Genomic DNA, 224,086 nt, shown 5'->3' with positions numbered 1-224,086 from the left:
CAGCGGCCGGTGGCGGGAGATGGTCGAGCGGTCGGCCATCACGTTGAAGCTGATGACGTACGCACCCACCGGCGCGATGATCGCCGCGCCGACGGCCGCGCTGCCCGAACTGGTCGGCGGCACGCGCAACTGGGACTACCGCTACACCTGGGTCCGGGACACGTCCTTCTCCGTGCACGCGCTGCTCGGCCTCGGCTTCACCGAGGAGGTCAGCCGGTACATGGACTGGCTCGACGAGCGGATCCGCGAGGCCGGCGACCACCAGGCCCCCCTGAAGATCATGTACCGGGTCGACGGCTCGTCCGACCTGCACGAGGAGGTGCTCGACCACCTGGAGGGCTACCGCGGTTCCCGGCCCGTCCGGATCGGCAACGGCGCCGCCGACCAGCTTCAGCTCGACATCCACGGCGAGGCGCTCTACGCCATGCACGTCGCCGACGAACAGGGCATCCGCGTCTCCCACCAGGTGTGGAAGAGCACCGTCCGGCTCGTCGACTGGCTGTGCCACAACTGGGATCAGCGGGACGCCGGCATCTGGGAGAGCCGGCACCACCCCCGGGACTACACCTTCGGCCGGGTGATGTCGTGGGTGGCCCTGGACCGGGCCATCCGGCTCGCCGTCCGCACCGGCCGCCCCGGGGACGTCGGCTGCTGGACCACCCAGCGGAACCTGATCTACGACCAGGTCATGGCGCGCGGCTACCACCGGGGCCGCGGATCCTTCGTCCAGGCCTACGACGAGAACGTCCTGGACGCCGCGCTGCTCGCCATGCCGGCGGTCGGCTTCGTGACGCCGTCGGACCCGATGTGGCGCCGCACCCTGGACGCCATCGAGCGGGAGCTGGTCTCCGACAGCCTGGTCCACCGGTACGACCCGGTCCACTCCCCCGACGGGCTGCCCGGCCACGAGGGCACCTTCAACATGTGCACCTTCTGGTACGCCGAGGCGCTGGCCCGCTCCGGTCGCCTCGACGACGCCCGGCTCACCTTCGAGAAGATGTTCACCTTCAGCAACCACCTGGGCCTCTACGCCGAGGAGATCGCCGCGACCGGGGAGCAGATCGGCAACTACCCGCAGGCCTTCAGCCACCTCGCCCTGATCAACACCGCTCTGACGCTGAACGACATGCTCGAGGTCGAGGCGGAGGCCCGGCGGCGGCAGTGACACGTCCGGACCGGGGGCGGGGTTAGTCGACGGCAGGCCGGGTAGCCACTCGCGCTGCGTGTTGCAGCGTGTTGAACCGACCTTCCTTGCCGACGACCCCAGCCGAGAGGAACGACGGTGTCACCCGATTACCGGAAGAACCCGGAGGCCGTGTCCCGGTTGTCGCCCGAGCAGTACCGGGTGACCCAGGAGGGCGGAACCGAGCCGGCCTTCGACAACCCGTACTGGAACAGCAAGGAGGAGGGCATCTACGTCGATGTCGTCTCCGGCGAGCCCTTGTTCGCGTCCGCCGACAAATACGACAGCGGCACCGGCTGGCCCTCCTTCACCCGCCCCATCGAGCCGAAGAACGTGGTCGAGGTGCGGGACTCCACCTTCGGCATGGTCCGCACCGAGGTCCGGTCGGCGCACGGCGACAGCCACCTCGGGCACGTGTTCGACGACGGCCCGGTGGCGACCGGCGGGCTGCGCTACTGCATGAACTCCGCCGCGCTCCGGTTCATCCGGCGCGAGGACCTGGAACGGGAAGGGTACGGCGAGTACCGCGCACTGTTCGAGCACCCGGACGGGGGGTGAAGCGATGACCGACACGACTGAGAAGGCCGTCCTGGCCGGCGGTTGCTTCTGGGGGATGCAGGACCTCATCCGGAAACGCCCCGGCGTGGTGTCCACCCGGGTCGGCTACACCGGCGGGGACGTGCCCAACGCGACGTACTACAACCACGAGGGCCACGCCGAGGCGATCGAGATCGCCTACGACCCGAGCAAGCTCTCGTACCGGGACCTTCTCGAATTCTTCTTTCAGGTCCACGACCCGACCACGAAGAACCGCCAGGGCGGTGACGTCGGCACCAGCTACCGCTCCGCGATCTTCTACTGCAACGACCAGCAGCGGCAGGTCGCTGAGGACACGATCGCCGACGTCGACGCCTCCGGCCTGTGGCCGGGCAAGGTGGTCACCGAGGTCACCCCGGCGGGCCCGTTCTGGGAGGCCGAGCCGGAGCACCAGGACTACCTGGAGAAGCATCCCGGCGGCTACACCTGCCACTTCCCCCGGCCCGACTGGAAGCTGCCCCGGCGGGGCGAGAACCAGAGCTGACCGCACCGCTTCCGACGAGACGCATCCGAGGAAAAGGAGCCCGACGTGGCCGTCAAGACCCAGACGCTGGCCCGCGCCACCGACATCCGCCCGTTCACCGTGGAGATCCCGGAGGCGGACCTCCAGGAGATGCGGCGGCGCATCGCGGCCACCCGCTGGCCGGAGAAGGAGACCGTCCAGGACCAGTCGCAGGGCGTGCCGCTGGAGACCAGCCAGGCGCTCGCCCGCTACTGGGAGAAGGAGTACGACTGGCGCAAGGTCGAGGCGCGGTTGAACTCGCTGCCGAACTTCATCACGGAGATCGACGGCCTGGACATTCACTTCATCCACGTCCGCTCCAAGCACGAGGACGCCCTGCCGCTCATCGTCACGCACGGCTGGCCCGGCTCCATCATCGAACAGCTGAAGATCGTCGAGCCGCTGACCGATCCCACGGCCCACGGCGGGTCCGCGTCGGACGCCTTCCACCTGGTGATCCCGTCCATGCCGGGTTACGGCTTCTCGGGCAAGCCGACCGAGCCCGGCTGGGGCCCGGAGCACGTCGCGCGCGCCTGGACCGAGCTCATGAAGCGCCTCGGCTACGACCGGTTCGTCGCCCAGGGCGGCGACTGGGGCGCGCTGATCACCAACGTGATGGGTGTGCAGGCGCCGCCGGAACTGGCCGGCATCCACACCAACATGCCCAGCACCGTCCCGCCCGAGCTCGACGCGCTGGTCCAGTCCGACATCACCGGCATCAACAACGCGCTGGGCAAGCTGCCGGCCAACCTTTCCGAGGAGGAGCGGCGGGCCGTCGAGCAGCAGGACTTCTTCTGGAAGCACTCCGCCTACGCACTGATCATGGCCACCCGCCCCGAGACGCTGATCGGCCTCGCGGACTCGCCCGTCGCGCTGGCCTCCTTCATGTGCGACCACGACGCGGCCAGCCTGGAGCTGATCTGCCGGGCCTTCGCCGGACAACCCGGCGGCCTCACCCGCGACGACATCCTCGACAACATCACGCTCACCTGGCTGACCAACACGGGCGTCTCCGCCGCCCGGATCTACTGGGAGAACAAGCTCTCCTTCCTCGGCGCCAAGGACGTCTCCGTCCCGGCCGCCGTCAGCGTCTTCCCGGACGAGCTCTACGAGGCGCCGCGGAGCTGGGCCGAGCAGGCGTATCCCAACCTCATCCACTACAACAAGCTGGACCGGGGCGGGCACTTCGCGGCCTGGGAGCAGCCGCAACTCCTGTGCGACGAGCTTCGCACCGCCTTCCGGTCGCTGCGCTAGATGGCTGTCTCCGAGCGGCTGCACCTGCCCGCGCTCGACGGGGCGACCGGGTGGCTCAACACCGGGCCACTCGGTCCCGCCGAACTGCGCGGACGCCCCGTCGTGGTGAACTTCTGGACGCTGACCTGCATCAACTGGCTGCGCCAGGAGCCGTACGTCCGGGCGTGGTCGCAGGCCTACCGGGACGACGGGCTCGTCGTCATCGGCGTGCACACGCCGGAGTTCGCGTTCGAGCACGACATCGACGCGGTGCGCCGGGCGGTGGCGGCGCGGGGCATCGACTACCCGGTCGCCGTCGACAGCGACTACGCGGTCTGGAGCGCGTTCGACAACCACTACTGGCCGGCGCTCTACTTCGTCGACGCCGACGGCGTGATCCGCGACCGCCACTTCGGCGAGGGCCGCTACGAACAGTCGGAGCGCGTCATCCAGCGGCTGCTCGGCGTCGACCGCGATCCCGTCCCGGTGCGGGGGCGCGGTGTGGAGGCCGACGCCGACTGGGACCACCTGCGGACGCCCGAGACCTATCTCGGCTACGCCCGCTCCGAGCAGTTCGCGTCGCCGGACCACGCCACGTACGACGCCACCAACGCCTACCAGCTCCCCCCGAACCTGCCCGCCGACCACTGGGCGCTCGGCGGCGAGTGGACGATCGGCTCGGAGAACATCGTGCTCGACCGGGCCGGCGGCGCCCTCGCCTTCCGGTTCCAGGCACGCGACGCACATCTCGTGCTGTCGCCCGGCACGCGAGACCCGATCCCCTTCCGCCTGCTCCTCGACGGCGCGGCACCGGGCCCGGCACACGGCGACGACGTGGACGAGGACGGCAACGGCCTGCTGCGGGAGGGCCGGCTGTACCAGCTCGTCCGCCAGCGGGACACCGTGCGGGAACGGACCCTGGAGCTCACGTTCCTCGCGCCCGGGGCCGAGGCGTACGTCTTCACCTTCGGCTAGGGCACCGTGCGGGCCAGCCGATGAGGACGGCGAGCGGCACCAAGCTGCTGCGCACGCCCGAGGGACCGCACCGGGCGAACTTCCTGGAACTGTTCTTCGACCTGGTCTTCGTCGTCGCGCTCATCCAGCTCTCGCACGAGCTGATGCAGGACCTCACCTGGGCGGGTGCCTTCCGGACGCTGGTGCTGCTGCTGGCCGTCTGGTGGGTCTGGAGCATCACCACCTGGACCACCAACCTGTACGACCCGCGGCAGATGTCGATCCAGCTGGTGATCACCGGCACCATGCTCGGCAGCCTGGTGATGGTCGTGGCGCTGCCCGACGCGTTCGGGGCGCGGGGCCTGGCCTTCGCGGGCGCGTACGTCGCCATCCATGTCGGCCGGCAACTCTTCCTCGTCCTGGCCCTGCGCGGCCAGGAGTTGCAGCACCGGAGCATCCGGGTGCTGGCCTGGTTCGCCGGATCGGCGGTGCCCTGGATCGCCGGGGCGCTGGCGCCGGCGCCGGCCCGCGTCGCCCTGTGGACGCTGGCGGCGGTGCTGGACTTCACCGGCACCGTGCTGCGCTTCCCGACGCCGTGGCTGGGGCGCTCGCCCGATTCGGAGTACCCGATCGTGGCCGAGCACCTGGCCGAGCGGTACCAACAGCTCTTCATCATCGCGCTCGGCGAGCTGATCCTGGTCGGCGCGTTGACCCTGAGTGGCAGCGGCTTCGCCGCCGACCGGACGACGGCGTTCGTGGTGTCGTTCGTCGCCACGGTCCTGTTCTGGCGGATCTACCTGTACCGGGCCGGGGAACTGCTGCCCGCCGCCATCACGGCGGCCCGCCGGCCGGATCCCCTGGCCCGGTCGGCGGCGATCGCCCATCTGGTGATGCTCGCCGGCATCGTCGCCACCGCGGTGGGCGACGAACTCGTCATCGCCCATCCACTCGGGCACACGCCACGCGCCTGGGTCGCCGTCATCCTCGGCGGGCCCGCGCTGTTCCTGGCCGGTCGCGCCGCCTTCGAGTACGCCGTCTTCGCCCGGGTGTCCCCGGACCGCCCGATCGGAATCCTCGTGCTGCTCGCCCTGGCGCCCCCGGTGCTCCTGGCCCCGCCGCTGGTGGCTGCCGTGGCCGCCACCGCGGTCCTGCTCGGTGTCGCCGTCGCCGACACGGTCCGCGCGCACCGGGGCCCACCCGAGTCGCCGTCACCCCCGGGGCGACGCACCTCCGCATGATCATCGCGGCGCGCCCCGCCGATGAAGCCGGCGGCGGACGGGAGGCCCATGGGGCTGGCCCGCGTCGTAGGCTGCATCCGCACCTGACGGGCGGGAGGCTGAGGTGGCCGAGACGACGCTGGCCGGGGTGATGGCCGAGCTGGCCCAACTGGAGGACCCGAAGGCACGCGTGGTGAACGAGCGGCACGGTGACGATCACGGCGTGAACCTGAGCAGGCTGCGCGCGCTCGCGAAGCGGCTCAAGACGCAGCAGGAACTCGCGCGCCAGCTCTGGGCGACCGACGACAGCGCGGCGCGACTGCTGGCCATCCTGATCTGCCGCCCGAAGGCGTTCGCGCGCGACGAGTTGGACGCCATGTTGCGCGAGGCGCGCACCCCCAAGGTGCACGACTGGCTCGTGAACTACGTGGTGAAGAAGAACCCCCACGCGGAAGAGCTGCGGGTCGCCTGGTTCGCCGATCCGGATCCCGTGGTCGCGAGCGCCGGCTGGGCGCTGACCACGGAACGCGTGGCGAAGAGGCCCGAAGGCCTCGACCTGGCCGCGCTGCTCGACGTCATCGAGGCGGAGCTGAAGGACGCCCCGGCCCGGCTGCAGTGGGCGATGAACCACTGCCTGGCGCAGATCGGAATCGAGGACGCCGCGCTCCGCGCCCGCGCCATCGACATCGGCGAGCGCCTGGAGGTGCTCAAGGACTACCCGACTCCCCCGGGCTGCACGTCGCCGTACGCGCCCATCTGGATCGCCGAGATGGTGCGCCGACAGCACGACCGGTAGGCGTGGCCCGGGGATGCAGGCGGCGGCAGTGAAGGGTTGCTCATGGACGGCACGGAACAACGGCATCGGCCCATCGCCCTGGTGACCGGTGCGGGCCGCAGCGCCGGCATCGCCGCCTCGGTGGTGCTGACGCTGGCTCAGCGCGGCTGGGACGTCGGGTTCACCTACTGGACCCCGTACGACGAGCGGATGCCCTGGGGCGCCGACCCCGAGGCGGTGACGCGACTCGGCGACCAGGCCGGCGCGCACGGGGCGACCACCGCCGCGATCGAGGCGGACCTCAGTGATCCGGGGGCCACGGCTGCGGTCTTCGAGGCCGTGGAGCGGGAGCTGGGTCCGGTCACCGCGCTCGTCCTCGCCCACTGCGAGAGTGTCGACTCGGGCCTGCTCGACACCAGCATCGAGAGCTTCGACCGGCACTTCGCGGTCAACGCCCGGGCGAGCTGGCTCCTGATCCGCGAGTACGCCCGACGGTTCCGAGGGCCGCACGGCACCGGACGCGTCATCAGCCTGACCAGTGACGCCACCGTCGGGAACCTGCCCTACGGAGCCAGCAAGGGCGCTCTCGACCGGATCACCCTGGCCGCCGCCCAGGAACTGGCCCACCTCGGCGTGACCGCCAACGCCATCGATCCGGGACCCACCGACACCGGCTGGATGACGGCTGAGGTCAAGGATGCCGTCCTGCGCTCCACGCCGCTCGGTCGCCTCGGGCATCCGCAGGACTGCGCGAACCTCGTCGCGTTCCTGTGCTCACCCGAGGGTGGCTGGATCAACGGTCAACTCCTGCACAGCGACGGCGGCCTCGCCTGACCGGGACGGCGCGTCCAACGGCGTCACCGTCGGACGCGCAGCACGCCGGTCAGCATCGGGAGGGTGAACTCGCCGAGTGCGGTTTCGGGCCGGCTCCCGAGGAAGGCGCGGATCCGGCCGAGCGTGGCCTCCAGGTCCGGTTCCGGCATGACCAGCATTCCGGCGCGTGTCGCGAGGGTCGCGACGAGGGAATCGGCGGTGCGGCGCTGCCCGTGCGCGAACTCGGCCTGCTCGGGCGAGCCGAACCGGGAGACGAGGCCGCCGCCGGGGGAGCACAGGTCCGCCGTCGCGGCGCGCCACCTGCTCAGCGTGTCACGCGGGCCGATGGCCGCGCTCCCGCTGACCCGTTCCAGCCCGGCGATCCAGTCGACCCGGTCGTCCATGACGTTCCACAGGCCGGCCAGGATGCCCCCCGGCGCGAGGACCCTGGCGATCTCCGGACCGGCGACGGCCATGTCGAACCAGTGCAGGGCGTTGCCGGCCAGCACGGCGTCGACGGACGCGTCCGGCAGCCGGATCTGCTCGGCGCTGCCGGGCAGGGCGCGGACGGCCGGCAGCGCACGGCGCAGCTCGGTCAGCATCCCCGGGTCGGGTTCGACCGCCACGACGTCGGCACCGGACGCGACCAACGTGGCGGTCAGCTTGCCGGTTCCGGCGCCGAGGTCGAGCACCCGCGGGCCGGGCGCGGGCTCCAGCGCCCAGCGCACGGCGGCCTGCGCGTAGTCCGGGCGGTGCTCGGCGTAGGCGGCGGCCGCCGCGCCGAACGACGATCCGAGAAGTAGCCGATCCTCCACACGGTCACCCTAGCCAGTCCGACCCAGGCTCGGAGGTGCCCGGCCGGGCGCTGTCGAGGGCCGGAAAACAACAAAGGCAAGGAGGAGAACTCCTTGCCACTGTCAACGTATACCGCACCCCCGGGCTTGCGGCAAGACCCCGGTCGTGGCGCACAGTGGTCCGCCGGGCACACACCATGGGGGAAGCATGTTCGATGTGATCGTCGTCGGCGGCGGGCCGACCGGCATGATGCTGGCGAGTGAGCTGCGCCTGCGGGGCGTCACCGTTCTCGTGCTGGAGAAGGAGGCCGAGCCGCCGCCGTTCGTGCGGTCGCTCGGGCTGCACGTGCGCAGCATCGAGGTGCTGGATCAGCGAGGGCTGTTGGAACGGTTCCTCGAGAACGGCAGGCGGCACCCGATCCGGGGATTCTTCGCGGGCATCGACAAGCCCGCTCCCACCGGGCTGGACACCGCACACGGATACGTGCTCGGCATCCCGCAGACGCTCACCGACCGGCTGCTCGCCGAGCACGCGGCCGATGTCGGCGCCGAGATCCGGCGCGGCTGTGCGGTGGTCGGCCTGGAGCAGGACGACGACGGCGTCACCGTCCACTGCGGGCCGGGAGCCGCGCCGCCGTTGCGGGCGCGGTTCGCCGTCGGCTGCGACGGTGGGCGCAGCACCGTCCGGAAGCTGCTCGGGGTCGGGTTCCCCGGCGAGCCGTCGAGGATCGACACGCTGCTGGGCGAGATGGAGGTGACGGCGTCCCCGGACGACATCACCGAGGTGATGACCGAGGTCCGCAAGACCGAGAAGCGGTTCGGGATCGGGCCGTCGGACAAGCCGGGCGTGTTCCGGGCGGTCGTGCCGGCGGAGGGCGTGGTCGAGGACCGTTCGGTGCCGCCGACGTTCGAGGAGTTCACGCAACAGTTGCGCAGGTACGCCGGCACCGACTTCGGCGTGCACTCCCCCCGCTGGCTGTCGCGCTTCGGTGACGCGACCCGCCAGGCCGAGCGCTACCGGGTCGGACGGGTGTTCCTGGCCGGCGACGCCGCCCACGTCCACCCGCCAATGGGCGGGCAGGGGCTCAATCTCGGGATCCAGGACTCGTTCAACCTGGGTTGGAAGCTCGCGGCGGCCGTCAACGGCTGGGCGCCGGACGACCTGCTGGACAGCTACGAGGCCGAGCGGCATCCGGTCGCCGCCGACGTGCTGGACAACACCCGTGCACAGATGCAGCTGACGACCAACGAGCCCGGGCCGCAGGCGGTGCGGCGGTTGTTGGCGCAGCTCATGGACTTCGACGACGTCAACCGGTTCCTGATCGAGAAGATCACGGCCATCGGCGTCCGGTACGACTTCGGCGCGGGCCATGACCTGCTCGGGCGACGGCTGCGCGACGTCCACCTGAAGCGCGGGCGCCTGTTCGAGCTGATGCGCACCGGCAGCGGGCTGCTGCTCGACCGGACGGGACGGCTCACGGTGGACGGCTGGGCCGACCGTGTCGACCACATCGCGGAGATCGGCGACGAGTTGGACGTGCCGGCGCTCCTGCTGCGGCCGGACGGGCACGTCGCGTGGGTCGGGGACGATCAGCGGCCGCTGGAGGTCGCGCTGGCCAGGTGGTTCGGCGCAGCGGGAGTTCGGCCGGCCTGAGCGCTGGTGACGGTACCGGCGGTCAGTGAATCCGCAGGGAAGCGGCCGACCAGGCGCGGTTCCGGTATCGGGAGTTCCGCGATCATCTCCGGTGGGACATCGCCGCCGACACGTTGGTGCTCACCGGTAGCCGCGAGGCGTTCGAACGGGAAGCCGACCAGGTCCGCGGCCTGGCCGAGGAGTGTCCGGCTCACCGTGCCCGCGTGCCGGGCACGCACTGCTGCGCGGAGATCGGCATGGGCCGGCCCCGGCACCACCCCGGTCGACGCCGGCCGCACGCCCTACTGCACGCCGAATACTCGCGGTAGTACCGGAAGCCGGTCGGGACAGACGAAGGCCGGGCCGGACCGCTGCTCACCTGCCGGCGTCGGCGCGCAGTCGGGCTGCCAGGGCGTGTATCTCGCCCCTGAGTTCGTCCGGCCGGTCGATCGTGAACGGCCAGCCGAGCCCGGCGAGCATCTGCGCGGCGCCGTCGAGCCGTTCGACCCGGGCCGTGAGACGCACCCCGTCGGGCACCTCGGTGAGCGTGCCGGCCGACGGCGGGATCCGGCGCTGCGCCTGCGCCAGGCTGGTGTGCAGCACCACGGAGATGTCGTGCGCGTACGGCACGGCGGCCAGACCGGCCAGCACCTGCGTGGTGGGATCGAAGCCGGCCGGGATGTCGAACCCGCCCGGGACCGGCCGGGCCGTCCCGATCCGGTCGAGCCGGAACGTTCGCACGGCCCCGCGGTCGTGGTCGTGACCGGTGACGTACCACCGGCCAGCATGGAAGACCAGCCCGTACGGGTCGATCCGGCGCACGCCGGACCGTCCGTGCCAACTGGTGTAGGCGATGCTCACCGGTTGCTGATGGCGGGCCGCGTCCGCGAGCACCAGCAGCACCTCGATGTCGGGCGAGGCGGGCTGACGGACCTGGGCGGTGAAGTCCACGGTGGCCAGCAGCGAGTCGATCCGCCGGGCGAGGACGGCCGGCAGTACCCGCCGGATCTTCGCGGTCGCGCTCTCGGTGGCCGCGCCGCCGGCGGTGGCCAGGCCCGCCCGGTTGGCGGCGACCAGACCGAGCATGACGGCGACCGCCTCCTCATCGGTGAGCATGAGCGGCGGCAGTTTGTAGCCGGGTGCCAGCCGGTACCCGCCGTAGCGACCGCGCCGGGCCTCGACCGGGATGCCCAGGTCGGCGAGGTGCGTGGCGTAGCGGCGGACCGTGCGCTCGTCGACGCCGAGCCGGCCCGCCAGGTCGGCGACGGTGAAGCTGCCACCGGCCTGGAGGATCTCCAGCAGGGCCAGTACGCGCGCGGTGGGCCGGGTCAACAGTCTCGTTCCTGATCCGGGCGGAATCTGTCCGGTATTGATCGTAGCGTCTCCTGCATGACGACATTCGTACTGGTTCCCGGGTTCTGGCTGGGCGCGTGGGCCTGGCGCCCGGTCACCGCCGCGCTGCGTGGGCTCGGCCACGAGGTGTACCCGCTGAGCCTGACCGGCCTGGGCGAACGCGCCCACCTCGCCCGCCCGGACACCGACCTCGACGTCCACGTCACGGACGTTCGTGAACCTGCTCCGCTTCGAGGACCTGCGCGACGTGGTCCTCGTCGGGCACAGCTACGCCGGTGCGGTCGTGACCACCGCCGCCGCCGACCGCATGCCCGACCGCATCGCCCAGCTGGTCTTCGTCGACACCGGCCCGCTGCCCGACGGGGTGGCGAACGACGAGTTCAGCCCACCCCAGGAACGCGACCGCAACGCGGCGATGGTCGCCGAACACGGCGACGGCTGGCGGCTGCCTCCCCCACCGTGGGCCGAAGTGGCGGCGGGAGCGGCAGACGTCGACGAGTCCGTCGTCGCGCTGCTCGACGAGCGGTCGGTGGCCCAACCGTGGGCGACCGCCACCGCCCCGGTGCGGCTCACCGGGGCGTGGGAGAAGCTGCCCCGCCTCGGCGTGCTGTCAAGCTTCACCGCCGAACAGGTACGCCAGATGGCCACCACCGTGCCGCTGTGCCGGCACCTGGCCGGCGACTCGTGGCGGTACGAGGAACTGCCGACATGGCACTGGCCGATGCTCAGCCGGCCGGCCGAGCTGGCCCGGATCCTGCACCACGCCAGGCCCACGACATGACCTGCGGCGCCCGGGTGAGGTGACGGCGTTCGGACCAGGAACGCAGGGGCAGACCTCGGGACGGGGGGTGGTCGACCGGCCGGAGCATCCGGTCAGTCCGAGGCAGCGCCCGGGGAAGCCTGCCGCCGCACGAAGAGGTCCGCCTCCAGCAGCCGGCCGGAGAGCCGGCCCGCCTCGTGGATCTCGTCGGCGGTCATTCGTGGCACGATCGCGTGTGCGTCGTGGATGCCGTCGCCGCTGCCGGCGTTGAGCATGGCGAGGTACCACCGGAGTGCCTGCACGAGGTCGACCGCCCCGCCGAATCCGTCGCGGTACCAGCAGGCCGCCGCGAACATGCTGCCCTTGTCGCCGGCCTCGGCGCCGCGCACGTACCACTGCAACGCTTCCGCGTCGAGGTCACGCTCGCTGAGCCGGTCACCCAGCCGTGGGTACGCCTCGGTGACTCCGGCCTCAGCCGCTTGGCGCAGCCAGTCCACCGCCTCGTCCGACCCGCCGGACAGCACGCCGAGGTTGAACGCGGCGAGCGGATCCCCTGCCTCGGCTGCGGCCTGGTAGAGAGCGGTCGCCCGGAGGACGTCCGGTGTCGTGCCGATGCCGTGTTGGACCAGGTACCCGAGCGTGCGCTGGGCGACCGGATCCCCGTCGTCCGCCGATACGCTCAGCAGCTTCACGCCGCCGGCCGGATCCCCGAGATGGAAGGCGCGGATCACGCCGAGCATCGTGCGCGCCCGGCGGTCCACCGAAGCAGGCATGCGCAGCTTCGGCGCGAGCAGAGTCAGTTCGCGCTCGGCCATCTCATGGCCGGCCTTGGCGGCCTCCAGGTACCAGAACGCCGCCTCCGGCAGGTCCACCTTGTGGTACGCGAAGAGGGTGCCCAGATCGTGCAGCGCCTGCGCCTCCCCGGCGGCCGCGGCCATCCGCCAGTGTCGCTCGGCCTCGTCCTGGTCGACCGGCACGCCCTGACCGGTGCCGTACATCAGCCCGACCATCCGCAGCGCGGGCACACCACCCAGCTCGGCCGAGCGCTGATACCACCGAAACGCCGCCGCCTGGTCCTGCGCCACACCCCGGCCCGTGGCGTACAGCACCCCGAGGTTGTGAGCCGCCTCCGCATTGCCCAACTCGACCGCACGCTCGTACAACCCGCGGGCCCGCACCGGATCAGCCGGCTCGCCGTGACCGCTGCTGGCCAGCTGCCCCAGCAGCAGCAGCGCCCGGCCATCCGGCCCGGCCAGCTCCAACTGCTCACGGGCCTCTTCGAAGGCCCCGCGCTGCGCAGCGAGCACCCCACGGTCGTACGGCTGCAGTGTCACGCCGGGCAGTGTAGGGCGGTTGCGGACGTGTCACCCAGGTCCCGAGCCTGATCTCATGGAGTGTCTCCACCCGCTCGGCGTTCAGCTGCTGAATCCCGTGCACCCCAGTGCTCGACCAGCGCCGGTCTCGGCCGACGAGGCACGCCCATCCGCTGGTCGGACCGGACGCCGGGAATACCATGTCCTCTCGTGTCATCCGAGCAGGTCACCGTCGGCCCGGTCGAACTCGGCTACACCCTTGCCGAGGACGATCTGCTCGACGGCTTCGTCGCCCATCGGCGCCGCGTCCGGCGCCCCTGGCTGGTCCCGGTGCTGATCGGCGCCGCGCTCGTCGGGCTTCTCCTCGGACGCGTCCTTGCTGGCGGCTCCTGGGCGATGTCGGCGGTTGACGCCGCAGCCCTCGCCATGGTGGTGCTCGTCGGCATCGGGCTCGGCCTGCTGCTGTTCCGGCTCCTCGTCGCCGCCCGCTGGATGTATCGCTGGCAGGTACGCCTGCTCATGCGCGGGAATCCCTGGCTGTCCGAGCCTATCCGCGCCACGGTGGATGACACGGGGCTACGTCTCCGCAGCGCGAGCCGGAGCGAGACAGCCGCGTGGTCGCAATACCTGCGGTATGTCGAGACGGACCGGTCGTTCGTCCTGCGCGCGTCCGAGCGGCTTGGTGCGGTGGTACTCGTACTGCCCAAGCGTGGGTTGGTGGCGGGGGATCCCGCGCGGCTGCGGGCGTTGCTCGACACCCACTGCCACCAGAGTGATTGACGGCCGGCCCCCGGTGACCGTGCACGAACTCGGCATCCTGGCCGTGGCGTCGGGCTGCGCGTTCGCCCTGGCGATGCTGTCGGCCGTCGCGGGGTTCGGTGGCGGGGTGCTGCTGCTGCCGGTATTCACCGCCCTGTTCGGGCTGCGCGTGGCTGTGCCGATGCTGACCCTCACACAGCTGTCCAGCAACGCCTCCCGGATGTGGCTCAACCGGCACCACCTGCATCGGCCGCTCGTTGGCTGGTTCGCGCTCGGTGCCGTTCCTCTGGCGATCGCCGGTGGGCTGCTGCTGGCCCACGCCCCGCTCGGCCCGCTCAAGCGGTTGCTCGGGGTCTTCCTCATCGGCGTGGTCATCTGGCGTCGCCTCAACCCGCACCCGCGCAGACCCGGCGACCGGACCTTCGTCGCCGTCGGCGCCGCCTCTGGCCTCGGGTCGGCGCTGCTGGGCTCGGTCGGGCCGCTGACCGCCCCGTTCTTCCTCGCCTACGGCCTCACCCGCGCCGCCTACATCGGCACCGAAGCCGCCAGCGCCCTCACCATGCACCTGTCCAAGATCGCCGCCTACGGCGCCGGTGACCTGCTCACCCGCAAGGTGCTGCTCTACGGTGCCGCGCTCACCCCAGCCACTCTCGCCGGGGCATGGGTCGGAAAGAGGATCGTGGGCCGCATCAGCGACCGGCTGTTCGTCCTACTGGTGGAGATCGGCCTGCTCGCCTCGGGCGCGCTGTTCCTCGCCGGCGGGTAACCGGCCCTGGAAGCAACGACGCACACGCAGCCCGGACCGCCGATCCGACTGGCAGGTCGAGTCCGGCCTCATGTGCGCGCCTGACGGACATCTGCCGTCAGGCGCGCACATCCCCCGTTCAGCAGCAGCGCGCGCCGGCTCCGCTGGTTGCCGCCTGCTTCTCCGCCTCAGCGTCGGTCGGTTCGCCGCAGCGGCACTCGTCCTCGGTCGCCTTGGTGAGGGTGTCGGCGTCGGCCTTCACGGTGTAGACCTCCCAGGGCTCGTTGCCGGGGCCGCGCACCCAGACCTTGTCCTGGAGGGCGTAGCAGCACTCGGTGTTGTTCTCCTCCAGCGTGATGAGGCCGGAGTCGGTGAGGCGCCTGGTGGCGGCGTTGACCTCGTCGGTGGTGAACACCTCGACGCCGAGGTGGTCCATGACGGTGGGCTGGTCGGTCTCGCCCTCCAGGAGGACGAGCTTCAGGGGCGGGTTCTCGACGGCGAAGTTGGCGTAGCCGGGGCGGCGCTTGGCCGGCTCGACACCGAACAGCTTCGAGTAGAAGGCGACGGAGCCTTCGAGGTCTGACACGCGAAGGGCGAGCTGGACACGGGACATGGTCATTCCTCCGGACGGATTCAGCGGACGTGGTAGGTGAGAGCGGCGGTGCGGTTGCGCTCGTAGCGGGCGTCGGCGCGGCAAGCCGCGGTGCACACCTGACCGCAGGGCTCGCAGAACGTGACGCCCTGGTTGCGGGCGCTACGGCGGGGGCGGAACAGCTTGATCATCGCCTCGTCCTTGCCTAGATGATTTTCGAAGCAAGACCTACGTTGCACCCTGTTTTGACATCTGTCAAGCTAGAGGCATGTCGAAACAAGAGCTGCCGGTGGTGGACCTCAACGCGGTCGCCTGCTGCTCCCCCATCGCGGTCCGCCCGATGGATCCGGAGCAGGCGGCGGTCGTCGCGCCGCTGTTCAAGGCCCTGGGAGACCCGGTCCGGCTGCGGCTGATGTCGATGATCGCCTCGGTGCCGGAGATGTGCGTCTGCGACCTGACTCCGGCGTTCGACCTGTCCGGGCCGACCATCTCCCACCACCTCAAGGTGTTGCGCGAGGCTGGCCTGGTCGACTCGGAGCGGCGCGGCACGTGGGTCTGGTATCGCGTGAAGCCGGAAGCGTTCCGGCAGCTCGGCGCGCTGCTGGACATCTCCGCCGCCCCGGCCGCCACCACCGCGGCGTGAGTCTCCCCCTGCCCCGGCGGGCATCGGCGGAGTTCGCCGGCACCGCCCTCCTGGTCGCCGCCGTGGTCGGCTCCGGGATCGCCGCCGCCCGACTCTCCCCCACCGACGTCGGGCTTCAACTGCTGGAAAACGCGATCGCCACCGCCCTGGCCCTGGGCGCACTGATCCTGACCTTCGGCCCGGTGTCCGGCGCACACTTCAACCCGGTCGTCTCCGCCGTCGACTGGTGGCTCGGCCGCCGCGCCGGCACCGGCCTCACCGGATGGGACCTCGCCGCCTACACCACCGCCCAGACCGGCGGAGCCGTCACGGGCGCGGTCCTGGCTGACCTGATGTTCGACCTGCCGGCCGTGGCCTGGTCCCGCACCGAACGCACCGGGGGGAACCTGTGGCTGGCTGAGGTCGTCGCCACCGCCGGCCTGGTCGTCCTGATCTTCGCTCTCGCCCGCTCCGGCCGCACCGCCGCCGCCCCCGCCGCCGTGGGCGCCTACATCGGCGCCGCGTACTGGTTCACCTCGTCGACGTCGTTCGCCAACCCGGCCGTCACCATCGGCCGGGCCTTCACCGACACCTTCGCCGGCATCTCCCCCGCCTCGGTGCCGGGCTTCGTGGCCGCCCAGCTCGTCGGCGGCCTGGTCGCCGTCGCCGCGCTCGCCGCCTGGTACCCCCACGCCGGACGCGCCGCCGACGCCGTCCTCGTACCCCACCTCACCGAGGAGACCGACGCCCGATGAGCGACAAACCCAGCGTCCTGTTCGTCTGCGTCCACAACGCCGGCCGCTCCCAGATGGCCGCCGGCTGGCTGCGCCACCTCGCCGGCGACACCATCGACGTCCGCTCCGCGGGCAGCGAACCCGCCAACCAGATCAACCCCGTCGCCGTCGACGCCATGCGCGAGGTCGGCATCGACATCACCGGCCAGACGCCCATGCGGCTCAGCTGGGACGCCGCCGAAACCAGCGACGTCATCGTCACCATGGGCTGCGGCGACGCCTGCCCCGTCTTCCCGGGCAAGCGCTACGAGGACTGGAAGCTCACCGACCCCGCCGGTCAACCCATCGACGTCGTCCGGCAGGTTCGCGACGACATCCAGGCCCGAGTCGTCGCCCTACTCGCCGACCTGGAACGTCAGCGATGACCCCGGACGCGAAGCGCCGTTGACCTCGGAGGGGCGGGCCCCATACTCCGCGCCGCATCCCCGCCATGGCCGGCGGTGCCTCGCTCTTCGGCGCGGCGGTGTGACGGCGCAGAGCGCCGGCGGTCGGCTTGTCCTCCGTCGAGTGATGCCGCGACAGTCGGTGGGCGGCCCCGGCCGCGCTGCTCGCCCAGGGTCAGCCGGCCCAGCTTCCCGGCCGGCTCTCGACGCCGCCGTCCGGGGCCTCGCCCGACGGTGATCGCGTGGGCACGCAGGTCAGTCGTGGCGGTGACGCACGATGCGGTCGATGGAGCGGATCGTGTCCTCGCGGTCGTCCTCGGTGATCGAGTCCCACAGGTCCGCCAGCCAGTAGAGCGAGCCCGACAGCATCCAGGCCCACCCGCGTACCCAGGTCGCCTCGTCGAACCCGAGCGCCTCCCGGTAGGCGGCCCGCGCGCGGGCATCGAACAGGCTCCAGCCCGGCCGCACCTCGACCGCCGGATCGCCGCGGCCGAGACCGCCGAAGTCGATCACCCCGGTGAGCCTGCCCCGGTCGACCAGCAGGTTGCCAGCCAGGAGATCACCGTGCAGCCATACCGGCGGTCCGGGCCACTCGTCCGCCGCCATCGCCTCGTCCCACGCCGCGGTCACCGCCCGCCCGTCGATCCGGTCGCCCAGCGCCGCGATCGACCGGCGGGTCAGCTCGTCCCGCTGCAGCAGGGGTACGCCGCGCTGAATCCCCTCCTTGACCGGCCCACCCATCGGGTCGATCGCGATCATCGCGCGCACGAAGCCGGCGAGGTCGACGGCGAGGTCGACGAGGTCCTGCCCGGCTTCCGGATTGCGCCCGTCCAGCCACGGGACGACCGTCCAGGGCCACGGATAGTTCCCGCCCGGCCGGCCGACCGCGACCGGCACCGGTACCGGCACCGGGAGATGCGGCGCCAGCCGCGGCAGCCAGGTCGCGTCGGTCGCCACCTGGTCGACCGCCCACTGCGCCCGCGGCAGCCGTGCCGTCAGGGAATCACCCAGTCGGAACAGTGCGTTGTCGGTGCCGTTCAACGGCTGCGCAACGATCGGCAGGTCCGACCATTCGGGGAACTGCTCGTCGATCAGGGCGCGTACCTGCTCGGTGGCGACGACGATCTCTCCAGGGCGCATCGGCGCGAACGTAGAACCACTCGACCAGCCCGTCAATCGAAATCGGACCAGGCCGTGCCGTGCGCCGGATCGACCGCGCCGGGTGGTTCGCGCTGACTGCACGTCTTGACCTCAAGATCGGACAGCAGCCCCGTCACGAACTCCCCTGCCGCACGGCGCGGTTCCACCCGCCCGAACCGGCCCGCGCAGCACCCCGACACCTCGGCCAGCACCCGCTCCCACCGACCAACGGCTACCTGTGGCACGCGGCCACGGCAAGATCGGACGTTGTGTCCCCTGCGAGAGGCCGGGTAGGGGCCCGCGAGTCGGGCAACCCACCCGACAGGGCATAGTGTCCCGCGGTGTCATCGGCGGATGTCGCCTGCCCGTGGAAAGGGTGGCATGAATTGACGACGCGCTTACGTGCCCGATGGGCCCGGGCCGCCACATTTATCGCGCTGACCGGGGGGACGCTCGCGGTGTCCGCGGCACCCGTGGCGGGCGCCCCGGCACCCATCAGCATCCTGAGCGTGTCGGCGGAGAACGTGGAGCCCGGCGACAAGGTTCGCGTTCAGTTCCGCGTCACGAACAACGGGAGCGGGGCCGAAACGGCCATCGTGGTGGTCGGTGGCGGCCTGCAATGCACCACCGGCTGCCGGGCGGAGCCGAACCTCAAACCCGGCGAAAGCCAGGACTTCCAGGCCACCGTCGTGGCGCCCCAGGTGAACGCGGGCGAGATCCTCGGTCTCAACATCTCGGTCGCCGTACGGCTCGGCGGGCAGAACAGCTACGACTACAAGATGGTCTACATTCACGGCGCGGGCACGTCGCAACCCGGCGCGGGCGCGCCGCAGCCCGGTGCGGACAAGCCGTCGTCCGAGGTGGATGGGGTGTCCGGCCTGGTCCGCAACACCAGCGGCAAGGCGATCGGCGGGGTGGCCCTGACCGTCCGGGACAGCGCCGGGCACGAATTCCGTACGACGAGCGACCGGAGCGGCCGGTTCTCGATCAAGTCGGGTGCCGGCAAGACGATCGCAGCGGGCCCGATCACGGTCGTCGCGGCCCTAAAGGGCTATCGCACCACCCGCACGACCGTACCGGGCTCCGCCGGTGACACCGCGAGCGTGCGGCTGACCTTGGCCGCCGTGGCCGCCCCGGCCAGGACCCCGCCGTCGCCCACCGCAACGGCGGCAGCGGACGAGGCTCCCGAGCCGGAGACCAGCGTAGCCGCGGCGGCACCCCCCGACTTCGAAGCTGTCAGCGACGAGGGCAGCGGTTCGCTGCCGCTCATCCTGGGCGGCCTGCTGGTCGCCGCCGGCCTGGGCGCACTGGCTTTGCTGGTGAACCGCCGCCGGAACACGCCCGACAAGCCGGCGCCGCATGCGGCGACTCAGCTGACGGCGCCGGCCGGAGCCGGCATGAGCGACGCACCGACCGCGGTGCTGCACGCGAGGCCGCCGGCCGACGAGTTCCCCGGCACGTACGGCGGGCACCCGCAGGGCGGCACCCGGCAGCTCAGCCACGACCCATACGGCGGGCCAGCCCACTAGTACTGCTACGGCGGTTCACAGCTTCCGAAGCAGCTCCGCCGTAACCGCGTCTTGCAGCGCCGCCTGCAGAAGCCGATGGGCACAAGGGATTCAATCAGGCTGATCCCTGAACAGCGCCCATCTTCCTGCTGCCCAACGACAGCCCTGGCGGATGCATGGACATCTGCGTGTTCAGTCGGCGCAGCGGCGCCTTGGCCCTCGCCCTTGTTCTCGGACTGCCGGCCATCGGCGTCGGACTGGTAGCCAGCTTGATCATCTTCACCGTCCGGGTCCGCCGTGGCCAGCCACCCGTCCCGGTGGGTAGAGCCGCGGGCGGGATCGGTGTCGCGGTCTTCGTCGCGGTCTTGGCCTTCTGGTTCCTCGGAAACACCATCGCCAGCGCATAGCGAGGCGTAGCGCCCTGGTCCTGATACGGCTCGATCTGGCCCGACAGCTGAGGTGCGACGCGGCTCTGCAGGTGATGTGCGACGGGTGGTCTAGAAACTGATGGCCGGGATGATGTCAATCAACTCAGCATGCGGTGACAGCCCGTGCGCCCCGTCCCGGTGGGAGTCGCGCGGCTGCCGGCTGTCAGGCTGCACACCCGGCCTGCCACGATCACCGCGTGAGGCAACAGGACTGGGACAACCTAAGCCACGTCGAACAGTGCTTCTTCATCAACGCGATGGCGATGGACATCCTGCCAGGCGTCCGCGGCGATCTCGACGAAGCTGCCTCGACGAGCACACCCTCACCGTCTACGGCGCCGACACCCCGATCGCGGCCGTTCCCCGTCGCAGCACCACGGACCTGAACCGCACCAAGGCCAAGCACCAGATCACGGCGCGCTTCCATCCGTGAGGGCACCGAGGGGCATTGCTGTCCTCCAGCGAAACTGGTGATCGGGCTCGTCGCGGTATTCCAGAACGCCGGCCTTCACCAGAGCCTGCAGCATGTCCCATAGCGCCTGACCGAGCGGATTGTTCGACCAGAACACCCACTTGACCTGCATGAACGATCGCCCCGAGAACAGACCGAGCGATCGGCCCAGCTCGTACTGAGCGCAGTCCACGTCCGTCCACTCAGCGAGATCATCCCCAAGGGCCATGACACGGATCCTCACATGCGCCGGCCAACCCCTACGATCACCAGATCGCGACCAGTATTCGATCATGACCGGTGTCAAGCGTCCTGCGGCACCGTTTCGTCAACCATCATGAGAGACCAGGCACGCCGGCAGCCGGCCGTGTGATCCGCCAGCAGATGCGCGACACATCTCCGCGAGCTGACGCGCGACAAGGTCTAGAAGTCTGCCGACGCCACGCGACAGACGGTCAACGCACGCATCTGCCAAGAGTCGAGCCCGCGCACCGCCGGTTCGCCGTGCACAATCGCTACCGTGCGAATGGGGCTGGCGACAGGCCCTTCACACGCGAAAAGGGGCTGGCTGATGACCGACTGGCGCTCTCGGTGGGATGCGGTTGTCGCCAGCGATGTGAGCGCCCGTGACGGCCTTGGCTGGGAGTTCACTAGCCGGACCGGTGATCCGGCCTGGGCAGTCTTCCGCGAGGACAGTGGCCCGTTCCCGGTCTTCTCCGCAGCGCGCGGGCACATCATGCCTTCGGCGGGCGACCTAGCCGCCATGACACACGAGGCTGTGGCGGACCTCTTGGCTGCCGCTGGACTGGCTGACCAACACGGCTGGATCACTGAGAACATCTCGGCCGCACTTCTGCTGGCCTCCATGAGTGTCGAGTCGTGGGAGGGGGTGGAATGGGCCCTTGAGTCTGGTCCTGACGATGTCGCGATTGCGTGGGCTGAACCCGACGCCGCGCGAACGCCCTACGCCTGGCTACGCGCCATCGGCGCCGACGCATCGGCAGAGGTCAGCGTCTACCAGGACGACGCGCTCTTCGGCCTCTGTTTCATTCCGACCGTGGAACTCCGACTGCCGGAGTTCGACTCCGGCTCACTGCGGTCCCGCCGAGGGATTCCCCATTCATGCCGCGATCCGCCATCGACTGTCGCAGATCACTTGGCGGACGAGTGTCGCGCCTCACCCGACGGAGCACGGCCGGCAGCCGGCCGTGCCGTGTCACGGCACATGCCTGACACTCGCGTCCCACCACATGCTTGACACCACTGGCTGAGAGCGTGTGAAGCTGGTCCGGTTTGTCAGTGTGACCCGGAGGTGATGCGTGGATCCCGCCCGGCTGAAGACCTGGCGCGAGGATCTGCGGAAGGCAGTCGCCTCCGCGGTGCTCGACTTCGAAGACCTCTACGGGTACCCGCCGGACGAGAACGTCGTCAGCGAGCCGGACACGATCGCTGCTGCGCTGATCGCTGCTGTCCGTCCCGCCATCCCCGCCGACCTCGTAGACCTGTACGCGGCAGTCGGTGCCGTCGACCTACCGGACATCGGTAACGGGTTCTTCCTGCACACGGCCTCCCACGTGGCCCACACCCACGGGTCACGGGACCTTTGGCACGTACGTGGCCGCCACGACGCCGACGTTGTCGTATTCGCCAGCGATGGCGGCGGCACCCGGTACGCGCTAGCCACGCCTGCCGGATCACCCGTCTACCGACTCCCACCGGACCTCGTCCTCGACGGCATCTACACCTCAGAAGACCCGCGCTTCGACATGGCTGCCCCAGACCTGTCGACCTTCCTCGACCGCATGCTCCAAGCCGTGAAGGCGTTCACCGCATCGAGCAGACCGCCGAGCCTCTGATCGATCATCTAGCCCAAGGTCACGGTGGTGTCCCCTGCTGATGGAGCTGGGCGTTACGCCGCATGTCGTCCGGGCCATCGCCCGGCACGCCGACGTGATGATCACTCTCAAGATCTACTCGTACACGCCAACCTTGCTGTCACCGCCCTGGGGAGTGATCTTCTCGGGGCGGTTTTCGCTGGTGGGTGGTGGTGGGCGCGGCAGGTTTCGAACCTGCGACCCCTCGCTTGTAAGGCGAGTGCTCTCCCGCTGAGCTACGCGCCCGGAACGCCCGTACGGCGGGCCGGAGCGGCAAGCTTACCTGCCGGCCTCCGGCCCGGTCGAACGACGGGCCCGGGTGGGATCAGGCGGCGACGGCCTCGGCGAGGGCCTTGCGCCAGCCCTGCTGGTCGCGCGCCTCGCCGGGCATGTTCATCTCGGCGAACCGGACCACGCCGGCCTTGTCGATGACGAAGGTGCCCCGGTTCGCGATGCCCGCGACGTCGTTGAAGACGCCGTACGCCTGGGCGACCGCGCCGTGCGGCCAGAAGTCGGCCAGCAGCGGGAACTGGTAGCCCTCCCGGTCGGCCCAGATCTTGTGGGCGTAGACCGAGTCGACGCTGACCGTCAGCACCTGAACGTCGTCGTTGACGTACTCGTTGAGGTTGTCCCGCACCTCGCACAGCTCGCCCTGGCAGATGCCGGTGAAGGCGAGCGGGTAGAAGACCAGCAGGACGGTGCGCCGGCCGCGGAAATCGGCGAGCCGGACCTCCTGGTTGTTCTGGTCCTTGAGCACGAAGTCCGGCGCCTCGGCGCCAACCTCGATGGGCATGGGAGCTCCTTGGATCGGGTCTGGAGATGATCAGCCTGCCACACCCGGCGACACCGGCCGCCGGGTGCCGGGTTCGGCTACTTCTTGCTCTTCGACCCGCGTCGGAGCACGAGGCGGGCGCCGCTCCAGTCGCGGCCCGCGTTGACGGTGGAGGTCTGCTGGAGGCCGGCGGTCTGCGCGCTCTCCGCGACCTCGCTCGGCTCGACGTGGCCGTCCCGGCCGGCCTTGGGCGTCAGGAGCCAGACCACACCGTTGTCGGCCAGGGGTCCGAGGGCGTCGACGAGGAGCTCGAAGAGGTCGCCGTCGCCGTCGCGGTACCAGACGAGAACCGAGTCGACCACCTCGTCGGTGTCCTCGTCGACCAGATCTCCACAGCGGTCGGTCAGGGCGTCCCGGAGATCCTGGTCGACGTCGTCGTCGTACCCCATCTCCATGACGACCATCCCCGGCTCGATCCCGAACCGGTCCGCCAGGCTGCGTACCCCGTCGGCGGCCTGACCAGCGGTCGCGCTCACTGTCGCGTGCCTCCTCATCTCATGCCTGCTCGTGGCGTCGTCCGACGCCGTCGCGCCCAGTCCACACAGTTGTGGCTCCCCGCGCAAGTGGCGCACCGGGTGGAACGGAATTTACCGTGCCAGCAGCGTGCGGGCACCCTCGGTAATGGCTTCCTCGGAGACCAGGACCTGACGCGCCGCCGGACCTAATGGTACAAACGAGTCAAGTCCGGCCACCCGGCGCGCCGTGCCGACGTACCCGGCGTCCACCAGCGCGGCGATCACGCCCTCGCCCACCCCGCCCGAGCGGCGGGTCTCGTCCACGACCAGCACCCGGCCGGTGGCCGAGGCCTCCCGGATGATGTCCGCCACCGGCAGCGGGGCCAGCCAGCGCAGGTCCACCACCCGGCTGCCGATCCCCTCGTCGGCCAGCGTGGCCGCCGCCCGCAGCGACATCCGGACCCCGTTACCGAAGGTGATGATGGTGAGGTCCTCGGCCGAGCCGACCCCGTACACCCGGGCGCGGCCGATCGGCACGTGGCGGGCCGCCCAGGCGCCGGGCTCGGCGTACTCGGCCAGCCACTCGCCGTCACCCTCGGTGTAGAGGTCGCGGGTGTGGTAGAGCGCGATCGGCTCCAGGAAGACGCTGACGGCGCCGTCCACCGCGGCGGCGGCCAGGCAGGTACGCAGCATCGGCGCGGCGTCGTCCGGGCGAGCCGGCACCGCGATGACCAGCCCCGGCACGTCGCGGAGCACGGCCACCGAGTTGTCGTTGTGGAAGTGCCCGCCGAACCCCTCCTGGTACGCCAGGCCGGCCACCCGCACCACCATGGGGTTGCGGAACGCCCCGCGGGAGAAGAACCGCATGGTCGCCGCCTCGCCCCGGAGCTGGTCCTCGGCGTTGTGCAGGTACGCCAGGTACTGGATCTCCGGCACCGGCAGCATCCCGGCCACCCCCGCGCCCAGCGCCAACCCGAGGATCGAGGTCTCGTCGAGCAGGGTGTCGAACACCCGCGCCGCCCCGAACCGGTCCCGCAGCCCCTTGGTCACCCCGTACACACCACCCTTGGCGGCCACGTCCTCGCCGAAGACGGCCGCCCCGGGGTGGTCGAGCATCCCGTCGGCCAGGGCCGCGTTGATGCTCTGCGCCAGGGTGAGCGGGCCGGCCAGCTCCGGCAACCTGCCGCCGAACGCCTCGGCCCGGGCACCGGCGTCCGGGCCGGCCGCCCGGGTCGCCGCGTCGGCGACCGCCCGGGAGATGCGGACCGGGCGGCGCGGGGCCAGCTCGGACACCACGTCGACCGGGGAGGTCAGCTTCGGCTCGTCCAGCACCTCCTCGGCGAGCCGGCGGATCTGCCAGCCGCGCTCGTCGTACCGGGCCAGCAGCTCCTCGCCGGAGGCGTAGCCGGCCTCGACCAGCCGCCGGGCGGTGGCCAGCAGCGGGTCCCGCGCCAGGTCGGCGGCGATCTCGGCCGGGCTCCGGTACGCGGTCTCCGCGTCCGCCCCGGCGTGCCCCATGAGCCGCACGGTGGTCAGGTGCAGCACGGCCGGCCGCCGGTGCCGGCGCACCCAGGCCGCCGCCTCCGCCGCAACCCGGTACGCCTCGGCCACGTCGGTGCCGTCCGCCGAGAAGTAGCGGATCCCCGGCCGGGCCCGCAGGGTCGCGGCCACCCAGCCCTGCGGTGAGCGCACGCTGATGCCGAGCCCGTTGTCCTCGCAGACGAACAGGACCGGGATGCGCAGCCCGGCGTGGTCGTACCAGCCGGCGGTGTTGAACGCCGCCGTCGCGGTGGCGTGGTTGACCGAGGCGTCGCCGAACGAGCAGACCACGATGGCGTCCGGCGGCCAGGTCACGGCGTCGGATTCCCCGTCGGCCCGCCGGCCGCCCCGGCGCAGCCGTTCCAGGGCCAGGCCCAGGCCGACGGCCCGGGGCAGTTGCGAGGCGATGGTGGAGGTGGTCGGGATGACCGCGAGGTCGGCCCGGCCGAAGACCTTGTGCCGACCCCCGGCGATCGGCTCCTCTGCGGAGGCGACCATCCCGCGGAGCACGTCGCGGGCCGCCTCCGCGTAGGCGTCGTCGGGCTCGGGCAGGGTCAGTTCGGGTACGCCGGCCGTCGCGGCGCCGTCCGTGTCGACGGCCACCCCGGCTCCGGTCGGCAGGCTCGCGGCCGCGGCACCGGCACCGGCACCGGCCGCCGGGGATCCGCCCGGCACGCTCGCCTCCTCGGCACCGGCCGCCGCAGGCCCGCCCGGCGTCGCGGGTCCGTCCGACGTCGCAGGTCCATCCGGAGTGGCGGATTCGGTCGGGGGGCTGTCCAGCAGCGCCGAGGAAGGGACATCGCCCGTCCTCCCCCCGGATTCCGGCCGCCCGTCCGGCACGTCGGCGTCCGCGTCCGCAGCACCGTCGACGGGGGTACGCGGGTCCGGGATGCGGGCCGCCGGGTCGTCCTCCGCCGTGTCCAGCCCGGTGTCGGGCACGGCCGGGCCGGCCGGGAAGGCACCGGCAGCCTGGGCGGCACGCAGGCAGTAGAAGGCCCCGGAGCGGTAGTGGAGCAGGGCGGGGTCGGTCGGCCGCAGCGCGGCGGCCACGGCCGCGTTGCCCTCGTGGCCGGCGGAGCCGATCGTGTAGTACCCCTCGCCGAAGCCGCGCAGCCAGCGCCCGGCGAGGTCGAGCAGCCGGCTGGTGAGCTGGGCGTCGAACAGGGCCAGCGCCTGCGCCCCGGTCAGCGACCCGGCAGCGGGCAGCGGTTCACCCAGGTGACGCCGCTGGGCGGGGGCGCCGAGCGCGGTCAGGGCCGCCCGGAACCGGTCGTCGAGATCTTGCGGGGTGGTCACGTCGGACAGCATTACCGACCGGAGGGCACCTCGCCCAGTCGGACACGTTCCACCCGGGCCCGGTCAGGCCTCCCCGCACTGCTCCGGGCAGCCGCCGTCGGAGACCTTCCAGACCAGCTCACGCAGGGTGGTCAGCTCTGGGGTGGTGAGCCCGCCGAGGAGTCGGGAGTCGGACATCACGAGCCGGACCCGGTCCCGGACCCGCCGGCCCTCCGCGGTCACCACAAGCGTCTTCTGCCGCCGGTCGGCCGGGTCGACCCGCCGCTCCACCAGCCCTGCCTGCTCCAGCTTGTCGACCAGCCCGGTGACGTTGGAGCGGTCGCAGCCCAGCCGCGCGGCGAGGTCCCGGGCGGGCAGCGGCCGGTCCGGGTCCAGCTCGTCCAGGGCGCGGGCGGCGGCCGGGGTGAGCCCCAGCGCGGCGATCTCCACGTCCTGGTAGTGGCGCATGGCCGAGGCGATGTGCATGATCCGGCGCACGGCGTCCCCGGCCAGGCCGGAGCGGTCGGGGACGGTGGACTGCGCCATGTCCCACATCCTACGTGCGCAGCTCACACGCCCCGGGTCACGGCCGTGAGCGGACGGCCTCGGGGCCGGCCGGGACCGGATCCGTCGTTGCCGCCGGCCGGTCGGCCCGCCGGGCGGCGACGGCGCCGGCCAGCAGCAGCACGGCGGTCAGGAGCGCCGGGGGCAGGGCGAGCGCCGGGCCGTGCCGGCCGGTCGCGGCGAGGGCGAGGTGCAGGCCGCCGACGAGGGTCACGCCGAGCACGGCGGCGAGCAGCGTGCCGGTGGAGACGGCCGCGGAGAGCGCCGCGGCCGCGCCGGCCGGCACGACGCCGGTGAGCCGGGTGACCAGCGGGCTGAACGCGGCCGCGTGCGCCGCGCCGCCGGCCACCAGCAGCGCGCTTCCCGCCGGCCACGGCCAGCCCCCGGCGGAGAGCCCGGCCACCGCCACCACCACCGCAGCCAGCACCGGCGGGCCGGCGACCGGCAGCACCGCCCGGACCCGCTCCGGCAGCCGGACCACCGCCAGGCCGCACAGGGCGAAACCCGAGGCGTACGGGAGGAAGGCCAGTCCCGCCGCAAGGGCCGTGAAGCCCAGCCCGTCCTGGAGCCGCAGGGTGAGCACGAACAGGAAGCCCGCGTAACAGCCCATCACCACGCAGCAGGCGAGCAGCCCGGCCGGCACCCCCGGGTGGCGCAGCACCGTCACGTCCAGCAGCGGGGCCGCGTCGTGACGGGCGCGCCGCACCTCGTACCCGAGGAAGAGCCGCAGCCCGGCGGCGCCGGCGGCGACCGCGGCGGCCCGGACCCAGCCGGGCCAGCCCAGGTCACCGCCGAGCACGAGCGGCAGCACCAGGGTGAGCATCGCGGCGGCGAGGATGAGCGCGCCCGGCAGGTCCAGTGGCTCGCGCCGGGACGGGCCGGCCGGCAGGCCGGCGAACACCCGTCGCCCGACGACCTGGAGCGCCACGCCGACCGGCACGTTGACCAGGAACGCGGCCCGCCAGGTCAGGCCGCCCAGGTCGAGGGTCACCAGCAGCCCGCCGATGACCTGCCCGGCGGCCACGCCGAGGGCCAGCACCATCGAGTACGCCCCGATCGCCCGCGCCCGCGCGGCGGCCGGGACCGCCGCCTGGATCAGCGACAGCACCTGCGGCACCATGAGCGCGCCGGCGGCGCCCTGGGCGACCCGGGCCAGCACCAGCGCGGCCGGCCCCGGGGCGAGGCCGCAGGCCAGCGAGGCGAGGGTGAACCCGGCCAGGCCGAGCAGGAAGACCCTCGGGTAGCCGTGCCGGGCGCCGAGGCGGGCCCCGACCACCACCAGCACGGCGAAGGTGAGGGTGTAGCCGGCCAGCACGAGCTGCTGCACGGCCGGCGGTCCGGCCAGGTCGGCCCGGATCGCGGGCGCGGCCACCGCCGCGATCGAGGTGTCCATGGAGGCCATCGCCTGCCCGGTGAGCAGGACGGTGAGCAGGGCCGCGGTCCGGCGGGTCGACTCGGTCACGGCCGCCACCCTGCCCGCCCGGGCGGGCGGCGGTCTTGTCGATCCTTGCGGGACGGTCGTGTCGGCCCATCGGCCTACCCTGTCCGGCATGCGTACCGCCACACCGCTGCTGGCGCACCCCGACTTCCGGATCGGCCTGGTGCGGTGCCGGGACGACCACACCGGCTGGTCCGCGCCCGAGCCGGCCACCACGTACGGCCTCGTGCTGACCCGGCGGGGCGGCTTCCGCCGGGCCGGGCGCGGCGGCGCCGAGTTCGTCGAGCCGACCGTGGCCTACCTGACCGTGCCGGGTGAGGAGGAGCGCTTCGCGCACCCGGCGGGCGGGGACGACTGCACCTCGGTGCGCCTGTCCGCGCGGCTGTGGCGGGAGCTGTTCGCGGAGCGGCCGGTGCCGGCCGTGGTGCACGTCGACGCGCGGGTGGACCTGGCCCACCGGCTGCTGCTGCGGTCGGTGGCCGACCCGGACCACGCGGCCGCGGAGCGGCTGGTCCGGCTGCTGGGCGGGGCGACCGGGCCGGCGGTGGGCGGGAGCGGCCGGGACCGGCGGCTGGTCGAGCGGGCCCGCGCCGCCCTGCACGACGGCGCGCCCGAGGCCGCCGGGCTGCTGCCGCTGGCTCGGGCGCTCGGGGTCTCGCCCTACCGGCTGAGCCGGGAGTTCCAGGCCCGGGTCGGGGTGCCGCTGACCCGCTACCGCAACCGGCTGCGGGTCGGGCGCCTCCTCGACCGGCTGGAGGAGGGTGCGGAGAGCCTCGCCGGGCTCGCCGTCGAGCTGGGCTTCGCCGACCAGGCCCACCTGACCCGCACGGTCCGCGCCCAACTGGGTCACACCCCGGCGGGCTGCGCCGGCTGCTGGGCTGACGCCGGCGCGAAGTTGCCACCGGAGCCGGCTGTTCGGCAAGAAGTGCCGCGGGCGGTCGCCTGCCGGCCACCTGCCGGACATCGACGGTCGCGAGGCTGCCCGGAGTCGAGGAACCGGACTCCGGGGAGGAAAACGATGGCACTGTCCCGACGTACCGTCCTGCTCAGCGGCGCGGCGCTCGGCGCGGCCGGCGCGGTGACCGGACTGCCGGTGGCAGCCGGCGCGGCGGCGGCCGGCCCGCTGCGCCGCGACCCGTTCACCCTCGGGGTGGCCTCCGGCGACCCGGACCACGAGGGCTTCGTGCTCTGGACGCGGCTGGCTCCCGACCCGCTCGCCGAGGACGGCCTGGGCGGGATGCCGTCCCGCGCCGTGCCGGTGCACTGGGAGCTGGCCGTCGACGAGAACTTCCGGCACGTGGTCCGCCGCGGCGCCGCGACGGCCCGCCCCGAGTCGGCGCACAGCGTGCACGTCGAGCTGGACGGGCTGCTCCCCGGCCGGGAGTACTTCTACCGGTTCCGGGCCGAGCGGTGGATCTCCCCGGTCGGGCGCACCCGCACCGCGCCGCCGCCGTGGCAGTTGCCGGCCGCCCTGGCCATGGGCTTCGTCTCCTGCTCCCAGTACGAGCACGGCTACTTCACCGCGTACCGGCGGCTGGCCGAGACCGAGCCGGAGCTGATCCTGCACCTCGGCGACTACCAGTACGAGTACGCGCCGGACACCTACACCGTGCCGGGCGGCAACCCGCGTGACCACGAGGGGCCGGAGACCCGGACGCTGGCCAACTACCGGCAGCGGCACGCCCAGTACAAGACCGACACCGACCTCCAGGCGGCGCACGCGGTCGCGCCCTGGGTGGTGGTCTTCGACGATCACGAGGTGGAGAACAACTGGGCCGACGAGACGCCCGAGGCGCCGGACCCGGACTTCCTGGCCCGCCGGGCGGCGGCGTTCCAGGCGTACTACGAGAACATGCCGCTGCGCCGCACCTCGATCCCCCGTGGCATCGACATGCAGCTCTACCGGCGGGTGCGCTGGGGCCGGCTGGCCACCTTCCACATGCTCGACACCCGGCAGTACCGGGACGACCAGGGCTGCGGGGACGGCTACAAGGACTGTGCGGCGGCGTACGACCCGGCCCGGTCGATCACCGGGGCCGAGCAGGAGGCGTGGCTGCTGGACGGGTTCCGCCGCTCGGAGGCCCGCTGGGACATCCTCGGCCAGCAGGTCTTCTTCGCGCAGCGGGACAACGACTCCGGCCCGCTCACGGTGACCAGCATGGACGCCTGGGACGGGTACGTGGCCTCCCGGGACCGGATCACCCGGGGCTGGGTGGCCGCCGGGGTGCGCAACCCGGTGGTGCTCACCGGCGACGTGCACGCGCACTGGGCCAGCGACCTCAAGCTGGACTACGCCGACCCGACCTCCCGCACGGTCGGCAGCGAGCTGGTCTGCTCCTCGATCACTTCGACCGGCGACGGCGCCGACTCGGCCACGGGCTCGCACCCGTGGCTGAAGTTCAACCCGCACCTGCGCTTCCAGAACAACCTGCGCGGCTACGTCCGCACCACGATCACGCCGGCCCAGCTCTCCGCGAACTTCGACGTGCTGCCGTACGTGAGCCGGCCGGACGCGCCCGCCCACACCCGGGCCACCTTCGTCATCGAGGACCGGGTGCCGGGTTTGAACCTGACGTACGACCGGCCGCCGGCGGCCGCCCGGAGCCTGACCCCGGAGGCCGACCTGGGCCGGCAGACGGTGGAGTCGGAGACCGTCCGCCCCTGACCCGGTGCGGTACGCGGGGTGGCCACCCGGACGGGGCGGCCACCCCGCGCCGCGTCGGCCTCAGCCGGGCAGGAAGGAGAAGCGGACCTGCCGGTCGGGGTTGTCGCCGTTGGTGTCGACCAGGCAGATCGACTGCCAGGTGCCGAGCTGGAGCCGCCCGCCGAGCACCGGCAGGGTGGCGTACGGGGGAACGAAGGCGGGCAGCACGTGGTCCCGGCCGTGGCCGGGCGAGCCGTGCCGGTGCCGCCAGCGGTCGTCGGTGGGGAGCAGGTCGTCGATCGCCCGCAGCAGGTCGTCGTCCGAGCCGGCACCGGTCTCGATGATCGCCAGGCCGGCGGTGGCGTGCGGCACGAAGACGTGGAGCAGGCCGTCGCCCTGACCGGCGACGAACCGCTCGGCCTCGCTGGTGATGTCGCGGACGGTCGGCCGGGACCCGGTCCGGACGGTGATCACCTCACTGCGCATACGGCGCATTCTGCCGCAGCCGGGCGCGCGACCGCCGCCGGTGTCGGCGACCCGCCCCGGCACGGCCGCGTGATCGCACAAAGTTACCGGCGAGTACCTGTGTTCAGCGTCGCGTCTGGGGGAGGGAGACGTGACGACGAGCGCCACCAGGGGGCAGGATGGCGCTAGAGACCTATCCCACACAGAACCGAGGGAACGCCTGTGGCTACGGAACGCAAGCGCCCGGTGATCACCGCTGGTCTGCCGAGCCAGCTTCCGGACATCGACCCTGAAGAAACCAGCGAATGGGTCGAGTCGCTTGACGGTGTCATCGACGAGCGCGGAACCAAGCGCGCCCGCTACGTCATGCTGAGCCTGCTGGAGCGGGCCCGCGAGCGCCAGGTCGGGGTGCCGTCCCTGACCACCACCGACTACATCAACACCATCCCGCCGGAGCGCGAGCCGTGGTTCCCGGGTGACGAGCACGTCGAGCGGCGGCTCCGGGCCTACATCCGGTGGAACGCCGCCATGCTGGTGCACCGGGCGCAGCGGCCGGAGATCGGCGTGGGTGGGCACATCTCCACCTTCGCCAGCTCCGCGTCCCTCTACGAGGTGGGCTTCAACCACTTCTTCCGGGGCAAGGACCACCCGGGTGGCGGCGACCACATCTTCTACCAGGGCCACGCCTCCCCCGGCATGTACGCGCGGGCGTTCCTGGAGGGCCGGCTCAGCGCCGACCAGCTCGACGGCTTCCGGCAGGAGCTGTCGCACCCGGGTGGCGCGCTGCCGTCGTACCCGCACCCGCGGCTCATGCCGGACTTCTGGGAGTTCCCCACGGTGTCGATGGGCCTCGGCCCGATGAACGCCATCTACCAGGCGCGGTTCAACCGCTACCTGCACCACCGGGGCATCAAGGACACCTCGCAGCAGCACGTCTGGGCGTTCCTGGGCGACGGCGAGATGGACGAGGTGGAGTCGCTCGGCGCGATCGGCGTGGCCGCCCGCGAGGAGCTGGACAACCTCACCTTCGTGATCAACTGCAACCTGCAGCGGCTGGACGGCCCGGTCCGCGGCAACGGCAAGGTCATGCAGGAGCTGGAGGCGTTCTTCCGGGGCGCCGGCTGGAACGTCATCAAGGTGGTCTGGGGCCGCGAGTGGGACCCGCTGCTCGCGGCGGACACCGACGGCGCGCTGGTCAACCTCATGAACACCACGCCCGACGGTGACTACCAGACCTACAAGGCCGAGTCCGGCGCGTACGTCCGGGAGCACTTCTTCGGGCGCGACCCGCGCACCCGCAAGATGGTCGAGCACCTGAGCGACGACGAGATCTGGAACCTCAAGCGGGGTGGCCACGACTACCGGAAGCTCTACGCGGCCTACAAGGCGGCGATGGAGCACACCGGCCAGCCGACGGTGATCCTGGCCAAGACGATCAAGGGCTGGACGCTGGGCTCGCACTTCGAGGCCCGCAACGCCACCCACCAGATGAAGAAGCTGACGCTGGAGGACTTGAAGCTCTTCCGCGACCGGCTCTACCTGGACATCCCGGACAAGCAGCTGGAGGAGAACCCGTACCTCCCGCCGTACTTCCACCCGGGCGAGAAGTCCGACGAGATCGAGTACCTGCACGAGCGGCGCAAGCAGCTCGGCGGGTACCTGCCCTCCCGGCGGACCAGCCACAAGACGCTGCAGATCCCGGGCCCGGAGCGGTTCGCCGACGTCAAGCGGGGCTCGGGCAAGCAGAAGGTGGCCACCACCATGGCCTTCGTCCGCCTGCTCAAGGACGTGATGAAGGACAAGGAGTTCGGCAAGCGCTGGGTGCCGATCATCCCGGACGAGGCCCGCACCTTCGGCATGGACTCGCTCTTCCCGACGGCGAAGATCTACTCGCCGCACGGCCAGCGGTACACCTCGGTGGACCGGGAGCTGTTCCTGTCCTACAAGGAGGCCACCACCGGCCAGATCCTGCACGAGGGGATCAACGAGGCCGGCTCGGTCGCCTCGTTCACGGCGGCGGGCACGTCGTACGCCACCCACGGCGAGCCGATGATCCCGATGTACATCTTCTACTCGATGTTCGGGTTCCAGCGGACCGGCGACGGGCTCTGGGCGGCGGCCGACCAGATGGCGCGAGGCTTCCTGCTCGGCGCGACGGCGGGCCGGACCACGCTCAACGGTGAGGGCCTCCAGCACGAGGACGGCCACTCGCACCTGCTCGCCGCCACCAACCCGGCCGTGGTCGCCTACGACCCGGCGTTCGCCTTCGAGATGGCGCACATCCTGGAGAGCGGCCTGCACCGGATGTACGGCGAGGCGCAGGAGAACGTCTTCTACTACCTCACCGTCTACAACGAGCCGATCTTCCAGCCGGCCGAGCCGCAGGGCGTGGACGTCGAGGGCATCGTCAAGGGCATCTACCGCTACTCGCCGGCCCCGCAGCTCGACGGGGACGCGCCCAAGGCGAACGTCCTGGCCTCCGGCACCGGCATGCAGTGGGCGCTCAAGGCCCAGAAGCTGCTCGCCGAGGACTGGGGCGTGGCCGCCGACGTCTGGTCGGTGACGTCCTGGACCGAGCTGCGCCGCGACGCGGTGGAGTGCGAGGAGCACAACCTGCTCAACCCGGGCGGCGAGCAGCGGGTGCCGTACATCCAGCGGAAGCTGGCCGACGCCGACGGGCCGAAGGTCGCGGTGAGCGACTGGATGCGCGCGGTGCCGGACCTGATCGCCCGCTGGGTACCGGGCGACTACACCTCGCTCGGCACCGACGGCTTCGGCATGTCGGACACCCGGCACGCGCTGCGCCGCCACTTCCACGTGGACGCCGAGTCGGTGGCCGTCGCGACGCTGCGCCAGCTCGCCCTGCGCGGCGCGGTGCCGGCCCACGTGCCGGCCGAGGCCGCCAAGAAGTACGCGCTGGACGACGTCAACGCCGCTCCGGTCGGGGAGACCGGCGGCGACAGCTGACCTGTCCGGTACGACAGGGGCCCGGCGCGCGAAGCGCCGGGCCCCTTCGCCGTCTTCTGCCGGCACTCACGCCGACGTGCGGGGCGGCGTCAGGGCGGCGACGAAGGGCTCGACGGCGGCGCGCCAGCCGGCCGGGTTGTCGTAGTGCAGAACGTGCCCGGCGTCGGGCACGAGCGCGAAGCGGCCGTCGGGCAGCAGATCGGCCATCTCCCGCTGGCGGTCGACCGGCTGGTCGCTCTCCGCCCCGGCCGCCACGAGCGCCGGGCAACGGACCAGGCCGAGTTCCGGCCGGTGGTCACGGTCCGCCCAGTGCGCCAGGGAGGCGAGCAGGTGCGCGGGGCGGGCCAGCGGCCGCCAGCCGTCCGGGCCGCCGGCCATCACCTCCACGAAGGACTCCCCCTCGGTGCGCCGAGCGGCCCCGAAGTAGTCCCGCACGTCGGCCAGGGTGGGGAAGGGCACCGGCCAGTCGGCCAACCACCGACGCCAGCGGCCGACCAGGTCGGCCGGGGTCACCGGGTTCATGTCGGCGATCACCACGCCGCCGACCAGGTCCGGCCGGGCGCCGGCGAGCTGCCAGGCGGTGAGGCCGCCCATCGAGTGGCCGACCACCAGCGCCGGGCCGAGGTCGAGCGCCTCGATCACCGCGATCGCGTCGCCGACGTACGCCGCCCGGTCGTACGGGCCGTCGGGCTTGTCGCTGTGGCCGTGGCCGCGGGCGTCGTAGCCCACCACCCGGCCGTACCGGGTGAGCCAGCGGGCGGTGGCCGTCCAGTTCGCGGCCCGGCCGGTGAGCCCGTGCAGCAGCAGGATGCCGGGGCCGTCGCCCCCGAAGTCGACCACGTTGAGCCCGGTCCCGCCGTGTCCCATGACGCGCATGCGATTCTCCTGTACCTCGAAACGAGGTACACCGTATCGAGGCACAGGGACGGCGGGCAAGGCAGAATGCGGGGGTGCTGGAGTTGGCGATCCTGGGGTTCCTCGGCGAGGAACCGCTGCACGGGTACGAGCTGAAGAGCCGCATCACCCGCCTCGCCGGGTACGCCCGGCCGGTGAGCGACGGCAGCCTCTACCCGGCGATCAACCGGTTGGAGCGGGCCGGGCTGGTCAACCGGCAGCGGGAGCCCGGCGCGGCGGCGGCGCCGCGGCACACTCTCTCCCTGACGGCGGCGGGGCGGGAGCAGCTGCGGCGGCGGCTGCGGGATCCGACGGAGTTGGACGTCACCGACCAGGACCGGTTCTTCACCCTGCTCGCCTTCCTGGGCCAGCTCGCCGACCCGGCCGCGCAGGCGGCGGTGCTCGAACGCCGGCTGGCCTTCCTCGACCAGCCGGCGAGCTTCTTCGCCACCGGCGACCGGCCGCAACGGGCCGCCGAGCAGGCCGATCCCTTCCGGCGCGGGATGCTGGTGATGGCCAAGGAGATCAGCCGGGCCGAGCGGTCCTGGCTCCGGGCGACCATCTCGGAACTGCGGGCGGGCTGAGCGCGCCGTAGGCGACGATGGCCCGGCGTCCCTGGCGGGGACGCCGGACCATCACCATCGCGGGCGACGCCGGGACAGGCTCGGTCAGCCGACGGCGGCCAGGTCGGTCAGCCGGGCCAGCGAGTCCTCCAGATCGGCGCCCACCCTGCGCAGGCCGAGCCGGAGCAGGGCGGCCTTGACCGGCCCGGCGGGCCACCGCACGACGATAAGCCGCACGACGGTCCCGCCCTCCTCCTCGTCCGGGGTCAGCTGCACGTAGATCTCGGTGCGCGCCTCGGCCCGCGCGCCGGCCCCCCGGGCCCGTTCGCGCCACCCGATCAGGGTCGGCTCCTGGTAGGCGATCACCTCGGCCTCGTGCGCCGCGCCCCGCCCGGCCTGGACCAGCTGTCGCCGGCCGAACCCCTCCCCCGAGAGGACCTCGGCCGCGCGGACCCCCGCCAGCCAGGCCGGCAACTGCTCGGCCCGCTGGACGACGTCCCAGACCGTTTCCACCGGCGCCACCACGTGCGCACTGCGCTCCACGAGGATCATGTCTATCTTTCCCCCACTTAAAACACATCCGCGATATTCGGCACTCTATGTGTAAATCGGACTTAAGCGGACGGGTTCGGAAAAGACACGCCGAAAACCCTTGCCCCGCCTGCCTTTGCTGGCCTATGGCGCGGCGACCGCCCGAGCCCTAGAGTCGCGAGCACGCTTCGCGTTTCTGGGAGGGCGAATGACGAGCGCGCCGATGCCCGAGTTCCCCGCCGGCTTCCGGTGGGGGGTGTCCACGTCCGCGTACCAGATCGAGGGGGCGGTCACCGCCGGCGGTCGGGGGCCGTCCATCTGGGACACCTTCGCCCACTCCTCCGGCCGGATCGTCGACGGCAGCACCGGCGACGAGGCGTGCGACCACTACCACCGGTACGCCGAGGACGTCGGGCTGCTGGCCGGGCTGGGAGTGTCGGCGTACCGGTTCTCGATCGCCTGGCCCCGGGTCCAGCCCACCGGCGCGGGCCCGGCCAACACGGCCGGTCTGGACTTCTACGACCGGCTGGTGGACGCCCTGCTCGCCGCCGGCGTGGACCCGGTGGCCACCCTCTTCCACTGGGACCTGCCGCAGGCCCTAGAGGACGCCGGCGGCTGGCTGAACCGGGACACCGCCCACCGCTTCGCCGAGTACGCCGACCTGGTCGCCGCCCGCCTCGGCGACCGGGTGAAGCTCTGGATCACCCTGAACGAGCCGTTCGTCCACATGAGCCTCGGCCACGGCACGGGCGCGCACGCCCCCGGCCGGATGCTGCTCTTCGACGCCTTCCCGGTGGCCCACCACCAGCTCCTCGGGCACGGCCTCGCGGTCTCCGCGCTGCGCGCCCGCAGCACCAGCCCGGTGGCCATCGCCAACAACTACTCGCCCGTGCGGCTGGCCGGGTCGACCGACGCCGACCGGGCCGCCGGGGCGGCGTACGACGCGCTGCACAACCGGCTCTTCACCGACCCGCTGCTCGGCCTCGGCTATCCCGAGGAGCCGGGCCTCGACCCGGCCGTGGTCCGGGCCGGGGACCTCGACCTGATCGCCGCACCCATCGACGTGCTCGGGGTCAACTACTACAACCCGACCGGAATCCGCGCCCCGGCCGACGAGGACTCGCCGCTGCCGTTCGAGATGGTGCCGCTGGAGGGCTACCCCCGGACCGCCTTCGACTGGCCGGTGGTCCCGGACGGGCTGCGCGAGCTGCTCCTCCAGCTTTACCGGCGTTACGGCGACGCGCTGCCGCCGATCCAGGTCACCGAGAGCGGCTGCGCGTACGACGACGTCCCGGACGCCGACGGCCGGGTGGCCGACCCGGAGCGCATCGCCTACCTGGACGGGCACCTGCGCGCGGTGCACGAGGCGCTGACCGCCGGGGTTCCGGTGACCGGGTACTTCGTCTGGTCGCTGCTGGACAACTGGGAGTGGGCCGAGGGCTTCACCAAGCGGTTCGGTCTGGTGCACGTCGACTACCCCACCCAGCGGCGCACCCCGAAGTCGTCGTACGCCTGGTTCCGGGACCTGGTCCGACGATGACCACCGTCAACCCGACGCCGGCCTCGCTGCCGGCGGCGCTCGCCGAGCCGACCGTGCCGGTGCGGCGGAGCTGGATCGCGCTGATCTTCGCGGCCAACCTGGGCGTCTGGATGGCCTTCTTCACCCCGATCCAGGTGCTGCTGCCGCAGCAGGTGGAGCGGATCGCGCCGGGCGACAAGGAGACCATGCTGGCGGTGGTCACCGGCCTCGGCGCGCTCGCCGCCGTGCTGGCCAACCCGCTCGCCGGGGCGCTGTCCGACCGGACCTCGCTGCGCCTGGCGAACCGGCACTTCGGTCGCCGGCACGTCTGGACCGCCACGGGCGCGGTGGTGGGCGCGCTCTTCCTGGTGGTGCTGGCCCGGCAGGACAGCATCGCCGGGGTGGCGGTGGCCTGGGTCGCCGCCCAGGTCTGCTTCAACGCCATGCTGGCCAGCCTGACCGCCGCCATCCCGGACCGGGTGCCGGTGGCGCAGCGCGGCGGCGTCTCCGGCTGGGTGGGCATCCCGCAGGCGCTCGGCCTGGTGGTCGGCGCGGTGCTGGTCACCGCCGTGGTCACCGGCAACGCCGCCGGGTACGCCGCCATCGCGCTCGCGATGCTGCTGCTGTCGCTGCCGTTCGCGCTGCTCACCCAGGACGACCCGCTGCCCCGGGAGCACCGGTCGCCGCTGCGGCCGCGCGCGCTGCTCGCCTCGATGTGGATCAGCCCGCGCCGGCATCCCGACTTCGCCTGGGCCTGGTTCACCCGGTTCCTGGTGCAGACCGGCAACGCGCTGGGCACGCTCTACCTGCTCTACTTCCTGACCGACGGGGTGCGGGTGGCCGACCCCGAGGGCGCCCTGCTGGTGCTAATCCTGCTCTACACGCTGGGCATGATGCTCACCGCCGTGGTGTCCGGGCGGCTCTCCGACCGCTCGGGCCGGCGCAAGGTCTTCGTGATCGTCTCCGGGCTGATCATGGCGGTGGCGGCGACGCTCCTCGCGGTGGCCCCGACCTGGCCGATGGCGATCGTCGCCGCGCTGCTGCTCGGCGCCGGCTACGGGGTCTACCTGGCCGTGGACGCGGCGCTGATCACCCAGGTGCTGCCGGCCGCCACCGACCGGGCCAAGGACCTCGGCGTGATCAACATCGCCAACTCGGCGCCGCAGGTGCTCGGCCCGGCGCTCTCCGCCCCGATCGTGGTTCACCTGGGCGGCTACCCCACCCTGTACGCGGTCACCGCGGCGGTCACCCTGGTCGGCAGCGCCCTGGTCGTGAAGATCAAGGCGGTGCCCTGAACCGGCCCCCTGCCGGAAAGCGGTCGCGGCCCGCCGTAGGCTGGGGGGCGTGACGGTACGTGTGCGCTTCGCCCCCTCCCCGACCGGAATGTTCCACGTCGGCGGTGCCCGCTCGGCCCTGCAGAACTGGATCTACGCCAAGCAGCAGGGCGGGGTGTTCGTGCTCCGCATCGAGGACACCGACGCGGCCCGCAACAAGCCCGAGTGGACCGAGGGCATCCTCTCCGCGCTCGACTGGATCGGCATCGCCCGGGGCAGCTACGAGGGCCCGTACTTCCAGTCCACGTACGCGGGTGAGCACCGGGCCGCGGCGCAGCGGCTCTACGAGGGCGGCCGGGCGTACTACTGCGACTGCACCCGCGAGGACGTGCAGGCGCGCACCGGCTCGCAGTACCAGGGCTACGACGGTTACCACCGCGACAAGGGCCTCGGCCCCGGCGAGGGCCGGGCGCTGCGGTTCCGCACGCCGGACGAGGGCGAGACCGTGGTGGTCGACCTGATCCGCGGCGAGCCGACCTTCGAGAACAAGCTGATCGAGGACTTCGTCATCGCCCGCGGCGACGGCTCGCCCGTCTTCCTGCTGGCCAACGTGGTCGACGATATGACCATGGGGATCACCCACGTGATCCGGGCCGAGGAGCACCTGCCCAACACGCCGAAGCAGCAGCTGCTCTGGGACGCGCTCGGGGTCAAGCCGCCGGTCTGGGCGCACGTGCCGGTGGTGGTCAACGAGAAGCGGCAGAAGCTCTCCAAGCGGCGGGACAAGGTCGCCCTGGAGGCGTACCGGGACGAGGGCTACCTCGCCGAGGCGATGCGCAACTACCTCATGCTGCTCGGCTGGGCCCCCTCCGGTGACCGGGAGATCGTGCCCTGGTCGGTGATCGAGGAGGAGTTCCGGCTGGAGGAGGTGAACCCCTCCCCCGCGTTCTTCGACGAGAAGAAGCTGCGCGCGTTCAACGGCGACTACATCCGGGCGCTGCCGGTCGAGGAGTTCGTCGCGGCCTGCCAGCCGTGGCTGACCGGCACCGACACGATCGCCCCGCCGCCGTGGCAGCCGGAGGAGTTCGACCCCGCCGCGTTCGCCGCGGTCGCGCCGCTGGCGCAGACCCGGATCGCGGTGCTCAGCGAGATCGTGCCGAACGTCGACTTCCTCTTCCTGGCCGACCCGCTGATCGACGAGGGCGCCTGGGCCAAGGCCATGAAGGAGGGGGCGGCCGACCTGCTGGACGCGGCGATCGCCGCGTTCGAGACGCTCGAGTCCTGGGACGCCGGCTCGCTCAAGTCCACCTTGGAGGCGGTCGGCGCCGAGCGCGGCCTGAAGCTGGGCAAGGCGCAGGCGCCGGTCCGCGTCGCGGTCACCGGCCGCACCGTCGGCCTCCCGCTGTTCGAGTCGCTGGAGGTGCTCGGCCGCGACCGCACCCTGACCCGGCTGCGGGCCGCCCGGGTGCGCCTGTTCTGACCCCGGATCGCCGAGGGGCCCGCCGGTCGTCCGGCGGGCCCCTTCGCGTACCCGGGTCAGCCGCGGGCGGACCGGCGGCGCAACAGCAGGCCGGCGCCCAGCGCGACCAGCACCACGGCCGCGCCGGCCGCCCACAGCCACCCCGTACCCCCGTCGTCCTCCGCCTCGTCGGCGGCGGGCGTGGGGCTCACCGCGGACGTCGTGGGCGGGGTGCTCGGGGCGGCGCTGGTCGCGGCGGGAGTGGTCGACGGCGGGGCGGCGGCCGTGCCGGTGGTGAGGGTGAAGCGGATCTCCCCGCTGATCGGGTGGCCGTCGGCCGAGCCGACCCGGTAGGCCACGATGTAGAGGCCGGCCGCGCCCGGGGTGAACGGCACGCTCACCCGGTTGCCGGCGAACGTCGGCGCACCGCCCGCGGCCGGCACGTTGTCCGGCCCGGTGATGGTGATCTTCGTCGTGGCGGGCGCCGGAGAGGCGAGGAACCGGAACTCGACCCGCTTCGGCGCGGTGGCCAGCCGGGCCCCGTTCTTCGGGTCGCTGCCGGTCAGCGAGTTGTGCGCGGCCGCCGGTGCGGCGGGCAGCAGCACCGACACCGCGGCCACCACCCCGAGCACCACTGACCAGCCCCGCGCCACACGAACGACCCTGCCCCCCATGAACTCCTCCATCCGGGTACGATCCGGCCGCTGATCATCGGCCGCTGTGTTGGTCGGTCGCAGATCGCACATAGTTCCAAATACTCTTCCAGCGAGTGCAACCTAGCGCCGTTCTGCGGAGTCTTTGAGGTGGACGCCGGTCCGCGCCCGGCGACCACCCCTCGGCCGATCCAGCGCGACCTGCAGCGGAAGCCACCCATCGAACGGGGCGAGGAGGCGGCGATGGTCCGAAAGGTGAGGCGGCTGTTGGCGGCCGTGGCCGGGGTGGTGGTGGCGACGGCGTGCTCGCTGGCCCTCGTCGGCGCGGCTCCGGCGCAGGCGGCACCCAAGCCGAAGCTCGCACCGGCCGGTGTGGACATCACCGGCCACCGGCTCGACCAGCCGCTGCGACTGCGCGCGGACACCCGGCCCGCCGAGGTGAACATGGTCGTCGACCAGGTCAAGTGGCTGGGCGTCAGCGGCCAGCAGCGCGGCCCGGCGGCCAAGGACCTCGGCCCGAAGTACACGGTCGTGCTGTTCGTCGCGGGCACAGCCGCGAAGACCTACGACCTCTACCCGCTCGCCAAGGGCGGCCCCCGCGTCTACCGGCCGGCCAAGCAGCCCGACCTGAGCAAGACCCGGGCCGGCTGGTTCTTCGGCCGGCTCAACATGTCCGAGACGCTGCGCACCGTGGGGGTGCCGCTGGAGCGGCAGTTCGACACGCTCAGCGGCGGCATCGGCGGCGGCGAGCGGGTCATCCCGGAGGAGGCGCTCGACCCGGTGCAGGACATCGACAGCGCGCTCGGCGAACTCCAGCGGCTGCTGCTGCTCAACGTCGGGGTGATGGTGGTCATCACCGCCGGGCTGGCCGGCATCGCGCTGCTGGTGCGCCGCCGCACCCGCTGACCACCGGCCTCAGATCTCCAGCACGACCTTGCCCCGGACGTGTCCCGCCGCCACCAGGCGCTGCGCCTCGGCCGCCTCGGCCAGCGGGAACGTCCGGGCCACGTGCACGGCGAGCCGGCCGGCGTCGACCAGCCCGGCCAGCACGCTCAGGTCGGCCGTGGACGGCTTCACGAAGACGTAACTGCCGCCGAGCCGGGTGACGTGCTCCGGGTCGGCCGTGGAGATCAGCCGCGCGGGCCGGGTCAGCAGTTCGGCGGAGACGTCCAGCGTGTCGCCGCCGAACAGGTCCAGCGCCACGTCCACCCCGTCGGGCGCGACCGCGCGGACCCGGTCCAGCAGGCCGGCGCCGTAGCTGACCGGCTCGGCGCCCAGCGACCGGACGAAGTCGTGGTTGGCCTCGCTCGCCGTGCCGATCACCCGGTGGGCGCCGAGCGCCCGGGCCAGCTGCACCGCCAGGTGCCCCACCCCGCCGGACGCGCCGTGCACCAGCACCGTGTCGCCCGCGCCGGTGCGGGCCAGCTGCAACGCCTGGTACGCGGTGAGCCCGGCCAGCGGCAGCCCGCCCGCCTCGGCCCAGGACGCCTGCACCGGCTTGTCGGCCAGGCACCGCTCCGGTGCCGGAACCAGCTCCGCGTACGTGCCGTGCTGCACGTCGTCGCGCCGGACGTAACCGATCACCTCGTCACCGACGGCGAACCCGGCAACCGCCGGCCCGACCGCCTCGACCACCCCGGCGGCGTCCCAGCCCGGCACCAGCGGGAAGTGGGTCGGCATCAGGGCGGCCAGGTTCCCGTCGCGGATCTTCCCGTCGACCGGGTTCACCCCGGCGGCCCGCACCCGGACCAGGACCGTGTCCGGCCCGACCGGCGGGGTGGGCAACTCGCGCAGGGTGAGCCGGTCGACCGGGCCGTACGCGTCGATCGCGATCGCCTTCACCCCGCCCACGCTAGCCGCCGGTCGGCGGCCGCGAGGTCAGCACCAGCGGCGCGGGGGCCTCTCCCGGCGCACCGCGCGGCTGCGCGGCCGGACCGGGCCGTGCCGGTGGGCGCCCGCCCAGCCGGGCAGGTCGCTGCGGCAGCCCTGGGCCGGCTCGGCTTCGGGCCCGGCCGGCGGCACCGGCTCGGCGGCACGCTGGCGGGGCACCGGCGGCTCGTCGTCGACCCGGTCGGGCGCCCAGCCGGCGGCCGGCTCCGGATGGGTCAGACCCGTCCGGCGCGGGTGCTTGGCGGGCGCCGGCTGGTCGTGGTGGCCCGGCCGGCAGGGCTCGCCCTGGGCGCAGCCGTGCTCGGCCTCCCCGTGCGCCATCCCGGTCTCCTCACGTTCGCCTTCGCCCGTCGGGCGGTCGTCACCCCGACGTGCCCTGACACCGTACTGGCCGGGCCCGACGGGCTGTTCAGCGCTACCCGTGGAGATCACCGGCGGACCGGAACGGGTCAGGCTCGGCGGGCGGCGTCCAGGTCGGCGCGGGTGAGCAGGGCGCGCAGCGCGATGCCGTGCCCGGCGAGCGCCGCCGTGCCGCCCTCGCCCCGGTCGATCACGCAGAGCGCGTCCGTGACGGTCGCGCCCAACTCCCGGAGCTGGCCCGTGGAGAGCACCACCTGACCGCCCGAGGTCACCACGTCCTCGACCACCAGCACCCGCCGCCCGGCGACGTCCGCGCCCTCCGCCAGCCGGGCGGTCCCGTACGCCTTGGCGGTCTTGCGGACGAACGCGCAGGGCAGCCCGACGTGCCGGGCCAGCGCGGTGACCACCGGGATGCCGCCCAGCTCCAGGCCGGCCAGCACCTCGGTGCCGGCCGGGACCAGCCGGGCCAGGCCGGCGGCGACCCGGTCCAGCAGGACAGGGTCGGCCTCGAACCGGTACTTGTCGAAGTACTCGTCGGCGATCCGGCCGGAGCGGAGCACGAACCGGCCGGTGAGCCGGCAGGTGGCGTCGATGTCGCGGGCGAGTTCGGCGAGGGCGCGCGGGTCGTCGGTCACGGGAGATCATTGTCACCGCCGGCCGGCGGCGACCGGCCGGCGGGCGGGCCTCGGAGTGGAGCCGCTGGTCAGGGCGTGTCAGGCTGGTGCCGTGAGCGAACCGGGCGGGACCGAACTGTCGGCGACGCTGCGCCGCATCGAGCGGGCGGCGGGCGCGCTGTCAACCGCCAGCGTGGCGCGGATGGACGAGACGCTGCCCTGGTTCCGGGAGCTGCCGGCCGACCAGCGCTCCTGGGTCATGCTGGTCGCCCAGGCCGGCGTCCGGTCGCTGGTGCAGTGGCTGCACCAGGGCGGTGGCGCGACCGACAGCACGCAGGAGGTGTCGGACGAGGTCTTCGCCGCCGCGCCGCAGGCCCTCGCGCGCTCGATCACCCTCCAGCAGACCGTGGCGCTGATCAAGGTGACCATCGAGGTGGTCGAGGAGCAGGTGTCCCACCTCGCCGTGAAGGGCGAGGAGCAGCTGCTGCGGGAGGCGGTGCTGCGCTTCTCCCGGGAGATCGCCTTCGCCGCCGCCCGGGTCTACGCCCGCGCCGCCGAGACCCGCGGCTCGTGGGACGCCCGATTGCAGGCGTTGCTGGTGGACGCGCTGCTGCGCGGCGACTCCCCGGACGTGCTGGCCAGCCGGGCGGCGGCGCTGGGCTGGTCGGACGCGCCGCCGGTGGCGGTGGCGGTGGGCCGCTCCCCCGGCGGTGAGGTGGCGGCCGTGCTGCACACCGTCTACCGGCAGGCCCGCCGGATCGGGGTCGAGGTGATCGGCGGCGTGCACGGCGACCGGCTGGTCATCGTGCTGGGCGGTGCGGCCGACCCGGTGGCGGCCACGGAGAAGCTGCTCACCGCTTTCGGCGAGGGCCCCGTGGTGGTCGGACCGGCCGTGCCCAGCCTGGACGAGGCGACCGACTCGGCGCGCGCCGCACTGGCCGGCTTCCGGGCCGCGCCGGCCTGGCCGACCGCGCCCCGCCCGGTCTCCGCCGCCGACCTGCTTCCCGAGCGGGCGCTGGCCGGGGACGCCGAGGCCCGCCGCCGGCTGCGCCACGACGTGTACGCCCCGCTCGCCCGCGCCGGCGGCGAGCTGCTGGAGACGCTGGACGCCTTCTTCGCCGCCGGCGGCACGCTGGAGAGCGCGGCCCGGGCGCTCTTCGTGCACCCGAACACCGTGCGGTACCGGCTCAAGCGGGTCGCCGAGGTGGCCGGCTTCTCCCCGCTCACGCCGCGGGACGCGTTCACCCTCCAGGTGGCGCTGACGGTCGGCCGGCTCGACCCGGTGGTACCGGGCGCCGCACCGGTCCCGAGCCAGACAATGAGCCCAGGAGCCGGCAAAACGCCGCAGACGGGTGATGATCGGCGCCGATCTTTGTAGGTATCCTCCAAACCTTCTAGTGCGGTTTGGTGCCGTGCGTTACAGCGCGACCCGCGAGTATCCGTCAGAGTCGTAGACGTGCTCGCCGTACTCTCACCCGGACAGGGTTCGCAGAAGCCCGGTTTCCTGACCCCCTGGCTCGACCTGCCCGGCGCCGAGGCGCGCCTGAGCTCCTGGTCGGCGCTGGCCGGGGTCGATCTGCTCCACCTGGGCACCCGGGCGGACGCGGACGAGATCAAGGACACCGCCCGCACCCAGCCGCTGCTCGTCGCCGCCGCGCTGCTCGCCGCCGAGCAGCTGCCCATGGCGGACGTCGGGCTGGTCGCCGGCCACAGCGTCGGCGAGTTGGGCGCCGCCGCCCTGGCCGGGGTGCTGACCGCCGAGACGGCCGTGAGCCTGGCCGGCGTACGCGGCCGCGAGATGGCCGCCGCCTGCGCGCTGGAGCCGACCGGGATGGCCGCCGTGCTCGGCGGCGACCCGGACGAGGTGCTCGCCGCCCTAGCGGCGCACGGGCTGCACCCGGCCAACCGCAACGGCGCCGGCCAGATCGTCGCCGCCGGCGCGGTGGCCGGGCTGGAGAAGCTCGCCGCCGAACCGCCGGCCCGGGCCCGGGTCATCATGCTCAAGGTGGCCGGCGCCTTTCACACGCCGTACATGGCCCCGGCCGAGGCGGCGCTGGCCGAGGTGGCCGCCGGCATCACCCCCGCCGACCCGGCCCGCATCCTGCTCTCCAACCTGGACGGCGCGCCGGTCGAGCACGGCCAGGAGCTGGTGCAGCGGCTGGTCCGCCAGGTGACCGCCCCGGTCCGCTGGGACCTGTGCATGCGCACGCTGGCCGACCTCGGCGTCACCGGCGTCATCGAGCTGCCGCCGGCCGGCACCCTCGCGGGCCTCGTCAAGCGGGAGCTCAAGGGCGAGGGGGCGCCCGAGATCGTCACCCTCAACACCCCCGACGACCTGCCCGCCGCGCGGGACCTGATCGCCCGGCACCGCGCATGAGCCCGCACAACGAGCCGATCCTGCGGGTCCCGCAGTCGCTAACGGAAGGTATCCACTGATGGCCGGCAGCCGGATCGTCGCGATGGGGCACTACCAGCCCTCCCGCGTGGTCACCAACGACGACCTCGCCCAGATGGTCGACACCAACGACGAGTGGATCCGGGACCGGGTCGGCATCGTCACCCGCCGGATCGCCGGCGACGAGACGGTGGCCGACATGGCCGCCGCGGCCGCCGGCAAGGCGCTGGCCAACTCGGGCCTCACGGCCGCCGACATCGACCTCGTCGTGGTCGCCACCTGCACCTCGGTGGACCGCAGCCCGAACGTGGCCTGCCGGGTCGCGGCCAAGCTGGGCATCGGCGCCCCGGGCGCGTACGACATCAACACCGCCTGCTCCGGCTTCGCGTACGCGCTGGGCACCGTGGACCACGCCATCCGGGCCGGCGCGGCACGCAACGCGATCGTGATCGGCGCCGAGAAGCTGTCCGACTTCACCGACTGGACCGACCGGTCGACCTGCATCATCTTCGGCGACGGCGCGGGCGCGGCCGTGGTCACCGCGACCGCCGAGGGCGAGCCGGCCGGGGTGGGCCCCGTGGTGTGGGGTTCGGTGCCGGAGAAGAGCGACGCGGTCCGGATCGAGGGCTGGCGGCCGTACATCGCGCAGGAGGGGCAGGCGGTCTTCCGCTGGGCCACCACGGCGCTGGCCCCGCTCGCGCTCCAGGCCTGCGAGAAGGCCGGGGTGGCCCCGTCGGAGCTGGCCGCGTTCGTGCCGCACCAGGCCAACGCCCGGATCATCGATGGCATCGTCAAGCGGCTGGACATCCCGAACGCGATCATCGCGAAGGACATCGTCGAGTCCGGAAACACGTCCGCGGCGAGCGTGCCGCTGGCCCTGTCGAAGATGGTCGAACGGCGCGAGGTGCCCTCCGGCGCCCCGGTGCTGCTGTTCGGCTTCGGCGGTGGCCTGACCTACGCCGGTCAGGTCGTCCGCTGCCCATGAAGACCCCCTCGGGCGCGAGCGCCGAGGTGTGACGGCCGGCGTCGCCGGCCGTCGAGTGAACCCCCGATGAGAGGAACCAACCGCAATGACCCGTGACGAGATCACCGCCGGCCTCGCCGAGATCCTCGAAGAGGTTGCCGGGGTGAACCCGGACGACGTGGCCGAGGGGAAGTCCTTCACCGACGACCTCGATGTCGACTCGCTCTCCATGGTGGAGGTCGTGGTGGCGGCCGAGGAGAAGTTCGGCGTCAAGATCCCGGACAACGAGGTGCAGAACCTCAAGACCGTGGGCGACGCCGTCAGCTACATCGCGGCGCAGTCCTGATCATGAGTCGTCCCGACGTCGTCGTCACCGGGCTCGGCGCGACGACCCCGCTCGGCGGGGACGTCGCGTCGACCTGGGACGCCATGCTCGCCGGCCGCTCCGGGGTGAGTGCGCTCACCCAGGAGTGGGCCGCGCAACTGCCCGTCCGGATCGCCGCGCAGCTCGCCGTCGAACCGTCGACGGTGCTCGACCGGGTCAAGCTCCGCCGGCTGGACCGGTCCGAGGCGATCGCCATCGTGGCGGCGCAGCAGGCCTGGGCGGACGCCGGCCTGGCCGACTCCGGGCTGGACCCGGAGCGGCTGGCGGTCAGCATCGGCTCCGGCATCGGCGGCGCCACGACCCTGCTCGCCCAGGACGACATCCTGGAGGCCTCCGGCCCGCGGCGGGTCTCCCCGCACACGGTGCCGATGCTGATGCCGAACGGCCCGGCCGCCTGGGTCGGGCTGGAACTCGGCGCGAAGGCCGGCGTGCACTCGGTCGCCAGCGCCTGCGCGACCGGCGCGGAGGCGATCGCGCTGGGGCTGGACATCATCCGCTCCGGCCGGGCCGACGTGGTGGTGGCCGGCGGCACCGAGGCGGTCATCCACCCGCTGCCGATCGCCGGCTTCGCCTCGATGCGGGCCATGTCGACCCGCAACGACGAGCCGGAGAAGGCGTCCCGCCCGTGGGACAAGGGCCGCGACGGCTTCGTCCTCGGTGAGGGCGCGGGCGTGGTGGTCCTGGAGCGCGCCGACCACGCCGCCGCCCGCGGCGCCCGGGTCTACGCGCGCCTCGCCGGCGCCGGGATCACGTCGGACGCGTACGACATCGTGCAGCCGCACGCCGAGGGCGAGGGCGCCATCCGGGCCATCGCCAAGGCGGTCGCGGACGCGGACGTCGCGAAGACCGACATCCGGCACGTGAACGCGCACGCCACCTCCACCCCGGTCGGCGACATGCTGGAGATCGGCGCCCTGCACAAGGCGGTGGGCGACCACGTGCTGCTGTCGGCCACCAAGTCGATGACCGGGCATCTGCTCGGCGCGGCCGGTGCGCTGGAGTCGATCGCCACCATCCTGGCCATCCGGGACGGTGTCGTGCCGCCGACGATCAACCTGGACGACCCGGACGAGGGCCTCACCCTCGAGGTGGCCGCGCACAAGGCGCGCCACCTGGAGATCCCGGCGGCGCTGAACAACGCGTTCGGCTTCGGCGGGCACAACGTTGCCCTGGTCTTCACCCGGGCCTGAGCACGGCATGCCCGCTCGGGGTCCGCGTCCGCACCGGACGCGGGCCCCGAGCGCGTCTCAGCCCCGGTTGCGGGGATGCTGCCGCGCGGTCCGCTCGTTGCCCCGCCGGTAGTTGCCGGTCCACCGGGCCATCACCAGTTGCGGGTCGTCGCCGACCTCGGCGAGGAACTGAGCGGCGCGTCCGCCCCGCAATGTGGCGGCGACCCGACCATGGTGGGTGATCACCACCGACCCGTCGGCCCGTTCGACATAACGGAAACCCTGCGCGTGCTCTCCCATCGGCGCCACCCTGCCAGCGCCCGCGTCCGGCCGCACCCGGATTTGCCGGCGGCCCGGTTCCAGCCGGCCCGGGCGGTTACGGTGAGGACCGCCGAGCCGTCGAGGAGCACCACCGTGGACGCGACCGAGATCCGCAAGCTCGCCGCGCTGGAGGACACCCACTGGTGGTATCGGGAGCGGCGCGCCCTGCTGGGCCGGGCGCTGCGCCGGTTGGCGGCGGCGGGCACCCGGCCGGGGCGGGCGCTGGACATCGGCGCGGCCGGCGGCGGGAACACCCGGGTGCTGCGGGCGCACGGCTGGCGGCCGGTCGCGCTGGAATACAGCGCCGAGGGCGCCGGGGTGGCCCGGGGCCGGGGCCTGGACGTGATCCGGGCCGACGCTCGGCACCTGCCGGTCCCCTCGGCCGGCCTGGGTCTGGTGGTCGCCTTCGACATCCTGGAGCACGTCGACGAGGACCACCTGGCGGCCGCCGAGTTCCGGCGGGCGCTGCGCCCCGGCGGGACGGCCCTGATCACGGTGCCGGCCGACATGCGGCTCTGGTCGGCCCACGACGCGGCGGTCGGGCACGTCCGCCGCTACGACCGCGCCGGGCTGCGGGCCGTGGTGGAGAAGGCCGGGCTGGTGGTGGACGAGCTGTGGAGCTGGAACGTGCTGCTACGCCCGGTGGCGGCGTGGCGGCGCCGCCGGTGCGCCGGCTCGGACCTGGACGAGCCGCACCCGCTGGTGAACCTCGGCCTGCGTACGGTGGTCGCGGTCGAGCGGCACCTGCCCGTGCGGGCGCTGCCCGGGGTCTCGCTGATGCTGCGCGCGCACCGCCCGTCCTGAGCCCGGGACACCAGGACCGCCGAAGATCGACTAGCCTTCCTGGGCCGCCGCCGGGCACGGCGGCACCTGATTCAGGAGGACGGAAATGCGGCGACGTACCGCCACTGCCATGGTGGCCGTGCTGGCCCTTGCCGGGGTGGCCGGCTGCGGCGACGAAAAGCCGCGGCCGGCGGCGACGGCCTCGACGGCACCGAGCCCGACCGGCTCGCCCGTCGTCGCCGGACCGCCCTGGTACGACGAGGTGGCCCCCATCGAGGCGGCCGGTGAGATCGGCGGCAAGGCGAGCCCGTGCCCGATGGGAATCATCTTCTCGATCCCGGCGAAGTGGCGAGCGAAGGCGGTGACGGCCGGCCGGGACGCCGCGGTCGGCGACGCCGTGCCGATGTGCGAGATCGACGCCAAGCCGGCCGGGCACCTCGGCTTCCTGCGTGTCTGGGACGCGGATGCGGGCCTCAGCCAGCAGTACACGATGGACAAGTTCCTCGACGCGTACGGCGACGCCGCCCAGCGGCAGTACCGCCGGACGAAGGCCGGACCGCTCGATGCCTTCGAGGCGAGCTTCGTGGGGCCGGACGGCACCCGGGAGCGGGCCATCCTGGTCTCGACCATCTGGGGGCGCTACCTGCTGACTCTCGGCGGAGCGGACGACGAGGAGCACCTGGCCATGCTGCCGGCGTACCAGCTGGCCAAGCAGACCGCCAAGAACAACCGCGAGTGAGCCGGGGTCAACGGAGCCGGTAGACGGCCGTCCGCGCGTTCTCGAAGCGCAGGTCGGCGAGGGTCCGCAGGGCCGGCTCCTCGGGGCCGGCCTGCCGGTCCACCACCAGCCAGCGCACGCCGTACCGGTCGCGCAGGGCGGCCAGGCCGGCGGCCGTGGGGGCGGTGAAGGCCACGTCGTTGGCGCGCTGCCGGTCGGTGTCCCAGAACGGCGCGTACGGGCCGTCGGGCCGGCCGACCACCCGGGGCGCGAACGCCCACCCCTCGACCAGCACCGACCGCTCGGCGTAGCCGCTGAGCCAGAACGACCGGGCGTCGCACCACCCGTCCACCACCTCCCGGCAGTGGGCGTTGGTCGCGAGCACGTCATCCGGCGCGCTGTGCGCCCGCACCCAGCGGGCCGCCTCGACCCGGGAGGCGGGCATCGCCACCACCGGGTACGCCCCGCCGTTCGGGTAGTCCCGGGTCGCGGCGGCGTCCAGCACCAGCCCCGGCGTCCCGGCGGTCAGCACGGCGGTGAGCAGCACGAGCCCGCCCCGGCCGGCCAGCCCGGGCCAGCGCCCGACCAGCGCGGGCCAGCACAGGGCCACCAGCACCGCCGGCACGGTCAGCACGGCCGCCCAGCGCAGCAGCGGCAGCACCGGGGCGTACGCGGGGACGGCCGGCGAGCTGGTCGCGGAGTGGAGCTGCGCCGCGGTGAGCAGCGCGGCGAACCCGGCGGCGCCGGCGCCGAGCAGCCACCGGCCCCGGGCCGAGAGGGCGGCCCGGTCGGCCACCTCGACCCAGCCCCACCCGGAGAGCAGCACCCCGAAGGCGAACCCGGTCCGGGTGAAGTACTGGTTGCTGCTGCCGGGATGCCCGACGAGCAGGTAGATCGCCGGGCCGGCGAGCGCGCCGCCGAGCAGGAACACCTGCACCGGCTCCAGCCGCCACCGGCGCGGCCGGAGCAGGGCCAGGGCACCGGCCACCCGGAGCTGGAGGTTCAGCAGGAACGCCACCGCCACCAGCACCCACCACAGCGCGGTGACCCCGGCGGGCCGGCCGGAGGGCACGTACGGGCGCAGCCCCGAGAACGGGTCCAGGACCACCCCGTGGCTCTCGAAGGCGAACAGCACGGCGGTGGCGAACACCTGCGCGGCCAGGGCCAGGCCGGCGGCGACGAGCACCCGCCGGGGCACCCGGCGGCGGGCCACCAGCGTCACCGCGGCGGTGAGACCGAGCGCGGCCAGCACCACCGGCAGCGAACTGGCCTTGGCGCCGGTCGACGCGGCCAGGAAGAGGACCGCCAGCGCCCAGGCGCCGCGGCCCAGCGCGGGCACGGTCACCCCGCGGGCCCGACCGGTGAGCTCGCCGAGCGCGGCGACCAGCGGCAGCAGCAGGACCCAGCTGTACGTCATCGACGGGCTGCCCCAGACGATGAAGGTGGCCTGGCTGCCGAAGAGCTGCCGCCAGCCGTTCTCGAAGCCGAACTCGCCCACGGTGAACAGCAGCGCGGCGGCCACCACCCCGGCGTACGGCCGGCCGCTGATCCGCCAACCGACCACGGCCACCAGCACGGCGGCGAGCGCGCAGAGCGCGGGCACGGCGAGCCGGAACAGCACGGTGGGCAGGTCCACCCCGCTGACCAGGCTGGTGGCGGCCAGGTGGGCGAAGCCGAACCAGTGGTAGTGCAGCGGCTCCCCGGCGACCTGCGGCACCTCGGGCGGCACCTGGTGGGTGGCCGCCCCGGCGAGGGAGAGCTGGAAGGCCAGGTCGATGTACTGGGCCTGCCCCTCGTCGGTGGGCAGCACCGGGTTGACGGCGAGGAACGAGCCGTACAGGTAGAGGGTGAAGCCGGCCACCACCCCCGCCAGCGACCAGGCCCACCCCGCCGGCGCCACGGTCGGGTACCGGACCAGCCAGTGCCGGCGCAGCCGGGGCGCGGCGGCGAAGGGCACCACCACGGCGAGCGGCCACAGCCGTAGCCAGCCGGGCAGTCCGACCGCGGTGAACGCGGCCCACGCGACCAGCTCCAGCACCAGGCCGACGGCGGCGCCCATGGCCAGGTCCTCGACCAGGGTGTGCGGCCGGCGGCGCAGCGCGCGGAACACCAGCGTGCCGGGGAGCAGCACGGCCAGCACCGCGTACCCGGTCCACCGGGCGATCGCGCCGGCCGGGGTGCCGGCGGCGAGCAGCACGGCGACGACGGCGGCGTACCCGGCGACGGCCGGGGCCCAGCGCAGGGCGGCCGGACGGCGGCGCGGGTCGACGGCCGCCGGGGTGGCGCCGGTGGCGACGGCGGTCACCGCAGGCTGTCGGCCAGCTCGGCGGGGTCCGGGTGGGCCGGTCCGGCGGCGGCGCTGTCGCCCGCCACCAGGTACGCGGGCCGGCCCTGCACGGCCGTGTAGATCCGGGCCACGTACTCGCCGAGCAGGCCGAGGCAGAGCAGCTGCACGGCGCCGAGGAAGAGGATCGCCACGTAGAGCGAGGGCCAGCCGGTGACCGTGGCGCCGGCGAACCAGGCCAGCAGCGCCGCCACCACCAGCACCCCGCAGACCGCCACGCCCGCCAGGCCCAGCCAGGTGGCCACCCGCAGCGGCGCCGCGGAGAAGCTGGTGACGCTCTCCGCGGCCAGCCCGGCCATCCGGGACAGCGGGTACTTCGTGCGGCCGGCGGCGCGTTCCTGCCGCTCGTAGGTCACCTCGGCGCTCGGGAAGCCGAGCCAGGGCACCACCAGCCGGAGCACCGGGCTGCGCTCGGGCAGCTCCCGCAGCGCCTCCACGGCGGCCCGGCCGAGCAGCCGGAAGTCGCCGGCCTGGGCGGGGACCTGCTCGCCGACGAGCCGCCGGACCAGGCGGTAGTAGCCGCCCGCGCTCCACCGCTTGAACCGGGTGTCCCGGCTGCGGTCGGCCCGTACGGCGTAGACCACGTCCACGCCGTCGGCGCGAGCCCGGCGCAGCAGCTCGACGATCACCTCGGGCGGGTCCTGGAGGTCGGCGTCGATGCTGACCACGTACGCGCCCCGGGCGCGCAGCAGGCCGGCGTGCAGGGCGGCCTGGTGCCCGCTGTTGCGGCGCAGGCGGAGCACCCGCAGCTCGGGCCAGCCGACCCGCAGCGCGGCCAGCGCCGCCGGGGTGGCGTCGGTGCTGCCGTCGTCGACGGCCACCACCTCGTACGCCTCGCCGAGCCCGTCGAGCACACCGCGCAGCCGGACGGCGAGCAGCGGGAGGACGGCCTCCTCGTTGAACATCGGCACCACGACGGACAGGGCCGGCTGCGGCGCGGTCACGGCACTCGACCCCCCGGATTCCCTGGCGGCGGACCGGGCCGACGCTACCAGTCGGGCAGGTCAGGGCCGGGTCGGTCGCAGGGCAGCCACCCCGATCAGGTGCCGCAGGTGGTGGCGGGCAGGCCGGACACCTTCACCGGGGAGTGGCCGGTCGGGCGGGCCTTTCCGGCGAGCACCGCCGCCAGCGCGGTCATCGACGTCCGAGTGGACGAGTAGGTGGCCAGCAGCGTCGGTGACTTCGCCCCGGCCAGCACGTACGGGGTGTCCATGGCGACCGTCACGTCCGCGTCGGCGCGCAGGTCCGCGCTCCCGTCGCCGTACCCGACGAGGTGCACGACCGTGCCGCCGCTGGGCACCACCTTCACCCCGGCGGCGGTGAGCGCCGCGGTCAGCGCGGCCCGGGTGCCGTCGCGTCCCTTGGCGGACGTGACCGTGACCGGGCCGGCCACCGGGCTGCCGCACCGGCCGCGCAGCATGGTCACCGCGGCGGCGGCCAGGTCGGCGGCGGCCTTCCGGTGCTCGGGGCTGTCCAGCGTCGACAGAGCCGGCGCCGGCCGGTCGGCCAGCTTGAACTTCATGGTCAGCACCCGGGTGACCGCCTCCACGAGCCGGGTCCGGGGCAGCGAGCCGTCCTTGAGCGCGGCGCGCAGCCCGTCGTACGCCTGGCCCACGTTCGGGGTCATGAGGATGAGGTCGTTGCCGGCGTTCAGCGCGCGGACCGCGGCCTCCCCGGGGGACCACCGCTTGGCCGGCGCCATGTTCATCCCGTCGGTGATCACCACGCCCTGGAAGCCGAGCTGGCCGCGGAGCACGTCGGTGAGGACCTTGTGGGAGAAGGTGGCCGGGGTGCCCGGGTCGATCGCCTTGACGTCCAGGTGGGCGGACATCACCGCCATGGCGCCGGCGTCGATCCCGGCGTGGAACGGCGGGAACGCGGTCCGGTCCAGCACGGCGCGGGACTGCCCGACCACCGGGAGGTCGGTGTGCGAGTCGGCGGCGGTCAGCCCGTGCCCGGGGAAGTGCTTGACGGCGGCACCGACCCCCTCGGCCTGCAACCCGCGGACCGCGCCGGACACCTGCGCCGAGGCGGTCGTCGGGTCGGCGCCGAAGGAGCGGGAGCCGATCACCGTGCTGCGGGTGGCCAGCACGTCGGCGACCGGTGCGAAGTCCAGGTTGACGCCCATGGCGGCCAGCTCGGCGCCGGCGGCCCGCCAGGCGGCCTCGGTGAGCGCCGGGTTGCCGGCGGCGCCGGCGGCGAGCGGGCTGGGCAGCAGGGTCACCCCGTCGGTGATCCGGGTGACCACGCCGTACTCCTGGTCGGTGCCGATCAGGAAGGGGGCGGGCCCGGCGGGCAGCCGGCCGGCGGCCGCGCGCAGGCCGTCGGTCAGCGCGCGCACCTGCTTCGGGTTGTCGACGTTGGTGGTCGCCTGGTTGCCCGAGGTGGGGTCGTCGGCGCTGAAGCCGACCAGGATGAGCCCGCCGAGGCGGTACTTCGCGACCATCTCCGCGGGGGTGTCGACCCCGGCCAGGGCCCGGTTGCCGGCCGCCGAACCGGGCGAGACCTTCGTCGCCGAGCTGCCGTACGCGTAGGGCATCAGCACCTGGCCGACGAGATCCTCGTCGGAGAGCGTCGCCACCAGGGCGGCCGCCCGGGCGGCCGGGTCGGCGCCGGTCGGGGCGGGGGCGGCCGACGACGGGACCGGCGCCGGGCTCGACGGGGTCGGCCGGGCCCGTTCGGGCTCACCCGAGCACCCGGAGACGAGCAGCGCGGTCAGTGCGGCGAGCGCGACGCAGGCGCGGCGCGGGGAAATCGACACGCGCCCCACCGTATCGGGGCAACTTGACCTTCCGTCACCCCACCCGGGTGAGCAGTGTCACCGGCGCGCCGTCCCCGGCGTACCGGTAGGGCTCGAGTTCGGCGTCCCAGGCGGTGCCGAGGGCCTTGTCCAGGGCGTGTGCGAGCGCCTCCGGGGCCCGGGCGGCGGCCATGATGCCGCGCAGCCTGTCCTCGCCGAGCTGGATGTCACCGGCCGCGCCCACGGTGGCCCGGAACAGGCCGCGCCCCGGCACGTACATGAAGCGCTCGCCGTCGACCCCCGCGCTGGGCTCCTCGGTGACCTCGAAACGGATCATGGGCCACTGCCGGAGGGCAGCAGCCAGTTCGGCGCCCGTCCCCGGGCTGCCGGTCCACCCGCACTCGGCGCGCCGCGCCCCGGGATCGACGGGCTGGGCCGTCCAGTGCAGGTTGACCGGCGCGGCGAGGACGCGCGCGATCGCCCACTCGACGTGCGAGCACACGGCGAGCGGGGTCGAGTGGACGTATACGACGCCACGCGTTGGCACGGTGACCTCCCGGTGAGCCGAGGTGCGTCTTCCCCTACGACCTCGTCCACACGAGTGGCCTCTGGAACACATGATGACCCGTGTGACGGATGGTGCGCCAGCGAATCGGAAAATTCGCCGGTGCCGGTGACCGGGAAATACCCGGGCGGCTGACCCGGTTGTGCTCCGTGACGGCGCGACGACCAGCCAGGCGTCGGGGTCGTGTACAGTTCTCTGGGCGGTTCTGTGCCGCCGCACGTCTTCGCGGGCTGACGCTCACCCCGGGCGTCAAACCGCACATCAGCCCCCGGACGGTTTCCGTCCTCCCGTACGTCTGCAAGGAGTACCTCCGTGGCGAGCAACACCTCTAAGACCGCGCGCGCGTCAGTCCGGGCCGGCCAGGCTGGCCAGGGTGGCGCCCTCAGCGTGCTGGGCGAGTTCAAGTACCTGATCCCGCTCAACGGCGGCAAGCACGCCTATGTGCGCAACCTGACCAACGGCAAGACCGCGCACCTGCGCACCGACTCCGACGCCTTCGTCGAGGAGATCCGGGTGCTGGCCGCCGCCGGCCACGCCGCCAAGGTCCGCGCCGAGATCAACGCTCTCGCCGCCACCCACCCGGACCACGGCTGGGACAAGACCGAGAAGCGTCTCGTCGAGGCCGGCGTCTTCGAGGGCTGAGCGGCCCTCACCCGCGACACCACGAACCGCCCGCCGGGGTCACCCCGGCGGGCGGTTCTGTCTCTACCTCACTCCCCGGGCAGCAGCGCCACCTCGCCGGTGGCCAGGTCGTAGAGGGCGCCGACCACGGCCACCTCGCCGGCCGCCACCGGGCCGGCCAGCAGCTCGTCGGCGCGCAGGGCGGCCACCGTGCGCCGGACGTGCCGGCGGACGGCGAGCGGGTGGGCGTCCGGGTCGTCCACGCCGACCTCCCGGACCGCCGGCGTGATCCGGTCCACCACGTAGCCCAGCGCGCCGTCCGGCCGGTGCCCGCTGCGCAGCGCCTCGACCGCCGAGCCCACCGCGCCGCAGCGCTCGTGGCCGAGCACCATCACGAGCCGCACACCGAGCTGCCCCACCACGTACTCGATCGAGCCGCGGACCGCCCGGTCGAGCACGTGCGCGCCGGTGCGGATCACGCAGATCGAGCCGAACGTCTGGTCGAAGATCGCCTCCAGCGGCACCCGCGAGTCGATGCAGCCGAGCACCACGGCGTACGGCTGCTGGTCGCCTGACGCCACCGCCGCGGCGGCCGTGACGTCGTGGCCGTGCACCGGCTGCCCGCTGACGAAGCGCCGGTTGCCGGAGAGCAGCTCGGCCAGGGCGGCCCGGGGCGTCCGGGCGACGGGGGTGGGCGGCATGCCCTCCAGCCTGGTCACCGATCCGGCAACGCGAGGCGGGGTTGGAAATCTTCTCACCACCCCGGTTGCCGTGCTGTCATGAGGGGTACGCCGGTGTCACCACCGGGTCACTCCGGTGCGCGGTCACCGGTCGGCCCGGGGAGGTGGAGCATGCCGGAGCACCTGGAGGTGCGACTTCCCGACGGCGTACGCCTGCACGTGACGGCGACCGGGCCGGTCGACGCCGAGGTCACCGCCGTCCTGCTGCACGGCTGGACGCTGGACGGTCGCAGCTGGCACCGCCAGCTCGCCGGCCTGCGCGACCGGTGGGGCGACCGGGTCCGGGTGCTCACCTACGACGCCCGGGGGCACGGCCGGTCGAGCTGCATGGCGCTGCGCACCGCCACCCTGGCCCAGCTCGGCGACGACCTGGCGGCGGTGGTCGACCAGCTCGTCCCGTCCGGCCCGATCGTGCTCGTCGGGCATTCGATGGGCGGAATGACCGTCATGGAGTACGCCCACCGCCACCCCGACCGCTTCGCGGCCCGCGTGGCCGGCCTGGTCTTCGTCTCGACCACCGCCGAGGGGCACACCCACACCGCCTACGGGCTCTCCCCCCGCATCACCCGGCTGATCCGGCTCGCCGAGACCACCGGCGCCGGGGTGCTGGCCCGGTGCGGCGCCTGGCGCCCGCCGCACGCGCTGCTGCGCGCGCTGCGCCCCAGCATCCGCTGGATGCTCTTCGGCGACCGCTGCGACCCGGCCGACATCCGGCTGGTCACCTCGGCGGTGGCGCACGCCTCGCTGCGCTCGATCGGCGGGTTCCGCGCCTCGATCGGGGCCCAGCACCGCCTGCACACCCTCGCGGCGCTCGGCCGGCTGCCGGCCGCCGCGCTGGTCGGCGACCGGGACCGGCTCACCCCGCCGCCGTGCGCCGAGTCGATCGCCGCGGCGCTGCCGACCACCGAGCTGACCGTCTGCCCGGGCGCCGGTCACATGCTGATGATGGAACGCCCCGACGAGGTGACCGCGGCCGTCGCCGGGGTGCTGCACCAGGTGCTCTCGGGGACGGACGCGGGAACGGCCGGGCAGCGGGTGGGAACGCCCGGATAACGGGCAACCCGGACGGGCGGCGGTGGGCAGCGGCATGGCCCCGACACGGGCCGGGTCGGCGGCCCGTACCCTCATTCAGCCGCGCCGTCTGACCACAGGAGCCCCCGCGTTGAGCGACCAGACCACCCTGGAACGGGAGATCGCCGTCGAACAACGGCATCTCGACCGGGTGTACGCCCGGCTGGCCGAACTGCGTCGGTCGGCCGCCGACGCCGAGCGGGAGGGCTACCGGCTGGCGCGGGTCGGCAACTTCGGCGCGCTCGTCGAGCGGGACGCGATGGTCTTCCACGCCGCACAGCGCCGGCACGTGCTGGACGCCGAGCACGAGGGGCTGGTCTTCGGCCGGCTCGACCTGCGTACCGGGCAGGTGCTGCACGTGGGGCGGCTCGGCGTGCGCGGGGAGAACGCCGAGACGCTGGTGGTGGACTGGCGGGCGCCGGCCGCCGCCGCGTTCTACCAGGCCACCCCCGCCGAGCCGCAGGGTGTGGTGCGGCGGCGCACGATCCAGTCGTCGGCGGAGCAGGTCACCCGGATCGAGGACGACCTGCTGGACCCGGAGTCGGCGCCGCCGGAGATGGCCGTGGTCGGCGACGGCGCGCTGCTGGCGACCCTGTCCCGGGCCACCGGCCACGGCATGCGGGACATCGTCGCCACCATCCAGCGGGAGCAGGACGAGGCCATCCGCTCTCCCGCCAGCGGGGTCACGATCGTCTCCGGCGGCCCGGGCACCGGCAAGACGGCGGTGGCCCTGCACCGGGCCGCGTACCTGCTCTATTCCGACCGCGCCCGGTACGCCGGCGGCGGCATCCTGGTGGTCGGCCCGTCGAGCGTGTTCGTCCAGTACATCGCCTCGGTGCTCCCCTCCCTCGGCGAGGAGACGGCCACCCTGCACTCGCTGGGTTCCCTCTTCCCCGGAGTGTCGGCGAACCGGACGGACCCGCCCGAGGTGGCGGCCGTGAAGGGGTCGCTGCGGATGCGCCGGGTGCTGGAGCGGGCGGTCCGGGACGCGGTGCCCGACTCCCCGGGCGAGCTGCGCCTGCTCTACCGGGGTGAGCTGCTCCGGCTGGAGCGGGGCGAGCTGGACGCCATCCGGGACCGGACGCTGTCGCGCGGCGCGCGCCGCAACGAGGTGCGCCGGGCGGCCTTCGACGCGGTCCTGGCCGCGCTCTGGGCGCAGGCCCGCCGGCTGCGGATCGGCCGCCTGCCGGAGCAGCCCGCGTTCGAGGACGAGATCATCGAGCGGCCGGAGTTCCGGGAGTTCCTGAAGGCCTGGTGGCCGCGACTGCACCCGCGCCACGTGCTGGGCTGGCTGGCCCGCCCGGAGCGGCTGCGCCGGTACGCCGGGGGCGTCCTGTCCGGGGCCGAGATCCGGCTGCTGACCGAGGCCTACCGGAGCCTGGAGGGCGAAGGGCTGACGATCGCCGACGTGGCGCTGCTGGACGAGCTGGACGCGCTGCTCGGCCGGCCGGTGCAGCGGGCGAGGCCGAAGCGGGACCCGTTCCAGCTGGCCGGCGGCGTCCGCGAGCTGAGCACGGCCGCCGACCGGCAGCGCGCCGCCCGGGCCGCCGCGCGGGAGCGCCCGGAGGACTACCGCGACTACGCCCACGTGGTCGTCGACGAGTCGCAGGACGTCTCGCCGATGCAGTGGCGGATGGTCGGCCGGCGCGGCCGCCTGGCGTCCTGGACGGTGGTGGGCGACCCGGCGCAGACCGCCTGGACCGGCGACCCGCAGGAGCTGGCCCGGGCCCGGGACCAGGCGCTGGGCCGGCGCCGCCGCCACCGGTACGAGCTGACCACCAACTACCGCAACTCGGCGGAGATCTTCGCCGTGGCGGCCGCGGAGATCCACCGCGTACACCCGGATCTGGCGTTGCCCACCGCGGTCCGTTCCACCGGGGTGGCCCCCGTCGAGCGGGCGGTGCCCGCCGCCGACCTGCCCGCCGCCACCGCGGCGGCGGCGCGCACGCTGCTGGCGGAGGTCGAGGGCACGGTGGGCGTGATCACGCCGGTGCCGCGCCGGGACGAGGTGGCCGGGTGGCTCGGCGACCTGGGCGGCCGGCTCCAGGTGGTGACCAGCCTCCAGGCCAAGGGCATGGAGTACGACGGGGTGGTGCTGGTCGCCCCGAGCGAGATCCGGGCCGATCCGGGGTCGGGCGTCCGCACCCTGTACGTGGCGCTCTCCCGGGCCACCCAGCGGCTCACCACGCTCGACCCGGTCGGCTGACGACGGCGCCTCGTCCGGCGTTCACTTGCACACATAGCGATGTGAGCATAGATTGAGCCCGGCCGGGCCGGCGGACGAGAGGGTGTGGGCGTGGGCGCAGGTCATGACCACAGCGGCGCGGTCGCCAACGCGGCGCAGCGTCACCGTGGTCGGCTCTGGGGCGCGTTCGCGCTGCTCACCGCCCTGATGGTGGTCGAGGCGGTGGCCGCCTTCGCCACCGGCTCCCTGGCCCTACTCTCCGACGCCGGGCACATGTTCACCGACGTCCTCGGCATCGGCATGGCACTCGCCGCGATCACCGCCACCCGGCACGCCGACACCGACCCGCAGCGCACCTTCGGGCTCTACCGGCTGGAGGTGCTGGCCGCGCTGGCCAACGCGGTGCTGCTCGGCGCCGTGGCGGTCTACGTCCTGGTCGAGGCGGCACGCCGGTTCGGCGAGCCGCCGGAGGTGCTCGCCGGGCCGATGCTCGCCGTGGCGGTGCTCGGCCTGCTCGCCAACATCGGCGCGTTCGCGCTGCTGCGGGCCGGCGCCGAGGAGAGCATCAACCTGCGCGGGGCGTACCTGGAGGTGCTGGGCGACCTGCTCGGCTCGCTCGGCGTGATCGGCGCCGCCCTGGTCATCGCGGTCACCGACTGGTGGTGGGCCGATCCGCTGGTCGCCGTGGCGATCGGGCTGTTCATCCTGCCGCGCACCTGGCGGCTCGGCCGGGCCGCGGTCCGGATCCTGGTGCAGGCCGCCCCGGAGCACCTCCAGGTGACCGCCGTGCACGACCGGCTGGCCGCGGTGCCCGGCGTCGCCGAGGTGCACGACCTGCACGTCTGGACGCTCACCTCGGGCATGGAGGTGGCCTCGGCGCACCTGACCATGACGCCGGGCGCCGAGGTCGGCGAGGTGCTGACGGCCGCCCGGACCGCCCTGCACGAGGACTTCTCCATCGATCACGCCACGTTGCAGATCGAACCCGGAGCGTCTCCGGGCGCGTGCGGCGCAGTCGAGTGGTAATTAGGGCAATCTTAAATCCAAGTGGTTATTGTGCATCTATGCCGGTTTTGTCCGGGGCACCGGCTCCCACCAGCGGAGCCGCCCCGGCACAGCGCCGGTAGGCTCGACCGCGGCCCCCGCCGGGCGGCGCCCACCGGCGCCCGCGGTGGCCAGCGCCTAATCGCCCGCACGGGCGAGCCGGGGAACCACGTTCGTGGGGTGCATCCGCGTCAGCGGTAGGGATCTTCCGTCCCGAACCCGTCAGCTAACCCGGTCGGCGGTTGACGGAAGGACACCTGAATGCCCCCAGTGGCACCTGTACGACGGACGGTCGCCCGGTTGGCGGCCCTGCTCGTCGCGGCGCTCGCCCTCGGCGTCGTGACCGCGCCGGTCTCCCCCGCCTCGGCGGCTTCCCCGACCGGCCTGCTCGCCGCCGCGCCCGGCGACGACGAGGGCGGCACCCCCGCGCTGCGCGCCCAGCTCGACGCGGCCAGCAAGGGCTGGCTCGACGCACGCACCGCACTGAGCCGCTCGGTGACGCGGCAACAGCAGCTCACCGCCCAGCTCAAGACGATCAACGCCGAGCTGACCGTGCGCGACGCCAAGGTCGGCGAGATCGCCGGCGTGGCGTACCGGTCCGGGCGGCTGGGCACGGCCGCGGCGCTGCTCGGCAGCACCAGCCCGGAGGGCTTCATGGATCGCGCGGCGGCGCTGGAGCAGGTGGCCGCGCACGAGGACCGGGCGCTCCGCGACCTCCTCGACAGCCGGGACGAGGCGACCCGCACGCAGACCGCCCTCACCGGTGAGATCCAGGAGCAGCGCAAGCAGGTCGCGGTGATGGCCAAGCGCAAGCAGCAGGCCGAACGCGCCCTGGAGGTGGCGAACAACCGGGCGTCCAGCAGCGGCGGCGGCAGCGTGCAGGGCACCTCCACGGCGAACGCGAAGCCGGCCCCGCGCAACGCCGACGGCTCCTGGCCCCCCGAGTCGTGCAGCGTCAACGACCCGACCCCGGCCGACGGCTGCATCACCCCGCGTACGCTGCACGCGCTCCAGCAGGCCAAGGCGGCCGGCTTCACCCGCTACGTCTCCTGCCACCGGCCCAGCGGCTCGGGCGAGCACCCGAAGGGGCGGGCCTGCGACTTCGCCGCGCAGAAAAGCGGCTTCGGCGGCGTGGCCACCGGCGGCGACAGGACGTACGGCAACAACCTCGCGGCCTACTTCATCCGCAACGCCGACGCGCTCGCCGTGCTCTACGTGATCTGGTTCAAACAGATCTGGCTGCCCAGCAGCGGCTGGAAGTCGTACAGCGGGGGCAACGGCGATCCGTCCAGCGACCACACCAACCACGTGCACCTGTCGGTGTACTGATCGCCGCTCCGCCGGCACCCGGCCTACGCCCCACGACGTAGGCCGGGTGTCGCCGCGCGGCCCACGACGCGACGCCCGCCACGGCCGAGCATCGAGGGCATGACTCGACTCTCGCCCGCCGGACGCAAGGCCCTGCTCACCCTGCACCTGGTCACCTCGCTGGGGTGGCTCGGCGCCGACCTGGTGCTGCTGGCCCTCGGCGTGGCCGGGCTCCGCGGGGCCGACCCCGAGGTGGTCTACCCGGCCGCCGCGCTGCTGGTCACCTGGCTGTTCGCCCCGCTCAGCGTGCTCGTCTGGCTGGTCGGGCTCGCCAGCGCGCTGCTCACCCCGTGGGGCCTGCTGCGCTGGCGCTGGGTGCTGGTGAAGTTCGCCGTCACCACCGTGGTGCTCACGCTCGTGCTGCTCCTGCTCACCCCGCGGGTCCGGCACCTCGGTGAGCTGGCCGGGGCGGCCGACGACCACCTGCGCGTCGACCTGGTGGTCGCGCCCACCGTCTCCAGCACGCTGCTGCTCGTCGTGACGGTGCTGTCCACCTACAAGCCGTGGGGGCGACTGCGGCCGGCGCGTCCCGCGGTCCGGCGACCGGTGTCCGCCGGGCGCCGTGGCTGAGCCGGGTCGCCGCCGGCCGCCGGGTCAGGACGCCTGCCCCTCCAGGGTGGCGCCGAGCCGGCTGGCCAGGCCGAGGTGGGCCGCGCGGGCCTGCCGGAAGGCGTAGCCGAACAACGGCGCCGGGGCGGAGAGGGTGATCTCCACGTCGATGCGCACCACCCCGTCGGGCTCGTCGCGCAGCCGGGTGTGGTTACGCACCGTGGTGGCCGGCTGCTGCCGGGCCACGGTCACGACCTCGTCCTCGTTGGCGACCAGCACGTCCGCCTGGTAGGTGACCGGGAAGTGCAGCGGGCCGAGCGCCAGCCGGTCGGTGATCGCGTAGCTGGCCAGCGCCCCGGGGCGGGCCGGCAGTTGACGGACCCGGACGATCAGCGGATGCAGCTCACCCTGCCGGCTCAGGTCACCGAGCAGGGCCACCGCGTGGGCCCTCGTGCACCGGGCCTGCACGGTGTAGCTGAAGCTGTCGCTGCTGAGCAAGCGGCACCCCCTCGCCGTCGTGGGTCCGCACGATCGTCCCGTACCGGAGCCGGGCTGGCAACGGGTCGAAAGTCCCGGCTCGCGGCAGGTCGGCGAGCGGGAGTCGATCAGGCAGGGGTGTGTCGATCAGGCGCCGGGGAGCACCTGGGGGGTGCTGTCGGCGAACCAGGGCTCGGGCGCGCCGAAGAGGCCGAGCAGGCCGGTCACCCAGAGCTGCCGGTGCACGAAGCGGCTCGGCTCGGTGACCACCAGCTTGACGCCGCTGACCTCGCAGGTCTGGAAACCGGCGACCATGGCGCTGATGCCGACCGAGTCGATGAAGGTGACGAGCCGCATGTTGAGCTCGATCCGGGAGGGCCGGCCCTTGGCGAGCACCTCGACGATCGCTTCCCGCACCTCGTACGCGGTGTCGACGTCGATCTCTCCCCGCGGGGCGATCTGGACGACACCACCCGGCCGCACCGACTTCACGATCGACAGGCTCACGCGAGCACCTCCACTCGCCCGTACGGGCGCCTCATCAGTACGCGGGCCGCGACCGAGAGTATTCCTCCGACGGCCTCGGTCGCCACCCCTCGGGATGAGCAATTCGCGTACTGGGCACACCTGGGCATCCCAATCCGGACCTTCGGGCTCCTGTTTCCCCGCGGCGCGGGGTCCCAACCGGTCGATCGGCCGGGGTGGGCCCGGCCGATCCGCCGACCCAGGGTAGCGGGCGGGCGCACGTCCGGGTGGCACCCGCCCCCGGCGCGTTCGCGTGGTTCGTCGGGTCCCGCGCCGATCGGGCCCGATCCGGCCCGCCCCGGTGGGTTTGCGCCGGCTCCGGTGCGGGCACTGGCCCCGGTGAGCGAACCGTCACGCGCCGGATCACACCCGGAGTCCGATCTGGCCGCCGGACTTCGGCACCCCGAGGAGGTAACACCATGTTCGGATCCACCCTGCTGGACCGCCGCAGCAAGACCGAGCGGGTCGCCGACCAGGCGTGGCAGCACCTGCTCTCCGCCGCCGGCTCCGCCGGGGACAGCGTGCGGGACGCCGCCCGGTCCGCCCGCCGCAACTCCTCCGGCCTCGCCGACGACGCCACCGATCTGGTCGGCTCCGCCGCCGAGGAGGCCCGCCGCCGGGCGACCCTCGCCTTCGACGCGCTCGCCGGCCGCCGGCCGGCGCTGCCCTGGACGCTGCTGATCGCCGCCGCGCTGGCCGGCGCGGCGATCGGCTGGGCCGCCGGCACCGCCGCGCGGGCCGCCGGCAGCCGGGAGCGGGACGTCGACGAGATCGAGTTCGTCGACGTCGACCGCCCCAACTCCCCCGCCGGCCTGGACGGCTGAGCCCCGGACGCGACGGTGGCCGCCCCCGGTGACGGGGGCGGCCACGCGCTGTTCGCGGTCCGGTCAGCGGGCGGTGCAGGAGAGCGCCGGCGCACGGTTGCCGCCGGTGTACGTGCCGGTGAAGCCGGCCGTCGCGACTCCAGCCACGCCGAGGTTGCCGTTCCAGCCGGCGTCCCGCAGCGTCACCGCCGACCCGGTCTGCGTGTACGACCCGTTCCAGACCTGGGTGATCTTCTGGCCGTCCGGGAACGTCCAGGCCACGGTCCAGCCGGCGATCGGGGCGGCGCCGGAGTTGCGCACCGTGACCTCGCCCTGGAAGCCCCCGGGCCAGGAGTTCGTCACCGCGTAGGTCGCCGCGCAGCCGGCGCTGGTCGGCGACGGGCCGGGCGAGCTGGGCGACGGGCTCGGGGAGGTGGGCGTCGGACCCGGCGTGGTCGGGGACGGGCCCGGCGTGGTCGGAGAGGGACCGGGGGTGGTCGGCGTCGGGCCGGGCGTGGCGCCGAGCCGGTCCGCCACGAGGATGCCCCGGCCGTTGGTGCCCAGGTAGACCCGGCCGTAGACGCGCGGGTCGCCGGTGAGCGCCTCGCCCGCGTTGCCGTACCGGTGCTGGTCGTCGTTGATCCGCACCCAGGTCGCGCCGGCGTTGTCCGACCGGTAGACGCCGTGGCTGCCGTCGACGGTGCCGACCGTGAACAGCGCGGGATAGGTCTGCCCGGGGGCGGCCTTCCCGAAGCCCACGTTGACCGCCGAGGTGACCTCGGCCAGCTTCGTGAAGCTCGCGCCGGAGTCGGTCGAGTGCCACAGCCCGCCCTCGCCGGCCAGCCAGACGTCACCCTGGCGGCCGGGCACCGCCTTGACCTTGACCCCCGTGGTGGGCAGGCCACCGGCGGCGGTGGCCGTGAAGCTCGCGCCGCCGTTGGTGCTGACGTGGAACCGCCCGCCGCTGACGCCGTAGAACCTGTTCGGGTCGACCCGGTCGGACTCGACGACCGCGTTGGCCGGGATGCCGGTCGCGGCGGTCCACGAGGAGCCGAAGCCGACCGACCGGACCACCGGCTGACCGGTGTCGCCCGGCGCCCAGACGAACTGGCTGCCGTCGGCGGACGCGGCCACCGTGCCACCGCTGTTGATCCCCGACGGCTCGCTGCCCTGGAACCAGTTCGCCCCGCCGTCGGTGGAGAACGCGACGTGGCTGTCGGCGGGGCGGTCCGCGTCGGTGAAGTTGCCGGCCCGGACCAGCACCGCCGGCCTGGCCTCGGCGTAGTCGAGGCTCGTGGTGCTGGTGAAGACCGGCTGGGTGAACATCGCCGGCGGCACCGCGGCCAGGTCGGTGTGCCGGAAGCCGCCGATGTCACCGAGCGCGCTGACCAGCGGCGCGCCCGAGGGCGGGCTGACCAGGTCGAGCACCGCCGTCTCCTCCAGCCCCCTGACCATGGGCCGGATGGTGACCTGGCCGCCGGTGTCCCACTTCGTCAGGTCGGTGGTGCCGTAGACGGTGGCGCCGGTGCCGTACATCATCCGGTTGCTGTCGAACGGGTCGATCTCCAGCAACTCGTTCATCCAGCCCAGCTTCGGGCTCTCCTCCGGCGGGGACGGGTTGGTGCCGAAGGTCAGCCAGGGCACCGCGGAGATGTCCATCGTGTACTTCTTCGTGCGGTTCGGATAACCGGCGAAGTCCCAGATCCGGGTCCAGGTGGCGCCGCCGTCGGTGCTGCGCCAGAAGATGGCGTCCGGCCACCAGGAGACCTGGGTGGCGACCATCAGGGTGTTCGGGTGCTGCCGGTCGATGGTCAGCCCCGAGTAGCCGAAGTAGGCGTCGGCGCTGGACGACGGGACCGGGCTGATCTGCGTCCAGGCGCCGGTGGCCCGGTTGAACTTCCACACGTCGCCCTTGCCGCCGTCGTACGGGCCGCCGGTGTCGCTCGTGGCGATGTAGAGGTAGCCGCCGACCGGGTCTACCACGCCCTTGTGGGCCAGGTAGCCGGTGGGCTGGCCGGGGATCCGCTGCCAGGTGGCGCCGCCGTCGGTGCTCCGGTAGACCGGGTTCTGCTTGTCGGCCACGCCCACGTAGACGGTCTGGGTGGTGCTGCCGGCCGCACCCGTGCTCCTGTCGAAGCTGACCCAGGTCAGGCCCTGGTTCTGGCTCTGGTAGCCGCTGCTGTCGTTCGGGTCGGCGCGGTAGTTGCCGACGTTGGGGAAGCTGGTCACCTTCGCCCAGGTGACGCCGTAGTCGGTGCTGCGCCACAGGCCGTTGCCGCCCTCGGCGCCGTAGTAGACGATGCTGTTCCGGTTGGGGTCCACGGCGAGGCGCTCCCCCATGCCGCGGCCGGGCATGTTGCCGCCGTTCTTGAACGGCAGCGCGGTCGCCTGCCAGGTGGCGCCCTTGTCGGTGGAGCGCAGGATCGCCCCGTTGTTCGGGTCCCAGTCGTTGGTGTACATGCCGACCGCGGCGTACACCCGGTTGGTCTGCACCGGGTCGGTGGCGAGGCTGACCACGCCGTTCCAGCCCCACCGGTCGGCGCCGACCCAGTCCAGCAGCGGCGTCCAGGACTGGCTCGACTGCTCCCAGCGGTAGGCCCCGCCGATGTCGGTGCGCGCGTAGACGAGGTTCTTCTCGGTCGGGTTGAAGACGATGCCGGGGACGAAGCCGCCGCCGTCGATCCGGACGTTCCGCCAGCTGTACGGCTCGGCCGACGCGGCGGCGGCCGGGGTGACGGGTGCGGCGGCGAGCGGCACGACGACGGCCGCCACGGTGGCGGCCAGCGCGGCCGCGGCCACGCCGGCGAGACTTCTGCGCATGGGCGGTTCCTCTCGGTTGCCCGTGGTGGAAGGGGAGCGACGCGCGTGCCCTGACGACGTCGACGGTTCCTGGGGAGCTGCCCGGGCTCCCCGTCGGCGTGCTGGCTCCCACAGCCGAGGGACATTCACCCTAACCGCTGCGTCGTCGATTATGGAAGCGCTCCCAAGCGGGACACCCGAATCGGGTGAGGGCGGGTCACCCGGTGTGGACGCAGGATCGGGGTTGCGGGACTCCGTGCCGGCGGAGCCCGCCGCACCGCGAACCGATCCCCGGGAGGGAGCCAGCATGGCCACCGCCACGACCACCCGCACCGACCAGGAGATCCAGTCCGCCGTCCTCGACGAGCTCACCTGGGAGCCCCGCGTACGCCCCAACGAGATCGGGGTGACCGTCACCGAGGGGGTGGTGACGCTGGCCGGCTCGGTGGACAGCTACGCCAAGAAGTGGGCCGCCGAGCGGGCCGCGCACCGGGTGCCCCGGGTGCGGGCGGTGGCCAACGACATCGCCGTCCGGATCGCCACCTCGGCCGAGAAGAGCGACCCGGAGATCGCCGTCGCGGCGAGCCGCGCTCTGGAATGGGACGCCTTCGTGCCGATCGAGGCGCTCGACGTGACCGTCGCCGACGGCTGGGTCACCCTGCACGGCGAGGTCGAGTGGGAGTACCAGCGCCGGGCCGCCGAGCGCTCGGTCGCCCGGCTCACCGGCGTACGCGGGGTGAGCAACGGCATCACCGTCCGGCCGAGCGCCCGCCCCGACGGACGTGACCTGGCCGAGCGGATCGTGGACGCCCTCGCCCGCAACGGCGCCACGGAGGCCGAGGGGATCAGCGTGCAGGTGCACGGCGACACGGTGCTGGTGGAAGGGCTGGTCCACTCGGCCGGCGAGCGCGAGGAGATCGAGCGGGTGGTGTGGAACGCGCCCGGTATCCGGGAGGTGCGGAACGAGGTGACCGTGGGCCGCTGAGGCGGACCACCCCGGCCGGGTGATCCCGGCTCACCCCGCCGTGCGCGAGGCTGGGAACCATGACTGATCCGAACGCCACGCCGGATCGGCGGGTGATGGCCCGATGACCACGCCACTGCAGGTCACCACCGCCCGGCTGCGGCTACCGGTGACCGGGACGGACCACACCCGCGGGCCGGCCGACGCGCCGGTCACCCTCGTCGAGTACGGCGACTTCCAGTGCCGGTTCTGCGGGGCCGCCCACACCAACCTGGCCGAGGTGCTGCGCCAGCGCGCCGACACCGTCCGGCTGGTCTACCGGCACTTCCCCATCGCCAACGTCCACCCGTACGCGGAGAGCGCCGCCGAGACGGCCGAGGCGGCCGGCCGGCGGGGCCGGTTCTGGGAGATGCACGACTGGCTCTACGAGCACCAGGACCAGCTCGACCCGGTGCACCTGTCGCTCGGCGTGGAGCAGCTCGGGCTGCCGCCCGACGAGGTCGGCGCGGAGGTGGCGCGCCACGCCCACGCCGACCGGGTCCGGCAGGACTTCGTGGGCGGCATCCGCAGCGGGGTCGACGGGACCCCGACGCTCTTCGTCAACGAGGTGCGGTACGACGGCGGGTACGACCTGGCGGAGCTGCTGGCCGCCGTGGACGCGGCCGCGGACGCCTGAGCCCGGTCGCGGTCAGATCAGCCGCAGCTCGCGCGCCCGCCGGACGGCCTCCCGCCGGCGGGTCGCGTCGAGCTTGCGGTAGATGTTGCGCACGTGGGTCTTCACGGTGTTGACCGACAGCGACAGCTCGCTCGCGATCTCCACGTTGGACAGGATGCTCTGGAGGTAGCGCAGGATCGTCAGTTCCCGCTCGGTGAGTGGCTCGTCCAGGGTCCGCTCCGGGCCGGCCGGGCGCTCCGGCGCCTCGTCGGCCCGCCGCTCGTCGGCCCCGCGGACCAGGTCGCTCACCGTCGCCCAGTGCGCCGTGCCGGCGTCGAGGTGCGCGGCGAGCAGGTCGCGGACCGCCGGCTCGGCGCGGGTGAAGACCCGCCGGTAGCCCTCCGGCTCGGCCAGGTCGAGCACCTGCTCCAGGATCCGCCCGGCGCCGCGGTCGTCGCCTCCGGCGCCGGTCAGCTCCGCGTCGAGCAGCCCGGCGGTGAGCCGCACGGGCAGCGGCCAGGAGTCCGCGTCCGGGCCGGTCCAGTCGGGCAGCGCCCGGCCGGCCGCGCGGGCGTCGCCGGCCCCCAGCCGCAGCCGGGCCAGGGCCACGTCCAGGGCGGCCCGCCCACCGCCGCGGGCGCCGTCCGGCTCCCCGGCGACCGCCGGTCCGCCCGGCCGGGCCGCGCCGGCCGGGGCCGCGCCGGCCGGGTCGGGTGGGGTCGGCGTGTCCGGCTGGCCCGCTCCCGCGTCGGCGAGCAGGGCACGCGCGGTCTCCAGGTCCCCGACGGCGGCCCGCAGCTGGGCCTCGTCGGCCAGCAGCCAGGCCCCCAGCTCCGGGCCGGGCGCCGTCTCCCGGGCCGCGGCCAGCGCGCGCAGGGCCGCGGCCGGCTCACCGCCGGCGGCCAGCAGCCCGGCCCGGCAGAGCGCGGCCAGCGCCGCCCCGCCCGGCTCCGCGGTCGCCGGGCCGGCCAGGCTCAGGTTCGCCGCGGCCTCCGCCGGCTCGTCGCGGTCCCACGCCACCAGGGCCAGCGCGAGGTACGCGTAACCGCAGTCCAGCCGCGCGGACCAGCCCTCGCAGGGCGCCATGGCCAGCGCCTCCCGGGCGGTGCGTTCGGCGGACCGGAGCGCGCCGTGCGCCGCGTCCAGCAGCGCCGACCGGCTCGCGCAGACCAGCTCGGTACGCGGCCGGCCCGCCCGCCGCGCCGCCGCCAGCGCGGCGGAGAACTGTGCGGCGGCCTCGGACAGCTCCCCCTCGGCCAGCGCCACCAGCCCCAGCGCGGTGCCGGCGACCGCCCGCACGTCGGCGTCCTCGGTGGCGCCGGCCCGCGGGTCGTCCCCCGGCGCGGTCGGGGCGGCGGTGGCGAGCAACCGCCCGGCCGCCCGGCGTACCTCGTCGTGGTCCCCGTCGAGCCGGGCCAGGGTCAGCTCCACCGCGGTGGCCAGCCGCCGGAACCGGTCCCGGCGCGGGGCCGGCAGGTCGCGGGCGTGCTCGACGCCCGTCCGAAGCCGTCCCGCGGCCGCCACGTGGTCCCCGGCGTACGCCCGTTCGGCCGCGCCGGCCAGCGCCAGCTCGGGATCGCGGCGCACCGCCTCGACCGGCGGCTCGGGCGGGGCCGGTGCGGCGCGCCCGGTGCGCTCGTACGGCGCCAGCTCGGGCCAGCGGGCGATCAGCAGCTCGGTGGCGGTGTCCCACTCCCCGCCGGCCAGCGCGTGCCGCAGTGCCTCGGCCGGCCGGTCGTGGCCCGCGTACCAGCCGGTGGCGCGCCGGTGCAGCTCGCGCAGCTCGTCGGCGGGGAGCCGGTCCAGCTCGTCGCGGAGCAGGTCGGCCAGGAGCGGGTGGCACCGGTACCAGGGCGGGTTGCCCCCGTCCTGCTGGACGAAGCCGCCCTCCCGGGCCAGGTCGGCCAGCACCTGGCCGGCGTCGGGCCGCCCGGTCACGGCGTCGGCCAGGTCGGCGCAGACGGCGGCGGCCACCGCGCTGCGGCGCAGCACCTCCCGGGCCGCCGGGTCCAGCGGCGCGAGCACCTCGTCGCGCAGGTACCCGGCGACGTCCGCCTGGTCGCCGGCGAACGCGTCGACCGCGCGGGCCGGGTCGGCCTGGGCGCGCAGCGCGAGCGCGGCGAAGCGCAGGCCGGCGGGCCAGCCGCCGGTCCGGTCGGCCAGCCGGGGCACCGCCGCGGCCGGCAGCGGCACGCCGTGCGCGACCAGCAGGTCGGCCACCTCGTCGGGGGTGAACGCCAGCTCCCCCGGCCCCACCTCGGTCAGCTCGCCGGCCAGCCGCCACCGGTGCAGGGCCAGCGGCGGGTCGGTCCGCGCGGCCGCCACCAGGCGCAGCCGTCCCTCGGTGTGCCGTAGCAGGAACTCCAACCCGGTCAGCGCGGCCGGGTCGGTCACCCGGTGCAGGTCGTCCAGGACCAGCAGCACCGGGCGCTCCCGGGCCGCGAGCGCCGCGGCGAGCAGTTCGAGCTGGTCCGGCCGGGGCGGGCCGTCCGGCACCGGCGGCTGCGGCCCCTCGTCCGGGACTCCCTCGGCGGCCGCCCGCAGCGCCGCCGCCAGGTAGGCCCAGAGCCGCTCGCCGGTGTCGCCCTCCTCCACCGTCACCCAGGCCGGCGGCGGCTCGTCCCGCACGGCCCGGGCCCAGCCGGCGAGGAGTGTGGTCTTGCCCCAGCCGGCGGGGGCGAGGACCAGGGTGACGGGCCCGGCGGCGCCCTGGTCGAGCCGGTCCAGCAGCCGGGGCCGGACCAGCACCGGCTCGGGCAGCGCGGCCGGCGCCAGCCGGGACGCCAGCAGGGGCGCGCCCACCGCCCCGAGGCCGCCCGCCGACCCGCCTCCGCCGGGCACTCCGCCGACCCCCACCGCCCCGGCGCCCCCGCCCGGCGGGAGCGGCGGGTCGGCGGCGTCCGTCGCCCCGGCCCCGTCGGTCGGTGTCGCGGCGACCTCGACGCGGTCAGCCTCCTGCGGCATGCGGCCCCTCCCCCGGTCGGTGCGGGCAGCGGTTACCCGGACCGGGCCGGTTCACCCCTTCCGGGCGAGCCGGTGTCACCCGGTCCGGTCGCAGGGTGGAGGCACGCGGGCGGCCGGCCATGATGCCGGCCGCCCGGGACCCGCGAGGACGGGAGGGACCGGGTGGCACGGATGGGACGCCTGGCGGGCGGCGGGCTGGCCGTCGTGGTCGCGGGCGCCCTCGTACACCGGCGCCGGCGCCGAGCGCCCACGGCCGTGCCCGGCCCGCGGCCCGGGCGCTGGGAGGTGGTGACGGTGGCCGGCCGGCCCGAGGAGGTCCTGCCGACCGGGCGCCGGCCGGAACCGCTGCACCGGCTCGGCGGCGCGGTCGAGCTGTCCGCGCGCCCCGCCCCCGGCGGGCGCGGCACCGAACTGGCGGCCCGCCTGCCCGCCGGTGGGCCGGCGATGCTGCCGGGGCTCGCCGCCCACCTGGTCGGTGACGACCCCTGCCGGTTCCTGCGCCAGGCGCTGCGGGAGACGCAGCAGCTCGTGGAGACCGGGGAGGTGCTGCGGGCGGACCGCTCCCCGCCGGAACGGCCGGCCGCGGGCTGAGGCGGGGCGCCGCACCCCGTGATCCGGACGGCCGCGGATGGCACACTCGGCGGATGCGCGACGACCGCCCGTACGACCTCGTCCTCTTCGGCGCCACCGGCTTCACCGGCGGCCTCACCGCCGAGTACCTCGCCCGGCACGCCCCGGACGGGCTGCGCTGGGCGCTGGCCGGCCGCAACCCGGGCAAGCTGGCCGGGGTGCGCGACCGGCTGGCCGCCATCGAGCCGGGCCTGGCCGAGCTGCCGCTGCTCACCGCCGACGTCACCGACCCGGCGTCGCTTCGTGCCGTGGCGGAGACCGCCCGGGTGGTCGCCAGCACCGTCGGCCCGTACATCCACCACGGCGAACCGCTGGTCGCGGCCTGCGCCGCGGCCGGCACCGACTACCTCGACATCACCGGCGAGCCGGAGTTCGTCGACCTCATGTACGTGCGGCACCACGCCGAGGCGGTGCGCACCGGGGCACGGCTGGTGCACGCCTGCGGCTTCGACTCGATCCCGCACGACCTGGGCGCCTGGTTCACCGTCAAGCAGCTTCCGGCCGACGGGCCGGTCACCGTGGACGGTTACGTCCGGGCCGGCGGGCGGTTCTCCGCCGGCACGTACCACTCGGCGCTCACCGCGTTCTCCCGCACGGGCGAGATGAGCCGGGCGGCGAAGGCCCGCCGGGCGGTCGAGCCACGGCCGGAGGGCCGCCGGGTCCGGGCGGTGCCCGGCCGGGTCGGCCGGGTGCGGGAGTTCGGCCAGTGGGCGGTGCCGCTGCCCACCATCGACCCGCAGGTGGTCCGCCGGTCGGCGGCGGCCCGCCCGGAGTACGGCCCGGACTTCACCTACCGCCACTTCGCCGCGGTGAAGCGGCTGCCCACCGTGCTGGCCGCCGGCGTGGGCCTGGCCGGCGTGGTCGGGCTGGTGAAGCTGCCGCCGACCCGGCGCTGGCTGCTCGGCCGGCTCTCCTCCGGCCAGGGGCCGAGCGCCGCCCAGCGGGCGAAGTCGTGGTTCCGGGTCCGGTTCGTCGGCACCGGCGGCGGCCGGACCGTACGCACCGAGGTGGCCGGCGGCGACCCCGGCTACGACGAGACCGCCAAGATGCTCGCCGAGTCCGCGCTCTGCCTGGCCCTCGACGACCTGCCCCCGACCGCCGGGCAGGTGACCCCGGTGACCGCCATGGGCGACGCCCTGCTCGACCGGCTGGTCCGGGCCGGGATCACGTTCCGGGTGCTGGACGCTTGACCCTCGACCGGGTCGAGGGCCCAGGATCCGGCGTCGTGGAGAGCGAACTGCGCAGCATCGGCGAGCTGGCCCGGGCCAGCGGGCTGACGGTGAGCGCGCTGCGGTTCTACGACCGGTCCGGCGTGCTCGTTCCGGCGCTGGTCGACCCGGTGACCGGCTACCGCTGGTACACCGACGACCAGGTGGCACCGGCCCGCCTCGTCGCCGGCCTGCGCCGGGTCGGCATGCCGCTGGTCGGGATCGCCGAGGCGCTGCGGCACCGGCACCGGCCGGCCCTGGTGCACCGGCTGCTGGACGCGCACCTGCGCCGACTGGAGGACGGCCTCGCCGACGCCCGCCGTGAGCTCTCCCGGATCCGCACCCTGATCGATCCGGAGGAGAACCCCATGACCGCCACCCGACTCGTCCTGTCCCGCGCCGAGCTGGCCGCCGCCGTGGACGCCGTCCGGTTCGCCGTCGGCGCCGACCCGGAACTGCCGGTGCTCTCCGGCGTGCTGCTGGAGGTCGAGCCGGACGGCGTCCGGCTGGTCGCCACCGACCGGCACCGGCTCGCCGTGGCGTGGGCCGGCGGGAAGGTCGACGGCCCGCCCGTACGCGCGCTGGTGCCCGTGGACGCGGTCGACGCGCTGCGCGCCCTGCTCGACACCGGCGCGGGGAGCACCCCGGAGGCGCACCTCCTGGTGGCCCCGGACCGGGTCGAGGTCTCGGTGGCCGGCCGGCCGGTGACCGCCGCCGCGCTCCCGTACGACTTCCCGGACTACCGCCGGCTGCTGCACGGGCAGGTCGGCGACCCGCCCACCCACCGGATCCCGGTCGACGTGGCGGCGCTGCGCCGGGCGCTCACCGCCGAGGGCGTCCCGGTGCTGCTCCGGGAGTACGCGGGGGTCGACCACGAGGTGGTCGTGCTCGGCCTGGACGACCGGGACGGGCTGCGCGTGGTGGGGCCCGACACCCCGGACGGCCTGCGGGTGGCGGTGAACCGGGAGTACCTGCTCGACGCGCTGGACGCCGGCGGCCGGGGCCAGCTCGTGCTGGAGCTGGACGGGCCGATCGCCCCGCTGGCCGTGCGCCGCCCCGACGACGGCGACGCGTTCTCCATCCTCATGCCGGTCCGCCTCTGAGGCGCTGATCGCCGCCGCCGGGCGCGCGGCCCGGGCCGATCCGCTGCTCAGGGTGCCTGTGTCGAGTGTCGGGTACTCCCGCGCCGTGCGACAGTGGCCCTGAGGTCGGCCGTGCGCGGGTACCGACCGGGACGGACAGCGCGGGAGGAACCGTCAGTGGGCACGACCAGCAGGGCCGACGTGGCGCGGCAGCAGGAGATCAACGGGCGGGTCAGCACCCTGCTCCAGCACGCGGCGTCGGTGATGGTCGTCCGGAAGGCGGACTGCCTGGCGCCGTTCGACCTCACCGTCACGCAGTACACCGCGATGCTGATGCTGCGGTGCAATCCCGGGTCGTCGAGCGCGCAGCTCGCTCGCCTGTGCCGGGTCACGCCCCAGTCGATGAGCGTGGTGACCGCCGCCCTCGAGAAGCGCGGGCTGGCCCAGCGGACTCCCGCGGCGATCCATCCCCGGGTCCTGGCGTTGACCCTGACCCGTCGGGGCGCCGCCCTGCTGGCCCGGGCCGACCTCGCCGCCCGCGAGGTCGACGCCCGCTACGAGGAGGAGTTCACGGCGGACGAGCTGGCCGCCCTGCGGCACCTGCTGGAGCGGGCCCGGCGGGTGCTCGACGACCCCGAGAAGTCGGCCAGGCCGGCCTCCGGCGGGTGACTTCCGGCGGTCCGGGCCGCTGCGGCGGGAAATGTTAGGCGCGTCACTCGACCCGGTCCGGAAGTCGTGAAATCAGCAGATTCATAAGTTTGTCCGTTAGCCGGCGATGGCAGCGAAATGGCTCCACGCCGAGGCTCCCGTCCTGTCACATTCACGCAACATCGTTGACTGATTCGACGGCGCGGAACAGCGGCCGGCTCCCCCCATCGCACCGGCTGCCGCCGTTCGCCCCAGCCTGCCGACCTGCCGATCCTTCCCCTCCTTCCGGCCTCCGGCCGGGGTGGCGGCCAGGAGATGACGCCGGCTGGGAAATTTGACTCGTCAGTCGTCCCAGCGGCTGGAAACGCGCTCGCAATATCGCCAGGAGCGTTGCTCCACCGCATATGTGTGCTTCGTTCAATCATTCACCGCCGAGATGTCGACGACCTGACATTGCTTTTCCCCGTCCTTCCCGAGCAATTGATGTAGTGTGATTCGCGATCAGGATCCTGAGCGTGATCAGTTGACTGAGACGGGGGAGGACCTGTGTCGATGGACAAGGTCGCCATGGTGACGGACGACGAGGGCCGCTCGTGGCCCGTCAGGCGGGCGGGGCGCGCGGCTTTCGTGCTGGCCGACGACGACCGCGAGTGCCTGCGGACGGTGGCGCGGGGGATCGCCGCCCGGCATGCGAGCCGGCCCTCAGGTCTGCACCTGGACGACGACGACCTGATGGTCGACTGCAAGTTGCGGATGCTGCGCGAGGGACCGGAAACGCTGGTGCGCGCCCTCACCCAGTTCCGCTACCGCAGCAACCCGGACGGGATGCTGCTGCTGCGCAACGTGCCGATCGACGACGTGCTGCCGCCCACGCCCGAGCAGGGCAACTACGACGGTGACTGGCAACGGCTCGAGGTCGCGACGATGACCCAGCTGGCGGTCATGAACATCCTCGGCGACGTGATCTCGTACGCCGACGAGAAGGCGGGCCGGATCATCCAGGACGTCGCGCCCGTGCTCGGCGCCGAGAAGCGGCAGGAGAACACCGGCAGCTGCTTCCTGGAGCTGCACACCGAGGACGGTTTCCACCCGCAGCGGCCACGCTTCATCAGCCTGCTCGCCCTCCGGCCGGACCACGAGCGGGCGGCGCTCACGCTGGCCAGCGGCATCCGCCGCGCGCTCGCCGGGTTGGACGGCGGGACCCGGGAGGTGCTCACCCAGCCGATCTACCGGATCCGGCTGGCCAGCTCCTTCGTGGGCGATCGGGAGGACGTCTACGCCGGGCCGGTCCCGGTGCTCAGCGGGTCGCCATTCGATCCGGAGCTGTGCGTCGACTTCCACGCGATGACCACCGAGGACCCGGATGGCCGGCGAGCGCTGGCCAGCCTGCGCCGGGCGATGCTGACCAACCTGGTCGGCCACGTCCTCGAGGCCGGGGACCTGCTCATCGTCGACAACGACAAGGCGGTGCACGGTCGCACCGGCTTCGCCGCCCGGCACGACGGCCAGGACCGGTGGCTGCGCCGCTCCTTCGCCGTGCCCGACCTCCGCCGGTCGACCGCGGATCGGATGCCGCGCTCGCACGTGCACCGGCGGATCTTCAAGTCCGGGACCGATCTGTCGCGCGTCGACCGGCGCCCCGCCTACAGCAACGACTAGACAAGGAACACATCACAATGACGACGAGATCGGAACGTCAGGGCCTGCTGCTCGTGGTCGTCGGCGCCTGCTTCCTCATGGTGATGATGGACAACACCATCCTCAACGTGGCACTGCAGGCCATCCAACGGGACCTGCGGGCCGACAACTCCCAGCTCCAGTGGGCGGTCGACTCCTACATTCTGGTCTACGCCTCGCTGATGTTCACCGCCGGCGTGATCGCCGACCGGTGGGGGCGGCGGCGCACCCTCGCCGTCGGCCTCGCCGTGTTCGCCGTCGCCTCGGCGTTCTCGGCCTTCGCCGACAGCCCGGACGCCCTGGTCCTGTGGCGTGCCGTGATGGGCATCGGCGGCGCGGTGGTGCCGCCGGCCACCCTGGCCATCATCAAACACGCGGTGCCCGAGGAGGAGCACGGCAAGGCCATGGGGATCTGGGCGGCGCTCGGCGGGCTGTCCGTGGCGTTCGGCCCCATCCTCGGCGGCGCCCTGCTGGAGCGGTTCTGGTGGGGCTCGGTCTTCCTGATCAACGTGCCGGTGGCGGCCGCCTGTCTGGCGCTGCTGTTCGTCGTGGCCCGGGAATCCCGGTCCACCGCCCGGTTCCACCTCGATCTGCCGGGTCTGCTGCTGTCCACCGCCGCGATCGCGGCCATCGTCTACGGGGTGATCCGGGCCGGCGAGGACAACGACTGGTTCGCGCCGGCCTCCGCCGGGATGGTGGCGCTCGGTGTCGTGCTGACGGCCGTGCTGATCCTGGTGGAACGGCGCACCGCGCACCCGGTGCTCGACGTGAGCCTGTTCCGCAGCGCGCCGTTCGCGGGCGGCACCACGGCCGTGTCGCTCGCGTTCTTCGCCCTCACCGGCGGGACGTTCCTGCTGGTCTTCTACGTGCAGCTGGTGCTCGGCCACACTCCGCTGGAGCTGGGTCTGATCCTGCTGCCGGTCGCGGTGGGCAGCGTGCTGTCGGCCGTCACCAGCGCGGGGATGGTGCGGCGCTACGGCTTCCGGCTCACCGTGAGCGGGGGCCTGGTGCTGCTGGCCGTGTCGTTCGCCGGCCTGCTCCTCGCCACCGCCACCTCGCCGCTGTGGCGCCTGGAGGCCAGCCTCCTGGTGGCCGGCCTCGGCATGGGCTTCGTCATGGGCGCCACGACCACGCTGGCGATGTCCGCCGTGCCCACCCAGAAGGCGGGAGTCGGCGGCGCGGTGAACAACACCGTCCGGCAGGTCGGCGCCGCGCTCGGTGTCGCCGTGATGGGCTCGGTGCTGTCGATGGCCTACCGCGACCGCGCCGCCACGGTGCTCGACGCGCTGCCGCCCGGGCAACGCGAGCGGGCCGGGGATTCCCTCGGGGCGACGCTGTTCGCCCTCGGCGGCCGGCCCCCGGCGGGTGCGGCCGGCCCCGAGACGCTCGCGCTGGCGGACCGCGCACGGGACGCCTTCGTGGGCGCGATGCACGTGACCCTGGGGGTGGGCATCGGGGTGCTGCTCGTCGGCGCGCTGCTGGTGCTCGTCTGGGTTCCCTCGCGGCTCACGCCGCGGCCGGCGGCGCAGGACCTGCCGATGGACTCCGCGCTGACCGGGGAGACGCGATGACCGGGACACTGATCGACCAGGACGTCAGCTCGCCGCAGGCGGCGCGGGCACTGCCGCCCGACGAGTTCCAGCGCATCTTCGTCGACCGCAACCGAGGTGTCGTGGCCGCGGAGGACCAGGCCCGGATCTCCGCCGCCCGGATCCTCGTGGCCGGCTGCGGGTCGATCGGTGGCGCCGCCGTGGAACCGCTGGTACGACTCGGCTTCCGGTCCCTGGCGCTGGCCGACCCGGGCAGTTACGAGCTGACGAATCTCAACCGGCAGAACGCCACGGTCGACGACCTGGGCCGGAACAAGGCGGCCGTGGCGGCCGACCGGGCCCGGGCGATCAACCCGCACGTGGCGGTCGAGGTGGCCACGGACGGGGTCAGCGAGGAGACGGTGGACGCGCTGCTCGCCGGCGTCGACGTGGTCATCGACGGCGTGGACGTCACCACCCGTTCGGGGCTCGCGGCGAAGGGCCTGCTGCACGAGCGGGCCCGGGACCTTGGCCTGCCGTTGATGACCGGATGGGACATGTCGGGCACTCAACATGTCCGGGTCTACGACTACCGACGGGAGCAGCGGCTCTTCGGCGGTGCGGTGACCCGGCGGCAGCTCGACGAGATGCCGCTGTGGGAGCTGCTCGCCCGCCTGGTGCCCGCTCGTAAGGTGCCGCGGGATCTGGTCGGCCTCATCCGGCGCGGGCTGCATCGGGAGGAGTTCACCTTCCCGCAGCTGGTGCAGGCGGCCGACATGTTCGGCGTCCTGGCGGCGACGCTCACGGTCCGCCTGGTGACCGGGCGGCCGGTGCCCGCGTCGGCGACGGTCGACGTCCACCGTCTCGCCATGCCGTCCGGCGAGCGGCTGTGGGATCGGCTCCGCCAACCGGTCGAGGTGGCCGGCCTGCTGCTCGCCATGACCCGCGGAGCCCGTCGCCGCCGCTGAGCCGCCCGGGCGCCCGCGCATCGCCCCCTCCGGGGCAAGCGAATCGAAGTCTATCGATTTCTAGGGGAGGAATCGCCATGTCCGTCTACCCAGACTCGTCCACCGCCTACGCGGTCTTCGGCGAGCTGTTCACGATTCTCGCCGCCGACGAGGAGTTCACCGAGCGGCTGCGTGACGCCGACCTGACCCTCCGTCTGGTGCACACCAAGCCGGACTGCGTCATCCACGTCACGCCGGACCAGGTCCGGTTCGGCGACGACGCGCCGGAGGACGCCTCCGTGACCATCAAGATGAGCTGCGACACCGCCCACCGGCTGTGGTCGGGCACCCTGCTGATGCCCGCGGCCGTCGCCCTCGGCAAGGTGCGCATCAAGGGCAAGGTGGCCAAGGTCCTCGAACTGGTGCCGATCCTGCAGCCCGCCTTCGACCGCTACCCGCAGCTCGTCGCGGCGCAGGGCCTGGTGGACGGGGCCGCGAAGTGACGGCGACCACCGTACGGGCGGAGACCGCCGCGGAGGCGGACCTGAACTTCGACCAGATCCCCCGGTCGGTCCAGCGGTTCGTGGACGGGGTCCGCGAGTTCGCCCAGGAAGTTCTCGCGCCGCGCGCCGTGCGACTCGACCAGCAGGCCGCCGAGGAGTTCGACTGGGAGGTCATCCAGGCCGGGCACGACATCGGGCTGACCCGCGCGCTGCTTCCCCGCGAGTTGGGCGGGCTGGGGGTCGGGGTGCTGGGCCTGGCCATGGCCATGGAGGAGCTGGCCGCCGCCGATCCGGGCATCGCCCTGGCCTTCGGCGCCACCATGCTCGGTCAGACCCCCGTCCTGCTCACCGGCGATCCCGACCTGCAGCAGCGCTACCTGTCCGACTTCGCCGGGCCCCGGGCGATCCTGGCCTGCAACGCGGTCGCCGAGGAGGAGGCGGGCAGCGACCTGGTCATCCCGCAGCACTTCCCCGACGCCCGGATGCGCACGACGCTGCGCCGCGACGGGGACGGCTACCGGCTCAACGGTCACAAGCGGTTCATCACCAACGGCGCCGTCGCGACCTTCTCGGCCGTCTACGCCAACCTTGAGGGTCACCCCGGCGCCACCGGCCTGACCTGCGTCATCGTGCCGCTCGACGCGCCCGGGGTACGCCGCGGCGACGTGCTGGACAAGATGGGCTACCGCAACTGCCTCGGCAGCGAGCTCTGGTTCGACGACGTCCACGTGCCGGCCCGCGACGTGGTGGGCGGCGAGTGCCAGGGCGCCGCCATCAACGTGGCGCAGGGGAACATGGCCCGGTCCTCCGTCGCGGCGATCTCCACGGGCATCGCCCGGCATGCCCTCGACATGGCGGTGCACTGGGCCGGTGAGCGCGTGCAGGGCGGCAAGCTGCTGCGCGACCACCAGATGACCGCGCGCCGCCTGGCCGACATGGCCGTCAACGTGGACGCCGCGCGGCTGCTCTACCAGCGTGCCGCCGTCAAGGTCGACACCCAGCTGCCCGCTCCCGAGCGGGAGCCGGCCATGGCGAAGCTCTTCGCCGACCGGGTGGCCATCGAGACGGCCAGCACGGCCGTCGCGCTCATGGGCTCCCGCGGCTACATGCGGTCCTACGGCCTGGAGAAGGTCCTCCGCGACTCGTTCGGCACCCGGATCTTCGAGGGCACGCCCGAGGCGCTGGCGTTGGCGATCACCGACTGCCTCTACCGGGACGACGACGATGACGACTTCTAAACTCACCGCGGTCCCCGGCGACCAGCACCGGGACGGGCCACTGGACCTCACGTACGCGCGGGCGCTGGTCGCCCTGCACCGCTCCCTGCGCTATCCGGATCTTCCGACGACGGTCGGCGCGGCGGCGCTCAGCCGGGTCGAGCAGCTGGGCGACGGGCTCACCACTGTCGCGTTCAGCTCCGACGCCGTGGAGGAACGCCACCTGCAGGCGGTGTTCGGGTTCCGCCTGGCCGAGTTCATCGACCTGTCGATGATGAGTTCGCAAACGGCGCGGGAGACGGCGTTGCTGGCGGAGCCACCGGACTCGACGGTCGTCCACACGGTGTGCCTGGACGCCGACGGCCGGATCCTCGGCTACGTGGGTCTGCTCGGCTCGCGGGACGTGCTGCCGCGACGGCTGGACGACCCGGCGCGGAGCCGCTTCCCGGTCGAGGCCGCGCACGGGGTGGACCTGCTCGCCCCGTTCGCCGAGCGGGGGCTCACCACGCAGCAGGTCTTCGAGATCAAGCGGTTCGTGCGGGCCGGGGACGTGCCCGCCGGCCAGACGCGGGACCGGGTGCCCTGGCACCTCATCTTCGCGTTGGGCCGGTCGGTGCTGGCGATGGGGCGACCGCTGCTCGTGGGTGACAGCCGCGAGAACGGCGCCCTGCGTCACCTCCGGCTCATCGGGTTCGATCCGCTGGTCATCCCGGACACGAGGCCCACGCTGCCGCGCACGTCGCTGATGTGGTCGAGCTACCTGGTGCCGGTGCCGGCGGTGCCGTTCGCCAGCCTGGTGCCGGAGGACCTCGCGCGTTCTCTCGATGCCATCGAGGACGGGCTGGCCGGCGCCCACGACGAGTCCTGGCAACGACGGCTGATGGCGCGGCTGTCCGCGAATCGGCGCGGTCGCCGCCAGGCCGGGTCGGGGGAGGTCGTCTCGTGAGGGCGCTGCACGAGCTGTCCGCGACCGAGTGCGCCCGGCTGATCCGGTCCGGGTCGGTGACGTCGGTCGAGGTGACCGCGCACCACCTGGACCGGATCCGGCGGCTGGACCCCGAGCTGGGTGCCTTCGTGACGGTCACCGAGGACCTCGCGCTCCGCCAGGCGGAGGAGGCCGACGCGGTGCTCCGCGCGGTGGGTCCGGGCGACGTCGGCGCCCTGCACGGGGTGCCGATCGCGCTGAAGGACAACCTCGACGTCGAGGACGTGCTCACCGGGTGGGGCTCGGCGGAGCGGGACGACGAGGCGGTCGGCGACGACAACGTGGTGGCCCGGTTGCGGCGGGCGCACCTGCCCGTCCTGGGCAAGACGCACCTGCCCGAGTTCGCCCTGCCCTGCTACACGGAGAATCTCGTGGGCGGGGACACGGCGAACCCCTGGCGGTCCAGCTTCTCACCCGGGGGCTCCAGCGGCGGTTCGGCGGCGGCGGTCAGCGCGGGTCTGGCGCCGCTGGCCCTCGGCACCGACGCGGGCGGCTCGGTGCGCATCCCGGCCTCCTGCTGCGGGCTCGTGGGGGTGCGCCCCAGCAACGGCGCCGTGAGCAACGGGCCCTCGGACCCGGCGCCCACCGGCCTGTCCGTGCCGGGGGTGCTGGCCCGGGACGCGCTCGACGCGTCCGCCCTGCTGGACGTGGTCACCGGCGCCATGGCCGGGGACCTGACCGCCGCCCGCTCGTGGTCCGACCCGGGGCGACGTCTCCGGATCGGGTTGACCACCGACCCGATGATTCCGGACCTGGTGGTGGCCGAGGAGTGCGCGGCCGCCGCGGAGAAGCTCGCCGTGAGCCTGCAGGAGTCGGGGCACGAGCTGGTCCGGGTGGACCTGGGCCAGGACGTGGCGGTGGCCGCGGCCTTCCGGGACGTGTGGTCGGTGGTCGCCACCTCCTTCGAGGTCGACGACGAGGACAACCTCACCCCGTTCACCCGCTGGCTGCGGGAGCAGGGGCGGATGGTGACCGGCACGCGCCTGCACGAGTGCCTGACCCTGTTCCGCGGCGTGGCCCGGATGCTGGAGGACATGGTCTTCGGCACGGTGGACCTGCTGGTCACGCCGACGCTCGGCCGGCCACCGCAGGCCCGCGGGGCGTTCCGCCGGGCCCGCGACGAGGAGGAGAACTTCCAGGCCATGACGCGGTTCATGCCGTTCACGCCGATGTACAACATCGCCGGGATGCCGGCGGTCAGCGTGCCGGTCAGCGTGGTCGACGGGCTGCCCGTCGGCGCGATGGTCGGCGGCCCGTACGGCAGCGAGCGGCGGATCCTGCGCGAGGTGGCCGAGGTGCAGGCCCGGGCGGGCGCCACGACCGGGCTCGCACCGGGGTGGGCGTGACGGCGCCGGTGGCCGGCGGGGCCGTGCTGCTGCACGGGTTCGCCGGCTCCCCGTCGAGCATGCACCCCTTCGCCGGGGCTCTGGCGCCGCATGTGGGCCGGGTGGCCGTGCCGGTGCTCCGGGGCCACGACACCCGGTGGTCGGATCTGCGGGCGGTGAGCTGGCGGGACTGGTGCGACGACGCGCACACCGCCGTCGACGACGTGGCGGGGGCCGGCCCGGTGGCCGTCGTCGGTCTCTCCATGGGCGGGGCGTTGGCGCTCCGGCTGGCGGCCACGCATCCCGCCGTCAGTCACGTCGTCCTGGTCAATCCGTCGATCACGATGAAGAATCCCCTGCTGCCGTTGCTGCCGGTGCTCCGGCACGTGGTGCCCAGCATCGCCAACGAGCGGCCGCAGGTGCGGGACCCGTCGGCGCGGTACGCGGGTTACCGGCGCATCCCCCTCGCCGCGGTGCAGCAGATGACCCGGCTCTGGGCGGACGTGCGGCCGCGGCTTCCGGCGGTCACGCAGCCGGTCCGGGTGTTCCGTTCGCTGGCGGACGGGCCGGCCGGCCTGCGGTCGGTGGAGGTGATCCGGCGCGGGGTGCGCTCGGCGGATCTGGTGGAGGTGCCGCTCGCCCGGAGCGGGCACGTGGCGACCCTGGACTACGACGCCGAGCTGATCTTCGCGCACACCACGGCGTTCCTCACCGGCCGCCCGGCTCCGCCCGTCGGCACGTAGCGCGACCCGTCGGGACGGGCATCCGCCGCCCGGCCCGGGCGCGACGGGCCGCGACGGTAGCATCTGGGGGTCCTACCTGACTGCCTGGACGGAGGCGTACGGAGCAGCATGCTCGACATGGAGTTGATCCGGAAGGATCGCGAGGCGGTGGCGACCGCGCTGGCGAAGCGTCTGGATCCCGCCGAGGTCAACCGGGCGCTGGACGACATCCAGCGGCTCGACCAGGAACGCCGCGCCCTCATCACGGAGATCGACGCCGAGCGGCAGCGGCGCAAGGCCGAGGCGCGGGCGTACGCCGAGGCGAAGCGGTCCGGCCTCACGCCGGAGCCGGTCGCGCCGGAGGCCGAGCGCAAGCAGCTCGCCGAGCTGGAGTCCCAGCTGGACGAGGTGCAGTCCCGGCTGCGCACCACCATGAGCGAGCTGCCCAACCTGCCCGCCGACGACGTGATCGCCGGTGGCAAGGAGTCCAACCGGGTGGTCCGCACCTTCGGCGAGCCGCCGGCCGTCGAGAAGGTCCGGGACCACGTGGAGCTGAGCCGGGCGCTCGGTCTGGTCGACCACGAGCGCGGGGTGAAGCTCGGCGGCTCCGGTTTCTGGATGTACACGGGCCTCGGCGCCCGGCTGGAGTGGGCGCTGGTCAACTGGCTGATCGAGCAGAACATCCAGGCCGGCTACGAGTTCCTGCTCCCGCCGCACCTGCTGCTGGACAGCGCCGGCTTCGCGGCCGGACAGTTCCCGAAGTTCTACGACGACGTCTACCACCTGGACAAGCAGTCCGCCCCGCGCGGCCAGTTCCTGCTGCCCACCGCGGAGACGGCGATCCTCGGCGCGTTCCAGGACGAGATCCTGGAGACCGCGAAGCTGCCGCTGAAGGCGTTCGCCTACACGCCGTGCTACCGGCGCGAGGCGGCCGGTTCGCACTCCGACGAGCGCGGCACGGTGCGCGGCCACCAGTTCAACAAGGTGGAGATCTTCCAGTTCACCCTGCCGGAGCAGGCGAGCACCGCGCTGGAGGCCATGGTCGGCCACGTGGAGGGTCTGGTCGAGAAGCTGGGCCTGCACTTCCAGACCAGCCTGCTCGCGGCGGGCGACTCCAGCGCCGCCATGAAGAAGACCCTCGACGTCGAGGTCTGGATGCCGAGCACCGGCAAGTACAAGGAGGTGTCGTCGGTCTCCTGGGGCGGCGACTACCAGGCCCGCCGGGCGGCCATCCGCTACCGGGAGCCGGGCGGCAAGCAGACCCGCTTCGTGCACACCCTCAACGGGTCGGCGCTGGCCACCAGCCGGCTCTTCCCGGCCATCCTGGAGCAGTTCCAGCAGCCCGACGGCTCGGTCGTGGTGCCGGAGGTGCTCCGCGACAAGCTCGGCACGGACCTGCTCACCCCGGTCCGCTGACCGCCTGACGCGCGGCGGGGGCCGGCTCGTCCGGGCCCCGCCGGCGTCGCCACCGCAGGCCGGCCGCCAGCAGCAGCACCAGCACGGCCGCGAGAAGGGCCGGGCCGGCCGTGTCCACGGCGCGGACCAGGGCCTGCTGCACGCGGGCGGCGGCCAGCACGACCGGATCGCCGAAGGCGTCGTGGCGGCCCCGGGCGAGACGCACCTCGTACCAGCCGTACCAGGCGACGTAGCCGCCCGCGACCAGAAGTATCAGGCCGCTGAGGCGGGGCACCCACGCGCCCGCGCCACGCAGCCCGGCCACCAGCCGGCCGCGCAGCAGCGCCACGCCGAGCGCGGCCACGCCGACCACCAGGCCCATCCCGATCGCGTACGCGCCGAAGAGCGCCAGCCCGCGCAGCGGCGAGCCGGCCCGCAGGCTGGTCACCACGATCGCCAGGAACGGCGCGATGGAGCAGGTCAGCGAGGTCAGCGCGTACGCCGCCCCGAACAGGACCATGGCCGGCCAGGTGCGGGTGAGCCGGGGCGCCCGGGCGAACGGGCGGGGGGCGGGCAGCCGCCGGCCGGCGAGCAGCCAGCAGCCGGCGAGCGCCAGCAGCACGCCGAGGGTCACGGTCAGCCAGGGCAGCCGGGGGCGCAGCCAGTCGGCGAGGGGCGCGACGGCCAGGCCGAAGGCGCCGAAGACCAGCGCGTACCCGAGGGTCAGCCCGGCCGTGGCGGTGAGCGCGCGGCCGACCGCGCCGCGCCCGTCGGCGGGGCCGGCGACCAGCAGCGACAGGTACGCGGGCAGCATGGCGAAGCCGCACGGGTTGACCGCGGCGAGCATGCCCGCAGTCAGCGCGAGCAGCAGCCCGCCGGTCATCCCCGGGCCAGCGCGTCGACCTGCCGGGTGAGTGACTCGCCGTCCAGGAAGCCCTGGTGGACGACCCGGCCGTCGCGGTCCACGATCACGAAGGTGCTCTGCTCGACCACCTCGAACCGGCGCCACAGCGCACCGGACCGGTCGTCGAGCTGCGGGGTGCCGGCCAGCTCGAACTCGCTGACGAACTCCTTCATGGCCTTCTGCTCGCCCAGCCCGGCGACGCCGACGATCGGCACGGTGTCCCGGTACTTCGGGGCGATCTCGGCGACCGTCCACGCCTGGCTGGCGCAGGTGGCGCACCAGGGCGCCCAGAACCAGAGCACCACCGGCTTCCCGGCCAGGGCGGCGGCGGAGAACGCCGTACCGTCGAGGGTCTTCGCGGTGAACGACAGCGTCTCCGGCACCTGGGCCGGGACCACCGGGGCGGCCGGCGACGCGGACCCGGCCGGCGCGGGGGCCACCGCGCCGACCGGGATGGTCCGCTCCGGCCCGACCGCGCAGGACGCGGCGCCGGGCAGGGTGGCGGCCAGCACGGCGGCGGTGACCAGTCGGCGGGCGGTACGTGGGCGCATCCGCGTCTCCTCCGGTTGGGCTACTCGGCCTTGACCAGCCGGAGCGCGAGTTCGGGACAGACCTTGACGGCCTTGAGCGCGCCCTCCCGCAGCCAGGTCGGCACCGGGGTGGCGGGGAAGGCGGGGTAACCGTTGCCGTCGAGCCGGATGAAGTCCGGCACCACGTGGGCGCAGAGGCCGTGCCCGTCGCAGCGGGACCAGTCGAGGGTGAGCTTGCGGGGGTTGGCGTCGGGCGCGCCGGGCAGCCCCATGACGCCCTTGACCCGCTTGCCGCAGCCCTCGCCGGTGGCGTGCAGCCGCAGGTCCTCGGCGAACACCTCCATGGCGGAGAGCGCGAACCGGGCCGTGCCGTCGGGGTGGCTGCACGCGCCGCGCCCCTTCACGTCGCCGGCCGCCGCGCGGACCACCTCGATCGGGGCGCTGCCCGAGACGGCCAGGTCGACGGCGCGGGCCAGGTCGGGCAGGCCCATCTTGCACGGGCCGCACTGCCCGGCGGACTCGCCGGCCAGGTAGCGGACCACCTGGGCGGCCTCGCCGAGCGGGCAGGTGTCCCGGGCCAGCGGCACGATGATGCCGGCGCCCAGGGTGCCGCCGACCGCGGCGAGCCCCGTGCGGGAGACCTCCGCCCGGTCCGCCGCCTCCGGGGTGATCCACTTGCCGTGGTAGCCGCCCATGAGGATGCCCGGCCCGTCGGGCACCTCGCAGAGCTCCAGGATCTCCCGCAGCGGGGTGCCCGCCGCGCACTCCACCACCGCCGGCCGCTTCGCCGCCCCGGTGACGGTGAGCAGCACGGTGCCCGGCTCGTCGTCGGTGCCGAGCGCGGCGTACTCGTACGGGCCGATCCGGGCGGCGACCGCGAGCTGGGCGTACGTCTCGGCGTTGGAGAGCAGGGTGGGCAGGCCGTTCACCCCCGAGTCGCTGGACCGCTTCTTGGTGCCCGGCGGGATGTGCGGCAGCCCGTTGATCCCGTTGACCAGGGCGCCGCCCTCGCCGGAGATGAACCGGTGCGGCACGGTGACGATGGTGGTCGGCACCGGCATCCGGCGCTCCTGCAACGCCTCGGTGAGCGAGGGCCGGCCCACCTCGTCGTCGGCCACCCCGATCACGATCTCCTCGGCGTCCAGCGCGTACGCGGCCAGCGCGGCGCCGTCCAGGATGAGGTGCGGGGCGCGGGTGAGCAGCACCTTGTCCTTCCAGCTCGCCGGCTCTCCCTCGGTGGCGTTGACCACCACCACGGCGGCGAGGTCCTGCCGCTCGCAGGACTCCAGCACCGCGCGCAGCTTGCGGGCGAACGGGAAGCCGGCCCCGCCCTTGCCCTTGAGGTCGATGGCCTCGGCCAGCCGGAGCAGGGCGGCCGGCTCCACGGGCCCGATCGGGCCGTGCACCTCCTCGTGGGCGAGCAGGTCGAGCCGGCCGAACTCGGCGAAGCCGGCGGTGAGCCGGGGCTCGCCGACGCAGGCCACCGGCGGCACGGTCGTGCGCATCATCACTTGGCCTCACCCCGCAGCCCGGCCCAGTACGCGCCGTCCACCGCGTCCGCGTTGGCCCGCTTGCGCCGGCTCGACCGGCTCTCGCCGGACGCCTTCCGGGCCCGCCGGGAGGCGAGGTCGACCAGGGTCGGGGTGTCGTCGACGAAGGCGTCGTCGGGGGCGTAGCGGGCCGGCGGGCGCCAGTAGTCCGGCTCCTCCGGCAGGTCCTCCTCGACGCTGTGCCGGCCGCTGTCGCTGCGCGGCGCCGACGAGATCGGGCCGGCCGAGATCGGCTCGCCGGAGACCGGCTGGCCACCCCAGCGGCGCGGGCTGTCCCACGGCTCCTCCGGCTCGTCGGCGCGGCGGGGCGGAGCCGAGTAGCGGGCGGCGTCGGGTGGGGTGGAGTAGCGGCTGCCGGTGTCCGGCGGGGCCGAGTGGCGGCCCCCGCTCTCCGGCGGTGCCGAGTAGCGGGCGTCGGCGTCGACGCGGGACCGAGGGGCGCTCCGCTCCTCCTCGTCCCGGTAGCGGCGTCCGGTCCGCTCGTCGTCGCGGCGCCGGGCCACCGGCTCGCGCTCCTCCCGCCGCGCCACCGGCTCGCGTTCCTCGCGGCGGACGACCGGCTCGCGCTCCTCGCGGCGCCGGGCGGCCGGCGCGGGCTCCGCGTCCCGGCGGCGGGCCGGGGAGACGGGCGCCTCGGCGCGCCGCCGGCTGGCCCCCACGCGGACCGGCTCGCGCAGCGTCCCGGGTTCCGGCACCACGGGTACGGCGAACCGCTCGGGGTCGCGGCGCCGGGCGGTGCCGGCCGGCGCGGTCCAGGTGGCGGTGGCCTCGGCCCAGCCGCCCTCGCGGCCCCGGCTGGACCGGCTCTCCTCCTTGCCGGCGCCCCGGCGCCGGGTCAGCCCGGCGAGCAGGCCGGTACGCTCCTCCCCCTTGCCGGCCATGGCCTGGTTCAGCGCGGCGGCCTGGTGCTGCTCCCGGCTGCGCTTGCCGAGGTGGACGGAGAGGCGGACCAGCAGCGCCATCACCACGAGCAGCACGCAGCCCAGGTAGCTCAGCACCACCCAGGTCTTCGCCGCCCGGCCGGCGTTGAGCCCGTGCAGCAGCGCGAACGGCCAGGACACGTACGCCATGGAGTGCAGCGCGCGCCACATCCACCTGGGACCCACACCGGCGAACCGGACCCGGACGATACCGGTCCAGAGCACGCCGACCATCATGAGCGCGGCCACGGTGCCCAGCCCGACGTAGAGGCCCCGGCCGGCGACGAACGGGACCAGCGCGTCGGTGGGCCCGGCCCGGCCGATCGCGACCTTGGTGATCACGTGGCAGACCAGCCCGGCCACACCGAGGATGCCGGTGGCCCGGTGCGCCGACTGGAGCAGCACCCGGTGCCGGATGAGCAGCACCAGGCGGTCGGTGGCGAGCAGGCCCAGCATCACGGTGAGGCTGAGCGAGACCAGGGCGACCACCCCGGCGAAGAACTCGGTGAAGAAGAACCCGTACGAGTACATGACGCCGCCGGCGCCGGCCAGTTCGAGGCCGGCCCACGCGACGGCGAGCGCGGACGCGGTGAGCGCCACCATCGCGGATCTCGACATGGTCCGGGCACCACGGCTGGTGGTGGCGGTCCGGACGGTCGTCGCCTTCTCGTTCTGCTGTGCCCGGGCCATCTGCTCCTCGATCGTCTCGCGGCGGCGCCCCACCGGCCGACCCTGCTCCCCTCTCCAGTACGGACGGACGGCACGGGCGGATCACCTCCGGTGGCGAATTTCTCGGCCGGTCCGTCGAACCGTCCCGCCCCGGCGCGCGTGTAGCGCCTGACGCAACGACGTATGTCCATGCGTTGACATTTCTTGCAACACGCTTGTAACCTTGCCGAAAATTTCAAGCCCGCTTGCAACGGGCCGGCACCGAAATCTCCCCCGCGCCGCACACCCCCTCAGGAGTCCCGATGCATCGACGTCGATGCCGCGCGGCTGCCCTCACCCTGGGCCTGGCCGCCAGCCTGCTCGTCCCCACCACCGTGGCGGCTCCCCCGGCCGCCGCGGCCACCCCCGGCAGCAAGAAGGTCATCGTCCAGCTCTTCGAGTGGAACTGGACCTCGGTGGCCAGCGAGTGCACCAGCACCCTCGGCCCGAAGGGCTACGGCTACGTCCAGGTCTCCCCACCGCAGGAGCACGTCCGGGGCAACCAGTGGTGGGTGGCCTACCAGCCGGTCAGCTACCGCATCGAGTCCCGCAAGGGCACCCGCGCCCAGTTCCAGGCCATGGTGAACACCTGCCACAACGCCGGCGTGAAGGTCATCGTCGACGCCGTGGTCAACCACATGTCCGGTCAGGACAACGGCGGCACCGGCTGGGCCGGCAGCGGCTTCGGCCACTACGACTACCCCGGCACCTACTCCAGCCAGGATTTCCACTACTGCGGCCGCAACGGCACCAACGACATCGCCAACTACGGCGACCGGTACGAGGTGCAGAACTGCGAGCTGGTCAACCTCGCCGACCTGAAGACCGAGTCGGACTACGTGCGCACCCGGCTGGCCGCGTACCTCAACGACCTGCTCTCGCTCGGGGTCGACGGCTTCCGGCTGGACGCCAGCAAGCACATGCCGGCCGCGGACATCGCCGCGATCAGGGGGAAGCTGTCCCGCTCGGCGTACCTGGTGCAGGAGGTCATCTACGGCGCCGGCGAACCGATCCAGCCGACCGAGTACACCGGCAACGGCGACGTGCACGAGTTCCGGTACGGCAAGGACCTGGCCCGGATGTTCAACAGCGAGCGGCTGGCGTACCTGAGGAACTTCGGCGAGTCCTGGGGCTACCTGCCCGGCGGCTCCGCGGTGGTCTTCACCGACAACCACGACACCCAGCGCGACGGCGGCGTGCTGACCTACCGCGACCGCGGCGAGTACGCCCTCGCGAACGCCTTCATGCTCGCCTGGCGGTACGGCACCCCGGCGGTGATGTCGAGCTACACGTTCAGCAACAAGGACCAGGGCCCGCCCTCGGACGCCGGCAACAGGACGTCGAACACCACCTGTTACTCGGGCTGGGAGTGCGAGCACCGCTGGCGGGTGATCGCCAACATGGTCGGCTTCGCCAACGCCACCCAGGGCGCCGCCGTCGCCAACTGGTACGACAACGGCTGGCAGCACATCGCGTTCAGCCGGGCCGGCAGGGGCTACCTGACCATCAACGACGAGGACGCCGCGATCAGCGGCCGCTCCTACTACACGGGCCTGCCGGCGGGCCGCTACTGCGACGTCATCCACGGCGACGTCAGCAACGGCTCGTGCAGCGGCCCGGTTATCACCGTGGACGCCAACGGTTGGTTCGCCGCCACCGTCAACGCCCACGACGCGATCGCCATCCACGTCGGGGCGAAGCTGTCCTGACCTCGCCGTCCGGCACCCGCACGAACCGGAGCCCCCCGCGCCGCCGTTTCGCGGCCCGGGGGGCCTCCTGCCCGTTTACAGTATTGATCGTGCTGTTTGACCGATTGTTCTCGCGCTGGACGCTCGGCTGGCTGCTCGCCGCGATCGGCGTACCGGTCCTGCTGGCGGCCGCGCTCCTGGTCGGGCGGAGCCTCACCGGGGGCCCGGCCCCGGCGCCGGTCGCCGGCGCACCCACCGCGGCGGTACCGCCCGCCCCGGACGAGCCGAGCCCCTCCCCCGAGGAGTCGGTGCCGGCCGCCGCACCCGCACCGGACGACCTGCCGGTGGTCACCTACGACCCGGCGCCCGGCGGGTTCCCGGCCGACGCCGGTCCGGCCGACACCCGCCCGCTGGCCGAGGGTGTCACGCCGACCCGCGAGGTGGCTGCCTACGACGCGCCGGGCGGCCGGCCACTGGCCTTCCTCGCCCCCACCATCAGCGGCGTCGAGCTGACCATGCCGATCGTCGAGCGGCGGGTGGGCTGGACCGCCGTCCTGCTTCCCTCGGCCAACCGGCGGATCGCCTGGCTGCCGGCCGGCGGCTGGAGCATCGTGGCGCTGCGCGACCAGGTCGTGGTGGAACGCCGCCCGCACCGGCTCACCTGGTACCGGGACGGCCGCGCCGTGCGCTCCTGGGAGGTGAGCCTCGGCATGGCCGGCCAGCTCACCCCGCTCGGCCGCACCTTCGTGCTGGGCCGCACCCCGCCCCCGCAGGACGTCTACGGCGGGGTGGACATCTTCGCCCTCGGCGCGATCCCCGACGACCCGGACGCGGTGCCCACCGGGCTGCGCGGCGCGCACATCGGACTGCACAGCTGGTACACCGACGCGACGCTCGGGAAGAACGTCACCAACGGCTGCATCCGGCTCACCCGCAGCGGCCAGCGGCAACTCCTCGCGGAGCTGCGCCCCGGCACCCCGGTCGTGGTGGTGGATGAGCTCCCCGCCCCGCCGGCCACCGCCTGAGCCGGCTCAGTCGCCGAGCAGCCAGCCGTTCTCCTCGGCCACCCGGACCGCGTCGGCCCGGTTCCGGGCGCCGGTCTTGCCGATCGCCGCGGAGAGGTGGTTGCGCACCGTCCCCTCGGAGAGGTGCAGCGTCGCCGCCAGCTCCGCCACCGTGCCGCCGCCGCGGGCGGTGCGCAGCACCTCGGTCTCCCGGTCGGTGAGCGGGCTCGGCCCGGTGGCCAGGGTCTCCGCGGCGAGCGTCGGGTCGACCACCCGCAGCCCGGCGTGCACCCGGCGGACCGCGTCGGCGAGCTGCCGGGCCGGGGTGTCCTTGACCACGAAGCCGTTCGCGCCCGCCTCCATGGCCCGGCGCAGGTAGCCGGGCCGGCCGAAGGTGGTCACCACCAGCACCCGGCAGCCGGGCAGCGCGGCCCGCAGGGCCGCGGCCGCCGCCACCCCGTCCAGGCCGGGCATCTCCACGTCCAGCAGGGCCACGTCCGGCCGGGTACGCAGCGCCTCCGGCACCACCTCGTCGCCCCGGCCCACCTCGGCCACCACGGTCAGGTCCGGTTCCAGCGAGAGCAGCGCGGCGAGCGCGCCCCGGACCAGCGCCTGGTCGTCCGCGAGCAGCAGCCGGATCGGCTCGGTCATCCGCTCGTCCCCTGTCCGTCGTCGGGCAGCGTCACCCGGAGCAGGAAGCCGCGCCCGTCGCGCGGGCGGCCGACGGTGACCGTGGCGTCCAGCCGCCGGGCCCGCTCCCGGAGCCCGACCAGGCCGTGGCCGGCCGCGTCCGGCTCGCCGGCCGGCCCCCGGCCGTCGTCGCGGATCTCCACGGCCGTCGGGTCGATCCGGATCTGGCAGCGCCGTGCCCCGCTGTGCCGGACCACGTTGGTGACCCCCTCGCGGACCGTCCAGCCGAACAGCTCGTCCCGCTCCGCCGGCAGCTCCGGCGCCGTCTCCGGCAGGTCCGCCGCGACGCCCGCGGCGGCCAGCGCCGAGCGGGCGCCGGCCAGCTCCGTCGCGAGGTTCACCCCGCGGTACGCCCCGACGGTGCCCCGCACGTCGGCCAGGGCCTGCCGGGCCAGCCGCTCGATGTCGGCGACCTCGGTGGCCGCCCGGGCCGGGTCCAGCTCCAGCAGCCGCCCGGCCAGCTCCGCCTTGACCGCCACCACGGTCAGCGAGTGCCCGAGGATGTCGTGCAGGTCCCGCGCCGTGCGGGCCCGCTCCTCGGTCACCGCGAGTCGGCGGATCTCCTGCTGGGCGCCCTGGAGTTCGGCGTTGCGCTGCGCGAGCCGGCTCACCCCGAACATGGCGAACGAGGCGAGCACGACGGCGAAGACCACGGTCCCCTCGGCCTCCCAGCCGGGCACCAGCGCCGCCGTGACCGGCGGGGTCAGCGCGGCCAGCACGACCACCACCAGGGACTCCCATATCGGGAGCAGGAACACCGCCGCGGCGGCCACGAAGACCAGTGTGGTCAGCCAGTCCCCCTCGGTGCCCGGTATGCCCGCGAGGCCGAGCGCGAGCAGCGCCGCGAGGATCGTCCACGCCCGACCGCGCGGGATGTTCCGGTGCGCCTGCCGCCGGCCGCGCGCCCACTCGAACACCCAGACGTAGAGCACGCCGAAGGCGACCAGGGTGACCGCGCCCAGCACCCGGCGCCACATTTCGGGTTGATGCAGGGCGGTGAGCAGCGGGATGTTGAGGAAGAACAGCCAGACCGCGGCCAGGAGCCAGCCGGTGATCCGCCAACGGCGGCTCATCGGCTGGCTCGGCTGGCGCGGCAGGCCCACGGTGAACACGCTAGCCTCCGCCGCCGCGCGTCAGACGCGGGTGGTGTCGCGGCGGAACAGCCGGGCCGCGCCGAGGCCGAAGAAGGCGGTCCAGGCGACCACGTTGCCGACGGCCGCCCAGTCCACACCGGCCCCGGTCAGCGGCGACCGGGCCAGCTCGCCGACCCCGTACACCGGGGTGAACTTGGCGATCTGCTGCATGGCGTGGGGCAGGATCTCAAGTGGGACGAACAGCCCGCCGAACATGGCCAGGATGGCCAGCGCCGGGCCCATGAACTGCATGACGTTCTCGGCCGGGGCGAGGTAGCCGACGAAGAGGCCCAGGGCGGCGAAGACCAGCGAGCCGATCCAGGCGGTCAGGCCGGACTCGATCCAGACGTGTGCCGGCAACCGCACCCCGGAGGCGGCGCCCACGGCGAACTCGACAAGCACGCCGAACAGGCCGAGCACCATGGCGGTGGCCACCTTCAGGGCCACGTACGCGGCCGGGCGCAGCGGGGTGAGCCGCAGCTGCCGGCTCCAGCCGAGCGCCCGCTCGGTGGCGACCGCCGCGCCGGCGCTGGTGGTGGCGACCATGGCCGCGTAGACGGCCAGGCTGATCATGATCCAGGCCGTGACGGGCAGGCCGTTGTCGAGGTTCTGCCCCTTCTGCGGCAGGCCGAAGAGCAGGAAGAACACCGCCGGCATGACCAGGATGAACACCAGTGTGCGGCGGTTGCGCAGCACCCGGCGGATCTCGATGGCGAGCACGGGGGCGGAGAAGCCGCCCAGGGCGGGGGGTCGGCGGGTCCCGGCCCGGTCGGGCGTGGTGGTGGCGGACGAGGCGGTGACGGTCATCTCAGGCTCCGGGTTCGGCGCGGTCGGCGGTCAGGCGGCGGCGGTCAGGGCGAGGAAGGCGTCCTCGAGGTTGCGCGAGGTGATCTCCAGGTCGCGGGCGTCGGTCCGGGTGAGCAGGTGCCGGGCGACCACGTCGGAGTCCTCGGTGTGGACCAGCACGGCGTCGCCGCGCACCTCGACGGACTGCACGCCGGGCAGCGCCGCGAGCGCGGTTTGGTCGGCGCCCGGGAGGGTGGCCCGGACCACGCGGCCGGCGGCCAGGTTCTTGATCTCGGCGGTGGTGCCGTCGGCGACCACCCGGCCCTGGCGGACCAGCACGATCCGGTCCGCGTACGCGTCGGCCTCGTCCAGGTAGTGGGTGGCGAACAGGACGGTCCGGCCGGAGCGGGCGTCGGCCCGGATGGCCTGCCAGAAGTCCCGCCGCCCCTCGACGTCCATCCCGGTGGTCGGCTCGTCGAGCACCATGAGGTCGGGGTCGGGCAGCAGCGCCAGGGCGAAGCGCAGCCGCTGCTGCTGGCCGCCGGAGCACTTGCCCACCGCACGGTCGGCGATGTCGGCGATGCCGGCCCGCTCCAGCACCTCGGCCGCCGGCCGGGACTGGCCGTAGAAGTGCGCGGTCATCCGTACCGTCTCGGCGACGGTGAGGTCCTTGAGCAGGCCGCCGGTCTGCATGACGGCGGCGACCCGGCCGAGCCGGACGGCGTCGCCGGGCGTGCCGCCGAAGAGCCGGACGGTGCCGGTGTCCGGGCGGGCCAGCCCGAGCAGCATGTCCACGGTGGTGGTCTTGCCGGCGCCGTTGGGGCCGAGGAAAGCCACCACCTCGCCGGGTTCGATCCGGAGGCTGAGCCCGTCGACGGCGGTCACCGGGCCGAAGGTCTTGGTGAGTCCGGCCAGCTCGACGGCCGGTGGGGTGTCGGTCATGACAACGATGCTCCGGGGACCGGCGGGCCGGTCCCCGGAGCGCTCGTCACCTTCCGACCGTGACATTTGTCAGGAGGCCGGCGGTCAGTGGCCGCCACCGGCCCCCTCCCGGGCCCGGCGGGGCAGCAGGAACGCCCCGGCCACGGTGACCAGCAGCAGGCCCAGCTCGGCGAGGAGGGTGACCCGCACGGCGTGCGACACGGACTCGGTCAGCCCGTCGAAGAAGACCGTGCCGAGCAGCGCCACGCCGAGCGCGCCGCCGAGCTGCTGCACGGCGGTGAGCGTGCCGGACGCGGAACCGGTCTCCGCCTCCTCGACTCCGGAGAGCACGATGTCGAAGAAGGGCGCCATCACGAGGCCCATGCCGAAGCCGACCGCCAGCAGCGCGGGCGTCATCCGCCACGGGGTGACGTCGGCGCCGGCCACGGTGAGGGTCAGCAGCATCCCGGCGACGCCGGCCAGCACCACCCCGAGTCCGAGGTGGATGAGCCGCCGGCCGAGCCGCTGGGCCAGGCCGGCGCCCGCGAGCACGAAGGCGGCCACCATGCCGAGCGCCTGGGGCACGCCGGCCAGGCCCGCGCGCAGCGGGGACCAGCCGAGCCCGAGCTGGAGGTAGAGGCTGAACACCAGCGAGAAGCCGGCCAGCGCGGTGAAGAAGGCCAGTCCCGCGACCAGCCCGCCGGTGAAGGCGCGGCGGCGGAACAGGGCGGGCACCACGAGCGGGTCCCGGCCGGCCCGCTGCCGGCGCTGCTCGTAGCGGGCGAAGACCGCCAGCACGACCACCGAGCCGGCCAGCATGGCCCAGCTCCACGCCGGCCAGCCGAGCTCGCGGCCCTGCACGAGCGGGTGGACCAGCAGGAACACCGCGACCGACAGGAGCACGACGCCGGGCAGGTCGAGCCGGGTGGCGTGGCCGGGGCGGGAGGCCGGGAGGAACCGGGCCGCGCCGAGGGCGGCGAGCAGGCCGAGCGGCACGTTGATCAGGAAGATGGCGCGCCAGCCGGTGCCGCCGAGGTCGGCGTCGACCAGCCAGCCGGCCAGGATCGGCCCGCCGACGGCGGAGATCCCCATCACCGGGCCGAACGCGCCGAAGGCGGTGGCGAGCTGCTCCGGCGGGAACATCTCCTTGATGAGGCCGAGCCCCTGCGGGAGGAGCAGCGCGCCGAGCAGGCCCTGGGCCACCCGGGCGGCGATCAGCGTGCCGGGGCTGCCGGCGAGGGCGCAGGCCGCCGAGGCGGCGGTGAAACCGAGCACCCCGATCAGGAACATCCGGCGCCGCCCGTACAGGTCGCCGAGGCGGCCGCCGGTGACCAGGCCGACGGCCATGGCGAGGGTGTAGCCGGCGCCGATCCACTGGATGACGGTGGGCGAGCCGCCGAGGTCGGCCCGGATCGCCGGTCCGGCGAGGTTGGTGACGAGCACGTCGAGCAGGTCCATCACCTCGGCGGTGAGGATCACCGCGAGGGCGATCCAGCGCCAGCGGTGGCCGGCGGCCGGTGGCGCCGCGATCAGTTGGGTGGTCATGGGGTCCCCTGATTCCGAGCGAACACTGTTCGTGAACGAACACCGTTCTATCAACGAACTACGTTCGCGGCAAGTACTATGTTCGGGTCCCTGAACCGGAGGTCGTCCGTGAGCGAACAGCCCGCCCCGCCGTGGCGTACCCGGCCCCGCAGCCGGGCGCCCCGACAGCCGCTCAGCCAGCAGGCGGTGGTCGACGCCGCCCTCGCCGTGCTCAGCCGGGAAGGGCTGGGCGGGCTCAGCATGCGGCGGGTGGCCCAGGAGCTGAGCACCGGACCGGCCTCCCTCTACGCCCACGTCTCCGGGCGCGAGGAGCTGCTCGAACTGCTCGTCGACCGGGTCAGCGCGGACATCACCGTGCCCGAGCCCGACCCGGGCCGCTGGACGGAGCAGGTCCGCGAGGTGGCCCGGCAGGCGTACCGGGTCTACGCCGCGCACACCGACCTGGCGCTGGCCTCCCTGGCCACCATCCCCACCGGCCCGAACGCCCTGCGGGTCACCGACGGGCTGCTCGCCGTCCTCCGCAGCGGCGGCGTGCCGGCCCAGCAGGCGGCGTGGTTCCTCGACCGACTCTTCCTCTACATCGCCGGCGACGCCTACGAGGGCGCCCTGTACGCCGAGAAGGTCCGGGCCGCCGGTCAGGACCAGCCGACGTGGTGGGCCCGGATGCGCGAGCAGCTCAGCACGTACTACCGGAACCTGCCGGCGGCGCGGTACCCGCACCTGCGGGAGCATGTGGACGTGCTGCTCGCCGGCGACGGCGACACCCGCTTCGACTTCGGCCTCGACCTGCTGATCCAGGGCCTCGCCACCCACGTCCCGGGCGGGAGTGAGGGCGGCCCGGCCGGGTAAGCGGCGCCGACGTCACTCGTCGCGGCACCGGGAGGTCAGGGCATGAGCACACCGACGGCACGGGTCGACACCGTCGTGCTGATCCACGGGCTCTGGATGACCTCGCGCAGCTGGGAGCACTGGGTCGACCGCTACGCGGCGCGCGGCTTCCAGGTGCTCACCCCCGCGTGGCCCGGCATGGACCAGGACGTCGAGCGGCTGCGGGAGGACCCGACGCCGATCGCCGCGCAGCGGATCGCCGGCATCGTCGACCACTACACGGCGATCATCCGGAACCTGCCCCGGCCGCCGATCATCATGGGGCACTCGTTCGGCGGTCTCATCGCGCAGCTGCTGCTGAGCCGGGGCCTCGGCGCCGCCGTCGTCGGCCTGCACCCCGCGCCGGTGAAGGGCGTGCTGAAGCTGCCGCTCAGCACGCTGCGCTCCGGGTTCCCCATCCTGCGCAACCCGGCCAACCGGTACCGCGCCGTGGCGTTCAGCCCCGAGGACTTCCGGTACACCTTCGGAAACACGATCAGCCCGGAGGACTCCGACGCCGCGTGGGAGCGGTACGCGGTGCCCGCCGCGGGCCACGTCTTCTTCGAGGGGGCGTTCGCCAACCTGGACCCGACCTCGGCGACGGCGGCGGACACCAAACGGTCCGACCGGGCGCCGCTGCTGGTGACAGCCGGCGGCGAGGACCACGTGGTGCCGGCCTCGCTGGCGTCCTCCGTGGCCAACCTCTACCGGGGCTCGACGGCGATCACCAGCTACCGGGAGTTCCCGGGCCGGTCGCACTTCGTCGGCGGCGAGCCCGGCTGGGAGGAGGAGGCCGACTTCGCGCTGGAGTGGGCCGTGGAGGCGGCCAACGAGTATTCGCCGACCGTGGTCAGCACGGCCCCCAAGCGGCGCTGAACCGGGCCCCACGCCGCCCGGGTGTGGTTCCGGTGCGGACGGGTATGACGGGGTCATGAGGGCGAGCTTCCGGCTTGGCCGGATCGCGGGGGTACCCGTCGGGGTCAACTGGAGCGTCCTGGTCATCTTCGTGCTGATCGCGTGGGCGCTGTCCGCCAGCCAGTTCCCGCGCGCGTACCCGGGCCACTCGGTCGTGGCGTACGTGGCCGCCGGGCTTGCCGCCGCGGTGGTCTTCTTCCTCGGCCTGCTCGCCCACGAGGTGGCCCACGCGGTGGTCGCCAAGCGCAACGGCATCGAGGTCGAGGGGATCACGCTCTGGCTCTTCGGCGGCGTCTCCGAGCTGAAGGGCGAGGCCCGCGACCCGGGCGCCGAGCTGCGCATCGCCGGGGTGGGGCCATTGGTCAGCCTGATCATCGGGCTCTTCTTCGGCGCGATAGCGGTGCTGCTCGCCCTGGCCGGCTCGCACGGCCTGCTGCTCGGCGCGCTGTCCTGGCTGGCCGGCATCAACGTGCTGCTGGCCGTCTTCAACGTCCTGCCGGCCGCCCCGCTGGACGGCGGCCGGCTGCTGCGCGCGGCGGTGTGGAAGGCCACCGGCGACCGGACGAAGGCCTCCGTGGTGGCGTCCCGGGCCGGCTGGGTCCTCGGCGCCCTGCTGATCGGGCTGGGGCTCTGGCAGTTCCTCGCCGGCAGCGGGGTGGGCGGGCTCTGGCTCGCGCTCATCGGCTGGTTCCTGATCGGTGCCGCCGGCGCGGAGGAGCGCCAGGCCCGGATGGGCAGCGCGCTGCGCGGCATCCGGGTCGCCGACGTGATGACACCGCAGCCGCAGACCGCCTCCGGGGAGATGACCGTCGCCGACTTCGTCGACCACTACCTCTTCGCGTACCGGCACTCGGCGCTGCCGCTGGCCGACGAGGGGCGGCCGATCGGGCTGGTCACCCTGGACCGGGTCCGCGGCGTCCCGGCCGACCGGCGCGCCGCGACCACCCTGGCCGAGGTCTCCTGCCGGGCCGACGAGCTGGTGCTCGCCAGCCCGGACGAGCAGCTCAACGACCTGCTCCCCCGGCTCAGCCAGTGCGCCGACGGCCGCGCGCTCGTGGTCACCGACCACCGGCTGGTCGGGATCGTCTCGCCCAGCGACATCAGCCGGGCGGTGCAGCGCGGCAGCATGCGCGAGCAGACGGCGGCCGGCCGCTCCTAGCCGTCGCCCAGCAGGCCGCGCAGGTGCGCCCGGGTCCAGGCCGCGATGGTGAACGAGTCGGTGAGGACCCCGTCCCGGATGAGCGCGCCGACCTCGGCCGGCGGGCAGCGCCGCAGGGCCCGGATGCCCTCGCGCGCGTCGGGCTCCCCGACCGCCGCCACCTCCGCCAGGAAGAGCCGGACCTCGTCGGTGGAGGTGCCGGTGTCCGGGTGCAGCACGCCCAGGTCGACCAGGCGGACGACCTCCGCGCCGATTTCCTCGCGCAGCTCCCGGGTCGCCTGCTCCTCGGCCGGCACACCGGGCTCGCCGAACCCGCGCGGCGCCTCCAGGTGCCAGCGCCGGGTCGCGTGCCGGAAGTGCTCGATCAGCACCACCGCGCCGTCGAGCACCGGCAGGAGCACGACCCCGTACGTGCCGCCCATCGAGATCGCGCGGATGTAGGTGCCGAGCGCGCCCCCGGGGAACCGGACCGGGTCCCGCAGCAGGGTGAGCCACTCGTCCTGGTACGCGACCCCGCTGCGGCCCCACTCCTCGGGCAGGCCCCGCGCGCGCAGCGCCTCGACCTTGGCCCGTTCCGCGGCGGCCACCTCGGCGGGATCGTCCAGGATCTCCACCGCGGCGCCCGGCGGGTTGACGAACAGTTCCGGCAGCCGGTCGCGCAGCTCCCGGTAGCGGAGGTCGTCGGCAGCCGCACTCATTCGCCCTCCCGGGGCCGGTCGATGTTCGGTTCGGAGTCACGTTCGACGTCGCCGTCGACCAGCGGGAAGCCGCCCTCCCGCAACCGGGCGACGAGTTCCCGCCAGTTCTCGCGGGCCCGCTCCAACCGCACCCGCATGACGTCGATGCCGGTGGCCAGCTCGTTCTCGGCACGGCGCTGGTCGCGGCCCACGACGGCGAAGCGGAGCACCGCGTCGGTGCCCCGGGAGGCGACCTCGGTGGCCACGTCGCCGATGACCTCCAGCCGGGGGTCGCCGTCGTAGATGACCGAGGCGGAGGCGCCGAGGACCTCGATGGTGATCCGGACGACCGGCTGCCAGATCCGCATCCGGCTGCGTCGCCGCTCGCCCACGATGTCCGCGAGCCGGCCGGCGAGGGCGAGGTAGCGGTCGTACACCAGCTGGCCGCGGGCCACGAAGTCGGTCGGGTCGTCGAGCAGCGCCTCCAGCGCGACCAGGTAGCTGCGCCACTCGTCGGTGTCCCGCGCCTGCCGCACGTGGGCCAGTTCCAGCCCGGTCAGGTCGATCCGCAGCGGGAACTGGGCCAGGTCGAAGGCCTGCGGCCGGAGCGTCCGGAGCAGCTCCACGAGCTGCTCCAGGTCGGCCCGCGGTGCGCCCTCCTCGGTCGGGCGGGCCGCCCGCACCGGCGGCCGCTCCTGCAGGGCGGTGCGCCGCAGCGAGTCGGTGGGGATCAGCGCGAAACGCTCCACCGCGTCGGGCACGGTGGTGTTGTACCGCAGGTCGATGAGCTGCTTGAGCTCCGCCACGAGCGGCGCCGACCGGAAGCGGCCCTGCGCCGGGTCGCTGCCCGGCTCGACGAGGAACTGCCGGTAGAACCCCTCCCGGTCGGCCCGGTCGGTGTCCGCGGCCCACAGGGTCACCTCCCGCAGCCGCTCCCGCAGCGCCGGGATGCTCTCCTCGTCGAGACCGAGGTCGCGGCGCAGCGCGTCGAGGTTGAAGCCGCGCACCTGCAGCAGGAAGCGGTGGAACTCCTCGAACATCAGTCGCTGGGTGCACTCCTCGTTCTCGGCGTCGTCCCAGCTCAGCCGGAGGCACCGGATGTGGTCGAGGTCGTCGAGCAGGCTCCGCCAGGCGTCCCAGCCGACCCGGTCGACGGTGAACCGCGGCTCGTCCGCGGGCGAGCCCTCGCGGAGCAGGAAGGGCACCAGCACGCTCTCGTGCAGCAGGGCCCGGACCGCGTCGCGTTGCGGCCCGCGCGCCGCGAAGTCCTGGTAGACGACCGGGTTGTTGAAGAAGTACGCCCGGTTGACGATGACCTGCTCGGCGTTGAGGATCGAGCGGAGGTACTCGGCCCGCGCGTCCTGCCGGCGCCGGCGCTCCACCTCGGCGTAGGAGAGCCGCCGGCTCACCATGTGCTCCAACAGGTCGCGGGTGACCCACTGGTTGTCCAGGCACTGGGCGACGACGCTGATCCGGGACAACGCCCGGTTGTCGACGCGGATCAGCCCGCCCGGCCCGGAGGTCTCCTGCACCATCTTCTCCCTCACCGCTGTCCACCGTGGATGGTCGGCCCATAGGCTACGGGTGACCCGCGGGTAGGTCAGTATCGCGGGAAGTAACGGTCCAGCAACGCGGTGCGGAACTTGCCGGCCGGGTCGAACTCGCGCAGCAGGGCGCGGAAGTCGCCGTGGCGCGGATAGCAGGCGGCCGGGTCGCGAGTGAACAACTTGCCCCAGTGCGGGCGCGCGGCGAACGGAGCGAGCCGCTCCTCCACCTCGGCCAGCACCGGCGCCACCGCCGCCGGGTCGCCGATCCAGGTGAAGTGGACGGCCAGGCTGTCCCGCTCGTGGTTCGGGCTGAGCCACAACCCGTCGGCGGCCACCGTACGCAGCTCGCAGACCTGGAGCACCGCGGCGATCCGCTCCGCCGCCGGGTCGAGCGCGGCCAGCGCCGCGGCGGCGTCGGAGCGGGCCACGTGCCACTCGGACTGGAGCTCGTCGCCGCTGCTCGGGGTGAAGCCGAGCCGGAAGTGCGGCAGCCGCTCGTGCCACGTCCCGGGCGCGCCGAACTGGGCCGTGCAGACCTCCCCCGGCATCCCGGGCACCGGGTGCTGGGGCGTGTCGGCCGCGCGGGTGTCCAGCCAGTCCGCCGGGGGCGGCGGCTGGTCGGCCAACTGCTTGATCCACACCTGGTCGAACCGCGGCGACCGCCAGCCGGTGAAGACGCTCACGCTGTACGCCGCGTCGAGGGCGGCGTCCAGCGCCGCACGGGGCAGGCCGAGCCGGACGTACTGCCGCACCGCGAAGGTGGGCACCACGTCGAGGGTGAGCCGGGTGACCACGCCCAGCGCGCCGAGATGGACCACCAACCCGGCGAACCGGGGGTCGGCGCGGTCCACCGTGAGCAGGTCGCCGTCGGCGGTGACCAGTTCCAGCGCGGCCACGGCGGTGGCCAGGTTGCCGTTGGCCGGTCCGGAGCCGTGCGTGGCGGTGGCGACCGCCCCGGCCACCGAGATGTGCGGCAGCGACGCGAGGTTCGCCAGGGCGTACCCCTCGGCGTGCAGCGCGGTGGCCAGGTCGCCGTAGCGCAGGCCGGCCGCGACGGTGACGGTGCCCCGGTCGCGGTCGAGCGCGACGGCCGGCGGCAGCCCGGCCACCGACACCTGCTCGCCGGTGGTGTCGCCGAGCCGGTTGAACGAGTGCCCGGTGCCCACCGCCCGGACCCGGTCCGCGCCGGCCACCAGCCGGCGCAGCTCGTCCAGGGTGGTGGGCTCGTGGCGGGCCCGGGCCGACCAGGTGACGTTGCCCGCCCAGTTCGTGCCGGTCATGCCGCGGCCTTGCCAGCGTGCGGGGTGCGGGCGTCGGTGAACCGCTCGCCCACAAAGCGGACCAGCGCCGCCGTCACCTCGTCGGGGCTCTCCCGCACCTGCCGGAGGTCGAGCAGCTCGACGGCGGGACGGCCGTCGCGCGGGTGCCGGGCGGTGACCCGCGGGCCCGGCGGCAGCCCGGCCGCGGGCACGCCCACGAGGCGGCCGGCGTCGTCGAGGGCGAGCGCCGCGAACTGCTCCCAGCGGTACGTCCCGCGCAGGCCCGGCCGGCGCACCTCCAGCCCCTCCGGCCCGAGCACGCAGCGGAACGGCCGCAGCGCGCCGACCAGCACCGCCACGCCGACCGCCACGACGCCCAGGGCGACCAGCATCCGCAGCACCGGCCCGTCGCCGGCGACGGCGAGCACCATCACCCCACCCGCCACACAGACGAGGGCCAGCGGCAGGGCCCCTCGGTTCCGGTGCAGCTCCATGTCGTTCCTCCCCGGTTCCCGTCGCCGGTGTCCGCGTGCATCATCCGCCAAACGCGCAAGGCGTGGTTGCCCCGCCGCCGGGTAGGGAACCCTGTGGGCATGAGCAGCTACCGCGACCCGACCCTCCGGGGCGACGTGCACCCGTCGGAGGAGGAGATCGACCCGACCGGCGTGGGTCCCGACCCGGCCGGGGCGGCGTACGCCACGGCCCCGGTCCCGGCGCCGACCCCGACGCCGGAACCCGAGCCCGACCCGATCCCCCGGCCGGGGCCGCCGCCCCGGGCCGCCGGAGGACGGTCGATCGTCACCCGCCACCTGGACGGGTCGGTCGAGGTGGTGACCGACCTCGACGGCGACGGGGTGGCCGACGTGGTGCGGGTCGACCTGGACGGCGACGGCGTCCCCGACGTGACGTACCTGGACAGCGACCGGGACGGCCGGCTCGACACGGTACGCCGGGGCCCGGCCGGCTGAGCGGTAACGCTCACCCGCCGCGCCGGCCGGCCGCGACCCCGGGTCACACCTGCCGCATCACCTCGGCGGCGACCAGCTCCAGGTGGTCCAGGTCGGCCAGGTCGAGCACCTGGAGGTAGACCCGCTCGCTGCCGATCTCCGCGTACCGGCCGAGCTTGTCGACGACCTCGGCGGGCGTGCCGGCCGCGCCGTTCTCGCGCAGTTCCGCGGGCTCCCGCCCGATGGCCGCGGCGCGCCGGGCCACCTCGGCGTCGTCCCGCCCGCAGCAGAGCACCAGCGCGTTGGACCAGGTCATGCTCGACGCGTCCCGGCCGGTCTCGGCGCAGGCCTCGCGGACCCGCTGGAACTGCGCGGCCGAGTCCTCGACCGAGGCGAACGGCAGGTTGAACTCGTCGGCGTACCGGGCGGCGAGGCGGGGCGTCCGCTTCGGTCCCATGCCGCCGAGCAGGATCGGCGGGCGGGGCTGCTGGACCGGCTTGGGCAGCGCCGGGGAGTCGCTGACCGGGTAGTACTTGCCGGGGAAGTCGAAGGTCGAGCCGGCCGGCGTCGCCCAGAGCCCGGTGATGACCGCGAGCTGCTCCTCCAGCCGGTCGAACCGCTCGCCCAGCGGCGGGAACGGAATGCCGTACGCCGTGTGCTCCTCGGCGAACCAGCCGGTGCCGATGCCCAGCTCCACCCGGCCGCCGCTCATCTGGTCGACCTGGGCGACGGTGATGGCGAGCGGGCCGGGCAGCCGGAAGGTGGCCGCCGTCATGAGGGTGCCGAGCCGGATCCGCGTGGTGTCCCGGGCCAGGCCGGCGAGGGTGGTCCAGGCGTCGGTCGGACCCGGATCGCCGCTCATCGAGCCCATCTTGAGGTAGTGGTCGGAGCGGAAGAAGGCGCCGAAGCCGGTCTCCTCGGCGCGGCGCGCCACGGCGAGCAGCTGGTCGTAACTGGCGCCCTGCTGGGGTTCGGTGAAGATCCGCAGTTCCATGCCCCGAGCATAGAAAGCGGGCGGACCCGCCGTGTGCGCGGCCCGTATTCCTTGACAGGCATATGAGCACTGGGGCATATTGTGGACGTGTCCGGGGATGCCTTCGCCGTGCTGGCCGAGCCCACCCGACGCCGCATCCTCGACCGGCTGCGCCGGGCGGAGAGCAGCGTCGGCGATCTCGTGGCCGCGCTCGGCATGAGCCAACCGGCCGTCTCCAAGCACCTGAAGGTGCTCCGGGAGGCCGGCCTGGTGAGCTGCCGCACCGCCGCCCAGCAGCGGATCTACCGGCTCGACGTCCGCCCGCTCCGCGCCGTGGACGACTGGCTCGGGCCGTACCGGCGGATGTGGGCCGACCACCTCGACGCCCTGGAACGCCATCTCGACAGTGAGGAGTGACCATGGATCGCGACAGCTTCCGGCCCGGCCCGCTCGCCGACGTCTCCTGGTCGCCGGCCGGCGACCGGTGGGACCTGGTCCTCGTCCGCGACCTGCGGCACCCGCCGGCCAGGGTGTGGGCGGCGCTCACCGAGCCGGACCGGCTCGCCCGGTGGGCGCCCTTCCTCGCCGACCGCGACCTGGCCACGCCCGGGGCGGTCACGCTGACCACCGTCGACGGCGACCGGCGCTGGCCCGCCCCGGCCACCGTGCGGCACGCCGAGCCGCCCACCCTGCTGGAGTACACCTGGGGCGACGGTCTGCTCCGCTGGGAGCTGGCCGGCACGGAGGACGGCACCCGGCTGACGCTGCGGCACCGCTTCGACGACCGCGCGCTGGGCGCCAGCATGGCCGCCGGCTGGCACCTCTGCCTCGACGTGGCCGGCCACCTGCTCGACGGCGACCCGGTCGGCCCGATCCGGGGCGCCGAGGCCAAGGAGTTCGGCTGGGACGAGCTGCGGGCCGCGTACGACGAGCGCCTGACGGACTGACGGGTCAGCGGGTGGCCGCCGGCGCGTCCGGCAGGGTGATCGCGGTGGCCGCGCGCCGGATCGGCTCGGTGACGCGGCGGATCATCCGCTCCCGGCCGGGCAGGCGCGGCATGAGCCGCAGCATCAGCGTCTGGAACCGGATCTGCGCGGCCGAGGAGAGCACCATCCCCTTGAGGTTGCGCTCGGCCAGCAGCTGGTTCGCCGTCACGAACGGGCGCATCCGCCGCTCGTACCCGGCGAAGCCGGCCACCGGATCCCCGCCGGCCTCGGCCAGCGAGGCGGCCAGCACGTACGCCCCGACCAGCCCGAGGCTGGTGCCCTGCCCGGAGGCGGGCGACGGGCCGTAACCGGCGTCGCCGACGAGCCCGACCCGGCCGGTGGACCAGCGGTCCATCCGCACCTGGCTCATGGGCGCGACGTAGAGGTCCGGCGCGTCGGCGCTCGCCGCGAGCAGCTCGGGCACCCGCCAGCCGGCCCCCTCGAACGCCCGGGCCAGCACGGCCCGCTGGGCGGGCAGGTCCCGGTGGTCGGGTTCCTCGGCGGGCGACGGGAAGAGGAACAGCGCCCGGGCGTCCGGCGCCCCGGCGGTGCGGTAGACCCCGACGGTCCGGCCCGGCGCCGGGTGCATCAGCTCGACCCGCTCCTCGCCGAACTCGGCCGGGACGGTGCAGATCGCGATGTGGTGCCCGAGCGGGCGCAGGTGCGCGGCGGCGGGGCCGAACGCGAGCCGGCGTACGGTCGAGTGCAGCCCGTCGGCGCCGACCACCAGGTCGAAGCGGCGGCGGCCGCCCCCGGCGAAGGTCACGTCCACCCCGTCGGCGGCCGGATCCAGCGTGGCGATCGAGTCGCCGAAGAGGTATTCCACGTCGCCGGTCGCCTCGACGAGCAGCCGGGCCAGATCCCCGCGCATGACCTCGGCGTCGTCCCCCTCCCGGCCGCCGAAGAGCGCGGCGTCCATGGTGGCCAGCTGCGCGCCGGACGCGTCGAGGAAGCGGGCGGACCGCATCCCGGTGTCGCGGCGGCGCACCTGCTCCAGCAGGCCCATCCGGTCCAGCACGGTCAGCGCCACACCGCGGACGTCCACCTTGTAGCCCCCGTCGCGCAGCGCCGGGGCGCGCTCGACGACGGTCGGCCGGAAGCCGTGGCGGCGCAGCCACCAGGCGAGCGTGGGGCCGGCGACACCGGCGCCGGAGATCAGCACATCAGTCATGCCACTGACGGTACAAGTGTGTTAGACGTTTGTGCAAGACATTTGTTCAAGGAATCAGCTAGGCTGCTCGGCATGGGAAATCGGGAGGACCTGCTGGCCGGGGCCAAGCGCTGCCTCATGGAGAAGGGCTACGCGGCCACCACGGCCCGGGACGTGGCCAGCGCCGCCGGCACCAGCCTGGCCGCCATCGGCTACCACTTCCGCACGACGAAGGCGCTGCTCAACGAGGCGCTCGTGGAGGCCATGGCCGAGTGGGGCGAGGAGCTGGAACGCGCCCTCGCCGAGGACGCCGGGCCGGACGCCACGCCCGAGCAGCGCTTCGAGGCGGCGTGGGAGCGGATCATCGAGTCGTTCACCCGGCTACGGCCGCTGTGGGCCGTCCAGTTCGAGCTGATCGCGCAGCTCGACCGGGCGCCCGAGCTGCGGGAGGCGTTCACCGGCGTCACCCGCCAGGCCCGGCTCGGGCTGGCCGAGGTCTTCCACCGGCTCGACCCGGGCCTCGACGAGTCGACCGCGCTCGCCCTCGGCGCCTTCCACCAGGCGCTGATCGGCGGCGTCGCGGCCCAGTGGCTGGTCGACCCGGCGGCGGCTCCCTCGGCGCGGGAGCTGACCCGGGCGCTGCGGGTCCTTGCCGCCGACTTCCGCGGCGGTCAGGGCTGAGGCGACCCCGAGCAGCCGAACCGGCCCGCCGGACCCGCCGGCAGGCCCGCTGTCATCCCGCGCGCCGCCGGCGCAGCAACGCCGCGCCGCCGCCGACCACCGTCGCCCCGATGGCGGTGCCGATGGCGACCAGCGCCGCACCCACCGCCCAGAGCCCGGTGTCGTCCGTCGACGCGGCCCGCGCCGCCCAGGCCGCGGTGAAGGCCACCGTCATCACCGGCGCCACCAGCCACGGGCTCCAGAACCAGCCGCCCACGGCGGCGATCACGAGCAGGGTGAGCACGGCGGCGGCCACCTGCCACACGGCGTACGGGCCGCTGGTCGCGCCGGTCTCCGGATCGACCGTGTAGCCCGACTCCCAACCCAGCCAGGCCCACCAGGCACCGACGGTCGCGGCCGCCAGGAGCAGGCCGCCGAGCAGGGTACGCGTCGTCTTCGTCACGGCCCGATCCTGCCGGGTCGCCACGGTCGCGCGAATGAGCATGCGTACTCGGTCGGGGGCCTGGTCATTCGAGGGTCCAGCGCACGTGGGGCGGCCGGACCCGGGCGCAGATCGGCCCGCCCTGGGCGTCCGTCAGCCCGAGCCGGCCCACCAGCACACCGGCACCGTCGTGGCCGGCCCGGAGCAGCTCGGGCGGGACGTCACCGAACAGGAGCTTCGCCCGGCGGAACATCTCGAAGCGGTCGTCCGTGACCGCACCCCAGCTCAGGTAGAGGAAGCGCGCCCCCGGCCGGCCGTGCACCCACGGCCCGCCCACGTCGAGCAGGTCGTCCACCTCACGGCTGGTGACCTCGCACCGCCAGGCCGCCTCCTGCGCGTCGACCGGGACCCGGTCGACCACCTCGGCCCCGCGCTGCATCCCCACGTGCACGTTGCGGAGCCGGAGCAGGTCCGCCTCGGTGCCGGCGCGCCGACCCGGCAGGTCGCCGCCCTCGATCCGGATCAGCATCCTCCGACTCTAGGGCGGTCCACGACGGGTGCGGAACGGGTTCGACGGCGGCGTCGGGGCGGATCTCCTCGTCGGGCTCCCGCGCGGCCGGGCTGGCTGGAACGATCGCGAGATGATCTCCCTACCTCGATCCGACGACCTGGCGCCCCCGGGTCCCGCCCACCGGCCCGGCCGGGGCGGTCCGGTGAGTCCCGGCCCGCCTCTCCCCCGGGTTCTCGCCGACGAGGACCTGGCCGGCTTCACCGCCGGCCAGGTCCTGGCGGTCACGAAGATCCTGACGATGATCCTGACCCTGCCCCAGTCGGCCGCCCGCCGGGTCGACGCGCTCGTGGTAGCCGTCGGTCAGGGCGAGGAATGGCGTCTCACGCACGCGATCCGCAGCTGGGAGGCCAACCCGGCGGTGTCCCATCTTCTGGTGGCGAACGGTAACCCGGACGAACGGACCTACGTCGACATCACGCTCGACTACCTGCGGAGCCTCGGCCTTCGTCGCACCGACGGGGTCCACCTCCAGGCCGAGCCGGCCGCCCACACCGCGGTGCAGGCCGCGTGGATCGTCAGCCAGGTCCGGGCCCGCGGCATCACCAGCCTCGCCCTCGCCGTCTCCCCCTACCACCTGGCCCGCGTCTACCTCACGGTCCTCAAGGCCCTCACGAAGGCCGGAGTCCGCGTTCCCATGATTCCGCTGCCCGTGGCCGTCTCCCCCGACACGCCCGTCCCGGAAACCGGAGCGACCGCCTACGACCTCGTACCCGGCGAGATCAAACGCATCCTCACCTACATGGAGGACGGGTGGGTCGCCACGCCAGAGGAGGTGCGGCAGTACCTCCAGTGGCTCTGGAGCCACCGGGCTTCCTTGCTGGTCCGTACCTGCGAGTCGGACACGTCAGCCGACCGCTCGTGCCCATGAGTTGCTCCTGGACGACGACGGTCTGGAATGCTGCGGCCATGCCGTCCTTCTGGGTCTGGTGAAGCACGCGACCTTCGTGGAGAAGGTCTGGTTCGATCAGGCCGTGACGGGCCGGTCGCGCGCGGAGATCGGCATCCCGGTGAGGTCGGAAGAGTCGTTCGTCCTCGATGGCGGCGACACGATCACCACCATCCAGCACGCGCACCGCGAAGCCTGCGAAGCATCCCGCCGGGCGGCGTCATCCCTGGGTCTGGACGACATCCTCCGAGAGCAGATCGTCAACGAGTAGTGCGCGGGCGTCCGCCCATGCCGCTGGCCCGGGCCGACCGATCGCACCGGGTCGGGTGAGGAAGGCGGGGTCGCGAATGCGGTGATGACCGTCGGCCTGTCGATGTTCGGCGATTCGGCTCCTGCCGGGAACCTGCCGGATGACCAAGACTGAAGCGATGTCTCACGATATCCGGGCTGCGCCGCGTACCCAGGTGACCGTCGCCGCCGCGCTCATCGTCGCCGGCGTGCTCGTCCTCCTCGTTCCCGCCGGTGACGAGGGTCGGGTCCTCGTGCCGGTCAGCGAAGGTCACGGGCTGTCCGCCGTCGACGGGGTCGGCGCCGCGCTGCTGGCGGTGGGCGGCACCTGGCTGGAGGTGCTCGTGGTACGGCGCCTCCCGTACCTCGCCCTGCCCCCGCGGGGCATGTTCGGACTCGGCCTGCTCGCCGGCCTCGGCGTGGGCCTCCTGATCGCCTCGGTCTTCTCCGGATTCTTCTGGTGGTGGGCGATCGGTGCCGCCGCACTGGGCGTTGCCGCCCTCGTCCTCGTGCCCCTCACGGCACGCCGTTCGGAGTCGTGAGCACCCGGCCGGTAAATGACTGGACGGGAGGATGCCCGGACCAGTAGCTTGCAGCTGCCCGTGACACCGCCCGAGGAGGTGAGACCCATGAACGTATCGATGTGGGTGCTCCCCATTCCCGTCGCGGCAGGGCGATCGACGTAGGTGTCGCCGGGAGCGCCTCGCCACCACGGCACTCCCGAAAGGCCTCACCTGTGCACTCTCCGCATTTCACCGCCGCGCCGTCGCCGACCGGTACGGCCCAGCACGACTCCACCGACGGCGCGTCCCCCGGGTACGACGTGATCATTGCGGGGTGCGGGCCGACCGGTGCCATGCTGGCCGCCGAGCTGCGGCTGCACGACGTGCGGGTACTCGTCCTCGAGCAGGAAACCGAGCCCGCGTCGTACGTCCGCATCGTCGGCCTGCACATCCGCAGTATCGAGCTGATGGCGATGCGCGGGCTGCTGGAGCGCATTCTCGAACGCGGAAGGCGACGTCCGGCCGCCGGCTTCTTCGCCGCCATCGACAAGCCCGCGCCCACGGGCCTGGATTCCGCGTACGCCTACCTGCTGGGCATCCCGCAGCCGGTCATCGTCCGCCTGCTCGAGGAGCATGCGATCGGACTGGGTGCGCAGGTCCGGCACGGTTGCGCGGTGGCCGGTTTCGCGCAGGCCGGCGACGGTGTGACCGTCGAGCTGGCCGGCGGGGAACAGCTGCGTACGCGCTATCTCGTCGGCTGTGACGGCGCGCGAAGTACGGTGCGCAAACTGCTCGGCGTCGGCTTCCCCGGCGAGCCCTCGCGGACCGAGACGCTGATGGGCGAGATGGCAGTGGGTGTGCCGCCGGAGGAGATCGCCGCCAAGGTGACCGAGATCCGCGCGACCGACAAGCGATTCAGCTTCGGGCCCGCGGGCGTCGGGGTCTACCGCGTCGTGGTCCCCACCGCGGGAGTCAGCGGCCGTGCGGAACCGCCCACGCTTGAGGACTTCCAACAGCAGCTGCGCGCCATCGCCGGGACCGATTTCGGCGTGCACTCCCCGCGCTGGTTGTCCCGCTTCGGGGATGCCACCCGGCTGGCCGAACGGTATCGGGTGGGGCGGGTGCTGCTGGCCGGCGACGCGGCGCACATCCATCCGCCCGTCGGCGGGCAGGGCCTCAACCTGGGCGTTCAGGACGCGTTCAACCTCGGCTGGAAGCTGGCCGCACAGGTCCGTGGCTGGGCGCCGGACACCCTGCTGGACACCTACCAGGCCGAACGCCACCCGGTCGCCGAGGACGTGCTGGACAACACCCGCGCCCAGATGGAACTGCTGTCCGCCGGATCGGGGCCGCAGGCCGTGCGCAGGCTGCTCACCGAGCTGATGGACTTCGACGAGGTGAACCGCCACCTGCTGGAGAAGATCACGGCGACCGGCATCCGCTACGACTTCGGCCCGGGCCCCGACCTGCTCGGCCGGCGCCTGCCCGACATCGACGTGAAGCAGGGCCACCTCTACGGCCTGCTGCACGGCGGCCGCGGCCTGCTGCTGGACCGCACCGAGCGCCTGACCGTCGGCGGCTGGTCGGACCGCGTCGACCACCTCGCGGACCCCACCGCGGCACTGGATGTTCCGTGCGTCCTGCTACGCCCCGACGGCCACATCGCCTGGATCGGCGACGACCAGCGGGACCTGGACGACCACCTCACCCGCTGGTTCGGCAGGCCGGCCACCTGATTCCGTCGACCCTCGCCGTCACCTGCTGCGTACCCGATCCGATGGACGAAAACCTTCGCCGCTACGGCCTGCAGCCGTCCTCCGCCGACCTGCCGCACATCCGCGAGACACTTCGAGCCGAAGCCGACCTTGAACAGCAGGACCAGGACACAGAGCTCATGAAGCTGTGCTGCCTGCAGCTGTTCAACGCCGGCCAACTGAGCGACGTGCTCGTCATCTGGCAAGCCAAGGAATCGAGCTGGGACGCCCACTGCTCCATCGACGTCCAACTGCTCTGCGGAGCAGGACTGGACGCCACCAAGGCGCACCTGGCGGCCGACGGCTCCGAGGAGGCGGCAGAAGCGCTCCGCTACCTGCTGGAGTGCGAAGCCGCCGGCGACTTCGACGCCTTTTCCGTAGCCGAGGAAGCCCGGTGGAGAGCCGGCTACTACCTGGACTGACCAAAGGCCCAGTCCGAACGTCAGGCATGGGGTGGGACCAGACACGCCTCGAGCTCGGGAAGTCGGCCGAACAGTTCGGGGAGGCCGCGCACTCCGTTGCGCACGGACTCGTGCGACGGGGCGAGGTCAGGGCCGGTGCTGGCCTCGACACCAGCGAGGCAGCGGAGGATGTTCCACCTGGTGAACCCCAGCCAGCCGCCGATCATGAACACGAACCAGCTTGGACCCGACGGCGGCAGCGCTCCGCCTCCGGCGACGTAGCCGTCGAGGACCGAGCGGAAGATGGCCGGCTCGATGTCGTCGAAGCCGGGTCCCTTCGCGAGGCTCAGCGCCGTCGAGCCGAGCTCGCCCGCCAGGTCGAGCATCCCCGAGAGTTCCCAGTCGAGCACCATCGGCCGACCTTCGCGAGCGAGCAGGTTCCACGGATGGATGTCCCGGTGGGTCAGCACGACGGGGCCTGGCCGCTCGCAGGTGTCGACGAAGTGGGCAATCGCGAGGAACGTCTCGACCCGGGAGGTGAGTTCGCCGGCCCACGGCTGTCCGGTCGCCGCCGCCCGCTCAGCGAGTTCGGGCCAGTCCCGTGGCGTCGGGTCCTCGATCGAGACGTGGGTCCAGGCGACGTCGAGTGCGTGGATGCGCGCGAGAATCTCACCGATCTCGAACGCGTACGCCGGCGACACGGGTGCTTCGGGCATCTTCTCGCCCTCGACCCACCGGTGCACGAGCGTCTGGTGGTCGGCCGAGATGGGCTCCGGCATCGGGATGCCGGCAGCGAAGGCCGCCCGCTCGAACCTGAACACATCCTCGGCGCGGTAGGTCCAGCGGCGATCGAGGAGGTTCAACTCCTTCACCGCGAATGACCCCTGGTCGGTGTCGAGCCGGTACAGGCGGTTGGCGAACCCGCCGTGGACACGGATCATCGGACCGATCGGCGCGCCGAGATGTCCAAGGTCCATCCCACGCAGGCTAGGGCTGGCAGTTCGTCGAGGCACCCGCTTTACCCGGCATGCGTGCTGGGAGCAGGGTCGTGAACAGCCTGGGGATGAGAAGAAGATCGCAAACGCGGAAGGGACGGCCGTGATCGTCGACCACCTTGCCAGGGCCCTCGTGACAGCAATGGTCACGTTTGTGGAGTCCGTCGACTCGGGCCGGGATGCGGAGCGCACCGCCCTTCATACGCTGGAGGAGATCGCATACCTGCTCGGCCGGATGAACTCGGACGAACGCCAGGAGTTCCGTGACCTGTTGGAGCGCGTTGCGGCAGCGGAGCCCGAACGCGCCGACTTCATCCGCAGTCTGCCGGGTGCGCTGGGTGTGGATGGCGAGCCGTAGAGCCCACCTTCTCGTCGGGCAGCCGTGGCTGTCGAAGGATGGCCTGCCCTCATCGGGGAGAACTGCCGGTCACCCCGTCGGCAAGGCTGAACGTGGCACCGCACGCGGGACAGCTCATCCGACCGAACAAGTGGGTGAGTGCGGTCGCCACCGCCTCATGGCCCACCCGCAACGCCTCGGCGTGCAGACGCGTGGCCAACTCCGAGGAAAGCCCGGGCTCGATCGAGGAATCGCCTGCCCGCAGGTCGACGAACAGGTCCTCGGCGCACGCCGGGCACTGCACATCGACCTCCCCGTCGTTGATGCGATCGAGCTCCTTGCCCCAGACCTCGTCACCGTCGAAACCGAGCACGGCCTGCTGCAGGTACACGAACATCGTGTCGCTGGTCCCGCCGGAGGCCAGGCACTCAAGGGTCAGCGCACGCAATGCCGCGATCTCATCGGCGTACGCGCCGCGACTCTTGTCGTCTGCGTCGACGGCGATGAACCCGGCGAGTACGACGCCGCGCTCTCGGTCTTGAGGACGAAAGTTGGCGCAGGTCCGGGCCAACCAGGGCAGCAGAACGGCGCTCGCGGGATCGCAGGTGCCCTGGTGACAGGACTCCTGCCAGACAAGATCCCACGCCGGGGAGGTGGCATCGTCTGCGGCGGCGGCCAAGGCCTCCTGAAGGCTTGTCACCTGCGCAGCCTCCCACAACGACCGATCTGCTGATCTCGGTGTGTGAGTACACCTACCGCCGCCCGGATGTCACTGACTGCAGCCAGGACGACTGAGCAACCACGGCCGACTGTCGTGCATCGGCTGGGACGAATCTGTCAATCATGCGGTGGGACGCCGGACCGCTCGCTCAGCGATCGGCCTGCCACTCATCCGCGCTCTGGTACAGAGGTACGAGATTGATCGCCATTGGGTCCGTCCAACCTTCGGCCCGCCAGATGTCGAGGCATCCCGACGCTTGGCTTCGAAGCGGCGGTCGAGACGCTCAGCGCGCCCACTGAACAGCCGGTACGGCTTGGGGCGTGACGCAGCCCGACCCTCCGTACTACTTCCAGCTCTTCCTGTCGGCCGATACGACCACAGTCCTGGCGTGCATTGGAGTGGATCAACAACATCAGGGGTGAAGGAGCGGATCTCCTCGTCGGGCAGTCGCCGGCCCGTCCAGCCCTTGTGGTGCCCGATGAGGTGATCCGCCCGGCCGATCCCGGAGGAGGGCCGGGGTTCGGGACGGAGCACCGAGGTCTTCAAAGTCTTGCAGTCCGCCAGCGTCGCCGGCCGGGCCGGCGCGGCCCGGCCGGCGCGACCCGCTTGCGGGCCGCCTTGATCTAGTAAAGAAGAATTCGGCAACCTACGCTGGGGACCTTGGATCCGACAACAGAATCCGCGCCACATGTCCGCCAACTGATGTACGTCAGGCCCGGCGACCTGGCGACCGCCGATTGGCCGCCGGCGAGCGTCCCGTCAGGCCGAGGACCCACAACCGCGCAAGGAGACATGGTTGCCCATGCCCCCTCCAACGGACACTCGGATGGGCCTCGCCGCAGCATCGGGCTCCTTGCCCTGTGAAGGCCGATGATCGACCCGCGGCAAGCCCATGACGCCGCTCGCGCGATCGCGGCAGCGGCCCTGGGCCGCGACCCAGGGCCCATGGCCACCATTGCGAGCAGTTCCCATCAGGTCTACATCGGCCCCGAGATCGTGGTGAAGATTATCGGTGCCGCCAGACACTCACGACTGAACCGGGAGATCGCACTCGCGCCCCACCTGCCTACCGGCCTCACGGCACCCCTGCTCGACAGCGGGCTCTACCGGCTGGAGACGGGTGAGGTTCGCTACGCCTGCTACACCCGAATGCCGGGGACGGCTCCCGGCATGGGCATGCCCGGGGTGGACCGCCTGACCGCGCGGCTCTTGGCCGAGCAGGCAGTCCAGCGGCTCGACACACTGCACCGCTGGACGCCGCCGGGCCACGCAGAGCAGACGCTGTCAGAGACCCTCGACCACGGCGGGTTCGTCAGCCGGGCTGCGCTTGTCGCCGAGATCGAGAACCTTGCCGCCTTGAACCGGAACGGCGTTGTCCCAAGCCATGTGATGGACGGTCTGACCGCGATCGCGGAGTGCGCGCCGCTGCACGCACGGACCACCGTCCCGGTCCACGCCGACGGCCACTGGGGCAACTGGCTCGCGCATGATCGAAGCGTGACGGCGCTGCTGGACTTCGAATGGGCTCGCTTCGGTGACCCGATCGACGACTGGTTCTTCCTGGCCCGGTTCAGCGGTCCGCATCTGGAGACCGTCCTCGACGTCATCGCCCGTGCCACGGCGACCTCTCCGGAAACCCTCCGCGCAGAGTGCGAAGTCCGCGAAGCCGCGTATCTCGCCTCCGATCTTCGCGCCGCCCTCGAACGCCCCGCGGCCTCGACACAGATGACTGCCGACAACCTCCGTGACCTCGATGAACTCATCGTCGGACGCCTCTGGTGGCGACACGCGCCGTGACGCCACCAGAGGCGGCTGGCGCGGTGGCCGAGGGCGCCAACGTGAAGGCGGGTGCGGCGGATGCTCGGGCACGCCTCGGCGACCATGACGCTGGACGTGTACGCGGACCTCTTCGAGGACGACCTGGACCAGGTGGCGGCCGCGTCGACCGGGCGGTCGGTCGTGCTGCTGCGGACTCAGTGCGGACCGAGGGCGCCGGCCCGGACCTTGACGCGGTGCGTCCGGGCCGTCGGCAGCACGGCTGAGCTGGGCGTTCGTGTGGTGGGGCGGGCGGGACTCGAACCCGCGACCGAGGGATTATGAGCACTTGGGCTGTTAACGCTGTGCTGACCTGCGAAAACGCAGATCAACAGCGACCGTCGGGGCGACAATCCCTTGCTGTTGGCCGAACCCCCCGAATGGCGACAGTGACGGCCACCACAGAGCAGGTCGGGTCGACGCGGAGACGGTAGTGCTGCGGCGGGTCGGGTGCCCGGCCGGGCCACTACGCCTCGGCCACAAGCTGGCGGATCCGCTCAGCGATTGCCGATAGCGCCGCATCGGCTAGGCGAACGGCTTCGTAATGCACAGCCTCGCCTTCAGCCAGGCTGACCGGCCCCCGGCCATGGATCTTAGCCTCGACCCCAAGGAGTGAGGCTCTGTTCATGGCACGCTGCGCTTTCAGTGCGAGTGTTCGCACCTCGCCGTCAAGGATCAGCTTGATGGTCTTGGCAGCCTGACTGGTGACAGTGATATCGGCCTCGGTGCCCTCTGGCAGGCGGGTTCCCCCATACCCGTAATCGGTCGTCTCCGCCGCACGGGAATCAACGAAGTGTGTCTTGGTCGCCTCCCTGGCTAGCAGCCAGAGGGCATCGTAGGCGGCGATCAGGTTGTCCAATTCGAAACTCGCGCGTCGCGCAGCAACCGCCTCACGTCGCTCTTCCGCGCGGACGGTCCGCTCATGGCCAAGCCGTCGCTGCTCTTTGGCACCGTCCGCGATCACGGTGACCAGGACGCCACCGATCGCCGCAGCCGCCGTCAACGCAGCCGTCCAGACGACGTCAGTCATGCCTGTAAACCTATCGACGTTCTAGCCTGGTGCGGCGGGCACCCCCGTACCGGCGCGCATTGATAGCCGGTCGAACGTGTCGGCGACGTCGTCGGCCAGATACAGCGCGGGCCGCCGGTCGTCACACTTGCGCCAGTGCTCGGTCGATGCGAGACGGTAGATCGTGCCGACGGGGCGTCGGTACAAGGTGCGGATCTCCTCCGCGGTCATCCATCGCACTGCAGCGCCCCTCGATGAACATCGATCAGCCTCACGGTAATCATCGCCTTGTCGGGCCATGCAAGCATGTGCCCATGAAGGACGCCGTGGCCTGGTATGGCGCCGTCGTGGCGACCGCGTCGATCATCGTCGCGATCTTGAGTTGGCGCAGTGCCGGGCCACGAGTGAAGGCAGGAGCGGTCGTCTTCGACAACCGGCGCGGACGCACGCTGCACGTCATGGCGGACAACGTCGGAAGAGCGGATATCACGATCCGGTCAGTGAAGGTGTACATCTGGCGGCCGTCCCTCACGGAGGTCGAGCTGGTGCTAGAAGGCGACGAGCTACCTCACCGGTTGCTCGCTGGCTCCTCGGCGGAGTGGCGCTCCTCCGCAGAACCGCTGGACGCCCAACTCGGACACCAGTTCGGCCAGGCGGACAAGGTGATGGTGCTCGTCTTCTCGGCGCACGGCATTGTGCAGACACAGGTTCAGGTGCCTGAACTCGAACCGCCTGCTGCCATCCACTGGATGGAACGGCTAGTCGGGCGCATGGAAGAGTTTGGTATGCGCATGGAAACCCGGATGGAAGAGGGCGCGAAGCGCATCGAACGTCGGCTCTTCGGCACTGACCGGCGCTGAAAACTGGGTGCCCGGACCGACGCCCGACGCGCCTACGACTACGCCGGTCCGGGACGCCCGGCTCGCCCGGCCGTGCCGTTCTTCGCCAGGCGAGCACAGCTTACATCGATGATCGTCAGGCGTTCAGGAGCCGGAACGCGTTGTCCACCAGGACGTCGGAGCCGGTTCGGTACCAGAGGAACGCGCCGCGCTGGCCGGTCGGCCGCCGGTTCGCCCCCACCAGGTTCGGGATGACCTCAAGGGTTGCGCCGATCCGATCGACGATCACGAACTGAGTCCAGTCGCCGTACGCCAGGATGAAGTTGTTCGCGGCGGCGGTCAGCGTGCCGTCCATGTCGCTGCACTCGTTGATCGGGCGTCCGAGAAGCTGACCGTTCGCCAACTCCGGGAACTTCAGCGCGCCGTTCGTCGTCTCCATCTGCCGCAGGCTGTTGATGATCGCCAGGTTGGCGCACCACTGCGCGCGGCCCTGGAATCGCGGCGGGAGCTGGTTCTGAAGGTTGAACACGTCCCCGGCGACCAGGGTGTCCGCGCCAGCCGTGGCGACCACCGACGGCGTGCCGGTCAGCGCCACGGTGAACCCGGTCGGCTGATTCACCCCGCTACCGGTGACGTACGCGGCGGCTTGATGCACGTCGGCCGCGTCGACCAGCACACGGGTCAGCTCGCCGAGAAAGTCCACGGCATCCATGCCCAGCTCGTAACTGTACGGAGTGAAAACGTCACCGAAATAGGCCGGGATCGGCTCATCGTTGATCGTCGGCGACCCGTCGGCGGCCTCACGGGCGGTGTTGTCCGCGCCCAACCACTCGGCGGTGGCGCCCGCAGAATTGAGACCGGTCCATGAGTTGGTCACGGTCTGGACGACCCGCGAGATCCGCCGCAGCGGATTGATCGACCCCGCGTTCGAGATGTTCAGTGCCGGGTCGAGCGTCATCGGCACCATGTAGCCACCGGCACCGACGGTGCCGACCGACATGGCCCGCATCTCGCTCTGGAGTTCGGCGACCCGCTGGTACGCCTCGCGCTCCCGCTCCGTCCACATGAGGTGACCGCGCGTCGGGTCCCCGAGCAGCTTGGCAAACGCGCTCCGGTAGTGGTCGTCACCGGCAACGGTCACCCACCGGGCGGCGAGAGACTGCTCGCGCTGACTTCCGAACCGCTCGACCAGGGCCGTGGCCCGCTCGGCGGCGTGGTCGGCGAGGTACCCGGCCCGGCCGGACCGCTCAATCTGTCGCAGCGCCTGGTCCCGCTCACCGGCACGCGGCGACCGCTCCGGGTAGTCGTCACCCGGCACGCCGCGTACGGCCCGGATGCCCGGACCGCCATCGACGACCATCTGCCGCCACTCGGCGTCCAGCTCGTTCGCCTCGGCGATCGCCCGGTCGACCCCGCGCTGGATCCGGTCCAACCGCTCACGCTCACCCGGAGTGAGATCCCGCTCGATGTCAGCGATCGTCTCCATCTCGGCGACGAGGCGAGCGCCCCGCTCCTTTGCGGCCTTGTGCTCGGCCATAACGTCCTGAATGGTGCGCGCCATTGGTCTACTCCTCTACGCGAGCGCACGGATAGAAAGCTGCCGTTGCTCCGTGGGAGGCGACTGCGCGCGGCCCAAGGTCGGATGCCACGTCGGTACCTGCAAGGCACGACCAGGAGGCGTATCACGCGGCCCGGCGGCCCGCCCCGGACGTGGCCCGGTGGCGATGCCTTGATCATAAGGCACCGCAGGGATGAACATCGATGGGAACGCGCCGGGAGCAGAAAGCGGTGATCAAACAGGGAACCACAACCGGCGACGCTGTCGTTCTCCTTCCTGAAAGCCCGCATCGGCGGACCGGCGGTGTCCCGGCATGCACAAGAAGTTCACTCGCGCGAGGACGTGCGTGACCCTTGTCAGCCGAAAGTGCAATGCGCCGCTCCACTGTGCACAACCACGACTTCTAGAAGGAAGAGGAGTTCGACAAGCCGCCCTTCCTGTCTCACTCAGCGATGGCCGCGCAGGTGGCTGCGCTGGTCGGGCGGGACGGGTTCGATGCTGCGACGCAATAGAGTCGCTCTGAGCGAGGTCGCACACGTGTCACGCCCGGCGCGAAGTGTCGGGTGAGTCGGGTCGGCCATGTACGGTGCTGCTTCGAGGCGTAACCGGCCTGCACCACTGTGGTCAAGACGGCCGACACCCTAGGGACTGCCATCCCTAGGGGCCGCCTTTGAACGGTCACGCCCGCATGAATGTCCAAGCCAAGGAACAACTACAGGAGGAACGAGACCAGGTGACCACGGTAACGAGAGGGACCGGGCAGCACCAGACCGGGGGTACCACCAGCACGGACAACGCCCTGATCGGGGGGCTCCTGCTGGTCACCGTCATGTCCATCGGGGCGCTGCTGTGCATCGTGCTCAACAGCGGCAACCAGATGGACAACGTCGCCACGGTGGCGATCACCACGATCGGCGGCATCGCGTTGGCCGCCATCAGTGCCATCGCCGTGGTGCTGCGGAAGCGACTGGGTAGGTCCCGGCGGTCCTAGCCTGAGGCTGGATGACGGGTTCACCAACAAGTTCAACAAGTTCATCGGTAGGGGCTTCAGCAACCTCGCCGACATGCTTCAGACGCCCGGTCGCCCCGTCGCTCGACACGTACCTGAACCATTCGAGCGGCGGGGCGGCGATCGGCGCGCACCGACGACGATGGGGAGGACCCCTGTTGGGAACGACTGTGGCCGTAGTCAGCGCCATAGCAGCTGTCCTGGCGGCGCTTTTCGCTGGCTCGCAGGCAATCGCCGCGCGTCAGCAGGCCCGACACTCCGAGGCCCAGCTGGAGCTAGCCGAGCGGGTACGGAAGGACCAGGCGCAGCCGTACGTGTACGCGGATATCCGCCCGGACGAGCATGACCCGCAGAAGATCATGTTCGTGGTGCAGAACCTTGGCGCGACGGTCGCCCGGCACGTCCGCGTCAGTTTCGACCCGCCGCTGACGTCCGTGGCAAGGCCCGCCTTCGGCGAGGAAGTGGAGGTGCTGCATCGGCCGATCTCGGCGCTGCCGCCCGGCCGCAAGCTCCAGTGGTTCTTTGACCTCGGCTTCCGAATCTTTCAGGAACCGGAGACGCCGAAGCGTTACACGGCAACGATCACGGCGGACGGCCCGTTCGGGGCAGTCGACGAGTTGACCTATGTCATCGACCTCAACGAACTGCGCCAGGCGGACGCAGCCCCGCCGGTGCCAAAGCGAATCGCGGACGAGCTACAGAAGGCGCGGGGGGCACTGGAGAAGGTCGCCAGCTACCAATCGCAGATCGCGGCAAACTCTCAACATGAGCGGGCGCAGGCAGTACCCGCGCAATCCCGAGCGCGCCCACGTCCCTGGCCTGCTGCCCGCCCCCGGCACCGCTCAGCGGGCCGGTGAGCGGGGCTGGTCGTCACCTCCGGGCTCCTCGTCGTCTTTGCTCTCAGGCGGATCTGCCAGTCTCCAGATGAGCTGGCGCACGCCAGCCGCTCGGCCGTCCCAATCCCGACCCGACCATGCCACGCCCCATGTCACGCGGTCGTGACAGAGTTCATACAGCCGTTCACGGATGTAGGACATGCTCCACATGTCATAGGAGGGGTAGGGGTACTCGTCGTCGCCGTCGTCGATTCGCCTGCGCCCGGTCTTGACCCTCACCATCACGTTCCAGGTCGACATCGGGCCGTGCTCGGCAAGTAGTTCGAGGATTTCTCGCTCGACTGCCTCTTGAATCTCTCGTGCCGCTCGCCGTCTCACGAGTTGTTGATCTTAGTCGCCGCCGCCCACGTGTTCCTCCTCCAATCAGGTCGCCATCGCCGGGATGTACGGCTGCTCTGCGCGTGCCCCTGAGCAGGGGTGCGCCAGAGGGGGTGGGGGTGCCGGAGGGGGATCCGGCCACCCGACAGCGAGGGTCCGGTGATCACGCGGAACGCGTGATCACCCCTCCCCCCTACCCTTGCTTCGCGCGTGCGCGAGCACGATGTAGACCGATGTGATCATGACGGATCACATGATCTTCGCTCTCTCGCAACGATCTTGATGTCGATTGCATGATCATGAGTCGTTCGTGCAGACACGGGTGGGTGCCTAGCCTGACCAGCCGGGGCACCCGGTGCCGGGTAGGTGGGTGTCGCATCCAGCCAGGAACACGCACAGCGGGCGACGACCTGGCCGTGGAGTTGACCGTCGTGATGCCGATGATCCCGGTCACGGAGAGAGGTACCCCCGACGACCCTTGGGCACCCCCCCGGATCGCTCGGCCCCTGCAAGATCACCCCTGCCGTCTGTTGCGGAGGGGTGCCGGGGTCGCGCTCGGCCCCTGCAAGATCACCCCTGCCGTCTGCTGCGGAAGGGTGCCGGGGTCGCGCAGCCCCCTGTTCAAGATCGCCCCGGCGTGAACAACTCCACACCAGGGCGATCGTGAACTCGGCCATGTCAGTCGTCGTCGGCCAGGTCGCGGGCGTCGTCAGGGACTGCCGGGACGTACGCGAATCCGACCGGCTCCATGTAGGCGTCGTCATCGAACAAGGTCCGGTCGATGATCGCGAGGGTCCGGCCGCCCCATGTGAGGGTCAGCCCGTCGGCGTCGGGGTGCATGCGGACACCGTGTTCTCCGGTTCGTTGGCAGTGCTCGATCCGTTCGGCGCGGTCCTTCTCAGGAAGGCCATCGACGGCGGTCTCCAGGATGTGCTGCAGGCGAGCGTAGAACAGCAGGTCCGAGGCTGTTGTCATCGCAGTTTTCTCCTTGGATGTTCGTGACTTCCACACTCCCGTGGGAGTCCCATGGGAGTCGGTGACAGGACTCCCGCCCACTTCCACCACCCTTTGGGGTGGGAGTGGGCGGGAGTCACCCGGCAGTCGGGGCGTGGCAGAGTCGGTAGCGGGTCGAGTTGCCGGTACCTTCGCGGACGATTACGCCCGACTTGATCAGATCGAGCTTGCTGCGGTGGAACGTTGTTTCGGTGACCACGTTGGACTTCACCAGCGTGCTGACGGACACCAGCTCGGTCTCGTGGACGGCCCACCAGTCGCGTACCCACTTGCGGGCAGCAACGTCGGACTGACGGCGACGGGCACCGTCATCGGGCATCAGCACCACAGACTCACCGGTCGGCACCGCACGTAGAGTGATCGTCTCCCACTCGGTGCCGTCCTTGTTCTTGGTGCACTCCAGCGAGACGCGGTCATCGTTTTTGGTGACTTTGACGATGGTCGACATGGCACCGTCGAGAACGGTGGCGCCGCGGCCCGTGTCCCCGTTGCGTCCGATGTGGTGCACGACCAGGACGCACGCCCCCGAGGCGATCCGTAGCCGCTCGGCCTGGTGAACGAATCGGCCCATCTCGGTATTGGAGTTTTCCTCTACGCCGACGCTGATCCGCGCCTGCGTGTCGAGCACGATCAACGCGCTCTTCATCATGGTGACCAGCTCGACGAACGCGTCCCACTGCGCGCCGTTCGTCGACTGCACCGCCAGCGGCAGGAACACGACGTTGGACATCTCGCGGGCCATCGACGCCTCCCACGCGCGCACCCGTTTCTTGATGCCCCTGATGCCCTCGGCAACCAGGTACAGGACGGGTCCCTGCCGGACCGGGTACGTCTGCCAGGGTTCACCGGTGCCGACACACCCGGCGATGTCGAGCGCCGTGAAGCTCTTCATGCAGCCGGGCTTGCCAACCATCCAGACGAGCGAGTCCAGGAACAGGATGTCGTCGCCGATGAGGGGGTCCGGGTCGGGAATGTCGTCCAGCCCGGCGCTGTCGACCAGCGCGGCGCGGAGGTCCCTGAGGTGCCCGGCCGGGTTGGTCACATCGATGTCGGGCGTCGCGTTGTCGCCCTCGATGAACCCGGCAGGGTCGCAGAACGCGCAACCGTTCGTGTGGCACGGGACCGATGGTGTGCAGGTCATCGGGGCATCCCCGCCTGCGCGGCACGCTCGCGCTCTTCGTAGCCGAGATCGAGCCCGGTCACGTGGTACCAGTCCACGTCGACGGGCACGTCGTAGATCGGCCGGATGATGCCGAGCGCCAGGTCCAGCTCCCGGCTGATTCGGCGACGACCGAACTGCTGGTACAGCCGGTGCCGACGTCGCGGGTCGCCACCTCGCCGGTGGGCCGGTACGGTGTTCACCAGGTCGTTGGTGCAGTTGGTGGCCGTCTTCTTCGGTTGGGGACCGTGGGGGCGGCCCTCAGCCTTTTCAGGCTCGCGCATCGCCACCGTCCTCCCCGGAAGGTGCGACGGCGGCCAGCGCAGCATCGACCTCAGCATCGAGTTCGGCGGCGGCGCGGCGCGCTCGGCGGGCCTGAGCGGACTTCAGCGCGAGCCGGGTGAAGAACGCCTTCCGGGCGGATTCGGCGAGCCGGGCGCGTTCGGCGGGCGGCAGTACGCCGTCGGGGTCGACCTGGCGTTCGAAGCGGTCGGCGGCGGCTTTGCGGGCGGCTGCGGTGGCCGCTGCGCGGTCGGTGGTGTGTGCCCAACGTTCGTGGGCGGCGATACGCGCTACCAGGGCGCGCTCGGTCGGGTCGTATGCGGGCAAGGTTCGGCCACCCCTCGTCGGGACTGCCGGATGCCCAAGTTCCGGAGCGGCGACCGTGATACGCCGAGCGATCAGCTACAGCATAGCGTGACCATCGTCTATCTGGATACCACCCGACGACGATCGGACGCGAGAATCCGACGAAGGTATGACATGGGCAGCGCCTGTGTGCACCGTCCGCACTGGACGCGGATCTGAATAGCGTCAGGCTCGCGCAGGTTGGCGGCCGTGGCGTAGGCATCGACATCGGCCAGGACGACAGCGCCGTGGCCGTCGCGGCCGTCGATGAGATGGCCGTAGCCGAGCAGCACCGGCCCGGCGGCGGCGGCGAATAGCTCGGCGAGGCGGCGGCCGTGCTCACCGCAGACGATCTCCAGTTGACGCAGGCGAGATCGGCGGGTGCCCCGTTGCATCGCGTGGAGCATCGGCTGTAGCTCATCGACTTCGGCGGGATCGCGTAGTACACGCGGCCGGTATGGCGACCCCGGCACCGGCTGAATACGGGTCACGTCAGGCGCGGCACGAGGGCCATCTGGCCGTGGACTCTCGCCGTTCACAACCGATCCCCTCGCGCGGCTCGGCGGTGTGCCTCCCGTGCTCGTTCGTCGGCGGCGGAGGCGGCGTACCGCCCGACCATCTGCCGGGAGCGCCACCCCGCCAGTCGCATCAGGTCGGTCTCCTGCCCGCCGGAGGAGAGCCAGTCGTGAGCGAAGCTGTGCCGGAAGCGATGTGGGTGCACGTCGGGCACCCCGGCCTCGATGCCGCGTCGCTCCAACATCTGCGCTAGCCCGCTCGGCGTCATCGGGCCCTGCCGTCCCAGCCAGAGCGTATCGGTGGTGGCAGCCTTCAGATGCTTGGCGCGGGCGCGCAGGTAACGGCGTAGCGCGTCGGCCGTCTTCGCGCCGAACGGGGCGGCGCGACCCCGGCGGCCCTTGCCCATCACGTGCAGCACGTCCTGATCCCAGTCGACATCGTTGACGCTCAGTCCGGCGATCTCGCTGAGGCGGACCCCGGTTTCGATCAGCACGCGCAGGATCGCGGTGTCCCGGCGGTGTTCGAAGTCGGTGCCCTTCGTGGCGGCCAGCAGCCGGGTCAACTCGTCGTCGGTGAGCACCGGCACCGGCTGCTCTGGCACGGCCGGGGGGCTCATGCGCTCCATCGGCGAGCGGGGGATCTCTCCGTCGTCGGCGAGCCATTTCCAGAACTGCTGTAGCGATCGGTAGTGCTTCGCGGCGGTGGCCGGGGACAGCCGGTCGAGCATCGCGGCGATGAACGCCTCCAGGTGCTCGCGGGTGACCGCGCCGACCGTGGTGGGCATCCCCTGCTCGGCGAGCCAGTCGGCGAGGTTGTTGCCACACCGGAGGTAGCTATCGATGGTGGCCTTGCTGCGGTTCTTGGCCCTGAGGTGCCGCCGCCAGTCCGGCAGCAGGGTTCGGATGTCGTCGATGGCGAGGGTGGTGGCGCTCTCCATGAGGGCAGACAGTACCTCGCTTGACGAACGCTGTGCAGTCCTGCGATTCCCCGTTGATCTACGTTTTGCCTGGTGGTGGGGCGGGCGGGACTCGAACCCGCGACCGAGGGATTATGAGTCCCCTGCTCTAACCCGCTGAGCTACCGCCCCGCTACCGCGCCGGATCGTAACCCGCTCAACGGATCACCGGCCATCACCCGTCGGGCCGGTTGATGATCTGGCCGGCACGATGGGCAACGCGAGGATAACAGCGCGCAGCGTCCCCTTCGGTGACACCGGCGGAGGCCGGAGCGGGCACACCGCCAGGGATCGGTCAGGGTGCGGGTGGTCCCGCTGCGTCCGTGCCGCGCAGCTCGGCGAGCACCGCCCCGGCGGCCCGCCAGCCGCTCGCCAGGGCCCCCTGGATGGACGGGGTGTCCCGGTGGTCGCCGGCGACGAAGAGCCCGTCGTCGAGCGCGACCGGCTTGCGCAGCCGGCCCTGCGGTGGCGGCGCGGCGGGCAGCGCGTGCGGCACCGACACGGTCGCCAGGTGGGTCCAGTCGGCGGTGGAGCGCCCGTAGAGGCGGTCCAGCTCGCCGCGGACCAGCGGCTCGGGCGGGGCCTGCGGGCCGACCACCGAGGTGGCCACCAGGTGCTTCCCGGCCGGCGCGTAGGTGGGTGCCGCGTTGCTGACCACCACCGTGTTGGCGACCAGTTCGCGCCGCTCCCCGTCGAGCAGCAGGATCGGCTCGGCCAGCGGCGGGGTGTCGGTGCTGTGGTAGTAGGTCGTGTAGCTGTGCATGCGTACCCCTTGGAGGCGGGGCAGCAGGGTGGCCGCCGCCGGCGGGCCCGCAGCGACCAGGACGGCGCGGCAGGCGATGTCGCCGGCGGGGGTGCGGACCCGGCCGGGCGCGACCTCGGTGACCGGGGTGTGCAGATCGATCAGCTCGGCGGGCAGCGGGCCGGCGACGGCGTGGGGCAGCGCGGCCATGCCGCGGGCGGGCAGCCCGATCCGGCCTCGGGCGAACGCGCGCAGGAGGACGGCCAGCACGTGGCTGGAGGTGGCCAGCTCGCGGTCGAGCAGCACGCCGGAGAGGAACGGCCGGAGCAGTTCCTCGATGAACGCGGCGGAGAGCCCGGCCCGTCGCAGCGCGGCCTCGCTGGTGGTCTCGGGCGCGTTGAGCAGCCGGCCCACCGGCAGGGTGGCGCAGCCGGTGGCGAGCGCCGCGAAGCGCAGCCGGTCGACAAGCGACCCGACGCCCGCGGTCACCGTGCCGGGCGCGCCCGCGGGGTCGCGCAGCGGGTTGACCAGGCGGTCCAGCCGGTCGCCGCGGCGCACCAGCACGCCGGAGGTGAACCAGCCCAGGTCGAGGGCGCCGAGGTCGACCAGGCCACCGAGGCGCGGGTACGCCGTGTTGAGCACCTGGAAGCCCCGGTCCAGCAGGTAGCCGTCGACCTCGTCGGTGGCGACGCGGCCGCCGAGGCGGTCGGCGGCCTCCAGCAGCCGCCAGGGCACGCCGGCGCGGTGCAGGCGGCGGGCGGCGGCGAGGCCGGCGAGGCCACCGCCGACGATGACGACGTCCGTCTCAGTGGGCACGGTCCGCCTCCCTCCCGGCCCGGTCGCCGTTGCGGTTCGTCCGGGACAGCCGGCCCGGCCACCAGATCTTCGGCCCGATGTCGTACGCGAGCGCGGGCACCAGCAGCGAGCGGACCACGATGGTGTCGAGCAGCACCCCGGCGGCGACCGCCACGCCCAGCTCGACGAGCACCACGAGCGGCAGCACGGCGAGCGCGGAGAAGGTGGCGGCGAGCACGATGCCGGCGGAGGTGATCACGCCGCCGGTGACGGCCAGGCCGGTGAGCACGCCGGCCCGGGTGCCGCGCCGGACCGATTCCTCGCGGACCCGGCTCATCAGGAAGATGTTGTAGTCGATGCCGAGCGCGACCAGGAAGACGAACGCGAACAGCGGGAACGACTGGTCCACGCCGGGGAAGTCGAGGAGGTACCGGAAGATCAGCGCGCAGAGGCCGAGGGTCGCGAGGAACGACAGCACGACGGTGGCGATCAGCAGCACCGGGGCGAGCAGGGCCCGCAGCAGCAGCGCCAGAATGACCGCGATGACCAGCAGCACCACCGGGATGATGACGTTGCGGTCCCGGGTGGACGCGTCGGCGGTGTCCACGTTGATGGCCGTGAAGCCGCCGACGACGGCGTCGGCGCCGGGCACCCGGTGCACCGCCACGCGCAGCTCGCGGACGGCGCGTTCGGCGCCGTTGCTGTCCGGCGGGTCGGCGAGGGTGGCCTCCAGCTGCACCCGCCCGTCGACGACCGTGGGCGTCCCGGTCGGCCCCTGACGGCTGAACGGCCGGACGGAGGACACCCCCGGTACGCCCTGCGCCACCCGGGCGACCTGCTCGGCGGCGGCCTGGTCGGTGAAGATGGTGGCCGGGCTGCCGGTGCCGGCCGGGTAGTGGCGGGCGATCACCTCCTGACCGGCCACCGAGTCGGTGCGCTGGGTGAACAGGTCGGACTGGCCGAGGGTGGTGGCGCCGAGCTGGGTCACCCCGAGGGCGAGCGCGGCGAGGACCACCGCGGTGACGATCCAGACGGTACGGGCGCGGCGCGCCACGAAGCCCGCGATCCGCCCCCAGATGCCGTGTTCGGTCCGCGGGTCGGCGTGGTCGAGGCGGGGTCGCCGGGGCCAGAACGCCCACCGCCCGCCGAGCATCAGCAGGGCGGGGAGGAAGGTCAGCATCACCAGCAGGGTGGCGGCGATGCCGACGGCGCTCACCGGGCCGAGCGCCCGGTTGGAGTTGAGGCTGGACAGCAGCAGGCAGAGGAGGCTGACGATGACCGTGGCGCCGGAGGCGATGATCGCCGGGGCGGCGCCCTTCCAGGCGGCCCTCATGGCCTCCCAGGGCCGCTCGTGCCGGTGCAGCTCCTCCCGGTAGCGGGCGATGAGCAGTAGCGCGTAGTCGGTGCCGGCGCCGAAGACGAGGACCGTGAGGATGCCCTGGGCCTGCCCGTTGAGTTTCACGACGTCGTTCTTCGCCAGGAGGTAGACGACGAGCGAGGCCAGCGAGTACGACATCCCGGCGGCGAGCAGCGGGAAGACCCAGAGCACCGGGCTGCGGTAGACGATCAGCAGGATGACCAGCACCACGACGAGGGTGACGAGCAGCAGCGGCCCGTCGATGGCGGTGAACACCTCGATCAGGTCGGCCAGCAGGCCGGCCGGGCCGGCCACGTCGACGGTGAGCCCGTCCCGGTCGGCGCCGGCGATGTCCCTGAGCTGGTCGACCACCGCGCCGATCTGTTCGCCCTCGGCCGCGTCGATCGGGACGATCACCTGCACGGCCTGCCGGTCCTGGCTGACGATCGGCGGCGGCAGCGGGCCGACGACACCCGGCAGTTGGGCGAAGCGGCCTGCCTCGTTCCGGATCCGTTCCTGGTCGGCGGGGGTGATGCCGGAGGCGCGCTCGTAGACGACGAGGGCCGGGGTCGTCTCGCGCTCCACGAAGCCGGCGGCGAGGTCCTGTGCCCGGGTGGCCTCGGCGTCGGCGGGCAGGAAGGCGGCGTTGTCGTTGGTGGCGACGTCGCCGAGCTTTCCCGAGTAGGGGCCGGCGAGGCCGCCGACGACCAGCCAGCCCAGCACCACGACGAGCGCGACCAGCGTCGCGGTCCAGCGGCTCCGCCCTCCGGCCATCCCATCCACCCTTGAATCGACGCAGCAATCGACGCAGCGCGAGTCTAAGTCGACATCGACCATCCTGCCGGGCGAAGCAGCACCGGCGGGCGGAAACCACCCGACCCGGCACTCGGGGCGGCACAACGGAAACGCCCGTCGGCTGGGCCGACGGGCGTTGTGTGAGTGGAAGCTCCCCCGTTTGGACTCGAACCAAAAACCTGCCGGTTAACAGCCGGCTGCTCTGCCAATTGAGCTACGGGGGACCGTAGGTCACCCGGCTGCGGATCTCTCCGCGCCGTGCGACGGGGACAAGAGTACAGGACATCGGGGGGTGGTGCGCCAGGGGGTTACCGGACTTCCCCCACCCGGCGACACGCCCCGGATCGCCCTCAGAATACCGGACAAATCGCCATCTCGGCACAGGGAGGCATGAGCGGAGAGCAGGATGGGTAGTTAGCCGCCGACAGAGAATGCAGGCGCGAGAAGGTCGCTTCCGCCGGGACCCCCCGTCGGGATCGGCGGCGCGTCAGGTACGGAAGGAGCCGCCATGCGCGGAAAGATCATGTTTCTTGGCGGGCTGGCTGCGGGATTCGTCCTGGGCGCCCGTGCCGGCCGGGAGAAGTACGAGGAGTTGGTGGTCCGGGGTCGCAAGGTGCTCGACCACCCGACCGTCCAGGAGGCGGCGGGGGTCGCGCAGGCCCAGGCGACCCGGCTCTACTCGGAGGGCAAGGACAAGCTCGGGCAGACCAAGCTCGGCGAGAAGCTGGGCACCGGCAACGGCAACGGTGCCGGCAGCAAGGCGGGGCTGACCGACGCCGACAAGCCGTTCGCCGGCACGCCGGCCGCGGTCGGCGCCAAGTCCGGCTCGACCGGCACGGGTTCGACCAGCTCGACCAGCTCGTCGACCACCAGGTCGTCCGGCACGAGCACCAACCTCTGACCCACCGGGAGCGGGGCGCGGGCCCCCCGCGGCGCCCCCCCCCGCTCCCGTCTGTCCGAACGAGACCCCGCTCCCACTTTCGCTCATCCTGAGCAAAAGTAGCGGGGATTGATGGAAAACTTTTGGCGTCAAACTCTTCTCTTTGGTCGCGGGCGCAAATATCGTCTCGCGTAGAACCTGGCCAGGCTCTCGTCCCTTCCAGCGACCTCCTCAGCCTCCTCCCGAGGCTGAGGCGGACCCGCGTCCAGAAGAGAGGCAGTCAGGACATGAACGACACATCGCACGGCATGAGCCGTCGCCGGGTGCTCGGCACCATCGCCGGGGCGGCGGGCGCCGTCGCCGCCGCCGGACTCACCCCGTCGGCCGCCCTCGCCGGCAACGGAGTGCTCGTCCCGACCGGCAAGCGGGGCATCATCCTCTACAGTGTCCGCGACCGGATCGGCGCCGCCCCGGACGCCACCGGCGTGCCGTACGGGTTCGAGCGGGTGCTCGCCCGGCTCGCCGAGATCGGCTACAAGGAGGTCGAGTTCGCCGGGTACACCCAGCACACCTCGATCCTCGGCCGCCAGATCACCCCGGCGGAGATCCGCAAGATCCTGGACGACAACGGGCTGCGCGCCAACGGCTCGCACGCCTCCGTCCCGGGCACGGTCACCCCGGACACCATCGCCGCGTTCGAGCAGACCCTCGACACCGCCGAGATCCTCGGCATGACGCACATCGGCACCGGCAGCGACCCGACCGGCAGCAACTACCAGGCCGACTGGGACGCCGCCGTGGACCGGTGGAACACCTTCGGCGAGATGGCCGCGGCCCGTGGCCTGAAGCTCTACACGCACAACCACGACGCCGCGTACGACTTCCTGCGCGACAGCGGCCCGCTGGACGCGCAGGGCCGGCCGACCCGGTCCTCGGGTGTGCGCAAGCTGGAGTACTTCATCGCGCGGACCAACCCGGAGTGGGTCTGGTTCGAGATGGACATCTACTGGGCGCACGTGGCCCAGCACCGGTTCCGCAGCTACACCGACCCGGACGGGGTGACCCAGACGGCCGTCTTCGACCCGCTGGCCGTGGTCGCCGCGCAGACCAAGCGGTTCCCGCTGTTCCACGCCAAGGACGGCACGTACAACCCGGCCAGCGCGGCCGGGTACGAGATGGTGCCGCTCGGCCAGGGCGACATCGACTACGGCACCTTCTTCGCGAACATGGGCGCGAAGGGTTACCACAACCCGATGTGGGAGCAGGACAACGCACCGGGCGGCGCCGCCGACCCGGGCCGGTCGCTGCGCTACGCGGAGATCAGCTACCAGCACATGTCGGGTCTGCGGGGCTGACGGACTCGACACCGGATCGCCGGGGGGCCGCACCGGGGAACCGGGGCGGCCCCTCGCGTCACACGGTCGTGACGACGGTGTGGCACATTCGGGGCGAGGTGATCGTGATGACGATGGTCGGACCGGAGACCGCCGACCAGGCGCGGCTGCTGCGCCTGCTGCGTGACGACGGCCCGCGCTCGCGGGTCGAACTGGCCGACGCCCTGGGCCTGCCCCGGGCCCGGTTCACCGCCGAGGCGGACCGGCTGGCCGCGCAGGGCCTGGTGGAGACCGCCGGGCCGGCCGCGTCCCGGGGCGGCCGGCGCTCCTCGCTGCTGCGGGTCGGCGGGCAGGTGCGCTTCGGCGCGGTACGGATCGGCGACGGGCGGCTGGCGGTGGCGCTCACCAACGGCGAGCTGACCCCGCTCGCCCGGCACGACGAGCCGGTCGACGTGCGGCACGGCCCGGAGGTCGTGATCGGCCGGGCCGTCGAGCTGCTCGGCAAGCTGCGGGCCGAGGCCGGGCTGGCCCGGCTGACCGGCGTCGGCGTGGCGCTCCCCGCCCCGGTCGCGGTCCGCGAGGGCGCCCCGGTCGCCCCGCCCGCCCTGCCCGGCTGGCACCAGTTCCCGGTACGCGACACGATCGCCGCCGAGCTGGGCTGCCCGGTGCAGGTCGACAACGACGCCAACGTGATGGCCCTGGGCGAGCGGCACGCCGGCACCGGCCGGCCGTTCGACGACTTCCTCTACGTGAAGCTGGGCGACGCGGTGGGCTGCGGGCTGGTGCTCGGCGGGGCGCTGTACCGGGGCGCCGCCAGCGGCGCCGGGGACATCGGGCACCTCCAGCTCACCGAGGACGGGCCGCTCTGCGGGTGCGGCAACACCGGCTGCGTCGAGGCGTACTGCGGGGATGCCGCTCTGGTGCGGGAGGGGGTGACGGCCGCGCGGGCCGGACGCTCGACGGCGCTCGCCGACCGGCTGGCCGCCGCCGGCGCGCTCACGGTGGCCGACGTGGCCGCGGCGGCGACCGCCGGGGACCCGGCCGCGCAGACGCTGGTCCGCGACGCCGCCCGCCGGCTCGGGCAGGTGCTGGTCGGCCTGGTCAGCTTCGTCAACCCGGCCATCGTGATCATCGGCGGCGCGGCCCCGGGCATCGGGCCGGTCCTGCTCGCCGAGATCCGGGGCGTGGTCTACCGGCGTTCCACCCCGCTGGCCACCGGCAGCATGCCGATCGTCCTGTCCGACCTCGACGACCGGGCCGCCCTGGTCGGCGCGGCCCGGCTGGTCAGCGACCACATCTTCGCCGCCCGGTGAGGAGGGGCCCCGTGTCGGACCGGGGCCCCTCCTCGCCCGGGGTCAGTCGCGGCTGCTGCTGAAGGCCGCGTCGAAGGCCGCGGACGGGGCGTCGAAGGCGAGCCGGCGGACGAACTGGAGCGCCTCGGGCGCGCCGACCAGGCGGTCCATGCCGGCGTCCTCCCACTCGATCGAGATCGGGCCGGTGTAGCCGATCGCGTTCAACGCGCGGAAGCAGTCCTCCCACGGCACGTCACCGTGGCCGGTGGAGACGAAGTCCCAGCCCCGCCGCAGGTCCGCCCAGGGCAGGTGGGACGAGAGCCGGCCGCGCCGGCCGTCCCCGGTGCGCACCTTCGCGTCCTTGCAGTCGACGTGGTAGATCCGGTCGGCGAAGTCGAAGATGAAGTTGACCGGGTCCAGCTCCTGCCAGACGAAGTGCGACGGGTCCCAGTTCAGCCCGAACGCGGGCCGGTGGCCGATCGCGTCCAGGGCCCGCTTGGTGGTCCAGTAGTCGTAGGCGATCTCGCTGGGGTGCACCTCGTGGGCGAAGCGCACGCCCACCTCGTCGAACACGTCCAGGATCGGGTTCCACCGGTCGGCGAAGTCCTGGTAGCCGCGCTCGATCATGGCGGGCGGGACCGGCGGGAACATGGCCAGGGTGTGCCAGATCGACGAGCCGGTGAAGCCGACCACGGTCTTCACCCCGAGCTTCGCCGCCGCCCGGGCGGTGTCCTTCATCTCCTCGGCGGCGCGGCGGCGTACGCCCTCCGGCTCGCCGTCGCCCCAGATCCGGGCGGGGAGGATGTCCTGGTGCCGCTCGTCGATCGGGTGGTCGCAGACCGCCTGCCCGACGAGGTGGTTGGAGATGGCGAAGACCTGGAGGTTGTGCTTGGCGAGGGTGGCCCGCTTGCGGTCCACGTACGACTCGTCGGCGAGCGCCTTGTCGACCTCGAAGTGGTCGCCCCAGCAGGCGAGCTCCAGACCGTCGTACCCCCACTCGGCGGCGAGCCGGCAGACCTCGTCGAACGGAAGATCGGCCCACTGGCCGGTGAAGAGCGTGATGGGTCGCGCCATTGTCCTTCTCCCCTGTCGTGATGGGGGGATTCCGTAGCGGACCGGGGCGAGGGCGACCGGGATGCGGGCGACCTCGACGGGCACCGGTGGACGCGGTCGCGCCTGGGCCCGACGGGTTGCGCCTCCCACCGGGTCACCGGCCACCTCGCGGTCGCCGCCCTCACTCTAGGTCGGCCGGGGCCGGCGCGGAAGGCCCGGAATCGTCAGGCCGGCTCGGCCTCGTCCTCGGGGGCGGGCAGCTCGGCACGGACCAGCCAGCCACCCTCGGGGCCAGGGCCGGCGTGGACGGCACCGCCGACCGACTGGGCCCGCGCCCGCAGGCCGGCCGCCGGGATGGCCGGCCCGTCGCCGCGTACCTCGATGCGGAGGCCGGCCGGGTCGTAGCGCAGCCGCACCGCGACGGCCGACCCCGGCGCGTGCCGGCGGGCGTCGGTCAGCGCCTCCTGGATGATCCGGTACGCGGCCGCGTCGACCGCGGCGGGCAGCGGGCGGGGCTGGCCACCCACCCGCCAGCGCACCAGCTGGCCGGCGGCGAATTCGTCGATGAGCGCGTCCAGCCGGGTGAGGCTGGGCGCGGGCCCGGTGGACGGCGGCGGCTCGGCGCGGCCCCGCACCCGGAACAGGGCGGCCCGCAGCACGTCACCGACGTTCGGGCCCGCCCGCGCGACCCGACGCCACCGCTCCAGGCGTCCCACACGGTCAAGGTACGGCAGCACCCCGGCGGCGGGCCGGGCGGATCCCGCAGGTCGCCCGGTCCGCCGCCGGTCCGCCGGTCAGGGCAGGGTCCACTTCTGGTTCGCCGCGCCGGTGCAGGTCCAGAGGTGTACGGGGGTGCTGTCGGCGGAGTTGTTGCCGGAGACGTCCAGGCACTTGCCGGACTGCGGGTTGCGCAGCGTGCCGTCGGCCTGGCCCGACCAGTTCTGCGCGCCGGTGCCGTTGCACGTCCACAGCTGGATCTTCGTGCCGTCCGCCGACCCGCCGCCGGACACGTCCAGGCACTTGCCGAGCGCCTTGACCGTCGAGTTCGGGGTCACCGTCCAGGTCTGCGCGCTGCTGCCGTTGCAGGTGTAGAGCTGGATCTGGGTGCCGTCGGCGGTCGCGCCGCCCCGCACGTCCAGGCACTTGCCGGCCAGGCCCCGGACCGGACCTGTGCCACCGCCCCCGCCGCCCCGGACCAGGGTGAAGTCGTCGACGTCGTACAGGCCGGTGCCGGTGCCGGCGAAGGTCAGCCAGACGGTCTGGCTGCCGGCCGGCACGCCGGTCAGCGCGGTGCTGACGTCGGCGAACGTGGTCCAGCCGCCGGTGTTGGGCACCGCCACCTGGCCGAGCACGGTGCCCGTCGGGGAGCCGGTGCGGAGCTGGAGGGTGCCGCCCGGCCCGCCGGAGACCACCCGGGCCCGCAGCGCGGTGACCCCGGTCAGGTCCAGCCCCTGGTACGCGGCCCAGTCGCCCGGGTCGACGTACCCCAGGGTCTGCCCGCCGTTGGCGCCGGCCTTGGTGAACGGGGTGACCCCGCTGGCCGAGCTGAACGCCTCGGCCTGCACGGTGGTGTTGCCGGTCGGCGGGTTGCCGCCCAGTTCCTTGATCCGGATGTTGCGGAACGAGACGTCGTCACCGGTGCCGTGGTTCTGGATGCCGATGTGGCCGGCGAGCGAGCGGGCCGGGTCGGTGTTGGTGAAGTCGTTGATCTTCACGCCGTTGAGGAAGACCTGGAGCCGCTCCCCCTCGACCAGCAGCTCGTAGGTGTTCCACTCCCCCGCCGGGTTGAGCGCCGCGTCCCGCGCGGGCAGGTCGGCGGACTTGAAGGTGTAGACCGCCCCGGTGGTCCGGTCGGGGCTGTCGGTCGGGTCGATCTGGATCTCGTAGCCGTTGTCCACCGCCGACCAGGGGTCGCTCGACGGCGGGAAGCCGATGAAGACGCCGGAGTTGTCGTCGCCGGCCAGCCGCCAGTCCAGCTTCAGCGAGTAGCTGGTGAACTGCCGGGCGCTGTACCAGTACAGGCCCATCCCGCCGACCGAGCTGAGGGTGGCGTCGGCGTTGGTGAAGCTGCCCGGCCCGGCCTGGGACCAGCCGGTGGTGGCGCCGCTGTAGAGGGCCGCGTAGCCGGCCTCCGGACGGCAGTCGGCCTTGCTGCGGCCGGCCGCGTACCGGATGCCGCCCAGCAGGTGGGCGCGGAACGCGGGCTCGGCGTAGGACGCCTGGGTGTGGCCGCCGCCGGTGTAGAAGGACCGGCCGCCTGCGTACGTCTTGCACCAGGCGTGCGGGTGGTCGGCGCCCATCCCGCCGCCCGAGTACGACGACTCGTCGAGGGTGGCCAGCACGTGCGCGGTGGACCGGGCGTTGGTGCGGTAGTTGTACCACTCGTCGGTGCGGTTCCAGGTCTGCGGCAGGTGGGCGGTGGCGGCGTGCGCGCGGTCCTCCACCCGCACGGTGGCCGGCTGGATCGCCGGGTGGGAGGCGAACCAGGCGCCGACCAGGTTGCCGTAGAACGGCCAGTCGTACTCGGTGTCGGCGGCGGCGTGCACGCCCACGTAGCCCCCGCCCGCGCCGACGTACGCCTCGAAGGCGGCCTGCTGGGTGGGGTCGAGCACGTCGCCGGTGGTGTTGAGGAAGATCACCGCCTCGTACCGGGCGAGGTTGGCGGTGGTGAACTGGGCGGCGTCCTCGGTGGCGGTGACGGTGAAGTTGTTGGCCGCGCCGAGGTCGCGGACGGCCTGGATGCCGGCCGGGATGGCGTCGTGCCGGAAGCCGGCGGTCTTGGAGAAGACCAGCACGTCGTAGGGCGCGTCGGCGGCGGCCGCCGGGGTGGCCGGGGTGGTGCAGGCGAGGGTGGCGAGGACGGCGGTGGCCGCGCCGAGGACGGTGCGGAGGAGTCTCATGTCGCTCTCCAGGGCCGGACGGGGTGCGGGGCCGGCGGACCGGCCCCGCACCGTCGGATCAGGGCAGGATCCACTTCTGGTTCGCCGCGCCGGTGCAGGTCCAGAGGTGTACGGGGGTGCTGTCGGCGGAGTTGTTGCCGCAGACGTCCAGGCACTTGCCGGACTGCGGGTTGCGCAGCGTGCCGTCGGCCTGCGCCGACCAGTTCTGCGCGCCGGTGCCGTTGCACGTCCACAGCTGGATCTTCGTGCCGTCGGCGGTCGCGCCGCCCGAGACGTCCAGGCACTTGCCGAGCGCCTTGACCGTCGAGTTCGGGGTCACCGTCCAGCTCTGCGCCGTGGTGCCGTTGCAGGTGTAGAGCTGGATCTGGGTGCCGTCGGCGGTCGCGGCGTTGCGCACGTCCAGGCACTTGCCGGCCAGCCCGCGGACCGGCCCGGTGCGCGCCCCGGACGTGGTGAGCGTGAACGAGTCGAGGTCGTAGAGCGCGCCGGCGCCGCCCGCGAAGGTGAGGTAGAGCGTGGTGGTCCCGGCGGGCGGGTTGGCGACCGTGCCGGTCACCGTGGTGAACGTGTCCCACGCCCCGGTCACCGGAACGGTGGCCGAGCCGAGGACGGTGCCGGTCGCCGAGCCGGCCCGCACCTGGAGGGCGCCGCCCACCCCGGCGGAGGAGACCCGGGCGCTGAACCCGGTGACGTTGCCGAGATGGTAGGGCTCGAACGCGATCCAGTCCCCGTTGTGGATGTCGCCGACGGTCTTGCCGCCCTCGGCGGTCGCCTTGTCGAAGGTGTTGATGCCGGCGGAGGTCTTGAAGTGCTCGGCCTGCCGGTGCCGGGGCTGGAGGGTGTGCTGGGTGTGCGTGGTCAGCCCGCCGGCGTCGGTGTACTCGGCGTCGAAGATCGCGAAGATGTTCGCCGCGTCGTCGTGCTCGCCGTCGACGGGGATGCTGATCGAACCGGTGCAGCCGGTGGCCGAGGTGATCTGGTGGCCGTGCTGGTCGTGGCCGAGCACGTAGGTCATCTTGACCTTCGTGCAGTCGATCGTGCCGTCCTCCGGGTCGGTGACGGTGATCCGGAACGGCACGGTGTCACCGAAGGAGAAGAGCTGCCCGTTGCCGGGGCTGTTCACGGTGACCGTCGGCGCGGTGTTGCCGACGGTGATCACCACGCTGGCCGTGCCGGTGGCGCCCTGCGGGTCCCGGACGGTCAGCGTGGCGGTGTAGCGGCCGTTGGCCGTGTAGGTGTGCGACGGGTTCGCCGCCGTCGAGGTGCCGCCGTCGCCGAACGCCCACGCGTACGTGAGCGCCCCGCCCTCCGGGTCGGACGAGCCGGCCGAGGAGAAGGCGACGGCCAGCGGGGCCGCGCCGGAGGTCTTGTCGGCGGCGGCCCGGGCCACCGGGGCGCGGTTGCCGCCGCCGAGGTAGTCGAAGCGGTACAGCGCCGAGTTGGCGTCGCCGTTGAAGTAGCCGGTGCCGTAGTCGAGCACGTAGTAGGCGCCGTCCGGCCCGAACGCGGAGTCCATCACCTGTTTGCCGGTCCACGGGAAGGCGTCGATGGTGCCCGGTGAGCCGTCGGCGTTGAGGTGGATCGGCTTGATCCAGCCGCGGCCGAACTCGGTGGCGAAGAACTGCCCGTCGAAGGACTGCGGGAACTTCGTGGTGGAGGGGTTGGCGGCGTCGTATCGGTAGACCGGGCCGGCCATCGGCGACTCGGAGCCGCCGCCGAACTCGGGCGGGCTGCCGGCGTCGCCCGCGTACCGGATCCAGGCCGGCTTCGCGGCCGGCAGGGTGCTCTGGCCGGTGTTGCGGAACGAGTTGTTGGTCGGGCCGCCCGCGCAGTCGAACTTCGCGCCCGCGGTGCCGGTGGCGAAGTCCCACTCGGCGTACGTCTCGGCCGCCGAGTTGGTGCCGGTGCAGTACGGCCAGCCGTAGTTGCCCGGACCGGTGACCCGGTCGAACTCGACCTGCCCGGACGGGCCGCGGGCCGAACTGGTGCCGGCGTCGGGGCCGTAGTCGCCGACGTAGACGATCCCGGTGGCCTTGTCGACGCTCATCCGGAACGGGTTGCGGAAGCCCATGGCGTAGATCTCCGGCCGGGTCTTCGCGGTGCCGGCCGGAAAGAGGTTTCCGGAGGGGATCGAGTACGACCCGTCGGCGTTCACCTTGATCCGCAGGATCTTGCCGCGCAGGTCGTTGGTGTTGCCGGCGCTGCGCTGCGCGTCGTACGCGGGGTTGCGCTCGGTCCGCTCGTCCAGGGGCGCGTAGCCGCCGGAGTCGAACGGGTTGGTGTCGTCGCCGGTGGAGAGGTAGAGGTTGCCGGCGGCGTCGAAGTCGATGTCGCCGCCGACGTGGCAGCACATGCCCCGGTCGGCGGGCACGTCGAGCACGTCGACCCGGCTCGTCTGGTTGAGCGTGAAGTCGGCGTTGAGGTTGAACCGGGAGAGCCGGTTGACGCCGCGCCAGGCGGAGAAGTCGCTACCGGTGGCGGGGGCGTCGCCGGCCGGGGTGGACAGCGGGGGCGCGTAGTAGAGGTAGATCTGCCGGTTGCTCGCGAAGCCGGGATCGACCCCGACGCCCTGGAGCCCCTCCTCGTCGTGGTTGTAGACGGGCAGGGTGCCGATCACGGTGGTGACGCCGGCGGCGTCGGTGCGCCGGAGCGTGCCGTTGCGGGCGGTGTGCAGGACCGAGCGGTCGGGCAGCACCGCGAGGGACATGGGTTCGCCGGTCTCGGCGACGCCGCGGGCGAGTTCCACCTGCTGGAAGTCGCTCGCCGTGATGGGGTGCGCGGACGCCGGGACGGGGGTCGCGGCCAGGCCGACCGCGCCGGCGGCGGCCGCGAGCAGCAGCGCCGATCCGGCGGGGAGCCATCGTCGGGTGGGGGTGTGGTGGGGGCTGGACATGCCTCTGCTGTCCCTTCCTGACGCGCGCAGCCTGGATCGGGCGCGCGTCGCGCCGGATGCCGTGCGGGGATGCTGCGCCGGGCCCGCCGGGTGCGACCCGGCAGGCCGCGACCGCCGGTGGTTGCGGCCGGCCGGTCACCTCGACGAGGGTGCCGGGTGCGGGCGGTTCACCTCGACGAAACAGCTCTGTGCTTGCGGACGACATTAAGACCTTTCGATCTGCCTGTCCATAGCTTCCGCTGGTTCCGGAACGACTTTCGTCAATGAGCGACAAAAGTTGGGTCAGCGGCGCCGATCCACGGCCCGGGCCGCCAGCTCGGCAAGCGCCGCCCGGGCCCGCTCCGCCAGCGGCAACCCGTCCAGCGCGGCCAGCGCCGCGTCGGCCCGCGACCGGATCATCCGCTCCACCGCCGCCCGCGCCCCGGACGCCTCCACGATCGCCCGCACCTCGGCCGCCCCCGCCGGGTCCAGGGCCGGATCGCCCAGCAGCGCCCGCAACCGCGCCGCCCCCGCCGGCCCCGCGGCCGCCCGGGCCAGCGCCATGAGCACCGTCGGCTTGCCCTCCCGCAGGTCGTCCAGGTTGGACTTCCCCGTCACCGCCGGTTCACCGAAGACACCGAGCAGGTCGTCGCGCAGCTGGAAGGCGTCCCCCAACGGGTCGCCGAACCCGGCCAGCGCGGCCACCACGTCCGGATCCGCACCGGCCAGGGCGGCCCCGAGCTGCACCGGCCGGGTGACCGTGTAGCGGGCCGTCTTGAGCCGCACCACCGCCAGGGCGCTCTCCACCGAGCCGTCGCCGGCCGCGGCCACCACGTCGAGGTACTCCCCCGCGATCACCTCGGCCCGCATCCGGGCGAACACGGCGTGGCCCCGGCGCAGCCGCTCGGTGTCCAGCCCGCAGCCGTGGAACATCTGGCCGGACCAGGCGGCGCAGAGGTCGCCGCAGAGCAGGGCCGCCTGCCGGCCGTACGCCTCCGGGTCGCCGTGCCAGCCGGACCGGGCATGCCACTCGGCGAAGACCCGGTGCACGGTGGGCCGGCCCCGCCGGCGGTCGCTGCGGTCCAGGATGTCGTCGTGGATCAGCGCGAAGGCGTGGAACAGCTCCAGCGCCGCGGCGGCCACCACGATCGGGGTGCCGTCGGTGCCGCCGAAGCCCCGCCAGCCCCAGTAGCAGAACAGGGGCCGCAGCCGCTTGCCGCCGGCCAGGACGAACCGGCGGAGCACGGCGTGGACGGCCGCCGTGCCGTCGTCGTCCGGCCGGCCCGGCCGGCGCGGCCGGCGCTCGTGCAGGAACGCGGCGAGCGCGGCGTCGAAACGGCCCCGCATTAGGGCCGCGTCGGTCGGTGCGACGGTCACGGTCACAGCGCCTCCCGGGGCGCCCGATCCAGGCCGATCCCGAGCCGGTCGGTATCCATGGCTGACAATACCGCGCGTGCCTGTCCCGCGGACTCCACCGGACAGCCGCTTCAGCCTCCGGGCCCGCCCAGGTCGGCGAGGTCCAGCCGGCCGGACTGGCCGTAGAACTCGACCGGGTTGCGCCACAGCACCCGGTCCACGTCGTCCTCGGTGAACCCGGCGAGCAGCATGGCCTCCCCGGTGGCCCGGGTGAGCAGCGGGTCCGAGCGCCCCCAGTCGGCGGCCGAGTTGACCAGCATCCGCTCGGTCCCGTACGCCCGCAGCAGCTCGACCATCCGCGGCGGCGACATTTTCGTCTCCGGATAGATCGAGAAGCCGAGCCAGCAGCCGGTGTCCCGCACCAGCTCCACGGTGACCTCGTTGAGATGGTCGACCAGCACCCGCCCGGGGGCGATGCCGGACTCGGCGACCACGGCCAGCGTGCGCGCGACACCGCGCGCCTTGTCCCGGTGCGGGGTGTGCACGAGGGCGGGCAGGTCGTGCGCCACGGCCAGGGCGAGCTGACCGGCGAAGGCGGCGTCCTCGGCCAGCGTCATCGAGTCGTAGCCGATCTCGCCGACCGCCACCACGCCGTCCTTGTCCAGGTAGCGCGGGAGCAGGTCGAGCACCGGGCGGCAGCGCGGGTCGTTGGCCTCCTTCGGGTTCAGCGCCACGGTGGCGTGGTGCCGGACCCCGAACCGGTCCGCCCGGAACGGCTCCCACCCGATCAGCGAGTCGAAGTAGTCCACGAACGTGTCCACGCTGGTACGCGGCTGCCCCAGCCAGGACGCCGGCTCCACGACGGCCCGCACCCCGGCCGCGGCCATCCGTTCGTAGTCGTCGGTGGTCCGGGACGTCATGTGGATGTGCGGGTCGAAGATGCGCATCACGCCTCCGGCGCGGTGGTCGACGGCGAGCGGGCGCCGAGCCGGTCGAGCAGGTCGGCCGCGTCGGCGGGCATGCTCCGGCCGGCCGCGCGCCGCTCCGCGGCGAGCCCGGCCAGCATCACGGCCAGCTCGCCGTCGGCGCGGCCGGCGAGGTCGTCGACGACGGCCAGCGGCACGCCGGTGAAGACGCACTTGAGCACCGCCTGGCGCCACGCCGGCTGCTCCAGGTGCCGGGCGTACGGGCCCAACGCGGCGGCCACCAGCCGGGTGTCGTCGGTGCGGATCGCGTCGTGCAGCAGCGGCACGCACTCCGCCCCGATCGGCAGCAGGGGCAGCGCCCGCAGCACGGCTCGCTTCTCGGCGGCGTCGCCGTGCCGGTAGAGCGCCTCGGCCGCCGCGGCGTGACCGGCGGGGAGCGCGGTGAGCAGCAGCGCGCGGGCCGCCTCGTCGACGGTCCAGCCGGGCCCGCCGGGCAGCGGCCCCCGGCCGCATGTGCGGGCCGCGGTGGCGAACAGCCGCGGGATCGCCGCGGGATCGGTCGCGACGCGGCGCAGGGCCGCGTCCAGCCACCGCGGATCGGGTACGCCCCGCAGCGCGGTGCGCAGTCGGTCGGGTGTCATGCCGTCTCCCCTCCGAGCCGCGTGGCCGGGTGTCCGCCTCCCCGTCCTCGGGCCGGTCGGCCGGCGCGGCCGGGGAATCCCGGTCCGGCCGCACCGGACGGCCGTGCTGGTTCGTGCCGGCCGCGCGTTCGGGCGCGGCGGCACGCTCTCCGGGTCCGACCTCGTCCCCGCCGCGGGGCGCAACCGCGGCGGGCCCTCGCCGGTCGGCACCGGAAAGCCCTTCGGGTCGGCGCGCGGAGCGCCGCCGTGGATCGGTCAGGCGGCCACGTCGGCCAGCGCGGGCTCCACCTCCGTCCACGCGGCCCGCTCGGCGGAGCGGGTCACCGCATCGAGCACGAGCTGGACCTGCAACGCGTCGGCGAACGACGGCGTCGGGTCCACTCCGGTGGCGACCGCCTCGACGAAGTCGCGCATCTGGTGCGTGAAGGAGTGCTCGTAGCCGATGATGTGGCCGGGCGGCCACCACGCCGACAGGTACGGGTGCTCCGGCTCGGTCACCAGGATCCGGCTGAAGCCCTGCTCGGCGGCCGGACGGGTGGCGTCGAGGAACTCCAGCTCGTTGAGGCGTTCCAGGTCGAACACCACGCTGCCCAGCGAGCCGTTGATCTCGACACGCAGGGCGTTCTTGCGGCCGGTGGCGAACCGGGTCGCCTCGTAGGTGGCGAGCGCGCCGCCGTCGAGCCGGGCCACGAAGACGGCGGCGTCGTCCACGGTGACCGGTCCGGTCGCCTGGCCGTTGCCGTCGGCCTGCGCGGCCAGGCCGGTCGACCCGGACGGCAGCGGCCGCTCCTTGACGAACGTCTCGGTGATCGCGCTGACCCCGGTGATGAGCTGCCCGGTCACGTACTGGGTCAGGTCGATGATGTGCGCGCCGATGTCGCCGAGCGCGCCGGAGCCCGCCCTGTCCTTCTGCAACCGCCAGACCAGCGGGAACTGCGGGTCCACGATCCAGTCCTGGAGGTAGACCGCCCGGACGTGCCGGATCTCGCCGAGCCGCCCGTCGGCGACGAGCTGCCGCATCAGGGCGACCGCGGGCACGCGGCGGTAGTTGAAGCCGCACATGGCGCGTACCCCGGCGGCTTGGGCCCGGGCGGCGGCGGCCGCCATCTCCCGGGCCTCCTCGACGGTGTTGGCCAGCGGCTTCTCGCACAGCACGTGCTTGCCCGCGGCCAGCGCGGCGAGGGCGATCTCGCAGTGGCTGTCCCCCGGTGTGCAGATGTCGACCACGTCGATCTCGTCGGACTCGACGAGCCGCCGCCAGTCCGTGGTGTGCCCGTCCCAGCCGAGCCGGCCGGCGGCCTCGGCCACCTTCGGCTCGTCCCGGCCGCAGACCAGCGCCATCCGCACCCGCGCCGGTAGGTCGTACACGCGGTTCACGGTGCGCCACGCCTGGGAGTGCGCGGCGCCCATGAACGCGTAGCCGACCATGCCGACGCGCAGGAGGTTGTCGTGAGTGGACAAGGTGGGTCTCCCCCCGTGTGTCAGAACCCGAGCTTCAGGTAGCTGCTCGCGTTCTCCTTGGTGATCGTCTCGGAGGCGAGCACGATCTCCTTCGGTACCTGGAGTTCGACCAGGTCGGACATGCCCTTGCCCTGGCCGATCAGGCGGGCCAGGGTGATGGCCGAGGAGGCCATCGACGGGCTGTAGGTGACGGTGGCCTTCAGCACCGTGTTGTCGGCCGCGATGTCCTCCATGGCCTTCTTCGAGCCGGCGCCGCCGACCATGAAGAACTCCTTGCGGTTGGCCTGGTTGACCGCGGCGAGGACGCCGATGCCCTGGTCGTCGTCGTGGTTCCAGAGCGCGTCGATCTTGGGGAGCGCCTGGAAGAGGCCGGTGGCGGCCTGCTGGCCCGAGTCGGCGGTGAACTCGGCCGGGCGGCGGTTGGCCACCTTGAGGCCGAGCGAGGCCAGCGTGTCGGCGAAGCCCTTGGAGCGTTCCTGGGTCAGCTCCAGCGAGTCGATGCCGGGGATCTCGCCGATGACCGGGTTGCTGACGCCCTTGGCCTTGAGCTGATCGGCGATGTAGGTGGCCGCGGCCACCCCCATGCCGTAGTTGTCGCCCTTGATCTGGAGCCGGTAGGCCCGCGCGTCCGGGAAGGCCCGGTCGAGGTTGACCACCGGGATGCCGGCCTTCATGGCCTCCAGGCCGAACGCGTTCAGCTCCTTGCCGTCGTGGGGCAGCAGCACGATCACGTCGGGCTTCTGGGAGATCAGGGTGGACAGCGCCGCGCGCTGGGCCGCCGCGTCCGCGCCGGCCTCCACGCTCTTGAGCTCCACGTCCGAGTACGCCCCGGCCTGGGCCTTGGCGTTGTTGGTGATGGCGGCGATCCAGCCGTGGTCGGCGGCCGGGGCGGAGAAGCCGATGGTCACCTTCTTGCCCGGCTCGCTGTTGGCGCCGGCGGCCGCGGCCTTGGTCTGCGCCTCGGTCGGGGTCTTCTCGTTGCTGGTGCAGCCGGCGAGCAGCACACCGGCGGAGAGCGCGGCGCCGCCGAAGAGCAGCCGGCGGCGCGACAGGTCACTTGTCATGACGGCCTCCTGAAATGAGGTGGTGGGGTGTTTTCGGGTGCGGCGGGCCGGACCACCGTCGGGTGACGGCGGCCTGGCGGACGCGATGGGATCAGGTGGTGGTGGCGCGGTTGCGGGCGAGGAACTGGGAGAGGCTGCGGAACTGCACCTGCTGGACCAGGACGGCCGCGACGATGATGCCGCCCTTGACCATGTTCTGGGCCTCGGTGGAGAGGCCGTTGATGGCGAAGAGGTTGGTGATCGTGGAGAAGATGATCACGCCGAGCAGGGAGCCGATGATGGTGCCCCGCCCGCCGCTGAGCAGCGTGCCGCCGATGATCGCGGCGGCGATCGCGTCCAGCTCGTAGAGGTTGGCCATCGCCGCCTGGGCGGAGGTGGCCTGCGCGGTCAGCATGACGGCGGCGATGCCGCAGCAGAGGCCGGAGAGCGCGTAGAGCAGCACGGTGTGCCGGCGGACGTTGATGCCGGCGAGCCGGGCCGCCTCGGGGTTGCCGCCGACGGCCACCGTGCGGCGGCCGAAGGTGGTCCGGTTGAGCAGCACCCAGCCGGCCGCGACCACCGCGGCGAGGATGTAGACCAGCAGCGGGATGCCGAGCAGCTTCACGGTGGCGATGCCGTTGATGAAGCTGTCGTTGGAGACCTGGGTCTGCTTGTCGGAGATCTCGGCGGCCAGGCCGCGCGCGGCGACCATCATGGCCAGCGTGGCGATGAACGGCACCAGGCGCCCGTACGAGATGAGCAGGCCGTTGACCACCCCGACGGCCACGCCGACGGTGAGCGCGCTGAAGATCATGCCGCCGGCGCCGTAGCTCTGGGTGGCGACCGTGGTGCACCAGACCCCCGCGAGCGCGACGATCGCGCCGACCGAGAGGTCGATGCCGCCGCCGATGATCACGAAGGTCATGCCCACCGTGACCACGCCGACCACCGAGGCGAGCTTGAGGATGGTGAGCGTGTTGCCCCACACCCAGCTCGCGTCGCCGTAGAGGTCGGGGCGGGTCAGGATGCCGATGACCACCAGCACCACCAGGGTCGCCAGCAGGCCGAGGTTGCGCTTGGCGCCCTCCCCGCCGTCGCCGCGCCACCAGGAGAGCCGGGCCGACGCGTCGGCCTTCGCGGTCTCGGTCGGGTCGACCGGCGGCGACTGGGCCGGCAGTTCGGCCGCCCGCTCCGGCGCCGCCGTGGGTGTCGTGTCGCTCATGCTGGCGCGCCTTCCATGAGGGACCCCGCCATGACGAGGTCGAGCACGGTGTTCTCGTCGAGTTCGCCGGCCGGGGCCTCGCGGACCACCCGGCCCTCCCGCATCACCAGCACCCGGTCGGCCAGGCCGAGCACCTCGGGCACCTCGCTGGAGACCAGCAGCACCCCGACGCCCCGCGCGGCGAGTTCCCGGATCACCTGGTAGAGCTCGGCCCGGGCGCCCACGTCCACGCCCCGGGTCGGCTCGTCGAGCAGCAGCAGCCGGGTGTCCCCGAGCAGCCACCGGCCGACCACCACCTTCTGCTGGTTGCCGCCGGACAGCGTGCGCACCGGCCGGCGCACGTCCCGGGGGCGCAGCTCCAGCGAGGTGGCGATCCGGTCCGCGGCGGCCCGTTCCCGCCCGGCGTCGGTGAAGCCGAGGCGCGCGTACCGGCCGAAGGTGGCCAGCGTGACGTTGCGGTAGATCGGTTCGCCGAGCAGCAGCGCCTGGCTCTTGCGCTCCTCGGGGGCCATGCCCATGCCGGCCTTCACCGCCGCGCCGACGCTGCCCGGGCGCAGCGTCCGGCCGCCCATCCGGACCGTGCCGGCCTCCGCGCGGCGGGCCCCGTAGATCGTCTCCAGCAGCTCCGAGCGGCCCGAGCCGACCAGCCCGGCGATGCCGACGATCTCCCCGGCCCGCACGTCGAGCGAGACGTCGGCGAACTCGCCCTGCCGGGTCAGCCCCTCCACCCGCAGCAGCTCCGCGCCGGCGGTGTCGTCGGCGGGGCGGTCCGGGAAGACGTACTCGATGGTCCGGCCGGTCATCCGGGCGACCAGGTCGCGGGTCGGCGTCTCGCGGGCCGGCAGGTTCGCCGCGGTGGTCCGGCCGTCCTTGAGTACGGTGACCCGGTCGCCGATCTCGCGGATCTCCTCCAGCCGGTGGGAGATGTAGATGACCGCGATGCCCTGCGCGGTGAGTTCCCGGATGATGCGGAACAGGTTGCCCACCTCGTCGTGGGCGAGCACCGCGCTCGGTTCGTCCATGATGATCAGTCGGGCCTCGTGGGAGAGCGCCCGGGCCATGCTGACGATCTGCTTGCCGGCGGCCGGCAGGTGGCGGACCAGCCGGCCGGGCGGGATCTCCGGGTGGCCGAGCCGGGCCAGGATCTGCCGGGTCCGCCGGGCCATGTGCCCGCGCCGGACGAAGCCGAGCCGGCGGGGCTCGTGGCCGAGGAAGGCGTTCTCCGCCACCGACAGGTCCTCGACCAGGTCGAGTTCCTGGTAGATGGTGGCGATCCCGGCCCGCATGGCGGCCTGCGGGTTGGCGAAGGCCGCCGGCTCGCCGCGCCACACCACCTCGCCGGAGTCCGGCCGGTGCACACCGGCGAGCACCTTGATGAGGGTCGACTTGCCGGCGCCGTTCTGCCCGAGCAGGCAGTGCACCTCGCCGGCCCGCACCTCCAGCTGGACGCCGTCCAGCGCGCGTACGCCGGGGAAGGTCTTGACCACGTCGGTGAGGCGCAGCACCACCTCGCCCGCGACGGTGTCGGCGGGCGCCTCGACCAGCGGTTCGTTCGTCACCTGGGCCTCCTCGTTCATGCGGCTTCGCCGAAGGCGAGGTCGCTGGCGAGCACCGCGGCGCCGGCGACGCCGGCGCGGGGACCCAGCTCGGAGAGGACGACCGGCAGGTTGCCGGTGGCCAGTGGCAGCGAGCGGCGGTAGACCACGCTGCGGATCTCGGCGAGCAGGATGTGGCCGAGCTGGGCGAGCCCGCCACCGATCACGATCATCGACGGGTTGGTGAAGCTGACCAGGCCGGCCAGCACGCTGCCGACCCGCCGGCCCCCGTCACGGATGAGCTGGATGCAGGTGACGTCCCCCTCGACGGCCCCCTGCGCGACGTCCAGCGCGGTCACCGCGCCGCGGGCGGCGAGCCGCTCGACGAGCGCGGGTGACACCTCGGTGCGGGCCGCGGTGGTGGCCGCCCGGGCCAGCGCGGCCCCGCTGAACACCGCCTCCAGGCAGCCGAGGTTGCCGCAGGAGCACATCGGACCGTTCGGGTCGACCTGGATGTGGCCGATGTCGCCGGCGCACCCGTCGGTGCCCCGGTAGACCTCGCCGTTGAGGTAGATGCCGCAGCCGACGCCGGTGCCGATCTTGATGAACAGGAAGTCGTCCACCGAGTGGGCGACGCCGCCGTGCCGCTCGCCGATGGCCATGATGTTGACGTCGTTGTCGACCACCGCCGGGCAGCCGTGCTCGCGGGTGAGCAGCTCACGCACGGGGAAGCGGTCCCAGCCCGGCATGATCGGCGGCGAGACGGGCACCCCGTCCCGGAAGCTCACCGGACCCGGCACACCGATGCCGATGGCGTCGAGCCGCTCGTATGCGCCGTCCACTCTCGCCTTGTGCAGCAGCTCGTTGACCCGCTGGAGGGTCACCTTGGGGCCGGAGCGGATGTCGGCGGGCTCGGCGTAGGCGGCCACCGGCTCCAGCCGGCCGTTCACCACCTCGACGTCGATCGAGCTGGCGCCCAGGTCGACCGCGGCGAAGCGCAGGTGCGGGCTCAGCTCGACCAGCGTGGACCGGCGGCCGCCCCGGGACGCGGCCAGCCCGGCCTCGGCCACGTAGCCGAGGTTGACCAGCCGCTCCAGCTCGGCGAGCAGGCGCGGGCGGGGCATCTGGAGCCGGTCACCCAGCTCGGCGCGGGAGACGGCGCCATCGTCCCGGAGCGTTCGCAGGAGCTGCACGTGCAGGGGGTCGACCGTCCGCACCGGGACTCACCTCCGCATCGGAGTCGTTCACATCGGCGCAACGGCGATGTGTCGTGTCCGACACAGTAGGAGCGTTCCAGGTCACGTGTCCATAGCTTCGGCACATCCGGTCGAAAGTTTTGTCCATCTGAGCAAAAGCAGGGAGTGGATCATGAAAAGCGGCCGCCCCCGCCGCGTCGAGCGCGGTGGGGGCGGCCGGTGTCGCCCGCTGCTCAGCGCCGGGTGGCGGCGTTGCGCTTCTTCCTGAGCTTGCGGTCGTCGCGCAGCTCGACGTACGGCTCCTCGTCGGCCGGGTGCCCGGCCTCGATGGCGCGGCTGCGCTCCAGCTCGGCGTCGAACTCCGCGCCGAGCAGGATGGCGATGTTGCTCAGCCAGAGCCACACCAGGAAGATGATGACGCCGGCCACGGCGCCGTAGGTCTTGTTGTACGAGCCGAAGTTGCTGACGTAGAGGGCGAACAGCCCGGAGACCACCAGCCAGATCACCACGGCCAGGATCCCGCCGGGGCTGACCCAGCGGAAGCCGCCGTGCCGGGCGTTGGGCGAGGCCCAGTAGAGGATCGCGAACATCAGGCTGACCAGCACGAGCAGCACCGGCCACTTCAGGATGTTCCACACCGTGACGGCCGTCGAGCCCAACCCGATGGCGTCGCCCACCTGCTCGGCGAGACCGCCCGTGAAGACCACGATCACCGCGCTGGCCAGCAGCATCACGCCGATCACCGCGGTCACACCGAGCCGGATCGGCAGCGTCTTCCAGATCGGCCGGCCCTCCGGCACGTCGTAGATGCTGTTCGAGGCGCGCATGAAGGCGGCGATGTATCCGGACGCCGACCAGAACGCGGCCAGCAGACCGATGATCGCCGCGATGCTGGCCAGCCCGCCGGAGGCGCCGGCCTGTTCGATCGCCGTCTCCACGATCTGCCGGATGTTCTCCTCCGGCACGGCCTGGTTGACGGTGTCCTTGACCCCCTCGGTGGCCTCCTCGCCGAGCAGGCCGAGCAGGGAGATCAGCACCAGCAGACCCGGGAAGATCGACAGCACCCCGTAGTAGGTGAGTGCAGCGGCCCAGTCGGTCAGGCTGTCGTCCTGGAACTCGCGCACGGTGCGCTTGAGCGTCGCCACCCACCCCGTGGCGGGCAGGTCGGTGGGGCTGTCCGGCCCCTCGTCCGGGCCGACCGGCCCGGTGCGGTCGCGCCCGTGCCGGGCGGAAGACTCGTCGGCGGCCATGGCCCCTCCCTCGTCGTCGGTGCGTCACCACGACATGCCCCGGCGGGAGGGCCGGTTAACCCCTCACTTGTACAGCAACCTGCTCATCCGTCGGGAGGCCAACGCCAGCATCGCGACGGTCAGCGCCACCAGGTAGGCCACGTCGAGCAGCCAGGACCAGCCGGACCCGCCCACGCAGATGCCCCGGATCAGGTGCACCGACCGGTAGAGCGGGGTCAGCTCCACGACCCAGCGCAGCACCGAGGGATAGGCCTCCGCCGGGACGAACGTGCCGGAGAAGAGGAACAGGGTGAACTGGGCCGAGCCCATGAGGTCGAAATCCTGCCAGCTGCGCATCAGCGTGGAGACGGTCATGCCGAGCGCGCCGAAGGCGAAGCCGACCAGCACCGCGGCCGGGAACGCGGCCAGCGCCCGGCCGGCCGTGGTCAGGTCCATCCCCACCATGAGGACCAGGAAGGCGGCCGAGTAGAGGCTGCCCCGGACCATGGCCCAGCCCAGCTCGCCGAGGGCGATTTCGAACGGCTGCACCGGGGTCGCGATGACCCCGTCGTACAGCTTCATGTATTTCATCTTGCCGAAGAAGTTGAAGGTGGTCTCCGACAGCGCCCCGCTCATCGCCGACGAGGCCAGCATGGCCGGGGCCACGAACGCCGCGTAGGAGACGACCTGGCCGCCGGTCAGGGTCAGGTCGCCGACCAGCGCGCCCACTCCGACGCCGATCGAGAAGAGGTAGAGCACCGGCTCCAGGAAGCCGGAGAGCAGCACCAGCCAGTACGCGCTGCGCAGGGCCGTGAAGTTGCGCTCGGCGACCGAGGCCGAGCGGCGGGCCCCCGCCGGGTTGACCAGCCGGGGCAGGACGAGAGCGACCACGACACCCTTCCTAGACGACGAGCTGACGCTGGAACACGCGCCGGGCCAGCCACCAGCCCGCGCCGGCCCAGACCGCGAGGTAGAGCAGGTGGCCGGTCACCGACCACTGCGGAGCGACGCCGAGCGTGGCGGCTCGGCACAGGTCCACCCCGTGCCAGAGCGGGGTCGCGTAGGCGAACTGGCGCAGCCCGACCGGCAGCGACTCGACCGGGAAGAACACCCCGGCGAAGAGGGCCATCGGGATGATCGCGAAGCGGAACAGCAGCGCCAGGTAGCTGTCGCCCGGAACCACGGCGGCGTACGCGAACGTCGGCGCCGCCACCGCCAGGCCCAGCAGCACGCTCACCAGCGGGACCGTCACCGCCCAGGGCGAGCGCAGCGCCCCGAACAGCGCCGTCACCAGCAGGAACGCCACCGCGCTGGTGAGCACCCGGAACAGCACGAAGGCGAGGTGCCCGGCCAGGATGTCGCCGGTGCGCAGCGGCGCCGCGACCTGCGCGTGGTAGGTGCGGATCCAGCGGAAGTTGCTGAGCACCGGCCAGGTCGACTCGCCGACCGCGACCTGGAAGGCGGTGGAGGCGATCAGGCCGGGCACCAGCCAGTCGAGGTAGGGCACCCCGCCCACGCCCTGGTCGACATAGGCGCCGACCCCGACGCCGAAGCCGAGCACGGTGAGCACCGGCAGCAGGAAGGACGAGAAGACGCCGGCCCGCCAGGTGCGCCGGTAGCCGACCAGGTGGTGGGAGAGCACCGCCAGGGCCGGCACCCGGGGCAGTGCCCGGCCGGACCGTTCCGCCACGGTCACGTGGACCACCCCCGTCCTCCGCCCACGTCGCCCTTCCTACCGCTCGGGTACGACAGGGCCGCCGGTCACCCTACGACGGGCGGCCGACGGTGTCGCCACGGTTTCCGCCGGGGCGGCCGCGGCCGCGAACGGGATCGGGCCGCTACGGCCGGCCGGCGACCCGCGCGACGAAGGCGCGCCACGCGCCCGGGCCGAACGTCAGCACGGGACCGGCCGGGTCCTTGGAATCGCGTACGGCGACCACGCCGGGAAGGTTCCCGGCCACCTCCACGCAGTTGCCTCCCTGGCCACTGCTGCGGGTGCTCTTGCGCCACCGGGCGCCGGTCAGGTCCATGTTTCCGCCACTTCCGCCATCAGGTCGAGGGACTGCTGGTGGGATAGTGCCTCACCCCGGATCGACTCCCACACCTCGACCATCTGCTGCACGAAGTCGGTTCGGTCGACGACCTGGCCGTGGCGTTGCCCCTCCAGGTAGATGACGTCCTCCCCGGCGGGCAAGGTGGCGATCACGAAGGGCCCGGCGAGCCCAGGGTACGCGCCAGCCGACAGGGGCACGATGTGGATTCGGACCCGCGGCAGCGCGACACCCAGCTTCACCAGGTGCTGCAGCTGCTCACGCATCACCTCCGGCCCGCCGATCCGGCGGCGCAGCACATGCTCGTCCACGACCACGCTGAGCAGTGGTGGCCGCTCGCGGGTGAGCACTGCCTGCCGGTCCAACCGGGTCGCCACCTGTCGCTCGATCTCGTCCGCCCCGAACAGGCCGCCGCCGGCGTGGATGGCATGCGCGTAGCCCTCGGTCTGCAGCAGGCCGGGCACACACAGCGGTTCGAAGGTGCGCAGGGCACGAGCCTCCTGTTCGATGCCGGCCCAGTCGCGGAACCACGGCACCACCGTCTCCCGGCTGATCCGCCGCTGGATCCGCTCGAACCGCCCGTCCGTGCCGAACACCGTGTCGCACCGGCGGGCGAAGTCGAGGCCCGGCCGGCGCTCGCAGGTCTCCACCTTGGCCACCAGCGCGCCGGAATAGCTCAGGGCCTCGGCCAGCGCGCTCTGCGACATGCCGCTGCCGGCCCGGGCGAGCCGCAACTCCTCGGCGAAGTGGTCCAGCATGGACGAACGGTCCACGGACAGCCTCCGTACATCCTCGTACCGCTGCGGGCCGGCCGCCGTACGCCCTGGTCGTCGGCGCGCGGAATCTCCCACCGTAGTCGCCCGGTCACCAGACTGTCACGCAGCGGAACCGCTCACGGGCACCGGACGGCGGGCGGAACCAGGCCGGGGGTGCCCGCGCACGACGGGGTGCGCGGGCGCCCCCCTCCCACGACGGAGGCCCATCGCATGCGACTCAGGTTCCGGCGCCCGAAGCCGCGCGGCGGCGTGCGGGGTGTGCGCTGATGCCCCGCTACCGCCCCCACGTCGCGGCGCGGCCGTCCTGGCGCTGCCGGGCCTGCGGCGCCCCGTGGCCGTGCTCGCCGGCCCGGCTGGCGCTGCTCGGGGAATATCGCGAGGACCGGATCGCCCTGCTCGTCCACCTCGGCACGCTCCTGTGCGAGGCCACGGCGGACCTCACCGATCCGCACGGGCGGGACACGCCGCAGCGGCTGGCCGACCGCTTCGTCAACTGGGCGCGGTCGCGGTGACGGCCCTGCGAGTGATCATCGGCGGGTTTGTCCGCGCCGAACAGTGTCCGGTGGGTCGAATGTGGCCGGGTCAGCCGGCCGGGGTGGGGCGGACGGGCAGCAGGTTGCGCTCCGCGAAGACCTTCTTGGCGACGAGGGTGGCGTTGACCGCGCGCGGCACCCCGCAGTAGACCACCGCCTGCAGCAGCGCCTCGACTATCTCGGAGGGCGTCAGGCCGGCGTTGAGCGCGCCGTTGACGTGCACCTCGAGCTGGGACCCGGCGTCACCGAGGGCGGTGAGGACCCCGAGGCACATCAGCTCCCGGTCGCGGCGCGCCAACTCGGGTCGGACGTAGAGGTCGCCGTAGGACCAGGCCACGGACCGGTAGCTGAGCTCGGGTGAGACGTCGGCGAGGGCCTCCAGAAGTTTCTGCCCGGCGCCGCCGTCGGCCTGGCGCAGCGCCTCGAGGCCTCGCTCGTACTGTTCGTCTCCGGTCATGGTCACGCCCTGCCTCTGCCCAGTCGTCCGGTCGGCTGGACCCGCGGTTACCCGCGGCCCTGCCGGACAAACGACCCGCCTTCCGCGCTGGTGCGCCTCCGGCGACGATCCGGTTCCGGCCGGCGGTCAGGCGACCCGGCGGGCGCGGAACAGGGCGAGCACCGCGTAGGCCAGCAGCAGGGCGCCCGTGCCGGTGCCGACGACCAGGCCGGCCGCGACCGCCGAGACGAGGTCGACGACCAGGCCCGCGAGCGCGACCAGCGTGACGGCCACCCCGAGCGGCACGAGCAGCCGGTCCCGCAGCACGGGGGCCAGTGGCACGAAGTGGACGCCGACCACGGCGCCGATCAGCACCGGGACGTAGCCGCCGAGCCCGGCGGCGGCCAGGAGCAGGCCACCGACCAGGGCGACGGCGAACTCGGCGACGACGATGAGTCCGTAGCGGCGGTCGGCGGACCGGTCGCGCTCGCCGGCCGGCCGGCGCCCGGCCCGCACCACGAGCACGGCGCCGGTGGCCGCGGCCAGCAGCGCGGCGACGCAGCCCACCACCAGCACCGACCGCAGGGGCGGATCGGCCTTCGGGACGCTGAACCAGACCGCGGCGAACACGCCGAGGTAGAGCGCCGTGAGCCCGGCCTGACGCCGCGGCAGACCCACCATGTCGGACACCCCCGTCAACCACCCGGCCGTCCGAGGTGGTGGACCGGGACCCGCCACCTTAGTCGATCAAGGTGCGGCCGGTGAGGTGGAGGAAGACGTCCTCCAGGCTGCTGCGCCGGACCAGGACGCTGGCCGGGACGAGGCCGCGCGCGGTCACCTCGGCCAGCGCCGCGTCGCCGTCGGGCACGTAGAGCAGGATGCGGTCGGGCAGCACCTCGACCCGCTCCCCCAGCCCGCCGAGCTTGCCGGCGAACGCCTCCTGCGACTCGGCGGCGAAGCGCAGCTCGACCACCTCGCGGGTGGAGTGCCGCGCGATCAGCGCCCGGGGCGAGCCCTCGGCGACGATGCGGCCGCCGTCCATCACCACCAGCCGGTCGCAGAGCTGCTCGGCCTCGTCCATGTAGTGGGTGGTGAGGACCAGCGTGACGCCCTGCTGCTTGAGCCGGAACAGCCGCTCCCACACCAGGTGCCGGGCCTGCGGGTCGAGACCGGTGGTGGGCTCGTCGAGCAGCACGATCTCGGGGTTGTTGACCAGCGCGCGGGCGATGGTCAGCCGCCGCTTCATGCCGCCCGAGAGCGGCTCCACCTTGCTCTCGGCCCGCTCGGTGAGCTGGACGAAGTCGAGCAGCTCGGCGGCCCGCTCGCGGGCCGTGCGGCGCGGGATGCCGAAGTAGCGCGCGTAGGTCGTCAGGTTCTCCCGGACGGTGAGCTCGGGGTCGAGGCTGTCGAGCTGCGGGCAGACCCCCAGCCGGGCCCGGATCGCCGGGCCGTCGCGGACCGGGTCCATGCCGAGGATGCGCAGCTCCCCGCCGGAGGGCGGCGAGATGCAGCCGATCATGCGCATGGTGGAGGACTTGCCGGCGCCGTTGGGCCCGAGGAAGCCGAACGCCTCGCCGGGGCGCACCTCGACGTCGATGCCGTCGACGGCGGTGAAGTCACCGAACCGCTTCACCAGCCCCCGCGCCTGGATGAGTGGTTGCGCGCTGGTCACCGGCCGACCCTAACCGCCGGGTCCGACAGGCTCGACCGGTTAACGCGGGGACGCGGGGCGGACCGACACGGGGGGTGACGCCCGCTACGGAAGGTGATCATCCGGCCGGCGACCACAGATCCGGATCAAACTCACCATAGTGGACGGATCGCTGGCCCTTCCCGCGGAATGCCGGAAAATTGTTGCGGCTTTCCCGCGACAATTGTGAAGGCCGCTCAGAATCGGCATGCGGTGAGTGAGCAAGCCTTCATTCCGATCACTCAAAGCAATCACGGCGGGCAATGTTCCCATGGTGTAGGCGATTCGCGTATCGTGCCCCATCGTGTCGCCCGTTCGCTCCTCCGACGCGAATCTTCCGCCGCCCCGGCCCCCTGCGGCGCAATCCACGGCGTCCGACGTGGACACCGCTCCGGTGCCGCTCCGACCCGATGACGGCGCGGTCGCCGATCCGGTGTGGGCCGACGACGGGCCGGCGGAAACGCACCACGACACCCGGGAACTGGCGGCCCGTTTCGAGGACGAGAAACCGGGGCGGGTGCTGACCGGACCGGTCGCGCTGCTGTTCACCGGCGGCACCCTCGCCGTCGCCCTGCTCGCGCTGTGGCAGGTGTTCTTCCCGCTTCCGCAGGGCAGCAAGTACTACCTCATCATTTTCCTCGCCGGCGTGCTGCCGATGGTGTTCCTGGCGTACCCCTCCGGGGTGCGGCTGCGCCGCCGGCCGGCCGGCGACGAGCCGGCCGAGCGGCGCGGCCCCCGCCCGGCCGACTGGCTGCTCGCCGCCGTCGCGCTGCTGGCCTGCCTCTACCCCGTGCTGCCGGTGACCCTCGGCGCGGGCGGTGGCGGCTACGACGCGTTCCTCGACCGGCAGGGCCTGCTCGTGCCGCTGGACGTGGTGCTGGGCACCGTGCTGCTGCTCCTGCTGCTGGAGGCGTGCCGGCGCACCACGGGCTGGATCCTCCCGGCCGTCTGCCTGCTGTTCCTCGCCTACGGCTACTACGGCGGGCTGCTGCCGCAGTCCTGGCCGGTGGCCCACGCCGGGCTCGACTTCGCCCAGCTCGTCGACGCGTTCTACAACTCCGACAGCGGCTTCTACGGCACCCCGCTCGACGTGGCCGCCTCGTACATCGTGCTGTTCACCATCTACGGCGCGGTGCTGGACCTCTCCGGGGCCGGCCGGTTCTTCGTCGAGCTCTCCGCCGCCGCGTTCCGCCGCTCCCGCACCGCCGCCGGGCGCACAGCCGTCGCCTCCGGCTTCCTGCTCGGCACGGTCTCCGGCTCGGGCGCCGCCACCACGGTCAGCATCGGGGCGGTGACCTGGCCGATCCTGCGCCGCGCCGGCTACCCGCCCGAGCGGGCCGGCGGCATGCTGGCCGCCGCGGGCGTCGGCGCGATCCTCTCCCCGCCCACGCTGGGCGCCGCGGCGTTCATCATCGCCGAGTACCTGGGGGTGTCGTACCTCCAGGTGCTCGGCTGGGCCACCGTGCCGACGATCCTCTACTACCTGGGCATCCTGCTCTCCGTCGAGATCGACGCCCGGCGCTCCGGGGTCCGGCCGGTGGTCATCGACACCGGCTCGGCCGGGCGGCTGCTGCTCCGCTTCGGCTACCACTTCCTCTCGCTGCTCGTGATCATCGTGGTGCTCGCGATGGGCGCCTCGGCGACCCGGGCCGTGGTGATCGCCACCGTGCTGGCCGCCGCGCTCTCCTTCCTGGACCGCCGGCACCGGCTCACCCCCGCCCGCCTCGTCCAGGCGCTCAGCGGCGGTGTACGCGGGGTGCTCGCGGTGAGCGCGGTCTGCGCCGCGGCCGGCATCATCACCGCCACCACCACCAAGACCGGCCTCGGCCCGCAGGCCGCCGCGCTGCTGGTCAGCGGGGCGCAGACGGTCAGCTCCGAGCCCGCCGTGGTGCTCGCCCTCACGGCGCTGCTCGCCGCCGTCGCGCTCAGCCTGCTCGGGCTGGCCGTGCCGGTCACCGCCTCCTTCGTGATCGGCTGGGTGATCATCGGCCCGGCGTTGCTGCACCTCGGCGTCGCCGCCCCCGCCGCGGCCATGTTCGTCTTCTACTTCGCGGTGCTGTCCGAGGTCTCCCCACCCACCGCGCTCGCCGCGGTCGCCGCCGCCGCGGTCACCGGCGGCCGGCTGGTGCCGACCATGTGGCAGACCCTGCGGTACGCGCTGCCCGCGTACCTCATCCCGATCGCCTTCGTGATCACGCCGACCGGCCTCGGCCTGCTCGGCATCGGCGGTGTCGGGCGGATCGCGGTGGCCGCGGTGGTCTCGGCGCTCGGCGTCACCGTGCTGGCCGTGGCGGCGGGCGGCTGGCTGCCCGGCGTCGGCCCGGCCGGCACGCCGGAGCGGCTCCTGGGCGCGGTCGCCGGGCTGGTGCTGCTCTGGCTGGAACCCCTGCCCGTCGCGGTCGGTGCGGTGCTCGCCGCGCTGGCCGTCGCGGGCGTGCTCGTCCGACGTGGCTCCGCCGGTCGCGCCGGCGGCCCGTCGGTCCCTGAATTGGTGGACCACCGGGAGGAGAAAGAGTGAGACGGATCGACGTGCGGATCGCCGCGGGCGTCGGGGCGCTGGCCCTGGTCGCGGCCGGCGCCGCCGGATGCGGGGGCCGTCAGGACGGCGCGGCGAAGGACGACGCCGCCCGTGAGATCACCTGCAAGGTCACCAAGGACACCCGGGTCGGCATCGCCACCGGCAACGCCACGGGCGTCTACTACGTGGTCGGCAACGCGCTGGCCGGCCAGCTCTCGGCGGCCACCGGCGGCAAGCTCACCGGCACCGCCGCCGAGACCGGCGCCTCGGTGCAGAACGTGGAACAGCTCGTGGCCGGCCAGTACGACGTGGCGTTCTCCCTCTTCGACACCGCGGTCAACGCGGTGCAGGGCAAGGACAGCTTCAGCTCCCCGCAGCCGGTCAAGGCATTGGCCCGGATCTACGACAACTACACGCAGGTGGTCGTCCGGGCCGACTCCGGGATCACCTCGGTGGCCGGGATGAAGGGCAAGAAGATCTCCACCGGGTCGCCCAAGTCCGGCACCGAGGTCATCGCCAACCGGCTGCTCACCGCCGCCGGGCTGGACCCGGCCAAGGACGTCCAGGCGCAGCGGCTCGACCTGACCAAGACCGTCGACGGGATGAAGGACGGCAGCATCGACGGCTTCTTCTGGTCCGGCGGCGTGCCCACGGGCGGGGTCACCGACCTGTTCACCACGGCCGGCGACAAGGTGAAGTTCCTCGACATCAGCCCGCTGCTGCCGAAGATGGCCGAGCTGAACCCGGCGTACCAGGCCGGCACCATCGGCAAGGACATCTACCGGACGGGCGCCGACGTGCCCACCATCGTGGTGCCCAACGTGCTGCTGGTCCGCGACAACCTCGACGCCGACGTGGCCTGCGTGATCACGAAGACGGTCTTCGAGAAGAAGGACGCCCTGGCCCAGGCCAACCCGGCCGCCAAGGGCATCGACCTGGCCAAGGCCCGCAAGACCGACCCGGTGGGGCTGCACCGCGGGGCGGATTGGGCGCTCAAGGACCTCGGCGCGAGCTGACCCCGACGAGCCGGGCCCGGACGCCTCCGTCCGGGCCCGGCCACCCGACCAACGACCCGGGAGACCCCCGTGCCGCTGCCCCACCCCGCCCGCGTACGCCGGCACCACCGGCCCGTGGACCGCACCGGGCACCTCCGCTCCGTCCGGGTCCAACTGCTCGCGCCGATCCTGGTGGCCACGGTCGGCCTGGTGGTGCTGGGCGCCGCCCAGACCGGCGCCGCGCTGGACTCCTCCGCCGACGCCGACCGGGCCCGCGTACTCGCCGGCACCGCCACCGCCACCGTGCGGCTGGTGCACGAGCTGGAACGCGAACTGGGCGAGACGGCGGCGCTGCGCCAGCGCGGCGGCGCCGCCGGCCGGCCGCTGGTCGACGCGCAGCGGCACCGGGTGGACGCGGCGGTCACCCGCTACCGCGCCGCGAGCGGCGACGCCCACCGGGCCGCACCGGACCTCGCCCCGGTGCTCAACGACGCGGACGGGCGGCTCGGCCAGCTCGCGCCGACGCGGGACCTGGCGCTGGGCGGGGACCGGGCCGACCCGGCGTACGCCTCGCTCGTCGAGTCCCTGCTCGCCGTCGCCGACGCGCTGCCCGCCCAGCTCCGCGACGCCGCACTGGCCAACGAGGCACGCGAGGTGGCCGCGGTGGCCGCCCAGGAGCACCTCTCGGCGCTGGAACGCGACCTGCTGCGCGGGGTGTTCGTGCGGGGCGCGCTGGTCCGGGGCGAGCTGGCCGGGCTCGGCCGGCTGCGGGGCGCCCGGGAGCAGCGCCAGGCCGAGTTCCTCCGGATCGCCGCCGGCCCCGCCAACTCCGCCTGGTACCGGCTGGTCGGCGGCGCCGACGTGGAGACGGCCCGGCGGATGCGCGACGGTGTGCTGGACAGCGACGGCAGGCCGGAGTCGCTGAAGACCGACGGCGACGCCTGGTACGTGGCGCAGAGTGGCACCATCCGCCGCTACAACCTGCTCGGCCGGGAGCTGTCCGACGGGCTGGACCGGGACGCCGCCGCGCTGGCCCGGACCGCCCGGCAGCGGGCCCTGCTCACCGCCGGGGCGACCAGCACCGTGGCGCTCGGCTCGCTGCTCACCGCCGTGCTGCTGGCGGTCCGGACCAGCCGGCGGCTGCGCCGGCTGCGGGTCGCGGCGCTCACCATGGCCAACCGCGAGCTGCCGGACCGGATCACCGCGATCGCGGCGGGCGAGGGCGCACCGGGCGCGGGCACGGCGACCCGGCTGACCGACGGGATCCGCCGGGGCCGGGACGAGGTGGCCCAGGTGGCCGAGGCGTTCGACACGGTGAACAAGGCCGCCCTGCGGCTCGCCGGTGAGCAGGCCGAGCTGCGGCTGGACGTGACCCGGATGGCCGAGGCGCTGGCCCGCCGGATCCGCACGCTGATCACCCGCCAGCTGCGCCTGCTCGACGAGTTCGAACGCGAGGAGACCGACCCGGACGCGCTGGCCCGGCTGTTCGCCCTGGACCACCTGGCCGCCCGGCTGCGCCGCAACGGGGAGAACCTGCTGGTCCTGGCCGGTGGCGAACCAGGCCGGGGGCACGAGGGCGCGCTGCTCCTGGACGACGTGGTCCGGGCGGCCGCCTCCGAGATCGAGGACTACCCGCGGGTGGAGATCGAGGTGCCGACCGCCGCCGTGCACGGCGCGGCGGCCGGCAACCTGGTGCACCTGCTGGCCGAACTGCTGGAGAACGCCACCGTCTACTCGCCACCGGACGCCCGGGTGCTCGTCGACGGGCGGCGCACCGTGGACGGGCTCACGCTGCGGGTGCACGACCAGGGCATCGGCATCAGCGAGACCCGGCTGTCCACCATCAACGAGCGGCTCGCCGCGCCGGCCACGCTGTCCAGCGCCGCGGCCGGCAGCATGGGCCTGCACGTGGTGGCCCACCTGGCCGCCCGGCACGGGATCCGGGTGCAGCTGTACCGCCCGGCCAGCGGCACGGTCGCCCAGGTGGACGTGCCCGAGTCGGTGCTCACCCGGGTCGAGTCGGTGACCCGGCTGCCGGCCGCCGAGCGCGGCCAACCGACCGGCCGCCCGGCGCCCTGGTTCCGGCCCCGCGCCGCCGGCCCGGCCGCGCTACGGCCGGCCACCGGCGCCCGCGACCTGGTCGCCACCGCCCCCGTGCCGGCCGTCGCCGGGCCGGTCGCCGCCGGACCGCCGCTGCCCGCCGGCCCGGTCCGGGGCGTCGCCGCCGTACGCCCACCGGGCGCCGCCCTGCTGGCGCCGAGCGCCGCCCGGATCCGGCCGGCGAGTTCCCCGGCGACCGCGGGAACCACCGGCGCCGGCCTGCCGCGCCGGGCCCGGGGCGGGCAGCTCCCCGCGGCGCTGCCCGCCACCGCCCCGCCGCCCCGGCCCGCGGACGACCTGCTCGACCCCGAGGTGGTACGCGCCCGCCTGTCCGCCCTCGCCGAGGGGGTGGCCAGCGCGATGCGCCGTGCCCCGAACACCACACCCACCGGGAGAAATCCATGACCCCACCCGTGACCGCCGGGCTCGACTGGCTGCTGGCGAACTTCGCCGAGCAGGTGCCGGACGTGTCCCACGCCCTCGCGGTGTCCGAGGACGGCCTGCGGCTGGCCGCGTCCCCCGACCTCGCACCCGACCAGGTGGACCAGCTCGCCGCGGTGATCAGCGGGTTGGCCAGCCTGACCGTGGGCGCGGCCCGGCTGATGTCCGCCGGCCGGGTACGCCAGCAGATCGTCGACATGGACGGCGGGGTGCTGCTCGTGATGGCGGTCGGCGAGCGCGCGCTGCTCGGGGTGCTCGCCGCGCCCGGCTGCGACCTGGGCCAGATCGGCTACGAGACGGCGACGCTGGTCCAGCGGGTGGCGGAGGCGCTGGAACCGGCGGCCCGCCGGTGACCGGCCGCCCGCTGCGGCTGGTCGCCGCCCTCCTGCTGGCCGCCCTGGTGGCGGGCTGCGGCGGGACGGACGCCGAGCCGAGGGCCTGGCACGACGGCCGGATCTTCCTGGCCACCGGCAACACCACCGGCGTCTACTACCAGCTCGGCGGCGGCTACGCCGACCTGATCAGCCGGCACCTGCCCGGGTACGAGGCGCGGGCCGAGCCGACCGGCGCCTCGGTGGAGAACATCACCCGGCTGGCCGGCGGCGACATGGAGATCGCGTTCAGCCTGGCCGACACGGCCGCCGACGCGGTCAGCGGCCGGGGCGGCTTCGAGGGCCAGCCGCAGCCGGTACGCGCGCTGGCCCGGGTCTACAGCAACTACACCCACCTGATCGTCCGCGCCGACGGGAAGATCGACAGCTTCGCCGACCTGCGCGGCAAGCGGATCTCCACCGGCTCGCCGAAGTCCGGCACCGACATCATCGCCGGCCGGCTGCTCACCGCCGGCGGGATCGACCCGGCCCGCGACATCCAGCGGCTCAACCTGTCGCTGCCGGAGACGGTGCAGCGGATGCGGGCCGGCAGCCTGGACGCGATGTTCTTCTCCGGCGGCCTGCCCACACCGGGCGTCAAGGACCTGCTCTCCAGCGCGGCCGGGGCGTTCCGGCTGCTCCCCCTCACCGAGCTGATCGAACCGCTGTCGGCCCGCTTCGGCTCGGTCTACACGACGGCCATCCTGCCCAAGGACGTCTACGGCACCCCGGCGGCCATCCCGACCATCACGGTGGCGAACGTGATCCTGGTGGCGGCGGACATGCCGGACCAGCTCGCGTACGACCTGACCCGGGTGCTCTTCACCTGGCAGGGCGAGCTGATCAGGGTTCACCCGGAGGCGGCGAACTTCACCCGGGACAGCGCCGCCGCCACCGAGCCGATCCCGCTGCACCCGGGCGCGGCCCGCTGGTATCGCAGCGGCTGACGGCGGCACCTCCGCGCGGAGTTGCGTCCTCCCGGCATGCTGATCCCGTGATCATGGCGCGCCACTCGTCGGCCCTGGCGACTCTCGGCTGCGTGTTGCTGGTGATGGCCGGCGGCGCGCTGCTGTGGCTGCCGTTCCACACCCAGTACGCGCTCGACGACTGGGGGGCCGAACTGCGGGAGACCGGAGTGCCGGCGCGTGCGCTCGTCTACGACCAGGTCACGAAGCGCGGCGGCAACCGGACCAGCTCGTCGACCACCATGTATCTCCGGTACGACCTGGCCGGCCGGACGTACGAGCAGGAGGTCGGCTGCGTCGAGGTGTGCCGGTCGATCGGCGAGGAGGTGCCGATCTGGGTGAACCCGGCCGACCCGGATGACTTCGTCACCGACTTCGACCAGCTCAGCGGACACCGGGGCCGCATCCAAGGCGGGCTGGGCGTCGCCGGGTTCGCGATCCTGGTCGTGGCGGTTCCGCTGCTGCTGTCCCGCATCCCGCTCCAGCGCTGGTTCCCTCCCGGCAGGCCGCGGCGCCGGCCTCGTCCTGGTGCGCCCGGCCACGGAGGTGCCGGGTTCAGGATCCGCACCAAGCACAAGCGGGGCGACCGACGCTGAGCACCGGCCGCGCTCAAGCACAGCTCAGAGGTTCGCGGGGGCGGTGGCGGCCCGGGCGGCGGCGACCAGCCGGTCCGTCTCGGCGGTCACCGCCTCGTCGTCGGTGGGCGTGCCCGGGTCGTAGCGCACCGTCCAGGTCAGCCCGTCCACGCCGGGCACGCGGCGGGCGGCGACGCGGCCGGCGCCGCCGGGCACCGGATGGTGGGCCGTGTACGCGACCGAGCGGGTGACCCGGGCCCGCACCTGGTGGGGCAGCTCGCCCGGGTCGAGCAGCAGGTAGGTCTCGGCCGGGCAGTCGGCCACCACGAGGTAGCCATCCCGCTCGGTTACCCGGTCGGCGGGGGTGACGGTGAGTTCCCGGCCGGACCAGACCGCCTTGAGGATGTCGTGCCAGCCGATCCGCTCCCCGCGGCCGGGCAGCCACAGCCCGAGGTTGCTGGCCACCACGACGCCGTCGCCCTCGCCGTTGCCCACGGCGGCCCAGGCGAGCACCCGCTCGTCGCCGCGCAGCGGCGGGCGATCGGCGGGCGGCAGCTTGGGCTTGCGGTTGAAGAGTCCCATCACAGCCCTCCGGCGGCCTGCTCGCGCAGCGCCCGCGCGTGCTGTTCCAGCGAGAGCAGCTCCCCGAAGAGGGCGAAGTACTCGTCCTTGTTGCTCACCGGGTTGATCCGCTGGATCTTCGACTTCAGGTCCTTGATCCGCCCGGTCACCGAGCCGAACTGGAGGCGGGCCATGGTGATCGAGACGTACCGGGGGTCGGGCTCGCCGTCGATGCGCAGCGGCTCCACGGCCAACTCCCCGACGAGCGCCTGGCCGGCCAGGTCGTCGCAGGCGTCGCGGACCTGCTCGATCCAGACCGCGCCGCCGGTGGCCGTCGCCGCCCCGCCGGCCGCGGCGATGGCGGCGCGGAGAGCGGCGTGCACCGGGTGCCGGTATGCGGCCGCCTCGACCGCGTCGAACATCGGCCCGGCCAGCACCGGCTCCTGGAGGGCCAGCTTCAGCGCCTCCCGCTCGACCATCGACTGCGGACTGTCCACGCTGGGCGCGGCCGGGGCGGGGCGGGCGGGTGCCGCCACCGTGCCGGCGGGCTGACCGTTGGCGGCCGCCAGCACGGCACGCTGCACCGGCTCGATCTCCATGCCGAGATCGCCGGCGAGCTTGCGCACGTACTCGGGGCGCTTCTCCCGGTCCTTGATCTTGGCGACCAGCGGGGCGGCCCGCCGCATCGCCTCCACCCGGCCGTCGACGGTGTCCAGGTCGTACCGGTTGATCATGTGGCGGAGCGCGAAGTCGACAAGCGGCTCGCGGCGGGCGACCAGGTCGCGGACTGCCAGGTCGCCCTTGGCCAGGCGCAGCTCGCACGGGTCCATGTTGTCGGGGCTGACCGCGATGAAGGTACGCCCGACGAAGCGCTGGTCGTCCTCGAAGGCGCGCAGGGCGGCCTTCTGGCCGGCGGCGTCCCCGTCGAAGGTGAAGATGATCTCGCCGGCCACCGCGTCGGTGTCCATGAGCAGCCGGCGCAGCACCCCGATGTGGTCGGCGCCGAACGCGGTGCCGCAGGTCGCCACGGCGGTGGGCACGCCGGCCAGGTGGCAGGCCATCACGTCGGTGTAGCCCTCGACCACCACCACCTTGCCCTGCTTGGCGATCTCCCGCTTGGCCAGGTCGATGCCGTAGAGGACGTGCGACTTCTTGTAGATCGGCGTCTCGGGGGTGTTCAGGTATTTCGGGCCGTCGTCGTCGTCGAAGAGCTTGCGGGCGCCGAAGCCGATCACGTCGCCGGTGAGGTCGCGGATCGGCCAGAGCAGCCGGCGCCGGAACCGGTCGATCAGGCTGCCCGAGCGGGACGGGCGGGACAGCCCCGCCGTGACCAGCTCGTCGTGGGTGAAGCCCTGCTGGCGCAGGTGCTTGGTGAGCAGGTCCCACGCGTCGGGGGCGAAGCCGCAGCCGTAGCGCTCGGCGGCGGCCCGGTCGAAGCCCCGCTGGGCGAGGAACTCCCGCGCCGCCCGCGCGCCGGCCGTGGTGAGCTGGCCGCGGTAGAACTCGACGGCGGCCGCGTGCGCGGCCACCAGACGCTGCCGCTGCCCCTGCTGGGGGCGGGCGCGCGGGGCCGAGCGGTCGTCCTCGACGTAGCGCAGCTGGATGCCGGCGCGGTCGGCGAGCCGCTCGACGGACTCGACGAAGCTCAGGTGCTCGGCGTCCATCAGGAACTTGATCGCGTCCCCGCCGGCGCCGCAGCCGAAGCAGTACCAGACGTTGCGGGCCGGCGAGACGTTGAACGACGGGCTCTTCTCGTCGTGGAACGGGCAGAGCCCCTTGAGGTTGCCGCCGCCGGCCGGCTTGAGCGTCACCGTGTCGGAGATGACCTCGGCGATGGAGGTGCGCTCGCGGACCAGCGCGATGTCCTCGTCCCGGATCCGCCCCGCCATCTCCGCCACCTCCTCGGCGTACATCCTGCCCTGCCGGACCGACGATCCGCGCCCGGGGGCACGCCGGGTGAGCCGGATCGCGACCAACCCAGCCGTTTCCGCCCCCGCTGCCGCGCCGGTGCGGCGATCATGAGCAGATGCGGGGGCGACAGGGCCGCGGAGCATGGTGGGACCGGTTGACCAGCAGGCTGGGCGTACGTCGGCCGGTGACGGTCGCCGACGAGGCCGGCCACCGGCACGCGACCTGGTTCGAGCTCTTCTTCGACGTGATCTTCGTCTTCGCCCTGGCGGAGGTGGTGAACCGGCTAGGCGAGGACCCGAGCCCTCGGCCGCGCAGCCTGCTCGCCGCCTTCGGGCTCTTCCTCGTGGTGCAGTGGGCCTGGGTGGGGCACGTCTACTACGCCACCCGGTACGAGGCGGACGACCTGCCACACCGGTTCCTGATGCTGCTCTCGCTGCTCGGCGCCGGGGCGATCACCCTCGGTGTGGACGAGGTGCCCGGCGGCCCGATGCTGCCGATCGGCTACCTGATCGTCCGCGGCATGCTGCTCCTGCTCTACCTCCGGGGCCGCCCGCCCCCCGGGGTGGCCCGGGCGGGCACCCTCGTCTACCTGATCGGATTCGGGCTCGGCTGGCTGATCTGGCTGGCCTCACTGGCCGTCCCCGCGCACCTGCGGCCGGTGTTCTGGATCACCGGGACGGTGGTCGAGCTCGCCACGCCGTGGGTCGGCTACCGCTGGCTGAGCCGGTGGCCGGTGGACGTCCGGCACCTGCCGGAGCGCGTCGGCCAGTTCGTCATCATCGTGCTCGGCAGCACCATGGCCAATCTGCTCGCCACGGTGCCGGACCACCCGGACCGGACGATGGTCCTCACCGCGGCGCTGGCCTCCGTCGTGCCGGCGGCGATCTGGTGGATCTACGCCACCTACATCGGTGGCGGCATCCCGATCCACCGGCTACGCGGCGGTCAGCCCTACACCTACCTGCACTACCTGCTCAGCGGCGGCCTGCTGCTGCTCGGGTGGGCGCTCGGGCAGACGGTCCGGGCGGTCCACGGCGACATCGTCCTGACCAAGGAGGTACGCCTGCTGCTGGCCGGTTCGGCCACCCTCTGGCTCGTCTGCGGGCTAGGCCTGTACTGGCTGGCGATCCGGGTCTCGCGCCCCGCCGCGCTGGGCGCCGGGTACGGCATCGCCTCGGTCTGGGCGATCGCCCTGGCCGTCTCCTCGCCGTTCCTGGTGCTGGTGTTGCTGAGCGCGGCGATCGCCGTGTACGCCGTGCTGTTCACCGCCGTGCTGGGCAGGGAACGGCCGGACCAGGGGATGGCGCTCACCACTCCCGACTGAGCGGGCGGCATCCGGCGCGCCGCTCGGCTCGCCGCAGCGCGCCGAGCGGGCGCCGGCGGTCACGCGGAGCGGCCGGCCCCGGCGGCGGCGTCGCCGATCCGCGGGAACGGTTCGATGGAGAAGACCACCTCGACCGGCACCTCGAAGTAGGCGGCGATCCGCAGCGCCAGGTGCAGGCTGGGCCGGAACTCGCCCCGCTCCAGGTAGCCGACCGTCTGGTAGTGCACGCCCAGCGCGTCGGCGAGCTGCCGCCGGGAGATTCCCCGTTCGGCACGCAGCACGGCGATCCGGTTGTGCACGACCTCGCTCATGGGCGCCCTCTCATCCGACCCGCTGCATGGCCCGCTCGCGACGGGCCGCCACCCGGGAGCCGGACTCGCGCCGGGCCATCCGCCGCAGCACCACGGGGGCCAGCACCAGCCCGAGCACCGCCCACGCCCCGAGCACCCCGAGGGTCTCCAGGTGGCGCCAGGAACCGCCGAGCTCGACCGCGGCCATGCTGTCGGGCAGCAGCGCCGAGCGCATGCCCAACCCTAGCCAGTAGACCGGGAAGACCTGGGCGACGCCCTGGAGCCAGCCGGGCAGGCCGTTGATCGGGTAGAAGATGCCGGAGAGCGCGATGAGACCGAAGATCGGCAGCACCACGAGGCCCATGTTGCGGGGATTCTCGATCAGCGAGCCGATCACCGCGCCCAGTGGCAGCGTCGCGATCAGCCCGAACGGCACCACCCAGGCCAGGGTGGCCCAGGCGCCCGGGTCGCCGAGCCGGATCCCGTCGAGGAAGAACAGCCCCGGCGTGAGCTGGAGCACCAGACCGATCAGCGACACCGACGAGATCAGCACGATCTTGCCGATGAGGTAGCCGAGCATGCCGTTCGGCGTCGCCTTGGCGCGCAGCAGCGTGCCGTCCTCCCGGTCGACGATGAGCTGCTGGGACAGGCCGAGCAGCCCGCCGAAGATCAGGCCCATGCCGACCGTGCTGGGCAGCGCCCGCGCGCCCAGGGAGAAGTCGGTGCCCGGCACCGTGGCGCCGCGCATGAAGAACATGGCGACCAGCAGGATGACCGTCGGGAAGAAGTAGTTCCAGAGGTCCTGCCCGTTGGTGAAGGTGTTGCGCAGCTCGATCACGCCGCGCCGGACACCGGCCCGGACGGCCGTGGCGGTCGGGTTCATCGCTCGCTCCCCTGCTGCCAGACGCGGGCGGCCCGGCCGGCCCGCTGCCCGGTCTCCTCCTCGTGGACCAGCGTGATGTAGGCGTCCTCCAGGCTGGCCCGGCGGACCTCCAGCTCCTGCACCCGGTCACCGTGCTCGCGCAGCAGGTCGCGCAGGAAGCCGGTGGCGTCGGCCGTGGCGTGCACGTAGCGCTCGCCGTCGCGGGTCCAGCGGATCTCCGCGTCACCGGCGACCCGGCGGGACAGCTCGTCCGGCGAACCGTCGGCGATGATCCGGCCGCCGGCCAGGATGAGGATGCGGTCGGCCAGCTTCTCCGCCTCGTCCAGGTCGTGCGTGGTGAGCAGGATGGTCGTCTCGTCCAGGTCGGCCAGGCGGTGCACCAGCTCGTGGAACTCCCGCCGGGCCGCCGGGTCGAAGCCGACCGTCGGCTCGTCCAGGAACAGCAGCTCGGGGCGGCCCACGATGCCGACCGCCACGTCGAGGCGGCGGCGCTGGCCGCCGGAGAGCTGGTGCACCCGCTTGCCGGCGTGCGGGGTCAGGCCGACCGTGTCCAGCAGCTCGTCGGTCGGCCAGGGGCGGGCGATCCGGTCGGTGGCGTACGGCGCGTAGAAGTCACCGAGGTGGGCCAGCAGGTCCCGGACCCGCCACTTGCCGTGGTCGCGCCAGGACTGGAGCACCACACCCAGCCGGGCGCGCCAGCGCTCGTCACCCCGGCCCGGGTCGACGCCGAGCACGCGGACCGACCCGGCCGAGCGCAGCCGGAAGCCCTCCAGGATCTCGATGGTGGTGGTCTTGCCGGCCCCGTTGGGCCCGAGCAGGGCGAGCACCTCACCCCGCCGGGCGGTGAGGTCGACCCCGTGCAGCACGTCGACGGTGCCGTACCGCATGCGCAGGTCGCGGACGTCGAGGACCAGGTCCGCGACGGGCGCGTGGGGAGCCGTGGCAGCCCCCGACAGTTCGACCGCAGTCATACCGCGAAATGTAGCACTCCTACTACAACCCGGGGTACACCCGCTTCCGGGTGTAAGGCGGCCGCCGATGGGGACAACCCGGCCATGTCGGGTACGCGCAGGGCCAGCATTCCGTACCAGCCGGCCCTGGACGGGGTCCGGGCGCTCGCGGTCGCGGCCGTCCTCGCGTTCCACGGCGGGGTCGCCGCCCTCCCGGGCGGCTTCCTCGGCGTGGACGCCTTCTTCGTGCTGTCCGGGTTCCTGATCACGTCGCTGCTGCTGGCCGAGCATCGCGACACCGGCCGCGTCGACCTGGTCGCGTTCTGGGGCCGGCGGGTGCGCCGGCTGCTGCCCGCGTTGCTGCTCGTGCTCCTCGTCGTGCTGCTGGTCTCCCGGAAGCTGCTGCCGGGCACCGAACTCGGCGCGCTGCGCTGGGACGAGCTGGCCGCGCTCGGGTACGTCGCCAACTGGCGGATGGCGAACCGGGAGGGGGACTACTTCGCCGCCACCGGCACCGCGTCCCCGCTGCAGCACACCTGGTCGCTCGGCATCGAGGAGCAGTTCTACCTGCTCTGGCCGCTGCTGCTGATCGCGCTGCTGGCCTGGGCGGCCAGGCGGGGTGCGACCGTGCCCGGCCGCCGGCCCGCCGCCGTGCTCCCGGTCGTCCTGCTGGGCGCGGCCGGCTCGGCGCTCGCCGCCGCGGCGCTGTTCACTCCCGGCGCCCCGGACCGCGTCTACTACGGCACCGACACCCGGGCGGTCGCCCTCCTGGTCGGCGCCGCGCTCGCCGCGCTGCTGGCGCAGCGGCGCGAGGCGGTGACCGGCCGGCCGGCACGCCACCCGGTCCTCGGCGGGCTGGCACTGGCCGGGGCCGCCCTCACCGGCTGGTGCTGGGCCACCGCCGACGGCGGCGACGCCTGGCTCTACCGGGGCGGCCTGACCGCGGCCGCCCTCGCGGTGTCGGCGGTCGTCGCCCACGCGGTGGTGAGCCCCGCCTCCCCCACCGCGCGGCTGCTCGCCCTGCCGCCGCTGGTCTGGCTCGGCCGGATCTCCTACGGCGTCTACCTCTGGCACTGGCCCCTGTTCCAGTGGCTCACCGCCGAGCGCACCGGGCTGGCCGGGCTCGCCCTGCTCGCCGCCCGGTGCGCGGTGACACTGGCCGCCGCCGGCGGGTCGTACCTGCTGGTGGAGCGCCCGATCCGGCGGGCCCGGCGGCTGCCCCGGCCGGCGCCCGCGCTGGCCGGTACGGCGGTGGCCGGCGTGGCCGCCGTCGCGGTGCTCGGCACCGTGCCACCCGCTCCGCCGCCGAAACCGGCGATCGCCCTCGACGCCGCGCCCCCGACCGCCGGCTCCCCCACCACGGTGCCCCCGGCACGCCGCCCGGGACGGCGGCCCGGACCGCCCCGGATCGCCTTCCTCGGCGACTCCGTCTCCTGGTCGCTCGGCACCTACCTGCCCGAGCAGGAGAAGTTCGCGGTCAGCGTGCGGGCCGTGCAGGGCTGCGGCATCGCCCGGCTCCCCGAGGTGCGCTACATCGGCGAGCCGCACCCGAACTACCCCGGCTGCGAGCACTGGGACGACCGCTGGCAGCGGGGCGTACGCGCCGACGACCCGGACGTGGCGGTCATCCTGCTCGACCGCTGGGAGCTGATGGACCGCAGGCTCGACGGGCGCTGGCAGCACGTCGGCGAACCGGCGTTCGACCGGTACCTCAGCGGCGAGCTGGACCGGGCCGTGGGCATCGCGGCCAGCCGGGGCGCGCACGTGACCCTGCTGACCGCGCCGTACACCCGGCGGGCGGAACGGCCGGACGGCGGCCTCTGGCCGGAGGACGACCCGGCCCGGGTGGACGCCTGGAACCGGCTGCTGCGCGCGGCGGCGGACCGGCACCACGCCAGCGTGCTCGACCTCAACCGGCGGGCCTGCCCGGACGGCCGGTTCACCTGGGACGCCGGCGGGGTCCGGGTGCGCAGCGACGGGCTGCACTTCACGCCGGAGGGCGTGCAGCGGTGGATCGCCCCGTGGCTGCTCCCCGAGCTCTACCGGCTGGCGGTGCGGGGGGCGTGACCGGTCAGGCGGCGACCACCGCCGACTCCTCGGCCTCGACCTGGGCGTTCCAGATGGCCTTGGTGGAGCGCCAGCCCTCGTCGTCCATGCCGCGCCGCCAGTAGCCCGAGATCGACAGGTCGCTCCGGGGCACGCCCCGCTCGACCCGCAGCAACCGGCGCAGCTCCTTCACCGTGGTGGCCTCGCCGTGCACGAAGGCGTGCACCCGGCCGGGCGGGAAGTCCAGCGCCCGGAGCGCCTCGACCAGCGGCTCGCCCACCGGCCGGTCGGCGCGGTGCAGCCAGCGCAGCTCGACCGCGCCCGCGCTGGCCAGGCGCAGCTCGTCGGCGGGGCCATCCACCTCGACGTAGACCTTGGCGGGCGCGCCGTCGGGCAGCCGCTCCAGGGCGGCGGCGATCGCCGGCAGGGCGCTCTCGTCCCCGGCCAGCAGGTGCCAGTCGGCCGCCGGGTCCGGCGCGTACGCGCCGCCGGGGCCGGTGAACAGCACCGAGTCGCCGGGGCGCAGCCCGGCCGCCCACGGCCCGGCCAGCCCCTCGTCGCCGTGGTACACCACGTCCACGGTCAGCTCGCCGGCCGCCGCGTCCCAGGCCCGCACCGTGTACGCCCGCAGCCGCGGCCACTGCTCGGCCGGGAACTCGCGCTTGATGGTGGCCAGGTCGGTCGGGTGCGGGTAGCGCACCCCGGCCGGCGGGAAGACGAACTTCACGTAGTGGTCGGTGTAGGCGCCCACCGGCAGGCCGGCCAGCTCCGCACCGCCGAGCACGAGGCGGATCAGGTGCGGGGTGGGCCGCTCGGTCCGGACGACCGTGGCGGCGGTGAGCTTCTTCGGGCGCTGCTCCGTCATGCTGCTTAGGCTAACCTAAGTCGCCGATCCCTCCCACCGGGCTGTCCGGCTGCCGACCCCGGCAGGGGCGGTCAGCGCCCCGCCACCAGGCGGCCGTGCCAGGCCAGGGCGGCCGGATCGGTGAGCGAGGCCACCTGGTCGACCACCACGCGCAGCCGGGCCGCGTCGTTCGGGGCGGCCCGCCAGAGCGGCGCGAAGACCGGGTCGAGCGCGTCCGGGGCCCGGTCGAGCAGGGCGGCGACCAGGTCGGCCAGGATCTCCCGCTGCTGCGCGTACCGGGGGCCGATCCCGGGGCGGCGCATCACGTAGCGCAGGGCGATGCCCTTGAGCAGCGCGCACTGGGCCCGGATGCGGCGGGGCACCACGAGGTCGGCGGCGTACCGGCGGTGCGGGCCGGGGCCGTGGCGCTCCTGCGTGGCGGCCACCACGGTCGACACGAAACGGCCGGTGAGCACGCTGGTGGTGGTCTTCAGGGCCGCGAGGGCCCGGTGGCTGCCGTCGTACGCGGCGAGCGGCGCGAGCACCGGCTCGGCGAGCAGCTCGGCCAGCACCTCGCCCAGGTCCTCGGGGGCCTCCCCGGAGTACTCGGCCGCCACGTCGGCGCAGAGCGCCCGCCGCTCGTCGGCGTCCACCAGCAGCGGGCGCAGGGTGACGTAGCCGCCGTGGATGCCGTCCTCGACGTCGTGCACCGAGTACGCCACGTCGTCGGCCCAGTCCATCACCTGCGCCTCCAGGCAGCGCCGGTCGCCCGGCGGGGCACCCTCGCGCAGCCAGGCGAAGACGGGGCGGTCGTCGGCGTACACCCCGAACTTGCGCCGGCCGGGCCGGCGCTCCCAGGGGTACTTGGCGACCGCGTCGAGCGAGGCGCGGGTCAGGTTCAGCCCGGCGGAGCCGCCGTCGGAGGCCAGCACCTTGGCCTCCAGCCGGGTGAGCACCCGCAGGGTCTGGGCGTTGCCCTCGAAGCCGCCGCAGTCGGCCGCGAGCGTGTTCAAGGCGTCCTCGCCGTTGTGCCCGAAGGGCGGGTGACCGAGGTCGTGCGCCAGCCCGGCGGTGTCCACCACGTCCGGGTCACAGCCCAGCCGGGCGCCCATCTCCCGGGCGATCTGCGCCACCTCGAGCGAGTGGGTCAGCCGGGTACGCAGGAAGTCGTCGGTGCCCGCGGTGTGCACCTGGGTCTTCGCGGCGAGCCGGCGGAACGCCGCCGAGTGCAGCACCCGGGCCCGGTCCCGCTCGTACGGCGACCGCCCGTACCCGGTGTCCTTGGGCGCCTCGGTGACCAGGCGCGCCGCGTCGTCAGGCCCGGGACCCGCGGTCAACCGTCATCCCCGCTGCCGCAACACGCAGAACTCGTTGCCCTCGGGATCGGCGAGCACGGTCCACTCCACCTCGCCCTGCCCGATGTCGACGTGCCGGGCGCCCATGTCGACCAGGCGCTCCACCTCGGCCTCCAGGTCGGCCGGGCGCAGGTCGATGTGCAGCCGGTTCTTGCCCTCCTTGGGACCGCTGACCGGGACGAAGACGATGCCGGGCAGCGTGTCGGCGGTCCGGCGGATCTCCACCTCGTCCGGCTTGTCGCTGATCACCTGGTAGCCGAGCGCCTCCGCCCACCAGTGGGCGAGCCGGGACGGATCCTGGGCGTCGACCGTCAGGTTCTCCCAGACGCTGGTCATGCGGTCACCTTCCTGATCGACACGTGCGCGGGAGCCCAGGTTACGCCCGGCGGGCCGGAAAGGCGCGCCCGGACGCGAGCGGGGCCACCGACCTCAGCGCCGGTGGCCCCGGAGGCGTCACACGGTCAGCGGGAGTCCGAACCGGTGGTGCTGATGGCCGCGCGGCCGGCCTCCAACCGGGCGACCGGCACCCGGAACGGCGAGCAGGAGACGTAGTCGAGGCCGACCTCGTGGAAGAAATGCACCGAGTCGGGGTCGCCGCCGTGCTCGCCGCAGACGCCGAGCTTCAGCCCCGGACGGGCCGCCCGGCCCTCCTCGGCGGCGATCCGGACCAGCCGGCCGACGCCCTCCCGGTCGATCGACTCGAACGGCGAGATGCCGAAGATGCCCAGCTCCAGGTAGCGCCAGAAGAACGCGCCCTCGACGTCGTCGCGGGAGAAGCCCCAGGCCATCTGGGTCAGGTCGTTGGTGCCGAAGGAGAAGAACTGCGCCGCCTCGGCGATCTGCCCGGCGGTCAGCGCCGCCCGGGGCACCTCGATCATGGTGCCGATCAGCACCTCGACGGCCTTCTCCCGGGTAACCTCCTCGATGATCCGCTCGGCCTCCGCGCGTACCGTCTCCAGCTCCTGCACCGCGCCGACCAGCGGGACCATGATCTCCGGCCGGGGGTCGCCGCCGCGCTGGGCGCAGGCGACCGCCGCCTCGACGATGGCGCGGACCTGCATCGCGAAGAGACCGGGGATGACCAGGCCGAGCCGGACGCCGCGCAGGCCCAGCATGGGGTTCTCCTCGTGCATCCGCCGGACGGCGGCGAGCAGCGCCTCCTCCTTGGCCACGTCCTCGCCGCGCTCCTGGGCGACCGCGACGTTGACCGCGAGCTGCTCCAGCGGGGGCAGGAACTCGTGCAGCGGCGGGTCGATGAGCCGCACGGTGACCGGCAGGCCGTCCATCTCGCGGAAGATCTCGATGAAATCCTCCCGCTGCAACGGCAGCAGCGCGGCCAGCGCGGACTCCCGTTCGTCGTCGGTGCGGGCCAGGATCAGCCGCTCGACCAGCTCCCGGCGGTCGCCGAGGAACATGTGCTCGGTGCGGCACAGGCCGATGCCCTCGGCGCCGAACCGCCGCGCCCGGGCCGCGTCCGCCCCGGTGTCGGCGTTCGTCCGGACCAGCAGCCGCCGCGTGGCGTCGGCGTGCGTCATGATCCGGTGTACGGCGCGGACCAGCGGGTTGTCGATGTGCTCCGGGTCGAGGCTGCCCTCGAAGTACTGCACCACCTCGGACGGCATGACCGGGACCTCGCCGAGGTAGACCTTGCCGGTGGTGCCGTCGATCGAGACGATGTCACCCTCGTTCACGGTCTGCCCGGCCACGATGAACTTCTTCGCCGGCACGTTGACGTCCAGCTCGTCGGCGCCGGAGACGCAGGTCTTGCCCATGCCCCGCGCCACCACCGCGGCGTGGCTGGTCTTGCCGCCCCGCGAGGTGAGGATGCCCTTGGCGGCGATCATGCCGTTCAGGTCATCGGGGTTGGTCTCCCGGCGGACCAGGATCACCGACTCCCCCTCGGCGGCCAGCTCGACGGCACGCGCGGAGGTGAAGACCACCTTGCCGGAAGCGGCGCCCGGCGAGGCCCCGATGCCCTTGGCCACCGGCTCGAACTCGTGGTCGAGCCGGAACCGGGGGAACATGAGCTGGGCGAGCTGGGCGCCGTTGACGCGGTGCAGCGCCTCGTCCAGGTCGATGAGGCCCTCGTCGACGAGCTGCCCGGCGATGACGAACGCGGCGGCGGCGGTGCGCTTGCCGACCCGGGTCTGCAGCATCCAGAGCTTGCCGCGCTCGATGGTGAACTCGATGTCGCAGAGGTCCTTGTAGTGCTCCTCGAGCCGCGCCATGTAGTCGAGCAGCTCGTCGTAGGACTTCTTGTCGATCCGCTCCAGCTCCTGCAACGGCACGGTGTTGCGGATGCCGGCCACCACGTCCTCGCCCTGGGCGTTGGCCAGGTAGTCGCCGTAGATGCCCTGCGCGCCGCTGCCCGGGTCACGGGTGAAGGCCACGCCCGTGCCGGAGTCGGCGCCGAGGTTGCCGAAGACCATGGCCACCACGTTGACCGCGGTGCCCAGGTCGGCCGGGATGCGCTCCTGCCGGCGGTAGACCACCGCGCGCTCGGCGTTCCACGACTCGAAGACTGCGCGGATGGCCAGGTCGAGCTGCTCGCGCGGCTCCTGCGGGAACTCCCGCCCGGTGTGCTTCGCGAAGATCTTCTTGTACGCGTCGACCAGCCCGCGCAGGTCGTCGGCGTCCAGGTCGAGGTCGTTCGTGGTGCCCTTGGCGCGCTTCGCGTCGTCGAGCGCGTGCTCGAACTCCTCGCCCGGCACCTCGCAGACGGTCTTGCCGAACATCTGGATGAGGCGGCGGTAGGAGTCCCAGGCGAAGCGGTCGTTCCCTCCGGCCTGCGCGCTCAGCCCGACGACGCTGCGGTCATTGAGGCCGACGTTGAGGACCGTCTCCATCATGCCGGGCATCGAGAACTTGGCGCCCGAGCGGACCGACACCAGCAGCGGGTCCTGCGGGTCGCCGAGCTTGCGGCCCATCTCCCGCTCCAGCGACTCCAGGTGCGCCTCGATCTGGGCGGCCAGCCCGTCCGGCTCCCGGCCGGTCGTCAGGTACGCCTTGCAGGCCTCGGTGGTGATGGTGAAGCCGGGCGGGACCGGCAGGCCGAGATTGGTCATCTCGGCCAGGTTGGCCCCCTTGCCGCCGAGCAGGTCCTTGAGGTCCTTGTTGCCCTCGGCGAAGTCGTAGACGTACTTGTGCTCGACCGTCTCTTGCGCTGCCACCAGAGCCTCCCACGCGCGCCATTGACACTTAACGAAGGTTCAGTTCGGACATACCCCGGGAGCGACCACCGGTAATCCCGGCGTCGTCAGCGATCGGTGCGCGAAGGTTAAGCGAACTTCGGGCGGCCTGGGACCGTTCGGTGACTATTGGCACAACGGTCACCACTATCCGCGTCCGTACCGGTTTTTGGGAACGCTTCCACGCGCACTATCACGCAATTCCGATTCCCCTCGTACTCTTGACGGCACTGGTTTTGCTGAACCTGACCTTTGCCATATCCCGGCCAAATACACCCCGGAGTCGTCGCCGTGCCGACCATCCCCACCACCCCCGCCGAGAGCGGTGCCGAGCCGCTCGACCGCCTCCCCGCCCAGCAGCCGGCCGCCGCCGAGCTGGCCCGCACCGCCGCCCGGCGAGCCGGCGACCTGCTCGCCCCGCCCGCGCCGGTCCGCCTCGGCGACGTGGTGCCCGCCCCGGAACAGGTGCTCCCCGACCCGGCGGCGGACTTCACGCTGTCCGCCGGGGCGGCGATCCGGGTCAGCCCGGCCGGCCGGGACGTCGCCGAGCAACTCGCCGAATGGCTGCGCCCCGCCACCGGCTTCGCGCTGCCGATCGCCGACGGCTCGCTCCCGGCCGAGGGCCCGCTCGTGCTGACCCTGTCGGAGGCGCCCCTCACCGAGCCGGCTGACGCGGTCGCCGCGGCCGACCCGGTCGACGCCGCCGGCCCGGTCGACGCTGCTGGTTCGCTCGACGGGTTCGGTGACGAGGGCTACCGCCTGCGCGTGACCCCCGCCGGCGTGCGGATCACCGCGGCCACCGCGGCCGGGCTGTTCCACGGCGCGCAGACGCTGCGGCAGCTCCTGCCGGCCTCCATCGACAGCACCAGCCCCGTCACCGAGCGCTGGACGGTGCCCGGCGGCAGCATCGTCGACCGGCCGCGCTTCCCCTACCGCGGGGCGATGCTCGACGTGGCCCGCCACTTCTTCCCCGTCGAGGACGTGCTGCGGGTCGTCGACCACCTGGCCCGGTACAAGCTCAACCACCTGCACCTGCACCTCACCGACGACCAGGGCTGGCGGATCGCCGTCGACTCCTGGCCCCGGCTCGCCGAGGTCGGCGGCGCCACCGAGGTGGGCGGCGGCCCCGGCGGCTACTACACGCAGGCCGACTACCGGCGCATCGTCGCGTACGCGGCCCGCCGCCACGTCACCGTCGTGCCGGAGATCGACCTGCCGGGGCACACCAACGCGGCCCTCATCGCCTACCCGGAGCTGACACCCGGCAAGATCGCGCCCCCGCCGTACACCGGCACCGAGGTCGGCTTCAGCTACGTCGACCCCGCCGACGAGCGGACGTACGCCTTCGTCGCCGACGTGGTCGGCGAGGTGGCCGCCCTGACCCCCGGCCCGTGGCTGCACCTGGGCGGCGACGAGGCGTTCAAAGTGCCGGCCGACACCTACCGCGCCTTCATCAAGCGGGCGCAGACCCTGGTCGCGGCGACCGGGAAGACCGTGGTCGGCTGGCACCAGCTCGCCCCGGCCGGGCACGTCGACGGGCGGGTGCTCCAGTGGTGGGGCACCAACGGCGACGACCCCGAGACCGCCGAGGCGGTACGCCGGGGCGCCCGCCTCATCCTCTCCCCCGGCAACCGCGTCTACCTGGACATGAAGTACGCCGCCGACACCCCGATCGGGCACGACTGGGCGGGCCTCATCGACGTGCGCCGCGCGTACGACTGGGATCCGGGGACGCACCTCACCGGCGTACCGGCCGCGGCGGTGCTGGGCGTCGAGGCGCCGCTCTGGACGGAGTCGGTCACCACCCTGGCCGAGGTCGAGTTCATGCTCTTCCCGCGCCTGCCCGCCGTCGCCGAACTCGGCTGGTCGCCCCGCTCGACGCACGACTGGGCCGGGTTCCGCGAGCGGCTCGCCGCCCACGGCCCGCGCTGGGCCGCCGCCGGCATCACCTTCCACCCGTCCCCCGACGTCCCGTGGCCCACGCCGGCCGCCATCCCCACCCAACCGACCCGCGACACCACCGCCGACACCCACTGAACCCGCCCTCCCGCGGCCGACAGGGGGCGCGCCCGAACCTTCCGCTCAACGCCGAGCGGCGCCGGGCGCCAGCGCCGCCGGGTGGTGGGGCGCGTCGGTGATCATGAGGTTGACTGGTTGATTCGTCCGTTTCGGGCCGGCCAACTTCATGATCACCGGCGGAGGCGTCGGGTCTGGGTGCGGTTGTTGCGCCTCTGGCGACAACAAACGCACCCGGAGGGTGCGTCAACGATCGACGCCTGACCAACCAGGCCGGTCAGTCACTGCCCGGCGGACAGCGTCCAGTGGCGCCCGCGTGGGTGGTCGGTGGCGGCCTGGGGTGGATGTCTGATTCGTGATGGAGCGCTCGAGGCCCCGGATGTCCGGTTTCGACCGGCGCCGTCGGGTGGTCGGCGCCACCGTCACGGCGGAATCATGGCGGGGGTGGGGTCGTTGTACATGGCAGACCGCGCAGCACCCCGCCCCCGGGCGACGGCGACCGCCGGTCGGAATGACCGCCCCCACCGGTCGTTACATTCCCCCGGACCGCGCAGGTCCGAGCCGGTCGCGCCGGAGGGAATGACCTCGCGGCCCCGGTCGTTACATCCCCCGGACCGCGCATCACCGGTCCGAGCCGGTCAGCCAGGGAATCACCCCCGGACCCCGGTCGTTACATCCCCCGGGACATCGGGTCAGGGTCGAGGGAATCGCTTCCCCACCGCCGATGGTTACACCCCCGGACCGCCCGAGCAGGTCACCACCTTGATCGCCGGGCACCCCAAAGACTTTCCCAGCGGCACCCGCACCCCCTGCGTGTGCTGCTCACCCCCGACAGAGAGGCACTCATCATGCGTACCGATCTGCTGCGTAAGACCGTTCTGACCGCTGCCGGCTTCGCCGCCACCGCCGGTGGGATCGCGGGCCCCGCGGTCGCCGCGCAGGCCACGCCGGCCGAGAAGGCCGCCACCCAGGTCAGCACCGACCGTAAGGGTCACGGCGAGCGGGAGCTCGACGTCCGCTACGAGGCCCAGCCGAACTTCTACTACTGCGGCCCCGCCGCCGCCCGTAACGCCATCTCGGTGCTCGGCAAGAACATCGACGTCGACGCCATGGCCAAGGAGATGGGCACCACCGAGAACGGCACCAACAGCATCAACGACATCACCCCCGTGCTGAACAAGGAGACCGGCAAGCACTACCGGTCGGTGGAGATCCGCGACGGTAAGGCCGACGACAAGCAGACCGACACGCTGCGGGCTGACGTCGTCCGGACCGTGGATGACGGCCGCGCCGTGGTCGCCAACATCGCCGGCACCGCCACCGACACCGACGGCAACACCCACTCGTTCGAGGGTGGCCACTACATCAGCGTCGTGGGCTACCGCGACAACGGGAAGATCGTGACCATCGCGGACTCGGCCGACCCGAACATGGCCTCCTACCGGATGAGCGTGGACAACCTGGCCGACTGGATCGCCACCCGCGGCTACTCGGCCTCCTGACAAAGCAGCAACACGCGAAAGGGCCCGACCCCACCGAGGGGTCGGGCCCTTTCGCGTGTCAGCCGCCGGAGTCGTCCAGCTCGGCGCCGTCCGGCGGGGTGTCGTCGTCCCGGCTGGCCAGCCAGCCGTCGGGGAGGGCGACCTTGCCCGGGGAGTTGGTCCGGCCGCGCGGCTGGCCCAGGGTCTCGACCGGGAACGGTACGGCCGGGTCGAGCTTGCCGAGCAGGTCGTCGAGCTGGGCCAGGCTCTCGATCATCGCGAGCGAGCGCCGCAGCTCGCTGCCGACCGGGAAGCCCTTGAGGTACCAGGCGACGTGCTTGCGGAAGTCGGTGCAGCCGTCGCGCTCGCCCCGGGCCGGGTTGCGGGCGCCGGCCACGAACTGGTCGACGAGCAGCTCGGCATGCCGGCGCATCGTGGCCGCGACCTCGCCGAGGTTCGGCAGCCGCCGCTCGGTGCGGCCGTTGAAGGCGGCCTCCAGGTCGGCGAAGAGCCACGGCCGGCCCAGGCAGCCGCGCCCGATCACCACGCCGTCGACGCCGGTGTGGGCGACCATCCGCAGGGCGTCGTCGGCCTCCCAGATGTCGCCGTTGCCCAGCACCGGCACGTCGAGCGCCTGCTTGAGGGTGGCGATGGCGTCCCAGTCGGCGGTGCCCGAGTAGCGCTGCGCGGCCGTACGCCCGTGCAGGGCGACCGCGGCGACGCCGGCGTCCTGGGCGGCGAGGCCGGCCTCGACGTACGTCAGGTGGTCGTCGTCGATGCCCTTGCGCATCTTGACGGTGACCGGCACCCCGGCGGGCGACGCGGCGGCCACCGCGCCCTTGACCAGCCGGGCGAAGAGCCGGCGCCGCCACGGCAGGGCCGACCCGCCGCCGCGCCGGGTGACCTTGGGGACGGGGCAGCCGAAGTTCAGGTCGATGTGGTCGGCGAGGTTCCGCTCGACCACGATCCGCACGGCGGCGGCGGTGATCTCCGGGTCGGTGCCGTAGAGCTGGAGGCTGCGCGGGTGCTCGTCCGCGCCGAAGGCGATCATGCGGAGCGTCTTCGGGTTACGCTCGACGAGCGCCCGCGTGGTGATCATTTCGCAGACGTAGATGCCGCCGCCCTGCTCCCGGCAGAGCCGGCGGAAGCCGACGTTGGTGATCCCGGCCATCGGCGCGAGCACCACGGGCGGCCACACCTCGTGCGGGCCGAGGGTGAGCGGGCGCAGCGCGGGCAGGGTCGGGGCGGTCACCGGACAAGTGTACGGGGCCCCGACCGACCGGTCGGGGCCCCGTGACCAGCGTCAGCAGCCGGGCAGGCGCTCGATCAGGTAGCGCTCGACCTGGTCGAGGGAGATGCGCTCCTGGCTCATGGTGTCCCGGTTCCGCACGGTCACCGCGTTGTCGTCGAGGGTGTCGAAGTCGACGGTGACGCAGAACGGGGTGCCGATCTCGTCCTGCCGGCGGTAGCGGCGGCCGATGGCCTGCGAGTCGTCGAACTCGACCACCCACCGCTTGCGGAGGTCGGCGGCGAGCTGCTTGGCCTTCGGCGAGAGCGCCTCGTTGCGGGACAGCGGCAGCACAGCCACCTTGACCGGGGCGAGGCGCGGGTCGAAGCGCATGACGGTGCGCTTGTCCACGCCGCCCTTGGTGTTCGGGGCCTCGTCCTCGTCGTACGCCTCGAGCAGGAACGCCAGCACCGCGCGGGTGAGGCCGGCGGCCGGCTCGATCACGTACGGCACCCAGCGCTCCTGCTTCGTCTGGTCGAAGTACGACAGGTCGACGCCGGAGTGCTTGCTGTGCGTCGACAGGTCGAAGTCGGTGCGGTTGGCGATGCCCTCCAGCTCGGCGAACTCGGTGCCGCCGAACTGGAACCGGTACTCGATGTCGACGGTGCGCTTCGAGTAGTGGGAGAGCTTCTCCTTGGGGTGCTCGTAGAAGCGCAGGTTGTCCGCGGATAGGCCCAGGTCGAGGTACCAGTTCCAGCGCTCGGAGAGCCAGTACTCGTGCCACTCCTCGTCGGTGCCCGGCTCGACGAAGAACTCCATCTCCATCTGCTCGAACTCGCGGGTCCGGAAGATGAAGTTGCCCGGGGTGATCTCGTTGCGGAACGACTTGCCGGTCTGCGCGATGCCGAACGGCGGCTTCTTGCGGGCGACCGTCTCCACGTTCTTGTAGTTCACGAAGATGCCCTGGGCGGTCTCCGGGCGCAGGTAGTGCAGGCCCTCGTCGCTCTCCACCGGGCCCAGGTAGGTCTTCATGAGGCCGTTGAACATCTTCGGCTCGGTGAAGGTGCCCTTGTTGCCGCAGTTCGGGCAGTTCAGCTCGGTCAGGGAGGTCAGCGGCTTGCCGTGCTTGGCCTCGTACGCCTCTTCGAGGTGGTCGGCGCGGAACCGCTTGTGGCAGGACTGGCACTCGGTGAGCGGGTCGACGAACTCGGCGATGTGGCCGCTGGCCTCCCAGACCTTGCGGGCCAGGATGACCGCGGAGTCCAGGCCGACGACGTCGTCGCGCTGCTGGACCATGGTCTTCCACCACTGCCGGCGGACGTTCTCCTTGAGCTCGACGCCGAGCGGACCGTAGTCCCAGGCCGACCGGGTGCCCCCGTAGATCTCGCTGGAGGGGAAGACGAAGCCTCGGCGCTTGGCGAGGCTGACGACGGCGTCGATACGGTCGGCTGGCATGTTTCCTCCTACGCCGGCTGGCGGTCGGCGGGGGCGATGTGAGTGGAACCGGACGGTTCGGGACAACGGTACGACCACCGCGGTCCCGAGCCCAGCAGAATACCGGGGGCCGCTCAGCTCACCCCGCACACCTCCATGCCGCCGGTCTGCTGGTCGGGTGCCAGCGTGACGGTCTGCGCCTCCCGCCGGCCGCCGGCCAGGGTCACGTCCACCGGCACGGTCAGCGTGGTGGTGTCGACCTCGCCCACCCGGTAGCCGGAGACCTGCGGCTCGGTGGCCACCCGCTGCTCGAACTCCGCCCGGGACTCGCGCCGCCGGGCGTCGTCGCAGAGCTGGTCGTACGCCTTGGACCAGTCCTTGACGACGAGCGCCTGGTAGTAGTCGTCGGTGACGGCCCGGCCCTGCTCCTCGACGGCCTGCACGTTGCTCACGGCGAGCCCGACCACGGCCGCGCCGCCCCCGCCGCAGCAGAGCAGCACGGCCAGCGCGCCGACGCCGAGGCCGAGCCAGAGCCGGGCCCGGCCGCCCTCGGTGGGCGGCGCGGCGAACGGCGGGGCGACACCGGGACCGGGCGGCGGCGCGGGGACGCCCGGCTCGCCCGGTGACACCGGCGGCGGTCCGGGCGGCGGCGCGGGAGAGCCGGGGTCGGCCGGGGGTCCCGGCACCGGCGGCGCGCCGGAGGGCACGGGCGGGGGTGGTGGGCCGGCCGGTCCGGGAGCGGTCATACGCGCCAGGGTAGTGCCCCCGACCTCAGCGGTAAGGACCTGCGGCCCGATCACTGGCCGCCACGACGATCTCGCCGTCCGGGGCGGCACTGGCGAGCGTCTCGTACGCCGAGGGCTCGTCCACCGACCGGGCGAGCAGCGGCACCGCGGTGACCTTGACGTCGAACCCGCCGAGCGCCCGGCGGTAGGCCCCGACCGACTCCCACTCGGTGAGCAGGCACCAGTGGGCCGGGTCGTCCAGCGCCCGGAGCAGGTCGCCGCGCAGGTAGCCCGGGCGGGCGGCGAGCGCGGTGAGCGCCGCGTGCGCCTGCCGGGTGAACTCGTCCGCCTCGTCGGCGTCCACCACGAACCGGTTGGTGACCAGCACCAGGTTCCTCCTCGTAGAGTCTGTGGCATGCAGCGTACGCAGACTCCCGTGCTGTCCCGGTTGGCCCGGCTCAACCCGACGACGGTGTTCCTGGCCGCGCTGGTCCTGGTGCTGGTGGGGCTCTTCGCGCCCGGGGCGGCGGGCGGGCTGCTGCTGCTGGCGCTGGCCGCGGGGCTGGTGTGGCTGATGACCGTCACCTGGCCGGTGCAGGCGCCGGCCACCCGGGTGCTGCGGCTGCTGATGCTGACCCTGTTGATCGCGATCGCGCTGGCGAAGCTGCTCTGAGCGTTGACCTGCGCAGACATGCAATCATGCGTTTTTGACAATCAATTTCGTTATCGCGGACAGTAGTGACATGACCGTCCGCTCAGCCCGCGCGCTCGCCGCCGCCACCGCCGCCCTGCTCACCCTCGGCGGCCTCGCCGCCTGCTCCGGCGACGGCGGCGGGAGCGACCCGGACCGGGTCGACGTGGTGGCCGCCTTCTACCCCCTCCAGTTCCTCGCCGAGAAGATCGGCGGTGACGCGGTCGCCGTCACCAGCCTGGCCAAGCCCGGCGCCGAGCCGCACGACCTGGAACTCAACCCCCGGCAGGTCGGCCAGGTGGCCGACGCCGAGCTGATCGTCTACCTCGCCGGCTTCCAGCCGGCCGTGGACGAGGCGGTCGAGCAGAACGGCGGCAAGCGGGCGTTCGACGTGGCGGGCGTGCAGCCGCTGCTCGACGCCGCCGCGGGCGGGCACCAGCACGACGGTGAGGCCGGCCACGAGGAGAGCGGCGGCAAGGACCCGCACCTCTGGCTGGACCCGACCCGGCTGGCCACCGTCGGCGACCGGCTCGCCGAGCGGCTCGGCCGGGTCGACCCGGACCGGGCCGCCGACTTCACCGCCCGGGCCACGGCGCTGCGCGCCGAGCTGACCGGGCTCGACGCCGACTACGCCCGGGGCCTGGCCACCTGCCAGCGCCGGGAGATCGTGACCAGCCACACCGCCTTCGGCTACCTGGCCGAGCACTACCGGCTCGACCAGGTCGGCATCACCGGCCTCAGCCCGGACGCCGAACCCTCCCCGCAGCGCCTCGCCGAGGTGGCGGAGGAGGCCCGGGAGCACGGTGCCACCACCATCTTCTTCGAGACGCTGGTCAGCCCGAAGGTCGCCGAGACCGTCGCCCGGGAGGTCGGGGCGAGGACCGCCGTGCTCGACCCGATCGAGGGCCGGCCCGCCGACGGCGACTACCTCTCGGCGATGCGCGCCAACCTCCAGACCCTGCGGACCGCCTTGGACTGCTCATGACCGAACCCGTGATCCAGGTCGCACACGCCGCCGTCGGCTACGACGGCCGGGCGGTGCTGCGCGACGTCTCCCTGACCGTCACCGCCGGCGAGGTGGTCGCCGTGCTCGGCGCCAACGGCTCCGGCAAGTCGACCCTGATCCGCGCCGTGCTCGGCCTGGTGCCGCTGGGCGCCGGGTCGGTCACCCTCTTCGGCACGCCCCAGCGCCGCTTCCGGCAGTGGCACCGCATCGGGTACGTCCCGCAGCGGCTCGGCGCGGGCAGCGGCGTACCCGCCACGGTCGGCGAGGTGGTGGCGTCCGGGCGGCTGGCCCGCCGGGGTGTGCTGCGGCCGTCGCGGCGGGCCGACCGGGAGGCGGTCGCCGCGGCGCTGCGCGCGGTCGGGCTCGCCGACCGGGCCGGCGACCCGGTCGCCACGCTCTCCGGCGGCCAGCAGCAGCGCACCCTGATCGCCCGGGCCCTGGCCGGCCGGCCGGAGCTGCTGGTGCTCGACGAGCCGACCGCCGGGGTGGACGCGGCCAGCCAGGAGGCGTTCGCCACCGCGCTGCGGGACTTCCGCGACGGCGGCGGCACCGTGCTGCTGGTCGCCCACGAGCTCGGGCCGCTGCGCCCGCTCATCGGCCGGGCCGTCGTCGTCCACCAGGGCACGATCTGCCACGACGGCCCGGTGCCGGAGCCGGCCGGGCACCACGCCGATCCGGGCCACGACCACGTGCACCCGCACTGCGACGAAGAGCCCGCCGGGCTGTGGAGCATGTGATGGACCTCTTCCAGTACGACTTCATGCTGCGCGCCCTGGTCGGCGCGCTGGTCATCGGGCTGGCCGCCCCGGCGCTCGGCATCTACCTGGTGCAGCGCCGGCTGGCGCTGATCGGCGACGGCATCGGCCACGTGGCGCTCACCGGCGTCGGCGCCGGGCTGCTGCTCAACCGCTCCCCCGTGCTGGTCGCGGTCATCGCGGCCACGCTCGGCGCGATCGTGATCGAGCTGGTCCGCTCGCGCGGGCGCACCTCCGGGGACCTGGCCCTGGCGCTGCTGTTCTACGGGGGCATCGCCGGTGGCGTGATGCTGGTCGGGCTCTCGGACGCCGGCAGCGGCAAGCTCAACGCGTACCTCTTCGGGTCGCTGACCACGACGTCGCCGGCGGACCTGGTGACCATCCTGGTGCTCGGCGTGGCGATCCTGGTGACCATGCTGGCGCTGCGACCGGCTCTCTTCGCGGTCTGCCACGACGAGGAGTACGCGCGCGTCTCCGGCCTGCCCGTGCGGGCCTTGAACCTGCTCCTCGCGGTCGGCACCGCGGTGACCGTGACGATCGCCATGCGGGCGGTCGGGGTGCTGCTGATCAGCGCGCTCATGGTGGTGCCGGTGGCCACCGCGCAGCAGGTGACCCGGGGCTTCCGGGCCACCATGACGGCGGCCATGGCGCTGGGGCTGTTCGCGGCCGGTGCCGGCGTCTGGGTGGCCGCCACCGCGGACACCGCGCCCGGCGCGTCGGTGGTGCTGCTGGCGATCGGCTCGTTCCTGGTGGTGGCGCTGCTCGCGGCCGGCTGGCGGGCGCTGCGCCGGCGGACCCGCCCGGTTGCCGTGCCGGTGGTGGAGCCGCCGGAGCACGAGGTGGTGCTGCGGTGAGGCCGTCCGGGCCGGCGCTGCTGGCATTGGTTACCGTTACGGGATGACGGTCACGAACGGGTACGACGCCTTCGAGGGCGCGGGCGACCTGCTGCGCGCGCTGTCGGCGCCGATCCGGCTGGCGATCGTCAGCGAACTGGCCGAGGGCGAGCGCTGCGTGCACGAGCTGGTGGAGAAGCTCGGCGCCCCGCAGCCACTGGTCTCCCAGCACCTGCGGGTGCTGCGCGGCGCCGGCGTGGTGCGCGGCTCGCGGCGCGGCCGGGAGATCGCGTACGCGCTGGTGGACGAGCACGTCGCGCACATCGTGGCGGACGCGGTCAGCCACGCCGGGGAGGGGCCGTCGTGACCGAGGGGGCACTGCGCAACACCCGCCAGCGGAGCGCGGTGAGCGCGCTCCTGGCCGAGGTCGACGGCTTCCACAGCGCCCAGGACCTGCACGCCATGCTGCGCCAGCGCGGCGAGCGGGTCGGCCTGACCACCGTCTACCGGACCCTGCAGGGGCTGGCCGACGCCGGTGAGATCGACGTGATGCGCCCGCCCGGCGGCGAGCACCTCTACCGGCGGTGCAGCGAGGGCCACCACCACCACCTGGTCTGCCGGGCCTGCGGCCGGACCGTGGAGGTGGCCGGCCCCGCGGTGGAGAGCTGGGCCGAGCGGGTCGCCGCCGAGCACGGGTACGCGCAGGTCAGCCACACCCTGGAGATCTTCGGCACCTGCCCGGCCTGCGCCGGCTGAGAAAACCGACCCGTGCCCGGACGGCCGGGCCGTGGCACGCTGTCCGGCGTGAAGATCTACGCCGACCGTTTTCCGACCGCCCTCCGTCAGCTCCTCACCGATCTGCTCGTGGTCGTCTGGGTGTACGCGGCGATCCGCTTCGCGCTCTGGCTGCACGACCTCGTCGAGAAGCTCGCCGTACCCGGACAGAAGCTGGAGGGGGCCGGTGGCGGACTCGCCGACAACCTGGCCGACGCCGGCGGCAAGGTCGGCCGCGTGCCGCTGGTCGGCGACGAGCTGACCGGCCCCTTCACGAAGGCCGCCGAGGCCGCCCGCGCCGTCGCCGAGGCCGGCCGGGACCAGCAGGAACTGGTCGGCCAGCTGGCCCTGGCGCTGACCATCGCGGTGCTGGTCTTCCCGCTCGGTCTGGTGCTGTTCGGCTGGCTGCCGCTGCGGGTGCGCTGGATGCGGCGGGCCGGCGCGGCGAAGGCGCTGGCCGCCGCCCCGGCCGGGCGGGACCTGCTCGCGCTGCGCGCGCTCGCCGGGCAGCCCCTCGCGAAGTTGAACCGGATCGGGCCGGACGTGGCCGAGGCGTGGCGCCGCGGCGACGACGGGACCGTCGACGCGCTCGCCGCGCTGGAGCTGCGCGGACTCGGGCTGCGCACCGGCCGGTAAGGTGTGCCGGTGCTGTACTTCCTGATCGTCGTCGCGGTCCTGCTGCTGATCTACGCGGGCGTCCTGGTGAGCTTCGTCCGCAAGGGCCGCCGGATCCCGCCGGCCGCGTACCTCGTGCTGGCCGGCCTGAACGGCCTCATCCTGGCCGGGGTGATCGCCTGGGCGGTCGCCCGCTGACGGCGGGCCCCCGCCGCGTCCGACGGGGGCCTCCGACCGTCACGACGCGGGCGGGATGCGGCGGCGCACGTCCTGCGCCGTCGACGGGCCGGGCTCCCAGCGGGCCACCCAGGGCTGATCGGCGGGCGGGGTGACCACGCCCTCCTCGATCGAGGCGTAGCGGCCCGCGATGATCCGCTTCGCGGCGGCCACGTCCACCGAGTCGGTGTTCGACCACAGCCCGGTGACCAGCTCGTCGACGCGCAGCCGGGCCTGCCGGCAGAACAGGTCGGCCAGCTCGACGTTCTCCGGGTGCTCGGCGCGCTCGGCGACCGCCCGGACGCAGACCGCCGACATCGCGAACAGCTCCGCGCCGATGTCCACCACCCGGCCGAGGAACGCCTGCTTGCGCTCCATCTTCCCCTGCCAGCGGGACATCGCGTAGAAGGTGGACCGGGCCAGCTTGCGGGAGCTCCGCTCGACGTGCCGCAGGTGCCCGGCGAGCGGGCCGAACTCGTGGAAGGCCCCGGGCGCCTGGCCCTTGCCGACGGCCAGGGTGGGCAGCCACTTCGCGTAGAAGGCCCCGGCCCGCGCGCCGGCCCGCGCCTTGCGGCCCAGCCCGGCGTCCGGATCGATGATGTCGCCGGCCACCGAGAGGTGCGCGTCGACCGCCTCGCGGGCGATCAGCAGGTGCATGATCTCGGTGGAGCCTTCGAAGATCCGGTTGATCCGCAGGTCGCGCAGGAGCTGCTCGACGGCGGCCGGACGCTCGCCCCGCGCGGCCAGGGAGTCGGCCGTCTCGTAGCCGCGCCCGCCCCGGATCTGGATCAGCTCGTCGGCGATCTTCCACGCCATCTCGCTGGCGTAGAGCTTCACCAGCGCGGCCTCGATGCGGATGTCGTTGCGGTCGTCGTCGGCGAGCAGGCAGCAGAGGTCCAGCATGGACTCCATGCCGTACGTGGTCGCGGCGATGAAGGCCAGCTTCTTGGCGACCGCCTCGTGCTCGCCGACCGGCCGGCCCCACTGGACCCGGTCGGCGGCCCACTCCCGGGCGACGTTCAACGCCCACTTGCCGGCGCCCACGCACATGGCCGGCAGTGAGAGCCGGCCGGTGTTCAACGTGGTCAGCGCGATCTTCAGGCCCTTGCCCTCGCCGCCGATCACGTTCTCCTTCGGCACGAAGACGTCGTGGAACCGGGTGAGGCTGTTCTCCAGGCCGCGGAGCCCGATGAACTCGTTGCGCCGTTCGACGGTGATGCCCTCGCTGTCGCCCTCCACCACGAAGGCGGTGATGCCGCCGCGCCGTCCCTCCGCCGCCGGCACCCGGGCCATCACCACCAGCAGGGTGGCGACCGTGCCGTTGGTGGCCCACAGCTTCACCCCGTTGAGGCGGTAGCCGGTGCCGTCCTCGGTCGGCTCGGCCGTGGTGGCCAGGCGGGCGGGGTCGGAGCCGACGTCGGGCTCGGTGAGCAGGAAGGCGGAGACCTCGCCGGCGGCCAGCCGGGGCAGGAAGCGCTCCTTCTGCTCGGGCGTGCCGAACATCTTCAGCGGCTGCGGCACGCCGATCGACTGGTGTGCGGACAGCAGCGCGCCGATCGACGGGTTCACCGAGCCGGCCCGCATCAGGGCCCGGCAGTAGTGCAGGTTGCTCAGCCCGAGGCCGCCGTGCTTCCGGTCGATCTTCATGCCGAACGCGCCGAGCCGGGCCAGCCCCTGGAACACCTCGTCGGGGATGCGCGCGTCCCGTTCGATGGCCGCACCGTCCACCTCGGAGTCCAGGTACGCCCCGAACGCGGCCAGGAACTCCTCGGCCCGCGCCGCCTCCGCCGGATCGGTGCGGGGCCAGGGGTTGATCAGGTCGAGCTGGAAGCGGCCGAGGAACAGCTCCTTGCCGAAGCTGGGCCGGTCCCAGGCCGACTCGCGGGCCGCCTCGGCGACCTGCCGGGCCTCCTTCTCGGAGACCTGGCCGGCTTCGGTCGGCAGCGGCCCGGCCCCGCCCGTCGCCACGCCGGCCGGCTGCGGAGGATCGTCGATGGGCGCCACCCGCCCGGTCGGGCCGCCGTGTCCGGCGGGGTCGGGTCGGCTGTTCTGTGTCGTGGTCACGGCTGCCTCCTGGAGACCTCGGTCCGGCTGCGTCGACGTGCGACGAGAACGACGCTACCCCCGGGTGTTACCCAGGGGTAGCGTCGCGCGCACGTCCGATTTGGCGGGTCCGGGGCGGTCAGTCGCCGGCCAGCGATTGCGGATCGTCGTCCTCGTCGTCGATGTCGTCGTCACCCCAGTTGCGCCGGGCGAACGGCAGGATCACCCAGAAGGTCAGGAACCAGAGCCCGGTGATCGTGCTGAGCACGAACGCGATCGGGCGGTCCAGCACGAAGTCGGTGATCAGCAGGACCGCGCTGACCATCGAGATCAGCATGAAGCCGAGGCCGCCGCTGGCCATGCGGTGCGCGAAGCGGACCAGCTCCGGCTTGCGGCCCTGGCGGAACAGCGCCCGGTGGAAGGCGACCGGCGAAATGATCATCGCGGTGGCCGCGGCGGCGGCCAGCAGCGCGACGGTGTAGACGTCCCGCTGGAACTCGGTGGTCCGGGTGAAACCGTTGCTGAAGGGCAGGGTCAGCAGGAAGGCGAACAGGATCTGCACCCCGGTCTGCGCCACCCGCAGCTCCTGGAGCAGGTCGGCGAAGTTGCGCTGCCAGCGCTGCTTCTCGGTTTCCTTGGACACCCGCTACCTCCAGGGAAGACGGTACTGCCGGTGGGGGCCTCCCACCGGCAGCACAGCCTGTGCCCCGTCCGGCCGAGCGTGAAACCGGTTCAGGACCCGCGGCGGATGCGGCCCGCGTACCGGGCCTCCAGCTCGGCGTTGTGCTCGTCGCCGCCGGTGATGTTGGCGGACAGGTAGACCGGGGGCCGCTCCCCCGCCGCGAGCAGCCGGGCGACCACCTCGGTGACGATCTGCTGGGCCAGCAGCGCGGCGGTGATCGACGAGACCGCGCCGACCGCGCCACCACCGGGCAGCGGGAGGGTGGCGTCGCCGTACGGGGCGCCGTTGTCCAGCACCACGTCGGCGAAGTCGGCGAGCTTGCGCCCGGACGGGTGGCGGGACGTCATCCGGGCCGAGTGCCGCACCGAGGTGATCGCCACCAGCCCGTGCCCGCGCTCCTTCACGATGGCGGCGAACTCGACCATCGCCCCGTTCACCCCGGAGTTCGAGGCGAGCACGAACACGTCCTGCGGCCGGACCGGAGCCAGCTCGTAGAGGCGGTGCGCCACGGCCGGCTCGCGTTCCAGCTTCGGGCCGAGCACGTCGGCCGGCTCGCCGCCGTGCAGCACCAGGTCACGCAGGGCGATCCGGTTGGTGGGTACCAGCCCGCCGGCCCGGCCGGCGACCTCCATGGCGAGGGCCTCCGAGTGGCCGGTGCCGAACGCGTGCACCACCCCGTCGGCGCGCAGCGACGCGGCGATCAGATCCGCCGCCCGGGCCACGTTCTCCCGCTGGTCGGCGGCGACCCGGCCCATCGTCTCGGTCACGATCGCCAGGTACGCCTCGGCGCTCACCGTCATGCTTCCTCCGTCCCTCGCGGTCCGGCCAGCCACTCCACCGCGAAGTCGACCGCCGCCCGCTGCCTCATCAACCGGCCCGTCCCGTCGCCGACCGGCCCGAGCCGCACCGCGCCGGTGGTCTCCAGGTCGGCGCCGAGCCGGGCGAAACACTCCTCGTCCAGGCGCACGTCGTTCCACCACACCCACTCCCGGCCGCCGTCGGCGGTCAGCACGGCCGCGCCGCAGCGCTGCCGGGGCGGCGCCGGCTGCCGGTACTCCGCCAGATGCAGGGACGTGTTGCTGCCGTGGTCCACCCCGAGCAGCAGCACGTCGGCGTCGAGGTCGTAGAGGCGGGCCAGCGGAGAGGCCTCACCCAGCATGTCGGCCCGCCCGTGGTCGGCGACGATCCGTGCGGCGGCCGGCCCGAGCGCGGCGAACGAGACGTACGGGTGGTCGCTGCGTAGCGCCCCCGGCGAGGTGCGGACCAGCTCGGCCAGCGCGCCCATGAAGCGGCTCGGGGTCACCGCCGGGTCGAAGCCGGGCATCGCGTCGCGGATCACCGGCCACCAGTCCGCCGGCACCGGCGGGTTGCTCCACTCCGCCGGGTCGCTGTTGTCCGGCGTGTGGGTGGGCACCACCACCGTGCCGGCCGGGCCGAGCACGTCACGCAGGGCCAGCAGCACCGCCTCGGGGCCGCCGCAGAGGAAACCCAGCGGGCGCAGGGAGGCGTGCACGAGCACGGTCCCGCCGGGGCGTACGCCGAGGTCGCGGAGCTGGGCGGCGAGCGACGCCCGGGTGTGCGGCCGGGCCGGCGCGGGGCTCGGGGTCATCGGCCGGCGCGGGCGAGCACCGCCGCGGCCAGCGGGGCCGGCGCCTCGTCCGGGATCCAGTGGGTGACGCCGGGCAGCACCTCGAAGCGGTAGTCGCCGGTGACGTGGGCGGCGCACGCCTCGGCGGCGGTGCGGCCGATCGCCACGTCCCCGTCGCTCCACACGAACGTCGTGGGCACACCCACCGGCCCGACGGCCTTCATGTCCGCCCCGGTCATGGCCCGGTACCAGTTCAACGCCGCGGTCAGCGCGCCGGGCTCGCGCATCGGGTCGGCGTAGCGGGCCACCCGGTCGGCGTCGCCCACCCCGCCGAGCATCCGGCGCAGGGCCGCCGCGCGGAACGCCAGCAGCACCTTCTCCGCCTTGCCCGGCATGCGGAACAGGGCGATGTAGGACGACCGGGCCTTCTGCCGCGGGTCGGTGGCGAGCGCGTGCCCCATGGCCGCCGGGTGCGGCACCGAGACGGCGGTCAGCGTGCGGACCCGATCCGGGTGCGCGGCCGCGAGCCCCCACGCCACGATCGCGCCCCAGTCGTGGCCGACCAGGTGCGCGGTGGTCACCCCGAGCGCGTCGAGCACGGCGGCCGCGTCGGCCACCAGCTCCGGGATCCGGTACGCCCCGACGTCCGTCGGCCGGGCGCCGGGCGAGTAGCCGCGCTGGTCGAGCGCGTACGTGCGCAGCCCGGCGGCGTGCAGCGCGGGGGTCACCTCGTCCCACTCGCCGGAGTGCTGAGGAAAGCCGTGCAGCAGCAGCACGGGGTCACCGCCCTCGGGGCCGCCGGTGCGTACCTCGAACGTCAGCCCTCGCGCCTCGACCCGCATGATCGCCACCCTAACGGGCGATCGCCCTGCTGGGCCCGGGGGCGGGGTCGGTGCTAGCGTCTGCGACGAGACAACTTCACATCCGACAGGGGAGCGCACAGCGCTGAGAGTGCGGGCCGGTGCCCGCAGACCCTCGAACCTGATCTGGGTAATGCCAGCGCAGGGAGTTCGGTCGACCTCCAGCCGCGCCGCCGTCCGGTGACCATCGGGCGCGGCGTGCGTCTTCTCCTGGTTCCTCACCTGAACTGGGAGTCCGCCATGAACCACACCGACAGCAACCGCTGGCGCACCGTCGACATCGTCGTCGCCTCGGTGATCGCCGTCGCCTTCGGCGTCATCTTCTGGGCCTGGGGCCTGCTCTGGAGCGCCACGGACGCGGCCTTCGCCTTCTTCCCGCCCGCGCAGACGCTGATCTACGGCGTCTGGCTGGTGCCGGCCGTGCTCGGCGGCCTGGTCATCCGCAAGCCCGGCGCCTCGCTCTACTGCGAGCTGCTGGCGGCGATCGTCTCCGCGCTGCTGGGCAGCCAGTGGGGCGGCATCGTCATCGTGCAGGGCCTGATGCAGGGCGTGGGCGCCGAGCTGGCCTTCGCGGCGTTCCGCTACCGCGCGTACCGGCTGCCGGTCGCCCTGCTGGCCGGCGCGCTGACCGGCCTGACCGCGGCGATCTTCGACTTCGTCTACTGGAACAAGGCCTACGACCTGGTCGACTACCGCCTGCCGTACGCCCTGCTGACCATCGTCAGCGCCACGGTCATCGCCGGCGCCGGCGCCTGGCTCCTGACCCGCGCCCTGGCCAACACGGGCGCCCTGGACCGCTTCCCCGCCGGCCGCGACCGCGCCCTGGTCTGACGACGTTGATCATGAAGTTGACGGCGATGTCGATCTCTGAAACCGCCGTCAACTTCATGATCGGCCGGGCCGGGTGAGCCCGGAGAGGGGGTGAGGGAGCAGTGGGCGCTGTGCAGTTGCGCGGGTTCGGGTGGCGGCACGCCGGGCGGAAGGGCTGGGCGGTGCGCGGGGTGGACCTGCGCGTCGAGGCCGGGGAACGGGTGTTGCTGCTGGGCGCGTCGGGCGCGGGCAAGAGCACGCTGCTGGCGGCGCTGGCCGGGCTCCTGCCCGAGGACTCCGGCGAGCAGGAGGGCACCGTCGAGATCGACGGGCTCGACCCGCGCAAGGCCCGGGAGCGGGTCGGCATCGTCTTCCAGGACCCGGAGACCCAGCTGGTGATGGCCCGCTGCGGCGACGACGTCGCGTTCGGGCTGGAGAACCGGGGCGTGCCCGCCGACGAGATCTGGCCCCGCGTGGACGAGGCGCTGCGCCGGGTCGGCTTCCCGTACGACCGGGACCGGCCCACCGCGGCGCTGAGCGGGGGCGAACAGCAGCGGCTGGCGCTGGCCGGGACGCTCGCCCTGCGGCCGGGTCTCCTGCTGCTCGACGAGCCGACCGCCAACCTCGACCCGGCCGGCGCCGACCTGATCCGGCGGGCCGTCGCGGACGCCCTCGACCCCGACACCACGCTGATCCTCGTCGAGCACCGGGTCGCCGAGGCGCTGCCGCTGGTCGACCGGGTGGTCGTGCTCGAGCCCGGCGGCGGGGTACGCGCCGACGGGCCACCCGACGCGGTCTTCGCCGCGCACGGCGACGCGCTCGCCGCCGCCGGGGTCTGGGTGCCGGGCCGCACCGTGCCGCCCCGGCACGCCACCACCCCACCCGGGGACGTGCTGCTCACCGCCGACCGGCTCGGCCTGCCACCCCGGCTGGCCCCCACCGACCTTCGGGTACGCGCCGGCGAGGCGCTGGCCGTGCTCGGCCCGAACGGCGCCGGCAAGTCGACCCTGGCCCTGCTCCTCGGCGGCCTGCTCCGCCCCGGCACCGGTACGGTCGCCGCCACCCCCGCCCTCGCCGGCAGGGACGCGCGCACTCCCCCGCACCGCTGGCGGGCACCCGCCCTGGCCGGCCGGATCGGCTCGGTCTTCCAGGACCCGGAACACCAGTTCGTGACCGCCACCGTCCGCGACGAGCTGGCGCTGGGCCCGCGCCGCACCGGGCGGACCGGGGCGGCCGTGACGGCCACCGTGGACGCGCTGCTGGAGCGGCTGCGGCTGGACCGGCTGGCCGGCGCCAACCCGTACACCCTCTCGGGTGGGGAGGCGCGGCGGCTGAGCGTGGCGACGGCCCTGGCCACCGCGCCCCGCCTGCTGATCTGCGACGAACCCACCTTCGGCCAGGATCGGCGGACCTGGCGCGAACTGGTCGACCTGCTCGCCGACCTGCGCGACGCCGGCCACGGCGTCGTCGCCGTCACCCACGACGCGGACTTCGTCGGCGCGCTGGCCGACCGGACCGTCACCCTGGAGCGCCGATGACGCCCGCCGGCCTCCGACCGCCGCGCTCCGGAGGGCCGATGATGCCCGCCAACCGCGACCGCACCGGTGCCCGGGAGCGCCGGTGATCAGCGTGGAGCCGGTCGCCGCGGCCGGGGCGCCGCTGGCGCGGCGCAACCCGGTGGCGAAGCTGGCCGCCGCGCTGGTCTTCACCCTGATCCTGGTGGCCACCCTCGACCCGGTGGCCCCGGCCATCGCGATCGCCGTCGAGCTGGCGGTGCTGCCGCTGTTCGGCGTCCGCTACCGGGTGCTCGCCCGGCGGGCCTGGCCGCTCCTGGCCGGCGCCGGCGGCATCCTGGTCACGCTGGTGCTCTTCGCCGCCGACCGCTCCGGCCGGGTGCTGGTCGAGGCCGGCCCGGTCCTGGTCACCGAGGGCGTGCTGGTCACCGCGCTGGGCCTGGTGCTGCGGATGCTCGCCGTGGCGCTGCCCGGGATCCTGGTCTTCGCGACCACGGACCCCACCGACCTGGCCGACGCGCTGATCCAGAACGCGAAGGCGCCCGCCCGGTTCGCCATCGGCGCGCTTGCCGCGTTCCGGCTGGTGCCGCTGCTGGAGGAGGAGTGGCGGATGATCAGCCTGGCCCGCCGGGCCCGGGGCGTGGACGCCGGCCGCAACCCGATCGCCAAGCTGAGGCTGTTCGGGTCGACGGCGTTCGCGCTGCTGGTCGGGGCGATCCGGCGCGGCACCCGGCTGGCCGTCGCCATGGACGCCCGGGGCTTCGACGCCGGCACCCCGCGCACGGTCGCCCGGCGGCAGCGCTTCACCCGGGCGGACGCCCTGCTGGTCGCCGGCGCGGCGCTGGCCGCCGGGGCGGCGCTCACGGTCAGCGTGGTGCTGGGCACGTTCCGCCCGCTGATCGGCTGACGCGGCGGCGGGCCGGGGGTGTCGCGGCATGACCTGCCGCGACACCCGAACCGGTCAGCTGCGCCGGAAGGCGTAGAACCGGGTCTGACCGGCGCGCTGGCTGCGCCCGGCGAGCCGGGCCTCCCGGCCGGCGGGCGGGCCGGCCTTCGGTGGCGGCGGCGCGTCGGCGCGGCCGGGCAGGGCCACCGGCGCGGCCGGCGCCACGGTGAGCGCGTCGAGATCCGGCGGGGTGAGATCCACCGGGGACGGCGCGGGCTTGGCGGACTTCTTCGGACTGCGCTTGGCGGGCATACGCTGCCTCCTGACTGTCGGGCACCCATGGGCACGGCGAGCGGGAAACACCCGGGCGGGTCCGGCCAGGAACACCACGCCACCGACGGTGACGGGAGGATGCGGACGCCCGGGGCGCACGGTCCACGGCGGTACGCACGGTGGACCGGGCCTTCGAGAGGTGGGCGTCAGTTACGCATGACCGCACGCTACCCACCGCCGCGCCGCCCCGCATCCGAATTACCGCGCTGTCGCCGTCGAGGGGCCGGGAACGCACCGCCACTGCCCCCTCACCCGCCGTCGACATCCCGGCCCAGCCCCGCGCCACCCGCGATACGGTCGCAGCACGGGCACCGGAGACGAGGGGTGGCGGTACGCATGGCACAGCAGGCGACGGCGCAGATCGGGGTCACCGGTCTGGCGGTGATGGGCCGCAACCTGGCCCGGAACCTGGCCCGCAACGGCTTCACCGTGGCGCTGCACAACCGCTCGCCCGAACGCACCCGCAGCCTGGTCGCCGAACACGGTGACGAGGGCGCCTTCGTGCCGTCGGAATCCATGGCGGACTTCGTCGCCTCGCTGGAGCGCCCCCGCGCCGTGATCGTCATGGTGAAGGCGGGCGCCCCCACCGACGCGGTGATCGACGAGCTGGTCCCGCTGCTGGAGGAGGGGGACATCGTCGTCGACTGCGGCAACGCGCACTTCGCCGACACCCGCCGCCGGGAGGAGGCGCTGCGCGGGCACGGGCTGCACTTCGTCGGCACCGGCGTCTCCGGGGGCGAGGAGGGCGCGCTGCGCGGGCCCAGCATCATGCCGGGCGGCTCGGCCGAGTCCTACCGGAAGCTCGGCCCGATCTTCGAGAAGATCGCCGCCCAGGTGGACGGCGTCCCGTGCTGCCGGCACATCGGCCCGGACGGCGCCGGCCACTTCGTGAAGATGGTCCACAACGGCATCGAGTACGCGGACATGCAGCTCATCGCGGAGGCGTACGACCTGCTGCGGGCCGGCCTGTCGGCGAGCCCCGCGGAGATCGCGGAGATCTTCCGGGAGTGGAACGGCGGCGAGCTGGAGTCCTTCCTCATCGAGATCACCGCCGACGTGCTCGGGCACACCGACGCCGCGACCGGCCGGCCCTTCGTGGACGTGGTGCTCGACCAGGCCGAGCAGAAGGGCACCGGCCGGTGGACCGTGCAGAGCGCGCTGGACCTCGGCATCCCGATCACCGGCATCGCCGAGGCCACCTTCGCCCGGTCGCTGTCCGGGCACGCCGACCAGCGCGCCGCCGCCCGCCGCGCGTTTCCCGACGCGGGCGAGAAGTGGCAGGTGGACGACCGGGACACCTTCGTCGAGGACGTCCGGCGCGCGCTGCTGGCCAGCAAGATCGTCGCGTACGCGCAGGGCTTCGACCACATCCACGCCGGCAGCCGCGAGTACGACTGGGACATCGACCTGGGCGGCACGGCCACCATCTGGCGGGGCGGCTGCATCATCCGGGCCCGCTTCCTGGACCGGATCCGGGAGGCGTACGACACCGAGCGGGACCTGCCCACGCTGCTGGTCGCCCCCTGGTTCGCCGACCGGGTGGGCGCCGGGGTCCCGGCCTGGCGGCGGGTGGTGGCCGACGCGGCCCGGGCGGGCGTGCCCACCCCGGCCTTCTCGTCGTCGCTGGCGTACTTCGACGCGCTGCGCGCCGAGCGGTTGCCGGCCGCGCTGATCCAGGGGCTGCGGGACAACTTCGGCGCGCACACCTACCACCGGGTGGACCGGGAGGGGACGTTCCACACCCGGTGGGCGGGCGACCGCTCCGAAGTGGAGGCGTGAGCGCGCTCAGGCGAGCGTGGCGTGCATCTCCCAGACCAGGATCTCCGCCGGCTCGTCGGCGGTCACCCGCTGACCCCCGGCCATCGTGATCCGGGCCGCGTCGCCCTCGTCGAGCCGTCCGGCCGACTCCAGGGTCACGGCGCCGGCGGGCACGTAGAGGTGCAGGAAGGGCGCGTCGGGCAGGTTCACCGTGTCGCCGGGACCGAGCCGGGCGGCGTGCAGCGTCGCGTACCGGTTGCGGATCCGGATGGCGGAGGCGCCGTCGTACCGGTCCATCCCGGAGGCGACCGGCACGAGGCCGCCCCGCAGCAGCTCGTCGCCGATCTCCAGCTGCTCGTAGCCCGGGTCGATGCCCTCCTCGTCGGGGAGCACCCACATCTGCACGAAGTGCACCGGGTCGCGGTGCGGGGCGGTGTTCTCCAGGCGCCAGGAGTCGTTCTTCTCCGAGTGCAGGATGCCGGTGCCGGCGCTCATCCGCTGGGCCAGGCCGGGGTAGATGACGCCGGAGTGGCCGGTGGAGTCCTGGTGGACCAGCGAGCCGCGCAGCACCCAGGTGACGATCTCCATGTCCTGGTGCGGGTGGGTCTCGAAGCCGGTGCCGGGTCGCACCACGTCGTCGTTGTTGACCAGCAGCAGCCCGTGGTGGGTGTTGGCCGGGTCGTAGTGCCGGGAGAACGAGAAGGAGTGCTTGGAGTCGAGCCAGGACAACCGGGTGAAGAAGCGGTCCCCCGCCCGGCGGACGTCCACCGCCGGAGCCGGCGCCGTGGCGGTCACCAGGCACGCTGCCCGGTGTCGGTCGGCGCCCAGGTGAGCGCCGGTTCGCCGGTGCTCAGCTCGGCGATCTCCCCGGCGCGGACGGCGGGCGTGTGGCCGAGTTCGGCGCAGTGCTGCTCGGCGATCTCCGCGCAGATGAGGGCGACCTGCTCACAGATCGGGCTGCCCAGGTCCGCCGCGTTCAACGCCATGATCATTTTGAACCGGAGATCGTACATCCCCCACCCCCGCGTGGCCGGGCGCGTCCCGGCGGCGCGCCCTGCGCCGATCGTACGCGCGGACGCCCCGCCCCCGGCCGGAAAGCCGGATGCGGGGCGCCCGCGAGACGGCCCGCCGCGGCGTCGCGGCGGGCCGTGGACGTCACCAGAACCGACGGCGCTTGGCCTTCTGCGGGCGCAGCATGTCGGCGCCCTTGGTGAGCAGTCGGCTCACCCCGCTCGGGCCGCGACGGGCCTCCAGGGTGTGGCTGAGCCGGCGCGCGCCGGCCGCCGCCAGCGGCACGGCGACCGCCATGACCGCCCACTGGGCAATCCGCTTCTGAATCATGTGGGTTCACCTCCGCTATCTGCCTGCTGTCCAGATTGATACCCAGCGGGCGGCGTCGGTAAGCGTGACCTCAGGCCCCGGGAGCCACCGGGTTGGGCAGCGCGCCGCCGAAGCGGCGGTCCCGCTGCGCGTAGAGCTCGCAGGCGTACCAGAGGTGGCGGCGGTCGAAATCCGGCCAGAGGGTGTCGAGGAAGACCAGCTCCGCGTAGGCGGTCTGCCAGAGCAGGAAGTTGGAGGTGCGCTGCTCCCCCGACGGGCGGAGGAAGAGGTCCACCTCGGGAACCTCCGGGTGGTAGAGGTATTTCGCGATGGTCTTCTCGGTGACCTTGCCCGGATCGATCCGGCCGGCGGCCGCGTCGCGGGCGATCGCCGCGGCGGCGTCGGCGATCTCCGCCTGACCGCCGTAGTTGACGCAGAACTGGAGGGTCAGCGTCGAGTTGCCCCGGGACATCTCCTCGGCGGTCTGCAGCTCGGAGATGACGCTCTTCCAGAGCCGCCCGGCCCGGCCGGACCAGACCACCCGGACGCCCAGGTCGACGAGCTGGTCGCGGCGCCGCCGGATGACGTCCCGGTTGAAGCCCATGAGGAAGCGGACCTCGTCCGGCGAGCGGCGCCAGTTCTCGGTGGAGAAGGCGTACGCCGACAGGTAGGGGATGCCCAGCTCGATCGCGCCCTCGATGGTGTCGAAGAGGCTGTGCTCCCCCTGCTCGTGACCCTTGGTCCGGGGCAGCCCGCGCTCCTTGGCCCAGCGGCCGTTGCCGTCCATCACCACGGCGACGTGCCGGGGCAGCGCCTCGGCCGGCAGCGCCGGGGGCCGGGCGCCGGAGGGGTGCGGAGTCGGTGGCACCGGCTCGCGCCGGCCGGCCCTCATCGATCGGATCACTCGGTTATCTCCCTGTTCACACCAGCGGCGGCGGGCCCGCCTCCGGTGCGCGGCGGGACCACACCCGGCCCCGCGCCGCCGGGCGGCGGGACCGCGCCGGACGCCGGGGCACCCCGGTCGACCAGCGGCAGCGAGCGTAGCGCGCGTTCCAGATGCCACTGGAGGTGCGCCGCGACCAGGCCGCTGCACTCGCGGCGCACGCCGGACTCGGTCGCGTCCGCGTACGCCCAGTCGCCGGTGGTCAGCGCGGACATCAGCTCGACGGTCGCCGGGGCGGGGTGGGCGGCGCCCGGGGGCCGGCAGTCCGGGCAGACCGCACCCCCGGCCGGCACGGAGAACGCCCGGTGCCGCCCCGGGGTGCCGCACACCGCGCAGGCCGTCAGCGCCGGCGCCCAGCCGGCGAAGGCCATGCCGCGCAGCAGGTAGGCGTCGAGCACCAGCGTGGTGGCGTGGTCGCCGGTCGCCAGCGAGCGCAGCGCGCCGAGGGTGAGCTGGAACAGCCGCAGCGAGGGTTCCCGCTCGATCGGGGTGAGCCGCTCGGCGGTCTCGGCGATCGCGCTGGCCGCCGTGTAGCGGGGGTAGTCGCCGAGGAACCGCTTGCCGAAGAGGTCGATCCCCTCGGCCTGGCTGATGGTGTGCAGCGAGCTGCCGTGGTTGCCCTTGGGGTCGCCGGCGAGCTGGAGGTCGACGTGCCCGAACGGCTCCAGCCGGGCGCCGAACTTGCTGGTGGTCCGCCGGACGCCCCGGGCCACCGCGCGCAGCCGGCCGTGCCGCCGGGTGAGCAGGGTGATGATCCGGTCGGACTCCCCCAGCTTCTGCACACGCAGCACCACCGCGTCGTCGCGGTAGAGCTGTCGGCGGTATCCGGCCATCGGCCCATTCTCCCTCGGGGTGCGAAATCAGGGTCTCCTCGGGGTGGATCGGCGGTCGGACCCGGATGTGCCGCCCGGAGGGTCGGTCGTAGCGTCCTGACCATGGCTCTGCACCGGACCGCCGTGGCCGCCGCCGCGGCCGCCTCCCTGATCGTCCTCGCCGGGTGCGACACCCTGTCGTTCCGCCGCCTCGACTACGACCAGACCGAGCAAGCGAAGATCGCCCGGATCACCGTGCCGTCCGGCGGCGCGGGTGACGTGACGATCCGGGCCACCGGTCCGGGGGACCAGGTGCGCATCAAGCGGATCGTCCGCTACCAGGGCGGGGAGCCGAACACCCGCTACGAGATCAAGGGCGACGAGCTGGTGCTGCCGAGCGACTGCGGCGCCCGGTGCACCGTCTCCTGGGAGGTGACCGCCCCGGAGGGCGTGACGGTGCGCGGCGAGACCAGCTCCGGGAACGTCATGCTGCACCGGGTCGGCCCGGTGGACTTCACCCTCAACTCCGGCGACATCAACGTGACCGAGGCCCGTGGCGAGGTCCGTGCCGCCACCACCTCGGGGAACATCGAGGTGGTCGACGCCACCGGCCCGGTCCGGCTGCGCGCCTCCTCCGGCGACATCACCGCCCGCCGGCTCGCCGCCGGGGTGGACGCGGAGGCCACCTCCGGCAACCTCGTCGTCGAGTTGGACAAGGCGGCCGCGGCCCGGCTGCACGCAACCAGCGGCGACGTCGACCTGACCGTGCCCGAGGGCCGGTACCGGGTGCGGGCGGACGCCAAGTCCGGCGACACCAACCTCGCCGTGCTGAACGACCCGGGCGCGCCCCTGCTGCTCGACGTCTCCGCCAGCAGCGGCAACGTGACGGTCACCCAGCGCTGAGGCCGGCCGCGGGTCAGCCCGGGACGCGGCCGGACCGCTCCGGCGCGCGGCGCGGGCCCGGCACCCGGGCGCCGACGGCCGCCAGGTCGTGGGCCGCGCCGGCGGGCGCCGGGCTGGCCGGTGCGGCCGCCGCCCGCCCGGCCAGGCTCCGCCGGGGGCGTCCCGGCACCAGTTCCGGGGCACGCCGGGCGGCCAGGTCCTCGACCCAGCCGACCAGCAGGGTGACCACGCCGACCAGCGCGAACACCAGCGCCACCCGGATCGCCAGCCCGAGCAGGTCCTGGTGCGACCAGCCGACCACGTCGACCAGCGGGGTGAGCGCCACCACGAACGGCATGTGCCAGAGGTAGACGGTCAGCGCGCGCCGGTTCAGCACGGTGACCGCCCGGCCCAGCACCGGGGTGCGGTCGACCCAGGCCGCCCCGGCCGGCGCCCGGCCGATCGCCACCAGGATGAACGCCGCGGACCAGAGCGCGTTGCCCAGGTGGATGTCGTTCAGGTCGTGGCCGCGTGGGCCGGGATGCGTGAAGATCCAGCCCAGCCCGGCCGCGCCGAGGGCGAGCGCGAGCGGGACGAGCACCCGGTCGGCCGTACGGCGCAGCAGGCCCTCGTGGTGGGCGAAGCCGAGCAGCCAGGCCCCGAAGTACAGGCCGAACTCGCGCAACACGGTCGGCGGGTTCGCCAGCACACCGAACTCGATGGCCGCGAGCAGCGCGTACGGGGCCAGCAGGGTGGGCAGCGGGGCCCGGCGGAACAGCCGCAGGGCCACCGGCGAGGCCAGCACGAACCACAGGTAGTCCCGCAGGTACCAGATCGGGCTCAGCGCGAGGCCGCCCCAGTAGTTGGCCGGCGGGTCGCTGACCGGAAGGAGCCAGAGCAGCACCTTCGGGGTGAGCGCCAGCCCGGTGAGCAGCATGGCCGGCACGAAGACGAGGGCGAGCACCCAGAGCGACGGCAGCAGCCGGCGCAGTCGCCGGGCCACGGCCGGTACGCCGCTCCGGTCCAGCGACGCGGCCATCAGCGAGCCCGCGAGCGCGAACATCACCGACATGGCCGGGAAGATCAGGGTCAGCGTCGCCCATCCGGTGACGTGGTAGACGACGACGCGCACGATGGCCAGGGAGCGGAGCAGGTCGAGATAGCGGTTTCGCATCAGCTCGCGGGGGCGTCGGGGGCAGGGAGCAACGCCTCCCTACCCTCCGACTCGGCCGGACGAAACGGTGCGGGACCCGGGGTCAAAAGTGAAACATCGCACAAAGCCGACCGATCGCGACCAGGCCGGCACCCGCCGGAACGCGGACCGCCGGCCCCCGGGATCCGGGACCGGCGGTCGGGGCGTACCCGGTCAGAAGCCGAGCTTGCGCAGCTGCTTCGGGTCGCGCTGCCAGTCCTTCGCGACCCGGACGTGCAGGTCCAGGTAGACCCGGGTGCCGAGCAGCTCCTCGATCTGCCGGCGGGCCGTGATGCCCACCTGCTTGAGCCGGCTGCCCCGGTGACCGATGACGATCGCCTTCTGGCTCGGTCGCTCCACGTACACGTCGGCGTAGATCTTCGTGACGCCGCCCTCGGGGATCATCTCCTCGACCACGACGGCGATGGAGTGCGGCAGCTCGTCCCGGACGCCCTCCAGGGCGGCCTCCCGGACCAGCTCGGCCACGAGCACCTGCTCCGGGTCGTCGGTGAGCATGTCGTCCGGGTAGAGCTGCGGCGACTCCGGCAGGTAGCCGGTCATCACGTCGACCAGCGTGTCCACCTGGTGGCCCGAGACGGCGCTCACCGGCACCACGTCGGCGAAATCGCCCAGCTCGCTCACCGCGAGCAACTGCTCGGCCAGCCGCTTCTTGTCCACCAGGTCGGTCTTGGTGACCACGGCCAGCACGGTGGCCCGCAGGCTGGCCAGCTCGCCGGTGATGAACCGGTCGCCCCGCCCGATCGGCTCGTTCGCCGGGATGCAGAGGCCGATCACGTCGACCTCGCTCCAGGTCTCCCGGACCAGGTCGTTCAGCCGCTCGCCGAGCAGCGTGCGGGGCCGGTGCAGGCCCGGGGTGTCGACCAGCACGAGCTGGGACTCCGGCCGGTGCAGCACCGCCCGGATGATGTGCCGGGTGGTCTGCGGCTTGTTCGAGGTGATTGCGATCTTGGTGCCGACGATCGCGTTGGTCAGCGTCGACTTGCCCGCGTTCGGCCGGCCGACGAAGCAGCCGAAGCCCGCCCGGTAGGGACGCTGCTGGACCTCGGTCACTCGACCACCGTGCCGAGGACGGTGCCGTCCGGCGAAGCCACGTGGATCGGCGCGTCGGCGGCGAGGTCCCGGACCGCGGCGTGCCCCGCGCCGTCCAGCGTCGAGGCCTCCGTCACCACGACGGCGGCCTCCAGCCGGCTCGCGCCGGCGGCCACCGCCGAGGCGACCGCGAGCTGGAGCGCGGTCAGGGCCAGCGACGGCAGCGCCACGCTGGCCGCCGCGTACGTCCGGCCGTCCTGGTCGCGGACCGCCGCGCCCTCCACGGCGCCGACCCGGCCCCGCGCGCCCCGGGCCAGGACGACCAGCTTGCCGTCCTCGGCGCTCAGCTCGCCCGGGTCGGACGGGGTGGGCCGGGCGGCCGGCACGGCGGGTGACTCAGGCATCGGCGGGTTGCCTCTCCTCGGAACGGTTCTGGTTGCCACGGGGATCGGCCTGCTCGCCGTGCCCCGCGCGGTCCGGCGCGTCGCCCGGCTCGACCCGGCTGACCAGCACGGTGTCGATCCGGTTGCGCCGCCCGGTGGTGCCCTCGGCGATCAGCCGCAGCCCGGCCACCTGGGCCCCGGAACCGGGGATCGGCACCCGGCCGAGCGCCTGGGCGAGCAGGCCACCGACCGTCTCCACCTCGTCGGTGGGCAGGTCCGTGTCGAACAGCTCGCCCAGATTCTCCACCGGCAGCCGGGCGGTCACCCGCACGGCCCCGTCCGCCAGGCGTTCGACCGGCGGGCGTTCGACATCGTACTCGTCGGTGATCTCGCCGACGATCTCCTCCAGGATGTCCTCGATGGTGACGAGACCGCCGGTGCCGCCGTACTCGTCCACGACGATGACCAGGTGGTTGCGGGCCGCCTGCATCTCCGAGAGCAGGTCGTCGACCGGCTTCGACTCGGGCACGAAGGTCGCCGGGCGCATCAGCTCGGCCACCGGCGTCTGCCGGGCCTCCGGGGCGCCCTGAATCCGCCGGATCAGGTCTTTGAGGTAGAGCACGCCGAGCACGTCGTCGACGTTCTCGCCGATCACCGGGATGCGGGAGAAGCCGGACCGCAGGAAGAGCGCCAGCGCCTGCGCGAGGGTCTTGCGATCCTCTATCCACACCATCTCGGTCCGGGGCACCATCACCTCACGGGCGATGGTGTCGCCGAGCGCGAACACCGAGTGGATCATCTGCCGCTCGCCGTGCTCGACCACGCCGCGCTGCTCGGCCAGGTCGACCAGCTCCCGCAGCTCGACCTGGGTGGCGAACGGCCCCTCGCGGAAGCCGCGCCCCGGGGTGACCGCGTTGCCGATGAGGATGAGCAGCGAGGCCAGCGGGTTGAGCGCCCGGCCCAGCCAGCGCACCAGCGGCGCGACCGCGCGGCCCACCGCGTAGGCGTGCTGCCGGCCCAGGGTGCGCGGCGCCACGCCGACCACCACGAAGCTGACCACGGCCATCGCCCCGGCGGTGACCAGGGCGGCCCGCCAGCCGGCGCCGAAGGTGTCCACCGCCACGAGCGCGACCAGCGTGGTGGCGGTCAGCTCGGCCAGCAGCCGGAGCAGGAGCAGCAGGTTGAGGTGGCGGACCACGTCGCCGGCGACCGCCTGGAGGGTACGCGCGCCCCGCGCGCCGTCCCGGGCCAGTTCGGCGGCCCGGGCCGGCGAGACGGCGGCCAGCGCGGCCTCGGTCATCGCGATGAGGCCGGCGAGCACCACCAGCCCCGCCGCGACGACGAGGAGGGTGAGATCGGGCAGGCCGGCGGGGGCGCCGACGGCCGCCAGGGTGGTGGTCACTGCGATCGGGTCGACCGCCAGCTGGCCAGCAGCCGGGCCTGGAGACCGAACATCTCCCGCTCCTCCTCCGGCTCGGCGTGGTCGTAGCCGAGCAGGTGCAGCACGCCGTGCACGGTGAGCAGGTGCAGCTCGTCGGCGGTGGTGTGCCCGGCGGCGGCCGCCTGCTTGGCCGCCACCTCCGGGCAGAGCACGATGTCGCCGAGCAGGGCCGGTTCACCGCCGGCCGGGGAGCTCTCCCCCGGGCCGTGGTCGACGCTGCCCTCGTCCATGGGGAAGGCGAGCACGTCGGTCGGGCCGTCGCCACCCATCCAGCGGTGGTTCAGCTCCGACATGTATTCGATGTCGACCAGCAGCACGGAGAGCTCGGCGAGGGGGTTGACCCCCATCTCGTCGAGGGCGTGCCGGGCGACGGCGAGCACGGCGTCGGTGTCGACGTCGGCGCCGGACTCGTTGGCGATCTCGATGGACAACTGTCTTCCTCTGTCGGATTAGCGGCGTCGGCCGGCACGGCCGCCCTGGGCGGTCCGCCCGGGCACGGCGTGCACGCTCTGCGCCTGCTGGTTCTCCCGCTCGGCGTCCCAGCGGGCGTACGCGTCGACGATGTCGCCCACCAGCTTGTGGCGTACCACGTCGGAGCTGGAGAGCTGGGCGAAGTGCACGTCCTCGACGTTGCCCAGGATCTCCCGGACCACCCGCAGGCCGCTCGTCGTCCCGCCGGGCAGGTCGACCTGGGTGACGTCACCGGTGACCACGATCTTGGAGTTGAACCCGAGCCGGGTGAGGAACATCTTCATCTGCTCGGGCGTGGTGTTCTGCGCCTCGTCGAGGATGATGAACGCGTCGTTGAGGGTGCGGCCCCGCATGTAGGCCAGCGGCGCCACCTCGATGGTGCCGGCGGCCATCAGCTTCGGGATCGACTCCGGGTCGAGCATGTCGTGCAGCGCGTCGTAGAGCGGGCGCAGGTAGGGGTCGATCTTCTCGTTCAGGGTGCCGGGCAGGAAGCCCAGCCGCTCACCCGCCTCGACCGCCGGCCGGGTCAGGATGATCCGGTTGACCTGCTTGGCCTGGAGCGCCTGGACGGCCTTCGCCATGGCCAGGTAGGTCTTGCCCGTGCCCGCCGGCCCGATGCCGAAGACGATGGTGTGCGCGTCGATGGCGTCGACGTAGCGCTTCTGGCCCAGGGTCTTGGGACGGATGGTGCGCCCGCGCCGGGAGAGGATGTTGAGCGTCAGGACCTCGGCGGGCCGCTCGGCGCCGCCCTGCTCGAGCATCCCGACGGTACGCCGGACTGCATCAGTGGTCAGGGTCTCGCCTTTCTCGATCAGTTCGAGCAACTCGCTGAAGAGACGCTCGGCGAGGGCGTTGTCGGCGGGCGCGCCGGTGATGGTGATCTCGTTGCCCCGCACGTGGACGTCACTGTTGACCGAGCGTTCGACGAGCCGCAGGATCTCGTCGCCCGCGCCGAGCAGGTTCACCATGATCTTCTGGTCGGGGACCGTGATCCTGGTCTGCACCCGGGGCGGGCCGGGAGGTGGAGTGCCGGTCATAGGTCGGGCCGACGGGCCCTACGCCACCTGCTCTCGAACTCGGCGCCGGGCCCTGCTGGCGCGGCGGTCGTGACTCCCATCGTATCGGGTCAACACCCGCGGCACCGCGCCCATTTCCGCCCGGCGCCGGCCGGCGGAACGGACCCTCCGCCGGCGCCCGGAAGATCAGCCGCCGGCGCGGAAGTCGTACCCCTCGAAGGTCTCCTGGTGCCGGGTGAAGCGGTAGGTGGCCCAGTGCATGCGGACCACCGCGCCGCGCTCGTCCCGGGTCAGCCGGAGCAGCTCGCCCACCTCCCGGCCGGCGACCGTGCGGAACACGTCGGGCCGGTCCGGCACCGGGGCGAACACCGCGGGCGGCTTGCCGGCCGGGTCGTCCGCGCCCCGGGCCCGCAGTGCCCCGTCGTGCCAGGCGAAGACGTACTCGAAGCCCTCGCCCCACCACCGGCCGAGCAGGCCACGCAGGTGCTCCGGGGCGGGCGCGCCGGGCCGCCACGGCTCGACGTCGGCCGGGTCGTGCTCGGCGGCGGCGGCGAGGAGCCGGTGCGGCAGCTCGAAGACCTCCACGCCGGTGCCGGAGGAACCGAGCACCGCGCAGCCCATCGCGCCGGCCGTGCCGTCCCCGCCGCGCCGGCCGTAGACGGCGGCCAGGAAACCGGGCATGGCCCCGTCGTGCCCCACGTGCATCACCCGCTCCGCCTGCGGCACCAGGATCAGCCCGAGGCCGAAGCCGCCCGCCCAGAGCGTCTCGTCGGTGGTGGTGAGCGGCCAGCGCATCTCGTCGAGGGTGGCCGGCGCGAGCACCGCGCCCGCCGGGTCCAGCGCGGCCGGGTCGGCCAGGAAGGCGGCCCAGCGGGCCATGTCCGGCGCGGTGCTCCAGAGCTGCGCGGCGGGGGCCACCGCGCCGAAGTCGGTCGGGGGCTCCGGACGGGCCTCGTCGGAGTACGCGTCGACCAGGAACCCGGTCGCCGCCCGCTCGCCCGGCGTGGGGCCGGTGGCGGTCAGCCCGAGCGGGACGAGCACCCGCTCGGCCAGCACCTCGGCCCAGGTGCCGCCGCGCAGCCGGGCGACCGCCTCGCCGAGCAGGGCCAGGCCGAGGTTGGAGTAGTGGAACCGCCGGCCGCCGGGCAGCACCCGCTCCACCCGGGCCAGGTCGGCGAGCAGCTCACTCACGTCGGGCGCGTGGAGGCTGTCCCAGACGTCGCCGTGCGGCTCGCGCTGCAGGCCCGCGGTGTGCGACAGCAGCCGGCGGACGGTCAGCTCGCCGTGTGCCGGCAGGTCGAGGTGCCGCCCGATCGGGTCGTCCAGGTCGAGGAGCCCGTCGTCGCGGCACTGCATGACCAGCACCGCCGTGAAGGTCTTGGTGACCGAGCCGATCCGGAAGACCGACTCCGGCCCGAGCGCGGTGTCGTTGCCGGTCCCGCCGACCGTGCAGGTCCAGAGCGGCCGGTCGGCCCGGTGCAGGGCGGCCGAGACCGCCGGGATCCGCCCGTGGGCCTGCGCCTGCCGCACCATCCGGCCGAGCCGGTCATGCACCGTGATCATGCAGGCAGTCTAGGCAGCGCGTCAGCGGCAGAGCATCGGGCCGAGCGGTGCGCCGCCCAGCAGGTGCGCGTGCACGTGGAAGACCTCCTGGCCGCCGTACGGGCCGGTGTTGAACATCAGCCGGAAGCCGTCCACGGTCAGCCCCTCCTCCTCGGCCACCACGGCGGCGGTGCCCAGCAGCTCACCGGCCAGCCCGGGATCGCCCTGGGCCAGGGTGACCACGTCCGCGTAGTGCTCCTTGGGGATCACCAGCACGTGGGTGGGCGCCTTCGGGTCGATGTCCCGGAACGCCAGCGTGGTGGCGGTCTCGCGGACGATGGTGGCCGGGATCTCCCCGGTGACGATCCGGCAGAACAGGCAGTCGGTTCCCATCGGGGCATGGTAAGTCGTCCCGTACCGGCTCAGGCATGATGTGCCGCGTGACTTCTCGGGCGGTACTGGTGACGGGGGCCTCGCGCGGCATCGGCCGCGCGGTGGCGCGGGCGTTCGCGGAGGGCGGGGACCGGGTGGCCGTCCACCACCGGGACTCCGCGGAGCTGGCCGAGGCGCTGCGCGCCGAGCTGCCCGGCGACGGGCACGTGGTGGTGCGCGCCGACCTCGCCGACCCGGAGGCGGTCCGGGCCATGGTGGACGAGGCGGCGCGGGACCTGGGCGGCCTCGACGTCCTGGTCAACAACGCCGGCGTGTTCGGGCCGGCCGACCCGCCGCACCCGGTCTTCGAGAGCAGCTACGAGCAGTGGCGGCAGCGGTGGCGCGAGGTGCTGGACACCAACCTGTTCGGCGCGGCGAACGCCGCCTGGTGCGCCGCCCAGCACATGCGCGAGCGGGGCGGCCGGATCATCAACGTCTCCTCCCGCGGCGCGTTCCGGGGCGAGCCGGCCAACCCGGCGTACGGGGCCAGCAAGGCGGGGATGAACGCGATGGCGCAGTCCCTCGCGGTGGCCCTGGCGCCCTACGGCATCGGGGTGGCGTGCGTGGCCCCCGGCTTCGTCGAGACCGACATGACCAACGAGCACCTGAAGAGCCCCCGGGGCGACGCCATCCGCGCCCAGTCCCCGTTCCACCGGGTGGCCCGCCCCGAGGAGATCGCGGCGGCGGTGCACTGGCTGGCCAGTCCCGACGCCGAATGGGCCTCCGGCACCATCATCGACCTCAACGGCGCCTCCTACCTGCGCAGCTGACCCCCGCCCGACGGACCCGCGGCGGTGGAGGACCGGCCGGTCTACCAACGGCCCAGGCGGGCGGACAACACGCTGAGCGCGGCCACCCCGGCCGTCGACGTGCGCAGGACCGACGGGCCGAGGCGGACCGGGCGGGCGCCGGCCTCGGTGAAGGCGGCCAGCTCGGTGGGGGCGATGCCGCCCTCGGGGCCGACCACCAGGACGATCTCGCCGGTGTCCGGCAGGGGGGCGGTGGTCAGCCGCTCGGCGGCCTCCTCGTGCAGGACGAACGCGGCCGCCGCGCCGGAGATCCGCCGGGCCACCGTGGTGGTCGACTCGTCGGGCGTGCCGGCCACCACCGGCAGCCACGGGCGGCGGGCCTGCTTGGCCGCCTCCCGGGCGGTGGCCGCCCACTTCTCCCGGGCGCGTACGCCCCGCTCGCCGCGCCACTGGCTCACCGAGCGGGACGCCGCCCAGGGGACGATCTCGTCCACGCCGACCTCGGTCATCGCCTGCACGGCCAGCTCGCCCCGGTCACCCTTGGCGATGCCCTGCACCACGACCAGCCGGGGGACGGACGCGTCGGCGTACCCCCGGGAGGTGACCCGGAGGTCGAGGGTGCCCCTGCCGACGGCCGTGACCACGGCGCCGGCCGTGCCGCCCCGTCCGTCGGCGAGCAGCAGCTCCTCGCCGAGGCGCAGCCGCTGCACGGTGGCCGCGTGGTGCCCCTCGGGGCCGTCCAGCGTCAGCGTGTCACCGGTGGGCAGCGCCTCGACCAGGAACAGCGGCGCCGACACCTCAGGCGTGCCCGTTGAAGGCGTCGCGCATCCGGGAGAAGAAGCCGCCCTGCTTGGTCAGCTCGGCGACCTCCTCGCCGCGGGTCTTGGCGAAGTCGCGCAGCATCCGCTCCTGGTCTGCGTCGAGCTTGGTCGGGGTCCGCACGTCGAGGTGGACGTAGAGATCGCCCCGGCCGGTGCCGCGCAGGTGCGGCACACCCCGGGCCCGCAGCCGCAGCGTGCTGCCCGGCTGGGTGCCCGCCTTGACGTCGACCGTCTCCTCGCTGTCCAGGGTCTTGATGGTCAGCCGGGTGCCGAGCGCGGCCGCGGTCATCGGCACGGTGACGCGGCAGTGCAGGTCGTCGCCCTTGCGGGAGTAGACGTCGTGCGGCCGCTCGTGGATCTCCACGTAGAGGTCGCCGGCGGTGCCGCCGCCCGGACCGACCTCGCCCTGCTGGGCCAGCCGGATCCGCATGCCGTCCTCGACGCCCGCCGGGATCTTGACGGTGAGCGAGCGCCGGGTGCGCACCCGGCCGTCGCCCGCGCAGGTCGGGCAGGGGTGCGGGATGGTGGTGCCGTAGCCCTGGCAGACCGTGCACGGCCGGGCCGAGACCACCTGGCCGAGGAAGGTCCGCTGCACCGACTGCACCTCGCCCCGGCCGCCGCACGCCTCGCAGGTGGCCAGGTGGGTGCCCGCCGCGGTGCCCGCGCCGGAGCAGGTGGTGCAGAGCACGGCGGTGTCGACGGTGATCGGCGCCTCGACGCCGAACGCCGTCTCGTTCAGGTCCAGCTCCAGCCGCAGGATCGCGTCGGCGCCCGGCCGGGTACGCGGCCGCGGGCCACGACTGCCGCCCGCCGCCCCGCCGAAGAAGGCGTCCATGATGTCCTGGAAGCCGACGAACGGGCCGGCGCCGCCCGGACCACCCGGACCCGCGCCCCCGCCGCCCGGGGCGAGCGGGTCGCCGCCCAGGTCGACGATCTGCCGTTTCCGATCGTCCGAGAGGACCTCGTACGCGGCGTTGATGTCCTTGAACTTCTCCTGTGCCTCCGGGTCCGGATTGACGTCCGGGTGGAACTGCCGCGCCAGCTTGCGGTAGGCGCGCTTGATCTCGTCGTCGGAGGCGTCCCGGCTCACGCCGAGAATGCCGTAGTAGTCCCTGGCCACTGCGTTCGGTGTCCTCATGTTCGTCTCGCGTTGCGCCGGTCGGCGGCCGGAGCCGGCCGTCGGTCCTGACTGGTCAGTTCTGGGCCAGCAGTTCGCCCACGTAGCGTGCCACGGCCCTCACCGTGGCGATGGTGCCGGGGTAGTCCATCCGGGTCGGGCCGAGCACGCCGAGACCGCCCACGATCGTGCTGCCCGGGCCGTACCCGGTGCTGACCACCGAGGCGGCGCGCAGGTTGTCGATCTCGTTCTCGTCGCCGATGAGCACCCGGGTGGTGCTCGGTTCGGCCTCCCCGATCAGCTTGAGCAGCACGACCTCCTCCTCGAGCGCCTCGAGGATCGGGCGCAGCGAACCCTGGAAGTCGAGCAGGCCGCCCCGGGTGAGGTTGGCCGTGCCGGCCAGCGCGATGCGCTCCTCGTGCCGTTCGACAAGGGTCTCCAGCAGCACGGTGGAGAGCGTGGCCATGGCCGGGCGCAGCTGCGGGGTCGACTCGTCGACCAGGGCCTGCACCAGCGGCGGGGTGTCGGACAGCCGACTGCCGACGAGCTTCTCGTTGACCAGGCGGCGCAGGTGGGTGACGTCCTCGGCCGGGATCGGGCCGGGCATCTCGACCAGCCGCTGCTCGACCCGGCCGGTGTCGGCGATCATGACGACCATCAGCCGGGTGGTGGAGATCGGCACCAGCTCCAGGTGGCGCACCTTGGAGCGGGCCAGGCTCGGGTACTGCACCACGGCGACCTGCCGGGTGAGCTGGGCGAGCAGGCGGACCGTGCGGTGCACCACGTCGTCCAGGTCGACCGCGCCGACCAGGAAGCGCTCGATCGCCCGGCGCTCGGCCGGGCTGAGCGGCTTGACCCGGGAGAGCCGGTCGACGAACAGCCGGTAGCCGCGGTCGGTGGGCACCCGGCCCGCGCTGGTGTGCGGCTGCCGGATGTAGCCCTCCTCCTCCAGCACCGCCATGTCGTTGCGGACGGTCGCCGGGGAGACACCCAACTGGTGGCGCTCGACCAGGGCCTTGCTGCCGACCGGCTCCTGTGTGGCGACGTAGTCCTCGACGATCGCGCGCAGCACGGCGAGTTTGCGGTCGTCGAGACCCATCTCCCCACCTCCTGACGCACCTCGTCCGCCCCGGCGCGCGGCGTCCGCCGGGCGTCTGGCACTCGACTGTAGCGAGTGCCAGTCTACGTCGGCCGACCCGCCGACGCGATGATCAGCGACGTACCTCCGGTGCGGCCCGCCGCACACCGGACCCGCCAGGGCCGAACAGCCGGACATCCCGGGCGATCTCGCTCTGGTGCGCCCTTGCCCCCGGGACCTACCGTGACGTCCATGACTGAACCTCCTCGCCCTCCCGGAGCGGGGGACTCCGGCGCACCGCCGCCGGAGCCGACCCCGCCGTCGGCACCGTACGGCTCGTCGCCGGCCGGCGAACCACCCACCGCACCACTGTCCGGGGCACCGGCCGGGGGCGGCTATCCCCCGCCCGGCGGCTATCCCCCACCTCCCGGCGGCCAGCCGCCGTCGGGCGGCTACCCACCCCCCGGCGGCTATCCCCCGCCGGGTGGCGGCTACCCGGGCGGCGGCTCCTACGGGCCGCCCGCCGGCTACGCCAACAACGACGACAAGACCTGGGCCCTGGTAGCGCACTTCGGCGGGGCGGCCGGGATGTTCGTCGGTGGCGGCGTGCTCGGCTGGGTGGCCCCGCTGGTCGCCCTGCTCGCCCGCGGCAACCAGTCGCCGACCGTCCGCGCGCACGCGATCGCCGCGCTGAACTTCCAGCTCATCTGGTCGATCATCGCGGTGGTCGGCTGGATTCTCGCCTGCATCCTGATCGGTTTCGTGATCGCTCTCGGCGCGATGATCATCGGCATCATCTTCGGCATCCTGGCCGGGGTGAAGGCCAACGAGGGCCAGCTCTACCGCTACCCGATGTCGGCCAGCCTGATCAAGTGACCCGCCCGCCGGCCGGCTCCCCCCTCTGGGGGCCGGCCGGCGCGGTCAGGGCAGCAGGTCCCGGACGACCGCGTCGGCCAGCAGCCGGCCCCGCAGGGTGAGCACCGCCCGCCCGGCGGCGTACGCGCCGTCGTCCAGCAGGCCGCCGGCCCGGGCCCGCTCGGCCCCCGCCCGGCCCGCCTCGTCGAGCCCGGACAGGGGCAGCCCCTCGGCGAGACGCAGCCGCAGCATCACGTCCTCCATGTGCGCCTCGTCCGGCGTGAGCACCTCCCGGGCCAGGCCGGGTGACTCCCCGGCGGCCAGCCGCTGGGCGTACGCGGTCGGGTGCTTGACGTTCCACCAGCGCACCCCGCCGACATGGCTGTGCGCCCCCGGGCCCAGGCCCCACCAGTCGGCGCCCGTCCAGTAGAGCAGGTTGTGCCGGCACCGGCCGGCGTCGGAGCGGGCCCAGTTGGAGACCTCGTACCAGGAGAAGCCGGCCGAGGTGAGGGCCGCCTCCGCCGCGAGGTACCGGTCCGCCGCCACGTCGTCGCTGGGGTACGGCAGCTCACCGCGGCGCATCCGCGCGGCCAGCCGGGTGCCGTCCTCCACGATGAGGGCGTACGCGCTGACGTGGTCCACCCCCGCCGCGACCACCTGGTCCAGCGAGGCGGCGAAGTCCTCGGCCGACTCCCCCGGCGTGCCATAGATCAGGTCCAGGTTCACGTGGTCGAACCCGGCGTCCCGCGCCTCCAGCGCGGCGGCGGTGGCCCGGCCGGCGCTGTGCTGCCGGTCGAGGATCGCCAGCACCCCGGGCGCCGCGGACTGCATGCCCAGCGAGATCCGGGTGTAGCCGGCGGCCCGCAGCGTCCTGAGCGACTCCGGGTTGACCGTCTCGGGGTTGGCCTCGGTGGTCACCTCGGCGTCGGCGGCCAGCCCCCAGGTGCGGTCGATGCCGTCGAGGATCCGGGCCAGGTCGTCGGCGGGGAGCAGGGTGGGCGTGCCGCCGCCGACGAAGACGGTGTCGACCCGGGGCGGCGGGGTGTCGCCCAGCACCCGGCCGGCGAGGGCCAGCTCGGCCAGCACGGTGTCGGCGTACGTCTCGCGGCTGCCCCCGCCGCCCAGTTCGGCCGCCGTGTAGGTGTTGAAGTCGCAGTAGCCGCACCGGCTGGCGCAGAACGGGACGTGCACGTACACGCCGAAGCCGCGCGCGCCGACGGCGCGGCGGGCGGCAGCGGGCAGCGCCCCGTCGCGCGGGACGGGTTCGCCTTCTGGAAGGACGCCGGGCATGGCCACTAGTGTGCCCGGCATGACCTCTCCGGACGCTCTCGTGCGGGTCGCCACGGCCCGTGGGGTGACCACCCTCACCCTGGACAGCCCGCACAACCGCAACGCGCTCTCCACCCCGCTGATGACCGAGCTGCTGGCCGGGCTGGCCGCGGCGGTCGCCGACGACGCGGTCCGGGCCGTCGTGCTGGACCACACCGGCCCGGTGTTCTGCTCCGGGGCCGACCTGAAGGAGACCGCCGCCGCGTACGCCAGCGGGAGCGTGCCGGCCGGGATGCTGGGCGACGTGCTGGTCGCGGTGCGGGAGTGCCCGAAGCCGGTGCTGGCGAGGGTGGCCGGGCCGGCACGGGCCGGCGGGCTGGGCCTGATCGCCGCCGCGGACCTGGCGGTCTGCGCCGAGGAGGCGACGTTCGCCTTCACCGAGGTCCGGATCGGGGTGATCCCGGCGGTGATCTCGGCGACCGTGCTGCCCCGGCTGCACCCCCGGGCCGCCGCCGAGCTGTACCTGACCGGCGACACCTTCGACGGCCGGCGGGCCGCCGAGATCGGCCTGGTCACCGCCGCCGTGCCGGCGGACGCGCTGGACGACGCCGTGGCGCGCTACCGCGCCTCGCTCGTGAAGGGCGCGCCGAAGGCGCTCGCCGGCACCAAGGAGCTGCTGCGCCGGCCGGCCGCCACCGACCTGCGGGCCGAGATCGCCGAGTTGGCCGCGCTCTCCACCGGGTACTTCCTCTCCGAGGAGGGCCGGGAGGGCGTCCTCGCGTTCCGGGAGAAGCGGCCCGCGGCCTGGGTGCCCGCCGGAGACTGAGGGCCGGGATCCCTCCGGACGCGGGGCGTGCCGGGGTGGTGACGCAGCGGGAGGCGTCCGGTCGGCCGACCCTGAGACGGGAGTGGGCGACGTACGCTTGGCGGGCTGTCGGGACTGGGGGTGCGGGTGCGAACGCGAGCGGCGATCGTGGCATCGGGTGTGGTGGTGGCGGTGCTGGCCCTGCTCGGCGTGTGGTTCGTCGCGAAGCAGTTCGGGCATCACCTGCGGCTGCCGACGGCCAGCCGGACCTGCACCGTCCAGGCCGACGGGGAGGTCGTGCTCGGCGCCGACCAGATGGCCAACGCGGCCACCATCGCGGCGATCGGCGTGCAGCGCGGGATGCCCGAGCGGGCCGTGGTCGTGGCGCTGGCGACGGCGTACCAGGAGTCGCACCTGCGCAACATCGCCCACGGCGACCGGGACTCGGTCGGCCTGTTCCAGCAGCGCCCGAGCCAGGGCTGGGGCACCCCCGAGGAGATCCGCGACCCGCGCTACGCGGCGAAGAAGTTCTACGCCGCGCTGAAGAAGGTCAAGGGCTGGGAGAAGCTGCGGGTGACCGAGGCCGCCCAGCGTGTGCAGCGGTCGGCCTACCCCGAGGCGTACGAGAAGTGGGCGGACGAGTCGCAGGTGCTCACCCGCGCCCTGCTCGGCGACGCGACCGGGGCGGTGGCCTGCACGGTCGGCCCGACGCCGACGATGCGCGGCCCGGCCGCCGCCAGCGCCGTCTTGCAGAGCCTGGCCCTGGACTGGGGCCTGCCGGAGCTGACCTCGGACACCGACCTGACCGGGCTGACCGTGCCGGCCGCCGACAGCCGCAACGGCTGGCGGTACGCCCACTGGCTCGTCTCGCACGCCGACGACCACGGGGTGAAGCGGGTGCGTTTCGGCGCCCTGGAGTGGACGGCCGAGCAGGGCACCTGGGCCAGGGTGAAGGGCGACCCGGCCACCGAGGTGCTGGCCGAGGTCTTCGCCGCGGCCTGACCCGACCCGCTCCCCGGCCGACCCGGTTGGTCAGCCGGCGGCGACGCCCAGGCGGCGGCGGACCTTCGCCCGCACCGACTCGGGCAGCTCCGGCACGTCGAGCAGGCGCGGCAGCAGCTCCGGCTCCAGGGTGGTCGCCCGGAACAGCTCGCCGAGCGTGACCCCGTGCGCGGGCCGGTCGACCACCTCGACGGGATCGCCGGCGCCCACCTCGCCCTCGCGCAGCACCCGCAGGTACGCCCCGGGCGCGCCGTGGACGGTGAACCGCTTGATCAGGTCGGGCACACCCCAGAACCCGGCGAAGGTGCGGCACGGCGTGCGCGGCTTGGTGACCTGGAGGACGGCCGAGCCGACCGCCCAGCACTCGCCGATCACCGCCCCGGTGACGTCCACCGCCCAGGTGGTGAGGTTCTCGCCGAAGGCGCCCGGCCGCAGCGCCCGGCCCAGCTCGCCGGCCCACCAGCCGGCGTCCTCCTCGGCGTACGCGTAGACCGCCTGGTCGGGGCCGCCGTGGTGGGCCCGCTCGCCGATGAAGTCACCGGTGACGCCGGCGAAGCGGATCTCCACGCGGCCGTCGACCGGCCGCTTGTCGATGCCGCTGCGACCGCTCGGGTCGCCCGCCCACTCCGCCTCGGTCACCCCGCCGATGTTCACCGCCGCCAGCCTGCCCGTCATGGCGGTCAGCCTAGGTGTGACCGCGGGGTGCGGGAAAACGGATTCCGGCCCGGCACCCGGCGGACCGTTCAGCCCTTGACGGCCCCGGCGACCAGGCCGGAGACCATCCGGCGCTGGACCAGCAGGAAGAAGACGATCACCGGCAGGGTGAACAGCGTCGAGGCGGCCATCACCGAACCCCAGGCGGTGTCGTCCCGCCCGAAGAAGAACGTCATGGCTACCGGCAGCGTGTACCTGTGCTGGTCGTTGATGAAGGTCAACGCGAAGATCAGCTCGTTCCAGGCGGTGATGAAGGAGAAGATGCTGGTCGCCACCAGGCCGGGAGCGACCAGCGGGAAGAGCACCTTGCGGAACGTCTGCGCCCGGCTGGCCCCGTCGATCGCCGCGGCCTCCTCCAGCTCCTTGGGCACCGCGGCCACGAAGCCGCGCAGCATCCAGACCGCGAACGGCAGCGAGAAGCCGAGGTAGGTCAGGATCAAGCTGGGCAGGGTGTTGTAGAGCCCGAGCCGCTGGATCATCAGGAACAGCGGGATGACCAGCGCCTCCAGCGGGATCATCTGCACCACCAGCAGCAGGATCAGGAAGGTGGTGCGCAGTTTGAAGCGGAACCGGGCCACCGCGGTCGCGGCGAGCAGCGCGACGAGCCCGCTCAGCACCACGGTGGCCACCGCGACCAGCGCGCTGTTGAGGAAGAAGTCCGTGAAGGAGACGCCCGGGATGAGGTTGCCGGTGAGGATCTCCCGGTAGTGCTCCAGGGTCGGCTCCGCCGGCACCGGGCGTGGCGTGGCCGAGAAGATCTCCTTGTTGGGCTTCAGCGAGGTGGCGACCATCCAGTAGACCGGGAAGGCCGCGAAGAGCGCGACCAGCAGGCCGGCGCCGTTGAGGGCGATCTTCTTCACGACTCGTCCTCCTGCCGCAGCACCATACGGACGTACACGCCGGTCACCACCAGCAGGATCAGGGTGAGGATGACGGCGATCGCCGAGCCCAGCCCGTACTTGGGCGGTGGCGAGAACGCCTCCGCGTAGGAGTAGATCGACAGC

At 73.4% G+C, this 224,086-nt stretch carries 223 protein-coding genes, 3 tRNA genes, 3 pseudogenes and 2 riboswitches (2 of these 231 only partly in view); of the genes and pseudogenes, 105 read left to right on the top strand and 124 right to left on the bottom strand.

Features of this window, described 5'->3' with window-relative positions:
- The 8 genes from NFX44_RS04730 to NFX44_RS04695 form a co-directional block, all read left to right on the top strand.
- Positions 1-1,165 carry the 3' portion of a glycoside hydrolase family 15 protein gene (locus NFX44_RS04730; RefSeq protein WP_262282251.1) on the top strand. It extends 683 nt beyond the left edge of the window, so only the last 1,165 of its 1,848 coding nucleotides appear in the window; the start codon falls outside the window, past its left edge; the stop codon is at positions 1,163-1,165.
- 117 nt (positions 1,166-1,282) lie between these two features.
- Positions 1,283-1,741 carry a peptide-methionine (R)-S-oxide reductase MsrB gene (msrB, locus tag NFX44_RS04725; protein WP_262282250.1) on the top strand — a complete coding sequence of 153 codons (459 nt, stop codon included), beginning with the start codon at positions 1,283-1,285 and terminating at the stop codon, positions 1,739-1,741.
- A 4-nt stretch (positions 1,742-1,745) separates the two neighbouring features.
- Entirely contained in the window at positions 1,746-2,264 is a 519-nt protein-coding gene (gene msrA, locus NFX44_RS04720) for a peptide-methionine (S)-S-oxide reductase MsrA (protein WP_262282249.1), read from the top strand.
- A gap of 45 nt (positions 2,265-2,309) precedes the next feature.
- Positions 2,310-3,536, top strand: a complete 1,227-nt coding sequence (locus tag NFX44_RS04715) for an epoxide hydrolase family protein (RefSeq protein WP_262282248.1) — start codon at positions 2,310-2,312, stop codon at positions 3,534-3,536.
- Positions 3,537-4,490, top strand: coding sequence for a redoxin family protein (locus NFX44_RS04710; protein ID WP_262282247.1), 954 nt, complete (start codon positions 3,537-3,539; stop codon positions 4,488-4,490).
- Positions 4,491-4,510: 20 nt separating this feature from the next.
- Positions 4,511-5,707 carry a low temperature requirement protein A gene (locus NFX44_RS04705; protein WP_262282246.1) on the top strand — a complete coding sequence of 399 codons (1,197 nt, stop codon included), beginning with the start codon at positions 4,511-4,513 and terminating at the stop codon, positions 5,705-5,707.
- Positions 5,708-5,810: 103 nt separating this feature from the next.
- Complete coding sequence (locus NFX44_RS04700; RefSeq protein ID WP_262282245.1) at positions 5,811-6,482, top strand: DNA alkylation repair protein; 672 nt, start codon at positions 5,811-5,813, stop codon at positions 6,480-6,482.
- Positions 6,483-6,524: 42 nt separating this feature from the next.
- Positions 6,525-7,295 (top strand): SDR family oxidoreductase, encoded by a 771-nt coding sequence (locus NFX44_RS04695; RefSeq protein ID WP_262282244.1) that lies wholly within the window; start codon positions 6,525-6,527, stop codon positions 7,293-7,295.
- A gap of 23 nt (positions 7,296-7,318) precedes the next feature.
- Here the strand turns inward: NFX44_RS04695 and NFX44_RS04690 are convergent, their stop codons facing one another.
- Entirely contained in the window at positions 7,319-8,089 is a 771-nt protein-coding gene (locus NFX44_RS04690) for a class I SAM-dependent methyltransferase (protein WP_262282243.1), read from the bottom strand.
- A 187-nt stretch (positions 8,090-8,276) separates the two neighbouring features.
- On the opposite strand from NFX44_RS04690, the gene rox (NFX44_RS04685) reads away from it, so the two are divergent.
- Positions 8,277-9,722, top strand: coding sequence for a rifampin monooxygenase (gene rox / locus NFX44_RS04685; RefSeq protein WP_262282242.1), 1,446 nt, complete (start codon positions 8,277-8,279; stop codon positions 9,720-9,722).
- A 354-nt stretch (positions 9,723-10,076) separates the two neighbouring features.
- Here rox (NFX44_RS04685) and NFX44_RS04680 read toward each other — a convergent pair whose 3' ends face one another.
- Entirely contained in the window at positions 10,077-11,033 is a 957-nt protein-coding gene (locus NFX44_RS04680; protein ID WP_262282241.1) for a YafY family protein, read from the bottom strand.
- A 235-nt stretch (positions 11,034-11,268) separates the two neighbouring features.
- On the opposite strand from NFX44_RS04680, the gene NFX44_RS04675 reads away from it, so the two are divergent.
- A complete protein-coding gene (locus NFX44_RS04675) occupies positions 11,269-11,835 on the top strand; it encodes an alpha/beta fold hydrolase (protein ID WP_262282240.1) in 567 nt (188 codons plus the stop codon).
- A gap of 92 nt (positions 11,836-11,927) precedes the next feature.
- On the opposite strand, the gene NFX44_RS04670 is transcribed toward NFX44_RS04675, so the two are convergent.
- On the bottom strand, positions 11,928-13,148 hold the full coding sequence (locus NFX44_RS04670) for a tetratricopeptide repeat protein (RefSeq protein WP_262282239.1): 1,221 nt from the start codon (positions 13,146-13,148) through the stop codon (positions 11,928-11,930).
- Between the two features lie 189 nt (positions 13,149-13,337).
- Between NFX44_RS04670 and NFX44_RS04665 the strand changes: the two genes are divergently transcribed.
- Entirely contained in the window at positions 13,338-13,907 is a 570-nt protein-coding gene (locus tag NFX44_RS04665; protein ID WP_262282238.1) for a YcxB family protein, read from the top strand.
- Between the two features lie 13 nt (positions 13,908-13,920).
- The gene (locus tag NFX44_RS04660; protein WP_262282237.1) at positions 13,921-14,652 is read left to right on the top strand and encodes a sulfite exporter TauE/SafE family protein; all 732 of its coding nucleotides are present in this window, start codon (positions 13,921-13,923) and stop codon (positions 14,650-14,652) included.
- A gap of 118 nt (positions 14,653-14,770) precedes the next feature.
- Here NFX44_RS04660 and NFX44_RS04655 read toward each other — a convergent pair whose 3' ends face one another.
- Complete coding sequence (locus tag NFX44_RS04655; protein WP_262282236.1) at positions 14,771-15,244, bottom strand: ArsI/CadI family heavy metal resistance metalloenzyme; 474 nt, start codon at positions 15,242-15,244, stop codon at positions 14,771-14,773.
- Positions 15,245-15,264: 20 nt separating this feature from the next.
- On the bottom strand, positions 15,265-15,414 hold the full coding sequence (locus tag NFX44_RS04650; protein WP_262282235.1) for a hypothetical protein: 150 nt from the start codon (positions 15,412-15,414) through the stop codon (positions 15,265-15,267).
- A 77-nt stretch (positions 15,415-15,491) separates the two neighbouring features.
- Between NFX44_RS04650 and NFX44_RS04645 the strand changes: the two genes are divergently transcribed.
- From NFX44_RS04645 to NFX44_RS04635, 3 genes are read left to right on the top strand one after another with little or no spacing between them, the layout of a single operon-like run.
- Positions 15,492-15,866 carry a helix-turn-helix transcriptional regulator gene (locus NFX44_RS04645; protein ID WP_262282234.1) on the top strand — a complete coding sequence of 125 codons (375 nt, stop codon included), beginning with the start codon at positions 15,492-15,494 and terminating at the stop codon, positions 15,864-15,866.
- Positions 15,863-16,600 (top strand): aquaporin, encoded by a 738-nt coding sequence (locus NFX44_RS04640; protein WP_262282233.1) that lies wholly within the window; start codon positions 15,863-15,865, stop codon positions 16,598-16,600. Before NFX44_RS04645 ends, NFX44_RS04640 begins: the two co-directional genes overlap by 4 nt.
- Positions 16,597-17,004, top strand: coding sequence for an arsenate reductase ArsC (locus NFX44_RS04635; protein WP_262282232.1), 408 nt, complete (start codon positions 16,597-16,599; stop codon positions 17,002-17,004). Before NFX44_RS04640 ends, NFX44_RS04635 begins: the two co-directional genes overlap by 4 nt.
- Positions 17,005-17,277: 273 nt before the next feature.
- Here the strand turns inward: NFX44_RS04635 and NFX44_RS04630 are convergent, their stop codons facing one another.
- Together NFX44_RS04630 and NFX44_RS04625 are read right to left on the bottom strand one after the other, a co-directional pair.
- Positions 17,278-18,198, bottom strand: a complete 921-nt coding sequence (locus tag NFX44_RS04630) for an aminoglycoside phosphotransferase family protein (RefSeq protein ID WP_262282231.1) — start codon at positions 18,196-18,198, stop codon at positions 17,278-17,280.
- A complete protein-coding gene (locus NFX44_RS04625; RefSeq protein ID WP_262282230.1) occupies positions 18,195-18,374 on the bottom strand; it encodes a hypothetical protein in 180 nt (59 codons plus the stop codon). The genes NFX44_RS04630 and NFX44_RS04625 overlap by 4 nt, the downstream gene beginning before the upstream one ends.
- 297 nt (positions 18,375-18,671) lie before the next feature.
- Between NFX44_RS04625 and NFX44_RS04620 the strand changes: the two genes are divergently transcribed.
- Both NFX44_RS04620 and NFX44_RS04615 read left to right on the top strand, forming a co-directional pair.
- Positions 18,672-19,691 carry a carboxypeptidase-like regulatory domain-containing protein gene (locus NFX44_RS04620; protein WP_262282229.1) on the top strand — a complete coding sequence of 340 codons (1,020 nt, stop codon included), beginning with the start codon at positions 18,672-18,674 and terminating at the stop codon, positions 19,689-19,691.
- A gap of 155 nt (positions 19,692-19,846) precedes the next feature.
- Positions 19,847-20,077 carry a hypothetical protein gene (locus NFX44_RS04615; protein ID WP_262282228.1) on the top strand — a complete coding sequence of 77 codons (231 nt, stop codon included), beginning with the start codon at positions 19,847-19,849 and terminating at the stop codon, positions 20,075-20,077.
- Between the two features lie 431 nt (positions 20,078-20,508).
- Here the strand turns inward: NFX44_RS04615 and NFX44_RS04610 are convergent, their stop codons facing one another.
- Complete coding sequence (locus NFX44_RS04610; RefSeq protein WP_262282227.1) at positions 20,509-20,778, bottom strand: hypothetical protein; 270 nt, start codon at positions 20,776-20,778, stop codon at positions 20,509-20,511.
- 1,090 nt (positions 20,779-21,868) lie between these two features.
- Here NFX44_RS04610 and NFX44_RS04605 point away from each other — a divergent pair.
- Positions 21,869-22,405: a hypothetical protein gene (locus tag NFX44_RS04605; RefSeq protein WP_262282226.1), complete on the top strand. Its 537-nt coding sequence runs from the start codon at positions 21,869-21,871 to the stop codon at positions 22,403-22,405.
- Between the two features lie 189 nt (positions 22,406-22,594).
- On the opposite strand, the gene NFX44_RS04600 is transcribed toward NFX44_RS04605, so the two are convergent.
- The 7 genes and pseudogenes from NFX44_RS04600 to NFX44_RS04575 form a co-directional block, all read right to left on the bottom strand.
- Positions 22,595-22,669 (bottom strand) — tRNA-Val (locus tag NFX44_RS04600).
- A gap of 79 nt (positions 22,670-22,748) precedes the next feature.
- Positions 22,749-23,216 carry a peroxiredoxin gene (locus NFX44_RS04595; protein ID WP_091269137.1) on the bottom strand — a complete coding sequence of 156 codons (468 nt, stop codon included), beginning with the start codon at positions 23,214-23,216 and terminating at the stop codon, positions 22,749-22,751.
- Positions 23,217-23,293: 77 nt separating this feature from the next.
- The gene (locus tag NFX44_RS04590) at positions 23,294-23,731 is read right to left on the bottom strand and encodes a DUF3052 domain-containing protein (protein ID WP_262282225.1); all 438 of its coding nucleotides are present in this window, start codon (positions 23,729-23,731) and stop codon (positions 23,294-23,296) included.
- A gap of 111 nt (positions 23,732-23,842) precedes the next feature.
- Complete coding sequence (locus NFX44_RS04585) at positions 23,843-26,089, bottom strand: thiamine pyrophosphate-dependent enzyme (protein WP_315974576.1); 2,247 nt, start codon at positions 26,087-26,089, stop codon at positions 23,843-23,845.
- A gap of 129 nt (positions 26,090-26,218) precedes the next feature.
- A pseudogene (locus tag NFX44_RS33215) lies at positions 26,219-26,557 on the bottom strand (transketolase); the annotation flags it as partial.
- 51 nt (positions 26,558-26,608) lie between these two features.
- On the bottom strand, positions 26,609-27,070 hold the full coding sequence (locus NFX44_RS04580) for a MarR family winged helix-turn-helix transcriptional regulator (RefSeq protein WP_262282223.1): 462 nt from the start codon (positions 27,068-27,070) through the stop codon (positions 26,609-26,611).
- 37 nt (positions 27,071-27,107) lie between these two features.
- The gene (locus tag NFX44_RS04575; protein WP_262282222.1) at positions 27,108-28,550 is read right to left on the bottom strand and encodes an MFS transporter; all 1,443 of its coding nucleotides are present in this window, start codon (positions 28,548-28,550) and stop codon (positions 27,108-27,110) included.
- On the opposite strand from NFX44_RS04575, the pseudogene NFX44_RS04570 reads away from it, so the two are divergent.
- Positions 28,480-29,373, top strand: a pseudogene (locus tag NFX44_RS04570) (helix-turn-helix domain-containing protein); the annotation flags it as partial. The gene NFX44_RS04575 and the pseudogene NFX44_RS04570 overlap by 71 nt on opposite strands.
- Positions 29,374-29,544: 171 nt before the next feature.
- Complete coding sequence (locus NFX44_RS04565) at positions 29,545-31,191, top strand: alkaline phosphatase (RefSeq protein ID WP_262282582.1); 1,647 nt, start codon at positions 29,545-29,547, stop codon at positions 31,189-31,191.
- Positions 31,192-31,251: 60 nt separating this feature from the next.
- Here the strand turns inward: NFX44_RS04565 and NFX44_RS04560 are convergent, their stop codons facing one another.
- Positions 31,252-31,656, bottom strand: a complete 405-nt coding sequence (locus NFX44_RS04560) for a YjbQ family protein (RefSeq protein ID WP_262282221.1) — start codon at positions 31,654-31,656, stop codon at positions 31,252-31,254.
- A 201-nt stretch (positions 31,657-31,857) separates the two neighbouring features.
- Between NFX44_RS04560 and aceE the strand changes: the two genes are divergently transcribed.
- The gene (gene aceE / locus NFX44_RS04555) at positions 31,858-34,602 is read left to right on the top strand and encodes a pyruvate dehydrogenase (acetyl-transferring), homodimeric type (RefSeq protein ID WP_315974565.1); all 2,745 of its coding nucleotides are present in this window, start codon (positions 31,858-31,860) and stop codon (positions 34,600-34,602) included.
- A 66-nt stretch (positions 34,603-34,668) separates the two neighbouring features.
- On the opposite strand, the gene NFX44_RS04550 is transcribed toward aceE, so the two are convergent.
- On the bottom strand, positions 34,669-35,478 hold the full coding sequence (locus tag NFX44_RS04550; RefSeq protein ID WP_262282220.1) for an alpha/beta fold hydrolase: 810 nt from the start codon (positions 35,476-35,478) through the stop codon (positions 34,669-34,671).
- Positions 35,479-35,552: 74 nt separating this feature from the next.
- On the opposite strand from NFX44_RS04550, the gene NFX44_RS04545 reads away from it, so the two are divergent.
- Positions 35,553-36,080, top strand: a complete 528-nt coding sequence (locus NFX44_RS04545) for a PadR family transcriptional regulator (RefSeq protein ID WP_262282219.1) — start codon at positions 35,553-35,555, stop codon at positions 36,078-36,080.
- Positions 36,081-36,164: 84 nt separating this feature from the next.
- Here the strand turns inward: NFX44_RS04545 and NFX44_RS04540 are convergent, their stop codons facing one another.
- On the bottom strand, positions 36,165-36,611 hold the full coding sequence (locus tag NFX44_RS04540; protein ID WP_262282218.1) for an SRPBCC family protein: 447 nt from the start codon (positions 36,609-36,611) through the stop codon (positions 36,165-36,167).
- Positions 36,612-36,798: 187 nt separating this feature from the next.
- Between NFX44_RS04540 and NFX44_RS04535 the strand changes: the two genes are divergently transcribed.
- From NFX44_RS04535 to gltX, 3 genes are read left to right on the top strand one after another with little or no spacing between them, the layout of a single operon-like run.
- Positions 36,799-38,130, top strand: a complete 1,332-nt coding sequence (locus tag NFX44_RS04535; RefSeq protein ID WP_262282217.1) for a GH1 family beta-glucosidase — start codon at positions 36,799-36,801, stop codon at positions 38,128-38,130.
- On the top strand, positions 38,127-39,404 hold the full coding sequence (locus tag NFX44_RS04530; protein ID WP_262282216.1) for an MFS transporter: 1,278 nt from the start codon (positions 38,127-38,129) through the stop codon (positions 39,402-39,404). Before NFX44_RS04535 ends, NFX44_RS04530 begins: the two co-directional genes overlap by 4 nt.
- Before the next feature lie 49 nt (positions 39,405-39,453).
- The gene (gene gltX, locus NFX44_RS04525) at positions 39,454-40,863 is read left to right on the top strand and encodes a glutamate--tRNA ligase (RefSeq protein WP_262282215.1); all 1,410 of its coding nucleotides are present in this window, start codon (positions 39,454-39,456) and stop codon (positions 40,861-40,863) included.
- Positions 40,864-40,919: 56 nt separating this feature from the next.
- Here gltX and NFX44_RS04520 read toward each other — a convergent pair whose 3' ends face one another.
- Positions 40,920-41,516 carry a copper resistance CopC family protein gene (locus NFX44_RS04520; protein ID WP_262282214.1) on the bottom strand — a complete coding sequence of 199 codons (597 nt, stop codon included), beginning with the start codon at positions 41,514-41,516 and terminating at the stop codon, positions 40,920-40,922.
- Between the two features lie 222 nt (positions 41,517-41,738).
- Between NFX44_RS04520 and NFX44_RS04515 the strand changes: the two genes are divergently transcribed.
- Positions 41,739-42,401 carry a hypothetical protein gene (locus NFX44_RS04515; RefSeq protein WP_262282213.1) on the top strand — a complete coding sequence of 221 codons (663 nt, stop codon included), beginning with the start codon at positions 41,739-41,741 and terminating at the stop codon, positions 42,399-42,401.
- A 9-nt stretch (positions 42,402-42,410) separates the two neighbouring features.
- Here the strand turns inward: NFX44_RS04515 and NFX44_RS04510 are convergent, their stop codons facing one another.
- The 3 genes from NFX44_RS04510 to NFX44_RS04500 form a co-directional block, all read right to left on the bottom strand.
- Entirely contained in the window at positions 42,411-43,337 is a 927-nt protein-coding gene (locus NFX44_RS04510; protein WP_262282212.1) for an NADP-dependent oxidoreductase, read from the bottom strand.
- 36 nt (positions 43,338-43,373) lie between these two features.
- Positions 43,374-43,706: a hypothetical protein gene (locus NFX44_RS04505; RefSeq protein WP_262282211.1), complete on the bottom strand. Its 333-nt coding sequence runs from the start codon at positions 43,704-43,706 to the stop codon at positions 43,374-43,376.
- 128 nt (positions 43,707-43,834) lie between these two features.
- Positions 43,835-44,380, bottom strand: coding sequence for an orotate phosphoribosyltransferase (locus tag NFX44_RS04500; RefSeq protein ID WP_262282210.1), 546 nt, complete (start codon positions 44,378-44,380; stop codon positions 43,835-43,837).
- 55 nt (positions 44,381-44,435) lie between these two features.
- Here NFX44_RS04500 and NFX44_RS04495 point away from each other — a divergent pair, with 55 nt between their 5' ends.
- The 5 genes and pseudogenes from NFX44_RS04495 to fabF all read left to right on the top strand — a co-directional run bounded on the left by NFX44_RS04495 (position 44,436) and on the right by fabF (position 49,293).
- Positions 44,436-45,737, top strand: coding sequence for a helix-turn-helix domain-containing protein (locus tag NFX44_RS04495; protein WP_315974564.1), 1,302 nt, complete (start codon positions 44,436-44,438; stop codon positions 45,735-45,737).
- 78 nt (positions 45,738-45,815) lie between these two features.
- Positions 45,816-46,727, top strand: a pseudogene (locus NFX44_RS04490) (ACP S-malonyltransferase); the annotation flags it as partial.
- A gap of 67 nt (positions 46,728-46,794) precedes the next feature.
- On the top strand, positions 46,795-47,739 hold the full coding sequence (locus tag NFX44_RS04485; protein ID WP_262282208.1) for a beta-ketoacyl-ACP synthase III: 945 nt from the start codon (positions 46,795-46,797) through the stop codon (positions 47,737-47,739).
- An 85-nt stretch (positions 47,740-47,824) separates the two neighbouring features.
- Positions 47,825-48,064: an acyl carrier protein gene (locus NFX44_RS04480; protein WP_088972559.1), complete on the top strand. Its 240-nt coding sequence runs from the start codon at positions 47,825-47,827 to the stop codon at positions 48,062-48,064.
- 2 nt (positions 48,065-48,066) lie between these two features.
- Complete coding sequence (gene fabF, locus NFX44_RS04475; RefSeq protein WP_262282207.1) at positions 48,067-49,293, top strand: beta-ketoacyl-ACP synthase II; 1,227 nt, start codon at positions 48,067-48,069, stop codon at positions 49,291-49,293.
- A 57-nt stretch (positions 49,294-49,350) separates the two neighbouring features.
- On the opposite strand, the gene NFX44_RS04470 is transcribed toward fabF, so the two are convergent.
- On the bottom strand, positions 49,351-49,572 hold the full coding sequence (locus NFX44_RS04470; RefSeq protein WP_262282206.1) for a hypothetical protein: 222 nt from the start codon (positions 49,570-49,572) through the stop codon (positions 49,351-49,353).
- Between the two features lie 114 nt (positions 49,573-49,686).
- Between NFX44_RS04470 and NFX44_RS04465 the strand changes: the two genes are divergently transcribed.
- Positions 49,687-50,397: a bifunctional 2-polyprenyl-6-hydroxyphenol methylase/3-demethylubiquinol 3-O-methyltransferase UbiG gene (locus NFX44_RS04465; protein ID WP_262282205.1), complete on the top strand. Its 711-nt coding sequence runs from the start codon at positions 49,687-49,689 to the stop codon at positions 50,395-50,397.
- A gap of 85 nt (positions 50,398-50,482) precedes the next feature.
- The gene (locus NFX44_RS04460; RefSeq protein ID WP_262282204.1) at positions 50,483-51,115 is read left to right on the top strand and encodes a lipoprotein; all 633 of its coding nucleotides are present in this window, start codon (positions 50,483-50,485) and stop codon (positions 51,113-51,115) included.
- Between the two features lie 7 nt (positions 51,116-51,122).
- On the opposite strand, the gene NFX44_RS04455 is transcribed toward NFX44_RS04460, so the two are convergent.
- The 4 genes from NFX44_RS04455 to NFX44_RS04440 all read right to left on the bottom strand — a co-directional run bounded on the left by NFX44_RS04455 (position 51,123) and on the right by NFX44_RS04440 (position 56,725).
- Entirely contained in the window at positions 51,123-53,399 is a 2,277-nt protein-coding gene (locus NFX44_RS04455) for a hypothetical protein (RefSeq protein ID WP_262282203.1), read from the bottom strand.
- Positions 53,396-54,382 (bottom strand): glycosyltransferase family 2 protein, encoded by a 987-nt coding sequence (locus NFX44_RS04450; RefSeq protein WP_262282202.1) that lies wholly within the window; start codon positions 54,380-54,382, stop codon positions 53,396-53,398. The genes NFX44_RS04455 and NFX44_RS04450 overlap by 4 nt, the downstream gene beginning before the upstream one ends.
- Positions 54,383-54,477: 95 nt before the next feature.
- Positions 54,478-56,208 (bottom strand): glycoside hydrolase family 3 protein, encoded by a 1,731-nt coding sequence (locus tag NFX44_RS04445; protein WP_262282201.1) that lies wholly within the window; start codon positions 56,206-56,208, stop codon positions 54,478-54,480.
- 25 nt (positions 56,209-56,233) lie between these two features.
- The gene (locus NFX44_RS04440) at positions 56,234-56,725 is read right to left on the bottom strand and encodes a DUF3145 domain-containing protein (RefSeq protein WP_262282200.1); all 492 of its coding nucleotides are present in this window, start codon (positions 56,723-56,725) and stop codon (positions 56,234-56,236) included.
- A gap of 330 nt (positions 56,726-57,055) precedes the next feature.
- On the opposite strand from NFX44_RS04440, the gene NFX44_RS04435 reads away from it, so the two are divergent.
- The gene (locus tag NFX44_RS04435) at positions 57,056-57,385 is read left to right on the top strand and encodes a hypothetical protein (RefSeq protein ID WP_154228052.1); all 330 of its coding nucleotides are present in this window, start codon (positions 57,056-57,058) and stop codon (positions 57,383-57,385) included.
- 68 nt (positions 57,386-57,453) lie between these two features.
- Here the strand turns inward: NFX44_RS04435 and NFX44_RS04430 are convergent, their stop codons facing one another.
- The gene (locus NFX44_RS04430; protein ID WP_262282199.1) at positions 57,454-58,065 is read right to left on the bottom strand and encodes a carbonic anhydrase; all 612 of its coding nucleotides are present in this window, start codon (positions 58,063-58,065) and stop codon (positions 57,454-57,456) included.
- A gap of 150 nt (positions 58,066-58,215) precedes the next feature.
- Between NFX44_RS04430 and NFX44_RS04425 the strand changes: the two genes are divergently transcribed.
- The 5 genes from NFX44_RS04425 to NFX44_RS04405 all read left to right on the top strand — a co-directional run bounded on the left by NFX44_RS04425 (position 58,216) and on the right by NFX44_RS04405 (position 64,342).
- Positions 58,216-59,157 carry an alpha/beta fold hydrolase gene (locus NFX44_RS04425; RefSeq protein ID WP_262282198.1) on the top strand — a complete coding sequence of 314 codons (942 nt, stop codon included), beginning with the start codon at positions 58,216-58,218 and terminating at the stop codon, positions 59,155-59,157.
- 109 nt (positions 59,158-59,266) lie between these two features.
- Positions 59,267-61,381: an AAA family ATPase gene (locus NFX44_RS04420; protein ID WP_262282197.1), complete on the top strand. Its 2,115-nt coding sequence runs from the start codon at positions 59,267-59,269 to the stop codon at positions 61,379-61,381.
- A gap of 90 nt (positions 61,382-61,471) precedes the next feature.
- Positions 61,472-62,386 carry a cation diffusion facilitator family transporter gene (locus NFX44_RS04415; RefSeq protein WP_262282196.1) on the top strand — a complete coding sequence of 305 codons (915 nt, stop codon included), beginning with the start codon at positions 61,472-61,474 and terminating at the stop codon, positions 62,384-62,386.
- 143 nt (positions 62,387-62,529) lie between these two features.
- Positions 62,530-62,661: riboswitch (cyclic di-AMP (ydaO/yuaA leader) on the top strand.
- 4 nt (positions 62,662-62,665) lie between these two features.
- Positions 62,666-63,733 (top strand): hypothetical protein, encoded by a 1,068-nt coding sequence (locus tag NFX44_RS04410; protein ID WP_262282195.1) that lies wholly within the window; start codon positions 62,666-62,668, stop codon positions 63,731-63,733.
- Positions 63,734-63,832: 99 nt separating this feature from the next.
- A complete protein-coding gene (locus NFX44_RS04405; protein ID WP_262282194.1) occupies positions 63,833-64,342 on the top strand; it encodes a hypothetical protein in 510 nt (169 codons plus the stop codon).
- Positions 64,343-64,366: 24 nt separating this feature from the next.
- Here the strand turns inward: NFX44_RS04405 and NFX44_RS04400 are convergent, their stop codons facing one another.
- Together NFX44_RS04400 and NFX44_RS04395 are read right to left on the bottom strand one after the other, a co-directional pair.
- A complete protein-coding gene (locus NFX44_RS04400) occupies positions 64,367-64,819 on the bottom strand; it encodes an SRPBCC family protein (protein ID WP_262282193.1) in 453 nt (150 codons plus the stop codon).
- A gap of 126 nt (positions 64,820-64,945) precedes the next feature.
- Positions 64,946-65,305 (bottom strand): STAS domain-containing protein, encoded by a 360-nt coding sequence (locus NFX44_RS04395; protein ID WP_262282192.1) that lies wholly within the window; start codon positions 65,303-65,305, stop codon positions 64,946-64,948.
- 437 nt (positions 65,306-65,742) lie between these two features.
- Between NFX44_RS04395 and NFX44_RS04390 the strand changes: the two genes are divergently transcribed.
- On the top strand, positions 65,743-66,147 hold the full coding sequence (locus NFX44_RS04390) for a hypothetical protein (RefSeq protein WP_262282191.1): 405 nt from the start codon (positions 65,743-65,745) through the stop codon (positions 66,145-66,147).
- A gap of 63 nt (positions 66,148-66,210) precedes the next feature.
- Here NFX44_RS04390 and NFX44_RS04385 read toward each other — a convergent pair whose 3' ends face one another.
- Complete coding sequence (locus NFX44_RS04385; RefSeq protein WP_262282190.1) at positions 66,211-68,946, bottom strand: cellulose binding domain-containing protein; 2,736 nt, start codon at positions 68,944-68,946, stop codon at positions 66,211-66,213.
- A gap of 286 nt (positions 68,947-69,232) precedes the next feature.
- Here NFX44_RS04385 and NFX44_RS04380 point away from each other — a divergent pair, with 286 nt between their 5' ends.
- A complete protein-coding gene (locus tag NFX44_RS04380; protein WP_262282189.1) occupies positions 69,233-69,910 on the top strand; it encodes a BON domain-containing protein in 678 nt (225 codons plus the stop codon).
- 103 nt (positions 69,911-70,013) lie between these two features.
- Complete coding sequence (locus NFX44_RS04375) at positions 70,014-70,565, top strand: DsbA family protein (RefSeq protein WP_262282188.1); 552 nt, start codon at positions 70,014-70,016, stop codon at positions 70,563-70,565.
- A 12-nt stretch (positions 70,566-70,577) separates the two neighbouring features.
- Here the strand turns inward: NFX44_RS04375 and NFX44_RS04370 are convergent, their stop codons facing one another.
- Positions 70,578-73,508 carry a LuxR C-terminal-related transcriptional regulator gene (locus NFX44_RS04370; RefSeq protein WP_262282187.1) on the bottom strand — a complete coding sequence of 977 codons (2,931 nt, stop codon included), beginning with the start codon at positions 73,506-73,508 and terminating at the stop codon, positions 70,578-70,580.
- Positions 73,509-73,670: 162 nt separating this feature from the next.
- Here NFX44_RS04370 and NFX44_RS04365 point away from each other — a divergent pair, with 162 nt between their 5' ends.
- The 13 genes from NFX44_RS04365 (at position 73,671) to serS (ending at position 87,397) form a co-directional block, all read left to right on the top strand.
- On the top strand, positions 73,671-74,099 hold the full coding sequence (locus tag NFX44_RS04365; RefSeq protein ID WP_262282186.1) for a hypothetical protein: 429 nt from the start codon (positions 73,671-73,673) through the stop codon (positions 74,097-74,099).
- 53 nt (positions 74,100-74,152) lie between these two features.
- Positions 74,153-75,328, top strand: coding sequence for a trans-acting enoyl reductase family protein (locus tag NFX44_RS04360; protein WP_262282185.1), 1,176 nt, complete (start codon positions 74,153-74,155; stop codon positions 75,326-75,328).
- A gap of 47 nt (positions 75,329-75,375) precedes the next feature.
- On the top strand, positions 75,376-76,449 hold the full coding sequence (locus tag NFX44_RS04355) for a MerR family transcriptional regulator (RefSeq protein WP_262282579.1): 1,074 nt from the start codon (positions 75,376-75,378) through the stop codon (positions 76,447-76,449).
- A 156-nt stretch (positions 76,450-76,605) separates the two neighbouring features.
- Positions 76,606-77,097, top strand: coding sequence for a MarR family winged helix-turn-helix transcriptional regulator (locus tag NFX44_RS04350; RefSeq protein ID WP_262282184.1), 492 nt, complete (start codon positions 76,606-76,608; stop codon positions 77,095-77,097).
- Between the two features lie 531 nt (positions 77,098-77,628).
- Positions 77,629-78,735, top strand: a complete 1,107-nt coding sequence (locus NFX44_RS04345) for a TauD/TfdA family dioxygenase (RefSeq protein WP_262282578.1) — start codon at positions 77,629-77,631, stop codon at positions 78,733-78,735.
- Positions 78,736-78,752: 17 nt separating this feature from the next.
- Positions 78,753-80,324 (top strand): MFS transporter, encoded by a 1,572-nt coding sequence (locus NFX44_RS04340; RefSeq protein ID WP_262282183.1) that lies wholly within the window; start codon positions 78,753-78,755, stop codon positions 80,322-80,324.
- Positions 80,321-81,250 carry a ThiF family adenylyltransferase gene (locus NFX44_RS04335; protein WP_262282182.1) on the top strand — a complete coding sequence of 310 codons (930 nt, stop codon included), beginning with the start codon at positions 80,321-80,323 and terminating at the stop codon, positions 81,248-81,250. The genes NFX44_RS04340 and NFX44_RS04335 overlap by 4 nt, the downstream gene beginning before the upstream one ends.
- 77 nt (positions 81,251-81,327) lie before the next feature.
- Positions 81,328-81,732 carry an SCP2 sterol-binding domain-containing protein gene (locus NFX44_RS04330; protein ID WP_262282181.1) on the top strand — a complete coding sequence of 135 codons (405 nt, stop codon included), beginning with the start codon at positions 81,328-81,330 and terminating at the stop codon, positions 81,730-81,732.
- Complete coding sequence (locus NFX44_RS04325) at positions 81,729-82,970, top strand: acyl-CoA dehydrogenase family protein (protein ID WP_262282180.1); 1,242 nt, start codon at positions 81,729-81,731, stop codon at positions 82,968-82,970. Before NFX44_RS04330 ends, NFX44_RS04325 begins: the two co-directional genes overlap by 4 nt.
- On the top strand, positions 82,957-83,895 hold the full coding sequence (locus NFX44_RS04320) for a hypothetical protein (protein ID WP_262282179.1): 939 nt from the start codon (positions 82,957-82,959) through the stop codon (positions 83,893-83,895). Before NFX44_RS04325 ends, NFX44_RS04320 begins: the two co-directional genes overlap by 14 nt.
- Positions 83,892-85,280, top strand: a complete 1,389-nt coding sequence (locus NFX44_RS04315; RefSeq protein ID WP_315974563.1) for an amidase — start codon at positions 83,892-83,894, stop codon at positions 85,278-85,280. The genes NFX44_RS04320 and NFX44_RS04315 overlap by 4 nt, the downstream gene beginning before the upstream one ends.
- Positions 85,277-86,002, top strand: a complete 726-nt coding sequence (locus NFX44_RS04310) for a carboxylesterase (RefSeq protein ID WP_262282178.1) — start codon at positions 85,277-85,279, stop codon at positions 86,000-86,002. The genes NFX44_RS04315 and NFX44_RS04310 overlap by 4 nt, the downstream gene beginning before the upstream one ends.
- Before the next feature lie 108 nt (positions 86,003-86,110).
- Positions 86,111-87,397, top strand: coding sequence for a serine--tRNA ligase (serS, locus tag NFX44_RS04305; protein ID WP_262282177.1), 1,287 nt, complete (start codon positions 86,111-86,113; stop codon positions 87,395-87,397).
- Here serS and NFX44_RS04300 read toward each other — a convergent pair.
- From NFX44_RS04300 to NFX44_RS04285, 4 genes are read right to left on the bottom strand one after another with little or no spacing between them, the layout of a single operon-like run.
- Positions 87,381-88,259 (bottom strand): cytochrome c biogenesis CcdA family protein, encoded by an 879-nt coding sequence (locus NFX44_RS04300; RefSeq protein ID WP_262282176.1) that lies wholly within the window; start codon positions 88,257-88,259, stop codon positions 87,381-87,383. The genes serS and NFX44_RS04300 overlap by 17 nt on opposite strands.
- Positions 88,256-88,831, bottom strand: a complete 576-nt coding sequence (locus tag NFX44_RS04295; RefSeq protein WP_262282175.1) for a redoxin domain-containing protein — start codon at positions 88,829-88,831, stop codon at positions 88,256-88,258. Before NFX44_RS04295 ends, NFX44_RS04300 begins: the two co-directional genes overlap by 4 nt.
- 20 nt (positions 88,832-88,851) lie before the next feature.
- On the bottom strand, positions 88,852-90,318 hold the full coding sequence (locus NFX44_RS04290) for an NADH-quinone oxidoreductase subunit NuoF family protein (protein ID WP_262282174.1): 1,467 nt from the start codon (positions 90,316-90,318) through the stop codon (positions 88,852-88,854).
- Positions 90,318-92,003 (bottom strand): hypothetical protein, encoded by a 1,686-nt coding sequence (locus NFX44_RS04285; RefSeq protein WP_262282173.1) that lies wholly within the window; start codon positions 92,001-92,003, stop codon positions 90,318-90,320. The genes NFX44_RS04290 and NFX44_RS04285 overlap by 1 nt, the downstream gene beginning before the upstream one ends.
- Positions 92,004-92,251: 248 nt before the next feature.
- On the opposite strand from NFX44_RS04285, the gene NFX44_RS04280 reads away from it, so the two are divergent.
- On the top strand, positions 92,252-93,697 hold the full coding sequence (locus NFX44_RS04280; RefSeq protein ID WP_262282172.1) for an alpha-amylase family protein: 1,446 nt from the start codon (positions 92,252-92,254) through the stop codon (positions 93,695-93,697).
- An 89-nt stretch (positions 93,698-93,786) separates the two neighbouring features.
- Entirely contained in the window at positions 93,787-94,701 is a 915-nt protein-coding gene (locus tag NFX44_RS04275; RefSeq protein ID WP_262282171.1) for a L,D-transpeptidase, read from the top strand.
- A 6-nt stretch (positions 94,702-94,707) separates the two neighbouring features.
- Here the strand turns inward: NFX44_RS04275 and NFX44_RS04270 are convergent, their stop codons facing one another.
- The 5 genes from NFX44_RS04270 to NFX44_RS04250 form a co-directional block, all read right to left on the bottom strand.
- Entirely contained in the window at positions 94,708-95,331 is a 624-nt protein-coding gene (locus tag NFX44_RS04270) for a response regulator transcription factor (RefSeq protein ID WP_262282170.1), read from the bottom strand.
- Complete coding sequence (locus NFX44_RS04265; protein WP_262282169.1) at positions 95,328-96,482, bottom strand: sensor histidine kinase; 1,155 nt, start codon at positions 96,480-96,482, stop codon at positions 95,328-95,330. The genes NFX44_RS04270 and NFX44_RS04265 overlap by 4 nt, the downstream gene beginning before the upstream one ends.
- A 21-nt stretch (positions 96,483-96,503) precedes the next feature.
- The gene (locus NFX44_RS04260) at positions 96,504-97,310 is read right to left on the bottom strand and encodes an ABC transporter permease (protein ID WP_262282168.1); all 807 of its coding nucleotides are present in this window, start codon (positions 97,308-97,310) and stop codon (positions 96,504-96,506) included.
- 30 nt (positions 97,311-97,340) lie between these two features.
- Positions 97,341-98,231 (bottom strand): ABC transporter ATP-binding protein, encoded by an 891-nt coding sequence (locus tag NFX44_RS04255; RefSeq protein WP_262282167.1) that lies wholly within the window; start codon positions 98,229-98,231, stop codon positions 97,341-97,343.
- Between the two features lie 84 nt (positions 98,232-98,315).
- Positions 98,316-99,755, bottom strand: coding sequence for a DHA2 family efflux MFS transporter permease subunit (locus NFX44_RS04250; RefSeq protein WP_262282166.1), 1,440 nt, complete (start codon positions 99,753-99,755; stop codon positions 98,316-98,318).
- Between the two features lie 108 nt (positions 99,756-99,863).
- Between NFX44_RS04250 and NFX44_RS04245 the strand changes: the two genes are divergently transcribed.
- Genes NFX44_RS04245 through NFX44_RS04235 form a run of 3 tightly spaced genes read left to right on the top strand, consistent with a single transcriptional unit; the run spans position 99,864 to position 102,696 of the window.
- Entirely contained in the window at positions 99,864-100,604 is a 741-nt protein-coding gene (locus NFX44_RS04245) for a TetR/AcrR family transcriptional regulator (RefSeq protein ID WP_262282165.1), read from the top strand.
- 42 nt (positions 100,605-100,646) lie between these two features.
- The gene (locus NFX44_RS04240) at positions 100,647-101,498 is read left to right on the top strand and encodes an alpha/beta hydrolase (RefSeq protein WP_262282164.1); all 852 of its coding nucleotides are present in this window, start codon (positions 100,647-100,649) and stop codon (positions 101,496-101,498) included.
- A 55-nt stretch (positions 101,499-101,553) separates the two neighbouring features.
- On the top strand, positions 101,554-102,696 hold the full coding sequence (locus NFX44_RS04235) for a site-2 protease family protein (RefSeq protein WP_262282163.1): 1,143 nt from the start codon (positions 101,554-101,556) through the stop codon (positions 102,694-102,696).
- Here the strand turns inward: NFX44_RS04235 and NFX44_RS04230 are convergent.
- From NFX44_RS04230 to NFX44_RS04215, 4 genes are read right to left on the bottom strand one after another with little or no spacing between them, the layout of a single operon-like run.
- Complete coding sequence (locus NFX44_RS04230) at positions 102,693-103,394, bottom strand: NUDIX hydrolase (protein WP_262282162.1); 702 nt, start codon at positions 103,392-103,394, stop codon at positions 102,693-102,695. The genes NFX44_RS04235 and NFX44_RS04230 overlap by 4 nt on opposite strands.
- Positions 103,391-104,920 (bottom strand): hypothetical protein, encoded by a 1,530-nt coding sequence (locus tag NFX44_RS04225; RefSeq protein WP_262282161.1) that lies wholly within the window; start codon positions 104,918-104,920, stop codon positions 103,391-103,393. The genes NFX44_RS04230 and NFX44_RS04225 overlap by 4 nt, the downstream gene beginning before the upstream one ends.
- A 53-nt stretch (positions 104,921-104,973) precedes the next feature.
- Positions 104,974-106,200, bottom strand: a complete 1,227-nt coding sequence (locus tag NFX44_RS04220) for an FAD-binding protein (protein ID WP_262282160.1) — start codon at positions 106,198-106,200, stop codon at positions 104,974-104,976.
- Positions 106,197-106,673, bottom strand: a complete 477-nt coding sequence (locus NFX44_RS04215; protein WP_262282159.1) for a hypothetical protein — start codon at positions 106,671-106,673, stop codon at positions 106,197-106,199. Before NFX44_RS04215 ends, NFX44_RS04220 begins: the two co-directional genes overlap by 4 nt.
- A gap of 99 nt (positions 106,674-106,772) precedes the next feature.
- Here NFX44_RS04215 and NFX44_RS04210 point away from each other — a divergent pair, with 99 nt between their 5' ends.
- Complete coding sequence (locus NFX44_RS04210) at positions 106,773-107,147, top strand: hypothetical protein (protein ID WP_262282158.1); 375 nt, start codon at positions 106,773-106,775, stop codon at positions 107,145-107,147.
- 43 nt (positions 107,148-107,190) lie between these two features.
- Here NFX44_RS04210 and NFX44_RS04205 read toward each other — a convergent pair whose 3' ends face one another.
- Entirely contained in the window at positions 107,191-108,120 is a 930-nt protein-coding gene (locus NFX44_RS04205; protein ID WP_262282157.1) for an LLM class F420-dependent oxidoreductase, read from the bottom strand.
- Between the two features lie 87 nt (positions 108,121-108,207).
- On the opposite strand from NFX44_RS04205, the gene NFX44_RS04200 reads away from it, so the two are divergent.
- Positions 108,208-108,516: a metalloregulator ArsR/SmtB family transcription factor gene (locus NFX44_RS04200; protein ID WP_262282156.1), complete on the top strand. Its 309-nt coding sequence runs from the start codon at positions 108,208-108,210 to the stop codon at positions 108,514-108,516.
- Positions 108,517-108,518: 2 nt separating this feature from the next.
- Positions 108,519-109,046 carry an SRPBCC family protein gene (locus NFX44_RS04195; protein ID WP_262282155.1) on the top strand — a complete coding sequence of 176 codons (528 nt, stop codon included), beginning with the start codon at positions 108,519-108,521 and terminating at the stop codon, positions 109,044-109,046.
- 4 nt (positions 109,047-109,050) lie between these two features.
- On the opposite strand, the gene NFX44_RS04190 is transcribed toward NFX44_RS04195, so the two are convergent.
- Positions 109,051-110,256, bottom strand: coding sequence for an FAD-dependent monooxygenase (locus NFX44_RS04190; RefSeq protein WP_262282154.1), 1,206 nt, complete (start codon positions 110,254-110,256; stop codon positions 109,051-109,053).
- Positions 110,257-110,328: 72 nt separating this feature from the next.
- On the opposite strand from NFX44_RS04190, the gene NFX44_RS04185 reads away from it, so the two are divergent.
- Positions 110,329-110,916, top strand: coding sequence for a TetR/AcrR family transcriptional regulator (locus NFX44_RS04185; protein ID WP_262282153.1), 588 nt, complete (start codon positions 110,329-110,331; stop codon positions 110,914-110,916).
- Between the two features lie 52 nt (positions 110,917-110,968).
- On the opposite strand, the gene NFX44_RS04180 is transcribed toward NFX44_RS04185, so the two are convergent.
- Together NFX44_RS04180 and NFX44_RS04175 are read right to left on the bottom strand one after the other, a co-directional pair.
- The gene (locus NFX44_RS04180; protein WP_262282152.1) at positions 110,969-111,358 is read right to left on the bottom strand and encodes a hypothetical protein; all 390 of its coding nucleotides are present in this window, start codon (positions 111,356-111,358) and stop codon (positions 110,969-110,971) included.
- Between the two features lie 64 nt (positions 111,359-111,422).
- The gene (locus tag NFX44_RS04175; protein ID WP_262282151.1) at positions 111,423-111,866 is read right to left on the bottom strand and encodes a DUF5990 family protein; all 444 of its coding nucleotides are present in this window, start codon (positions 111,864-111,866) and stop codon (positions 111,423-111,425) included.
- 112 nt (positions 111,867-111,978) lie between these two features.
- Between NFX44_RS04175 and NFX44_RS04170 the strand changes: the two genes are divergently transcribed.
- The 5 genes from NFX44_RS04170 (at position 111,979) to NFX44_RS04150 (ending at position 115,761) form a co-directional block, all read left to right on the top strand.
- Positions 111,979-112,776 carry a YdcF family protein gene (locus tag NFX44_RS04170; protein WP_262282150.1) on the top strand — a complete coding sequence of 266 codons (798 nt, stop codon included), beginning with the start codon at positions 111,979-111,981 and terminating at the stop codon, positions 112,774-112,776.
- Between the two features lies 1 nt (position 112,777).
- Positions 112,778-113,065 (top strand): DinB family protein, encoded by a 288-nt coding sequence (locus NFX44_RS04165; RefSeq protein ID WP_262282149.1) that lies wholly within the window; start codon positions 112,778-112,780, stop codon positions 113,063-113,065.
- A gap of 157 nt (positions 113,066-113,222) precedes the next feature.
- Entirely contained in the window at positions 113,223-113,624 is a 402-nt protein-coding gene (locus tag NFX44_RS04160) for a hypothetical protein (protein WP_262282148.1), read from the top strand.
- 281 nt (positions 113,625-113,905) lie between these two features.
- On the top strand, positions 113,906-115,321 hold the full coding sequence (gene rox, locus NFX44_RS04155; RefSeq protein ID WP_262282576.1) for a rifampin monooxygenase: 1,416 nt from the start codon (positions 113,906-113,908) through the stop codon (positions 115,319-115,321).
- Positions 115,322-115,362: 41 nt separating this feature from the next.
- A complete protein-coding gene (locus NFX44_RS04150) occupies positions 115,363-115,761 on the top strand; it encodes a hypothetical protein (RefSeq protein WP_262282147.1) in 399 nt (132 codons plus the stop codon).
- 20 nt (positions 115,762-115,781) lie between these two features.
- On the opposite strand, the gene NFX44_RS04145 is transcribed toward NFX44_RS04150, so the two are convergent.
- Entirely contained in the window at positions 115,782-116,717 is a 936-nt protein-coding gene (locus tag NFX44_RS04145; protein WP_262282146.1) for a phosphotransferase family protein, read from the bottom strand.
- Positions 116,718-116,838: 121 nt separating this feature from the next.
- Here NFX44_RS04145 and NFX44_RS04140 point away from each other — a divergent pair, with 121 nt between their 5' ends.
- Positions 116,839-117,093 (top strand): hypothetical protein, encoded by a 255-nt coding sequence (locus tag NFX44_RS04140; protein ID WP_262282145.1) that lies wholly within the window; start codon positions 116,839-116,841, stop codon positions 117,091-117,093.
- 49 nt (positions 117,094-117,142) lie between these two features.
- Here the strand turns inward: NFX44_RS04140 and NFX44_RS04135 are convergent, their stop codons facing one another.
- Complete coding sequence (locus NFX44_RS04135) at positions 117,143-117,772, bottom strand: hypothetical protein (RefSeq protein WP_262282144.1); 630 nt, start codon at positions 117,770-117,772, stop codon at positions 117,143-117,145.
- Positions 117,773-118,663: 891 nt separating this feature from the next.
- Here NFX44_RS04135 and NFX44_RS04130 point away from each other — a divergent pair.
- Positions 118,664-119,590 (top strand): aminoglycoside phosphotransferase family protein, encoded by a 927-nt coding sequence (locus NFX44_RS04130; protein WP_262282143.1) that lies wholly within the window; start codon positions 118,664-118,666, stop codon positions 119,588-119,590.
- 484 nt (positions 119,591-120,074) lie between these two features.
- Here NFX44_RS04130 and NFX44_RS04125 read toward each other — a convergent pair whose 3' ends face one another.
- Positions 120,075-120,638, bottom strand: a complete 564-nt coding sequence (locus NFX44_RS04125; RefSeq protein WP_262282142.1) for a hypothetical protein — start codon at positions 120,636-120,638, stop codon at positions 120,075-120,077.
- A gap of 21 nt (positions 120,639-120,659) precedes the next feature.
- Positions 120,660-120,848: a hypothetical protein gene (locus tag NFX44_RS04120; RefSeq protein ID WP_262282141.1), complete on the bottom strand. Its 189-nt coding sequence runs from the start codon at positions 120,846-120,848 to the stop codon at positions 120,660-120,662.
- Positions 120,849-120,931: 83 nt separating this feature from the next.
- On the opposite strand from NFX44_RS04120, the gene NFX44_RS04115 reads away from it, so the two are divergent.
- Positions 120,932-121,477 carry a hypothetical protein gene (locus NFX44_RS04115; protein WP_262282140.1) on the top strand — a complete coding sequence of 182 codons (546 nt, stop codon included), beginning with the start codon at positions 120,932-120,934 and terminating at the stop codon, positions 121,475-121,477.
- 115 nt (positions 121,478-121,592) lie between these two features.
- Here NFX44_RS04115 and NFX44_RS04110 read toward each other — a convergent pair whose 3' ends face one another.
- Positions 121,593-123,017, bottom strand: coding sequence for a phage major capsid protein (locus tag NFX44_RS04110; RefSeq protein WP_262282139.1), 1,425 nt, complete (start codon positions 123,015-123,017; stop codon positions 121,593-121,595).
- A gap of 730 nt (positions 123,018-123,747) precedes the next feature.
- Here NFX44_RS04110 and NFX44_RS04105 point away from each other — a divergent pair.
- Positions 123,748-124,005, top strand: coding sequence for a hypothetical protein (locus NFX44_RS04105; protein WP_262282138.1), 258 nt, complete (start codon positions 123,748-123,750; stop codon positions 124,003-124,005).
- A gap of 176 nt (positions 124,006-124,181) precedes the next feature.
- Positions 124,182-124,880, top strand: coding sequence for a hypothetical protein (locus NFX44_RS04100; RefSeq protein ID WP_262282137.1), 699 nt, complete (start codon positions 124,182-124,184; stop codon positions 124,878-124,880).
- Here NFX44_RS04100 and NFX44_RS04095 read toward each other — a convergent pair.
- The 11 genes from NFX44_RS04095 to NFX44_RS04045 form a co-directional block, all read right to left on the bottom strand.
- Positions 124,866-125,237 carry a hypothetical protein gene (locus NFX44_RS04095; RefSeq protein ID WP_262282136.1) on the bottom strand — a complete coding sequence of 124 codons (372 nt, stop codon included), beginning with the start codon at positions 125,235-125,237 and terminating at the stop codon, positions 124,866-124,868. The two genes, NFX44_RS04100 and NFX44_RS04095, sit on opposite strands and share 15 nt — an antisense overlap.
- Before the next feature lie 678 nt (positions 125,238-125,915).
- Complete coding sequence (locus NFX44_RS04090) at positions 125,916-126,212, bottom strand: hypothetical protein (protein WP_262282135.1); 297 nt, start codon at positions 126,210-126,212, stop codon at positions 125,916-125,918.
- Positions 126,213-126,327: 115 nt separating this feature from the next.
- Positions 126,328-127,392, bottom strand: coding sequence for a helicase RepA family protein (locus tag NFX44_RS04085; protein ID WP_262282134.1), 1,065 nt, complete (start codon positions 127,390-127,392; stop codon positions 126,328-126,330).
- A complete protein-coding gene (locus NFX44_RS04080; RefSeq protein WP_262282133.1) occupies positions 127,389-127,700 on the bottom strand; it encodes a hypothetical protein in 312 nt (103 codons plus the stop codon). Before NFX44_RS04080 ends, NFX44_RS04085 begins: the two co-directional genes overlap by 4 nt.
- The gene (locus NFX44_RS04075; RefSeq protein WP_262282132.1) at positions 127,681-128,019 is read right to left on the bottom strand and encodes a hypothetical protein; all 339 of its coding nucleotides are present in this window, start codon (positions 128,017-128,019) and stop codon (positions 127,681-127,683) included. Before NFX44_RS04075 ends, NFX44_RS04080 begins: the two co-directional genes overlap by 20 nt.
- A gap of 98 nt (positions 128,020-128,117) precedes the next feature.
- On the bottom strand, positions 128,118-128,444 hold the full coding sequence (locus tag NFX44_RS04070) for a hypothetical protein (RefSeq protein WP_262282131.1): 327 nt from the start codon (positions 128,442-128,444) through the stop codon (positions 128,118-128,120).
- 128 nt (positions 128,445-128,572) lie between these two features.
- Positions 128,573-129,490, bottom strand: coding sequence for a tyrosine-type recombinase/integrase (locus NFX44_RS04065; RefSeq protein ID WP_262282130.1), 918 nt, complete (start codon positions 129,488-129,490; stop codon positions 128,573-128,575).
- A 73-nt stretch (positions 129,491-129,563) separates the two neighbouring features.
- Positions 129,564-129,640, bottom strand: a tRNA-Ile gene (locus NFX44_RS04060).
- A 163-nt stretch (positions 129,641-129,803) separates the two neighbouring features.
- Complete coding sequence (locus NFX44_RS04055) at positions 129,804-131,066, bottom strand: NAD(P)/FAD-dependent oxidoreductase (protein ID WP_262282129.1); 1,263 nt, start codon at positions 131,064-131,066, stop codon at positions 129,804-129,806.
- Positions 131,056-133,176, bottom strand: a complete 2,121-nt coding sequence (locus NFX44_RS04050) for an MMPL family transporter (RefSeq protein ID WP_262282128.1) — start codon at positions 133,174-133,176, stop codon at positions 131,056-131,058. The genes NFX44_RS04055 and NFX44_RS04050 overlap by 11 nt, the downstream gene beginning before the upstream one ends.
- 172 nt (positions 133,177-133,348) lie before the next feature.
- A tRNA-Asn gene (locus NFX44_RS04045) sits at positions 133,349-133,421 on the bottom strand.
- Positions 133,422-133,705: 284 nt separating this feature from the next.
- Between NFX44_RS04045 and NFX44_RS04040 the strand changes: the two genes are divergently transcribed.
- The 3 genes from NFX44_RS04040 (at position 133,706) to NFX44_RS04030 (ending at position 136,724) form a co-directional block, all read left to right on the top strand.
- A complete protein-coding gene (locus tag NFX44_RS04040; RefSeq protein WP_262282127.1) occupies positions 133,706-134,098 on the top strand; it encodes a hypothetical protein in 393 nt (130 codons plus the stop codon).
- A 266-nt stretch (positions 134,099-134,364) separates the two neighbouring features.
- Complete coding sequence (locus NFX44_RS04035; protein WP_262282126.1) at positions 134,365-135,432, top strand: sugar phosphate isomerase/epimerase; 1,068 nt, start codon at positions 134,365-134,367, stop codon at positions 135,430-135,432.
- A 107-nt stretch (positions 135,433-135,539) separates the two neighbouring features.
- The gene (locus NFX44_RS04030) at positions 135,540-136,724 is read left to right on the top strand and encodes an ROK family transcriptional regulator (protein ID WP_262282125.1); all 1,185 of its coding nucleotides are present in this window, start codon (positions 135,540-135,542) and stop codon (positions 136,722-136,724) included.
- A gap of 42 nt (positions 136,725-136,766) precedes the next feature.
- Here the strand turns inward: NFX44_RS04030 and NFX44_RS04025 are convergent, their stop codons facing one another.
- The 17 genes from NFX44_RS04025 to NFX44_RS03945 all read right to left on the bottom strand — a co-directional run bounded on the left by NFX44_RS04025 (position 136,767) and on the right by NFX44_RS03945 (position 156,961).
- Positions 136,767-137,777: a sugar phosphate isomerase/epimerase gene (locus NFX44_RS04025; RefSeq protein WP_262282124.1), complete on the bottom strand. Its 1,011-nt coding sequence runs from the start codon at positions 137,775-137,777 to the stop codon at positions 136,767-136,769.
- Between the two features lie 203 nt (positions 137,778-137,980).
- A complete protein-coding gene (locus NFX44_RS04020; RefSeq protein WP_262282123.1) occupies positions 137,981-138,472 on the bottom strand; it encodes a sensor histidine kinase in 492 nt (163 codons plus the stop codon).
- Between the two features lie 78 nt (positions 138,473-138,550).
- On the bottom strand, positions 138,551-140,656 hold the full coding sequence (locus tag NFX44_RS04015; RefSeq protein ID WP_262282122.1) for a ThuA domain-containing protein: 2,106 nt from the start codon (positions 140,654-140,656) through the stop codon (positions 138,551-138,553).
- Positions 140,657-140,714: 58 nt separating this feature from the next.
- Positions 140,715-143,549, bottom strand: coding sequence for an RICIN domain-containing protein (locus NFX44_RS04010; protein WP_262282121.1), 2,835 nt, complete (start codon positions 143,547-143,549; stop codon positions 140,715-140,717).
- Between the two features lie 282 nt (positions 143,550-143,831).
- Entirely contained in the window at positions 143,832-144,911 is a 1,080-nt protein-coding gene (locus tag NFX44_RS04005; RefSeq protein ID WP_262282120.1) for a polyprenyl synthetase family protein, read from the bottom strand.
- Between the two features lie 104 nt (positions 144,912-145,015).
- Positions 145,016-145,831, bottom strand: coding sequence for a TatD family hydrolase (locus NFX44_RS04000; RefSeq protein ID WP_262282119.1), 816 nt, complete (start codon positions 145,829-145,831; stop codon positions 145,016-145,018).
- Positions 145,831-146,451, bottom strand: coding sequence for an EboA domain-containing protein (locus NFX44_RS03995; RefSeq protein WP_262282118.1), 621 nt, complete (start codon positions 146,449-146,451; stop codon positions 145,831-145,833). The genes NFX44_RS04000 and NFX44_RS03995 overlap by 1 nt, the downstream gene beginning before the upstream one ends.
- A 255-nt stretch (positions 146,452-146,706) precedes the next feature.
- Positions 146,707-147,912, bottom strand: a complete 1,206-nt coding sequence (locus NFX44_RS03990) for a Gfo/Idh/MocA family protein (RefSeq protein ID WP_262282117.1) — start codon at positions 147,910-147,912, stop codon at positions 146,707-146,709.
- A gap of 20 nt (positions 147,913-147,932) precedes the next feature.
- On the bottom strand, positions 147,933-148,976 hold the full coding sequence (locus NFX44_RS03985; protein WP_262282116.1) for a substrate-binding domain-containing protein: 1,044 nt from the start codon (positions 148,974-148,976) through the stop codon (positions 147,933-147,935).
- 91 nt (positions 148,977-149,067) lie between these two features.
- Positions 149,068-150,177, bottom strand: coding sequence for an ABC transporter permease (locus NFX44_RS03980; RefSeq protein ID WP_262282115.1), 1,110 nt, complete (start codon positions 150,175-150,177; stop codon positions 149,068-149,070).
- Positions 150,174-151,754, bottom strand: a complete 1,581-nt coding sequence (locus NFX44_RS03975) for a sugar ABC transporter ATP-binding protein (protein WP_262282114.1) — start codon at positions 151,752-151,754, stop codon at positions 150,174-150,176. The genes NFX44_RS03980 and NFX44_RS03975 overlap by 4 nt, the downstream gene beginning before the upstream one ends.
- Entirely contained in the window at positions 151,751-152,929 is a 1,179-nt protein-coding gene (locus NFX44_RS03970; protein WP_262282113.1) for an ROK family transcriptional regulator, read from the bottom strand. Before NFX44_RS03970 ends, NFX44_RS03975 begins: the two co-directional genes overlap by 4 nt.
- A gap of 212 nt (positions 152,930-153,141) precedes the next feature.
- Positions 153,142-154,158, bottom strand: a complete 1,017-nt coding sequence (locus tag NFX44_RS03965; RefSeq protein WP_262282112.1) for a YihY/virulence factor BrkB family protein — start codon at positions 154,156-154,158, stop codon at positions 153,142-153,144.
- Positions 154,159-154,221: 63 nt separating this feature from the next.
- Positions 154,222-155,028, bottom strand: a complete 807-nt coding sequence (locus NFX44_RS03960; RefSeq protein ID WP_262282111.1) for an ABC transporter permease — start codon at positions 155,026-155,028, stop codon at positions 154,222-154,224.
- A gap of 10 nt (positions 155,029-155,038) precedes the next feature.
- Complete coding sequence (locus tag NFX44_RS03955) at positions 155,039-155,833, bottom strand: ABC transporter permease (protein ID WP_262282110.1); 795 nt, start codon at positions 155,831-155,833, stop codon at positions 155,039-155,041.
- 142 nt (positions 155,834-155,975) lie between these two features.
- A complete protein-coding gene (locus tag NFX44_RS03950; protein WP_262282109.1) occupies positions 155,976-156,167 on the bottom strand; it encodes a DUF397 domain-containing protein in 192 nt (63 codons plus the stop codon).
- Positions 156,158-156,961, bottom strand: coding sequence for a helix-turn-helix transcriptional regulator (locus tag NFX44_RS03945; RefSeq protein ID WP_262282108.1), 804 nt, complete (start codon positions 156,959-156,961; stop codon positions 156,158-156,160). The genes NFX44_RS03950 and NFX44_RS03945 overlap by 10 nt, the downstream gene beginning before the upstream one ends.
- A gap of 269 nt (positions 156,962-157,230) precedes the next feature.
- On the opposite strand from NFX44_RS03945, the gene NFX44_RS03940 reads away from it, so the two are divergent.
- Entirely contained in the window at positions 157,231-157,476 is a 246-nt protein-coding gene (locus NFX44_RS03940; protein ID WP_262282107.1) for a flavin reductase, read from the top strand.
- Between the two features lie 70 nt (positions 157,477-157,546).
- Here the strand turns inward: NFX44_RS03940 and NFX44_RS03935 are convergent, their stop codons facing one another.
- The 3 genes from NFX44_RS03935 to NFX44_RS03925 form a co-directional block, all read right to left on the bottom strand.
- Entirely contained in the window at positions 157,547-157,954 is a 408-nt protein-coding gene (locus tag NFX44_RS03935; RefSeq protein WP_262282106.1) for a carboxymuconolactone decarboxylase family protein, read from the bottom strand.
- Positions 157,955-158,080: 126 nt separating this feature from the next.
- Positions 158,081-158,614, bottom strand: coding sequence for a hypothetical protein (locus tag NFX44_RS03930; RefSeq protein ID WP_262282105.1), 534 nt, complete (start codon positions 158,612-158,614; stop codon positions 158,081-158,083).
- A gap of 58 nt (positions 158,615-158,672) precedes the next feature.
- Positions 158,673-159,605, bottom strand: a complete 933-nt coding sequence (locus tag NFX44_RS03925) for an ABC transporter ATP-binding protein (RefSeq protein WP_262282104.1) — start codon at positions 159,603-159,605, stop codon at positions 158,673-158,675.
- A gap of 397 nt (positions 159,606-160,002) precedes the next feature.
- Between NFX44_RS03925 and NFX44_RS03920 the strand changes: the two genes are divergently transcribed.
- The 6 genes from NFX44_RS03920 (at position 160,003) to NFX44_RS03895 (ending at position 167,609) form a co-directional block, all read left to right on the top strand.
- Entirely contained in the window at positions 160,003-162,141 is a 2,139-nt protein-coding gene (locus tag NFX44_RS03920; protein ID WP_262282103.1) for a TRAP transporter fused permease subunit, read from the top strand.
- Positions 162,138-163,157, top strand: coding sequence for a TAXI family TRAP transporter solute-binding subunit (locus NFX44_RS03915; protein WP_262282102.1), 1,020 nt, complete (start codon positions 162,138-162,140; stop codon positions 163,155-163,157). The genes NFX44_RS03920 and NFX44_RS03915 overlap by 4 nt, the downstream gene beginning before the upstream one ends.
- Before the next feature lie 69 nt (positions 163,158-163,226).
- Complete coding sequence (locus NFX44_RS03910; protein ID WP_262282101.1) at positions 163,227-165,641, top strand: nitrate- and nitrite sensing domain-containing protein; 2,415 nt, start codon at positions 163,227-163,229, stop codon at positions 165,639-165,641.
- Positions 165,638-166,030: a roadblock/LC7 domain-containing protein gene (locus NFX44_RS03905; protein ID WP_262282100.1), complete on the top strand. Its 393-nt coding sequence runs from the start codon at positions 165,638-165,640 to the stop codon at positions 166,028-166,030. Before NFX44_RS03910 ends, NFX44_RS03905 begins: the two co-directional genes overlap by 4 nt.
- Positions 166,027-166,995 carry a TAXI family TRAP transporter solute-binding subunit gene (locus NFX44_RS03900; RefSeq protein WP_262282099.1) on the top strand — a complete coding sequence of 323 codons (969 nt, stop codon included), beginning with the start codon at positions 166,027-166,029 and terminating at the stop codon, positions 166,993-166,995. Before NFX44_RS03905 ends, NFX44_RS03900 begins: the two co-directional genes overlap by 4 nt.
- A 53-nt stretch (positions 166,996-167,048) precedes the next feature.
- Positions 167,049-167,609, top strand: coding sequence for a DUF3592 domain-containing protein (locus tag NFX44_RS03895; RefSeq protein WP_262282575.1), 561 nt, complete (start codon positions 167,049-167,051; stop codon positions 167,607-167,609).
- 24 nt (positions 167,610-167,633) lie between these two features.
- Here NFX44_RS03895 and NFX44_RS03890 read toward each other — a convergent pair whose 3' ends face one another.
- Together NFX44_RS03890 and dnaG are read right to left on the bottom strand one after the other, a co-directional pair.
- Complete coding sequence (locus tag NFX44_RS03890) at positions 167,634-168,170, bottom strand: hypothetical protein (protein WP_262282098.1); 537 nt, start codon at positions 168,168-168,170, stop codon at positions 167,634-167,636.
- Positions 168,170-170,062, bottom strand: a complete 1,893-nt coding sequence (gene dnaG, locus NFX44_RS03885; RefSeq protein ID WP_262282097.1) for a DNA primase — start codon at positions 170,060-170,062, stop codon at positions 168,170-168,172. The genes NFX44_RS03890 and dnaG overlap by 1 nt, the downstream gene beginning before the upstream one ends.
- A gap of 152 nt (positions 170,063-170,214) precedes the next feature.
- Here dnaG and NFX44_RS03880 point away from each other — a divergent pair, with 152 nt between their 5' ends.
- Positions 170,215-171,384, top strand: a complete 1,170-nt coding sequence (locus NFX44_RS03880) for a low temperature requirement protein A (RefSeq protein WP_262282096.1) — start codon at positions 170,215-170,217, stop codon at positions 171,382-171,384.
- A 59-nt stretch (positions 171,385-171,443) separates the two neighbouring features.
- Here NFX44_RS03880 and NFX44_RS03875 read toward each other — a convergent pair whose 3' ends face one another.
- Genes NFX44_RS03875 through NFX44_RS03865 form a run of 3 tightly spaced genes read right to left on the bottom strand, consistent with a single transcriptional unit; the run spans position 171,444 to position 173,528 of the window.
- Positions 171,444-171,695 carry a helix-turn-helix transcriptional regulator gene (locus NFX44_RS03875; protein ID WP_262282095.1) on the bottom strand — a complete coding sequence of 84 codons (252 nt, stop codon included), beginning with the start codon at positions 171,693-171,695 and terminating at the stop codon, positions 171,444-171,446.
- Positions 171,696-171,705: 10 nt separating this feature from the next.
- Positions 171,706-172,557, bottom strand: a complete 852-nt coding sequence (locus NFX44_RS03870; RefSeq protein ID WP_262282094.1) for an ABC transporter permease — start codon at positions 172,555-172,557, stop codon at positions 171,706-171,708.
- Entirely contained in the window at positions 172,554-173,528 is a 975-nt protein-coding gene (locus NFX44_RS03865) for an ABC transporter ATP-binding protein (protein WP_262282093.1), read from the bottom strand. The genes NFX44_RS03870 and NFX44_RS03865 overlap by 4 nt, the downstream gene beginning before the upstream one ends.
- 84 nt (positions 173,529-173,612) lie before the next feature.
- Between NFX44_RS03865 and NFX44_RS03860 the strand changes: the two genes are divergently transcribed.
- Complete coding sequence (locus tag NFX44_RS03860; protein ID WP_262282092.1) at positions 173,613-175,574, top strand: acyltransferase family protein; 1,962 nt, start codon at positions 173,613-173,615, stop codon at positions 175,572-175,574.
- Between the two features lie 4 nt (positions 175,575-175,578).
- On the opposite strand, the gene NFX44_RS03855 is transcribed toward NFX44_RS03860, so the two are convergent.
- The 4 genes from NFX44_RS03855 to ppdK form a co-directional block, all read right to left on the bottom strand.
- Positions 175,579-176,418: a siderophore-interacting protein gene (locus NFX44_RS03855; protein ID WP_262282091.1), complete on the bottom strand. Its 840-nt coding sequence runs from the start codon at positions 176,416-176,418 to the stop codon at positions 175,579-175,581.
- A gap of 71 nt (positions 176,419-176,489) precedes the next feature.
- The gene (locus NFX44_RS03850; RefSeq protein ID WP_262282090.1) at positions 176,490-177,734 is read right to left on the bottom strand and encodes a deoxyguanosinetriphosphate triphosphohydrolase; all 1,245 of its coding nucleotides are present in this window, start codon (positions 177,732-177,734) and stop codon (positions 176,490-176,492) included.
- A gap of 3 nt (positions 177,735-177,737) precedes the next feature.
- On the bottom strand, positions 177,738-178,088 hold the full coding sequence (locus tag NFX44_RS03845; protein WP_262282089.1) for a VOC family protein: 351 nt from the start codon (positions 178,086-178,088) through the stop codon (positions 177,738-177,740).
- Positions 178,089-178,213: 125 nt separating this feature from the next.
- Entirely contained in the window at positions 178,214-180,922 is a 2,709-nt protein-coding gene (gene ppdK / locus NFX44_RS03840) for a pyruvate, phosphate dikinase (RefSeq protein WP_262282088.1), read from the bottom strand.
- 309 nt (positions 180,923-181,231) lie between these two features.
- On the opposite strand from ppdK, the gene NFX44_RS03835 reads away from it, so the two are divergent.
- A complete protein-coding gene (locus tag NFX44_RS03835; RefSeq protein WP_262282087.1) occupies positions 181,232-182,977 on the top strand; it encodes a beta-N-acetylhexosaminidase in 1,746 nt (581 codons plus the stop codon).
- A gap of 827 nt (positions 182,978-183,804) precedes the next feature.
- Positions 183,805-184,458: a C39 family peptidase gene (locus tag NFX44_RS03830; RefSeq protein ID WP_262282086.1), complete on the top strand. Its 654-nt coding sequence runs from the start codon at positions 183,805-183,807 to the stop codon at positions 184,456-184,458.
- 58 nt (positions 184,459-184,516) lie between these two features.
- Here the strand turns inward: NFX44_RS03830 and dusB are convergent, their stop codons facing one another.
- The 4 genes from dusB to NFX44_RS03810 form a co-directional block, all read right to left on the bottom strand.
- Positions 184,517-185,689 (bottom strand): tRNA dihydrouridine synthase DusB, encoded by a 1,173-nt coding sequence (dusB, locus tag NFX44_RS03825; RefSeq protein ID WP_262282085.1) that lies wholly within the window; start codon positions 185,687-185,689, stop codon positions 184,517-184,519.
- Between the two features lie 51 nt (positions 185,690-185,740).
- The gene (locus NFX44_RS03820) at positions 185,741-187,120 is read right to left on the bottom strand and encodes a glycine--tRNA ligase (RefSeq protein ID WP_262282084.1); all 1,380 of its coding nucleotides are present in this window, start codon (positions 187,118-187,120) and stop codon (positions 185,741-185,743) included.
- Positions 187,121-187,233: 113 nt separating this feature from the next.
- Entirely contained in the window at positions 187,234-187,728 is a 495-nt protein-coding gene (locus NFX44_RS03815; protein ID WP_262282574.1) for a hypothetical protein, read from the bottom strand.
- Positions 187,729-187,870: 142 nt separating this feature from the next.
- Complete coding sequence (locus tag NFX44_RS03810; RefSeq protein WP_262282083.1) at positions 187,871-188,212, bottom strand: antibiotic biosynthesis monooxygenase; 342 nt, start codon at positions 188,210-188,212, stop codon at positions 187,871-187,873.
- Between the two features lie 27 nt (positions 188,213-188,239).
- Here NFX44_RS03810 and NFX44_RS03805 point away from each other — a divergent pair, with 27 nt between their 5' ends.
- The 8 genes from NFX44_RS03805 (at position 188,240) to NFX44_RS03770 (ending at position 192,696) form a co-directional block, all read left to right on the top strand.
- Positions 188,240-188,497, top strand: coding sequence for a DUF6703 family protein (locus NFX44_RS03805; protein WP_262282082.1), 258 nt, complete (start codon positions 188,240-188,242; stop codon positions 188,495-188,497).
- Positions 188,498-188,567: 70 nt separating this feature from the next.
- The gene (locus NFX44_RS03800; RefSeq protein WP_262282081.1) at positions 188,568-189,500 is read left to right on the top strand and encodes a metal ABC transporter substrate-binding protein; all 933 of its coding nucleotides are present in this window, start codon (positions 188,568-188,570) and stop codon (positions 189,498-189,500) included.
- Positions 189,497-190,258: a metal ABC transporter ATP-binding protein gene (locus tag NFX44_RS03795; RefSeq protein ID WP_262282080.1), complete on the top strand. Its 762-nt coding sequence runs from the start codon at positions 189,497-189,499 to the stop codon at positions 190,256-190,258. The genes NFX44_RS03800 and NFX44_RS03795 overlap by 4 nt, the downstream gene beginning before the upstream one ends.
- The gene (locus NFX44_RS03790; RefSeq protein ID WP_262282079.1) at positions 190,258-191,130 is read left to right on the top strand and encodes a metal ABC transporter permease; all 873 of its coding nucleotides are present in this window, start codon (positions 190,258-190,260) and stop codon (positions 191,128-191,130) included. Before NFX44_RS03795 ends, NFX44_RS03790 begins: the two co-directional genes overlap by 1 nt.
- Before the next feature lie 43 nt (positions 191,131-191,173).
- The gene (locus tag NFX44_RS03785) at positions 191,174-191,476 is read left to right on the top strand and encodes a metalloregulator ArsR/SmtB family transcription factor (protein ID WP_262282078.1); all 303 of its coding nucleotides are present in this window, start codon (positions 191,174-191,176) and stop codon (positions 191,474-191,476) included.
- Entirely contained in the window at positions 191,473-191,865 is a 393-nt protein-coding gene (locus NFX44_RS03780; RefSeq protein ID WP_151465202.1) for a Fur family transcriptional regulator, read from the top strand. The genes NFX44_RS03785 and NFX44_RS03780 overlap by 4 nt, the downstream gene beginning before the upstream one ends.
- 48 nt (positions 191,866-191,913) lie before the next feature.
- Positions 191,914-192,519, top strand: coding sequence for a hypothetical protein (locus NFX44_RS03775; RefSeq protein WP_262282077.1), 606 nt, complete (start codon positions 191,914-191,916; stop codon positions 192,517-192,519).
- A 9-nt stretch (positions 192,520-192,528) separates the two neighbouring features.
- The gene (locus NFX44_RS03770) at positions 192,529-192,696 is read left to right on the top strand and encodes a hypothetical protein (RefSeq protein WP_167537054.1); all 168 of its coding nucleotides are present in this window, start codon (positions 192,529-192,531) and stop codon (positions 192,694-192,696) included.
- A 39-nt stretch (positions 192,697-192,735) separates the two neighbouring features.
- On the opposite strand, the gene NFX44_RS03765 is transcribed toward NFX44_RS03770, so the two are convergent.
- The 5 genes from NFX44_RS03765 to NFX44_RS03745 all read right to left on the bottom strand — a co-directional run bounded on the left by NFX44_RS03765 (position 192,736) and on the right by NFX44_RS03745 (position 197,869).
- Complete coding sequence (locus NFX44_RS03765; RefSeq protein ID WP_262282573.1) at positions 192,736-194,682, bottom strand: acyl-CoA dehydrogenase family protein; 1,947 nt, start codon at positions 194,680-194,682, stop codon at positions 192,736-192,738.
- A gap of 214 nt (positions 194,683-194,896) precedes the next feature.
- The gene (locus NFX44_RS03760) at positions 194,897-195,400 is read right to left on the bottom strand and encodes a DUF6328 family protein (protein WP_262282076.1); all 504 of its coding nucleotides are present in this window, start codon (positions 195,398-195,400) and stop codon (positions 194,897-194,899) included.
- Positions 195,401-195,489: 89 nt separating this feature from the next.
- A complete protein-coding gene (locus tag NFX44_RS03755; protein ID WP_262282075.1) occupies positions 195,490-196,239 on the bottom strand; it encodes an SIS domain-containing protein in 750 nt (249 codons plus the stop codon).
- Complete coding sequence (locus tag NFX44_RS03750) at positions 196,236-197,048, bottom strand: aminoglycoside N(3)-acetyltransferase (protein ID WP_262282074.1); 813 nt, start codon at positions 197,046-197,048, stop codon at positions 196,236-196,238. Before NFX44_RS03750 ends, NFX44_RS03755 begins: the two co-directional genes overlap by 4 nt.
- Positions 197,045-197,869 carry an alpha/beta fold hydrolase gene (locus NFX44_RS03745; protein ID WP_262282073.1) on the bottom strand — a complete coding sequence of 275 codons (825 nt, stop codon included), beginning with the start codon at positions 197,867-197,869 and terminating at the stop codon, positions 197,045-197,047. The genes NFX44_RS03750 and NFX44_RS03745 overlap by 4 nt, the downstream gene beginning before the upstream one ends.
- A gap of 77 nt (positions 197,870-197,946) precedes the next feature.
- A riboswitch (TPP riboswitch) is annotated at positions 197,947-198,053 on the top strand.
- 74 nt (positions 198,054-198,127) lie between these two features.
- Here NFX44_RS03745 and NFX44_RS03740 point away from each other — a divergent pair.
- The 3 genes from NFX44_RS03740 (at position 198,128) to NFX44_RS03730 (ending at position 201,118) form a co-directional block, all read left to right on the top strand.
- Complete coding sequence (locus tag NFX44_RS03740) at positions 198,128-198,718, top strand: ECF transporter S component (RefSeq protein WP_262282072.1); 591 nt, start codon at positions 198,128-198,130, stop codon at positions 198,716-198,718.
- 101 nt (positions 198,719-198,819) lie between these two features.
- A complete protein-coding gene (locus NFX44_RS03735) occupies positions 198,820-200,235 on the top strand; it encodes an ABC transporter ATP-binding protein (protein WP_262282071.1) in 1,416 nt (471 codons plus the stop codon).
- Between the two features lie 82 nt (positions 200,236-200,317).
- Entirely contained in the window at positions 200,318-201,118 is an 801-nt protein-coding gene (locus tag NFX44_RS03730; RefSeq protein WP_262282070.1) for an energy-coupling factor transporter transmembrane protein EcfT, read from the top strand.
- Between the two features lie 54 nt (positions 201,119-201,172).
- Here the strand turns inward: NFX44_RS03730 and NFX44_RS03725 are convergent, their stop codons facing one another.
- On the bottom strand, positions 201,173-201,409 hold the full coding sequence (locus NFX44_RS03725) for a hypothetical protein (RefSeq protein ID WP_262282069.1): 237 nt from the start codon (positions 201,407-201,409) through the stop codon (positions 201,173-201,175).
- Between the two features lie 357 nt (positions 201,410-201,766).
- On the opposite strand from NFX44_RS03725, the gene gndA reads away from it, so the two are divergent.
- Positions 201,767-203,209, top strand: coding sequence for an NADP-dependent phosphogluconate dehydrogenase (gene gndA / locus NFX44_RS03720; protein WP_262282068.1), 1,443 nt, complete (start codon positions 201,767-201,769; stop codon positions 203,207-203,209).
- Between the two features lie 6 nt (positions 203,210-203,215).
- Here gndA and NFX44_RS03715 read toward each other — a convergent pair whose 3' ends face one another.
- From NFX44_RS03715 to recO, 5 genes are all read right to left on the bottom strand, one after another.
- The gene (locus NFX44_RS03715; protein WP_262282067.1) at positions 203,216-203,983 is read right to left on the bottom strand and encodes a pirin-like bicupin family protein; all 768 of its coding nucleotides are present in this window, start codon (positions 203,981-203,983) and stop codon (positions 203,216-203,218) included.
- Positions 203,980-204,180, bottom strand: a complete 201-nt coding sequence (locus tag NFX44_RS03710) for a thioredoxin reductase (RefSeq protein ID WP_262282066.1) — start codon at positions 204,178-204,180, stop codon at positions 203,980-203,982. Before NFX44_RS03710 ends, NFX44_RS03715 begins: the two co-directional genes overlap by 4 nt.
- Before the next feature lie 163 nt (positions 204,181-204,343).
- Positions 204,344-204,529 carry a hypothetical protein gene (locus NFX44_RS03705; protein ID WP_109943664.1) on the bottom strand — a complete coding sequence of 62 codons (186 nt, stop codon included), beginning with the start codon at positions 204,527-204,529 and terminating at the stop codon, positions 204,344-204,346.
- 70 nt (positions 204,530-204,599) lie between these two features.
- Positions 204,600-205,400: an isoprenyl transferase gene (locus NFX44_RS03700; protein ID WP_262282572.1), complete on the bottom strand. Its 801-nt coding sequence runs from the start codon at positions 205,398-205,400 to the stop codon at positions 204,600-204,602.
- Between the two features lie 8 nt (positions 205,401-205,408).
- Positions 205,409-206,284 (bottom strand): DNA repair protein RecO, encoded by an 876-nt coding sequence (gene recO / locus NFX44_RS03695; RefSeq protein WP_262282065.1) that lies wholly within the window; start codon positions 206,282-206,284, stop codon positions 205,409-205,411.
- Positions 206,285-206,386: 102 nt separating this feature from the next.
- Between recO and NFX44_RS03690 the strand changes: the two genes are divergently transcribed.
- Positions 206,387-207,166: a DUF4097 domain-containing protein gene (locus NFX44_RS03690; RefSeq protein WP_262282064.1), complete on the top strand. Its 780-nt coding sequence runs from the start codon at positions 206,387-206,389 to the stop codon at positions 207,164-207,166.
- A 13-nt stretch (positions 207,167-207,179) separates the two neighbouring features.
- Here the strand turns inward: NFX44_RS03690 and NFX44_RS03685 are convergent, their stop codons facing one another.
- From NFX44_RS03685 to NFX44_RS03650, 8 genes are all read right to left on the bottom strand, one after another.
- Positions 207,180-208,319: an acyltransferase gene (locus tag NFX44_RS03685; protein ID WP_262282063.1), complete on the bottom strand. Its 1,140-nt coding sequence runs from the start codon at positions 208,317-208,319 to the stop codon at positions 207,180-207,182.
- Between the two features lie 192 nt (positions 208,320-208,511).
- Complete coding sequence (gene era, locus NFX44_RS03680) at positions 208,512-209,408, bottom strand: GTPase Era (protein ID WP_262282062.1); 897 nt, start codon at positions 209,406-209,408, stop codon at positions 208,512-208,514.
- Positions 209,405-209,791: a cytidine deaminase gene (locus tag NFX44_RS03675; protein ID WP_262282061.1), complete on the bottom strand. Its 387-nt coding sequence runs from the start codon at positions 209,789-209,791 to the stop codon at positions 209,405-209,407. The genes era and NFX44_RS03675 overlap by 4 nt, the downstream gene beginning before the upstream one ends.
- Positions 209,784-211,193 carry a hemolysin family protein gene (locus NFX44_RS03670; protein WP_262282571.1) on the bottom strand — a complete coding sequence of 470 codons (1,410 nt, stop codon included), beginning with the start codon at positions 211,191-211,193 and terminating at the stop codon, positions 209,784-209,786. Before NFX44_RS03670 ends, NFX44_RS03675 begins: the two co-directional genes overlap by 8 nt.
- A complete protein-coding gene (gene ybeY / locus NFX44_RS03665) occupies positions 211,169-211,642 on the bottom strand; it encodes an rRNA maturation RNase YbeY (protein WP_262282060.1) in 474 nt (157 codons plus the stop codon). Before ybeY ends, NFX44_RS03670 begins: the two co-directional genes overlap by 25 nt.
- A gap of 18 nt (positions 211,643-211,660) precedes the next feature.
- The gene (locus NFX44_RS03660) at positions 211,661-212,719 is read right to left on the bottom strand and encodes a PhoH family protein (RefSeq protein WP_262282059.1); all 1,059 of its coding nucleotides are present in this window, start codon (positions 212,717-212,719) and stop codon (positions 211,661-211,663) included.
- A 165-nt stretch (positions 212,720-212,884) separates the two neighbouring features.
- A complete protein-coding gene (locus NFX44_RS03655; protein ID WP_262282058.1) occupies positions 212,885-214,261 on the bottom strand; it encodes a serine hydrolase in 1,377 nt (458 codons plus the stop codon).
- A gap of 21 nt (positions 214,262-214,282) precedes the next feature.
- Positions 214,283-214,633 (bottom strand): histidine triad nucleotide-binding protein, encoded by a 351-nt coding sequence (locus tag NFX44_RS03650; protein WP_262282057.1) that lies wholly within the window; start codon positions 214,631-214,633, stop codon positions 214,283-214,285.
- Between the two features lie 47 nt (positions 214,634-214,680).
- On the opposite strand from NFX44_RS03650, the gene NFX44_RS03645 reads away from it, so the two are divergent.
- Positions 214,681-215,442 carry an SDR family oxidoreductase gene (locus tag NFX44_RS03645; RefSeq protein WP_315974562.1) on the top strand — a complete coding sequence of 254 codons (762 nt, stop codon included), beginning with the start codon at positions 214,681-214,683 and terminating at the stop codon, positions 215,440-215,442.
- Positions 215,443-215,483: 41 nt separating this feature from the next.
- Here NFX44_RS03645 and NFX44_RS03640 read toward each other — a convergent pair whose 3' ends face one another.
- From NFX44_RS03640 to hrcA, 3 genes are all read right to left on the bottom strand, one after another.
- The gene (locus tag NFX44_RS03640; RefSeq protein WP_262282056.1) at positions 215,484-216,218 is read right to left on the bottom strand and encodes a 16S rRNA (uracil(1498)-N(3))-methyltransferase; all 735 of its coding nucleotides are present in this window, start codon (positions 216,216-216,218) and stop codon (positions 215,484-215,486) included.
- Between the two features lies 1 nt (position 216,219).
- Complete coding sequence (dnaJ, locus tag NFX44_RS03635) at positions 216,220-217,362, bottom strand: molecular chaperone DnaJ (protein ID WP_192579915.1); 1,143 nt, start codon at positions 217,360-217,362, stop codon at positions 216,220-216,222.
- A gap of 73 nt (positions 217,363-217,435) precedes the next feature.
- Entirely contained in the window at positions 217,436-218,458 is a 1,023-nt protein-coding gene (hrcA, locus tag NFX44_RS03630) for a heat-inducible transcriptional repressor HrcA (RefSeq protein ID WP_262282055.1), read from the bottom strand.
- Positions 218,459-218,689: 231 nt separating this feature from the next.
- Here hrcA and NFX44_RS03625 point away from each other — a divergent pair, with 231 nt between their 5' ends.
- Positions 218,690-219,313: a DUF4870 domain-containing protein gene (locus NFX44_RS03625; RefSeq protein ID WP_262282054.1), complete on the top strand. Its 624-nt coding sequence runs from the start codon at positions 218,690-218,692 to the stop codon at positions 219,311-219,313.
- Between the two features lie 45 nt (positions 219,314-219,358).
- On the opposite strand, the gene hemW is transcribed toward NFX44_RS03625, so the two are convergent.
- A complete protein-coding gene (hemW, locus tag NFX44_RS03620; protein ID WP_262282569.1) occupies positions 219,359-220,582 on the bottom strand; it encodes a radical SAM family heme chaperone HemW in 1,224 nt (407 codons plus the stop codon).
- 19 nt (positions 220,583-220,601) lie between these two features.
- Here hemW and NFX44_RS03615 point away from each other — a divergent pair, with 19 nt between their 5' ends.
- Both NFX44_RS03615 and NFX44_RS03610 read left to right on the top strand, forming a co-directional pair.
- On the top strand, positions 220,602-221,387 hold the full coding sequence (locus tag NFX44_RS03615) for an enoyl-CoA hydratase-related protein (protein WP_262282053.1): 786 nt from the start codon (positions 220,602-220,604) through the stop codon (positions 221,385-221,387).
- A 120-nt stretch (positions 221,388-221,507) separates the two neighbouring features.
- Complete coding sequence (locus NFX44_RS03610) at positions 221,508-222,368, top strand: hypothetical protein (protein ID WP_262282052.1); 861 nt, start codon at positions 221,508-221,510, stop codon at positions 222,366-222,368.
- Between the two features lie 30 nt (positions 222,369-222,398).
- Here the strand turns inward: NFX44_RS03610 and NFX44_RS03605 are convergent, their stop codons facing one another.
- The 3 genes from NFX44_RS03605 to NFX44_RS03595 form a co-directional block, all read right to left on the bottom strand.
- Positions 222,399-223,043 (bottom strand): MOSC domain-containing protein, encoded by a 645-nt coding sequence (locus tag NFX44_RS03605; protein WP_262282051.1) that lies wholly within the window; start codon positions 223,041-223,043, stop codon positions 222,399-222,401.
- Between the two features lie 68 nt (positions 223,044-223,111).
- Entirely contained in the window at positions 223,112-223,942 is an 831-nt protein-coding gene (locus tag NFX44_RS03600) for a carbohydrate ABC transporter permease (protein WP_262282050.1), read from the bottom strand.
- Positions 223,939-224,086 carry the final stretch of a carbohydrate ABC transporter permease gene (locus NFX44_RS03595; RefSeq protein WP_262282049.1) on the bottom strand. It continues 839 nt past the right edge of the window, so the window shows 148 of its 987 coding nt (coding positions 840-987); its start codon lies beyond the right edge, outside the window — the gene reads right to left on this strand; its stop codon occupies positions 223,939-223,941. Before NFX44_RS03595 ends, NFX44_RS03600 begins: the two co-directional genes overlap by 4 nt.

It is taken from the genome of Micromonospora sp. MA102 (genome assembly GCF_025460765.1).
GTDB classification, from domain to species: Bacteria; Actinomycetota; Actinomycetes; order Mycobacteriales; family Micromonosporaceae; genus Micromonospora; species Micromonospora halotolerans.
This window is presented reverse-complemented; position numbering and strand designations above follow the sequence as displayed.

Excerpts from the sequence above, each read along its gene's own strand:
- NFX44_RS04565 (WP_262282582.1), top strand. The coding sequence starts at position 29,545 with ATGGCACTGTCCCGACGTACCGTCCTGCTCAGCGGCGCGGCGCTCGGC.
- NFX44_RS04635 (WP_262282232.1), top strand. The coding sequence starts at position 16,597 with ATGAGCGACAAACCCAGCGTCCTGTTCGTCTGCGTCCACAACGCCGGC.
- NFX44_RS03855 (WP_262282091.1), bottom strand. The coding sequence starts at position 176,418 with ATGACGGAGCAGCGCCCGAAGAAGCTCACCGCCGCCACGGTCGTCCGG.
- NFX44_RS04190 (WP_262282154.1), bottom strand. The coding sequence starts at position 110,256 with ATGACTGATGTGCTGATCTCCGGCGCCGGTGTCGCCGGCCCCACGCTC.
- NFX44_RS04515 (WP_262282213.1), top strand. The coding sequence starts at position 41,739 with ATGGTCCGAAAGGTGAGGCGGCTGTTGGCGGCCGTGGCCGGGGTGGTG.
- NFX44_RS04385 (WP_262282190.1), bottom strand. The coding sequence starts at position 68,946 with ATGCGCAGAAGTCTCGCCGGCGTGGCCGCGGCCGCGCTGGCCGCCACC.
- NFX44_RS04250 (WP_262282166.1), bottom strand. The coding sequence starts at position 99,755 with ATGACCACCCAACTGATCGCGGCGCCACCGGCCGCCGGCCACCGCTGG.
- NFX44_RS03930 (WP_262282105.1), bottom strand. The coding sequence starts at position 158,614 with ATGGTGGGTCTGCCGCGGCGTCAGGCCGGGCTCACGGCGCTCTACCTC.
- NFX44_RS04300 (WP_262282176.1), bottom strand. The coding sequence starts at position 88,259 with ATGACCGGCGGGCTGCTGCTCGCGCTGACTGCGGGCATGCTCGCCGCG.
- NFX44_RS04610 (WP_262282227.1), bottom strand. The coding sequence starts at position 20,778 with ATGGCCCTTGGGGATGATCTCGCTGAGTGGACGGACGTGGACTGCGCT.
- NFX44_RS03965 (WP_262282112.1), bottom strand. The coding sequence starts at position 154,158 with ATGGCCGCCGACGAGTCTTCCGCCCGGCACGGGCGCGACCGCACCGGG.
- NFX44_RS03905 (WP_262282100.1), top strand. The coding sequence starts at position 165,638 with ATGACCCCACCCGTGACCGCCGGGCTCGACTGGCTGCTGGCGAACTTC.
- NFX44_RS03845 (WP_262282089.1), bottom strand. The coding sequence starts at position 178,088 with ATGACCAGCGTCTGGGAGAACCTGACGGTCGACGCCCAGGATCCGTCC.
- dnaG (WP_262282097.1), bottom strand. The coding sequence starts at position 170,062 with ATGTACGCCGAGGAGGTGGCGGAGATGGCGGGGCGGATCCGGGACGAG.
- NFX44_RS04235 (WP_262282163.1), top strand. The coding sequence starts at position 101,554 with ATGAGGGCGAGCTTCCGGCTTGGCCGGATCGCGGGGGTACCCGTCGGG.
- NFX44_RS04360 (WP_262282185.1), top strand. The coding sequence starts at position 74,153 with ATGCGCGACGACCGCCCGTACGACCTCGTCCTCTTCGGCGCCACCGGC.
- NFX44_RS03675 (WP_262282061.1), bottom strand. The coding sequence starts at position 209,791 with ATGCCTGAGTCACCCGCCGTGCCGGCCGCCCGGCCCACCCCGTCCGAC.
- NFX44_RS04255 (WP_262282167.1), bottom strand. The coding sequence starts at position 98,231 with ATGACCGACACCCCACCGGCCGTCGAGCTGGCCGGACTCACCAAGACC.
- NFX44_RS04520 (WP_262282214.1), bottom strand. The coding sequence starts at position 41,516 with ATGGGGGGCAGGGTCGTTCGTGTGGCGCGGGGCTGGTCAGTGGTGCTC.
- NFX44_RS03790 (WP_262282079.1), top strand. The coding sequence starts at position 190,258 with ATGGACCTCTTCCAGTACGACTTCATGCTGCGCGCCCTGGTCGGCGCG.
- NFX44_RS03980 (WP_262282115.1), bottom strand. The coding sequence starts at position 150,177 with ATGAGCGACACGACACCCACGGCGGCGCCGGAGCGGGCGGCCGAACTG.
- NFX44_RS03690 (WP_262282064.1), top strand. The coding sequence starts at position 206,387 with ATGGCTCTGCACCGGACCGCCGTGGCCGCCGCCGCGGCCGCCTCCCTG.
- NFX44_RS03865 (WP_262282093.1), bottom strand. The coding sequence starts at position 173,528 with ATGACTGCGGTCGAACTGTCGGGGGCTGCCACGGCTCCCCACGCGCCC.
- NFX44_RS04175 (WP_262282151.1), bottom strand. The coding sequence starts at position 111,866 with ATGCTGATCCGGATCGAGGGCGGCGACCTGCCGGGTCGGCGCGCCGGC.
- NFX44_RS04210 (WP_262282158.1), top strand. The coding sequence starts at position 106,773 with ATGAGCAGCTACCGCGACCCGACCCTCCGGGGCGACGTGCACCCGTCG.
- NFX44_RS03985 (WP_262282116.1), bottom strand. The coding sequence starts at position 148,976 with ATGACAAGTGACCTGTCGCGCCGCCGGCTGCTCTTCGGCGGCGCCGCG.
- NFX44_RS04550 (WP_262282220.1), bottom strand. The coding sequence starts at position 35,478 with ATGCGCGTCATGGGACACGGCGGGACCGGGCTCAACGTGGTCGACTTC.
- NFX44_RS04270 (WP_262282170.1), bottom strand. The coding sequence starts at position 95,331 with ATGACCGAGCCGATCCGGCTGCTGCTCGCGGACGACCAGGCGCTGGTC.
- NFX44_RS04330 (WP_262282181.1), top strand. The coding sequence starts at position 81,328 with ATGTCCGTCTACCCAGACTCGTCCACCGCCTACGCGGTCTTCGGCGAG.
- NFX44_RS04655 (WP_262282236.1), bottom strand. The coding sequence starts at position 15,244 with ATGTCCCGTGTCCAGCTCGCCCTTCGCGTGTCAGACCTCGAAGGCTCC.
- NFX44_RS04335 (WP_262282182.1), top strand. The coding sequence starts at position 80,321 with ATGACCGGGACACTGATCGACCAGGACGTCAGCTCGCCGCAGGCGGCG.
- NFX44_RS04170 (WP_262282150.1), top strand. The coding sequence starts at position 111,979 with ATGATCTCCCTACCTCGATCCGACGACCTGGCGCCCCCGGGTCCCGCC.
- NFX44_RS03995 (WP_262282118.1), bottom strand. The coding sequence starts at position 146,451 with ATGACACCCGACCGACTGCGCACCGCGCTGCGGGGCGTACCCGATCCG.
- NFX44_RS04485 (WP_262282208.1), top strand. The coding sequence starts at position 46,795 with ATGGCCGGCAGCCGGATCGTCGCGATGGGGCACTACCAGCCCTCCCGC.
- NFX44_RS04615 (WP_262282228.1), top strand. The coding sequence starts at position 19,847 with ATGGACATCTGCGTGTTCAGTCGGCGCAGCGGCGCCTTGGCCCTCGCC.
- NFX44_RS03710 (WP_262282066.1), bottom strand. The coding sequence starts at position 204,180 with ATGATCATGGCGTTGAACGCGGCGGACCTGGGCAGCCCGATCTGTGAG.
- NFX44_RS03785 (WP_262282078.1), top strand. The coding sequence starts at position 191,174 with ATGACGGTCACGAACGGGTACGACGCCTTCGAGGGCGCGGGCGACCTG.
- NFX44_RS04065 (WP_262282130.1), bottom strand. The coding sequence starts at position 129,490 with ATGGAGAGCGCCACCACCCTCGCCATCGACGACATCCGAACCCTGCTG.
- NFX44_RS04205 (WP_262282157.1), bottom strand. The coding sequence starts at position 108,120 with ATGGAACTGCGGATCTTCACCGAACCCCAGCAGGGCGCCAGTTACGAC.
- NFX44_RS03820 (WP_262282084.1), bottom strand. The coding sequence starts at position 187,120 with ATGCCAGCCGACCGTATCGACGCCGTCGTCAGCCTCGCCAAGCGCCGA.
- NFX44_RS04390 (WP_262282191.1), top strand. The coding sequence starts at position 65,743 with ATGTTCGGATCCACCCTGCTGGACCGCCGCAGCAAGACCGAGCGGGTC.
- NFX44_RS04130 (WP_262282143.1), top strand. The coding sequence starts at position 118,664 with ATGATCGACCCGCGGCAAGCCCATGACGCCGCTCGCGCGATCGCGGCA.
- NFX44_RS04480 (WP_088972559.1), top strand. The coding sequence starts at position 47,825 with ATGACCCGTGACGAGATCACCGCCGGCCTCGCCGAGATCCTCGAAGAG.
- NFX44_RS04540 (WP_262282218.1), bottom strand. The coding sequence starts at position 36,611 with ATGATCCTCGTGGAGCGCAGTGCGCACGTGGTGGCGCCGGTGGAAACG.
- serS (WP_262282177.1), top strand. The coding sequence starts at position 86,111 with ATGCTCGACATGGAGTTGATCCGGAAGGATCGCGAGGCGGTGGCGACC.
- NFX44_RS04290 (WP_262282174.1), bottom strand. The coding sequence starts at position 90,318 with ATGATGCGCACGACCGTGCCGCCGGTGGCCTGCGTCGGCGAGCCCCGG.
- NFX44_RS04230 (WP_262282162.1), bottom strand. The coding sequence starts at position 103,394 with ATGAGTGCGGCTGCCGACGACCTCCGCTACCGGGAGCTGCGCGACCGG.
- NFX44_RS04040 (WP_262282127.1), top strand. The coding sequence starts at position 133,706 with ATGCGCGGAAAGATCATGTTTCTTGGCGGGCTGGCTGCGGGATTCGTC.
- NFX44_RS04010 (WP_262282121.1), bottom strand. The coding sequence starts at position 143,549 with ATGTCCAGCCCCCACCACACCCCCACCCGACGATGGCTCCCCGCCGGA.
- NFX44_RS04035 (WP_262282126.1), top strand. The coding sequence starts at position 134,365 with ATGAACGACACATCGCACGGCATGAGCCGTCGCCGGGTGCTCGGCACC.
- NFX44_RS04110 (WP_262282139.1), bottom strand. The coding sequence starts at position 123,017 with ATGGCGCGCACCATTCAGGACGTTATGGCCGAGCACAAGGCCGCAAAG.
- NFX44_RS03805 (WP_262282082.1), top strand. The coding sequence starts at position 188,240 with ATGCAGCGTACGCAGACTCCCGTGCTGTCCCGGTTGGCCCGGCTCAAC.
- NFX44_RS04580 (WP_262282223.1), bottom strand. The coding sequence starts at position 27,070 with ATGGCGCAGTCCACCGTCCCCGACCGCTCCGGCCTGGCCGGGGACGCC.
- NFX44_RS04070 (WP_262282131.1), bottom strand. The coding sequence starts at position 128,444 with ATGCTCCACGCGATGCAACGGGGCACCCGCCGATCTCGCCTGCGTCAA.
- NFX44_RS03875 (WP_262282095.1), bottom strand. The coding sequence starts at position 171,695 with ATGAGCGAGGTCGTGCACAACCGGATCGCCGTGCTGCGTGCCGAACGG.
- hemW (WP_262282569.1), bottom strand. The coding sequence starts at position 220,582 with ATGCCCGGCGTCCTTCCAGAAGGCGAACCCGTCCCGCGCGACGGGGCG.
- msrA (WP_262282249.1), top strand. The coding sequence starts at position 1,746 with ATGACCGACACGACTGAGAAGGCCGTCCTGGCCGGCGGTTGCTTCTGG.
- NFX44_RS04090 (WP_262282135.1), bottom strand. The coding sequence starts at position 126,212 with ATGACAACAGCCTCGGACCTGCTGTTCTACGCTCGCCTGCAGCACATC.
- NFX44_RS04240 (WP_262282164.1), top strand. The coding sequence starts at position 100,647 with ATGAGCACACCGACGGCACGGGTCGACACCGTCGTGCTGATCCACGGG.
- NFX44_RS03940 (WP_262282107.1), top strand. The coding sequence starts at position 157,231 with ATGCCCCGCTACCGCCCCCACGTCGCGGCGCGGCCGTCCTGGCGCTGC.
- NFX44_RS03935 (WP_262282106.1), bottom strand. The coding sequence starts at position 157,954 with ATGACCGGAGACGAACAGTACGAGCGAGGCCTCGAGGCGCTGCGCCAG.
- NFX44_RS04425 (WP_262282198.1), top strand. The coding sequence starts at position 58,216 with ATGCCGGAGCACCTGGAGGTGCGACTTCCCGACGGCGTACGCCTGCAC.
- NFX44_RS04505 (WP_262282211.1), bottom strand. The coding sequence starts at position 43,706 with ATGGCGCACGGGGAGGCCGAGCACGGCTGCGCCCAGGGCGAGCCCTGC.
- NFX44_RS04460 (WP_262282204.1), top strand. The coding sequence starts at position 50,483 with ATGCGGCGACGTACCGCCACTGCCATGGTGGCCGTGCTGGCCCTTGCC.
- NFX44_RS04375 (WP_262282188.1), top strand. The coding sequence starts at position 70,014 with ATGACCACGCCACTGCAGGTCACCACCGCCCGGCTGCGGCTACCGGTG.
- NFX44_RS04160 (WP_262282148.1), top strand. The coding sequence starts at position 113,223 with ATGTCTCACGATATCCGGGCTGCGCCGCGTACCCAGGTGACCGTCGCC.
- NFX44_RS04030 (WP_262282125.1), top strand. The coding sequence starts at position 135,540 with ATGACGATGGTCGGACCGGAGACCGCCGACCAGGCGCGGCTGCTGCGC.
- NFX44_RS04345 (WP_262282578.1), top strand. The coding sequence starts at position 77,629 with ATGGACAAGGTCGCCATGGTGACGGACGACGAGGGCCGCTCGTGGCCC.
- NFX44_RS04280 (WP_262282172.1), top strand. The coding sequence starts at position 92,252 with ATGCATCGACGTCGATGCCGCGCGGCTGCCCTCACCCTGGGCCTGGCC.
- NFX44_RS03745 (WP_262282073.1), bottom strand. The coding sequence starts at position 197,869 with ATGCGGGTCGAGGCGCGAGGGCTGACGTTCGAGGTACGCACCGGCGGC.
- NFX44_RS04215 (WP_262282159.1), bottom strand. The coding sequence starts at position 106,673 with ATGGAGCTGCACCGGAACCGAGGGGCCCTGCCGCTGGCCCTCGTCTGT.
- NFX44_RS04535 (WP_262282217.1), top strand. The coding sequence starts at position 36,799 with ATGACGAGCGCGCCGATGCCCGAGTTCCCCGCCGGCTTCCGGTGGGGG.
- NFX44_RS04015 (WP_262282122.1), bottom strand. The coding sequence starts at position 140,656 with ATGAGACTCCTCCGCACCGTCCTCGGCGCGGCCACCGCCGTCCTCGCC.
- NFX44_RS04260 (WP_262282168.1), bottom strand. The coding sequence starts at position 97,310 with ATGACCGTCACCGCCTCGTCCGCCACCACCACGCCCGACCGGGCCGGG.
- NFX44_RS03700 (WP_262282572.1), bottom strand. The coding sequence starts at position 205,400 with ATGAGGGCCGGCCGGCGCGAGCCGGTGCCACCGACTCCGCACCCCTCC.
- NFX44_RS03860 (WP_262282092.1), top strand. The coding sequence starts at position 173,613 with ATGTCGGGTACGCGCAGGGCCAGCATTCCGTACCAGCCGGCCCTGGAC.
- NFX44_RS03725 (WP_262282069.1), bottom strand. The coding sequence starts at position 201,409 with ATGCCCGCCAAGCGCAGTCCGAAGAAGTCCGCCAAGCCCGCGCCGTCC.
- NFX44_RS04645 (WP_262282234.1), top strand. The coding sequence starts at position 15,492 with ATGTCGAAACAAGAGCTGCCGGTGGTGGACCTCAACGCGGTCGCCTGC.
- NFX44_RS04595 (WP_091269137.1), bottom strand. The coding sequence starts at position 23,216 with ATGCCCATCGAGGTTGGCGCCGAGGCGCCGGACTTCGTGCTCAAGGAC.
- NFX44_RS03650 (WP_262282057.1), bottom strand. The coding sequence starts at position 214,633 with ATGGGAACCGACTGCCTGTTCTGCCGGATCGTCACCGGGGAGATCCCG.
- NFX44_RS04115 (WP_262282140.1), top strand. The coding sequence starts at position 120,932 with ATGAAGGACGCCGTGGCCTGGTATGGCGCCGTCGTGGCGACCGCGTCG.
- NFX44_RS04320 (WP_262282179.1), top strand. The coding sequence starts at position 82,957 with ATGACGACTTCTAAACTCACCGCGGTCCCCGGCGACCAGCACCGGGAC.
- NFX44_RS04560 (WP_262282221.1), bottom strand. The coding sequence starts at position 31,656 with ATGCGCAGTGAGGTGATCACCGTCCGGACCGGGTCCCGGCCGACCGTC.
- NFX44_RS03890 (WP_262282098.1), bottom strand. The coding sequence starts at position 168,170 with ATGGGACTCTTCAACCGCAAGCCCAAGCTGCCGCCCGCCGATCGCCCG.
- NFX44_RS04120 (WP_262282141.1), bottom strand. The coding sequence starts at position 120,848 with ATGACCGCGGAGGAGATCCGCACCTTGTACCGACGCCCCGTCGGCACG.
- NFX44_RS03795 (WP_262282080.1), top strand. The coding sequence starts at position 189,497 with ATGACCGAACCCGTGATCCAGGTCGCACACGCCGCCGTCGGCTACGAC.
- NFX44_RS04380 (WP_262282189.1), top strand. The coding sequence starts at position 69,233 with ATGGCCACCGCCACGACCACCCGCACCGACCAGGAGATCCAGTCCGCC.
- NFX44_RS04025 (WP_262282124.1), bottom strand. The coding sequence starts at position 137,777 with ATGGCGCGACCCATCACGCTCTTCACCGGCCAGTGGGCCGATCTTCCG.
- NFX44_RS04430 (WP_262282199.1), bottom strand. The coding sequence starts at position 58,065 with ATGCCGCCCACCCCCGTCGCCCGGACGCCCCGGGCCGCCCTGGCCGAG.
- NFX44_RS04705 (WP_262282246.1), top strand. The coding sequence starts at position 4,511 with ATGAGGACGGCGAGCGGCACCAAGCTGCTGCGCACGCCCGAGGGACCG.
- NFX44_RS03870 (WP_262282094.1), bottom strand. The coding sequence starts at position 172,557 with ATGAACCCGACCGCCACGGCCGTCCGGGCCGGTGTCCGGCGCGGCGTG.
- NFX44_RS04405 (WP_262282194.1), top strand. The coding sequence starts at position 63,833 with ATGACTCGACTCTCGCCCGCCGGACGCAAGGCCCTGCTCACCCTGCAC.
- hrcA (WP_262282055.1), bottom strand. The coding sequence starts at position 218,458 with ATGGGTCTCGACGACCGCAAACTCGCCGTGCTGCGCGCGATCGTCGAG.
- NFX44_RS03685 (WP_262282063.1), bottom strand. The coding sequence starts at position 208,319 with ATGCGAAACCGCTATCTCGACCTGCTCCGCTCCCTGGCCATCGTGCGC.
- NFX44_RS04410 (WP_262282195.1), top strand. The coding sequence starts at position 62,666 with ATGCCCCCAGTGGCACCTGTACGACGGACGGTCGCCCGGTTGGCGGCC.
- NFX44_RS04185 (WP_262282153.1), top strand. The coding sequence starts at position 110,329 with ATGGGAAATCGGGAGGACCTGCTGGCCGGGGCCAAGCGCTGCCTCATG.
- NFX44_RS04710 (WP_262282247.1), top strand. The coding sequence starts at position 3,537 with ATGGCTGTCTCCGAGCGGCTGCACCTGCCCGCGCTCGACGGGGCGACC.
- NFX44_RS04295 (WP_262282175.1), bottom strand. The coding sequence starts at position 88,831 with ATGCGCCCACGTACCGCCCGCCGACTGGTCACCGCCGCCGTGCTGGCC.
- NFX44_RS03895 (WP_262282575.1), top strand. The coding sequence starts at position 167,049 with ATGGCGCGCCACTCGTCGGCCCTGGCGACTCTCGGCTGCGTGTTGCTG.
- NFX44_RS04220 (WP_262282160.1), bottom strand. The coding sequence starts at position 106,200 with ATGACCGGCACGAACTGGGCGGGCAACGTCACCTGGTCGGCCCGGGCC.
- NFX44_RS03605 (WP_262282051.1), bottom strand. The coding sequence starts at position 223,043 with ATGACGGGCAGGCTGGCGGCGGTGAACATCGGCGGGGTGACCGAGGCG.
- NFX44_RS03660 (WP_262282059.1), bottom strand. The coding sequence starts at position 212,719 with ATGACCGGCACTCCACCTCCCGGCCCGCCCCGGGTGCAGACCAGGATC.
- NFX44_RS03625 (WP_262282054.1), top strand. The coding sequence starts at position 218,690 with ATGACTGAACCTCCTCGCCCTCCCGGAGCGGGGGACTCCGGCGCACCG.
- NFX44_RS03705 (WP_109943664.1), bottom strand. The coding sequence starts at position 204,529 with ATGATTCAGAAGCGGATTGCCCAGTGGGCGGTCATGGCGGTCGCCGTG.
- NFX44_RS04050 (WP_262282128.1), bottom strand. The coding sequence starts at position 133,176 with ATGGCCGGAGGGCGGAGCCGCTGGACCGCGACGCTGGTCGCGCTCGTC.
- NFX44_RS04340 (WP_262282183.1), top strand. The coding sequence starts at position 78,753 with ATGACGACGAGATCGGAACGTCAGGGCCTGCTGCTCGTGGTCGTCGGC.
- rox (WP_262282242.1), top strand. The coding sequence starts at position 8,277 with ATGTTCGATGTGATCGTCGTCGGCGGCGGGCCGACCGGCATGATGCTG.
- NFX44_RS04695 (WP_262282244.1), top strand. The coding sequence starts at position 6,525 with ATGGACGGCACGGAACAACGGCATCGGCCCATCGCCCTGGTGACCGGT.
- NFX44_RS04000 (WP_262282119.1), bottom strand. The coding sequence starts at position 145,831 with ATGCGCATCTTCGACCCGCACATCCACATGACGTCCCGGACCACCGAC.
- recO (WP_262282065.1), bottom strand. The coding sequence starts at position 206,284 with ATGGCCGGATACCGCCGACAGCTCTACCGCGACGACGCGGTGGTGCTG.
- NFX44_RS04650 (WP_262282235.1), bottom strand. The coding sequence starts at position 15,414 with ATGATCAAGCTGTTCCGCCCCCGCCGTAGCGCCCGCAACCAGGGCGTC.
- NFX44_RS03655 (WP_262282058.1), bottom strand. The coding sequence starts at position 214,261 with ATGATCACGGTGCATGACCGGCTCGGCCGGATGGTGCGGCAGGCGCAG.
- NFX44_RS03740 (WP_262282072.1), top strand. The coding sequence starts at position 198,128 with ATGAACCACACCGACAGCAACCGCTGGCGCACCGTCGACATCGTCGTC.
- NFX44_RS03950 (WP_262282109.1), bottom strand. The coding sequence starts at position 156,167 with ATGGACCTGACCGGCGCCCGGTGGCGCAAGAGCACCCGCAGCAGTGGC.
- gndA (WP_262282068.1), top strand. The coding sequence starts at position 201,767 with ATGGCACAGCAGGCGACGGCGCAGATCGGGGTCACCGGTCTGGCGGTG.
- NFX44_RS03755 (WP_262282075.1), bottom strand. The coding sequence starts at position 196,239 with ATGACGGTGAGCGCCGAGGCGTACCTGGCGATCGTGACCGAGACGATG.
- NFX44_RS03830 (WP_262282086.1), top strand. The coding sequence starts at position 183,805 with ATGCGTACCGATCTGCTGCGTAAGACCGTTCTGACCGCTGCCGGCTTC.
- NFX44_RS04085 (WP_262282134.1), bottom strand. The coding sequence starts at position 127,392 with ATGACCTGCACACCATCGGTCCCGTGCCACACGAACGGTTGCGCGTTC.
- NFX44_RS03975 (WP_262282114.1), bottom strand. The coding sequence starts at position 151,754 with ATGAACGAGGAGGCCCAGGTGACGAACGAACCGCTGGTCGAGGCGCCC.
- NFX44_RS04150 (WP_262282147.1), top strand. The coding sequence starts at position 115,363 with ATGGACGAAAACCTTCGCCGCTACGGCCTGCAGCCGTCCTCCGCCGAC.
- NFX44_RS04145 (WP_262282146.1), bottom strand. The coding sequence starts at position 116,717 with ATGGACCTTGGACATCTCGGCGCGCCGATCGGTCCGATGATCCGTGTC.
- NFX44_RS04470 (WP_262282206.1), bottom strand. The coding sequence starts at position 49,572 with ATGGGAGAGCACGCGCAGGGTTTCCGTTATGTCGAACGGGCCGACGGG.
- NFX44_RS04195 (WP_262282155.1), top strand. The coding sequence starts at position 108,519 with ATGGATCGCGACAGCTTCCGGCCCGGCCCGCTCGCCGACGTCTCCTGG.
- fabF (WP_262282207.1), top strand. The coding sequence starts at position 48,067 with ATGAGTCGTCCCGACGTCGTCGTCACCGGGCTCGGCGCGACGACCCCG.
- NFX44_RS04125 (WP_262282142.1), bottom strand. The coding sequence starts at position 120,638 with ATGACTGACGTCGTCTGGACGGCTGCGTTGACGGCGGCTGCGGCGATC.
- NFX44_RS03750 (WP_262282074.1), bottom strand. The coding sequence starts at position 197,048 with ATGACCCCGAGCCCCGCGCCGGCCCGGCCGCACACCCGGGCGTCGCTC.
- NFX44_RS03615 (WP_262282053.1), top strand. The coding sequence starts at position 220,602 with ATGACCTCTCCGGACGCTCTCGTGCGGGTCGCCACGGCCCGTGGGGTG.
- NFX44_RS03800 (WP_262282081.1), top strand. The coding sequence starts at position 188,568 with ATGACCGTCCGCTCAGCCCGCGCGCTCGCCGCCGCCACCGCCGCCCTG.
- NFX44_RS04530 (WP_262282216.1), top strand. The coding sequence starts at position 38,127 with ATGACCACCGTCAACCCGACGCCGGCCTCGCTGCCGGCGGCGCTCGCC.
- NFX44_RS04370 (WP_262282187.1), bottom strand. The coding sequence starts at position 73,508 with ATGCCGCAGGAGGCTGACCGCGTCGAGGTCGCCGCGACACCGACCGAC.